We start from the raw sequence: 230,686 nt of genomic DNA on the forward strand, positions 1-230,686 counted from the left end.
GTTGGAACTGCCTCTGGATAGACTGAACAAGTCTGATGAAGGTCTTGTCCCCGTTAGCAGATCATTAACGTACATTTAACGAAAATGTCGTAATTTTAGGACATTATATAATTATCCCTGCACAAAGTTCAATACCTGTGTTATGTATTTTAACACTTGAAATAAAAAAACCGCTGAGCCGGCCTTGTCATCTTGTCCTCTCCACACGGACATGAGACATAAGGTTGCATCATCGGTTTTAGTAATTTGTTCTATGTTCGCTAACCTAACGCAAGAGACGATAACGGTTACTAGGCCTTCCGCGCCTTGTATTCAGCTCATTGCCAGCAATTTCGGCCAGTGCAAAAGCAGTAAGACTGCCCATAATACGTTGTACGTGCCTGATGGTCATGGAGAGCCCGGAAGCCAGCTCACCGGCTGTAAATTCTTCTTTGCCCATTCGGCGTATGTAGGCCTTTATTTTCTGGAATGTACGAATACTGACGCCTGCCTTGTTCAATTGTTCCAGCAATTCAATATCACTTGAATAAGTTTCGTAGGATAATTCGTGGTCTTCTCCTGCCGCCTCGACAATGGTTCCATCGGTCTCATAGATAATAATCCGTCCAGCCTCATCATCCTTGGCGTACTGAATAGCTTTACGTGCATGTCGTTCGGCATCAAATGCCGTCTCTCCGAACCCAATCCCGCCGAAGGAAGGCAAGTCTGTATCCAGCTCCAACTGTTGCATGGTCGAATGCAGTGAATCCATACTACGGGCCATCACACCTCTCGAACCATACATCAGGTACCTTCCGGTGCCGTCCTGATGAAGTGATCCATCAATTTGTTCACAGTGTCGCAGCAGCACTCCCTTGATCTTCAGCTCCATATACTGCAACTGATACCGCTCCGTCGACAGTTCTCCCGCTTCATGCAATCGATCAATCTCAATCATGAGCACACCTATCTGGCTATCCTTGAACGCTGAACTGCGAATCTGTTCTATTAACATACGTACGGCTTGAACCGTTTCCTGCTTGGTTGAATCAATTTTGAAGACGGGTACCCCGCGTTCCACCAGACCTTCATACACCGCGTACAGACAGGTAATCGCTGCTTTGGTAATCCCCTCTTGCCAATGCCGCACGTGAAACCCGATCATTTCTTCCACATCGTAATCGATGGAAAACACGTATTTACGTAATTGCTCCTGTGAGATATTCAGCTCTTCCAGACTGTCCATCAACCCCCAGCCCTCGTTGTCCGTCATATCAATGGAGATATCTTTCACCGGACTGTCCAAGGTGTAAATGGCCTGAAGCATCGCCTTATACAAGCTGGCCCCAGTAGGAGGGCAGTATATCGCATGTTCTTTTTCCGAAAGTTCAGCCTGAGCACTCAGATAAGGAATCGGCCCCGTAAATACCCATCCGTGTACATTCTCCCGATTTCGTCTAATGATGTCTCCCGTTTCTCTTGCATGTTCATAGGCATATGGCTCGTAGCTCGCCCCCAGATCGTGTCCCTGCAACGCACGCATGGTTCGCTCAATGGATGGCCTCGGCCCTACGATTCCGATTCGATACATCTACACCCCTCCTTCTCTCACGCCACAATTCAACATAGATCATATCGCTCCGAATGTTCCGTGGGTTATAAGTCTTAATTATATACAGAACCGACGATATAACAAAACAGATTACAGTTCGGTTAAAGTCTATCTTTTTTCATTTAATCGTAAATTTTACATATAGTTAATCCATTTCATACATTGGTTTAGCATTGGTTGTATACACTGGGCTCAGGATACAAAACAAACTATACATATATTCTAGGAGGATGCATTCATGTTAAACCGTTTTAATGTCCGTGCAGCCAAAATGATGCTCGCGGTGACAACAATTGTTACAGCTACACTCGGAGGAGGAAGTGCAGCGTGGGCTGTGGAAGACACCACCTCAACGACATCAGCATCACCGATTAAAAATGTGATTATTCTCATTCCCGACGGCATGGCTAACGATGCCACTGCTCTGGCTCGTTGGTATAAGGGCTCGTCCCTGACGCTGGATTCCATGGCAAGCGGCATGGTTCGTACCCACTCTGCAGATGCGCCGATTGCGGACTCGGCTCCTGCTGGAACCGCTTTTGCAACAGGCTACAAATCGCATACCGGATTCGTCGGTGTACTGCCGGACAAGGCTACGATGCCTGGGCAAAAGGCGATTGCGCCTGGAGACGCAAGAAAACCGGTCGCTTCTGTACTGGAGGCCTCCAAACTAGCTGGCAAAGCAACCGGTATTATATCCACATCCGAGATTATGCACGCCACACCCGCGGACTTCTCTGCTCACTACCCGGATCGGAAAAACTATGATGCCCTCAGTAAACAACAAGTCTATAATGGCATGGATGTTGTGTTGGGCGGAGGTAGCAAATACCTTGAGCCTGCGGGTCGCCAAGACGGCGAGAATCTGGTTTCGTCCATCAAAGCACTGGGTTACGATTACGTCACTACACCGGCTGCAATGAAAGCATCCGATTCGAACAAGCTGTGGGGTATGTTCGCACCAGCGGGCATGGCTTACAATATGGACCGTGATCCAGCGAAGCAACCAAGTCTTGCTGAGATGACATCCAAAGCGATTGAAGTTCTGTCCAAAGACGAAGACGGCTTCTTTCTGATGGTTGAAGGTAGTAAAGTAGACTGGGCAGCTCATGCCAATGATCCGATTGGTATTATCAGTGATGTGCTGGCTTTTGATGATGCCGTAAAAGTAGCCATGGATTTTGCCAAAACGGATGGAGAGACTGCGGTTGTGGCTGTAACTGACCACCAGAACGGTGGACTCACAATCGGTAATACCTCCACAACTGGCACATATGATAAAGAGCCGTTGTCCACATTTATCGGACCTTTGAAAAAGGCCAAACTGACAGGTGAGGGTGTTGAAGCGAAGCTGAATGCCAAGCGTACAAACATCAAAGCAGTGATGAAACAATACTATGGCATTACCGATCTGACTTCCGAGGAGATTGCCACAATTAAAACGGCTGAGCCGGGTAGTCTTAACTATGCAATCGGTCCAATGATCAGCAAACGCGCAGGGATTGGTTGGACAACCGGTGGTCATACAGGTGGAGATGTCGTACTTTACACGTATGCTCCCAACAATGACCGTCCATTCGGGGTAATCGACAACACGGATGTCGCCAAATATATGGCACGTGTACTGGATCTCGATCTGGACAGCGTGAACAAACAATTGTTTGTACCTGCCAAACAGGCATTTACAGCCAAAGGCGCAACATACAAACTGGATCTCACTGACGCCAAAAATCCAAAGATCCTCGTTACCAAAGGCAACACCAAGCTGGAACTTCAAATCTATAAAAATATTGCACTGGTGAACGGCAAAAAGACAGCTTTGGAAGGTGTCATTGTCTATAACGGTTTAGAGGCATTTGTACCACAAGGTGCAGTGGATCTCATTCAATAATTGATAGAACCAACGGAACGAACGGAGATTATACGATTTGGCTGCCGAATATCTCGGCAGCTATTTTATTGTTTGCTGATAAGTAGTAGGTTCCTGGTAGCACCTATCGTATAATGAACGTAACCAAAATACATATCATGCAAGAAAAAGGAGAAATTCACCCATGTTGATCAAATTAAACTGGATCACGCTGAGGGTCAGTAGTTTGGAATCTTCGCTCAGGTTCTATCACGACATGCTCGGACTTCCAGTTCAGCGCAGATTCGAAAGCCGCGGAAGGCAGATTGCCATGCTCGGCATGGAGAATGAAACCAAGCTGGAACTGATTGAGGGCAGTGAATCCGTTCTTAAACCAGAGGCTGGCGTGTCGATCGGGTATGAGGTGAACTCGCTGGATGAAGCAATGGAACGATTGGCAGAGCAAAATATTCCGATTGTACGCGGCCCCATCCAGCCCCATCCGCATCTACGGTTTATTTACATTACAGATCCAGATGGCTTCGAGGTGCAACTCGCAGAGCATGTCTAATTTAGGCGATTGTGATAGGAGTGTGCGTATCACGATAACCAGTTGTTTGTACATGTGTGCATACAAACCTGTATGCCCCCCTCCTAGGGCAGCGTAAAAAGTTATTGTGTCTGTTTACAGCTTCATGCGGCGCATCAGCGGCACACCTATGCGATTCAGCAACCGATCAAGCAGCATCCAGCACCAGCGTCTGCCCCATGGAAGGTGGCGCTCATACACAGCCGAATACTCAAAATCCGCCACAGCACCCCGATTGCGCTTAAACTGAGCTGCTCCCGCGCTCTCATGCAACAGATGGCCGTTCTCCCGAGCCTGTCTGATCAGACAGGCGGATAACATGCGGTATAGTCCGACGGACTGGGACACCGCTGTATCGTAACCGAACAACGGTGTTGTCATGATTCCATTTCGGCAGAAATAACCCATGACCGCGTCCAAGCGCCCCTTCTTTCGCAGTCCATACAGCCTGAGTGTTCCTGATGCCATCGCAGCAGCAATGAACCGTTCGGTGAACTGCGGATTGTGATAGGAGTATTTTTCGAGATATAACCGCTTGTACAACTCTACGATTCGCGGAATATCTGCATCTGTCATTTCTACTTCGGAAACAAATTCATACTCGTGCTTGGCCAACAATTCGTAATCCCTCTTCAAGAGCCAGCGCGATTTTGAGTTGCCAAAATTCGGATCATTCGCTTGGTACAGATAGATCTGTCGGCTCGGAATCAGTCGACACCCCACTTCGGTTAGCCTCGCCGTCAGATCGGGATGAAGTCCCGAACACAAGGAGCGAAATACAATGACGTGCTCCGGGTATCTCTCTTGTACTACTGCAAGCAAACATTCTGCCTGTTCACCGGACATGGCTGGATAGAGATTGGTGGACAACAGCCAGTTGTTCACATGCACGACTTTGTTAATCTGTGATTGCTTCATTCCCCAACCGATTAGACTGAGCAGCGCACTAAGGCCTTTTTCCAACACGGGTTTCTGCAACATGCTTAATTCCTGCTTCGCGTAACTCACGTAATGCGTATATGGCGAACAGACGTAAGCATTATCATACTCTGCATCATTCACCGTCAGTGGAATAACGAGATCGTCGATCCGGGCGAGCAGCACTGTGGTCTCCACGTTGGACATAAAGCTCCGGGACCCTTGCTGCATCATGGGTTCCAGATAAGCTCTGGCATATCTGCCGTCCTCCGTATCGGGCCAGTCCATGTCTTTGAACGAATGCTGATCATAAAGACGCACACGTTCGATGCAATTGTCATTCCTAACCTCATATGTATGTACATCGCAACCCGATCTGTCGTTCCCTGCTTTATTCTTCAACCTTGTACTCCCCCATAAGGTAACATCATCTGTATACAAACCATATAGCTATTCATACTCCTTTTCGGTCGACAGAGCTGCTTCCCACTCTCAATCATATAGAAATGTTCGATACTTCCAGCCTGCAACTGATCCACTCTGGCTCTCTGGCTTATATACCTTTTACTCCATTGAATTCACTACTCAACCTTGGATTCTCTCATCTAGCCTCTTTGGGATAATCGCTCTGCCAGCTGACGATAAGCCAGACCATCTTCTCTCTCGTTGACTTCATCTTCATCCATCTTAAGCCAGTAGTCCGCATCCAGCAGTTCTGCCATGTCCAACCGCGTAATCTCTGCACATTCGGAATGTTCACACACTGCAATCATCGGCTCAGGACTGTCGTCCCAGTTGTACCCGTTCACGATGGCATGAAGGAGTACAGCTGAATTCAGTGCACGGATTTGGGCAGCCGCCTTGTCTGGAGACTCCTCGTACAAAATTTCATCGACAACACTTTGTTCCGCCTGGGTCAGCTTGAGTCTGACTGCTCCTTGAGTGTCCAGTAACATGTCTGCGATATCCGGGTTACGTCTGGCTGCGTTCCAGGCACTAGCCTGAATTCCATGGGGAGCATCCAGTTTGACTCCATGTTCAATCAATAACGGAATGGCTTCAAGCTGCTTGAACTTCACCGCTTTTTTCAGCGCGGTATCCCCAAGTTTGTCCTCTAGTTCCAAGTCAGGACCTGTTTCGAGAAGACAACGGATCGCTTCAATCGGCATACGATTTGTCAAAAAGAGCATCAGCGGTGTACGCCCGCGATCATCCTGTTCGTTGATATCCAAGACACCGACAGCTTCTCTGGCTTGCTCCACATCTTTGGATTTGCTAATCTCCACCCAATTCATAGTTCGTTCTCCACCATCCTCTTCACACTCTACACAACACTGTATCGGAAAAAATTGTCGGCATCAACTTATACTCCAGATGAAAAAAGCCCGTCCAGCACGATAAATACGTACAGACGAACTTTCAACAATCTGGTATTAAAGTTTATTCTCCACGGAAGATGCCTGATGATCCGAGACTAACTCATTCAGGTTCACAATCAGCTGCTCCAGTTCTCCGAAGCTCTCCACCATCTTCTGTGTTAAGTTACGCTGTTCTTCCATGCTCGCCAGAATCTCTTCTGCCGCTGCACTGGATTGCTCCGTTACACTCGAAATCTCGGAAACCTCATTCACTACTCTAGTAGAAGATTCCTTCATTGTTGCCGAACTCGTCTCAATATCTGTCGCTTGATTCAACACATGCTGAGAGTTGCTGTTGATCGTACGGAACACTTCGTCTGCCGTCTGCACGCTGTCTCTTCCTTGTTGTAAGGATAGACGAATACGTTCGAAGCGATCTGTTAGTGCCTGCGTTTGTCCTTTTAACCGAGACAGGATGGTTGAAATATCACTCGCGGATTGACCCGAGCTCTCGGCCAGCTTGCGCACTTCCTCGGATACAACCGCAAATCCGCGTCCATGCTCGCCTGCACGAGCCGCTTCAATGGCTGCATTGAGCGCAAGCAGGTTGGTCTGAGTTGCGATATCCGCTATACTGTTCAGCATAAGCGTCATGGATTCACTTTCCTCATTGAACTTTTGCATGTCACTCGCCGTTGTATTGATCGTTTCATATAAGTCTTGCATCTGACTGTTCAGTTGGTTCAGATGTTCGCTTCCTGTTTGTGTGCTCGTTGCCATACTTGCAGACACCTCTTTCATCTGCTGGGAATACAGCGCAACATCCTTAATATGCTGATCCGATACGGATAAGGATTCCGAAATTTCCGCCACACTGGTCGCCTGGAACTCCACACCCTTGGCAACCTCACTGAATCCCAGGGTCACTTCATGGGTAATGGAACCTGTTGAATCCACCTTTTGCTTCAATTGATCTGTATAACGAGACAGCCCGCCAACAGACTCCTTGACCCGTTCAAGCATCGTTTCCACCCGGGTCCGCGACGCTTCGACCTCGCTCCATCTTTTTTCACTTTCATGAAAGAGCTTTTGGTTCAGATAGGACACCATCAACAAGATTCCACCCGCAACGGCGAATAGTCCTACATTAATTGCATTAGTTACGAACTGATCCTGAGTTGTTGTAGGAATAATCCAAAGTTGAAGAATATTGTTCGCGAGCATAACCGAAAATCCGATGATAAACCATTTTTTGTTTGGATAAATAAGCAAGATTGAAGAGATAAGCATAGCAAGCAGCGGTTCAACGCTTCCCCATCCGGCGAATACCCCGCACAACGAGATGAGCACCGTGTTCACCCAAGGAATGAGATGAATATGCTTCTTTTTGGCGTTTGCGTATGCGAGCCAGATTCCATACAAGATCACAATACCGTTGGAAATAAATAATTTGGGCTCAATTAAAGCTACTGAAAATCCTACAATTAACACAACCCACAAAATGATGCTGATGATCTTGTTCCGTTTCCATATAATTTCGTCAATACGATTCATGCATACCCCGTCCTTTAGATAAAATAAGTTTACGATTGTAGGGCATACTCGCACTCACATCGGCCTCTTAATGGTTTGCTTCCGTGCATATTTCAACGCAACGCTCAGGCCACCGCCATAGTACAATGTTACTTCACAAATATGAAAGCAGCGCTACATTATGTATATCGGTATTCCGAATACAAAATTAAATATTAACTTTTATTTAATACGCTCCCGTATAAAAAAACATAAAAAGCCCCCTTATACGCTGTTACGTACAAGAAGGGCTTTTTAGTCAATCGCTAATTAATTATCAAGATAATTTCTTATTTACCGAACACAAGTGTCGTATTGGAGGAGCCTGCATACTTGGTGACGAACTCACGCGCGTAGCTGGCGCTCTCTACCTGATAACTGTAATTGGAGCTTGGTCTCCAGTTCGTTTTAGGAGAAATCGGACTTGTCAGGGCTGGCGTACTGCCGCTATCCGTGAACTCCCCATTTCCCTTGTCATCCAGGATGCCGCCCTTTTCAGCGCCTGCACCAAAGTAGTTGTTTTCGGAATAAATCCGTGCTTTTTCACCAATGGTAATGGCCTGATTAAAGTTGTTTGCATAGTTGTTTTTGAGATGGAAGTAACCATATCTTAAAAGTCCAGGACCACGTACATACAAGTTTTCGAAGTAATTGTTGGACATCGTCACATGAGGGACGCCATTGTAACTGCTGTTACCATCATTCGGATGACCGAGGATAACGCCATACTTATGGTTTGCAAATTTGGAATTGCTAATCGTAATATAATCGGCGCGGTCACCGATATACAGCAGTTTGTCCAGATCACTACCGCCAGAGCTGTAGCTGTGACCAGCAAACGTCACATGATCGATCCAGTAATTGGAGCCTGAAGTGATATACATCTGGATATCATCATTGGCATTAATATTGGAAGCGTGTTCAAAAGTCAGATTCTGAAAAATTACATTGCTTGAACTGCTTGTGGATCTGAAATGAATATTCGTTAATGTATGTTTGCCAAAGGAACCTACGAGTGTCTTGTTTGCTCCGAATTCAACTTTTTGCAACGTAGAGGAAGAAATATTCTGTTCAACGACGACAATTTTGGCCGTAGAGCCCGCCATGTGTGTTCTCAGGTCATTGAGATTACTAACATAAACCACCTGACCGTTTTTACCACCTGTCGTAGCTGACTTGGATACACCATTTTCATTCTTGGCACTGCCTGCAAAACCAGTCAATCCGTTTGTACCTGTGTTTGGATAACTGGCCGCACCATATGTAGACGGGGCTGTGGAGACAGTTATCAACAATAGAGTTATAGCGAGTAACAGCATCGAAAATTTCTTCAAAATTTCACCATCCTTTATAATATTATCCTCAAAGACAAATCGATTATATCGTGTAACTTCGGCTGTGACAATACAAAAACTGCAAAAAGACAACAATTCTCACTTTTATGCAACAGCAGATCAGATATCGTGAAAAAACAAAAAAATGAGATGAAGTCATAACCATTGCCATGACTTCATCTCAACCATCGATCCTATTTTATTTATTTGATTTTGATCTCCAGTTCATCCTTCTGGGCTTCCTGTAAATCATCATAGACCTTATCTGGTTTGCCACGAATTTTTAAAACCATTGACTCCGGATTATCCAGAAAATTGCTGCTGAAAGAATACATCATTCCGTCTTCCGTTCCACTCCCGAATGTCGTGGATAAGTTGGTCTGCTTCCCGTCTTTAGCGGTAGTTACAATCTCGATAGGCTGGACGACCTCACTGATCAACAATTTCGTTTTGTAATCGATCTCTTGATCAGGTGCATGGACAAATTTGACCCGAGTTACTAGCGGAGACACCTCCACCTCCGACAATAAGACCTCATAACCTCCGAGAGTAAAAGTCCGATTAACGTTAATGACTTCCGTTTTGGGGATAGAAAACTTGGGATCCAGTGGGAAAGAAATATTCATCTTTTTGGAAAATTTATATTTTCGTTCTTTCTCCCCTTTTTCTGCATGATTCACCACATCTGGTACAACTGAGGACAACTGGAATTGTAGATTTACTTGCTCAGGCAGCGGTTTATTTCGACTTCGCTCAATTGTATTCCGGCCATAAATGGTATGCTTATCCTTGGAAAGATGAATACCTCCTGCACCGCCATTGTCAAGCAAGTCTCCTGTCGAAGCGTCCATCATCTTCATATTGACAGTCGAATACATCTGCTGCGAAGCATCCGTTCTGGCGGTATACAATACCGTTATTCGATTCTCATCTGCCATAACTGCATTCACAGTAAACGCATATATGCCCGATGTAACCGTCTGATCTACAAGTTGCACATAACCGTTATTGAGCGTTGAAGTAATCGTAGCACTGTCCATATCCGAATTTAGCAGGCCACGAAAGGGTTCAAGTACGCCCCAGTTGGCTATAGGCTCAGTATATGTTGCCTGTTCTTGCCCATAACTCCCAAGCGGCCCCACAAGAAACCATCCTGCTACCAGGACCGTAACCAGAGCTCCCGTAATCCATTGGATACGAACGCTCCGACCTGATCGTCTGGTTCTGGCCTTCGCGAGACCACGTTGAATTGCCGCAGTTGTATCCGCCGAATTCCAGTGCTGTTTCTCTCTTTTCACCTGATATGCGTCTGCAAGAAGTGCTTTCTCCTCCGGGTTAGTGGTCATGCCAATCCCTCCTGTTCTTCATCAACTTGCGCAACTGCTGGAGTCCCTTGTGCTGCCAGGTCTTGATTGTCCCTTCCGGTTTGCCTAGGATGGAGGCAATGTCTGTCAGTGTCATGTCGTTATAATATTTCAGCAATAATACATGGCGATATTTGGGTTTCACCTTTTGCAAAAGAGATTCCATCGCAATTCGATTATCATCAACACTGATCATCCAAGAGGCCGGAATGCTGTCCTCCAGTTCCTCCTTGGCGAGAGGTGTCGCCCGCTTGCGGCGCCTCTGTTCATCGATGCAGACATAGATCAGTATCCGAATGATCCACGACTTGAACGCCTTCTCATTGTTCAGCGTACGACGTTTAACCCAAGCCCGGCACGTCATCTCCTGCACAGCTTCCAGCGCATCTTGCCGATTACGCAGGTAACTGTAAGCAATGGAAATGAGCGTATCTTGATGTTCCATAATGGATTACACAAATACCGTCTCATCTTCGGTCTGTACATAGATCTTCTGGTTCAGCTCTGCTTTTGTTTCCACCCCGCATCCCTCCTTCTCTCTCTTTCTATGGTATAAGACGGGTGAGTGAAGCAAACGGTTTTATTATTGGCTCATCAAAAAAAGCTCCCCCATCACCTGAGGGAGCTTTTTACATAAGAGTTTCAACGTCTAAATACCGAATGATGTACACGTATGAACAATCCAAACAAGACTAACTCTTTTACAAATTACCGATTATGTATAAAGGGGATAATACAAATCCCACATTTCGCTGCGGACCCCGATACGGATAGATGAGCGCAGGAATCGTCCTCTTTGATTGTTTAGCCATAAGATCACGTCTGTTCATGCAATTTCACTACTAATTAGACTTCAAACCAGGTTAAACCGCCTTCTACCTGCCTGGTTTCTCGCTCCATCTGTTTCATCCAGCTCCGTGCCTCTTGGCCCCACATATGAAACAAACAGTAGATATACGACTCCCCATCCACAACCTCTTCTAACCCGGAAGCCTCTTCTATCCACACTTCAAGGGCTGTAGGCCAGGATGAATCTTCACGTTTTAATACAAAGCCGTTGGCTTGGTGTTCCAAACTATATACTTCGGTAAACGTTAATACACCTGCCAAACGCTTCACAACTTCAGGTAAAATCGCAGGTTCCGTTGTTCTGATCCCATATTCCCAGCCCATATGTATAACCTCCTTCAGACTTCGTTTGCTCCAGATGATTGCTTTTGTTCGTGCATTTGCTGGATCGAACGATCCAACCACAACTCATACCAGTCCAGAAAATGCAGTCGATTCGTATTGCCCCAATACTGATCAGGATAAATTCCATTGCGGTTAGCCCGGTCATCAACCCAGATCTCTCCGTAGGAGGCTCCCTTAACGATCAGATTCATGGAGATGCCACAACCAAAATCACTGATGCGCAGCATGCCTGCCGACCATTTTGGATCAAAATATTCGTGTTCCAGAGCATACCATTCCTCTTCTTCCTTGCTGTCATCGAACCAGTCATAGTTCCAGTTCCATGCTTCCGTGAATTGAAAAGGGTCCGAGATCGCATTCAGCTCATCATCATAACCAAGCACAGCGTATACACCGTCATCCGGGTTCTCCAGACCATAATAAGGCCCTGCACCACTCGTCCCCATATGTAGAAGCCATACCTTATAGTCCTCCGGCAACTTAATTCGCCATTTCTGCTCGAACTGTGCAATATCCTCCTGTGTCCATACAGCTGATATCTCATATTCATGGCTCTCTGCGCCGAATAGGTCCAGTTTCGAGTCCAGACTTCGGAGATTGATTAACTTTTCACGCATACGTTCTAACTGTTCAGTGTACACGGCCTACCTACCTCCTTTGCTACTCCATCACGTTCGTTCCACGCCATACCCGCGGTGCTGCAACTCATCCAGTGCGGCTGCCACATTTCGTTCAGGACACAACTGCTTAATCAGGCTGGCAGTCACCGGTTTTTCTTCATATATCTCAGCTACAGCTTCCAACGGTAGGTCTGGCATATCATAGTACCCTTTGGCCCAATCCACGTAATCTTCCGAGTCTTTATTCAAGTACTGCAGCAAAAATTCTGCACCACCTCTGGCGTCTGCTTCACCTTCCTCGGCCATCGCCAACTGAATCCAGTTACCAACCTTCCATGACAAGTCGTTCCCTTCCTGCCATAGGCAAAAGGTCACATTCTCCAGATCCAATGTCTCCTCATGATCCCGCAGAACAGTCATCAATGTCTTCGGCGCTTCATCGTACATGCCCGGGTAGATCTCTCCATCCTCACGAGCATGCGGACTTAAAGGTGATTCATGATCAAATCCCTTGATCAACGTGCCTGAATTCGTAAATAAAACATGAAGATGATCACCTGCGCCATTATCGATGCTTCCCCATGCCACACCTGGCTGAAGTTCTTTTTCATAATGATGTACACGCAGCCAGTCTTCCTCCGAAAATATGATATCCAGTGCGGCAAGTATTCTCATCCGTTGACGCAGGGTATCTGTGTCCAATAAGGGTGTCTCGTTCCAAACCTGCATATGAATCCCTCCTGTTCACCTATGTACATTAAATCCGGATTAATTCAGCCAACGTGTTCTTCCCCTGAGTACTTGGAGTCATGACAATTGCGATCCGACTGGCTTCTCTGGAGATGATACAAGCATAGTTTCCGGGATTTAGCTGAAACATGACCCCTTCACACGTCTCATCCGGCTCCAGTTCCCCGCCAGTAACATCATCAGCCGCTCCCAGATAGACGTGCCCAGACGGAACTTGCAGATGATATACCTTTTCCCGTTTCACTACGTCATCTGAATCTGATTCCACCTCTGCATCCTCCAAGCTCCACTCCACCTCATACACTCCATCCGCACCCAGATTCAGGAACAGACAATGGCCTGCATTCACCTCACTCAGCTCATCTTCCGGTATGGACCACCAATCCGAAGTATCCTCGAAACGGTGCTTTAACGCTGCCAGATCATACAGGCACAATGTTGCCGTATCTGTAACCATTTGAAATGTTCCTCTCATATTCCCCGTCCCTTCTGTGAGATTAAGACCAACCTCAGAAATATATTCCATCATTATATCAAGCCTGATACACGTGTAAAAGGAACCCTTGGACCATCTCTGCTTTCGCAACTCTTCATTTCTCGCTCCAAACGGTCGATATAAGCATAACTGACTTTTTTGAACTTGATGGAGGAAGCCAAGCCATGTCGATGAATAATAGAAAAGAACCCTTTCGCTACACACTAAAGGAACCAATCAACTTTGAGATCTATATTCTCAGCATCAACGGGGTCACTGCACCACCGAAACCCATTCAAGCTGAGTTATGTGATATCAGTCGGTCCGGCTGTCAGCTATCATTTCCACTATCCCTTCCTGTCGAGAATAACGATATTCGGATTGGCATGAATATGCTGCTATTCGAAGACCCTCTATATATGGAAGGCACTCTCCGCTGGGGTCAAGAAAAAAATACCTCATGGCACTACGGTGTCCAACTCGAAATGCAGGACGGTAACCAGGACCGTCTCTCCCGAGAGATGCGAATGCTTGCAGGACAAGGCAAAATTATTGTGAAATAGCGAGTGGCCATATAGGTTGGTAACCAAAACAAAAAAACAGCCCAATCAAATTGGACTGTTACGAGATGAAACACATTATGCCGCTTTACTGACTGTCACTGGTTGTTCCATTTTGGACCAGTTCACGGTTTTTTCGAGAAGTAATGATACCAATACACCAATAACGAGACCATTGCTTATAATCGGAACAAGATACATGGGCAAGTTTTGAAAGGCTTCAGCAGGAATATTCATTACAGCAACTCCAGTGAGTACCGGTAACGCTACACGATAGATCGTTTTAGAGTTAAACGTCGTGCCCTCAAGTGTTCTTAATGCTGTACCGAACATCTGCAGATAGGCTACAAACAGAACAGCACTGCCTACGCTTGGTGGTATTTGTGCAAAAAAGGCAGTAACCGAAGGTGTAAGCCCCATCATACATAACAACCCCGCTCCAATAATAAAGGCAGCACGACGCAGGATGCGAGTGCTCTCCAGAAAGCCGATCGATGATGCAAATAAACCAAATGGCAGCACACCTACACAGGCCGACAACATCGAGAACAGACCCGTTAGCACGTATGAGCGTCGGTACTGCTGACGGGTCGTCTCTGCCTGATAAAGTTTCTCGACCGTGCTTAATGTGGTAATCGAATTCGTCATATTCACCAGTCCCACAAAAAATGCAGTAATGACAATTCCCGGTTCCCATCTTGGTGCTCCCCATGGAAACAGCGTTAGGCCTGCTGATGTGTGATTTGGCTGTCCACCATGTTGCCCCGAAAACAATAGACTATAGGCAATCCAGCCTGCCACAATTCCAATTAAGATCGCGTAGTTCCCCAGTTTCCCCTTACCCTTTAATTGAATCCATGCCACCAGAAATGCAATGACAACGGATAACGCGGCAACTGGCAGATCGAAGCGACCAAACTCCGTATATCCAATCATACCTTTAAAAAAGTTCATGGTTAATTGAATGGTCATCAGAAACAGCATGGCACTCTTCACCATCGGTGTAAACAGCTTCTGCAGCACTTGCGCCGCGCCTAGCCAGCCCAATATCATCATCGTCAGACCCGCTAACAGAAAACCTGCAGCCAGGCCACCACCAATGCGCTCCAGGCTCATACCTGCTGAGGAAGCCGATACAGTCAAGCTCAGCGTCAATCCCCACCATAGTCCTGAAGGACCATCCATGACTGCATAGCGGTGACCAAATACTGCTTGAAGAATACACACCGCTCCAGTAAGGATAAATGCGTGCTGCATGGTGGCAGCAATGGCATCCGGGGACAGATGAAAATTATGTCCGATAGATAGCGGAACCACAACAGTATTGGTAAACAGGAAGAAAAACCACTGTATGCCCGCTAAAATCATTGAAGATACGTCTTTCATATTCTTTTGTAAAAAATGCTCTTGATGTCTATTCATTTGTTAGCAATATCCTTTCACTCTTCTGTATCATAAACACATAAGTGCTTTTAGACTTCGGTTAATAACCGTTCCATCTCCGCATATTGATGCTGACGCGCATGTACGAGCGGTGTAATTCCGTCCCGATCCGCGATCTTTGGATCTGCACCATATTGCAAAAGCAAGGCAACAATCTGCTGATGCCGTGGACCGCCATCTCCCAAAATGACTGCTTCCAGCAAGGCTGTCCATCCCAGATTGTTGATATGGTTCACATCTACATCACTGCGTGTCAGCAGAAGCTCCACAATGTGCACATGGCCCCGATCAGCTGCTGGAATAAGGGCGGTACCGCCAAAACGATTTGTTAACCTTGTATCTGCACCTGCTTCAATGGCCAGTTCAACCATGTCATACATGCCCTCGGCACTCGCGTATAACAGCGGATTATCCAATCGTCTATCCTGGAGATTAATGTCTGCTCCGGCGTCCACTAGCATTCTTGCCGTGTCTATCTTATTACCGTGCACGGCAGCCATCAGAGGTGTTCGCCCCAATGCATCCCGTTCATTCAACTGGCTACCCTGGGTGATAAACCGAATGACCTCATCGGTATGCCCTGCTTGAGCGGCGTCATGTATTGTTCTAACCACGTTATTTCATCCTCCAATTCAACATCTTCTCATGCAGTAACTTTCATAGAAAAACCAAGCACTTTAGTCAGGTGTGCAAATCTAATGTATGTTAACATAAGAACGTAGTATATTAAAAATACATGTTTTGTTGGCTTTCCATACGAATTACATATAGTTTGAAGGCAAAGGAGACAACCACTTGGATATCAAACAATGTCGCTATTTCATTGCCATTGCTGAGGAGAAACAGATTACAGCAGCAGCCCGAAGACTTCACATGGCTCAGCCCCCCTTAAGCCAGCAGCTTAAGTTAATGGAAGAAGAGCTAGGCGTGATGTTGTTTGAACGCAAAGGGCGCATGATGGAACTAACGCAGGCTGGTCGTAGCTTCTACGATTATGCAGTCACCTTGACCAAATATATGGAGGAAGCTGTAATGGAGATGCAAAGTTTCCAGCACGGCATACGGGGTAAACTCGCCATCGGCATCAATACCATATCAGATCGCCTGATCCCGCAAGCACTACAGCAGTTCCGTACTACCCATCCACAGGTGACCTATAAAATTCAGCAAAATGAATCGGCACAATTATGCCGATTGCTGGAAGATGGCAAAGTTGAGCTTGCCTGTGTACGCATGCCTGTCCAGACCGCACGCTATGAGGTGCTGCACCTGCCACAGGAGCCCCTTTTCTATATCTCTGCAACACCTCTAGTTAACTCGACAGACATGCTACCAGAAGCGGAGATGGGGACTTGTTTTGAGCAGCTCACAGGAATTCCTCTATTACTTCCAAGTACAGAGGGACTCGGTATGTTCGAGTTAATTTTGGATAAATTCCGTGAGCATCAAGTCACCCCCTCCATCATGGGCGAGTGCTCAGACATTAATATGTTGCTGGAGCTGGTCCGACTCGGCTTCGCCAGTTCCATCGTGCCCCATACCGTTCTTCAGTTATACCAAGAGCACCCTTTCCACGTATACCGCCTTCAGGATCAGCATTCAACTGTCGGATCAGCGCTGGTCTGGTTGCAGAACCGTTATCTGTCCAAGCCTGCACAACACTTTGTGCAATTGGTACAGGGTATGCTTCCTGTGGTGTAACACAAGTAGAACAAAAAAAAGCAGCAACTTCCCGGGTTTGAATCCGGTAAAGTTGCTGCTTTATTCTTTTGATTAAGCTTTCGCTGTGAACAACAAGTCTTTTTCTTTGATCGTCGTGCGACCAGCAGACTCAATGGACTCATATTGATGCATGTTTGTAATAATGACTGGTGTGATCGTTGTATAACCGGCTTTTTCGATCTGTTCCCGGTCGAACTCCATCAGGACATCACCTACAGCAACCTTTGCACCTGCTTGAACTTTAGGCGAGAAGAATTGACCTTTCAGCTTCACGGTATCAATCCCAATATGAATCAACATCTCAGCGCCAGTATCACTTACCAGACCAATGGCATGTCCACTCTTCGATAATGAGAATACTGTACCGTTGATTGGAGATACCACACGTCCTTCAGTTGGTTGAATCGCGAATCCTTTACCCATAATCTCTTCAGAGAATGCAGGGTCCGGCACTTCGCTCAGCGGTTTAACTTCACCCGTGATTGGGCTGAATACTTGCTCATCTTGTGCTTTTGCTTCTTCGGTTACAACAGCAGAAGTTGTTGCTGCTGCTGTTGCAGGCTCAGCTACTGGTGCAGCTGGCTCCGATGCATTTTCTTCTTCGAATCCAAGAATATACGTTAGAACTGCCGCAGCTACGATAGCAATCAGACCACCAGCCAACGCATAGAGCAGTGTGCTAATTGCCGGACTGATAAATGCTGCGATACTTGGCAGACCCACTAGACCTGTAAGCACATAAGCTTTAACATTGACGATCCCCATGAATCCGCCTGCGATAGCTCCACCAATAAGAGCTGCAATAAATGGTTTTTTGAACTTCATGTTGATACCATACATCGCTGGTTCCGTAATCCCCATAATAGCCGTAAGACCTGTCGAATAGGCAAGGGATTTGGTTTTGCTATTTCTCGATCTGAGACCTACACCAAATGCTGCACCACCTTGTGCCAGGTTAGCTGCAAACATCAGTGGAATAATAAAGTCGTAACCCAGTGTTGTCATTGAACCGACAATGATTGGCAACAGTGCATAGTGCATACCTGTGATGATCAGCAGTGACATCGTACCACCAATCAGGATACTTGCGAAGATGGACATATTGTCGAACAACCATGAAATACCACCGGACAAACCATTACCAAGAACCGTACCCAATGGTCCAACAGTCATCAACGTCAGTGGAACCATAATCAACAGGGTAACCGTCGGAACAATCAGAAGTTTCAATGAAGCATGTGTAACACGATCAACAGCTTTCTCGACATAAGAAGCAATCCAGATGGCGAGAATGATCGGAATTACCGTAGAAGAATATGTCGCTGCTATAACCTTAATTCCCACAAATGTGGTATCACCATTGGCAAGCAATGCTGTAATCGTCGGATGCATAATACCCGCTGCGAGCGCTGCAGCAATATACATATTACTACCCAGCTTACGTGCAGCACTAATTGCTAGAATGATTGGCAGGAAGTAGAAGGCACCATCCCCGATTGCAGACAAGATGATATAGGTTGAGCTGGTATCAGACAACCAGCCCAGGGCTACAAGGATCGCTACGATCCCTTTGATCATACCTGCACCCGTAATGGCTGGCAGGATTGGAGTAAATACTCCTGAGATGAAGTCGAACAGCGCACTTATTGGATTTCTCTTTTTCTTTTCTCCAGTTGAAGCAGCTGATGATGCATTATCTGCGGTTGGTGATTTGGACATGTTGCCAACAAGTGCGTTATACACGACAGGTACATCGTTACCGATGATAACCTGGAACTGTCCGCCGTTCTCCATCACGCCCATCACGCCTGGTGTATTTTTTAGCGTCGCTTTGTCCGCTTTTTGGTTGTCATTCAGGTTAAATCTGAGTCTTGTCATACAGTGAGTGACTTGATCGATATTCTCTTCGCCACCAACAAGCTTCAAAATATCCTTGGACAATTGTTGTTTATCCATTGTGTTTTGCTCCTTTTATGTGTAATGAAGGTTAAAAAAAAACCTAAACACTGAATAATGACAAAGCAGAAAAGCTTATCATTATTCAACGTTTAGGTTTTGCCTTTTTAGCAGTAACAATCCTAATTTTATTCAATTGTTTGTTCATTTCTGACAATTCGTTCAATATGAATGGTTAGATACAGTATTTCTTCCTTGGACAACACCCGATTATAGATCTTACGCGTATAGTCACTGATCCTTACTGCACATGCATGTGCTTCAGGATACTGCTTGCTCACCAAGTCATGAAGCGGATTATCTTCTTCTTTATCTTCAATTGCCGTCCCTTGCAATACACGTTGGGCAAAGAACTTCAGATGAGTTAAAAATCGATAATAACTCAATGAATCTTCATCAAGTTCAATCACAAAGCTGCGTCTTACGATATTAAGAATGTCCTTAACGATGTTTGTAATACTGATCGTTTCCCTCATCTCACCGTTCATCTGGGCATTGACCAGATGCATCGCAATGAATGCGCATTCGTCTTCGGGAAGCAGGACACCTAATGTTTCCTCAATAATCTGTAGCGCCTTAAGTCCAATGGCATATTCCTTCCGGTACATGCGCTTGATCTCCCAGAACAATGCGTTACGGATCTGCAATCCTTGACGATGTCGATCAATGGCAAAATGAATATGATCCGTCAGTGAAATGTAGATGCTCTCATGCAGCTTCTCACCCAACACCGTCTCGGCATAACGGATAATCTCATCCGAGCACTCGACATATTCAACCGGGATATCTGACAGAAGCGTTTTAAGTTTCTGTGATACTTCCTTACTTTCAAGCGAGAATATTTTTTCGACGAGACTCTCGTCTATCGATTCACCAGTATGCTTTTTGAAGGCAATTCCACGCCCCATAACGACCAGCTCGTTTCCTCCCGGATCAATTACGGTAACTACGTTGTTGTTCAGCACCTTCTCAATTTTCATTTCTTCACATCACCTTGCACCGTCAAAGTAGTAAAAGGCAAAACCAAAGCAGGTCACGAAATATGCCCCGCCTCTGGTTTTGCCTGATTGAACAGTAACAATCCAGTATTCATTAGCCTTAGGCCCATCTTACCATATAATTATCCATCTGACAATGTTTTTGTGAAAGCGGTTAATGTGCATTAATATGACATAAGAAGGTGCATAACAACCATGCCTTAAGAACTACTATTTACTTATTGTTACGTTTAAGACTTGCGCCATTTGTATCAATAACTTCTTTGTACCAGTGGAAAGATTTTTTCTTGTAACGATCCAGTGTTCCTGAACCATCATTGTTGCGATCGACATAGATGAAACCATATCGTTTCTTCATCTCTGCTGTTGAAGCACTCACCAGGTCAATACAGCCCCATGACGTATAACCCATCACTTCCACGCCATCCTCAAGAGCTTCACCCACTTGTACCAAGTGGTCATTCAAGTATTGAATACGGTAATCATCGTTCACCGTTTTATTGCCATTTTCGTCGGTGATCAGCTCATCTACTGCGCCCAGACCATTTTCGACAATAAACAATGGTTTTTGATATCGGTCCCAGTATTTGTTCAAGGTTACGCGCAGTCCTTGCGGATCGATCTGCCAGCCCCACTCGCTCGCTTGGAGATAAGGGTTTTGTACCCCTGCAAACAAGTTGCCTTTTCCTTCAATACGTTTCTGGGGATCACCTGTCTCACAGATACTTACATAATAGCTGAACGAGATAAAGTCTACGGTGTGCTTCAGAATTTCAGCGTCGCCGTCTTCAAACTTGATATTGATATTATTTGCTTTGAAATAACGATTAATGTATTTCGGATAGTAACCACGCGCATGGATATCAGCAAAGATATCATTGCGCTGTTCAGCATGCATCGCTGCAACCACATCATCCGGATTCGGAGTCAGCGGATACGTAGGCATGCTCAGTACCATACAGCCAATTTTGGCTTCAGGCATAATTTCATGTCCCAGTTTCACTGCTAACGCACTGGCTACCAATTCATGATGGATTGCTTGATACAGATCCTGTTTGGACAGTTCTGCTTTTGGCGTATAGATCCCGCCGCTCATGAATGGCTCCTCCAGAATGGAGTTAATTTCGTTGAACGTCAGCCAGTATTTCACTTTGCCTTTGAAACGGTTGAAGAGCACCGTTACATAACGCTCGTAGAACTCAATCATTTTACGGTTAACCCATCCATCATATGTTTTGGACAAATGTAGCGGTGTCTCATAGTGAGAGATGGTTACGAGGGGTTCAATGCCGTACTTATGGCACTCATCGAACAGATCATCATAGAATTGCAGACCCTTCTCGTTTGGTTCCAATTCATCACCTTTAGGAAAGATACGGGACCAGGCGATAGATGTACGGAACACTTTGAAGCCCATTTCAGCAAACAGCTTAACATCTTCTTTGTAACGGTTATAAAAGTCAATCCCGATCAGTTTCAGGTTATCCTCAGTAGGTCCTTCCGTTCTGGGCGTTGTAATCCCGTGCGGCATTACGTCTTGAACAGAAAGGCCCTTGCCATCTGTATTATAAGCTCCTTCAAGTTGGTTGGCTGCTACAGCTCCGCCCCATAGGAAATCCTTCGGAAATGGTGTTGTCATGTCAATCCTTCCTCTCTAAGTAACGGTATTTTCATTCTTTGTTTAAATGCTTTCCTCTATCCTTTTCCGACAGGAAAAAGCGGACAATCTCCAACCAAAAGGGCTGACAGGGACATTGGATTCCCTGCTTGCCAACTTTCGTGTTAGGTTTTGCCCGCTTCCTGTGCGGTAACAATCCTGTGAAGAGCGAGTTACAGTTGCTCACCATTGCTGGAGATTACGTTTTTGTACCAGTCGAATGAATCCTTCTTGGAACGTTTCAGTGTTCCGTTACCTTCGTCGTCCAGATCCACGTAGATGAAACCATAACGTTTGGACATTTCGGAAGTGGACATGCTCACCAGGTCAATCGGACCCCATGCTGTAAATCCAATCAGATCCACACCATCTTTGATGGCTTCTTTCATTTGTTCGATGTGTTTTTTCAGGTAATCCACACGATAGGAGTCATGGATCGAACCATCTTCTTCAACTTTATCATAGGCACCCAAACCATTTTCCACGATGAACAATGGTTTCTGGTAACGATCCCAGAAGTTGTTCAGGGTTACGCGCAGACCGATCGGATCGATCTCCCAGCCCCAGTCGGACGCTTCCAGATAAGGGTTTTTCACGCCACCAGTCAAGTTGCCGGATGTCTCTGCTTCGTTGGCAGAAGCCGATTTGGTCACGGACATGTAGTAACTGAAGGAGATGAAATCAACTGTATTGTTGAGCAGAATTTCATCATCGCCCGCTTCTTTTTGAATGACAATGTTGTTCTCTTCAAAATAACGAGCCATATAGTTCGGGTACTTACCACGAGCATGCATGTCCGTGAAGAAGAGGTTAATCTGATTCTCATGCTGAGCCAAACGAACATCTACCGGATTACATGTGGCTGCATAAGTTTCCATACGAGCAAGCATACAGCCGACTTGGGAACCAGGGATAATTTCGTGTGCAAGCTTCGTTACCATGGCACTTGCTACAAATTGATGATGAAGCGCTTGATACGTCGTTTGCAGCTTGTTGTCCACTTTATCGATCAGAATGCCGCCGCCAGTGTATGGGCTGAATAGCATGACGTTAATCTCATTGAACGTCAGCCAGTATTTCACTTTATTTTTATAACGCTTAAATACCGTTTCAGCATATCTAACATAGTGCTGAATTACTTCACGACCAGCCCAGCCATTATATTTTTGCGTCAAGCCAAGCGGAGTCTCGTAGTGAGACAATGTAACGAGCGGCTCAATGCCATATTTCAACAATTCGTCGAATACTTCATCGTAGAATTTCAAACCTGCTTCATTTGGCTCTTGATCATAACCGTTCGGGAAAATGCGTGCCCAGTGAATGGATAAGCGGAATACTTTGAAGCCCATTTCAGCGAACAATGCAATATCTTCTCTAAAGTGATGGTAAAAATCGATACCAAAACGTTTCGGGAAACGTTCTTCAATTTTGCCGGAGAGAATCTCTTCAATTCGGGAAGAGGAAATTTCCATGGCATGTCCGCCTGTACGCTTCTCTTTCGGAACATGAGCAATCATGTCCGCTGTGGAGAGGCCTTTGCCGTCCTTATCGAATGCACCCTCCAATTGATTGGCAGCTGTAGCGCCGCCCCATAGGAAGTTTTCGGGGAATCCTTTTTTTGCCGTGGTCATGAACAACAACCTCTTTTCGAAATTTATTTTGGTTTTTCCAACTGAAAAATGGTGTGATTTAGAGCAGAAAACAAGAAAAACCTAAACTCAAGGTAAAATAGCACCAAAAAAAGGGGCCTTCATTTCACCATCAGTTTAGGTTTTGCCTGTCTTCACAGTTACAATCCATCAAAAGATGTTATTGCGTATTCTGTTGTGTTTGCTCTTGTAATGTAAGCGTAACATATCTATTTTGCAAAATCAACTTCACTGGATCATAGGATCGTTCACCCATTCTTTCCATAACAAAAATTAACGTGGCATATGCATAATGGCTGCCCTTAATGCCTGCGCTCCCTCCTCGGTTTCCAGGTATGTAGCAGGACTTTGGTCCCCTAAAGCCGGGATATCTTTCATGATCCATTCAAAAGTGTACTCCCCCATTTCATACAAAAGTACCCGACTTATGTCCGCCGGAATCCCATGTATTCGCGCACGTTTTACCCACGCAGGGTCCAGTTTATTTTCAAATTCTTCAAACAGTTCGGAAAATGAGTCCCAGCTTGCCTGCTTAAACTCTCTGAAATACATATCTTTCATACTCATGTAAATTCACTCCCTGGATTGCAATTAATAACACCGAAGTCCTATCTGACACAATTCATCCTTAAGCCGCTTGAATCCGTTTCTGTAACAGGTAGACTTAATTTTAAATGTTTTTCGGGGGAAAGACTAGTACAGGAGGATTCAACAAATGACTTATGAAGAAAACACATCCGGTTGGGATGCAATTGATAAAACCATCGGTGAGCTATACGGTGAACAGGAGCCGCACCATTATGGAACATCCATTCCTTACATGCTCGGAGGTCCGGACCCTCTCGATGGCATCAGTGTTTATGCAGTGAATACACCCATGCCCCACTGGCATTTTGTCACATATGGTTTCTCTGAATTATATGAAAAAGAAATGCAGGATGCATCCAAAAGCGGGTATGGTTTTGAACTCACATTTCGCCTTACACGCAGTGAAGGAGAGACTTCTCCGCCAGCCTGGGCGCTGAATCTGCTTCAAAATGTAGGACGTTACGTGTTCACTAGCGGAAATATCTTTCAGCCAGGAGATTACATGGACGCCAATGGACCCATCTGTCTGGAGTCTGATACTTTGTTGACTGCTCTCTCATTTATTGAAGACCCGGATCTACCGGCGATTTCTACGCCTAACGGTTCCGTGCAGTTTATTCAGATGGTTGGGATTACAGGTCGGGAACTGGAAATGATTCAAACGTGGAATGCGCGCGGCTTCCTCTCGGCCTGCTCCAATTTCATGCCCAAATACGTGACCGATCTGATGAGAAATTCGTACGCAGATATTCCTTCTGTTGTACAAGCGGTTGAGCATGGAATGGAACAGGACGGATCGAGCACAGCATTTTTATTCATACAACAACTGGGCTGGGAGTCCCCGCGTAAAAAAATGCTGATAAAGACTGTTCCGGGCAAACTCCAGCTTGGAGCCAAACAGGCTGTATTAGTCGGAACCATCCTTCGTAGCCGAATTTCGAAAGGCGAATCTCTGTCCTTGATCGGACCGGAGACCAATATTCTATTCGAAGCTGGAGAAGCTCCAGCAGTCGTGGAATCCGACAAACAAGTTACCCTGACGGTGAACACACAGATTGTTGAAGAGCTGGTGCAGAATCTTCGTCCGGTTGAAGGAACATTCGAGATCGCTTCATTGGATCATATGCTTGTTCAGATTGTTAAAACAGAAATTAAAAACCAGGAAGGGCACGTTATCAAAACGATTGGATGACGCACCTCAGATTCAATCAGATCCTACGCTTACTAGCGACTGTGCAGGAAGGAGGAATCAAACATGCCTGCCATTACACTTGCCTCACGGCACAAGGAGTCCGCCATGTGCAAGCATCTAACAGAAACGGCTCCGTTCAATTATTTACCTAAATCTCAACTGGACAGGCTTCGCAAAAGCAATCATTTCCTGATTCATGCATTCCAGAACAGCCTCTCACATATTAAAGAGAATTTAACGGGCACTTATCTTTTTCTACTCACAGATATGGACGGTGTGCTTCTCTCCATGGATTATAGTCCAGATCTGGAAACTGTAGTAGAAGGTTCACCCATTCGTCCGGGCATGATCTTCACTGCACAGAGCTGTGGAGTCAACGCCATTTCTGTAACGATGGACAGCAATGAACCTGTGCTTCTGTTGCCCGAGCAGCATGAAAGCCCCTATTTTCAAAGTTGGCATTGCTACGCTGCCCCTCTGTCCATGGAATCACAGCATTTCGGTTATCTGGATGTGTCCACCATTAACGCGGATATGCAGGGCGAGCTTATTGCTATTGCCAAGCTGATTCCTGCATATATGCAGAACAGTTACCAAAATCAGCAGGCTACTGAAGCTTGTGACAAACCAGCGGTGGAGTTCACAGCGCGTCAGTTAACCATTCTGGAAATGATCGCGAAAGGGTTCACTGTGAAAGCTATTGCTTTGAAATTGAAAATCAAGGAATGCACTGTGAATCATCATAAAAAAGTGATTTTCAACAAATTAGGTGTGCAATCCAGCACGGAAGCTGTTTCAATTGCCAGCCGATTGTCTTATTTATAAAGTACCCCTATAGATTCCTATAGGTAGTAAATGGGAACGTTTGTGCTACAATTTAGGAAACAAGCAAGATGTAGAGAGAGAAAACACACACACACATTTCAGGAGGGTAATATGACAATTCCAAAGAAAGCTTCTTTATTCGCAATGCTCATGATGATTATGCTGGTTGCAGCCGCTTGCGGTGACAAGGCAGATAACACAGCCGCAACAAAAGAGCCTGCCGCAACCGAAACAACGACTGGCACTGATTCTGAGACAGCCAATACAGAAGAAACAGAGAACACTGAACCAACAAGCGAAGAGTCCAAGGAAACGGATAATTCCCAAGACGTTGAGCTGGGGACTACACAAAAAGGCTCTTACACCAATGACTATTTCGGCGTATCTCTGAAATTCCCGGAAGCTTGGGAGTTCCAGGATGCTGCGGGTATGAATGAACTGACAAGCGCATCATCCGAAGCGATTGCTGGTGATGATGAAACGAAGAAAAAACAAATTGAACTGTCTCAAACCAAAACATTGAATCTGCTTATGGCTTCACAGTATCCATTGGACGGAGGTCACGTTGGTCCTTCCGCTATGGCCATTGCTGAGAAAGTAAGCTTGTTGCAAGGCATTCGTACAGGTAAAGACTACCTGGAAGCAACCAAAAAATTCATGGTAGATAGCCAGTTCCCTTATGATTATAAAGAGATGACAACCGAAACCATCGGTGGTAAAGAGATGGATCTGATGCAAATTACGATGGATGCAGGTGACGGTTCAACGATTACTCAGGACTACTACAGCACGATTATTGAAGGATATGCTTTTAACTTCATCTTCACTTACATGGATGATGCAACCAAAGCAGAGATTGATACCATCAAGAAATCCGTTCAATTCAAATAATCGCTTTTGAGTATTGCCATCATATTAATAAAATCAAGTACATCCAACACAACCCCGACAACGATCTATAGTGATCATTGTCGGGGTTCTTTTTAGCTAAATCACATCACTTTAGCTTGATATGGCTACCCAGTGGCCTTCCTTAACTTCTACCCACTTGGAATGTTCCAGATTATAACGGTCCTCTGCTTCAACAGATGTTTCTTTGACAACATGCCTCTTTTTCTTCGCTTCGATCGCCGGATCAGGCACAGGAATAGCTGATAGCAATGCCTTGGTGTAGGCATGTTGCGGGTTGGAATACAGTTCTTCACTCTCAGCCAGCTCCACAATTTTCCCGTTATACATCACAGCCACTCGATCACTGATATGTTTAACCATGGACAAGTCATGCGCGATGAACAGATACGTCAATCCGAGTCGCTGCTGCAACTCTTCAAGCAATTGTACGATCTGAGCCTGGATCGATACATCCAGTGCAGACAATGGTTCGTCACATACGATGAATTCCGGCTCCACAGCCAGAGCTCGCGCTATACCGATCCGCTGTCGCTGTCCTCCCGAGAATTCATGTGGATAACGCTGCGCATGGGCAGGATCAAGACCCACCATCTCCAGCAATTCCTCCACCCGTTTCTCCCGCTGAGCGGCATTGCCTGTAAGTTGGTGGATATCAAGCGCTTCTCCAATGATATCCATTATCCTCATTTTAGGATTCAGCGATGCATAGGGGTCCTGGAAAATAATCTGCATATGTCTGCGCATCGTTTTCATCTCCGAAGCGGACAGACGATTGAGCGGAACTCCCTTAAACAGCACATCCCCACCTGTTGGCTCATGCAATCGAAGAATGGCACGCCCCGTGGTCGATTTACCACTGCCGGATTCTCCCACAACGCCGAGTGTCTCTCCTTGCCGAATATGGAAACTGATATCATTCACAGCCTTTAAAGTGTTGCCTTTGCCCAGATTAAAATGTTGTTTGAGCGACTTCACCTCAAGCAATGGCTGATCGTCTTCCAGATCTCTCGGAACCATGGATACCCGTTTTGGCTTTTTCTTCTGATCCAAACGTGGTAATGCATTCAGAAGCCTGATCGTGTACGGGTGTTTGGGATTAGCAAAAATCTCCGCCGTCGTCCCAGTTTCCACAATCTGTCCTTCTTTCATCACAACAACCCGATCACACATGCCCGCTACTACGCCCAAGTCATGCGTGATCAGGATAATCGATGTGCCCAGTTGCTCTTGCATATCTTTCATCAAATTCAAAATCTGTGCCTGAATCGTAACGTCCAGAGCAGTTGTCGGTTCATCGGCAATGAGTAATTCAGGACGACAAGCGAGTGCAATACCGATCATGACCCGCTGACGCATGCCTCCGGAGAATTCGTGCGGATACTGGTTGTATCGTATTTCGCTGCGAGTTATCCCCACCCGCTCCATCATGGCAATCGCCTGCTTCTTGGCTTCCCTTTTGGACACCTTCTGGTGTTTGATTAGACTCTCAAAGATCTGTTTCCCCACTTTAATTGTCGGATTAAGGGAACTCATCGGATCTTGAAAGATCATACCAATATCACGTCCACGGATGCTCTCCATCTCTTTCTGGGTTTTATTGGCGAGGTCGACACCCTTAAATAGAATTTCTCCCTTTTTCATCTGTGAAGGAGGCGATGCAAGCAGTCTCATAATGGAACGTGCGGTTACACTTTTTCCACTTCCCGATTCTCCTACAATGCCTAGTGTCTCCCCTTTTCGCACTTCAAAACTTACTTCTCGCACTGCCTGAAACTCACTCTCTCCGGAGTGAAAAGAGACAGATAACTCATTAACTTTCAGTAAAGGTTCCATGCAATCACCAGCTCTCATCCGTTTTTCTCATTCACTCATATGTATACCATTTAATTCCTTGACAATTGTTTAGACCCTAAATAATATATACTATATCAATCGGAATAATGCAATTTAAACCTGAATGAAAGGAGGTACACTTGGTTTGAATCTTGCAGATGGCAGTAGAATCTCACGGTTGGTACACAATTTAAGCTTTATTTATGGCAAAATGCTGCTTCATCCTTCCTATCGATACGTTCTGTTCATTCTTGGATTACCGATCAATTTAGTTGTGTTTCTAATATGGCGTTCGAATCGAAAAAATGACGGCTGGGTAGCTGCCAGACAGGCGGCTGAGCAAGAACTGCTCGCTTCTTCCTACCGGGACAGACTGAAGTTGGAAGTGGAAGAACAACTGCGTCGCAAACATCGTTTTTTCCAGCAGCAGGTTAGTGAGGGAGAATTCAAACGTCAGACCGAGGAATGGTTGGAGGAGAGCGTTCAGACGGAATTGAAGGAGCGGACATCCCGCATACTTCAGGAACAAGGAAATCAACGTCTTACAATGGCCGATACGTTCCACTCACTGATCAACAAAACATGGTTTTTGGCGATATCCATTATTCCAGGCTGTCTCATGTATAGCATCCTGTTTTTGTATGGTAATCCTTATCTAAAGTACATATTTGAAAGAATACTGATGACGGTATTTGTCATTCTGGGCGTAGCTACACTCGTATTTACAATTTTGTATCTGTCTCCGTTCAACCCGGCAGCTAACATTCTGGGAGAGACAGCAACGCAGGAACAGATTGCCGCATTCAATCAGGTGTATGGCTTGGATCAGCCTTATCTTACACAGCTTTGGAACAATATCAAGGGCGTCGCCTTCTTCGATCTTGGCAAATCTTTTGCAGGAAATGAAGACGTAACAGCCACGATTGCAAGGAAGTTTCCCATTACCTTGACGCTTGCGGTCATTTCCCTGCTGTTAGCACTTGTCATTGCATTACCCATTGGCATTATCTCAGCAATTAAGCCTAATTCGTGGTTCGACTACACCTTCATGTTTATTGCTCTGATTGGATTATCCATCCCGAATTTCTGGCAAGGGCTTATTTTCATTCTGAACTTTTCGATCAAAATGCAGTGGCTTCCCGCCACCTTCAACCCGCAGAACTGGCTGTCGATCATTATGCCGACCATTGTGCTGGGTACGGGTCTCACGGCCGCGGTGGCTCGGATGACCCGCTCTTCTACACTGGAAGTCATTCATGAGGATTATGTCATGACCGCCCGTGCCAAAGGATTAAGCGAACGCCAAGTCATGCTGAAACATGCTGTGCGCAATGCATTAATTCCCATCGTAACGGTAGTTGGACTTCAATTCGGAGCCATGTTGGGCGGAGCAGCGGTAACGGAGAAAGTGTTTAATATCAGCGGTCTGGGCAGCTACATTGTGGATAAACAATTCATCCCCGATATTCCGAGTATCATGGGCGGAGTAATCTACACAGCCATTACAATCTCCATTATTAATGTAGCGGTTGATCTGCTGTATGCTTTTATTGATCCAAGAGTGCGCTCCAAGATGAAACAATATTAATGTGTGAACTTTTTGAACTACCTCTTAAAGCAGGTGTACTATGACAAACTCGTCTTTAACACAAGAAATGCGTTTCCGGCTTAAGTCTTCTCGCGAATACAGCCAGGCGAGCTTCGCCTGGGTCACGTCTCTTCTCTTGACTGCATTGCTGTTGTTCAACAGTTATGACTGGAGCGAGCAGACGTTCAAACCATTTCTGCTAACGATCCTTGGGATCTACGTATTCTTCACACTAGTGCAAACTGTCATCACGTTTCGGATTCGAAAAGACTTGATCCGCACCGGTACAGTCTCTGCTCTGACTCGCAGGCTTGCCTGGGTTCAACTACTTGCTATCATTTCAGGCAATATATTTATCGTAACGGCAGCCTTTCATCTGATGCGAAAATCCAGGAACGTGGAGTATACCTTTGCGGTGTACATGTTGTTAACCCAACTGTTCGTGATCGGTGTATCCGCATTAAATATCTTCAAACCTTATGTGGCTGACAACTTCCTGCCTGCCATGGCGGTGCTGATCTTTATTCTGGTCATCGACCTGGTCGTTCTAATTATCGTATCCCGTTATAACGCGACCTCGATCCTCCCTCGCTGGATGATCGGTGTAAGTGTGGTACTGATTCTGGCCTCGATCACAGGTAATGTATTCGCAATATTGCTCGGCATTTCCATTATTGGACGCATTCGCAGACAGGGGAAACAAAAATCAAACTTCTGGAACGATCTGTGGGAGCGCCTTGCTCCGAATATGACTGCGATGTCCGGTTTGTTTTTTATCATTTTTCTGTTCTCGATATCGATCTGCAGCTTCTTTACTTTTGACTACAGCATGGCTGTGGAAAATAACTATTCCGCTCTGCTACAGTCGCCTTCCCTCACGTATCCCTTGGGAACGGATGACTTCGGACGATGTTTATTTTCCCGGATTGTATTCGGTGCCCGGATCTCCTTGATCGTAGGTTGCATGTCGACGATCATTCCTGTATTGATAGGCGGAATCCTCGGAGCGCTTTCCGGATTCTACGGCAGGCACACGGATAACATCATCATGCGGCTGCTTGATATTCTCTATGCCATTCCGGGCATTCTGCTTGCCATTGCCATTATTGCGGCGTTCGGAGCGAATACGATCAATCTCATTCTGGCGCTGAGTCTGGGTTCCATTCCAACATACGCCCGTACCATGAGAGCCAGTGTACTCTATGTATCTACTTTTGAATTTGTGGAAGCTGCACGTGCATTGGGGTACAACAATCGTACGATTATTTTCAAACACATTATTCCCAACTCCCTTGCGCCCATGATTATCAAGTCTACACTCACAATTGGTGGAGCCGTTATTGCTACCAGCAGTTTGAGTTATCTGGGACTCGGCGTGGAGCCGCATATTCCGGAATGGGGTAACATTCTGAAGCTCGGCAGTACATACCTGGAAACTCACTCTTATCTGGCCATTTATCCAGGCTTGGCTATTATTCTGCTGGTTCTTTCGTTTAACTTTCTCGGTGACGGTCTGCGTGATGCGCTTGATCCCAAGCTGGAGAAGGCCTAAATGATTCGTTGAAATGAATGATATAGAAAAAAAAAAATCACACATCACACATTCAAGATATGGAGGGTAATCCCATGAAAAAACGTACACTGATCTCATTGCTATTAATTCTCGTCATTGTGATATCCGGCTGCAGTGTAAAAACGAAAACCGAATCACAAGCGGAGACCGCACCATCAGATACAACAGAAACTGCACAAAAACCGGCAGACATTGAGCTACTTGCCATGAGTTCTTCCGAAAATGACGTGAATATTATCCGTGACCAACTGACCAAAAACGGCTTCAATGTGAAGTTGAACCTTCAGCCGGATTACGGCAGCTTCAAATCCCAGCAAGATGCAGGAAATTATGATATTGCCTTGTCCAGCTGGACAACGGTAACGGGAAATCCCGATTATGCCGTACGTTCTCTTTTCAAAACAGGTGGAGATTACAGTATCCTCGCAGATGGGGAGATTGATAAGCTCATTGATCAGGCCGCTACCCAAACACCAGACCAATACAAGGATACGTATAAACAATTGGAGGATCGTTTGGTAACGGATCAGGCGTATATCGCTCCTCTGTACATTTCCCTGAAAAGTCAGGCTGTGAACAAAGACATTCTGAATGTCGACACCGTGCGTCTCTCCAAATCCCGCGCGATGGCTTGGGAACCGATTGAGTTCAAGGACAGCTCCAAAAATGCCAAAGATCCGTTGATTCTGACGCAGAGCGCATCCGTACTGACTTCCCTTGATCCAATCAAAGGAAACGACGGTTCCATCAACCAGTTGAACACCAATATGTATGTACGTCTCGTTAACTTGACGGATGACGATCAGCTGACAGCAGAAGGATCATTGTCTCATAATTTCAGCATTGCTGAAGGTAATTCGGACTATTACTTCATTCTCAGAGACGACATCAACTTTGCGAAGATTGATAACAAAAAAGCGGTAGATACAGGCGAACGTGTGGGTGCAGATGATGTCATTTTCTCCCTGGACCGTGCGAAAAACAAAGATTCTGTTCCGGATCACCGGACATACAGTCTGCATGAACACATCAAAGACGCTGAGGTTGTAACGGATCTGAATGCTTTGCAATCCATTAAACAATCCAGCGGTAATGGTACAATCCTTGAAGCATTGGAACAAGGACTTGGCAGCAAAATTACAGAACTCGTGACTGACAAAACCAAAGCAGATAATAGTGCAGGTAAATATCAGGTCGTTAAATTGACAACAACGGAACCTTTCCCGCAAGTACTGAACTACCTGGCTCACCAATCAGCCGGGATCGTCTCCAAAAAACAGGTGGAGAGCATCAACACTTATGATGTAGCTTCTTTTGACGTCAACAAAGATATTCCTTACGGTGATCAGAACACGGTGACTGAAGGCGCATCATACAATAACACCCTGTATACGAGCGGACCTTATATTTTGTCTTATAAAAATGACTATGAAGCTGTATTCTTGCAAAATCCGGGATACCGCAAAGGCACTGAATATGCACCGAAAATTGCTCAGGTCAATGTCCGGTTCATCGCGGATGCAGACAGCGCCCTCTCTGCTCTTCGCAGCAGTGAAATTCATCTATATTACGGTGTGCCTGAAACCAAGTATGACATCATCAAAAATGACAGCAAATTGCATCTGCAAAGCATTCCGAGCAACGCTGTTTCTTATCTCTTGTTCAACACGGCCAACCGTGATGTGGCCAAGAGCAGTGATTTGAGAAAAGCCGTACTGTACTCCATTAATCAGGATGAAATTTTGAGCTTCTACAAGAATAACAAACTCAAAGCATACTCCACAGTAAGCCCGCTCGTTCCGACCGGGAATGAATTGAAAGCTGATCCTGCAAAAGTAAAAGAATTCTTGAGCAACTATAACGCCTCCAAATAAACGTATACCAAAAAAGCTGTCACTGGATCATCTACCGATCTTGGTGACAGCTTTTTTTATTCTTCCAGCACACGGCAATCTGCCAAAACATCGGGATAATTGAGCATACTGTCTGCTTCAGTAATTTTGCGAATCACCTTACACGGAACGCCTGCTGCAAATGAATGCGGTGCAATATCACGAGTCACAACACTCCCAGCCCCAATGACACATCCATCTCCAATGGTTACACCTCCGCACACCGTGACGTTCGCCGAGATCCATACATCGTTTCCAATCGTGACAGGTTTGGCATAACATAGCGACTTCACATCACCGTTCTGATCCACCATCTGTCTCCGCTCGCTGGCAATCATGGGATGAATGGGAGTAACAATCGTAACGTTGGGACCAAAACTGGTATAGTCCCCGATCGTCACTGGTGCATCGTCTTGTATCGTCAGATTGTAATTACCGAAGAAGTGATCGCCTATCCGGGTATGCACACCATAATGAAAGAAGATGGGGCCTTGCAGGAATCCACCTTTACCGATCTGCCCCAATAGCTGTTGCAATATTTGTTCCCTTTCCTGCGTCTGTTCCTCAAATGTCTGACTGTAACGCTGACTGAGATTATGGGCCCGCCTTTTGATAGTCTTTAATTCCGGATCACTTGGACTAAACAATATGCCCTTCATGATTCTCTCTTCTTCACGCATGATGAATCCTCCTCTTCAACGCCTTAAGAACCATTCCCCTTAACCCAGCATCAAAATCATGTTGAAACGAGTCCTGATGTACGATCTCGGGCAATGCCGGCATGGGATGCTGCTCCCCGTACTGTTTCCACGCCAAGTCCAGTTCTTCTCTCTCCACACGTTCCTGATAAATGACAATCTGGTGCGGGGCGACGACGGCATTGATCGTTTGCAGAATATGACATACCTGCAATACAAAGTCGTTTTTGCTCATGTCACGTCTCCAATCTGGTGAATAAGGAAGATACTTAACCTCACCAAACATCCCGTTTTTCCCGCGGATCATCTGTCCATTCAACATCATGCCCATACCCGGCGGGTATCGGTTAGGAAAATAAATTCCCGCTACACTCTGTTCTTTCAGATCAGCATGTTGTGCACAGTACCCGCTAATCGCAGCATTCACATCATTCTCCACAAGAACTTTCAGCTGGAACTCGCTCTCGATCTCCCGTATCAGATGGGAATGGATAAGCTCTTCATGACTGCTCACCGTGATATCCCCGTCCACGGCTTGTCCTGGAATTCCGATGCCAATCATATCAATGGAGGGGTACTCCGCAACGAAACGCGCAATAAGTTGCAGCACATGTTGTTTATCAAAAGCAGGCAGAATGCTCTCTTCCTTCAACACAACCTTATTCTCCAGATTCATGACCGTTGCCGAAATCAACTCCTGGCCTTTCATCTCTTTGATGTAAAGAACCAAAGCAAGCTTGTAATTATAATTATATCGATATGCCTGAGCAGGACGCCCGCCATTCGAGGGAACCACTTTATCCTGGAACAACTCTCCGCCATCACATAATTCCTGGATCAGCGCATTGATCGTAACCACACTAAGATTGGTTAATGAGGCTAATTGCGGTTTGGTTGCCGTCTCGATCTGCTGCATGACTTCACGCACATTATTCAAATTGATGTATTTCATCATTGTAGCATTGGCTTTTTTCATAACCCTCTCGTTTCCACTCTGGTTCAATGGAGCCAAAGCAATGGTATGGATGTCATTTCACTCCATATCATAGCACAACGCAATACCTTACTCGAACCCACGAGTTCCTTCGTGCTCGCCAATAATCGGAATCGCCAAAGCTACTCTGTTCACTCAAACAAATCATCCATCGACTTCACAGGTTTTACTTCAATCGGCTGTTTTGACAAGACCATATTTGCATAGGCACCAGCCCAAATTATAATTGCCATAATAATGTATACCATCCATGACACCTCCCTGTTTCCTGCAAATTATGATTTTGCGATATTCATACATATGCTTATTCCTCATTAGTAAACATACTTTATAAAGTTTATTACGTAAGTATGCGAGGATATCCGTTCTTTGTCAACTACAACAACATGTTTCCGCTCGAGGCCCATAACAAATAGCCGCCGAAAGAATCATTCAACGATTCTTTCGACAGCCGTTTGTTCCATATACAAGCAGTTTATTTCGAATATGTTCGCTGTACAGAAGGTAATAAAGTCACAACTTGAATACCCACTCCCCATGCAAAATAGACCAAGTGAATGATAGAGACATCCTGAATCCAATACACCTGCGCCATAATCCAGATGATGAGGGCAAACCCCGTGTATAAGGAAAAAGTCCAGGCCCAGTAGCGGTCAGGATAGAGATTCAGCCTTTCACCCAGCGCCCAAGGAGTGCAGCGTATGAGTGCAATAGCAATCATTATAGGCATCACACCAAGAACCAGCAATAGGATGATTCCCGGAAACAAAAAACTGGAAAATGGAGAATTCAGCAACAAAGATTCAGGCAAATTCACCATATTTCCAGTTGGGTTGATGATTAACATGCTTCCTCCAACGATCGCCCCAACCCCCAGAATTCCATGCATCAAAATGAGTAACCACGATCTACCTTCACTTTGCTTCATCATGAATTGCTCCTTTCTTCCTCTCGTTTCTCAGCCTCATACAGTCAATCTTAGAAGGATGATGATCGCCCCCTCTAGTACCATTCTCACACATGCCGTGCATTGTTCCTGTGCTTCTTTTCACTATATTGATCTCGAACATCATTCATAATGGTAAAACTTGATAAAAGAACGTACGTTCGGTATAATGAAATTATCCTGAATAAGCGAGAGGCAGATATGGACGACAAATTTATTAAGGAATTACGCGAGATTGGTCGGGATGACAGACGAAGATCGGAATTTATGATTCAAGGTTTGAAGGAGACACTGCAAGAACGCAAAGAAGAAGGTGTACTCAAACGCTGGATACGGCGTAAGAAAACAGAGAAGAAAATCTCTCAAAGATTTAATCAAGATCCTCATTCGGATCAAAAGTAACAACATAAAAAAGGAGGCGTATTGCGCCTCCCATGCTACTTACATATGTGGATCAGTTAATCTAGTTAATACCTGATTGATCTATTAGTGCGCGTTCAAAATGGTCGGTTTTCAGTACCAAGAAGATGGAATGATGCTTGGACCTACCCCGTTTCACGGCAGAATAGCAAAGGATCGAACCGGGAAGCCGGAGGCTTTCTCCGCCTTGGGTACAATATTGAAGATGACCGCGCCTTTAGCTGGCACCTGATCCAGATTCGTTAACAGCTCAACCTGGTATGTATCCTGAGCAAGCACATAATATTCTGCCAGAAGCGCCCCATTCTTCTGATAATCTACGGCTGAATCCGTGTCAAAGGTTTCGTGCCCAATGGCCTTTATTTTTCGTTCCTCAAATAAGAACATAAGTGCACTCACCGACCATCCAGGTGCATGACTGTTGCCCTCATCATCCTTGTTATCAAATGCTTCATGACTCGGCCAACGTTTGCTCCAATCCGTACGTAAAGCTACGAAGCTTCCTGCTTCAATCATGCCATGTTCTCTTTCAAATTCATGAATATGCTCTACATCCAGTGTAAAATCCGGGTTATTCGCCACTTCGGCTGACTGGTCAATGACGATAAGCGGGAGCACAAGCTCCTTCAAACCTAGTTCATCCAGATACCGGGTATCCCGAACAAAGTGAATCGGGGCATCAAGATGTGTACCATACTGACCAGGGAACTTGAAGCTCTGAGCAAAGAAACCTTGATCGTGATTAAACAGCGTATCAAATTGGGCTTCTTCAAAAGCTGAGAAATGTGGGGATTTCGGTCCAAATGTATGGGTCAGATCCACCCACTTCTTTTCTTTTAACAATTGAATGGCTTGAATGAGTTCGTTGGACATCCGTATCACCTCATGCACAGAATGGAATAAATTTCCCCTATTATATCCTATTACACCAGAAAATAAATGATTGATTAATCTCTGAGGTGAAATTAATGTCTAAGCTGGATAATATGTTGGCCATCCTATGGCTGCTTAACTCAGGCCGAAAAATTACAGCCCATCAAATATCTGAAAAATTAGAAATGAATATACGAACCGTTTACCGTTATATGGATGCACTTTGCGCCAGTGGTGTACCGATAATATCTGACACGGGTCATCATGGCGGGTATACTCTCTTGAATCAATTCATTAAAAGTCCTCTTCTTTTGGATGTAGGAGAGAAAACGACATTACTTCATGCTGCCATATTCGCCAAAGAAGCTGGGTATTTTTTAGGAGAGGCATTAGATAGCGCAACTTCAAAGCTTATGATGCACTCCAATCAAGAACAGGAGAATATGATTAAGCAACAATTTGAAGGGGTTGAAGTGATCGGTTCCCTTGGGAAGCCAAGAATAGAGCCCAGTACTGAGATCATATTAAAGATATTAGAGCAAAGTGTACTCCAAAAGTCGTCTGTAGAAATCGATTACCTAACCAGTCATGAAGAGCAATCCAAGTGTAGAATCGTGGACCCCTATGGAATAATCTATTGGAATCATCATTGGTATGTTATAGCCTTTTGTCATTTTCGGAATGACATTCGCAGTTTTAGAGTGGATCGAATCATTTGTGCTAACCAGACAGAAATGATGTTCAACCGACCACCTCATTTTTCGGCAAGTGAATTTTTCAGAGACAGCCTCCTTCCGGAAGCACAAAATCCGACATCATTTATTCCTCTGGTGCTTACAGGTAAATCAAGCACACTGGATGGCCTATGCCTGCATTGGTTTTTGGGACACCATCTCCAAGAACGGACTGCTGAAAAAGCAACATTCTCACTCGACAAAGAAGACATCCTTCAATATGTTCCTATCTTGCTTTTATCCTATGGCAGATCTGTTCAGGTCATTGAACCTATAAGTTTGAAGCAAAGGATGGTTGAAGTTCTGCATGATCTCATTGATCATTATCACGTTTGAAAACTTTACTGACGGTAAATGTCAGTGAAGTTTTTTTATAATACAAGAGTAATCCAATCAATCATGAATAACAAAAGGGGTGTGTATGATGCAAAAGAAGAACATATATCTTTATGTATTTAATACGATGTCAGACTGGGAGGTAGGTTATTTAACTGCTGAACTGAACTCGGGAAGATATTTTAAGAAAGATATTGAGCCTTTACAGGTTGTAACCGTAGGTGCAGATCAACATCCGGTAACTACCATGGGCGGATTGAACATCCTTCCCCATATTTCGATTGATGAATGTACGTTGAAAGGTAACGACGTCATCATTCTTCCGGGAGGAAATACCTGGATGGACACCATCCATGATCCCCTATTAAAAAAAGTTACTGACGCTATAGAAAAAGGTACGGTTGTTGCGGCCATTTGTGGTGCCACAGTTAGACTCGCAAAGATGGGGTTACTGGACTCCATACAGCATACAAGCAATGATCTGCAATACCTGAAGATGATATGTCCAGATTATACCGGAGAAACTTATTATCAAACGGAGCCAGCAGTAACCGATGGAAATGTAGTTACTGCATCTGGAATAGCTCCGTTAGAATTTACGATGCATGTACTGAAGAAGCTGGATGTCTTCACACCAGAAACTTTACTGGCCTGGTACAATCTGAATCGGACTCAAGAGTCCACATACTTCTATGAGTTAATGAACTCTATTGCACCTGAATAACGAGTTTTCCACGCGTATGATGGGATTCACTTTTCTCGTGTGCTTCCCTTAATCCCTGCTCAGTTAACGGGTAGGTTCCATCAATAACCGATTTGAGTTTGCCTTCCGCAGCCAGTTCAGCCAACTGATCCAGTTGATCCCCTTTGGGCTCCATCATGAAGACGTTGGCCGTCACTCCAGCTTCCTTGGCAAGCTTCTCATCCGGTTGTTCCACCAAGGATACCAGATGCCCGCCGGACTTCAACACCTTGAAGCTGTCGCGCTGAATATCACCACCCATGGTGTCCAGTACAACATCATAACCGGAGAGAATCTCCGAGAAATCTTCTTTTTTATAGTTGATAAAATGATCCACCCCCAGCGATCGAAGTAACGCTTCGTTTGAATCACTGGCCGTAGAAGCCACTTCAGCGCCGAGGGACTTGGCAATCTGAATGGCATACGTTCCCACACCACCTGACCCAGCATGGATGAGTACCTTCTGCCCTTTGCCTAGACGTCCATGATCCACAAGAGCTTGCCAAGCCGTCATCGCTGCCAGCGGGATCGCTGCCGCTTCCTCGAAGCTTAAATTCTCCGGTATACGGGCAATAATGTCTGCATCAACTGCAACATATTCTGCATAGGTTCCGAATTCGCGCGGACGTGCAAATACCCTGTCACCTTCTCTGAACCTTGTAACATTCGAGCCTACTTCAGCCACAGTACCCGCAACATCTCCGCCCAGAATCAACGGAAAATTATCCGCTGCTTCTTTCATATAGCCTTGTCTAATCTTAAAATCCACCGGATTGACCGACGTGGCATGCGTTCTGATCAGTACCTGATTCACTCCACATGCTGGTTTGGCTACTTCTTGTTCCTTCAATTGTTCCGCTCCACCAAATTCCTCAATCACAATTGCTTTCATTAGAGATCCCAGCCTTTCCATTGGATTATCTTTATGCTCTCTCTCCCTTCATTACCCTTTCCCAGCAGTCACTTGACCTATTCATTCAAAAAATCACAGCAATCAAGGGATTCAGTATCCAGTTCAACAATCATGATATAATGTCGATTATTGATTATGTTAGTCCTTAATCCAATACTTGAACAAGTGAGGTAACAATATGGAAGTTGAAGTAAGTACATTACATGCATTTTCGGACAAGGCTCTTGGCGGAAACCCCGCAGGTGTTGTTTTACAAGCAGCGGATTTGTCTGAATCCCAGATGCAGGAGATTGCCAGACAAGTCGGTTTTTCAGAAACTGCATTTGTTATGCACTCGGAACAGGCTGATTTCAAAGTACGTTTCTTCACTCCAAGTGATGAAGTTGATCTCTGCGGACATGCCACAATTGCTTTATTTTATCTAATGAAAACACAACATCTCGTTGATGTTGGTACATATACACTGGAGACACTCGCCGGAATTCTTAAAGTTGTTATTGAAGACAATGGAGAAGTCTACCTGGCACAGACTTTGCCGGAGTTTGGGGAGATCGTGGATCGTCAGCAGATTGCCGATTCATTACGTATTTCTACGGAGGATTTACATTCCGAACTTCCTGTACAGATTGTGTCTACCGGGCTACCTGATATCATGATAGCTGTTAAAGATGTTGATGTTCTGACCAAAATTGATCCTGACTTCCAGCGTATCACGGAAATAAGCAAGGCTCATCATGCCATAGGTTATCACGTGTTTACACTCGAATCAGATGTTATGGACGTTCTGACCGAATGTCGTAATTTTGCACCACTGTATGATATACCGGAAGAGAGTGCAACGGGTACCTCCAATGGTGCCATGCTCTGTTATTTACACCATTACAACCAGCTTACAGATCCTCATCATCACACGTATACGATCAGACAAGGGTATACCATGAACCGCCCCTCCGAAATCCGGGCCAGATTAACTTTGGACAGCTCCAATGAAATTATACAGATTCAGGTTGGCGGTCGTGCAATTCATATCAAAAACATTCAAATTCACCTCCCTTAATGGGAGGTGTTTTCTATATTAAAGATATGAGAACTATGTATTTTTGAAGCCATATCATGACCGTATATCATTGGATTATTGAATCTCTTGTAAAAATCGTAACACCGCTACCTCCAACTGCTTCAGTCCTGGCTGTTCTATAGGAAAATGGCCTGCACCCTCCAAAATGATGCATTCCTTATCTACCACCAAACGATCAAAAAAAGGTATGCTGAACCTGAAAGGTGTCATGGGGTCCAATTCGGGGTGAACCAACAGGACCGGACACTGGCTGAACTGTTCGTCAATGAACATACTTCTTTTTATAACACCTTCGTATATCTGTCAATCCGAAAACTGGACATTGCCCGGTACGATGTACGCACCACCCGATCCATCATTAGGCAGAGCCGGGATCGTGTCATTTATTACCTGACCGCGAATATCGGTCATACGAACGTTTAGTTTTTCTTTGCCCAGTCCGGTTCCGAGGAAATGATTATAGTCCTGCTTTTCAAGATTGAGCCACGTACCATCCTTCTGTTTCACTTCGAACTTCAGCACCGGATACTTATGGTTGCGGACCTGAATGGCTGCCCACCTGCCTTCCTTGATCCGATAGGAGACATTGCCTTGGGTGGGAGCTTTGACTACTTTCCAGCTGATATTGATTTTGCCTGCCTTTGGGTCACCAATCAGGTTAAAGGCATTTGGCGATAGATCGAGCGCTCCACTGGCACCCTCCGGATAGAGGTCTGTTACATAGACCGTTGTTTTGCCTTTCGGACCTTGGACTTCGAGGTAGGCTCCCGCTAGAGCAGCTTTGACACCGTTATAATTGAGCTGGATTGGATTAAGTGCAGTAATTTTCATGTCCGAAGGGATGGGATCAAGCAACAGCGCACCTCCCGAGTAACCTGAGCCCGTATACGTCGCATAACCCTGATATGTATCATTCCACGCGGCAGATGCAGGTAGAGCAAATAATACGAGACTGAGCAAAATCCCTGTACTGGCCCATTTTAACCGCTGAAATCTACTTTTCTTGTTCATGAGCTATTCCCCCTCTAATTCTCGTGTAAATGGTACGTTCAACTGCTAGAATCAAATATAACATTATTTTACATAATAACTTTTTACTTTCAATCCATTTCTGCCAAATCACATCCAAAGTCCTGCCTCTGAATTTGAACATTCACGACCACGCACAAGATATGGATACATACGATAAATTGGTGTGTTAAGCATGATTTCAAGCCGATATTCGGTCCATTTCTATTAATAAAAAAACGCCACACCTTGGAGTGATTTCTCACTCCAACCGTGTGACGCTTATTAGGCCTTGCGGTCAGAATTCTCTGACTGTCCAAGGACAGCTACACCGCCTCATCCTGTCTCCCTTCGTTTCACCCGCTTCCTTAGTCGCTCATACTGTGCGTAGATCCGCGGAGATTCTTTCGTTAGGATAGGCCCCAGCACAGCCAGAATTAACACATACAATACGGCAAACGATTGAATGGATACCATCAGCCCTCCGGCCTTGCCGATGTTCGCCATGATAATGGAGAATTCGCCCCGGGAGACCAGGGTAAAGCCCACATTCAAGGAGGCTTTAGGACTCATTCCAGCCAATCTGCCAGCGATCATGCCTGCACCATAGTTACTGGCGATCGTCAGAATAACGGCAATGATCGTCATGCCAATTGCTCCGCCCAGTGAAGACGGCTCGATGGTCAGACCAAAACTGAAGAAGAAAATGGCACCAAAAAAATCTTTGAAAGGCATGATCTGGTGCTCAATCCGACTGACATGTCTTGATTCGCCCAGCACAAGGCCCATCATCAATGCTCCAATGGCTTCCGCTACATGCAATGTTTCCGAGAAACCAGCTACCAGGAAGAGCAGTGTCATGACGGTAAGCAGGAACAACTCTGATGACTTGATATTCAGTGCCTTATCAATATATTTGATGCTTTTCCTGCCAATAATCAGGAACAGCACAATAAACAGCAGGGCAGACAGGGATACCAGCAGAACACTTAAGAATGAAGTTGCCCCGCTGAGCACAAGCCCGGTCAGGATGGAGATATGAATCGCGATGAACAAGTCATCGAACATGATCATGCCCATAATAATCTCTGTTTCGGGGTTTGCCGTGCGTTTCAGATCAACGAGCACTTTGGCTACAATGGCTGTAGAAGAGCTCGTCATGATCCCACAGACAACGAGAGTCTCCTGAAGGGGCAGATCCATGAACCACCCCAACAGTAATCCAGAGACAAAATTAAGCCCTACATAGAACATGCCTCCGGTCAGAATGGCTTTGCCAGACTTTAATAGACGGGAGACAGAGAACTCCAGACCCAGGTAAAATAGCAAAAACAAAATGCCAAGCCTGCCCATAAATTCAATAAAGGTCGAACTTTCAATAAAACGCAAATCCACTATGCCGATCTGTGGTGCATGTGGTCCAACAGCCATACCAATCAGAATATAGAAAGGAATGACTGAAAATCGTAATCGTGAAGATATCAGCCCAGTAAGTGTAATCAGCGCAACGGCAATTCCCACTTCGAATATGAGCATATCCATAGGCTAAGTCCGTCCATCAGTCAACAATTGTTTGAGGTGTTTAATCTGATTCCGTTCACCGGCAACGACAACTGTAGCTCCCGCGGTAAAAGCATAATCCGGACCTGGATTAAAATGTTTCTCCTTATCCTTGGTCACCACAGCAAGAATAACAGCGCCCGTAGCCTGACGGATATCCAGTTCACCAATCGTCATGCCTACGCTTGATGCATGAGGTTCAATTCGTAGCCATTCGATTAACAACCCTTCAAGCATGACTTCACGCTCATCTTGAAACTTCGGTTTATAGGTCATACCCCCAACGATGGCGGCTACCGCCCGGGCTTCATCATCGTCAAGGGTGACAAGAGATACCATATCCCCCATCTCTTCAGGTGTATCCCCTGACTCCATATGGAACAGGTCACGCCTTTCGTCATTATGAATCACAATGACCAAGTGCTCACCACTACGGGTATGCAGCCAGTATTTACGTCCAATCCCTGGTAAGTCTGTCTCTTTAAAGTGCATGATCTGCACCTCCCAAGGCCGACTCGTTTAAGGTTTCGCCCCGCAGCTCAATGCCTGTGATGCGTATTCTCATGGAACCTGATGGTGTATGGACAGACCTAACTTCCCCTTTGCGGCCAAGCAGCAATTGACTCCCCACTGGAGAGAGGAAGGAAATGCGACCCTCATCCGGATCCGTATCTTCTGGCATGACAATCATGAATGAATCTGACGTATGAAAATCGATATATTCGAAATCAATATGACTGCCGATCAATACAGCCGAGTCCAGATCTTCATCAGGGCCCAGTAGCAGTTTTTCCACATATTCCGTATAGGCCAGCAGTTGTTTTTCCATTTGTATTCGCTCTGGATCACGCACGTCGAAATAGGCGTCGAGAAATGTTCTTTTCTCTTCACCGAATGTAAATAGCTGGCTCACCAGCTTCTCTCTGCAATTATGGCGGGAAGTCCTATGGTTCATAATAGATTTCACCCCCTATACAAGCCTTGTTCTCCATGTTGATTGGCATGTTTCTCTTCATCATCTTGTTGTCCTCCTTCTGATTGTTAAAAGGCCTCGGGATACGAGACCTTCTTACCATCTTACCAAAACTAATATTTTAATCCAGTATATTCGTCTAACTCGCTTTTATATTATCATTTGTGGTCATATCTTCCATTTAATAACTCCATTCTTCACATCATGTGGTAGATCCATAGAACATTTTAATTACTGCATAAAAAACATTTTATGAATTTATATCTCGTATTTTTATTTGCTTTACTGTATATTTAACTACAAACTTTTATTCAATTTATGCAAATAGGTATTTAAAGACTTTAACACGATAAAGGAGTGCATCGAAAAAGTGTCCACGATAACAAAAGAAACTACAGAGTCCGTTCAAGTTACTGCCGCAGAATATGTTCATTCCGTCTATGAGTCGGTTGTCGCCAGAAATCCGCATGAAGACGAGTTCCATCAAGCTGTCAAAGAAATTCTGGATTCCCTTATTCCAGTTATTGAAGCACACCCGAAATATCGGAACCATAGTCTGCTGGAACAGCTTGTCGAGCCCGAACGTGTAATCACATTCCGTGTCCCATGGGTAGATGATCAGGGCAAAGTTCAGGTTAACCGTGGATTCCGGGTGCAATTCAACAGTGCCATTGGTCCTTACAAAGGCGGACTTCGCTTCCACCCTTCTGTATACTCGGGCATCATTAAGTTCCTCGGCTTCGAACAGATCTTCAAAAATGCCTTGACTGGTCTGCCTATCGGCGGTGGTAAAGGCGGTTCTGACTTCGATCCCAAAGGAAAATCGGATCTGGAAGTTATGCGTTTCACGCAAAGCTTCATGACAGAGCTGTACAAATATATCGGCTCAGATACCGATGTACCGGCAGGTGACATTGGTGTAGGCGCAAGGGAAATCGGTTACATGTTCGGCCAATACAAACGTATCCATGGTGGGCATGAAGCAGGCGTATTGACAGGTAAAGGTCTGCTGTACGGAGGAAGCTTGGCACGTAAGGAAGCCACTGGCTTCGGATGTGTGTACTTCGTGAAGGAGATGCTGCAATCCAAAGACCTCAGCTTCCAAGACAGCACAGTCGTAGTCTCTGGGTCTGGTAATGTATCCATCTATGCTATTCAAAAAGCCCAGGAACTTGGAGCCAAAGTCGTGGCATGCAGTGACTCAGGTGGCTACATATACGATCCACAAGGCATCAACCTGGATACCGTGAAACGTCTGAAAGAGGTTGATCGTCTTCGCATCAGCGAATACATCAAAGAACATCCGCATGCTACATATACCGAAGGCTGTGAAGGAATCTGGTCTATTCCTTGTGATATTGCTCTTCCGTGTGCGACGCAAAATGAGATCGATGAAGAAGCCGCTGCCCTTCTGGTTAAAGGTGGCGTGAAAGCCATTGGCGAAGGCGCAAATATGCCTTCCACTCTGGCTGCCATTGATGTCTTCCACGGCGCGGGCGTACTGTTTGGTCCAGCCAAAGCGGCTAATGCTGGTGGTGTAGCCGTGTCTGCTCTTGAAATGTCACAGAACAGCATGCGGTTGTCCTGGTCATTTGAAGAAGTAGACGCCAAGCTTCATGACATCATGAAGAACATCTACAACAGCTGTGTGGAAGCTGCTGAAGAGTATGGCTGTGAAGGCAACCTCGTAGCCGGAGCGAATATCGCCGGTTTCCTCAAGGTCGCTGATTCCATGATCGCTCAAGGTGTAGTTTAATTTTTGATTCTCCACGATTAAAAGGCGTTCCCATCTTATTTGGGTAAACGCCTTTTTTTCATTGTCTCTAATTGCTCTAATCGCAGGGCAATGGTAAAGTGGTACAGACGTAATTCCATTTATTTGTACTCGTATAAGGAAGTGTTTACATTGTCTAACCAACCATTTGTCAGTACTGCGAGTCCTCATCTGAGTGCAGACTGCGAGCAATGTTTTGGCCTGTGCTGTGTTGCCTTGCCCTATGGCAAGTCATCTGATTTTGCTTTTGAAAAGGCCAGCGGCACACCCTGTCCCAATCTGCGCACGGACAATCGCTGCGGTATCCATACCCAGCTTCGGCAGAAAGGGTTCAAAGGCTGTACGGTATATGACTGTTTCGGAGCTGGACAGAAGCTGTCTCAAGTAACCTACGCGGGCAAGGATTGGCGTGATCATCCGGAGTCTGCAAAGGAGATGTTTGATTGTCTGCCTGCCTTGCGACAAATTCACGAGTTGCTCAGTTATATGAAGGAAATGATGATGAGACCGGAGACATCATCCCTTCACTCGGCATTCGGTGAGTTATATGAGGAGATCGAGCGCTTGAGCAATCTGGAGCCTGCGTCCCTCCTGCGTCTGGACATCGTTCATTATCGGTCCTCGGTGAATCAACTCTTGGTTCAGGCCAGTGAAATGATACGTGCGAATGTGCCAGGCGCCGCTCATGGACAAGGGAAGTCGAAGAAGAATAAAAAACGTACCGGAAGTGACTTTTTTGGTGCCAACTTAAAAGGGGCTGACCTGCGGGGCGCAAGCTTCCGAGGGGCTTTAATGATCGCAGCCAACCTCCAAAATGCAGATATACGAAATGCCGATTGGATTGGTGCGGACTTACGGGATACGGATCTGGGCGGTGCAGACCTGAGAGGTGGCATCTTCCTCACGCAATCGCAGATTAATGCAGCCAAAGGTAATGTGAATACCAAGTTACCTGATCATCTCAACATTCCCTCACACTGGGTATAGCACAAAACAAAAAACAGCTCGTCCTATACATCTAGGGACGAGCTGTTTGTTATTGAAACTACAGAAATGAAGCAGAACTATAACAAGTCGCGGCGAAGATCTTCAGCCGATTTCGGGGACAGGTGACCGAGCGGAATATCAAATACCGTTTTCGCTCCCTTATGTCCTTCCACGCTCAAACGTTGTGCGGCTCTCGCATACGCTACAAGTACACTCGCTGTAAATTCAGGATTGCTGTCGAGTTTCAGACCGAATTCAATAATTTGCTTTTGACCGGCACCTGTAACACCACTGCGAATTACAAATCCACCATGCGGCATACCTTCATGCTCGGATTTTAATTCTTCTTCAGTAATGAACGTTACAGTAGTATCGTAATCTGCAAAGTAGTTAGGCATCGATACAATCGTCTCACGGATTTCATCCTGATTGGCGCCTTCTTCAGCTACCACATAACATTGACGCAGATGTTTCTCACGTGTAGACAACTCTGGTGTCTCTCCTGCACGAATACGGTTGATAACCTCTTCCACAGGTACAGTATACTGTACACCCGCCTTAACACCTGGAACACGACGAATAGCATCCGAGTGCCCTTGGCTAACACCTTTGCCCCAGAACGTATACTCTTTTCCTTCTGGCAAGATGGACTGTGCAAGCAAACGGTTCATGGAGAACAAGCCTGGGTCCCAACCTGTGGAAATGACGCTTACATGACCGCCTTGCTCTGCCGCAGCATTCACTTCCTTGTAGAATTCAGGAATCTTGGCATGTGTATCGAAGCTGTCTACTGTATTGAACAACTTGGCGATGGCTGGTGTTTGCTCCGGAAGGTCCGTTGCCGAGCCACCACAGAGGATCATAACATCGATCTTGCCTATGTATTGCTCCGCTGCAGAGATATGCTCAAAGCGAACTTCTGTGCTTTCAGCGACCATCTGCTCCGGATTACGACGTGTAAACACAGCAATCAGTTCAAGATCCTCATTCTGGGAAATGGCTTTCTCTACCCCTTTACCCAAGTTACCGTAACCAACAATACCCACTCTAATCATGTTCAATCCTCTCCTGTCTTCTTCTATAGTTGTCTATTAATCTATTATAATGATATAACATACCATGTAACCTGTCAGGTTTCCAGTTCGAAATAAAAATACCTTGCAGCGGTGCAGCAATAATGCGGCTCCGCATGCAAGGTATTTTGGCGTTGATTCGTTATTATAGGAGGAAAGAAAGCAGAAGAGGACAATAGTCTTATATTCTCCCTATGATTCTGACCAGGTCAATGTCAGTTCAATGACGCCTTCCTGTGACGCTAATGCCCCTCCAATTAAGGACCAGGCATCCTGCGTTTCCGGGTCAGTTCCCTGAATAATAATATTTTTGTCATCAATCGTCTGACCCGCATCCGTCAACTTTTTGGCATCGGAGTAATCTTTGTACAGCTTGGATATGGTCTTCATATCTTGTTCCGTGGTGAAGATCACCATGGCCGATTGCTTGCCTTCATTCTCACCGGAATTGGCTAAACGAATGGTTGCATCTTCCGGCAGGGGGAAGTCACTTGGCAAATTCCCTGGCAACTCATTCGTTCCGGCAGTGACCTCCTCACCGCTATCTGAATCCGATTCGGCTGGCTCAGTTGTACCCTCCGTCTCTGTCACTCCACTTGTTGTTGCTTCGCTCACTTCTTCATTGGTCGCTTGTTCACCCGTTCCGGAGGAAACTTCGGTGTCCACCTTCCCTGCATCACCTGTCGGTTCTTCTGCTGCACTGCTGCAAGCACTCAAGGCCACCATCATCGCCAGTGCCGCACAGGCCAATATATACTTCCTTCTCTTCACCATCCCGATACCACTCCTTATTATTCGTTTTATGTGCTAATCCCGCTCAAACGACTCAATTACAGGTACCGCATGAACGTTATTCTTGACCCATATCACAGATACAGATAATACACTTAAAGACAACAGACAACTGGCTATGAGAATGGACAGGAATCGGGTGATCACTTTAAACTTTTTCATCCATCCCTCCTCCTCATCCTGTTCTTCATGTATTTGTGGAATCATGTTACTCATAGGTCACTCGACGTTGTTACTAATTTCATGATTTCGGCAGCGACAAGATCCGGCTGACTGTTATGAATATAATGCTCGGCGTCAGGAACAAGCCGCTGGTTTCCTTGTTTGGACCATGAAGCAAATTTTGCTTGATCTGCTTGCCATGCCCGGCTCCCCTTCCTTGGTTGATCTGATCCGGCCGTCAGGATTGTCAGTGGAAAAGAAAATTGCTTTTTGTTCTCCAGCACACGTGATGCATTGATCTTGGCGTGACGCATCTCATCCATGACGTTATCATTGTAAGCATGCTTCAGTGTAGAAATGGTGGCGGCTTTTTTCATTGGGGTAGAAACCAACTTCGGGTCAATGACCAGCGTTGCCATCATCCGATCCGAATGAAGCAGTGTACGCGCTACGCCTGTTTTCACCAGGAATCGAGCTGAAGCAAAATACCATTCGGGCGTATCCATCTCCACCGTACTGTAATATTCAGGACTGCCTCCATCGATCATGACCATGCCAGCCACCTCATCAGGGTATCTTTGCGCAAACCGGAGTGTCTCCAAGGAACCCAGAGAGTGACCTACCATGATGTAAGGTGGACGTTGTCCGGATGTTCGCAGCAATTGGTGGATCTCTTCCGAGATGGTATCGACATCACGAGGTTCATTCGTATAGTCGCTGTACCCGTACCCAAACCGATCGTATACCGCAATTTTCACCTTGGATTTCAACTTGTCATACAACGGACTGAAATCCACGTACGGATTGGGTGTACCCCAGCCTGAGGCAAAAACCACCGTAACTTCTCCTCTGCCAGCGGTGTAGAGATGCATGTTGCGACCACTCACTTCATAATACTTGCCTGGCGGGGGATAAGACTTCATATCCTGCGTGGATTGATACGCTTCATACGCTGTACCTGCCAGCAGTATAAGTCCTGTGGCAAGCATCATGCCTCCCAGCACCTTTAACCCTCTCCGTAACCCCTTCTTCATCTTCTCTACCCCTTATCCCAAAGGTTCATCTATATATGTATGCTTCAATCGTACCCAAGAAATAGCAGGATTGAAACAATCCAGAGTCCAGTCCTTTCCCCAACCAAAGTCCAGTTTCAATCCCCTACCCGTAACGCCAAAAAAACTGCAAATCTCCCATCTAGGAAACTTGCAGTCATCTAACCTTGTATTCTAAAATTCATACCTCATCCATCTCACGCTAATTCTTACCTATAGTTGCAATGTAAGACCCACGGGGCAATGATCACTGCCCATCACATGGCAGTCGATATGTGCATCCGCCACCTTGGGTGCCAATTGATTGGATACGAGAAAATAATCAATGCGCCAGCCCACGTTCCGTTCTCTGACTTTCGGCATATAAGACCACCAACTGTACACATCCGTACGATCCGGATACAGATGCCGGAAGCTGTCCACATACCCGGAAGCAAGCAAATCGGTCATCTTGCCACGCTCTTCAAGGGTAAAGCCGGAATTGCCCAGATTGGGCTTTGGATTCTTCAGATCGATCTCCTGATGAGCCACATTCAGGTCACCACAGACGATAACCGGTTTGATCTGCTCCAGTTGCAGAATATAACCCCGGAATCGGTCCTCCCATTCCAGACGATAGGGCAGCCGGGTGAGATCCCGCTTGGCATTTGGTGTATACACGTTCACCAGATAAAACTCATCGTACTCCAGCGTAATCATCCGGCCTTCTGGCTCGCTGTCCTCCTCCATCCCGTAACGAACGGATATCGGCTTGATTCGGCTAAATACGGCCGTACCGGAATAACCTTTTTTAATCGCATAATTCCAATATTGATAAACGTCTTCCCCCAGCTCCATCTCAATCTGTCCGGCTTGTAATTTGGTCTCCTGAAGGCAGAAAATATCCGCCTGACTCTCCTGATAATAATCCATAAATCCTTTGGTCACACATGCCCTTAAACCATTCACATTCCAGGACACCAGCTTCATATCCTCATCTCCTCACATCTCTCCAATATAGCACGGGCTCATTCAGAGGGACAAGCCTTACGGCTCTGGAATGAGATGGTGTCATTGGAATCCTTGTGGGCTATCTTGCCTATATTTCGCTTCGTAACTTGGAGAACACCGCAAGGTCAATATATCTGCCTTTCTCGAACTCATGCTGCCGAAGCAAACCTTCCTTCTGAAAACCAAGCTTGTGTAGCAGGCGAATTGATGCCTCGTTCTCCGGTTCAACCTTAGCTTCGATCTTATTGAGTTGCATATGAGTGAATCCAAAATGTAACACGGCATGGGCCACTTCCGTCATGACTCCGCGACCCCAGAAAGAGGAGCACAAGTCGTATCCGATCTCAGCACGGTTATGTACATCTTCATAGTTCAGGAACCCACAGGTTCCGATCACTTTACGAGTTTCACGGTCTTCAATCATCCAACGTAAGCCCGTGTGTTCCTTAAAAATCTTCATATACCATTTCATCTCACCCTGTGCATCCTCCAAGGATTCAAAAGGAGTAAATGGCATATATTGAACCACAGCTTCATCCGAATATAACGCGAGCAGATCATGGTTGTCCCTAGCCTCTGCCGACCGGAGGATGAATCGTTCTGTCTGAATTAATGGAAATAGATCAAAACTGAATTGCTCACTCATACTTGGTCTCCTTTGCAACATCCATTGTAGAAGTCCATTTTACTACACTTGCCACCATCTAGCTTTTACGATTAATATATTCTATTAAGGCATTACTGTAGAAAAGGATACATAGGAGAGGACGTGCCATCATCACATCATCATATGACGTTATTATCGTTGGAGCCGGTTCCATGGGCATGAGTGCAGGATACTATCTATCGCGCAGTGGATGCAAAACCCTATTAATAGATGCCTTTGATCCTCCGCATACGGAAGGAAGTCATCACGGAGATACACGACTGATGCGCCATGTGTATAGTGGTGGGCCTGACTATATCGCTATGGCATTGCTTGCGCAGAAGTTATGGCATGAGCTGGAGGAAACGACTGGCGATCCACTGTTTGTTCCATCGGGTGTACTGAATATGGTTGATCCGGAGATTCATTCCTTCCACAACCGGTTGAGCCATGCAGATGATGCAGGCATTCGTTATGAAATATTGCATGCAGCCGAGGTGATGAAACGCTGGCCAGGGATTACCGTACCTGAACATTACGAGGGCATGTATGAGCCTGATGCAGGTTATTTATATAGTGAACCCTGTATTCGTGCCTTTCGCAAGGCAGCCGAGTCTCATGGTGCAACCTTGTTAACGCATACTCGCGTAGAACATATTGAATGCGGACCACATTCCGTTGCAGTTCAAACTTCGAGTGGTGAGACATACCATGCAAATCACATCATCCTAAGCGCTGGTGCCTGGTTCCAGACGTTGAAGCCCTTCGTGGATCTCCCGATTCAGGCTGTACGTAAAACGGTTGGATGGTTTGATGCACCTGAAGCCTTGTATGGCGAAGCACACTTCCCCGGTTTTACACTGGCAGGAAAAGAAGGTATATATTATGGATTCCCAAGCATTGGCGGATCAGGACTGAAGATGGGGCGTCATGATACGGGTCAGGTGTGGACACCTGGAAGTACAATGGCACCTTTTGGTACGGAAGAGTCTGATGAGGGTGATCTTCGAAGATTGCTTGAGCTTCATATGCCGCAAGCAGCTGGGGAGTTGAAGCGTGGCAGTGTATGCAAGTATGAATTCACTTCGGATGAAGATTTTATAATCGACCGACACCCTGCCCATGAACATGTGTGGCTGGCAGGCGGTTTCTCCGGTCATGGCTTCAAGTTCGCAAGTGCCATTGGGCAAATATTATCCGATTTGGTGCAAACGGGGCACACGGATCAGGATATCAGCAGGTTCGCCCTATCCCGCTTTCGTTAGTACAAGTCAGGTGAATGAACATATATATGTATAAACTAGCTACTTTCCTGGAGGATACAGTGTTACTTAGGACACTGCACCTCCAAGAAAGAAGGATACATAAGAACGTTATTTCATGACCACAAGTCTAATTCACTTTGACGAGTCTCCATTGCTGATTGGCTCCGCCATTGTCGGCCCACTGAATGGTAGAGGCACCTGCGGTCAGAGACCCTTGATTGATATCCACCGTCAGGCCGCTGTTACGATTCGCAAGCACCACATATCCTCCCACATCAATGGGCAGCCATTGCTGATTGTTGCCCCCGTTATCCTGCCACTGAATCAGAGCGGCTCCACCTTGTGTGGAACTCGAATTCACGTCTAACAAGAGCCCGCTGCCTACATTACGGATGTTGTAATATCCATTACCAGCTGACTCCAGCTTCCATTGTTGGTTGGCTGCTCCGTTATCATTCCACTGAATGATCGTTGCCCCACCCGTAGTAGAAGCACCGTTTACATCAAGTGCAAGTCCGCTGTTGCGGTTGATTAATTTGTAGATGGCGCCGGCTTCATATCCTGTACCCCCATTATAAGATGCACCGGAAATGACGTAAGTTGTGACCGAGTTAGCCTTGGCCGTAGCCGTAAAGGTTTTGTTTTGCACCGAAATATTGGTCAGTTGCTGCAACTTCTCAGTCGAAGAGGTCCGATATACCTGAGCAGACGCGCCTGTGTTCGTAAAACGACTGAGATCATAGGTTACCGTTGTATCCGTCGATTCCGAATTGGTCGTGACCAACACGACTTTGCCGGAAGCTGCATCATAAGCCGCAAGGGTGTTGGCATCACTCATGCCGATAATCTTGTATCCGGGACGAATAAATTTGCTGTAGTTGCCCATGACATAATATTTTTGGTTCACGGTGTAGCTGGTCGTTTGCGTATTGTTCAACACGTTCTTGAAGAATCCCCATCCGTCAGCACTATCCACGGCTTGCCAATATACCCATCCACTTGCGCCCATATTGCGAATATCCTTGAGGATGGTACGTGACATCGTAAGTCCACTTGCATCCCCATCGCCATATTCCGAGGTCCACAGATGTTTGCCCGCAGAAGTCGCTGTGTTGCGCAAAGCCGTACGATTGCTTCCACCATACGTATGGGTATTGATTTGAGTAATCGCTGATTTAACCGCATTGCTGTAGCTGTTGAACGACACATTGGTATCATCGATACTGTATTCTTCCGGTGCGCTCAGCTTCGTGGACAGGCCCTTCGCATTCAAAGAAGCTTGTAGCTGACTCAGAATGGTGTTCTGATCCGCCCGGTCAAAGTGCATGCCCTCCTGGTCGTTGCCCTGCTTCCACCACGTTGAGATCGGTTCATTCAGTGGAGTTACACTATCAAATGTGATTCCCCAGTTATCCCGAAAATGCTTCACAACCTCGGTTAAGTAATCGGCAAAATCATCATAGTAATCGGGCTTGAGGTTGTTTCCACCACTCGCCGAACCGGATACATTGCCACTGATCGTCATCCAGTAAGGTGCGGAATTGGCAAAAGCTTCGATGATATTTACGCCTTGCGCTTTGGCAGCTTGCAGCATATATCGTTGGTTTGCATCTGCATTCCAGTCATACACGCCGGGAGAAGGCTGATAACCAGGAACGGCTTTGCGATATTCAAGGATATTGGAAGATGGATTATCCCCGCCTCCAATGTTATACCGCAGGATGTTCAGCCCCAGTCCGGTATTCGCGTTGAACATTTTCTCTACATACTCATCCCGATTGGAATATTCTCCAATCACTTTGCCCCACCACGCGAGGGATGTTCCCCATCCTTCCATCGTCTGATATTGCTTCGATGGATCGGCAACAGCCGTGTATGCTCCAGCAGCAGACACTTCTGAACCTAGTCCCAGACTACTTGTTAGCAGACTTCCTGCCAGCAGCAGCGAGCTCATTCGTTTTAACCACTTCATCCACTTCACTCCTTGTGATTTTTTAGAAAACGAACACCCATTACTGTGCAACTTCTCGGAAGGTCGCGTCTGACTTATCGAGGGCAGTAACGACAGCTTCTAATTTCAGCATATTGTTGTAATGTCTCAGATACAGGTTCGGGTTACTAAACGAGGCATACGATGTCCAACTGGTGTTAGCAAGTCCATTGACACGTTTGAACGTGGCGTCATTTCGGAAGGTAGCGCTGCCGTCATTTTTCACGAGTGTAATGTTGCCATTAGTATTGCGCAGGAAATAACCCGGATAATTCATGGACTCAAACGAAATGCCTGTTGCATTCGCCAGCCCGGGAACAATACGGAATTGTGCATCTTCCGCCGGACTAACACTGGTATCGATCCGTGCCTGATAGTTGTAATGACGAATGAAGCTGCCCGGTACATTGAATGACTCCAACTTGCGGATATCACCCGGCTGTCCTGACTCTTTCAATACGGTCATATGTCGGACCAGTCCGGTAAGACCTGCAATTTCTTGCTTGGTACTCCAAGTCTGGAAATTGTCAGCAGAGTCGCTGTAGTAATATTTTTGTGTCGCATAGCCGTCAAAGTAGATTCGCCAGGAGCCATTATCCAGCTGAACAAGCGCGGGGCCTTCAACCCAAGATCCCCAACCTGCCCAATCTCCTGTACCTTTGAAAGTATAAGGACCCTTTAGCGAAGTGGAAGTCGCATATTCGATGTATTTGGTGGTCTCATTTTTGGTAAAAGCATGATAGGTAGAACCTGTCTTCACAATAAAAGTGTCGATATAATTAGGAGCAATGCCTGCCAGTTCAGTAGGTGCAGACCATGAGGTAGATGCTAAATTGCTGCCTGAAGCGGTAATGACATAAGGTTTGAAATTCTCATAGTTGCCTGGTGAGAGGGACACGATAACGTTCAGACTGCCGTTGCTGTCTTTGAACCATTCCGGTGCCCAGGTGTGTGCGATTGTGGCAGGTGTGGATAAGGTAATGTTACGAACAAATGTCCAGTTCACTTTGTCGGGGCTGGAAGCGATGCCTATGGTGTTACCCGACCAATTCGTGGTGTAGACGACGTAATACAGACCATCGGTGTGTTTCATGATGCTGGGATCGCGAATCAGATTGGCCGGAGGTGTATAGGCTGGCCCTTTTAGCAAACCATAATGTGTTGCATTATAGGATTCGTAGATATACATATTGGACTCACTTGTGTTCGTAAAAGCTGATATGGTATAGACACTTGTCGCCGCTCTCGCTGTATTGGGGAATAACATTGTTAATAGAAGCAATGTTCCAAGCAGAAGGATCATTCCAGCCTTGAAAACGCTGGGTCCTCTTGCTCTGTCTTTCCTCTTCGTTAACATCAGGTCATCTCCTTATCCATGATCGAATGAAATAATGAATTAGACTTAACATATCTTACGGACTACTGTTCAAATTCCAATTACATGAAGCATCACTCCCTTCACAGATCATGGATGAACAATCATTTTGTATGTAAACGGTTACAAGATTAAAGTTGCAATGTTTATCTCGCTTATTGTAAAAATCTGAAAACCATAGTTCCCCAATTCCCTTAGCCTAATTCACTCAGAGGACTGAATCAGATGACTCACAAACTCAGGTAAATTGGGCTAAGAAAATGAGGTGGTATGGTTGCGATAAAAAGGTAAAATTATGCGGTATGTGATGCTGCTTTCTCGACCTAATTTACATCTCTAAAAAATGCTCCAACTTGAACTCTTCCGGTTCAATTATCGTTCTCCGCCATAGTCCGATATGGGTAAGACAACTACCGACTAATACATGAACTACTCCACCATAACCCACGGATAACGGGATAATGCATCCAGCAGGAAACGTGCATGTGTTGGTGTTCTGCCTTCTTCATCGAACAAAAGTAATTCATTCTCTTCCTGTAACCATGCTACCGGGATCTTGTAATCCTCTTGTGGACCAATCTGCCAGTAACGGCCCAGATGATGGCCATTCAGGTGAATGGTTCCTTTGCTCATTCCGGTCAGACGAAGCATCAAGTTCACCTTATGATGCTCGGATACTACAGGCTTGGTGAAATGCCAGCGGTACCAGACAGGCTGACCATGCAAGCCTTGTGCTTGAGGAGCATTAGATGTGGGCTGAGACTTCTCGCCCACCGCAGCACTTGAGCCTCCACCGTCTGAGGTATAGGTCACCGGGTTGGCATTCCCATTGCCACTTTTGGCGACACCAGACTGTGCCGTACGCAGGATTGACCCCTGTACGCTAAGTTGAGCCAGTTCTTGCCCTGTTTCAGTGCTCTCCCATTGTTCCGGAAGTAAGGCATCCGTTCCTGCCATACGCCAATCCTTCAGTTCTCCCTGACTTGGATACGTGATCAGTTCCAGTCGGTTCAGTGAGGAACGGCTATACGGCATTTCCAGTGTATTCGTCTCTCCGGGCTTGATATACAAGGAAATGTCTAGTGTCTGGAAGGCAAACCAATCCTGATATCCCTCCATCGGAACTTCGATGCCATTGATACGAAGACCTTTGCTCAAGGCACCCACCAGTATCGCCCGATCCATGCCATCCAGCTTAAAGCTTCTGCTCAGAAGTGGCGCCCCATGTATAGCGTTCACCTCATCGAGATGCACAAGTCCACTCTCCATATGCCAATCGCGACGAATATCCTGAACCTGGCCACCCAGATACACCGCACCAGCCAGACCTTTGCTCTCACCCAAATACGGAGAGAAGTTCAATCTGCCCATATGCTGCACCAGAATCTGAAGTGTGTTCTTCCCTTGGACTACTTGCAACTGAACTCCTGCGGCACCTACCTGACGAACCAGTACCTGTTGTACTCCATTGACAATAATCCTGGCGGTATCCTGAATATCTGGCAAAATGAGACTGGTCATCCCTTCGGTTGCACTCTCGAAATCGCATTCGTACAATAGATAACCAAAATCTTGTCCATACCGGGAAAAGTCTTCCGGTTGTCCACTCGCCGAGCGTTGCTTCGCAGTTAACGTAATACGAGACAGCTCAGGCGAAGCAGATAACGTCGGCGCACTCGGTGATCTCCACGCAAGCTGCTGCTGTATATCTGCAATAGACTCCTCGCTGGCAAAGAATTCGTGACCTGTTAATGTCCGTTCTCCATCTGTCCAGTCACCAAGCAGCGTAATCGTGCGATCCGAATCCGTAATCATGCCCTTCACCTGACCCGATGGCAACACGTCCACGTCATCGAACCCGATTGCATAACGTAGTCCCTTCTGATTGGTTGCTTCCAATCGCCATGTTCGATTCATCATCTCTTGATCCAGAATGACGAAACGGATCGGTGTGCCGTTTGCTTCCAGTTGGATCATTCCCGGCTCCTGGAAATGGAACAGGTCGAAGCGGTGTACGTTCCTTGCTGAATCATGCTCGACCAGCACTTGCACCGAACTGTCCATGACGTTCAAGTCCACCGCTTCCAATTCAACTATGGAACGCTGGCCTGCTGGGGCCACGATGAACAGGTTCAATTCTCCGTTGATCATTTCATTGCCTGTAATCATCGTGCCCGCAGTCAGGTATACCTGGTCCGCAATCTGTACTCGATCCAGCAATGGAACAATCTGTCCCGGATTCAGCGATACGGGAAGAGTACGCCCTTCTTCAAGCGTAATGTGCATCGTCTCGCGTTCATCCTTGTGACTCTCCAAGAACCAAATCTTCTGGTTGTCCGCCTGTCTGCCTCGTACAGATAAGCCTTCAGGATGACGTACAACGATCTGTTCTTCTGGAATTTCCTCTGTTTCCATCAGAAAGGCCCCGAAAGCATGGACGAAGTAAGACAGATTTTTGGTTACCGCATATTTCGGTGTCACCCGACCATATTCGTTTAGCGGTGCATCATAGTCATAAGACGTAATCATGAAAATGTCACTGCTACCCATCGTTCTTCCGCCATATCCACCAAAGTTCGTGCCGCCGTAGAACATGTAATAGCTGATTCCGGTATACCCGGCACGCAGAATCTCCATGATGCGTCGCTCCAGCAAAGGCGCCGTCTTCTGAATAGCCGAAGGCCCTCCCCAATTCTCGAACCATCCGGTCCAGAATTCCGTGACCATCTTCGGGGTGTCCGGCTGTTTGGCTCGAAGTTTCTCATAATGCCCGTCAGCACCCGACCAGAAATTAGCCCCTTCAATCGTGCCTTCCGCCCCGCCAACGCATGTAATCAGCGTAGCGTCAATGCCACGTTGCAACAATCCATCCCTCAGCGTAATCATATGTTCACTTGCGGCGGCGTCATCCATCAGGTACTCATACTCATTCTCCACTTGAACGAGAATGACCGTGCCCCCGGCAGATAACTGGCGCTCCCGAATAATCGGCACAATCCGGTCAAAATACAAATTCACATAGTGCAGATACGTCTCATTATTCTCCCGGAATTTCACGCCGTCCTTCGTACCAAGCCAGTATGGAAAACCGCCAAAATCCCATTCCGCACAGATAAACGGACCCGGACGCGCGATGACCCACATGCCCAGTTCTGCGCACAGATCCAGAAAAGCCCCACAATCGTTGTCCCCTTCAAAGGACCACTGTCCTTCTTCCGGTTCATGTACGTTCCACGCAAAGTAGGTGTCGATACAGTTCATGCCTGCCAGCTTCGCCTTCAGCAGAACCTCACGCCATTCCTCCTTCGGCATACGGAAATAATGGATCGTGGCACTGTTCAGAAATACACGCTCTCCGTTCAGGAAAAAACTGCGTGCATCATATGTTAATTCGGATTGAACACCATTCTCAGCCCTGGCGATGTTCTTCTCCTGTTCCTCAAGCAAAAGGGATGTGTTCTCTGTCAAAGATATCCCCTCCTTCTCTGTATTTTATATAAATTGAACTAAAGCTTATTTACACTGCGCCCTTCGATGACAGAATAACCTTCCGATCGCTGTTATCCCCAGATTTTTTGATTTTCTTTTCTCAAAGGGGAAAATCCGGGGATAGCGTATGCTTCCGATGTAGCTTTCTTGCAGAAAGTTTGTAGGCGAGCGCTTCGCTTCTTCAGTTTTTTTCTGTCCTCTCCGTTTGGTGTAACTGTTTAATTCAAGTTATATAGTTTCATATGTCCCATGACTTTTTTAAAAATATAAGGCAAAACAAATCCGTTGAACTAAATGACCATTTACACTGGGACTACGATGACAGAATAACCTTCCTATCGCAGTTATTACTTCGCCTGCAACGTTACGCCTTCCAGTACAACTGTTGTGATGGAATTGTCGGCCGTAGGCACTTCAAGTCCGTTGGCATACACCGGAATGTCTTCAAGCTGCTCCATGTTCCGATCCGGTGAAGTCTGATACACCTGCGCGGTGGATGATTTTCCATACGCATACCCTTCCAGTTCAAACGCCGTTGTTCCAGCTGACAATTCATTACGAATCACCAGCACCAGTCGTTGACGTTCTGCGTCATAGGCAGCCAACGTGCGACCATCATCCGTTGGAATAATCGTTGCGCCAGGACGAATGAACTTCGTAAACTGGGCCATGCCATAGTACTGTTTGGTCATCTCATACTGCTCTTCTCCGTTAAAATTGGCGTGAATGAAGCCCCAGTTATTATTGGCGCCTTCATCTTCAACGGCCTGCCAGTATACCCAGGCGGATGGCTGCATGATTTTCAGATCGAACATGATCCGCTCTGCGAGTTCCTGCACTGAGGTCATGTCCTCATGACTGTGCGGCTCGCTGCCGCCTGTTCCGTACTCGGACATCCACAGCTTCTTGCCATGGCCTTCTGCCAGCGTACGCAGCTCTTCCATTTTGCTACCATTATAAGAATGGGTATTGATCTGCTGGATTACGTCCAGTGTGTCCTGGTCATAGAGATTGAAATTGAACACCGTCTCATCAATGCTGTTATCGTCTGCGGCACTAATGACGGTTCCATCCAACCCTTTGCTCTTCAGCGATGCAGCGACTTTCTTGATAATCTCGGCCTGCTTCTCATTGGTAAAATGACTGCCTTCCTGCATATTTCCTTTCTTCCACCAGTCGGAGGAAGGTTCATTGAGCGGATTCAGGGTGCGGAAAGTAATCCCCCACTCATCCCGATAATGTTTCACAACTTCCGTCAGATAATCGGCGAACGCATCATACTGGTCTTCACGCAGGTTATTGCCGCCATCCACGGCTCCAGTGACCGATCCACTAATCGTCATCCAGTAGGGTGGTGAATTGGAGAATGCTTCGGCAATGTTGACCCCGCGCTCCATCGAGCCTTGTAATACAGCACGCTGGCCTGCATCGGCCTCCCAGTCCCACTCTCCAGGTTCAGGCTGGAAGCCGGGTACGTCCCCACCGGGACGAAGGGCTTTCATCTCCGGATTTTCCTCACCGCCAATATTGTAACGAACGATGTTCAGACCTAATCCTTTCTCCGGGTCAAAGACCAGATCCATCACTTCACTAACCTTCGCCTGATCCTTCCATCCGCCAAGATCGTTGGCCCACCAGGCGAGTGATGTGCCCCAGCCTTCAAAATGATCATAGGACTGATCCAGCTTCAGACGTACCGGTTCCTCTTGGAATACAAGTGTTTTGGATGATTCATTGGCAAAATGATTGATAACAATTCCTCCTCCTGCCAGCAGGGCAACCAGGGCTACACCCATGAGGATGTAACTCCGTTTGCTCCTGCTGCGTTGTTCTTTATGCGCCATGGGCTAAACAATCCTTTCTCCATGTACGTTAATGACTTCATTCGCCTTGAACAACAGGTTCAATGCATACACACTACACACCTTCTGTTACTTGATTCCGCTGCTTCCGCCGCTAATGTTCGCTTCATAGACATAACGCTGTCCGAACAGATACACCATTACCATCGGAATGGTGAGGAACAGGGAGGCAATCATCACGAGGTTCCATGGCGGCATCTGTCCGCCACCTACTGTAGTCAACAGCTGCACACCGAGTGCAAGCGGCATTTTCTCCGGGTCATTGATATAGATGAGCGGCCCCATGAAGTTCCCCCAGTTATAGGAGAATGAGAAGATCGCAATAGCCGCCAGAATCGGATAAGTTAGTGGCATAATAATCTTCCAATAGATCCCCGGATGTCCCATGCCGTCAATCATGGCGGCTTCATCCAGTGATTTGGGGATACTCATGACAAACTGCCGAATCAGGAATACGTTGAACGCTCCGGCGAAGAAGCTCGGTACGATCAGCGGGTAGAATGTATTAATCCAGTCCAGATGACGGAAGATGATGAACTGCGGTACCATCGTCACCTCACCCGGAATCATCATCGTACTGAGCAACACGATAAACAGGAAACGGCTGCCTTTCGCTTTGATTCGGGCAAAGCCGTAAGACACGATGGAAGCTGACAATACCGATCCAACAATCGTAAAGATGGTAATAATGACTGAGTTTTTGAGATACGTTCCGAGATTGTTATTCGTGAAAATCGTATAAAAGTTCGACCACTGGAACTCCATTGGAACGAAGGTAAAAGCTGATTTGACGGTTGTTGCGTCACTTGCCAGTGCAATGGAGATCATGTACAGGAAAGGTGAAGCAAGCAGCACCCCGACCAGAATCAGAAAAATATAGGATATCGTCTTCTCCACAGTCGATGGATTACTCATTGGCTTTTCCCTCCTCGTAGTGCACCCATAGCGCCGATGAACGGAATACAACCAGTGTCAACGCCATGATGATGATGAATAGTACCCAGGCAATCGCCGATGCATATCCCATTTTGTAGAACTGGAATGCATTCTGGAACAGGTAAGGAACGACCATCTGACTTGAATTATCAGGTCCTCCGGCAGTGACGATGAAGACCTGCGCGAAGGTCTGGAGCGCCCCGATCATGCCGGTCACGAGATTGAAGAAAATAACGGGAGTCAGCATCGGGAATGTAATATGGAAGAACGATTGTGTGCTTTTCGCACCATCGATGGCTGCGGCCTCGTACAGTTCCTGCGGAATGCCTTTCATCCCTGCAAGCAGCAATACCACGCCGCCTCCTACACCCCATAAGGACATGAGAATCAATGCAGGCTTAACCCAGTTGGGATCAAGAAGCCAGGCAGGACCCTCAATACCAAAGATCGCGAGTGCCTGGTTGATCAATCCTTCCGTCGGTGCAAGCAAGTGAATGAAGAGTAATGAACTTGCAACCACCGGAACGACGGAAGGCAGGTAGAATAGAATCCGGAAGAAAGTAATCCCTTTGATCTTCTTGTTCAGGTAATATGCAATCCAGAGCGAGATCGACATGCCCAGTGGAATGGATATCAGCGCATAGAAGAATGTATTGCCGACGGATTTCCAGAAGATCGGATCATCGGTCAGCAACATTTTGTAATTGTCGATACCGATGAATTCAGGGGACTGGAACAGATCCCAATTTGTGAAGCTCATATAGATGGAAAACAGGATCGGACCCAGGGTCAGCCCCAGGAACCCGATCAGCCAAGGCGAGATGAAGATGTAGAACCATTTCCCGTCCTTTTTTCTCACGTTAAGCCCTCCCATGACGCAGAGAGCAGATGGAACCCGCAATCATGCCGAATTCCACCTGTCCTCCTGTCGATGCTATTTGAACAACCTCTATTTGTAGAGTCTTTCCAGTCCACTTTGGATTTCAGTAACGGTATCATCAAGTGAAGCTTTGTTGTTGAAGTACACACCCAGCTTGTCGTTAATCAGCTTCATCATTTCGTTCCATTGCGGATTGAACGGTTCTGCATAGATCGTTGATTCACTGAACGCAGCCATGTTGATTTTCTTGCCGCCATATTCAGCATTCAGGAATTCATCACTGGACAGACCGGCTTTGGTTGCGGGAGCATCCTGACCGGCTTTGACCATTGGCATCTGTGCTTCTGGTGTCGTCAGTGCTTCAATAACTTTGAATGCCTCTTCCTTGTGTTTGGAAGCGTTGGTAATCGTTAAACCGTTGAAGAATGCGTTCGTTTCGCCCCATACCGGTGAGATATCCCAGTTGATGCCTTCGACCTTAGCGAGTGAACCAATGTTCCAGAAACCGGTTGTTTCCATGGCGATCTTGCCTTGTGCAAATAGCGGATCGGCTCCGATATTCCCCATGTCGGCAATCTCAGTTGGCGTTGGTCCTGCACCGTGGGTGAAGGTCAGATCATTCATGAATTGCAGTGCTTTACGCACTGGCTCCGTATCGAAAGTTGGTTTGCCACTCTCATCAAACAACGAACCACCATTCTGGTAGATGAGCTGCATCCATTGTGGCCACCAGCTACCTGGATAGTAGCCCCACTGAACTGTTTTGCCATTCTCTTTCACCGTCAGCTTCTGAGCCGCTGCCATCAGATCGTCCTGCGTCCAATCTTTGGTTGGGTATTCCACCCCGGCTTTGTCAAACAGATCTTTGTTATAAAAGAGGACCATCGCGCCTGCACGATCCGGCAAACCGAATTGCTTGCCATCATACTTCATCAGGTTCGCAATATCATCGGAATAACGCTCTGACATGTTCACATTGTTCGCCTTGATCATGTCATCCAGCGGTATAATCTGATTCTTGGAGGCGTAGGCCTGATAGTTCTCGGCAATCATCATAATGTCAGGTGCCGTTCCTCCGGCGATCATGGTCTGTACCTTCTGGTCATAATCTCCTGCAACCACGTTGAGTTTCACATTAATATCGGGATACGTCTGCTTCACAATATCGAGTCGTTCCTGATAAATTTTCTTCTCATCCTCCGAACCCCAGATCGTCATGCTCAAATCTACCTTGCCACCGGACTCGCCGGAGGAACCACTTTTACTGCTACAGGCTGTCAGACCCATTACCATGACCAACATCAATAACGAAATGACCTTTAGACTTTTTCTCATACGTTACGCCCCCTTGAACTAATGAATGGATGACCACAATGAAACCCGTTTCATGAAATGGGTTTCATTAAGCTGAAACATAAAACCCGTTCCACTTTATGAAAGGGGTTTCATTCACGCACTCATTATATTTCACCCTTCGAGGAAATGTCAACGCTTTCTTTTCCAATTACAGGCCCTTTATCTTGCAGCAGGTCCTGTACTTTGACGCACTATTAGCTCCGGTCGCAGAATAATCTGCTTCTTCGGTTTGCCTTGGTTAATCAGCTCATGCAGCACGTCCACAGCCTGTTTGCCAAGCTGATATGTGTTCTGGGATACGGTCGTCAGTTCCGGTATAACCGCACTGGCGAGAGGTGTATCATCAAAACCCACAATGGATATATCCTTCGGAATGGAGAGCCCGTGCTCAATCGTCGACTTGATCGCACCAATGGCTGTGTTGTCATTCACACATATGACTGCGGTTGGCGGATTGTCTCGATCCAGCAGTTTGGACATTTCCCTTTTGCCATCGTCGATGGAGAAACTTCCGAGCAGCTGCCGTTCTTTCGGTATTTCGAGCCCATGCTCCCGAAGTTTCTTCTGCACCGCTCTGACCTTGACCATGGTGGTGGATAACTCTTTCAGCCCGCCGACAAAGGCGATATCACGATGCCCCAGTTCAAGCAAATGCTCAGCTGCAAGGGCCGCCCCTGCTCCTTCATCGGTATACACCCGGTGGAACCCGCCTTTGGCAATATTGCCATTGACCAGCACGATCGGCATGCGTTTGCCCATATCAATCAATTCCTGCGCCATGTCATCCGGACAGACTTGCATGTTGATTCGCCCGCCGAGAAAAATAATCCCGTCTACCCGCTTTTCTCGCAAGATGGACAAATATTCAGATTCCCTGTTGTAGTCGCCTGCGGTATTGCAGAGAAAGAACGTGTATCCTAACCCGCGAGCTTCATTCTCCGCGCCCCAGAAGACTTCCGGGAAAAAGGGATTCGTAATGTCCGGCAGGATGATGGCGATGGTACCCGTCTCTTTCTTGATCAGACTGCGCGCTTGCGCATTGGGCTGAAACTGGTGTTTTTCGATGATGGACATAATCTTCTCTCGGGTGCTTGCACGCACAGGTGCCGTATCATTCAGCACTCGGGAGACTGTCGCTACAGATACGTTTGCTTCCTTGGCGATGTCGTATATGGTGATCGGTGTCATAGCGGAACCTTCCTTTTTCTCTAATTTTCCCTATTTTCCCTGCTTATCATACCAGATAAGGAATGCCGATGAAATGGGTTCCATTGAGGGGCTGTGAAGACAGGAGGAGAAGCTTTACCAAGACACCGCGAAAAAAGTAAGCTTCGCCTCCGTCAACCGTCACTTAACGTGTCCAAATAAACAGCTTGCTGTCGGCATTCACAATCTGTGTGCCATTGCTCAGCTCAACCAGCGACATATCCCAATGGGTATGTCCGCTGAACACCACCGTCTCCGGCCCGGCCTCCAGGGCTTGCCGGATGAGCGGTTCACCCCTAAGCCCAAGCTCGGCGATGCCCGGGCTTTGATGCAAAAGCAAGCAATCCGGCTGCTGCTTCAGCAGCTTGCGTACGGATTGCAGGTACTGCTCTGCCGGCAGCCGGCCCGGCTTGTCCGGCCTGCCGATGATGCCGCCCAGGCCCGCGATGCGCAGCTGGCTGGGTTGGGCGGCACTTGGCGCAGGGCCACCCGTTGGGGGGCCAGCGTTGATCATTGCGTCTGGGCCATCCATGGCATGGATGCCCTCGACGCTGTGCAACCGATGAGCATCTGCCTCATCGGTGAGATCGTGGTTGCCGTGCACGCCGGCAACCCAGCCGAAGGCTGCCCTGAAGGCGAGCCAGACGGGTACCGGATTGCCGCTGGCTCCCCTTTTCCCGCGCAGGGCATACAGGTCTCCACACATCAACACGCCTATACGTTCCGGATCAAGCTCAGGCCACTCCACTTCCAGCAACAACCGGACGTAAGCAGGCAGGACTTCGCCAAGAAGTTGATCCTCAGAGGTACTTTGCATAGGGTTGCTATCCACTTCGGCATTCGTTTTAACGCTGTTGTACGTCTCTTCATTAGAAGCCGTCGCTCCGCCAAAGTTGGCATCTTTACTCCGCTCCGTAGCAGGCACAACTCCTTGCAGATCCGAGGTCACAATGAGTGCATCCACTCCATCGGGCAGCCCCGAGACTGTGCCATGATACATGGGTAGTTGGGCTTCGACCACCTCTCCCCCGGAGATGGTATTCAGATAGGTGAAGTGTTCCATCGGCTGATCGTCCAACGTTACGATTCTCATGGGACATGCCTCCTTTTCCTTTATTTTACCTTCTAATCTGCATTCGTGGTCCATATATTAAAATGTAAGCGAATTCAATGGAGATTAGAGGAGTGTGAACGACGTCATGATCATTCAAGTCAGTCCGCTGGCAGAAGCAAGACTTACTGAAAAGCTGGGAGATCGACCAGGCTATTTCAAATTGTTTTATGATACCGATGGATGCGGTTGTGACGGAATTGCGGTACTTCTGATCTTAAACGAACCGGATAGCGATGATGTTACCATAGAAGCGGGTTCGCTTCCATTTGTCATCAACAAACAGCAGCAGATTTACTTCGAAAATTGTCTGCGTCTGCAATCCGAGCATAGTTTCCCTTCGTTCCGACTGAGCAGTGATTCCATGATCTACGGCAGCAACGTTAAAGTCCATGATTTACGAGATACCGCTGATATTGCTCCTCAACCCACCGGATGGCTGGTGCGATAAACCTTGCATAAAGCACGATAATCAAAACCTCCCAATCCCAGATGTTCTGCGGGACGGGAGGTTTTTTTATCAATTGAAAGGGTGCATGATTACTTCAAAATAATTTCAATCGGATCCATGGCTAATGCGATATCCGCGGTCATATCCACATAGAGATTTTTTTTCCCTTTTTTGCTCACCATGAATTCATCTTCGACCTCAATCACTTGACCTGTCTTAAACTCAGTATAGTACCCCACATCCGCATAGCTGCGTTCCTCCTCACTACCGGAAAAGAAAAAACGAATGATTGGTTTTCCATGGGTAACTTCAACGGGTTTGATACCTGTATATTCTAAAGTCCCTTTTACTTTCATTGTCTCACCCGTGCCTATAACAGTTGGTGTTGTGACTTCGAGAACAAAATCAGATGCGACTACACGTTTAGTAACTGTATCTTCAAGTTTCTCTGTTGATGAACAACCGGATAACATCATGAATACCACTGAGACCAACATTAAGATGCTATTACTCATTTTATTAATAGTAATCACCCCTCTCATACTCTAACGAATGATATATGGAGAGGGTTGCTCAATACGTTCATTGATTTCCCTGCAATATTGCTTACGCTTAGTTCAATCATGTATCACACGAATTCGATTAATTTCCTATCTATTTCTGCGATATCACCAATCTCGGATGTGCCATCCCAAAGAATTATTGAAGAAGCTTCATCGTTTTCAACAAAATCATCAAGTCGGCACAGTTCACCCATGAACAGAGCTCCATACTCTGTCCTTTCCGGTCCATGAAAACTTGGCTGGAGTCTAAACTTCATTAGCCCTTTGAACTCAGCTGTATCCAGAATTTGATTGGTTTCCTCATACAATTCTCTAATTACACATTGCTCCGCATGCTCTCCAGCTTCAATAATCCCCCCTGGAAGTTCCCAGTTTTTTCTCCACTTATTATGCATGAATAGATACTTTCCTTGGCACTTTACCACAATTAGAGCATGTGTTAGTGGAGCATCCAGTTTACTTGTAATGACCTTATCGTACTCGATACGAATAAATTCCAAAAAAATGTTACCTCTTGAATCTGTCATGATTGCCATTTACATTCCTCCATTTCTTGTGAACAAAAATAAAAAAACGCGCTAGACCTAAGTCCTGCGCGTTCATAACACAGGATGGGAAGCGCGAATAGCGTTAGACCATTCTCTTAATCATCGATATATGGGAATAATACCCACTATTACACTTTAGAGTCAAGTATATAATTTTGCTCATTTACCTATATCGTAACTCTTGGATAATCACATCGTTTAGCGAAAATTCAAAAAAAGCGACTTTCGATAAACCTAGGCTTAACAACATCCCGGTTCAAAGTTACAGGTACTTGTCTCATAAACGGGATGAATTACTAGAATACGTTTTTTTCATGTAACCCTTTAGCTACCTACTCGGAGCTACTTTTTTTGTGTTACTTAGCTATCGTTTCCGTTAGTTCAATGCCGAACATCAGCATATATAGTACTTAATAGAAGTCTACCGATCATTCAATAGTTAGACTAATTTAGAATCTCACCTTTATCTATTTTCGCCAAGCGTTTATGCCAAACTGCGAGTTGTTCAGGCGTTTGTCGCACCCAATCTTTCACTTCGCCAACAACTTTTAGTGGGGCTTTGCTGCGATATGATCGCGTCGGATTACCTGGGAATTTCTTATCCGTCACATTTGGGTCATTCTCCCATTCCCCTGTTGGTTCAACAAGATACACGCGCGGTTCACCACCGCCTTTTGCCAACTCCGCAGCTAACCCAGCCCCATTACGTAAAGCTGTAAAATAAATGTGATTCATCACAACATCCGGATTGTAATTCGAGCGAAAGCCAGCTGTGAGCAAATCCCCGATCTGCAAATCTGCTCGTGTGCCATGATAAAAAGGACCTTTGTCAAGAATTTCAGCCATCTCGCCACCACCCCCAAATTTAGTAAGATACTCTATTTTATCACGAACCTGCCTCTTAGATTTTTCTCGTGTAATACATCCATAGTGCCAAAAATACGATTAAAACAAATAATAAACAAGTTAGTAAGGTGTAAAATATCATGGGATTAAAGAAACCGGCAATCATGGAGGCTATGCCCAGACTAATAAGAATAATTGCTACGCTAAGTGTGCCTGCATTCTGGAGTATTGTAACACTCCGCTCGTCATTCTCCTCAATAAACTGCTTCTTCAGCTCGGCTTCATTTTTGCTGGCTTTCATATACCTGACGAGAAAATAAGTGACGGCCACTTCAACCCCGATAAAAGCTCCTGTATGAAATCCCTTTATAAAACTAGGCAGAGCGGGCAGTCCACCTCTGTAAAATATAAGTCCTACATAGATCAATATCGTAGCAGCAGCTACCAGTGACAGTGCGTTTTTGCGAGTTTCTACTTTAATCTTGAACTTGTCCACTTATATCTCCTCCACTTCGCTGAAATCAAAAACTTCTTCAATAGCGAGTCCAAAAAAATTCGAAATTTTGTAAGCAAGAATGAGGGAAGCCGTATACTTTCCCCTTTCTAGAGAAGTGATGGTTTGCCGGGTAACACCTACAATTTGTCCCAACTCTTCCTGTGACAGTTTATGCTGCTTACGCAGTTCTGCAATTCTTGTCTTCATGTAATCACGTCCTTGCAATGTTTACTTTGCATTTTTAGCATAGTTGACTTTGCATTTTGTGTCAAGTTAACTTTGCATTCCTTATGAATTAACCCGCCCTTTATTTGAAAAAAATAAAAATAAACAGCTGATCACATGGATCAGCTGCTTTCTGACATTTAAGGAGTGCTAATATGTTGCATTCTAATTTCTCTATTTTACACAGTGAAAAATAAAGGATCGACTTTTAGAATTTGCGTGTTTAAATTCCCAATCGCCATATGTTTCAATTTTCGAAAACCCTGTTTGTTTCAGCGACTCATCCAATTCTTCTTGATTTCGAAATCTGATCTGCATTTTTTCATGAACTATGACTTCGTCTGTTTTTGTATTTTTCACAGTTTCATAGAAAGTATAGATATCTCCCTCAAACCCTTCATATTCTGTAGAGATTTCAAGAGGGTCTCCACTTCGCATATCTTTAGCTAAGTCCGGCGTCCCGTCCTTCTCCCACTCTTCCCACACTTTAACCAAAGGGTTTCTAATATCAAAAATAAAGTGGCCGCCAACGTTTAGGGATCGAAATACGTCTGAGATTACTTTCTTCCAACTATCATCAGTTAGAAATACCTGTGCCACATTGGCAGTCATAATAACCGCGTCATTGGTATTGGTTTGTAAATTTGAGCTATCTCCTACAATCCAATTCACTTTGCCTGCATTATCTTTAATTCTGGCTACTTCAATTGCTTCTTCATGGGGATCAATAGCTGTAATTTTATAACCGTACTGAACAAGATGAGTCGTCCATCTTCCTGTTCCGCAGCCTAAGTCAACGATAGACTCTACTTTTAATTTATTTAGTAAGGCAAGGAAAAACTCGTCGTCTTTTCCCCAATGGTTAATCTGGTCATATACTAATGGAATCATAGATGTTGTTCCCACTTTCTGTAGCATTTTTACTAGTTCATCAGATAAGAAAGGGTTTAGTCAATTAGTGTATTGCCCGTCACCTGAACAAAAGCAGCTGATTAGGTTAATCGGCTACTTTCTGTGGTTTATTGAGCTATCGTATTCCCTTAGTGTAACAAATGACGACTGGGACTGATATCATTAACAATTCAGTATCTTTTGAAACCGAAATGCTTTTCAACTTCTAATAACATCTGCTCTTTATTGGACTGAGATGATCTCATAAAGCATTTTAATTGATACTGCTCCGCTTGTTGCAGGTAATGATTCGATGCTTTAACCACTGTATTTAATGTTTCGTCCCGTGCACGTTGTGGATCTGATAAATTAGGAAACAGACCCTCCATGCCTCTCAGGTGATCTCGATCCAGATAATCTGCTCGAATGAGGTCATCTTCTGCAAACATATAAATAACTCGGTTGGGGTCAGCAATCTCCCTTAGATAAGCAGGTTCCATAAAAGTATCTACTACGATTGGCTTCTCTTTCCCCATCTGTAACAAATCCAAGATGATAAATTCCACACTCTCGTCAAACACGGAATTTAACCAGTGATTTCTATCATTCCCTCGCCCTAAAAAGAACCATTCCCAATCAATGAAATGTCGCAAAATTGCTGGATGATCCTGCGGATTAGCCTTTTTTTGATAATCGAACGTGTGGTCATCTGAAGAATAATAATTCATATTCCATTTTGAAGAAAGCAAATTAGTCATCGTGCTTTTTCCGCCGCAAGGGCCTCCACATATCCAATAAACATGATCTAAATATTGTCTTAATAGTCGGTCTGAAATTTTCATGGTATGAACATCTCCTAGTATAAGATTATTTTCTTATAAGAGAGAATGTCTCTTGTCCTATTTGCACTAAATGTCCAAGTAGCTGGCATTTTTACACCGCCTTTTAATTTCCATTTTCTCACAAAGTTAACCAATTGTGAATCTTAGCTTATGTACCAGAGTCATAGTTCACGCAAACACACCTAATCCACCTCAGCATTTTGTACAATCTGCTTAAAAAATCAATATCATTTAGCCTCTTTATCCAAACTCTTCTTTACGCCCACCTCACTTAATGTTAGATTTTATAACATATAATAACGAAAGCGAGTGGGTTGAAGATGGATCTGCAACAGTTATTGACTATCCCCATTCTATCCAAAGCAAAGGTAATTGCCGGACATCGCGGACTAGATCGTTTGGTGCAATCGATTAATATTATGGATGCCCCAGATATTGTACAATTCCTGAAACCCGGAGATATGCTGCTGACCAACGGTTATATTCTGAAAGACCGCCCAGATGCTCATATTGGATTCATTACCGACATGCATGCGATCGGTTGTGCAGCGCTTGCGGTCAAGACACAGCGCTTCTCTCTTGAATTATCTCCACAACTGCTTGAGACAGCCGACAGGCTGGGCTTCCCAATCATCGAGCTGTCGGAGATCGACAATACACTTGGTGAAATATTTCAACAATCGATTAGCGCCATCCTTCAGAACAAAACCCATGAGCTTCACTACGCCTTATCTATTCACAAACAATTTTCCACGATGATTATGCAAGGAAAAGGTATACCCAACATCGTAGATACGTTGTCTCAGTTACTCTCTTCACCCGTTCTTCTGCTTGGTTCCAAGAAACAGATTACGGCAAGCTCCCATTATGCACAACAGATGGATGACCAGTCTCTCGCAGGGCCCTTACTGTCATTTATAGATGAGCACCCTTCCTTCCATACCGCAATCTCGATCTGCCTGCTTACTGCTGATACATATCGACACGCCGAACTTCATCCCATCTTCACGGATCGGCACGAGGGCTATTTGATCGCACGATACGATAGTTCCGCAAGTTCTAAACTCTCCACCCTGGCACTGGAGCAAGCCGTCAATGTAATCGGTCTGGAGTTAACCAAGAAGCAAGCCGTCAAGGAACGCTCCCGCCGTTACAAAAATGAATATTTCTCCGATCTCATTCAAGGCTTCATTCGTTCGGAACAAGAAGCACTGCACCGCGGCAAGAAATACGGGCTGCAGGCAAAAGGAAGTTCCGTTCTCATCATCGCCAAGATGGATGAACCTTTACCGAACAATCCTAATCGCATTCTCACTCCCTCAGGAGAAGAGCGTTTCATCTCGGAACGAGATGCTAATTACGAGCTGATTAAGCAGGAGTTCACCAAACTGGATCTTTCTTTTGTCATGTTCACCAAGAACGACCAGTTTGGTATACTCGTCTTTTTGAACGAATCGTCTTGGGACGAACACACCGTTACTCAGCAACTTGAGCGAATCGCAAGCAATCTGTATACGGAGTCGCAGCTCAGCTTATCCTTCGGAATAGGCAATCCCTATACGAATGTATTGGATATCGGACTCTCCTATAAGGAAGCAGTCAAGGCGCTTCAATCCGGCTATCAGATGCGAAAGACCCGCTTCGCCCATTCCTATCAGACGATGGATATAAGTCGCCTGCTGCGTATGATTCCCCACGATGAAATGTTGCAGTTCCATCAAGAAACCTTTAAACCCTTCGAAGGCCGAGATCCAAACGAGCGCAGCGAACTTATGAAGACCTTGTCCTCTTTCTATGAGAACCATTGCCAGATCGTCGATACAGCGAAAGAGCTGTTTGTACATCGCAATACAGTGATCTATCGGTTGGAAAAATGCGAGAAACTAACCGGCAGAAACATCAAGGACCCGATGGAGAGCCTTCGCTTCCGACTTGCCTTTGCACTTGAGTCCCTTCTGAAGCTTAATTCACCTCCCAGTGAAGTTAATCATACGTCTTGAACCTAGAACGTGTCATATATAATGACACGTTCTTTTGTTTTTCTTTTCATATCCAATCTTCAATTGTTCATTTTAACTGATTTAATTGTATTTTTATGTTCAAAGTAACTAATGACAACAGAACCCACAGTCTATATGATTAGGAATATATTCATGAATGTCACGTTAATTAACATCAATTCACATCAAGAACCGAACAACCATCAGGCTGTAGGAAAGGGGCTACCTATCATGGCTATACAGATACAAGGCGTATCCAAATCATTTGTCAGTGCAACTGGCGAAGATATTCAAGTACTCGCTGAGGTTTCGATGCAAATCAAGAAGCAGGAGTTCTTCAGTATCGTGGGACCGAGCGGATGTGGCAAGAGTACGATCTTCAATATTATCGCGGGTCTGCTTAAACCAACGAATGGCAAGGTTATCGTCTGTGGCGAAGAGATTGATCAGACCACCGGGCATGTCGGCTATATGATGCAAAAGGATCTGCTGCTGCCTTGGAGAAGCATCTTGGACAATGTCACGCTAGGTTTGGAAGTGAAGGGCATGTCCAAAAAAGATCGCGGCGATATTGCCATGGATTATCTGGATCGTTATGGCCTAGCTTCATTCGCAGAAGCCTATCCCTCCACACTATCAGGCGGTATGCGCCAACGTGTAGCCCTCATACGTACCCTCGTTACCCAGCCCGATATTATATTACTGGACGAACCCTTCTCCGCACTTGATTATCAGACCCGACTCATTCTGGAAGATGAGATCTTGTCTATCCTGAAATCCGAGGGCAAGACAGGCGTGCTTATCACGCATGACATTGAGGAAGCCATCGCCATCTCCGACCGCATTGCTGTCATGAGCAAACGACCAACGACCGTGAAGCAGGTGTATGAGATTGGTCTCGCCTCGCAATACGGTTCAGCACTGAAAGCCCGCTCCGACCAGAAGTTTAAACAGTATTTTGAATCGATCTGGGCAGAGCTTGATATCCAAATGGGGAGGATCAGCTAATGAAGAGCACATCACCTGAAATTACCCTTGCCGGAAAGCCTGCTGGAGTTGTGAAGAGCAAACGCAGACAGTCCACCTTCTCCAAAGAATGGCTCATAACGATGCTGTGGCGGTTCATTATTGTAGCGGTCATCCTGGTGATCTGGGAATCCGCCGTTCGTCTGAAACTAGTTAACGGATTCCTCATGGGATCACCAAGCGCCATTCTTGATGCCGCCATCACGATGGCCAGCTCAGGGCAACTGCTTACAGACGCTTTTGCAACGGTGAATGCCACTGTTATCGGCTTCGTAGCAGGGAGCTTAATCGGCTCGTTGGCAGGATTACTCATGTGGTATTCCAAGTCCGTTGCCCGTGTGCTCGATCCGTTCATTGTAGCGATGAACGGTATTCCGAAGATCGCACTCGCCCCCATGATTATCATCTGGTTCGGTTCAGGCATCTTCTCCAAGATTGCTCTTGCCTCTGTCGCAACGTTTATCGTAGCGCTATTATCCGCCTACCAAGCGACGCATCAAATCGACGAATCCCAGATTAATCTGATGAAATCCTTCGGTGCGAAGAAATCACAGATTTTCCGCAAAATTATCGTTCCTTCCTCTCTGCCATGGATCATCTCGGCCTTCCGGATCAATATCGGTTTGGCATTGGTGTCTGTCGTAGGTGGAGAATTCATCTCTTCTGACAAAGGACTCGGACACATGGTATTCGTCGAAGGCAACCTGTTCAACCTTCCGGCCGTATGGGTTGGCGTGTTCATGCTTATGCTGGTCGCCATGCTACTCTACACCTGTGTCGGTTATATCGAATCCCGACTTCTTCCATGGAACGACAACAAGACCAGCAGCAAAACCACATCTGTCTAAACTGACCCGCAACGACTAACTTAACTACAACCATTAAAGGGGCCTGGTGACTAATGCGTACATTCAAAAAGATAGCTATTCTGGCAACGATGACGATGATCTTGACCACACTGCTCAGCGCATGCGGAAGCAATGCCGCAACACCTGCAAGTGGCGGAGGTACATCCAGTAATGAGGGGCATGATACTGCGAAGGTGGATAAAATCATGGTGTCCGAGGTGTATCACAATCTGCTCTACCTTCCGCTCTATGTAGCGAATAACCAAGGATTCTTAAAGGAAAATCGCATTGAGCTATCCTCCATCCGTGCTGCCGGAAGTGGACCAACAGCATTGTCTTCGGTCATCTCAGGCGAGTCTGCATTCTCCTTCCACGGTCCTGAGCATGTCGCATTCGCGAATGCAAAGGGCGGCGATGCTCGCTCACTGGTCCTTCTATCGGGCAGTGCTCCAGTATGGGCCGTTGCGAGAGAAGGAGTAACGGTGAACTCGACAGCGGATTTCAAAGGTAAAACCATTGTTGTAGGTTTGGCACCCACAAGCTCCAACAGCTTACTACGGAAGCTTTTCGCTGACAATAACATCGATATCGACAAAGATGTGACGATCACCGAGGTTCAGAATGGCTCCGAACTTGGTGCTGTATTAGCCGGCAAAGCCGATATTGCTATCGTTTACGAACCCCAACTGGATCAAGGCGTTGCTGAGGGGTTGCACATTGTCCATGATTTCACGAAAGATTATCCTGACTTCGCCTTTGCAACGATGAATACAACCGCAAGCTTCATTGAGGAGAATCCTGACCTCACCCAGCGCTTCGTCACCTCTATCGAGCAAGCCCTGGACTATATTCAATCCAATCCTGATGGTGCCAAAGCAGTCGCTGTGAAGGAGTTCCCCAATCTGGACAAAGAAGTCGTGGAACAAGCCGTACAACGTATGATTGATAGCAAGGTATACCCTGCTGAGGGGCTCATCAATGAATCCGCCTTCGGGACGGCAATGGATATGCAGCGCTTCATCGGCAATTTGAAGGAAGACCTCGCATACGAGGACATTATCGATTCAAGCTTCACCAAATAGAGAGAGAAAGGGTGATTACTCTGAACCAAGACGACTATCTCACACACCGCCGCACGGAAAGTGCGAAATACGCAAACGGAGTTATTACTAGCGAGGAGCTTGCTCTATTTACAGCCGACTTGGAGCTGATTCGAGGTTTCAAGTTGTCAGAAGAAGTCGGCCCCAATGCGCCGCATAGGAGGGTGCCTCTGCGATGATTACGAAACCACTAAACGAGCTGACGATTGCGGAAGCCGCAACATGGATTAAAAACAAGACGATATCTCCTGTTGAGCTTACAGAGTCCTATTTGACTCGCATTGAGCACGTAGAGCCTGCTGTGCAAGCCTTCGTTACGGTTACCGCCGAACAGGCTTTGCAGGCCGCAAGAGAGTCTGAGCGTAAGCTGATGAATGGCAACTATCTCGGCCCTCTGCATGGCATTCCTTATGGAGCGAAAGATATTATCCATACCGCTGGCATACGCACCTCGGCCGGATCTAGTACCTACCCTGACTTCATACCAGAGACGAATGCTACTGTCATTGATAAGTTGCAGGCTGCGGGCGCTATCCTGCTCGGCAAGACAACAACGACGGAATACGCTTTTCAGGGAGGAGAACCCCCAACCCGCAACCCGTGGAATCTGGCGCACACCCCAGGTGGTTCCAGTTCAGGCTCCGCCGCTGCTGTAGCAGCTGGCATGGCCTCCTTCACTCTCGGAACGCAGACCTTTGGATCTCTGCTCAGACCCGCAGCTTACAACGGATTAACCTGTATGAAGCCAACTTACGGCAGGGTTAGCCGTAACGGTGTCATCACAGCCAGTTGGAGCCTGGATCATATTGGCGCCTTCACTCGATCCGCACAAGATAACGCAATCGTTCTGGAAGCGATGGCCGGGCAGGATGAGATGGACTCCTTCACACTGCCTCACGGCAAGCCAGACTTAACAAGCGCTCTTGAGCATCCTGTTTCAGGAATGGTGATCGGGCTACCAAGCAACTTCTTCCAGACTGATGAACCGGCGATCTTGTTAGCGGTAGAGTCGGCACTCGCTGTACTTGAGAAGCTGGGCATGCAATGGAAGAAAGTTGTTCTGCCTTCGTATATGGAAGAGACCATTGCTGCTCATCGTACAGTTATGCGGGCAGAAGCTGCTGCCTTCCATCAGGAACGCTTCGCGGAAGCCTCCGATCGCTACGGTCACACGATGCGGGAGCAGCTTGAACTCGGCTTCCAAACGAGTGCTGTTGATTATTTGCAGGCACAGCGCATTCGAACGCTATTCCGCAGCGAGATGATGATGCTTTTCGATGAAGTAGATGTGTTATTGACTCCATCAACGCCGTATGTGGCCCCCTATGGCTACAAGACCGGTAGTCCGATTTTCAACGGGCCTTTTACTAATACAGGACTACCTTCCATTACCGTTCCCATCGGATTTGATACTTCCTCAGGGAAGCAACTACCAATCGGCATGCAGCTTGCTGGTCCACTCATGCGAGAAGACCGCTTGTTGTCCATCGCCCATCAATATCAGCAGGCTACAAACTGGCATCAGTTAACAACCAATATACACCCTCACTAAGAAAGGAATGATAACTTCTATGTCTACCATCATACATGCGAGTACAGCACCCAAGTTCCCACTTCCTTTCTCCCACGCTGTCCGTGCAGGAGATATGGTCTACGTTGCAGGTCAGGTAGGCGTTGATCCACAGACCCTTGAGCCTATCGGCGGTATTAAGGAGCAGACTGAACAATGTATTCGTAATATTGAAGTGATCCTGCAAGAAGCCGGACTTACACTGGATCATATCGTGAAGATAACGACTCATCTGGCACGAGTGGAGGATCAGCCCGCATACAACGAAGTCTATGCGCGAATGATTAAGCAGCCCTATCCCGCCCGCATGACCGTATTCAGCGGGTTAGGCCCTTATTTAATTGAGATGGAAGTGCTGGCGTATGCGCCATCCATTCGAGGAGAGTAGCGCATCACAGACAAAAGCACCTGTACCCTACGATAGGTACAGATGCTCACATTGTCGGAGAAACCCAGTTCTCTTATGAGGAATGGGTTTCTTTCGTATTCATTTAACTGTGTAAACTGAAGAAATTCTACGCTGTGTCTCACAGACTAGCTATACTGCTTCTCACTACGCAGGCTGCTATGCTACTTTATTTTGAAGCGGGATAATTCTTCGGCAAGTTGTTTGGTCAGTCCATCAATTCTCTGCACCATATCTGCCAGATGTTCTGTCATACCGGACTGCTCCTGCATCGTCGCAGTGACTTCTTCCACAGACGCGGATACTTCTTCCCCGGAAGCGGACAGATTCTGTGCAGCTCCAATGACGTCATCCTTATCACGTTCAATGGATTGGATCTCCGTGGCAATGGCCTGGACCTGGCTCATCATCTCATTCATATTCTGGGTGACGAAATTGAATGTCTCTTTGGTCTGGCTTACACTGCTCTTATGCTGTTCCGCAATCTCCTCAATGGCCTGAACACTTCGGTTATTCTGTTCCACGTGATTAATGGTCTGCATGACAATTCGATTGATATCCTCCGATTGCGCTGTCGTCTGCTCTGCCAGCTTGCGAATCTCGGAAGCAACCACGGCGAAGCCGCGCCCTTGCTCACCCGCTCTTGCAGCCTCAATGGAAGCATTCAGCGCAAGTAATTTCGTCTGATTCGCAATTTCGGCAATCGTACCTGTGATCTGGTGAATGCCCGAGGAGCTTTCAGCAAGTTGCACTGTAATTTTGGAGATGTTGCCAACTTCAATCTCGTTCTGCCCGTTCACCGCAATGAGCGCATCAATAACTTCATGATTATTTTTGAATGCATCCGTAATTTCATCTGCCTTGAGCATAACGGACTGCGACATCTCATTTACGTTCTCAATCTTGTTACCAACATTCATGAATTTGTCTACTATGGCTTCCGTATCGTTCGCCTGGGACTCCATAGCTCGTGAAATCTCAAAGGCTGTTGTCGTTGTTTCGGCAATCGTGGTCGAGGTTTGCTGAGTGGAATTTTCCAGCTCCGTCGTACTTGTCTTCAGGATGCCAATGGAATGGTTCATGCTGGAGATCAACTGTTTGTTCCCTTCGGCCATCGTGTTAAAGCTGTCTGCCAGTTCTTTGAACTCTCCGGTATATTTGCCTTGTGCCTGAACAGTCAGGTCTCCGCCGGCCAACTGTTTGAACAACAGTGTAATTCGGCTAATCGGTCCGGTTACCAGTTGCGAGATCAGGATGCCTGCAATGATCGACACCACAATAGCACTGAACAGAACAATGTACATTTGATTCGCCATACCTGTCAGCGGCTTCTTCACATCTTCATACGTATCCTCCACAATGACAGTCCAATCAGACTTCGGAATTTTGGAGTAGAACACCACTTTTTCCTCCGTGCTCGCCTCCCCTTGTTGCAACTGCTCATTGGCAGGCAGATCAATCAGCGACTGATACTCAGAGGAATCCATCTTCTGACCAATCATTTTCTCATCTGCTGAATTAAAAATAACCAGACCTAAACGATCCAGTATAATAACTTTTCCTTCTTCGTTAATCTTGACGTTCTGTAACTGGTTGACGAAAAATGAGGTCGAGGCAGTCGTCGCAAGCACGCCTTTCACTTCCTTGTTATCACCGTAGATCGGCATTGCAAAGACGGTCCCCAGTGTTCCCAGAGATTCGGAGATCACACCTTCGCTAACATAGTTTTTCCCTTGAAGTGCCTGCTGAAAATACGTGCGTGTGGCACGTTCCCCGCCGACCACTTCGGGATTGTTTGCTGCAACCACAACGCCTTCCCGATCCAGGAGAATTAGAACGCTACTGCCCTCCATTCCTGTCAGGCTGTCTGCCAATATGCCATTGGCCTTGTTCACCAGTTCGCTATTTTCCAAAAAAAACGCGTCATCACTCTGTCCTGCTGTATCTCGAATCTCCAGCAAGTCTTGGAATGTCCGATGTGTTGTGATCAGAAACGTGGACTGCTCCTGCAGACTTAGTGAAGTAAATAAACCTGCTCCAATCCGTTCAGAAGTCGACTGGATCTCATCTTTGCTTTTGTCCAGGGTGATCTCCTCTGCCACTTTGTAACACAGTACTGCCGTCACGGCCAGTACGATGCAGACCAGAATACTGATCATCATTGGCAATTTGAACCGAAAAGACATGCTGGTCAAGCGTTGCCTCGCTTTTGCAAATAACATGAATACATTCACCATCCATCCTCATTCTTGTTGTGTCCCATATAATATGGGTTAACTTTATATCGGTTGTTATTAAATAAACGTCCAGTATAGAAAACGCTTTCAAAAATATTTTCCTTATTCTTTGGAAGCGGATAACTGTAGGTACAGGATCGGTGTTGACGATTGGAAAATGTAGACTTTGGGTTAATACAAAATATGACATCCCCATCATCGGTTAATGTATGAAATACATATCGTGAAAGAAAAGGACGATTCATTGAAGGGGAATAGGAATAGGAGTACAATCCATCATATGGGTTCGAAGTAGAAGAGGAGAAGTGATATGGTAAAAACAGCTTTACCCACACTTTTAAATGTCGTGCGCATTTTATTAAGTGTAAAATTGATCTACGTGATAGTGTCCTTTATTGTGTTCCTCATCGATTTTAACCAGAACATGGAGGCCTATCTTGCTTTCTCACGCAAAGGGGATGATCTGGCTTACGCCTCTGGCGTAATCGTAGGCAGAATGTTGTTTATGATTGGACCAAGCCTGCTCGCCGTTATATTCATCACCAAGAGAAAGTTCAAGCTCACCGTGACATTTCTAAGTTTGGCGCTACTTGTTGCTATTCCCAATGAAAGTAACCTGTTTATCCTGATTCATCTCTTCGCCCTGCTCATCGTGCTCTTGCACCGTCCAAGCAAGTTGTATCTGAAACGGATGTATACTGGTGGGAATGATGAAACGGTTGAACAATCTTAAAGTGCTCGCAAGATATGAATCTGGAATATGCCGTTGAACGTACAATAGATGGTGCTAAAATAAAAACAAGGACTTTCCTCAGTCGTACAGGAAGGTCCTTGTTTATTACATTCACTATATAAGTGAATTTCCAATTACAGTGCGGCTTGATAGATTTGCACGACATCTTCACGCTGCAATTTCTGGAAGAATCCGAACGGACCGAATCGCATCGCTTTATCAGCCATCACATCAATCTGACTGTCGTCGATGTCATAGTCAGCCAGACGGCTAGGAGCACCAATCGAAGTCCAGAAATTACGCAGGGCTTCGATGCCTTCTTCAGCCACTTGTTTGTCTGATTTTCCATTAGGATTGATATCAAATACATTAACAGCCATACGTTTGAATCGACTTACATCCACATCCAGATTATGCTTCATCCAGTGCGGGAACAGAATGGCAAGGCCACCCCCATGAGGGATGTCATACACGGCCGACACGGCATGTTCAATATTGTGAGATGCCCAGTCTCCAGCAAGCCCCATATTCAGAACATCATTAAGCGCCATGGTTCCGCAGTAGAGAATGGTTTCGCGCAGTTCATAGTTTTCAGGATCTTTGATCAGGCGAGGGGCAGTATCGATGACAGTACGAAGAATCGTCTCACAGAATCCAAGCTGAACCGGTGTGTTCGTATCCAGATGGAAATAATGTTCAAACACATGCGACATCATGTCCACCATGCCGTATACAGTCTGATCCAGAGGTACCGTAAATGTGTTTACCGGATCAAGAATCGAGAACGCTGGGAATGAATACTCGCTGAACCATGCCCATTTCTCCTGTGTATCTTGATTCGTAATCACTGAACCGTTATTCATCTCGGAACCTGTCGCTGCCATCGTCAGAATTGTACCCAGTGGAAGTCCGCCCTGCGGAGTTGCTTCGCGCACAACAACATCCCACATATCCCCATCGTATTTGGCCCCTACGGCGATGGCCTTAGCGCAATCAAGTACACTGCCGCCGCCAACCGCAAGAACCAGATCAATGTGATGTGTTCTGCATAGTTCTACGCCCTTATGAACTGTAGATAGACGGGGGTTCGGTTCTACACCAGCGAGTTCCGTCACCTCTGCTCCAATCTCATTCAACTGGCCGATCACCTGGTCGTACAGGCCGCTGCGCTTGATACTTCCACCACCATATACAAGCAAAATACGCTTTCCGTATTTTGGAACTTCGGTTTGCAGTGCTTGAAGCTGCCCTTTGCCAAAAATCAGCCGGGTCGGATTATAAAACTGAAAAGATCTCATTACGTATGTTCCTCCAAAAAAGTCTTAAATTTTGTGCATCCACCATTATAGTTCTCTTTATTCGTAAAAACAAATACAGGCAAAAAGGAGATAACAGATGAGTATGGAGTCTCTCACATTACAACAACTAATAAAACACACCATTCATCAATATGTATCCTCGGATGTTCACATTCAAAGTATTACAAGTAACCCTGTCGGGACGGGATCTCAAGCCGTTGAATTGCTTCGACATTATATTGAATTCCTTGTAAATGGAGTGAACAGGGATATTTCTCTTGTGACCAAGAAGGCCACGTTTATTGAACGCTCTGCCTTGTCCAGATTATTTTTACAAGGAGCAAATGTACCTTATAGCCTAACCAATGAACTTCATAACAAGGATCGCAGCCTGATCTGTATCCAGGATGTAGACTACCAAACCGATTATAGTCATTTGAATATAAATCTGCTTCAGAATAAAGAATTACGAGCATTGGCTTACATACACGGAACGAATATGGGGGCAAAAAAAGAATTGCCCTGGATACCTAATGTGGATCGATCTCATATCGTTGATATGATGGAAAACCGCTGGAGACCTTCGTGGAAAAACGCTATAGAAAGTCCATCATTCATTGAGGAATACGGATTACCGCTCATCTCGGAAATTGAAGCTGTAGCAAGAAACATCGTAGATGATCTTGAAATTCTCATCAAGGATGAACACACACATACGATGATTCATAATGATCTGAATCCTGGCAATGTATTGGTGCACAACAATGAGGACGTTTATTTTATCGATTGGGAGGAAGCAAGATATGGCTCCCTGTTCTTCGACATCCCTCTGCGCTGTGCACATATGAGACAAGTTGAGGTCTATCGAGAGGCTCTTAGTTCTCAAGGATACGATATTCCACAACATCAATTTGAAAAGTACTTCTCCTCGGCATCCCGATATCTCGGAATTCGTTATATGAGTTGGAACCTTGGAGTTTGGCAACACTCCCCCCAAGCCAAAGACGACTTAAAAAAGTATATGAAAATGGTGACTGAACCCTTGTTCTCCTGATCACTTCATTTCAGATTAGACGTAAGATGAATTCACTCTCATCTTGAACCCAAACAGCTCCTGCCAGTAAAGTGGCAGGAGCTTACATGGCAGGGATTTAACGTGAACCTCGCATCTTCCATGAATGACATACACGGATGATATCCCCTCAAATATTAAAGTTTCATTACTTCCCTTTTAACCCAGATCTGCAATCCGCTGTCCAATACGTGGAAACAGCCCAAAGGCATTCTCGTAGAACACCTTATCATGATGCTGTTCCGGTACAAGTCGGCGGACAAACTCGGCATACAGGTCGATAGGGGCAAGCGGCCAGTCCGTGCCAAACAGCATCTTCTCGTAATGATCCGAATAGACCAAGGCCCGACGGAAATGATCCATGAACAAAGGCTCGTTCATGAAGCGTTCAAAATGAGGTCGATCCCCCACCACAAGACCGGACAGATCCGCATACACATTCGGATTCTTCGCCACCACTTCAGCCGCATCCATCACCCAGGGATCGCCCAGATGACAGATCATGAAGTTCACACCGCGCTGCTGAAGTGCTAATTCATCCACCGTCAGTGGATGCGAATACTTGAGTAACCCGTTCATGGAGTATGTGTCTCCTGTATGAATCACAACAGGCAAGTTGTACTTGGCTGCGAGTTCATAGACAGGGGTATAGATTTTGTCATACACATAGTGATGATAGTAACCGGCATAGAGTTTGATTCCGGCTACCTCAGGGGATTGCAGTCTAGCTTCAATCCGGTCAAGCTCATCCTGAGCATTTTTTCCATCCAGCGTATTAGGATTAATGCCCACGCACTCCATGAGGAATGACGGAACCTTTTCCTCCAAATCAAGCCTCATCGGGTTGGGGGAACTGGAATCCGGGAACGCTCCCTTCGTCTGCTCCGTAACCCCCATTCCAATGCCCAGAATGACGTCGTTTTTATCAAACTCCGCTTTAAGACCTGCGGCTGAGTAATCCACTTTGGACAGATCGATTGCTGTTCGGTGAAAGCTCTCGATGTCCGACAGATGAATATGAATATCAATGATCGGCATGTGAAGCCTCCTTTTTATCGGTAGAAGTTACAAAATTCAGTTTCAGAAGGTCATGCACATCTGCTGAACTCAGCGGGATGGGTCCCAGAACCAGATAGGTCGGCTCCGTCCAGACCGTCTCCCCGTGATGAAGTGTCAGATGATGATTCACGTGCAGACCCGTCACCTGATTGTTGGCAAAAGCCCAAGCACTCTGATTCGGGTAACGATGGACCGCATGCAGCATGTTTTCACGCGAAACCGATCCGACTCGCAAGAGGTCTTCCAGTGGCAGGCCCACATCTACTTTGCCTAATGGGAATCGATCTTTGCCCGGTTGCTCTATCCATCCTTCCGCAAATACAGATGAAGGCTGGAGGAAACGTTCCTCCGCAAGCGAGTAATCCGTCAGCGTCAGGCCACTTTCGTTTGTCACCGCAAGCAGCGTGCAGAGCACAGGAACACCCGGCAGCATCAGATAATGCTGGTGAATTGTGATTCCCCGATTCGCTTCATGCTTCTCAATCCGGGTGGTCAGTTTAATGCCCTTCCAGACGTTACCGTATTGATCCTTCTGCTCTGTCCAGGAAGCGACTCTCTGTTCCAACTGGCGGCTGAAACCATTCATGCCCGGGATCGCCACTCCCAACCCGCCGTACCACGGATTCCACCATGAGCGTGGAGCAGGTTCAGGGTACGAGCTGTCCAGCCATTCTTCGCCTGCAACTTTCAGTGAGTGTACGACACTGCCGAATTCTGGAGCAACGGCGATCGACAATACACCATTGTCTACAGTGTATACAGATCCCGAAGAACCTTCTTCAATCTTCTGCTTCACCTCTGTTCCGGTCTGCGGGAACCAAAGCGCCGTTCGCACCTGAATCCGATCTTCGCCTCGGTATAGCCCACGAACTTTCCAACCACTCACGTGCTGGTGGCGATCCACTTCGTCCGGTGAAAATGTCAGTTTGGCGGAGTTTAGATTCTGCTCCGGATTGAATTCCTTCGCTTTTGCCATAACCTCCGGTTCGCTACCCCGCTGTACATACAGCTCCAGGTTGCCCGCAAGCGGAACCAGTTTATGTTCAGTCAACGTTGCTTGCAGCACATCCGGGGCAAATGGATTCCCCTCACTGAGTGTCAGATCCAGATGACTGTCTAGCAAAGGAATGACCGGGTTACGCTGCTTCCTGGCAAATGCACGGAAATCATGCCATTTGGCAAACGTGTTCAGAGCAAACACCGTTTCCTTGGTTCGTGCTACAGCCCCTGCCTCCAAACGTCCCAGTTCATGCTGCAACCCCAGCGTGTATTCCGGACGAAGAAGCTTCAGGGAAGGGTCCCAATAGATGCCGCACGCCCCATACTCTTCTTTGCAGAATAGCCAGTTCTCCGTAATCTGTGAGCTATTCCAATGGTTCGGATCACCGGCATAATCATCACCCATGTCAACGAAGCGCCCCTGATAAGGAAGGATCAACCTGTTACCATAGAACCCGAAGTTATTCATTAGATACAGGTCCTCTTCCCAGGCAGTATCTCGTGTATTTTCAACTTCGTGGTGGAATTCGGCGATTCCATTCGCAGACAGCTTGACCACGGACTTAATCTGTAAGCCAGGGAAATCCTCCGAGTCATACAGCGCTTCAAGAACCTGACGTTCCCCTTCGGGATAAATATTCACTTCTTTGGCTTGTTTCTTGGATAACTCTTCAGCAAACGGCTTACCCAGCTTCGGATAAGTCCACCAGAATGAATGACGGGAACCGGGATATTCAATCCACATGACGTTATCATGCTTGTTCATATGGAGCGAGAATGCGCCATTGACGGCCACCCATTGATCCTCAATTTGCCCGCCATATTTGCCCTCGATCCCCTTCATCAGGACAGAAATTTTGCTTGTAAAAGATATCGCATGGTTCCCCACGGGGACAGCTGTCACTTCTACTTCTTGGAAATATAGACCATATGAACGCAAGATGAAGCGTACTGGCACAGACACTTTGCCTTTAGCAGGCACCGTAAAGCGTATCGAACGCTCCGCCCATTCAAGGAATTCATCCTCAGGCAGGTTCAGGCTGAACTCTGTTTCTGCATCCACATTATTTTCCACATTCAGAATTAACTCCGCCGGGATACCTGGAAAGAGCTCCTTCACGGGCAAAACGGTCTTGATCTTGGCCGGAAATTTCGGGGCAATACCTAACCTGAACTCCGCTTTCTTACCACCGATCAGCCATGTGCTGGCAACAACGGGATGGGTCTTATTGTTATTCTGTTCCTCTGTAATCGGATCAAGGTGAAACTCACCTTCCACGGTAATGGTTTCTCCCGGAGCCACTGTTCGTGCAACGTCTAGCGCAAATCGAATATTTTTGTTATCCTCACCCTTGATCTCAACCGCCAGATCGGACGCAGAAGTGTTCTTGATGCGATAGCGAACCTTGTAGCTGGAACCGAAAACCAGATCATGAGCATCGACCTCTGTAGCGATCTTGTAATCCGGTGTTTCGAGGGCCGTCAGCCCGCGACCCGACTTTTCAAATTCAGCCCGCAGGGAGACCTCTCCCTTTTTCCACGTATAGTCAAAGAAATCAAACCCACGCTCCCGTCGGCCATCCGGCTCGACGACGAGTTCACGCGTGCTGTCTGCATACCAATCCAGCTCCTCGAAATAAGGAGCAAGTGCTTCAGTCTGCAAGATGGTGGGAATGAAATTCATCAGATGCACATTCTCATCTTTTTTCTCCCAGAAGAATCCGCATTTCTTGTACATCGGCACAGCCTTCGTATTGCCTGCCCATGTGAACAGATCCAGACGGGGCCATCCGGCCTCTACGGTCTTGCGCACAGCATTCAGGATCAGGTTGCGTCCGACCTTGTACCCGTGATAGTCAGGGCGTACATTAAGCAGCGGTACATATAACGCTCTCTCGTCATAGCGGTAGTGAGCAAAACTGCAGAAGCCCACTACCTCTTTCCCATGAACGGCTAGAAATGCGTGAAGATTGGACGAACTCTCCATCTCGCGGCGAACCGTTTCCTCTGTTCTAAGGTTGGTGCCACCTCCCCAGCTCTCATTACTGCGGTTCCACATATCCGCGAGTGCGGCAGCGTAAGAGGGATCGTATTCAATAATGTGAATTTGATCGATAATCGAAGTTACGGTCATGTTCGGATCTCCTTCTCTTTATGTACAGGATGGTGAAGAAGCTAGTGATAGTCTTATCATACTATATTTGGAAGCATTTTCAGAGGATTAAAAATCTTTCTTATCTACTTATAAGTGCCTTTCGGAAGCTCTTATTCGAAGCGTCAAGGATGGATGAAGCTACTTAGATATGAAAGAAAAAATCCACGTCTTTTAGTTAGACGTGGATTTAGGAATATGATCAGCTACTAATTTTCAATTATGCCAATATAGAACGGACATTGCGTAGAACTGATTTCATAAATTCAGAGGTTGGTTCGGCATGTCCCGCAATTTGGATACGTCGTTGCCGCACATCAAGACTCTTCAACTGATCTGTCAAAACAACACCTGAAAATGGCAGGTCTTCTGGTATTGTAACTTCAAAAGGATAATCCTTGGCTTGGCTCGTTATGGAACATACAACGGCAAAACCCGTTATTTCATTGAATTCAAGTTCCGATAGAACAATAGCCGGTCGTCTCCCGGCTTGCTCATGACCCGCTTGAGGATCAAAGTCAAGCCATATCAGATCGCCTCGCTTGGGAATAATCAAAGTAACTCGTTCCCTTCAGTGCCAAAGTCTATTTCTTCATGTCTTGCATCCTGTTTTACTTTAGAGAGCAACGTCTTTAGATGGTTACGAAGTTCCTCATTGGACTCTACAGGCTTGGTTTTTGGACGCAACAACAATTCATTATCTTCTGTCACCAAAATCTCGATTTCCGAGCCTTCTTCCAGATTAAGACGCTTAAGCAATTGGTTAGGAATACGAATTGCACTGCTATTTCCCCATTTGCTAAGTGTGGCTGTAGTCATGGCAATCCCACGCCTTTCGTTTGATTGATGCTCCAATTATACCTCACCTCCCTACAGTTGTATATCTATATGATATACATGAAACAATAAAAGGATACATTGTATTGAACCATAATATGGATCTGGTCGATAATCGAAGTTTCGGTCATGTTCTGATCTCCTTCTCTTTATGTACAGGATGGTGAAGAAGCTAGTGATAGTTTTATCACGCTATATTTGGAAACATTTTCAGAGTGTTATATTGGTGTTAGGGGCAGGGTGATATGGAGTTCATCTTGTTCGAAGACCGACCGCCTGCTCAACGCATGTCGAATGAGATATCGCTTATGTATGACCTAACATATCCCGCCGTGACGGGCTTAATCGGATATGCGTGTGAGTTTTGACAAGCTCTATTCGCTATTGTTACTCTTGGTATAGGAGTGTTTCTAAACTATAAAAAATAGATAGATTTGTGGAGGGAAAGCATGACGGAGTGGATCACGCAATTTATACTTTTTTTCAAAGATTTGTCGTACGCAGGTCTCGTTATTGCCTTGTCGTTTGAATTCGTACCCGCTGAACTCGTGCTGCCCATGGCGGGATATTGGGTGTACCTTGGAGATATGAAACTGTGGCTGGCTATACTGGCGGGTACCGTAGGTGGAACGTTTGGCCCTCTGACGTTATATGCCCTGGGACGGTACGGCGGCAGACCTATGGTCGAAAAATACGGCAAGTATTTCTTGATTAAACCTCATCATCTGGACGCCTCCGATACGTTCTTCGAGAAATATGGCAGCGGGGTCGCTTTCTATGGCCGTTTTGTCCCCGGCATTCGGACCGTCATCTCCATCCCTTGTGGAATGGCGAAGATGAATGTGTTCAAATTCAGTCTCTTTACATTCTTGGCCATGCTTCCGATCACCTCATTGTACATCTACTTAGGATTCAAATTAGGCTCTCAATGGGAGCATGTGGATGAGATTGTTAAGCCTTATATTGTTCCGGCAGCGGTGGTTTTCTTGGGTGCTTTTGGATTGTATGTGCTTCTGAAACGTTGGAAAAGAAGAGCGGCTTTGAACAAGTCATAGGAGAGAGTTAAGATACTAGTGATAGATGATATACCGTACTAATCTACTTATATATTCATATGCAAAGCCCCACCGATCATGGAGATCAGTGGGGCTTTTATCTTTGCAATTGATTTCTAAATCAATTCCTGCCTTCTTTTCAAATACACATACAACACTACGCCAGATGCCGCACAGATCACCGCACATAATCCAATGAATCCATATCCCGCCTGAAGTCCGCGCAGTAACCCCAACTGAGTCGTTGGACCGTACATATTCTTCACACCTTCAATGACCCAGCCAATCACATAGTTACCGATGACACTGCCGACCCCCATCAGGGTAACTGTGAACGTAATCGCCGTGTCACTGCCGTTTGGATATCTGCGTGCGATAAACGCCATAACGGTTGGATAGATCATCGCTATACCTGCACCCGAGATGGCAAAGAAGATGGCGAGACCCTCTCCTCCGGCAAGCGCAATAAACGTACAAATGGCCGAGAACGCAGAGAAGATTATCAGCGACAGTACAAATCCGATCCGGTCCGTTAGAGGACCCAGCAGCAGACGACCTAGCGAGAACGTAAGGAAGAATGCTGACAGTAGCCCCGAAGCTTTCACCGTGTCCCACGTGTAGGCTTTCTCCAGAAAGTTAACGAGCCAACCCCCAACCGCTAGTTCCGATACCACGCCAAAAGAAAGAATGAGCACCATCAGCCAGATAGCTGGATCACGTGTTAACGTCTTAAGCGAGGTCCGATCTTCATGAGGAAGATCATCCCCCGGAAATTTGCTGCGCAGCGCCGCAATGATCGGCAGCAGACAGAGCGACAACATCACGAGATACATGCCGCGCCAGTCCAGTACGTGTCCGAACACGCTCAAGGACATCACCCCTGTCGCCAGCAAAGGCGCCACCGTTGAACTTAACCCATAGAAGAAATGGGACAGGTTCATCATCGTACCTGTGTTTTTCACAAAGATCCGCGCACCCAGAATCGCCAAAGCAATCTCCAGCATGCCGTTACCGATGTACATGAAGAAGTATGATGAAGCAAAGAGAGGATAGTTATGAGACATGTAAATGAACACACCCGAAAGGATCATCGATGCAAATGAAATAATGCTGACGGCCTTGATGCCCCATTTGCGTACCAGAATAGCCGTGAACGAGCAGGCGATCAGGTACCCCAGTGCGTTAAGAGACAATAATGTCCCGAGCTGTTTCTCATCCAGATTAAAATCGAATTGAATGCGCGGAATGGCCGGCCCCTTAATATTTTCCGATATCCCAAATACGATAAATCCCAAAAAGATTGTTGCCAGTTGCATGGCGTACAGCTTGTTGAACTTTCGTTTGTTGCCTTGTGTATCTGCTTGCTGATTCAAAATAAGTTCCTCCATTGTGTCTATATAAGTTGAAACAAGGGTCATTAACTTGGACACTCCGATGACAGACTAACCTTCCAATCGCTGTTATCCCCATATTTTTTCGATTTCTTATTCTCAAAGGGAAAATCCGGTGATAAAGGCGACCGCTTCGCTTTTTCAGGTTTTTTCTGTCCTCTCCGTTACCTGTTTAATGAAATAGTTCATTTTATATAAAGGATTACTACAATTTTATTCGATCAGATAGGAAATCATCCTTCTAATCGACGTTCAGTTCCTTTACCACTGCTTCTCAACCACCTGAATGCGGTAGGTCAGGCTCTCCAGTGTAACAGCGACTAGCCCCGTCACATATTCGCGCCTAGTGTCTCTCTGGATGATCAATTCAGGCATATGCTCCTGTGGGATCCGGTGATCCCGACAGCCTTGTAACAGGTCATCCCGCATAGCCGGGTCCATTGTATCGCCCGTAACAACAATCGCTGCCGGGTTAATAATCGCAATGATGGAGATCAGCGTCTTTGTGACGAGTTCCTGCAACCCTTCCGTCGTTTTCAACATTCGCAACTGCTCTTCCCGTGACACGCCAAAAGGTAAAAAGGACACCTCGCCTCCAAATTGGGTATTCCCGGTCAGCGGACGACCATCAATGATAAAACCTGCACCCGGAAAATGATTCTCCGGAAAAGTCACCACCGCGAAATTCTTCTCTTCCTCAAACTGCTGCTGGTTGTATAGTCCGTAGACCGTCAGGTTCATGTCATTGCCAATGACCACTTCTACATCTTCATATTGTTCCTTAAGCCTTGGCCCAAGCGGCTGATACATCAGCTCCGGTACATCGCAAATCCCAATCACACCGTTGTGTGCCACACCAGGTATCCCGATACCAATCGCCTGCACATTGTGGTGTTGTTCGATCAGGTTTGCAATCAGATCCTCTACCACCGTTACATTAATCTCTTCCAAAATGAGCGTCTGTTCGTCCGCCATCTCTCCGTTCAGATTGGCATATGTATGTGTAATCGAGTGAATGCCGCCCTCTGTCCGAATAATCAGACACAGCACACTGGCGTAGTCCGCATTGAATTGATACCGACTGGCAGGTCTCCCCCCACTCGATTCGTCTGGACCTAGATCGATAATTTCACCTGTTTGGAGTAATTCATTCAGGATTGTGCCGCATGTCGCAACGCTGAGTTTCGTCAAATTCGCAATGGAAGCTTTCGTGCCAACTCCCATGGATCTGAGTGTGTTCTTTACCAATTCAACGTTAATGCGCTTAACCTGTTGGGTGTTGTGTGATGTGGGTAACATCGTTAGTTATATGCCTCCTTTCGATCATTTCGAACCATTCAATGAAAGTTTTTAAAAGTATTTTAATAATTGAAGTGTAGGGGGATTTGGGAGGAAAGTCAATGCTTAATTGAGAGCGAAAAAAGTTTGGATAAGAAGGCAGAAAGACAGTTCAAGATCATCTTGTCTGATCCTGTACTGTCCTTTAGTTAAGGTGACTTTATGTAGACTGGCTTATTTGATTTGCCAAGATGCTCTTCTCCAGTCGAACTTGAAATAACTTTCGGTTCAAATCCTGTTCCATGGAATGAAGGTGATATGCTGCTTGTTTCACGGTATCCATGTGTAGTACCCCTGCTCGCTTGGCGATAATGTCCATGGCGTCTAGGATGAGTTTGTTGCATGTGACCAGTTGGTCGACGTAATCGTCTTCCTGTTTAACAAGTTGTGCGTACTGCAAAGCGAGGTCTTCGCTATTGGTACTTGTCATGTTAATCTCTCCTTTATTAAAAAGAGATTAACATGACAAGTAGATAAATGTGGTACGTGAGAACGTATCAAAGAATTATTAGTCTAGAGAATTCTATCTATTACATCTTTCCAATTAGCCTTTTATCATAGTTTTTCCATTTTTTTCATTACCTTATTCAGAGATTAAATCAGCATATTGAAGATATATTTCTGGATTGAAGGTATCCAAAGAAATCTTTCTCTCAACCATTTTGACATTAGGTCTTAAAACATCAATAATATTCGGATTGTACAGATAAGCTTTTAAATTCTCGAAAAACTCATTTTCACTCCTCCATAAATAGATTTTTTCAATTTCCTCTGTTAAAAATTCTCCCTCTTCTAGGACAGTCTTACTGTTAGTTATAAATCCTTCGTCCATATAATTTTGAAATGCCATATAATCAATTACTGGTATTCCCTCAATTGATACACCTGTAAAATGTGTGTAATTAGTGATTATTACACATATGACTTCTTTTCCATCTATGCCATTCAAAGATTCAGCAAATTTTTCTTTATGCTTTAATAAGAAGCCTTTTTTGCGAGCTATTTGCTCTGCTCCCTCGGTGAGTCTTTTTAAAGCATTATGGTGATCTCTAGCCTCCATAGGATATTTGATGTTTTTTATCTCACCTAGAATGATTAAATTATCAAAAGATATTATTAGATCGATTTCTTCAAAATTCTTTTTGGTAATAGAAAAAATACTATCTTTCGGTATTATAAAATCCCCCTTGTTTTGCAACTTCTTTTTCAGATTATCTTTAATGAATATTTCAAGAGCTGTTCCCCTTGATTTCAATGAAAATCCTGCATTATCTAGCCACGCATCAATCAATTGTAAATAATTCGGGTGCAACAATGCTGGTAACACAAAAAAGTATACCCCACTAATCTTGAGAAGTGGCTTCTCCCATAGATTAATTCTTTCTTCCTTGGTAAAATCACTCTCTACCAAAGATAAATAGTTTTCTACTTGAGATTTTTTATAACCAGAAACTTTCAGTAAATAATCAATTAATTCTTTTCTTTTCATTCGTATGTTATAACCATTTATTTCAGCGGGATTAGTTTCTTTTAATGTATTAAGGATATTAAGACCTAGAGCAACTAGCTCTGCATGCAAAATTCCTAAATCATTCACCTTCAAATCCCCAATTCCTTCTAACTTTTCATCGGTTAAATGAGGATAGAAGGCAACTGCTGGTGAGATTGCTGACAAGTGACTTTGAATAATATAATCGGGTAATTCTCCTCTTTTATACGAAAGGGAAATAAACCCTCTAGAGTTTATTTCTAAATTAGATATATAACAATCAGTTCGCATTTTCAAAATGTTTTTTAACATTTTAGGTTTGCTTGTTATGTACTGCTGAATAACGATTTTATTGGCTAATTCATTTCGAAGTAGTCGCAAGTTTCCAATTTGTCTCAATATCTCATTATCTTTATTTAAAGGTCTAAGATTGAGCCTATCTTCTTCACGATCAATTTTCCCATCTTGCCAAAGAACCGTATCATAAGCATTTTTTATAACATACATAATATTAGATGCTTTATACATTTTAGAAGCATTTTCGTGCAAAACACTTTGATTATAGTTGTTATGCTTTTTTTCATCGTCTATGAAATATCTTAAATAATTTAACAATAAATTCAAAATATCAACTTGGGTTTCGTACATTGAGCCTGCATTGCTCGGACCCATAGGATTGTTCTGATTATCTATTTGTAGCGAAGCAATACCTTCCAATTTGAGTTCTAAGTTTTCTTTTACATAATTTTCAAAACTGTCATCAATCTTCATCGTATCATGATTAGAAAAAGCTATTATGTATTTTAATATAGTCTCTACTCCTGCTTGAGAAGCATCAATTATTTCTTTCATATAATCATACAAAATCTTGAAATATTCATTAAAGCAATCAGAATTCATCACTATCGAATGAGCATGATTGTTATCATCTAAAAATCTTTCTTTCTCTTTCGAATCATCTTCTAAAATTGATTTAGCTGTCAGAACTGCCTTTTCAAAATTAAATGAATCGCTAAATGGATTAAAGAACTTCTCAGTACGCATTTTAGAGCGAAGAGACTTAGACATGTTTTTAACTCCTTTTTTATTTAATATTTTACTTTTTCGACTCCATAAATAGGGTACTCTATGCTACTGAGAATGTCTATAAAAAACCTAATGAACTATTCACTATTCTTACTACTATAATACTGTAAAGATCTGCTAATACGTGTCATACGCTTCCCAAACATTTGACACCCCCCTCAAAAAGGTCTATCCTAATAACGAATCATTCATTCACTATTAAGGAGTCGTTCCCGATGGTGCAAGCTAAGAAAGACGAAGTCAGAAAAGAGATTGAATACGCGGCACTCAAGGTCTTTTTTGAAAAAGGCTATGTGGATGCCAAGATGAGCGATATCGCGGATGAGATCAATATTTCCGTGGGCAATATCTATACTTATTTTAAGAACAAGAAAGAACTATTCTACGCTGTCGTGCCGCCGGATCTGGTGGATTATCTGAAAAATGTGCTGGTGGAGACGATTCACTTTGATAACCAGACCCTGTTCGAGGAAACGGAAAGCGAGCGAAAATCGGCACTGTTGCAGGAACAGGTGGATGTATTACGTAAATACCGGAATCAGATTGTCATCATCTTCGAAAAGAATAAAGGAACGATCTACACCAACGCCAAGAATGAGCTTGTTGAGCTGATGATTGAAACCAAGAAGGCATATCTCAAGAATCAATATAAACGTTATGAGATTGGCACCGAGGAGAACTTGATCCTACTGAACATCCTCGCACACAACGTGATTGACATGAATCTGGATCTATTGAAGCGGGATATGAGTGAGGACAGCCGGAAGCAAATATTTGAAGCGTTGTATGTATACAGACTATACGGCATGAAGAGCCTCAACGAATAACGCTTCTTCTCATCACTTATACCGGGTAGACAAAGCGTGCAGATCAGGTCATTTTCACTTGGTTTGCACGCAAAAAAATATCTAACATTAAGTCGCTCTATTTTTTTGATCCAAAAATGAATTAATTATTCATTTTTAAGTTGGATATTTACCATTTACCAAACTATTTAAGTTGAACCTACATTTACACGATAACGGAGAGGACAGAAATAACTAGAGGAAGCGAAGCGTTCGCATTTATCACCGGATTTCCCCTAATAAGAGGGTATCAAAAAAATCTCGGGATAACAGCGATCCGAAGGTTGTTCTGTCATCGGATTGATAAGTGTACATCCCCATCATTCAACTTATATAGCTTCACCCACCATTCTAAGGAGGAACACAACATGAACACCGCTTACGCATTGAAAAACGTCAATCTGATCCACGGCGACTCAAGCCGCAAGCTTCAAAAAAACATGACGATTCTCGTCAATGAACAAGGTCTTATTCAGGATATCGGCCGAGATCATGAACTCAATATCCCAAGTCACTACACAACAATCGACCTCTCAGGAAAATACGTAATGCCAGGACTGATCAACGCCCACGCGCACCTCTTTGCGGATGGTAAACCATTCAGCTTATCTGCCAGCGAAGGCATGTTGAAGTTCGCATATGATCGAATCCTGAACACGAAATTCGGCAGAAACGTTTTGAAAAGACGCATGAAACACAACGCGCTGACCGCACTCCATGCGGGTGTAACAACGATGCGCAGTGTGGGAGAATTCTTTTACACCGACGTTCAGCTTCGGGATGAGATTAATAACGGTGACTTTGTTGGTCCTAATCTGCTTGTCTCCGGGTTTTTCCTAAGTGTCACGGGCGGACATGGTGCTCCATTCCTGGCTCTGGTGGGCGATTCGCCGTGGGAAGCCAGAAAGAATGTGCGCATCAATGTGAAACACAGTGTGGATCTGATCAAAATCTGTGTGACGGGCGGCGTGACGGATGCGAAAATGGTGGGCGACGCTGGTCGTTTACAGATGACGGTGGAGGAAGTTGCGGCGATCTGTGACGAAGCGCATAAGATTGGCCTGCGGGTAGCAGCCCATGTGGAAAGCACGGAAGGTGTACGTATTGCATTACAAGGTGGCGTGGATACCATTGAGCACGGTTCGGAGATGGATGACGAAATCATTCGTTTGTACAAAAATAATCCCAATGCCCTGAATGGCTATACCGCACTCATCCCCACCCTGCAAGCCGCCTATCCATCCGCGTCACTGGATACCAGCGTAACGAAGGTCAGTGCAACGGTAAAAGAGAATTCCAGACTCGTCTACGATTCCATGCTCAAAGGCGTGAAGCAAGCGATCGAAAACGACATCACCATTGGTATAGGCACTGATGCCGCCATGCCTTACGTGACTCACTATGATATGTGGAGAGAGATGGATCACTACATGAGACAGGCCAACCTGAACAACAAACAGGTCATCGACATGGTGACCCGAACCAATGCCAAGATCCTCGGTGTTGACGATGTTACAGGGACGGTGGATATCGGGAAACAGGCCGATCTGATTATCATGGAGCAGAATCCACTGGAACATATCGAGGCCTTGTCAGACATCGCTATGGTCATGGTCAAAGGAAATCTAATCCAAACACTATCTGTCACAAGAATCAAAGAAGTCGACGATGTTCTAAATTCAGTTTGGTGAATTCAGGAGTGAAATCATGCTTGGTATACTGATCAATTGTTTTTCCATTATATGTGCGGGAGTACCCTTGGGGCCATCTCCAAAAAGTTTATGAATGACGGTTATAAATCCATACTCAATCAAGTGATTGGGATCAGCGCACTCATCATAGGCATGAGTACAACCATGAGCAGCATATCCACCAGCCAATATCAGATTATGTTTATCATCTTCCTCACCTTAGACGGGATCATTGGGCAACTGATTAATTTCGAGAACATCTTGTCCAACATCATAACCAAATTATCGTCGGCTTAAATGAAGGATTAACGGTTGCCATCTCGTTGTTGTGCGTAGGATCGATCCCGATTCTGGGGCCACTACAAAGTGCATTATAGGGGGATAATACCTTTTTGCAAATTAATACGATTTTCTCGGGCATTACGTCATTGATTCTGGCATCCACCTTCGGGATCGGCAGCATCTTCTCAGCGTTCATTCTATTGGTCATCGAAGTGCTGGTCTTCTTCTCGGCTAATTTCTTATCCGTTTTCATGACAACGAACATCATGAATGAAATCACTCTGATTGGCGGCATCCTGGCGCTTTGCACGGGGTTAAACATCTTGAAGATTACGAAGATCAAAATATTGAATCTGCTGCCTGCCTTATTTATTCCGATATTTTTGCTATAAGTTCGGGTTGAGAACGATATGTAAGAACAATATTAACTTTTTCGTGTCTGTAGCTTAAGACAAACTATCACAGAAATATATAAAAGTCGACAACATTTAATTGTCGACTTTTTACGATAATTATGATTGGGTAATTCCACTGTATGAATGCTTATTAATGCTGTTAATGGTGACTTTCCCGTTCTCAACATGAATATATTTGGCTAAAACAGCTACTTTGGTTTCCCTATTTAAGGTATTCCAATAAAAATCAAGCGTTTCGTCGATATCGTCATAGACGCTGACTATAAACGGCTCGCCCTCAAAAGAAGGAATGGGGGCTCCATTTGCCGCATAGGTTGTTATACAGTGGCCAAACCCAGGAATGGCTTTTTCGTAATTATAGATATTTCTTATACAGTATTGCGGATCATTATAAAACGATTTTAATATGGATAACTTATAACGAGGTACGGCTGTTCCGATTTGCAACAATCCAGATATTCTCGGAGTAAAATTAGGTGGGTCCGGCTCAAATTCTCGTTCATCCAGAGCATTCTCGAAAGTTTTCCCTGCACTCAGTGCATGATAAATGGTTTCTGTCTGATCTCCATTCGAAATAATATGATGATCTTCATAGAATTTTATTGGAGAATAAATAATTAATGATGGATCTGTCAGTTTGGAGGAATCAAATGCTTCCGTTCGAACAAACCCATTTTCCTCTACGAATATACGATTCTGGCTGTTCTCGCTTCTCCCCATAATCCAATAAATCTGAACGTAATGCAGCTGATCAGGCGTAAGACCGATGACGATACCTCTTCCAGGATAATGGTTTTCTCTAAGATTTTTTAAATTACGTTCCAAAACTTCATTAACGTGACTATTCATTTCTGATCTCCTTTCGGACGTATGTTAAGGCAGGAATGTAAATTGATAATTAGACAAACTTGTATAAGCTTCTTTTAATTGCTTGTCCGGACTAAACGTATACGAAAAAGACCCTTGATCCAAATTAAATATCTTGGCTCCCTTTTGCAATGTTTTACCTCGAATAAACAGCGTTATGCAATGCTCATCATCGCTATCATTGATGGTTTGATGTGCGTAATCAAGCAATCCCGAATTCGTATCCCCTGTATTTAGCATATATTCATCTAACAGTTCCAATTTTGCTTCCATCGTATCGTCATTGGTTTCAAGAACTTTCCACAGTTTTTCTCTGTACGAACCGGCAAGAATGATGGTTGAATAGATCCACTTATGACTGTGCACTTTAGGGACAGACTCTCCATTATGCTTTTTGGATTTGAACCTGTGCAGTCTCACACGAAAACGATCTTCGGTATCCATGTGCAACATAAATTTATCCATCGTTATCCGTGGATATTGATTATGGGGTTTATATTCTTTAAAGAGTTCTTCGTTCGTTGCAATTTCCCGACAACGTTGCTGGATTTCCTCAGGACATTTAATGATTTTTTTTAAAGCGCCTTCCACTTTTAAACACTGCTCTTGCGTAGGTTCATCCCAATTGATCTCCGTTTCCAGATAGGCAATAAATTCATTCCAAGTTGTCAACTTAATCGTCTCCTTTACAAATGAACTAGATCTTGATTAGTTATTCATAATATTGATTTTTTTTGGATAAAACCGCATGACTTCCCATTCCAAAATGCTTAAGCACCGGATGGTAACTAAACTTGTCCAATTTTCTCATTAAAGGCAACCAAGCATTAAACCATGGCAGTGGAATCGCATCCGGACCAAATTGGACAATTTCAAACCCACCCTCTTTCAAGCTCTTTCTCATTTTCCATGGAAATCTCCACAAGTGTTTGTTAACCCTCCCGAATTCCTCCATGTCTTCCGCAACCCCCTCGTCACCTTTTACCGCATGGTATAACAATCTCCATGAACCATAAATTAACGAGAAGGGGCTCTTCCAGGAAAACTCAAAATAATGGGAACCACCGAGTCGTGATATTGCACAGAAATTCAAACATGTTGGAAGCGCAACGATAGCTTTGTTTTGACTGACCCTTCTTATTTCTTCCAGACCTTGTTTGAAGTCGGGGAGGTGTTCCAAAATATGCAACGCAATTACATTTTGAAACGATTGATCCTTAAAAGGAAGTTCAAACGGTAACGCTTCCACAAATGTGATTTGTTCTTTCACACCTTGAATCTCTGCAAATTTTTGAATCACTTTCAGATTTTTCTCCGACACATTACTTATGGTCACATTCAATCCTTTTTTGGCTGCCAATACGCCAAGTATACCATCTACAGAGCCGCCTCTCCCAATATCAAGCAGACTCTCTCCAGTTGTTAGGTGAGATAGTAACTTGTCAAATTTAGCTCGATGAATATATTTTTTCAACTCATGGTTTGAATTCCACCTACTGTCCAATCGCTCATACAAGCTTTCGAAACTGATATTGTCGAATACTCTTAAATCCACAACATGTGCAACTCCTTTTCTTATCGTATATTGAAGATGGGTCTATCTGCGTTAATTTCATCGACCCATGACAGTATTTTCTCAATATCACTGTCCGTATTATCTTCAATATACAAAATGTGCTTCATATCTCTTAACCCGGAAAAGAATTGGCATATATTCTCTATGAACTCATAGGAGTCCTCACTCAAAAATACATCGTCCCTTGTTTTCCTTGTACCCTCTTTTCGTCTTCCATCGAGCCTAGCAGCCACAACTTCAGGTGGCGGATTTAACACAATGGTATACGGTTGATAGCCACTATTCTCAAGAATAAACTTCAGTCTCTCGAAATGTTGCTCTTCGAACCAGTTTAATTTCCGATATGTAGATATATACGCAGCAGAATCATATATCCCCCGAGATGTAATGATTACGTTTTCAGATTTGGAGGCTGCTAACGTGCCCGCATAATTAGTCAAGTAGATTCTGTGGTAAAGTCTGATTAAGCAACGCTCAAAATCGGACAAATTCCTGATGTTGGGGAACTCTTTAAGAAAATCAACGTCAAAATCGTTTTCGTAAAAAATATTGTGCTTTTCTTTTAATTTGTTTAACAACGTCGTTTTGCCCGACCCGTGCGGACCTGATAAAAATATAGGATGCTTCATTTTCGCTTCAAACCTCCAGTGTAGATTCTCTTATAAAATTTCATTCAGTATATCGATCTTGTTGAATCCAGTAGAGTTTGGTCGTGATCTTTGAACAAAATCAAACTTTCTGTCCCCAGAAGGAATTATATCTGAGCCAATCACTTCAAACAGATCTTTTGCTGTAAGAATCAATGCTTCAACTAATTTATTTTCGTTGTTATCCGAATGTTCCATTTTTGATATATATCCGTTATATTCAATTTCAAATTGGTACTGAAATTGATTGTATGCTTCGCAGATTGTTACTGCCAATGAATATATCCTTCCGTCCGTTGTATTGAGCAAAAAATCTTTGATACGCTTCTTTGTCATACACCCCATATAGTGAACTTGGTTTTTCTCCAATTCCGATTTGATCGCATTGAAGTCATATAGAAATGTCTCATCATTACAATAAACTTGGAATAATTCCGAATGTAACACTTCGTGTCTCTTTTTCTTTAACATCAACCTGTTTTCATATTCAAAGATGGAATACTCCAGGTCGTTATCAGAAAAAAAATGCGTTGTCATTGTGCTTCGTACTTGGACGGGATCAATTACATAACGACCACTTCCTTTAATTGCTTTCTCTATAAGCGCTAAATAATGAGTTAATTCCAAACCTTTTTGCTGAAATTCAAACTTAATCTCAAATTCCCTGTCGGGGAATTCTCTTCCAATACGTTGGCAAGTCAAAAAATCTTTTTCTTTTTTCAAATCATCACCTCAGGAAATTATTATCTTGATTCCTTTTTCTGATTCATCCCTCCCTTATAGAATCAACTTTGGTAAACAATATCGATGAAATAAAAATTGCTACTTACGTGTGTCTCTATATGGTGTTCAACAAACAGAATGATATGATCATAATAATTACTCATTAGGTCAGGAATATCCTCTTGGCTTATTTTGAATTCCACAGCATATCCTCTTTCCGTACGATCATATTTGACAACATCCCTAGAAAAATATGCAAATTTATTTCTCGTCAGCGTTTTTCTAAACTTCCCTATTTGAATATGGATAACATCATCGTCTATGCCTGAATCCGTATTCACATATACAGTGACAGATAATATATCTTTCATTAGAACATTCATCTCTATCTCAGGTGATTCCCCGCCATTATTTTTCTCAATTCCGAATAATGGATACTGCATGCTCTTATTGGAATATACATTGCTTGCATGACGTGAGACCTTAGCCTTCGAAGAATCCATAACCCTGAAGATAGGGTCTAACTTATCTGACACCGTAATATCTTGAATTCTTTCAGGAATAAACCATGTGTTAAATTGCCAGAAAAGTATTTGTGGGTATTTCGAGTAAGTTCTTAACCCATCTATATAAACTAGCTCCATGCCGAATAATTCCTGGGTGATATAATTAGTGAAAGACACAGCATCTTGAGCCCCATAAAGATTAACGAACTGTACAAAAACACCTCTGTTAAAATTCTGATGACGTATTAACTCCATAACTTCAATGACCTCGATCAGCTTCATGGATGGAGCTTTGGCGAAACCGGTCACATAATCATTAAATATATTAATGCAAGCGAGTAAAGCTGACATCGTTACTGTAGGAATCAGACAATCCGGTAATTCTACCGTATGATGAATGATCGAATCGTAATCCAGATAATTTACGAATTGCAATGGTTCGTTCGTAGTTAATTCTTGGTTCAACTCCCTCTGCTCAAGATCTCTCGGATATGAAGCAATCGGAAAATGCCGATGCAAATCAATTTCAATAGAATCTTTAGTTAGCATGGAATATTCATGCGGATTGGGTGACTTTATTTCATTGAAACCATCCTCCACCAGAATCCTAACAAATTCGGAAGGATCTTGCGTAAAAACATCCATATCCTTGCTTTTCCTTAATAATGCGGTATTCCCGGTCAAGTAAAAAGATGTAAATCCCTTTATAACTAATGGTTTTATTCCTTGTCTTAAATGAATCCTTTTCAAAAAAGCTAATTTTTCCTCATTCAACTTCTTGATGTTATATAGATCAATCTCTAACTCTTTTGTATAAACACCCTCAAATCGAGTACTAACGAAACTCTCTAATCGATGTTGCCTGACAAATTGGATGACTCCCATTTTGTCCGTTTGAGGTAAAAGATTCGAGATAGCCTCCTTTATTTGTTCCACAGACTTAACCTCCTGCACCTTGATATTTATTCACGCTGAGCATCCACAGACGGTAACCAAGCAAATAAACCAGAGGACCTATCACAGGTACAATCCACATCGTCCATGATGACAACAGCGCGGTGCCTTTGGTAAGCAAGAATGCAGCAGGATAGAAATTGATGAACGCAAATGGAATGACAAACGTTAAAAGTACTTGTATGAATGTACCGAATACAGGGAGTGGATACGATATGAATTCCTTAAATTTGAAAAATAAGGTGAACAAAAAATTCGTTCTAATCCAAACAAAGGATACGGCTCCGATTACCGACATGAATCCAGCCTGAATCATGGCCCCGCCAATGATACAGAGAATAAGGTACAGCACTTCAGCCCCGGATAAATTCAGGTTTAACTTAAAGAGTGCCCAGAGCAGCACAGACCCTGATATCGCCACATGTGCAAGGTATCCCAAGTTGAATCCCCTGCATACCAAGTATAGGTATGGATTCACGGGTTTGATCAATATTGAATCAAATGTCCCATTCTTCACTTGATTCTCAAGGTCCCGCATTTGCACAAATGAAAAAGAGGCTCCTAGTGCGTAAGTGAACAGCCCCAGACTGTACAACAACGCAATTTCAGGCCAGGACCAACCGGCCAGAGTATCAAACTTTCTTAGAAACAGCCAAATAATAATATAATCTCCGGTATAATTAATGATTTGAGCAATAACTGCAAGGAAGAAGTCCCCGCGATATTCCATTCTTTCTTTAGTTAACAAAAAGACTAATTTCCCAAAAAGTTTCAATGTCATTTAGATCAGCCTCTCTACAGCTACATTATCCACCTTGGACCACCAGACGCTTGATCGCCCTATTCCATAACCAGCACACAAGAAGAGTCAGCCCCGCAGTCCATACTAGACCTGTAATAATAAAAGTTCCTATCTCCTGAATCGTGACCGCTCCCAAATAGATTGCAGCAGGAAGATATCCCAGGTACAGGAAAGGAAGCATTTTGGTTATGGTCACCCACGAATCCGGAAAAAACCATAAGGGTAAAAAGGAACCTGAAAAAATCGTGATGAATCCGCCCAACATCCAATTTAATGCAAAGTGATTCATGAGCCAAAAAGCCAATAAAGATATAAGGTACCCCAACAAAAACGAAATGGCCAATGCCAGGATTAAAGCAATCAAAAAAAACAGAAAATGAATTGCCGAAGCTGGAGGAAGAAAACCAAAGAAAAACCATGCGATGAATAAAGAAGGAATAGAAGTAAACACCAACTGATAGAATGAATTCCCTAGTCCCTCAGATAATAGATGTAGAGGATAAGAAAGAGGTTTAATAAGTTCCGAAGCAATTGAACCTGTTTTTAGACTGTTATCCACTTTTGCACTAATTCCGGTAAGTAGCAGGGCAGCAAGCAACGTGTTGATAATGCTATATGTAATCATTTGCTCTACACCTATGCCTTCAATCTCTCCATTCCCTAGAACTGCTCTCCAGATCTCAGTCAGAATCAAAATAGCCACAAAATTCCCGAGCAATCTTAGCCAAACTTCAGAACGATATGAAAGTTGATTCGAGAATGTTTTTACACCAAACATAATATACGTTTTCAACCCAGGCCCTCCTTTCACAACTCATTTGCTCTATCTTCTTCGTCCAATTTTCTATAGAGTTTCCGAATGACCGAATCTATGTCTGCGCTTTCAATAGAAGCATCTTCAACTGCATGTTCACTAGCGATCTGATTCACACAATCAAATACGGTCTTGTCGCTTTTTTCAAATAAGTACGTTTTTCTTAACCCTTCGTCCTTTATTAGTTTAATCCCGGGTATATCAATCACGCCTGGCTCTTCCCGGAAGTAAATGATAACCTGGCGCTGATCACCCAACGTTGTTCGAAGTTGTTCGACAGATCCGTCATAAACCATATTGCCTTTGTTCACAACAATCATTCGTTGGCAAATTTCCTCAATATCCTTCATGTCATGAGTCGTCAAAACAATGGAGACTTTCTTCTCACGATTAATCATCCTTAGAAATTCCCTAATCTGTTCTTTGGCAATGACATCCAGACCAATCGTTGGTTCGTCTAGAAATAAAATTTTGGGATCATGCAGTAAGGCCATTGCGATTTCCACTCGCATTCTTTGACCCAAACTTAATTGTCTAACAGGCTTTTCAATAAATGAGGATAACGCTAGGAGGTCGGAATAGTAGTTCAGATTTTTTTGATATGTGGAGTCTGAGAGCTTATATATGTATTTATGAAGATCAAAAGAATCACGAACCGGAAGATCCCACCATAAATTACTCCTTTGTCCAAACACAACGCCAATATTTTGAGAATTGCTCTGCCTTGCTTCATGTGGGATCGAACCAAGAACCCTTAGCTGGCCAGAAGTCGGAACCAATATTCCCGTCATCATCTTAATCATGGTGGATTTGCCCGCACCGTTTGGACCTAGATAACCTACTGCTTCTCCTTCCTTTATCGAAAAAGTGATATCACGTACCGCTACTTCCTCCGTATACTGCCTAGTAACTAGACTTCTCAGAGAGCCAACCAATCCCGAAAATCTTTTGTATTGCCGATAAACCTTTGTGATACCGTTTACATCAATGATGCTCATAAATCACACCTCGTCCACTTCAGTTAATGTTACACAACTCAATTTATTACAATTTCCACCATTCTTTTTAACATATTACCTTTTTGTAAAATGAAAAAATACCATGTTTATTAGATTATTTTTCATATTATAATTAGATATTTTTTCATGCTGCAATTCTTACTATCAATAATATATATATATCTACTCACTTTTTGTGATATCCTTCAACTCAAATCGCGTTAGCCTTTATCAAAGTCATCTCGGTAAAGCTAATAACGCTATAAGGTCGAAGTTCATCAAGAAATCCCCCTTGACGCTCCCTCCAAAAAGGGCTGTTTTAATAACGAACCAGCCATTCACTATTAAGGAGTCGTTTCCTATGGTATGCCTGGACTGATTAATGCCCACGTACATCTCTTTGCAGACGGTAAACCATTCAGTCTCTCGGTCAGTGGTTTGTTGCAGTTTGCCTATGATCGAATATTGAACACCAAGTTTGGCAGAAACGTTTTGAAAAAACGAATGAAACGCAACGCGCTGACCGCTCTCCATGCGGGTGTGACCACGATGCGCAGTGTGGGGGAATTCTTTTACACCGACGTTCAGCTGCGGGATGAGATTAACAACGGTGACTTTGTCGGCCCTAATCTGCTTGTCTCCGGGTTCTTCCTAAGTGTCACGGGCGGACATGGTGCTCCATTTCTGGCTCTGGAGGGCGAATCCCCGTGGGAAGCCAGAAAAAATGTACGAATCAATGTGAAACACGGCGTGGATCTGATCAAAATCTGTGTGACGGGTGGCGTGACGGATGCAAAGATGGTTGGCGAAGCTGGACGTTTACAGATGACAGTGGACGAAGTTGCGGCGATCTGTAACGAAGCGCATAAGATTGGCCTGCGGGTAGCAGCCCATGTGGAAAGCACGGGAGGTGTACGTGTTGCGTTACAAGGTGGCGTCGATACCATCGAACACGGTTCGGAGATGGACGACGAAATCATTCGTTTGTTCAAAAATAATCCCAATGCCCTGAATGGCTACACCGCACTCATCCCCACCCTGCAAGCCGCCTATCCATCCGCTTCACTGGATACTAGCGTAACGAAGGTAAGTGCAACGGTAAAAGAAAATTCCAGACTCGTCTACGATTCCATGCTCAAAGGTGTAAAACAAGCGATCGAAAACGACATCACCATTGGTATGGGCACTGATGCCGCCATGCCTTACGTGACTCACTATGATATATGGAGAGAGATGGACCACTACATGAGACAGGCCAACATGAACAACAAGCAGGTCATCGACATGGTAACCCGAACCAATGCGAAGATCTTAGGCGTTGACGATGTTACAGGGACGGTGGATATCGGGAAACATGCTGATCTGATTATCATGGAGCAAAATCCGCTGGAACAGATTGAGGCCTTGTCAGACATCGCTATGGTCATGGTCAGAGGAAATCTAATTCAAACACCATCTGTCATAAGAATCAAAGAAGTCGACGATGTTCTAAACTCAGTTTGGCGAATTCAGGAGTGAAATCATGCTTGGTATACTGATCAATTGTTTTTCCATTATATGCGGAAGTACCCTTGGCGGCCTTGGTCCTGTTCATCAGGACTGAGGCCCTTTTATGTCCAACCTGAGACGGAGAACAGATTCAATCTGGCGTACGATTTGAATCCATGACGAATCACGTAAGATAGAGTTATGAGTTTATGAAAAATAATCACTTCAAGACATTGAACCAGAGGAGACATGACCTATGAACAAAATGAAGAAAACAGGTTTGTGGCTTGGTGTTACGACTCTAACCCTATCACTCGCAGTTCTTTACTTTCCAACATGGACACCAAAAATAAAAGCAACAAACCCTATTCATGTATTGGAACAAGTTAAAATCAATGGTACCGGACATGAAATTATGATCAGAGGACAGGATCTGGACAACCCCGTTATCCTGTATTTACACGGTGGACCGGGGGCATCTGAACTTCCGTACGCGAAAAAGGTCCAAGATTTGTTAGAATCTCAGTTTACGATTGTGAACTATGATCAGAGAGCAAGCGGCAAATCCTATCATTTTTTCGAGGACTATTCCAATCTCTCAGCTGATGTGCTAGTTGAAGATGCACTGGCTGTCACGGATTATATTACTCAACGTCTGGGGAAGAAAAAGGTAATCCTGATGGGCCATTCGTTCGGAACATACATAGGGACTCTTGCTGCGCATCGAGCACCCGATAAATATGAAGCCTACATTGGGATCGGTCAGATGGCAGATACACAACAGAGCGAGATGGACGGATGGAATTACGTTATGGAGCAAGCTCAACTGGCTGATAATTATGAAGACATAAACCAGTTGGAGCAGATCTATGAACCGATCCAACAAGGACAGGCATTCACGCCGCGAGATATTGTTAAACGTTATGGAGGCACATCAAGGTTGATGGACAGCCCTGACACCAGCTTTCTGGGAATGACGTTCAGCCAAGAATATAATATGCTGGATGCCATTCGTTTTAATAAAGGGATCAATTATTCGCAAGAAATACTGATAAGTGAAGCCCTGAGCCGTCCTTTGCCATCCTTGATCACGAAGCTGAACCTGCCCTTTTATTTTGTCATGGGAGATTACGACTTAATGACTTCATCCCATGCCGCCAAGATGTTTTTTGACCAGATTGAAGGAAATCAAAAGGAATTCATTGCCTATAAAAACTCGGCTCATTACCCACATTATGAAGAGAAACAAAGATTCTTTGATTGGATGGTAGATACCTTTATCAAGCAAAGACCTTAATCATTCAATCCTTTGCCCTCCAGGATCGGCTGCATGTACTTCTCAATTCGTGACACTTTTGTTTTGGATTGCTTCGGTTGTGAGAAATAATAGAGATAGGCCCGCTGCCGTCCGGGTGTGAGTGCTTCAAATGCATCTCGGAAAGCAGGATTTTCATCGAACTGCTGCTGAAGTTCCTCAGGAACGCTATATTCGGCAGTCTTTTTCATCTCCACTTGCAGTCCGGCCTGTTCCACTTCAATCGCTTGCTGAATATAGGCTTTGATCATAGCCTCCTGCTCCACAATCTGCTCCAGACTGGTGAAGCGAAGCTGGCGCTCTGCCTGTACATTCTCCGTTTGCTGAACCAAAATGCCGTGTGTATCCTTCAGCAGAGCACCTTTGAAGAACAGAATGGCGACGTACTCTTTGAATCCATGGATGAGAACGATGTTTTTTCCATCAAGCATATAACAAGGATGCATCCATTTCATATCCTCTGTCAGGTCAAAATCTCGAATAATCTCTCTCAGCTTCGCGGACTCTTCCTTCCACGTTTTGAGTTTCTTTAGATAGCCGTCAACTTTGCGATTCCCACTTGTATCCGTCATGGAGAAATACCTCTCTTTATCTCATGTTCTTATAGGTTCAATTGTACTGGTTTTCAGTGGATTGTACAGCGTTGCTTACAGAGCTTTTATTGACCTTTCCACTTGAATTTAAACCTTAATAACAACAAAGGCCAGCGTCTTTGTAAATGTAATATCAACAGTGGGGGATATGATTATCCATAAAGCAAAAAGGTCCATAGGCAATCTATGGGCCTTTTGGTTTGGTTAACATTTCTGGCTTGAGCTAATATACAGTAGTGATTGTGTCTCACCTTCCAACATGAAGGAAGCTATCATCATGAAGTCTTCAGCCCCAATCTCAAAGTGACCTTTACGAAATGGGAACCCCCAATTGCGATTGCCGCGCGTAAAACTGAGTTGGTCTAACAAGGTTGCGATCTTGACTTCTCGACATGGAAGATAACGGAGATCTCGGCGAAAGGGTACAAAGGATTCCGACATCTGATATTGGTAAACCCTGTCGTCGATAATCTGACCAATAGCGGTAAAAGCTTGAAGTGGCTTGCCTGTTGAAATGTCTGTGCGAGGAGAATAGTATATCATCCAATCACCCGCGGACATCTGCCGCAACATCGCTGACTTGCCATGGCACAGCTGCGCAAACCCTCCCTCTACGGCTACATTCACATGAGAAGCAGATACAACACCAATCCAATATCTACTGTCCTGATTTGGTTTCATAGATACATCCCATCCCCTTCTCTCGTATACATCTCCAGATTCGATATCAATCGATCCAATTGTAAAAAATGATGTCTGTAGTGCATTTCTATCAATAAAAACCACTCCTTAGCGTTTAGAGCGCCAAGCCTTGGATGGCGTATTTTGTTGTTTACCGATGCTTGGTATACAAGAGGTTCTGTACTCCTCATCCGTTCCACGACCATGTGAAGCCCATCAATCAAGGACTCCATACTCTCGGGTGGTTGCGGGGTGTACTGCGGGGAAGGAGGTACTTTAACGGGAACGGGAGGGAAGTGTCCAGATTCAAACACTTGCCTACCCAGTTCTGTTTTTTCCTCATCCGAGTTTAACGCCGAATCCTTGCTGCTCAAACACTGCTCAACATTATGAAGATGCATGAAAAGCGCTGATTGAATCAAATGTACATACATCTGTCCAATGGACCATTCCTCCTCACTCTGTTTTTTATGTAAGCTATCCATATCCAATTTGTTCAGTTCTGCCAAATATTGTTCTACTGCAGTTTCCAATGATTTCAATGCTTCCGTTGTACTTCTCATCCTTCAACCAACTCCAATTCCTCTTGATCTGTGATATATCAAAGTATAAAAAAACACTACTGACAGGTGTATGTCAGTAGTGTTTTAAGATGTTTTTGGCGACTTCCTGCATTCGAAAGCGTAAAGACTCCGGCTCCAAGACCTCGATATCCCCACCCCAGCCAAGCAAATAATGTAATATTTCCTCCGGATGGCGGACACGAAAATGAAAATTCACACCATCCTCTTCCTCCTCAAATGCATCCATATAGAAATGAAGGGCCTCCATAATTTTGTCAGCAATCTCAGGTTTAGCCCGAATGAATACGTGTTCGTTACGGTCGTCAGGAGGTCGATAACTGTTTAGATCAAAATCCGGCGGCAAAAGGAATTGATCCTCCAGCACGGAAAGTTCAGTCATGCGCGACAAACGAAAATGACGAATGTCTTGCCGCAGATCACAACGTGCAATCAATACCCAATTCTCCTGGACAAGCGAGAGTCCATAAGGGGAAACCTCACGCATGTTATACCGAGTGCCATCCGCTCCCGGCATTTTCTTCAGGTACATAAAGCTGATCTTCCGTTGCTCCAAAATGGCATTACGAATCTGGTTAAGGTATGTCTTCACCCTCACTCGAGTTAAGGGTTCAAGCGTATGAAGCGTTCGCATCGTTTCCCGGACACGTGTGGACTCGTTACGAACGGATTCAGGTAAGATGGCTTCAATTTTCCGTTGAGCCGATTTAGCCTGCATCGCGTATTCCGTATCCAATCTTTGTTCAATAAAATCAGCTCCCATAAGCAGGGATACCGCTTCTTCTGCGCTGAAGCTTACCGGGGGCAGAAAATATCCTTCCATCAAGGAATACCCATGACCCGGGGCTCCCATGATCGGAATGCCAGCTTCACTTAATGCCTGGATATCTCGATATATCGTACGTACACTTGTCTCGAATTGAGCCGCTAAATCTTCTGCTCTTAACATCTTTCTTCGCTGCAATTCAAGCGTAATTGCAAGCTGCCGCTCCGTTTTGTTCATGTTCCAAGCCCCCACCGTTTCATCATCCAGATAACTTATTCTATCACAATAACTTGTCCTCTTGACTTCTGCTGAGAACTGGCAGAATTAAAGATAGCGAAAACACAAAAAATCACAAATTTCCGTTCCTGCTCAACATTAAGCCCGTACTTCCTCATAATTTTTTTCGCCCCCAATATATTGATTAGAGTGAATTTATAATAAAGGATGTGAAATACAGTGGCTTTCATTGAAAGATACGTAATCAATGATACCGGGGCTATAACTTTTACAGGAAATACGCTGGGGCTAAGCCGGTCCAATACGGTGGGTGTTCCCGGTACGGTGGACAGTATTGGAGGGTACATCATCACGGATACCAACGTACAGTTCGGCTCCTATCCACCTGGAACCACCAACGTATTTCAGAACAACAGCTCAGCTGCTGTTCTCAATCTGCCTGTGGGAAGTACTGTTCTCTATGCGGAACTAATCTGGGGTGGAACATTCATTGATAATCAGGAGAACAATTCGGCTTTTATTAACAAAGACGTCATTCTGACCACACCCGTCGGTGTAACCACCGTCTCTCCCGATCCAGCCACAGCTAGAGAAGTTCTACTTTCAACGGCATCTGGATTTCCAAGAACCTTCGCTTACGTAAGATCATCGGACGTAACGGATTTAATTCGAGCTGGTGGGGCAGGTACATATGTGACAGGTGGCGTAGTCGGGACGTTGTCCATTCCTGATCCGACGTCGAATCATGCAGGCTGGACACTTGGCGTGGTTTACCGCAATCCAGCCTTGCCCCTGCGGAACCTTTCGATTCGGGTAGGTGCCGAAGTTATTCTTTCGACATCAGGCCCGGTTACTACACCGATTGAGGGCTTTGCAACACCATTTTCTGGCCCTCTGGCTGGCAGAGCCTTACTCGGAGCTCAAGAGGGAGATGCGAACAAAACGGGAGATCAGGCTTTGTTTGGTCCCACCGTCTCCAATCTAAGGGCATTATCCGGTCCGAACAATTTCGCAACGAATTTCTTCGCCTCCCAGATTAACGGAGATACCGGGGCATTGGACACCACAGGCACCTTCGGCAACCGGAATCAGATCAACGGTACGCCTGGGACGAATATTGTGGGCGGACGACAAGGATGGGACATTACTAACGTGGATGTCAGTACTACACTTGTGAACACCCAAACTTCCGCTTTACTGCGTTTAACAACTTCGGGCGACGGATACTTGGTTGATTCCTTTGCCCTGCAGATCAATATTAATACCCCTGTGATTACTGCCACGAAGACCGCGAGTGAACAGAATGCAATTGTCGGAGATACGATTACGTATTCGGTGCTTGTGGAAAATACTTCCGTTTCGGACGCTACGGATGTGGTGGTGTTCGACAACATTCCTGCGGGAAGCTCCTTTATACCCGACACAGTTACCATTAATGGGGTATCACAGCCGGGAACGGAGCCCCTAACCGGAATTTTTGTCGGCTCACTTCCGGCCGGCAGCTCGGTTATCGTTACATTTCAGGTGCAGGTGACCTCATTGCCTACACCACCTCGTCTGTTTGACCAAGCAAAAGTCGGTTATACAGCACCTACTGTTCCGGATGGCCCCATCATCTCCAATGAGGCTCCGTCCAATGCGGTCACTGTCCCTGTCTTTCAACCGGACATCACGATTGAGAAAAGCGCAGATACAGCCAATGCTCTAGTTGGCAGCACAGTGACATATACACTGGTCGTAACAAATGTCGGAAATATTGATGCAATCAGCACCGTAACGGACCCGATTCCGGAAGGTTCCAGCTTTGTACCAGGGAGCGTTACGGTTAATGGCACTGTACAGCCGACAGATGATCCCGTTTCTGGTATCAACGTTGGAAATGTCGCCATTGGTGATACGGTAACTGTCACATTCCAGGTACTGGTGTCTGGGCTGTTTCGGGGATTCGACTTAACGAACCAGGGGACTGTCAACTATACCTCCCAACTGCCTGATGGGCGTGTGATCACAGACACATCTGTTTCCAACATCGTAACCGTGACTGTATCCACTCCGCTGGTCAGTGTTACCAAAACAGCAAGTGCCACTGATGCTGTTATAGGAGATACACTAACCTACACCGTAGTTATCACCAATTCAGATACTGATCCGATTAACAACGTTGTATTTGCAGATGCCATTCCAATCGGATCGGCATTTATTCCTGGCAGTGTAACCATTGATGGAATCGTTCAGCCCACAGCAGATCCGGTTACAGGGGTAAGCCTTGGAACCATTGGTCCCGGCGTGTCTGTGACCGTCACATTCAGCACTAATGTTATTTTTTTACCCGATCCGCCCGAGCTTGCTGATCAGGCACAGGTTACGTTTACGAGCGGCCCGTTCGAGCAAGCATCTTTCTCGGATCCTTTAATCATACCCGTATATCAGCCTATCATTACAACAACCAAAAGCTCCGATCCTACCTTTGCAGCCGTTGGTCAAACGTTAACGTTCCAATTCAATGTCACGAATTCCGGCAATATCGCTGCAGACGCGACACTGACGGATATAATCCCGCCAGATGCCGCCTTTGTACCGGGGACCGTGATATCCAATGGCATTCCATTGCCTGCGGCTGATCCAAATGTAGGTATTCCTTTAGGAACGCTGGCTCCAGGGGAATCCCTGTTTATTACATTTCAGATTATCGTGAATACACTGCCTGCCAATCAGCAACTATCGAATCAGGCAACGACGGACTATACATTTAATCCACCGGATGGACGTGTCATTTCGGGAAGTTCCCCTTCCAATGAAATCATCATACCAATATCCACTGTTGACCCGATTGTAACTAAAAGCGCTGATGTGATTGATGCTGTGGACGGAGATGTGATCACTTACACCATCGTTATCGATAATATTGAAAGCTTCACGGTTAATGACATCCTCCTTACGGACTCGATCTCGGCCGGCTCCGAGCTTGTTCCAGATAGTGTAACCTTGAATGGGACGGTCATTCCGGGAGCCGATCCTTCTGCTGGTATTAATGTCGGCAGCATTCCTGGCAATAGTCAGGTTATCATTACCTTCCAGGTCAGCGTTACCGATCTACCCGTACCTCTGCCCAATCCTTTTTACTTGACAGATCAGGCAACCATCCAATTTACTGTCGGAACAACCACTTTAGAGAACTTGTCCAATATAGTAACTATCCCCGTATATAGTCCAATTATAAATATCGAGAAATCCGCCTCCGAATCAATTGCGGTTGTGGGAGACACCATTACGTACTCTCTACTCATCACCAATACGGGGAATCTGAATGCAGATGTCATATTGTTTGACCCACTCCCGCCGGGAGAGACGTTTGTGCAGAACAGTATATTCATTAACGGGAATCGATGGAGCGGGACCAATCCAGTGACAGGCGTTATTCTGGGCACGATATCTCGTGAATTCCCTGTAAATGTCACATTTCAGGCTGCAGTCACTTCGCTTCCTGATCCGCCTGTACTGAACAATCAAACCAGAGCTGACTATATTGCCATTCTGCCAGATGGTCGCATTCTCAGTGACAGCGTATTATCCAATATCGTCTCCATCCCGGTTACGGCTGAGAATATTATATCCGTATTGAAATCAACACCTGCCCAGCATGTTCAGATAGGGGAAACAATCACTTATACGATTTTGATCGAAAACAATGTATCGACGCCCATTACCGATGTTTTGCTTACGGATCCGATCCCGGTCGGTACCACATTTGTTCCAGGAAGTGTTACTGTAGATGACACCGTTACCCCTGACGCCGATCCGTCTACAGGCATAACGATCAGTTCGATCCTGCAAAATGACTCAGTAGCCGTCACTTTTCAAGTCATAGTTAATGATAGTGTTATTAACGAGCCTATGCCTGTCCTTGTAACCAATCAGGCGCAAGTCCGATTCACCACAGGAGATTTCACAGATACCGTGGAGTCCAATGCAGTGACAACACCTGTAGATCTCCCGATCATCACCATAGTCAAAGCGGCAAGTACTCAAAATGTACAGATTGGAGATACGGTTCAGTACCTGTTTACTGTCCGTAATTCAGGTCCAGTTCCAGCTCAAGTGACCTTGTTCGATATATTGTCAGCCAATACGACTTTTGTGCAGGGAAGTGTCGTATCCAATGGCAACCCTTTACCCTCAGCCAACCCTGTTACTGGCATTCCATTGGGAACGATTGCTCCGGGGCAGCAAATGGAAGTCGCATTCTCGGTGACCCTTACCTCCATACCTCCAAGTTTGGAGATTATAAATCAAGCGACTGCAAGCTTTACTTTCCTTACCGCAGACGGAAGAACACTAACGGACAACTCACAATCGAATTCCATTATCCTTTACGTAAACAATCCCAATGTATCTATTAACAAAACGGCGAACAGACCTGATGCCTTACCTGGTGATGTCATTACTTATAGCCTCCTTATACGCAATAATAACCGATCACTCATAAGTTCGGTTGTATTAACCGATCCTGTTCCTCAAGGAACATCATTGGTAACGGGCAGTGTAGTCGTTAACGGAGTAGCGGCACCGTTGGGAAACCCTGCGGCCGGAATCAATCTCGGCATTATTCCGCCAGGAGGCACCACCGTGTTGTCCTTCCAAGTCAGAGTAAACGCAAACACTACGCTTTCACTAATTACAAATCAGGCGAACCTTCGCTATACGTTGGGACAGACAATTTTTACACTCCAATCCAATCCCGTCAACGTACTCGTAACCGCCACTTCGCCAACACAGATTACCCTTCAAAAAACAGCAGATAAAACTTCAGTTGTTGTGGGCGACACCATCACATACCAGATCGTCGTTACCAATACGGAAAAACCAATCGTTCAGGTTACGATTACCGACCCAATTCCGACTGGAACCCGATTCGTTGAGGGTAGTGTAAGGTTGGACGGACAACTGGTTGCTGGAGCTCATCCAGCCGCGGGTATTTTCATTGCATCCCTTCAGCCGGGGCATAGCGCAAGTATTACTTTTGAGGTTATCGTCATTAACCAGCCCGTAAACGGAAGTATCCTTAATCAGTTTACAGCCAAATTTCAAGCTCAGGGTCAAGCAACAGTTGGGTCACTCCAATCCGAAACAGTGGTTATTCCGAGTCGTTTGCCACAGCTCACCATTGTCAAAAGTGCAAACAAATCTGAGGTCGAAGTCCATTCTCATCTCCGTTACAAAATTTTGATTCATAACGCAAGCTCATTGCCAGCGATAGATGTCATTCTGAAAGATGTACTCCAAGCGGAGTCCACCTTTATTGCTGGCAGCGTGGTGGTTAACGGACAGCTCCTACCCGATGGAGACGTTGTAAAGGGACTTTCACTGGGGACAATCGCCCCAGGAGGGACGGTAGACATTCAATTTAATGTGCTGGTGCACAGCATACCTGAACACTGTCGATTGCTTAATCAGGCCTTATTACATTTTAACATTGCACTGCCCGATGGCAGTCTGCTTCCTTCTTTCCTAGCCTCCAATAAAACCGATGTGGAGATTATAGAACAGGAAGAATAAGCTGCGCTGAGAGCAGACTTTTCATAACCTGTCCACATGCAAAATAAACAAAGGCCATCCTTGTCAGGATGACCTTCGTTTATTTTCATTAAATACTTTGCAGTTACACGTGAAGCGCCAAAAGCAGTTTGTAGATCATCGTCACAGCTTCCGCTCGAGTCGTTTCCAGTGCTTCATACTGCATCCGCCCTGCCACCGATAAACACTCGGCTCTGACGAGCTCTATTATAATAGTAGAGCAGGTTTGGTGCCATTCGGCAGTTCTGCCTAATCCACTTACAAGCTCAATACCGCTTTATCAATCAGGAGACATAGTTAACGTAACTACACTCTCCCAAGGCGTTTTTATAATATCATTTTGCCTCGTGTCTACTTTCAATCCATTCGACCAAGAACCCCATGCACTTCCATTACTAAATACTGGATCCGAAGTTAAAGGAACATCTACATACATCGCATAACTACCTATAATCTTCTTGTCTTTGGGAGCAGTAATGAGCTGTACAACACGATCCTTACGAAGCTTCAAATCATTCGGTACATCGGCTTGCACGATCTCATATTGAATATAGGTACGCATATACAATACCCCATTACGATATGTCACCATACTTGGTTCAGGCCGAGCATCTCCCCGAATAATCACTTTCTTGTTCTTTATCCATTTCACATACGCTTCCATCTGAAGCTGTCTGGCTGTCTTATTACCCATCTTACTGGTAGAGCCACCCGCATGGCTTTCTATTGCTTCTGCCCAATCCATATTGATGGTACGGTAATCTGTATTCAACAAGAGTTCATAGTACTTTGAAATATGATTGGCGTATCGGCCAAAGTCATCACTAGTTAACTCAATGGGAAGCCCCACAGCTTTTGACCGATAGAGCTGTGCTGCATTCAAAGATAAACCTTTGGAAGAATTCGCTTTAGGAAATTCTTTCTCATAATACGGATTAGGGATACCCGCGAGAATATATGGATATTTGGATGCATTAAGAGGTAGAGCTTTCGTTCGAATCAGTTTCCCGTAGTCATCCAGATTATCCTTTTGTGTGAAATCAGCGGTGTACATCCCATACGATTTATCGAATGAGTAGTAATTCGACGTTAGGTTAAATGCTTCAGAGAGCACCTTTAGCGGGACATAGACTTCCCCATTTCGGAACTGCGCTGAGGTATTTAAAGAAAGGTCCGTTCCCTTACCATCGACCATACTGCTTTTGGTTACAGATAACGAATGGATAGAATCGTTCACGTTTAATTTGCCGTTGGATATGGAAGCAGACCATTTTGCTTGTTTGGCAAAGGCTAGAGCCGGGATCAAAACTTCCTGTTTTACCGTTAGATAAGGTTTATTCGATGTAAAATAGAGATTTTTACCATTTAAATTCAAATGAACACTTTGCTCCCAAGCATGGAGTGTAGGCCACTCGAATGGTACCTGGACAGGGATTGGTGAATTCTTCTTTTTATTAGGCAGTTCCATGCCAAGGCCACCATTATGATTAAATCCCCATGCCCACACACTCAGATCCTTTTTTTGAACGACCATGTGTCCACTGTCTGCATCACTTAACAAACGTACATTCTTGAGAATAATCTTGGGAATGGTGACTTGATTGGCTGTGCCATCTCCTAAAGTACCTGTACGATTGCCCCCCCAACCATATAGGTTTCCAGCTTCATCCAAAGCAAACCGCGCATCAGATGAATTCGAGATGTCCACAATTTTGGGTAGCTGCTGTATTTGTACAGCAGAGTCCCCGCTCTTGGCCCATACCGTGCCATCTTCTTTCAGGAACACTGATCCATACTGATCTACCTTTTTGACATCCGTAATTGTTATGTATTGTCTTGCTACAGAAGTTCCAGGCATAACATGCCACACCGTACCGTCTTGGCGAATGAAATACGACCCGAAGATATCTTTAACCTGATCTAATCCAGGCACAAGCGTGGGTAACGATGGTTCAGAATATGAGTTTTTCCAGGCCAGAACCTGCCCATCTTTTCGCAGTGCATAGATAAAATCTTGAGTAGCCTCCACTTGGACAATCTTTTCATTTTCACTGAAATGAGTCTTATCTCCTGAGTACACCTTGGTGTACTCTGCCAGTTCACTGACTCCTCTTCCTTTCCATACCGTTCCATCCTGGGTTACGACAATAGCCACTCCGTACACTACAGAAACATCAACAATTTCATTAATTCCTTGTAATACGGATTGTGTATAATTCATCTTGTTGCCTTCGTCACTACCAAAGCCACCCCATGAGATCAAAATCCCTTCTTCCGTTAGTACCTGTGTACCTGAGTAAGAAGTGATTTTTTGGAGTTTTGGAACTTCATTAGCAGAGGTTGCTGCATTGGTGAATGATGGTGCTGTTGTGAGAACAATTAGAACTAAGACTAACCATACCTTGAAAGACTTTTTCATTATATCCTCCTATATGTACTAAAATACGAATAATGTCAGTCTAGCAGTACTGGGTAATTTTTACTATACATAATTCCTGTAATCCCTCCAAAAGCAACAAAGAAGCCATTCAGCACACAAATGAATGGCTTCTATTTGCTTTACGATCACCTTCTTGAAGGTAGAGAGGGAATCCATGCTGTTTGGGGCCAAAGGTCACGTGATCATAGATGGATTTGGGAAAAAGATTCGGTTGCTGGAAGACCATGCCGATCTTCTTACCAAGGGTCTCCACATGAACTTCACCACTGTAGATATCGGATCCTCCTACGGCAACTTTACCCTCAATCCGTGTGTCGGGTATCCGGTCATTCATGCCGTGCCTGTTGTCTAATATGCTGCATGTATCATCCATATGAGAGCTTGTCTGCCTCATCCCCCTTAACTTCCACGTTCATAGTAAAAATGACTTATTACGTTGTAATTATAGGAGTCGAATCATTGCAGCTACTCCTTAACACTTCAAGCTTTAATCTGCTCATATAATCGTGTGCTTACTGAAGAAGGACGAATATGCAACTCACTTAAACGTTCTTCAAGATCGCGATAGATACGTAAGACATGGTCATGATTGCCCATGGACAAATATGCTTGCATGGCACAACGATACGCTTCTTCTTCATAAGGGGAATGCCGCATGGCACGTTCCGCTGCTTCTGCTGCCTTCTTGTCGTTATGCAGTTCCAGGTACTTCTCGGACAGCTTCAGCATCAGTTCCAATGCACCGCGCTCGATCTTCTGGCTAAGTTCAGACATCCAGAAATAATCTTCCTGCGGAAGCAGTTCATCCTGATACATATGTAAAGTCCGCTCCATTTGAGCCAGTGGAACATCTTCCTCGCGTTGCATTCGAAGCACAAGTTCCAGTACATCATATACATCAGCACGGATTCGCTTTTTGTCCAGCATGTAATGTTCATTCCTGTAGCTGACCATCTGCTCCATGCCCAACTTCTTCAGGTTTTTCCTCAGCAGACTCACACAGGTATGCATATAGATTTTGGCCTTTTCGTAACGCTCATCAGGCCACAGATGGTCAATAATGCGATCCCGGTGAACAACACCGGTGATCGGGTCATGCAATAGCAAATATGCAAACAATTCCTTCTCCTTCGCTGTACGCCACATGACCATTTCACCATTCGTAGGCGTGACGCGAAAATTCCCCAACATTTGTACAAATAATTGATTTGACTCACTGCTGTTCCCCGAAGATTGCCGTGCTGGTTGTGCTGCAGTTGACTTAGCCGCATTTCCCTTATCCTTCAGCAATCTGTCAATGGTTTTGGACAATCGGCCCATCTCAATCGGTTTGAGCAGATAATCCAGAGCCTCATGTTCGAAAGCAGAGACAGCATAATGATCATAAGCCGTTGTAAATACAATGACCGCATCCGGTTCGACCTCATGGATATTCGCTGCAAGCTCCAATCCGCTCATGCCCGGCATCTCAATATCGAGGAACCAGATATCCGGTCGTGTATGCTGAAGTGCTTCCAGTGCCTCGAATCCATTCACCGAACGACCTGCAATGGCGACTTCTCCCGTTCGAGTCAGAAACATCTCCAGCATATTCAGCGCATGCGGCTCATCGTCCACCAAATAGGCCTGTAACACAGTCTCTCCCCCTCTGTTTTATTATTGATATGGAAATTTAATCGTCACCTGGGTACCTACACCTTGTTCACTCTGAATCACAGGTGCTTGTCCGTTCATATGTTTCAATCGTCTCTGTACATTTTGCAGGCCAATACCTTGTTCTGTATGACTTCTATTCATAATAAAGGCAACCTGCTTACCCGACATGCCCACACCATCATCCTCAACCACCACTTGAACGCTATCCTCATATCTTCGAATGGTCAAGCGTACGGTTCCGCCGTCAATCTTCTTGGATACGCCATGACGAATGGCGTTTTCCACCAGCGGTTCAATCAGAAGCGGCATGACTTTACAGGAATATAACGAGCTGTCCACGTCCAGTTTAACCTGAAGCCGTGAACCGAATCGCTCCTGCTCTATCTCCACATAGGCTCGAATTAACTCCATCTCTTTACTAAGCGGAATCAACTCCTCCGTGTTATCCAGATGGAAGAGTATACGCAAATAACGACTGAAGCTGCCTAGCAATTCTCCGGCTCTCGGCCCATCCGTAAAACATAACGACATAATGGTGCCTAACGCATTATACAGAAAATGCGGCTTGATCTGTGAACGCAAAAAGGCCATCTCGTTACTCGCCGCCTCTTTCACCAATTGCTTCATGCCAAGCAAGGTATGTATCCGGACAAGAATTTCGCCAGCATCCAGTGGACGGGTAATAAAATCATTACCGCCGGCCTGAATGCATGCCTCAATATCTGCTGGTGTACTGCGCATGTTAATAAACAGAATTGGTAAATCTACCTGACTGAACTCCATCCGTACCTGCTTGCACAGCTCATACCCGGTCACCTCAGGCAACATCGCGTCGACAATCACAAGATCGGGCAACTTCCCACCAGCCAGAGCAGTCCGAACCTTGACATCAGAGTCAGCGAAGCTCAGATGAAAGCCTTCTGTAGCAAGCAATGTATTCAATTGTTCCATATCCACAAGATCAGATGTCGCAATTAATACGTGGGCTGAAATCACGCTTCCCACCTTTTTCTCCTCCTTCACATCAGTCTCCTGCGTTGCGGCTACCTCGGCCAAATCGGGCCTGTTGGTGCTAACTGCGTGAGGAAGCTCAATCATGATTGATGCTGCTTCATCGTTCACCACGAGTTTCCCTCTCATTGCACTGACCATTTCCGCTGCAACAGCAACCCCCGCAGCAATCTCATCCCCTTGCTGTAGACCAGGGTCTGCACCCTGACTTTGCAGTGTACTCCAATCCGAATCAGCTTCCAGATAAAGAGTAATTCGCACATGATCCAGATGCCTTTCGCACGCCAGTACCAGTTTCCCATTATGATGTTGTCCCATCATGTGGTAGACCAGGTTATACAGCACTTGCAGCAGCCGACTCTCATCCGCCATGACATAACGTGCTTCAGGCTCCAGTCTGCGAATCATAACAATTCCTTTGCCAGAAGCCAAAAATCCCAGCACTTCCGTAACCAGTGAAAGGCAGGATACCAGATCAACGCTTCCCATGGAGAGTTTTATGCTGCCATCCCTGAATCGTGATATATCAATCAGATCATTGACCAGATTGGACATTCGGTACGCCGTATTGCGAATAAGCTGAAGCTTGCCCTGAATTTCCAATTCATTGGTGCGTCTCAGTGACGTTGTGAGAAGGGAGCGGGACAGATGAATAATGCTATGGAGCGGCGAATTTAACTCATGCGAAGTGAGAAGCAAGAACTCATCCTTGGCTTTGTCCGACAGTTGAAGTTGATGCGTAAGTTGCTGCATCGAATCATATGCCTGCGTGTATTGATAGATCAGCAACATGGCAAAGGCACACAAAATCACAAGCGTTGTACAGTTTAGCAGCACCTGACTGATCGGGTACCATGTAACAATGATTCCAAGCACATAGTTGATCAGCATAAGCCAGATGCAGATGATAAGCAATTGCGCCTGGGAGCGACTCCGGTTACCGTACCTTGCCCGAACATACTGATGTATAATAACCATGAAAGCCACTGCATAGGCACACAGATTAATAGCGTACATACTCTCCTGGATATAGGAATAGACACGAAATGGTGCCAGCGCAATAAATGCCAGATAGACAGTCAGTACCATGCTGGGTACCTGAAGCCACCTTTTTAACACGGGCGCGAGATCGGGAGTAAGTCTCCAGGTAATCATGCTGACAATCACAGACACTCCGTATACCGACATGTATTTCAATTTATACGCCAACTCAAAAGGAATGTCCGGCAGCAACTGTAACAGCAAACGCTCCCCGTTAGTCACAACCGTCAATGCAAAACCGATGAAGAACAGCGCATACAACAGCTGATTTCCATCCCGATGCAGACGGATATACAGATACAGAAACAACAATCCAAAAATCACCACAATCCCTATAATCAATAGCTCAAGTCCGGATTGAATGATCGTTCTTGTTTCCATGTGACTGCCTGGTCCCAGATCCATTGAGTTATAGATGCCACCACTGCGGAAATCAAAATTGGCTACTTGCAGCACAACTTCAATCTCTGTACGTTCAGGGTAAAAATAGATCGTATAAGGTTCATTGCGCGGGACGTACGATGCGGCAGAGGTTCCCGGCTGACCGGAACGACTCATCAACTTGCCATCCACATACATTGCATCCGCAAAACGAACATAACGTTTGGCAATGGCCAGCAGCTCACCTTGCTGCACGTTTTGTACAATCAAGCGGTAGGTTCCATAACTTTTGCCTTTCATCGGATAGCCCTGGTTGTTTCTCTCGTCGTCCCAATTACCTGGCACTTGCATCATGACAGGTTTATTGTGCGTGGTATGAATCTGCTGGGGGGAGAGTAACTGTTCCGGATAGAACTCCCACTCTCCATCCAGTGGAATGACGGATTGGCTCGTCCACTTCATACCTGCCAAGTCCAGAATGCCCTGTCTGGCCACAGGCTTTTCGTGTCCACCTGAGATCTGCCATGTTACCACTAGCGCAATCAGCAGGGTCATGAGTCCGATCCCTAACATAAATCGATCCGTTCTGATGACTGTCATCTCTCTTTCTCCAGTAACGTCTATCTTGCAACATAGCGTTATTTTCCCACTCGCACCTGAAGCTGTCCATCCTTTTTGATAACTACCATTTAACGATGAAAAAAAGGCATCCGCAGATGCCTCCTGGATTTCATCTGATGCTGCTCTTCCCCAACTGAAGACAGGGAAGAGCAGGATCAGCAATCTACTTTTTAATTCTGGGATGCAGCCTGGATCGCGCCATAAGCCCAGTGATCTGCAGATACATCCTTCCATCTGGATGCACCGGACAGATCAGGCTCAATCTTCACCAAACGATTCAGCAAGGTAACGGCCTCTGCTCGCGTCACAGCATCGTTCGGACGGAATGCTCCGTCTTGCGACACACGCATGACTCCCGTTGCCAATACATGTTGAACCGCCTCTCGGGCCCAGTGCAGTGTAATATCCGTGGCTTCGCTTGACAAAGCTGCTGTTGCTTCAGATGCTTCTGTATTGACATCGGCAGCTGACTCTTGAATTGTCAAAATTCGCTCGATGATTACAGCCATCTCGGCACGTGTGATAGAGCGCCCTGGCATGAAATCGCCGGCAGCATTACCACGCATATAACCTGCTGCTGTCGCCGTTGTAATCGCTTCTCGTGCCCACTCGGCGACTGGCATATCCCGATAGGATGCCGTGCTTGCTTCATCGCTGTCCGACGGTAATACGCGAGATAGCAATGCAGCCATTTCAGCACGTTGAACCGCCTGATTCGGTCTGAATGTACCGTCGGCATAACCTTGAATGTACGCTGAGGATTGGCTGCCATTCATGAGAATAATGGAGAATGTGCTGAACTTGGTGACTTCAAACTCAATTCCCGGTTGGTCTGTTCCATTAAACTTAACAAGTTTACCCTTAACGAGTTCCTTGGTCCCATCGCTATGTTCAATAAATACTTGCAACTTGTCCAGTTCCTTCTGTGTCAGGTTCGTATCCCTGATCGGTAGCACTACTGTCACCGGACGACTGCTCATATTTGTCTCAATGGTCATTGGACGACCTATTAAACGGAAGTCGGAGGTATTGATTGGCTGTTCTACAATTAATGGATCCTTCTTAATTCGCTGCTCTACTACCTCACGCCCTGCGGCATCCTTGATCGGAACAAGGTGGAAAAATACGTCCGAGTCCAGTCCTTGCAAAGATTTCGCCGTAAGTTGCAGAGATGCGTTATCCGTTTCAATATACAGATTCATCTTCTCGTCTGCCATTAGTGCAGTAGACTTGGCAGGCAGCTTCACGTTCAGTTCAGATACCTCGTCCTTCTCATCCGGAATCATGATCCGGGCAATAGACGAACCTGCCTTCTTCAGGGTTTCAATTGCACGAGAAGTCTGCTCGGCCGTCAGATTCACCTCGTCCTTTTTGCGTCCATCTGCCCCTGTTGTTCTTTCAATAATCGTTTCTGAAACAACAGCTTTCGTGTTCCGTTCATTGGTCACATTTACGGTGATCTTCTCGGAAGTGCTTGCAGACGGTGATGATGTTGCCGAACCACCGGATGAACTTCCTGAACCGGACGAACCCGGATTGGATGGTGTTGTTGCTGTTGTTGGTGTTGTTGGCGTAACCGGTGAGCCCACGACTGTGATTTTGCCCGGTACAATCTGCTTGTTCATTTCAATTGCATCAGTATCCGTCACCGTAAAGTGTTCAGGCAGGGCCGTGTTGACAACCTGGACCGGATACTCTCCTGCAATAACATCGGAAGCCATCGTGAATTCGATGTTAAACAACTCCTGCGGGCTCTCGGATGCCGGAATGGGACTGAGCCCGCCATCCTCATCACTCCAGCCTACGATGAGTGATCCTGTTTCATTATTCACGTTATACTGTATTCCCGTTCTGTTGCCTGTAACATCAGTAACCTGCATGGGTGCGGGATTGAACTTCAATCGTACCCCGTAAGAGCCGATTGGTTGATCAAGTGACACCGTATCGACCGATAGCGTTACCTTTTCACCTGCTTTTCCTTGTGCTGATCCAATGCCAACAGTTACATTCCCGACTGGCTTTACATCTTCAAGCACAATGACTTGTCCAACTTGCCCGGTCACTTGAACCGGATCAATATCCCCTGTCCATACGCCCGTTTGCAGGGTTACTAAGCTTGGACCGATAACCGCATTTTCCTTAATCTTAAAATGAAGGGAATACAACTCCGTAGATTCATCGATGAATTGTTGAGTAATCATAAACACTCCAATGTATCCGGAAGCAGACGTATCTTTGGTTAAATTTAATCCCTCATATTTTTCATAAGCCTGCTGGTTTACAACCTCGTCCCCTTCCACGAGTTCAAGCACAGCTGAATCGTAGGCAAAGGACAGCTCAGAGTGATAAAAAGCAAATGCTGAGCCTTTCGAATCATAAGATACAGGCACTTCGACGATATCTCCTGGTTTGCCAGATACTTCTCCGATATGAATGACAGGATCTACACTGGCCTGTGCCTGAGGAAGCCACGAAAAGATCATGGAAACCGTGAGCAGCATAGTCAGAAGCGCCTTCATGGATCGTTTGGATTTTGTAGATATTAAATGCCCCTTTTGGTTTGGCAAAATAGTCACTCCCTTCTGATATTATGAATTAATCCCCAAGTAAACGCCCATAATCAGCGCTGAATCCTTCGCATCCAGGACACCATCATCATTCATGTCCAACGCTTCAATCTGACCTGGTGTTAACGTGATTAAACCTTTGATATATTTATTGACCAATAAGGCGTCTGCCGGTGTGATTACACCGTCTCCATTGGCATCCCCTTTGATTCGCAACATGATCGTGACATCCACGCTATCCGAAAAGACAGTTCCATTCTTGGCCTGCCAGCCAAATGTTGTCTTGATCCCTGTAAAAGCTGAACCAGGAACAAAGGCCAATGTGTTCAACTCCGCAACAGGAATAACCTGATCCTTCACGACATCAACGCCGTTCAGCTGCAATTTGCCGTTGTCAGGCAAAGAGGAGATACGAATATCAGTCATGGGCCGATTCTCTGGATCAGCATAATTACTTTCAAAATCGGTGGATGTAAAGGTTACAGGCAGCCCTTGTTTAACCGTTTTGGAAAATGCACCAGCAGCCGGTTTAGGCGTATTATTCTGGCTGAGACCTAGAGTACGAGCAGAGGTTCCGTCTGCACTGAATACAACAATCCGGTCTCTCGCCGTATCAGCCATATATACTTCGTCTTCCGGTCCGAAGGCAATTTGATTATTGAGGTCAATCGGATATGACTCGTTCCCACTCACCCACGTACTCAGTACAGGGCGATCGGGATAAACAAAACCTTCGTAACCTGCATGCATGATCTGGTTCTCACTCACGACGTATACTTGTTTGTTCACTGAATCTAACGTAAGGTCTCCAAGCTTGTCTGTTGAATTTATTATACTGATGAAGGGGTAGAGATTAACTCCGCTCATATGTGTATACCATTTCTGATTTCCATCTCCAAGAATTACGCTAGAGTATTCGGTGTATCCCCCACTCGAACTTCCTGTCCATCTCAAGGTATCCAACGAAATGCTACTTAATATGACAGATCTCGTTGGAGTACTGTAGAGGCTATACATCAGTTCCACATAAGAATAAGCGTCCCTTTTGTACATAATTATATTTCGGATATAAGGTTGCTTATCCGCATCTGAATATCCGCTATATAGGGAAAGTGTACGCATAACATCTATAGCGGGCGCGTGTACGGTACCATCAGGATTAAAAATATGCACTTGTGCTGTTGCGCCTGATGCAGCAGCATAGATCAGTCCGTCGCTTCCCATAGTGACTGCCGTCAGATGCGGGACATCCATGGTCGACAGCACTTCGCCTTCCGCTGTAGCCCGAAGAACCCGATTGTTGCCGCTGTCTGCGATCAGCATCTCTGTTTCACCATCAGCCGTCTTATAGAACTCAATGTCTGTAGGTTGACTTACTGAAATGGACTCTGTTGCAGCAAGGGCTGATGAAGATGGAAAAGTCATGCTCGTGAGTAATGTAATGACAAGAGCAAGTACACCCCATCGTGTTCTTTTGACTCTTGCACCCCTTTTAGTATGTAGACTCAACTGGTCTCCTCCTTAAGTTTCTGATGACGTTCTGAATCAATATAGCAAGCAGCTCTTAACAATCACTGAACAGAAACATGTTTGGATATCGAATACAGGCATACCAAAAAACGACCAGACCAAACGGATGCCCGTTTAATCCCGTCGTTCTCTTTCAATCCTTTTCTCTCAGCATGATTTAGAAATCTGCAAATACCTGCTCAAAGCCTGCTTTCGACTTGGCAAACCGCGCCTCTACATCCAGTTCTGATGCAGGTGCCAACACCTCCTGAGCCACGACACCGTTGTAGCCAATAACCTTCAGATTTGTCAGAAAACCTTTCAGATCTATTACACCTTCCCCAGGATACAAGCGTTCTCCATCCTTCAATTGCTCGATCGGCAAATCATAGGCATCGTTGATATGCACATGAACAATCTGCTCTTTCTTCAGCTTCAACAGATCTTCCATGGGTAGACCATTCGTATGCCAGTGATAGGAATCTACGAGCAAACCTACGTTAGGCGCATGAATGGTTTCAATCCAATCCAGCGTATCTTCCACACGCCATATAAACGGATTCTTCCATTGCGTCCGCAAGTGATGGCAACCAACAAACTCTAGCCCTAACTTAATCCCGTAAGCGTCCAGAATATCTGCGCAGAGTCTCAAGCGTTTCGTAGCTGCCGCCATAAATTGCGCTGCTGGCTGATCCGTTGAGGGTAAAGTATACGTACAACAGCTGTAACAATTCAGCGAAGCAGAAGCTTCAGCCATGGCAACCAAAGATTGCAATCCCTCACGAAATTGCTCATCTGTTGTCCGCCACTCCACCGTTAGACCCGATGAACCGATAATGACCTGATTGCTATCCAGTAGTTGTTGCGCCCGCTCCTTACCATACGTTTCAATCAATGAGAGCGGATTCAAATCGACAGATCCGAAACCATATTTGGCCGCCTCTATGATATATTGTTCATCAGACTCGATGTTGCCCAGTCCCGCATTCGTTAACCCTCTAATCATCCCAATCTCCTCCTGTGACTCGTCTGGAATTGCAGCTTGTTTATCATTTTATAATAGCAGTACTCTCCGAAAAAGAAACCATCAAAAAGAGCGGCAACAACGTTAATTTAACGTCATTACCGCTCTAACTTCTCTATTTGACAGCTTCAAGCGTATACCGGTTACGTGGAATCTCAAGACCCAAATTCCCCCGGAGTGTCTCGTGTTCATACTCTGTACGGAACAGCCCTCGTTCTTGCAGAACCGGAACAACAAGTTCCACGAAATCTTCCAATCCATTAGGCACCACAGTTCGAACATTGAATCCGTCTGCCGCTTCGCCTTCAAACCATGCCTGAATCTGATCTGCGATCTGATCCGGTGTACCAATGAACGATGTACGCGGGGTAGATGCTAACAATGCTACTTGGCGTAGGGTCAGACCCTGTTCCCGTGCCTGCTGCTTAATCTTGTCTGTTGTACTGCGGAAGCTGTTGCTGCCGATCTCCCCAATCTCGGGGAAAGGTTCGTCCAGCGGGAACTGGGAGAAGTCGTAATGATCGAAGTAACGTCCCAGATAATTCAGCGCCTGATCTATGCTCACCAGTTCGGCAATCTCCTGATACTTCCGCTCAGCCTCTTCCACTGTTCTACCCACAATGGGGCCGATGCCAGGGAAGATCAGGATATCCGTTACCTGACGTCCATACGCCATTGCTCTTGCCTTCACATCCCGGTAGAACTCCCTTGCTTCCTCCAGCGTCTCATGTCCTGTATAGACGGCATCCGCCGAGCGGGCAGCCAGATCTTTACCAGATTCGGATGACCCTGCTTGGAAAACCACCGGATGACCCTGCTTCGAACGCCCCACATTCAGGGGGCCCTGTACGGAGAAGTGCTTTCCTTTGTGATTCAGCGTATGCAGCTTGGCAGGATCGAAGAATACGCCCTGTTCCTTGTCCCCAACAAGGGCATCGTCCTCCCAGGAGTCCCAGAGACCTTTGACCACATTCAGATGTTCTTCCGCAATTTCGTAGCGCAGCGCATGGTTTGGATGTTCGCCTTTGCCAAAGTTCTGTGCCGATCCTTCCAAAGGTGAAGTAACCACGTTCCATCCAGCCCTCCCGCCGCTCAATTGATCCAGCGAAGCAAATTGCCGCGCAACCGTGAACGGTTCACTATAGGAAGTAGACAATGTAGCAACCAGCCCAATATGGGAAGTGGCCCCGGCGAGTGCGGACAGAAGTGTCAGAGGTTCAAAGCGATTGAGAAAATGAGGATTGGACTTCTCGTTGATGAAGAGGCCATCTGCAATAAAGAGCAGATCGAACTTCCCTTTTTCCGCGATACGTACCTGCTTCTTGTAGAATTCCAGACTAAGACTCGCGTTAGTGGGAATATCCGGATGACGCCAAAAGGAAATGCTGTTACCCACTCCATTCAGATTGGCTCCCATCTTCAATTGTCGTTGCGACATATATATTCCTCCCCATGTTGTAGTGATGATACTGCCCAAGCTGCTCCCAGCAGCACAATCCCTGTGAATAGAAAAATAAACGGAATGCCGATCCAGCCACCCAGAAAACCACCGATTAACGGTCCAAGCACAATACCGAACTGACTCGCCGTCTGACTCAGACTGACAGCCCTCCCACGAAAATCGTGATCAGCATACTTGATGATCAGCGCATTAAGCGCCGGATAAACCGCGGCAAAGAACAGACCATAGACGAATCGCAGGCTGCCAAAATAAATCAGATTCGTTGCTGTCATTTGCAGCAGACTGCCAATTCCGCCGCCAATCAGACCGATAAACAGGGTTTTCTCGTATCCGATCCTGCCACCAATCTTCCCCCATCGCGGTCCCATAATGACAGTTGCCACACCAATCGCCGAGAAGACAATACCTGCACTAAGTGTTGCACTACCGATATCTCCTCCAATCTGGACGACATAGAGCGTCAGCACCGGTTCGATGATGAGCACGGAGGTCGAGACTAGCAGAATCAAACAGTAGATTCGCATCAAACCCGGCGTGGAAGCCGCTCTTTTCAAGTCCCCTATGATCTTCGTCGGAACCACCGTACGAGCTTGCCGTGACTCCTTAACACCGAGGACCATCAGAGCGGCAATCAATGTAATCACAGCCGATGCAATGAAACACCCTCGCAGTCCGATCCAGTGACTCAACACACCACCGGCAAGAGGACCAAGAATTCCGCCCGCAGCGCTGGCCGTGGAGATCACGCCAAGTGCGTAACCCACATGTTTCTCCGGAGTATTGGTGCCGATCAGTGTAATTGAGGCGGGATGAAAACCAGCCATGAGACCCTGAAAGACCCTCACTGCGATAAACGTATATGGATCGTAAACAAAGAAGTTAGCCAAATGCGCAATGCCTAGCCCAACCCCTGAACGGACGAGCATCAGTTTGCTACCATATCGATCAGCCAGTGATCCCCAAAAGGGTGCGCATAATCCACTGATCAGAAAGCTGATGGAGATCGAAATACCGGACCAAGCCTCCAGGCCGCTCTGGATACCGAGATCATTTTGCAGGAATATAGGAAAGAAGGGAACGGACAGCGAGTATGCCATATGATTGAAAAACAGGCCGAACCACAGAATATACAGATTTCGCTTCCAATGTGGCATCATGGCATTCTCCATACTATATAATTCCTATATAAAAAGTAGGTTATTATCCATATTAAGATGCCGTCATCGGAAAGTATAATAGAAAAGTTCAATAGACCCATTCAAGAATTAAATGAATGGGTCTGTTATAGATGTAAAGTAAAAATTACTGCAATTGAACCGACATAAATACGTCGACTTCATCTTCACTATCCAATATAAATCCAAATCGTTCATATAATCGCCGAGCAGGGCTTCCCTGCAATACATTTAAAGTAACTTGTCTGCCCTGAACTTCATCCTGTTCCAGCAGCATGTTCAGCACCTGAGTTCCTATTCTCTGACCCTGATAATCGGGATGTATGTAGAAATGTTCCAATAGATATACCTCAGCCTTGGGCTTCAATGCTACACAACCCACCATTGAACCCTCCACTTCAATAATCCGCGTATGGACAGGATCGAATGTATTTCGGAAACGTTCACGCACTTTCACATCATCATATCTTCCCAACCTGGTTAGATCATCGTATAATACCAACGCCCGTAAATCAGCGAGTTGCTCTTGGTCTGCCTGCACAGCTTGACGCATTGTTATTTGATTCATTGCTTGATTCCTTTCCATTGAATACACGCTAAATTTTGAATGTTCTTATTGCACGATAGAGATAGACACTCAAAATCATACCTTTGGCAGCTGACTTGAGCAACATCGGATTTAAGAACGTATTATATTTTTCAAACTTAATTAACTCCTCAAAAAATAAAAAAAGCCCAAAAAGGACCGTGCAGTCTTGCTTATACAAATAAGCAAATCAACAACCGTCCCTTTCGGAATGTACATTATTTAATAAAACTAAGAAGCATGTGAAACTTTTGCCGCATGTTGCCCTGCTTCCAGACCCAATGCGAGCGCACCACACAGACCTGCATGTTGGCCTAATCCGGGCTGGACGATATATTGGTCCATATGTTGTGTGATTTGGGCTGCATTCACATAACCATTGAGATTCCGGATAACCCTCTCCCGGATCAGTGGAAACAGATGATCTTGCTGCATTACACCACCACCCAAGATGATCTTCTGCGGCGAATGAAGCAGGATGGCCGTGGTGATCGACTCCGCAATGTAAAAGGATTCGATCTCCCACGCCGGATGATCTGCCGGCAGTTCACTGCCAGGGATCTGCCAGCGTGCCTCAATGGCCGGCCCTGCCGCCATTCCCTCCAGGCAATCGCCATGATACGGGCAACATCCGGCAAAGTGATCGTCCGGATGGCGTCTTGTGCGAATATGTCCACCCTCGGGGTGTAACAATCCGTGTACTCGTTGGCCACCTGCCACAATTCCGACACCAACGCCTGTGCCAATCGTGTAATATACACAGTTGTCCAGTCCTTGCGCCGCCCCCCACGTCACTTCACCCAGCGCGGCAGCATTCACATCCGTATCCCATCCGATAGGAACCGGAAATTCATGCTTCAAGGTTCCAACCACATTACAGTTCTCCCACCCTGGCTTAGGTGTTGTTGTAATATAACCATAGGTGGGACTATCCGGTTGCAGATCAATCGGACCAAAGGAGCCAATCCCCATGGCTTCCACACCTTTATCCCTGAAATAGTCGATTACCTTGGCCAGAGTTGTCTCCGGGTGTTCTGTTGGAAAGCTGATCCGATCTTCTATGTGTCCATGCTCATTCCCTACACCACATATGAACTTCGTTCCACCTGCTTCTATGGCTCCGATACGCATCGTTCTGGGCTCCTTTCCTTCATTACAATTAACCTTTAACCTTGGTCGGTGAGATCTCATAGAGTTGAAGTGAAGAGAATACCAGCTCCGTATTTTCGGCATGAGCAGAGATGCCCTTGGAATCCACATCAGGATAGATCAGATCCGTAATAACCGCCTGACCATCATTTGCAAATACCTCCACAGATGAATGATCTACAAAGATACGCAAAGAGTGATTCCCGCTCACCGCTTTTAACTCAGCTGTATGGCGGCCCAGGAAATGTTCATGAAACTCGCCGCTGCCCGATCGACTACGGTCAACATATACTTCACCTCGGATCGAGTCTACACCAACGACGGTCTCGTGATCTGCGCCGCTTCTTAGCGCAAAATGGAACGACTGATTATGATCCCACTCTGCATGGATCTCATAACTTACAAGTTGCAAAGCATTCAACTGCTCACTCACTTGCGCAATCGAAACATCCTGTAGGGACAATACTGGCGTACGGGCTTGCTCAAGTTCACGTGCAGGACGTTGAACCAATATAACTTCTCCCGCTCTTGTCTCCAGTGTTAACTCCCGGGCAATGGTCATGGCTCCACGGTAATCTTCGGTTGGCGTCTGGTTGGCATACATCCAGTTGCTCATCCAACCCATGAACAAGCGTCTGCCATCTTCAGCCGGAATGTCGGACCAACTCACGCCCGCGTAGTTATCCCGGCCATGGTCAATCCAACGAATCATGTGGGATGCCTCATCTGGGACAAATGTACTTCCATCAAAATCCCCGGTGAAATATTGCGTTCTGGAGCCTTCTATACAAGCAGGATCTGCACCAATGCTGACGAGCATTACCCACTTCTCCTGCCCAATTTCTCCATCCACTGCAAGTGGGAACAGGTCCGGACATTCCCACACACCATCGTGTGAACCGATCCCGGCGCCAAATTCACTTCCAAGTTTCCAATCCTTCAGATTGGGAGAACGATACAGACATACCGTTTGACCACATGCGATTATCATAATCCATTCCTTGGTCTGCTCATGCCAGAACACTTTGGGATCACGGAAATCAACAAAGGATTCATGCGTTAATACTGGATTACCCTCATACTTGGTCCAGGTTCTGCCGTTGTCTTTGCTATACGCCAGACTCTGACGCTGAACAGGATGCTCATTCGGCACTTCCAGATGATGTGTGAAAATGGCAACCAACCCCGGCTCATCTTCGAAGAATCCGGAAGTATTGTTCCAGTCCACCACCGCACTGCCGGAGAAGATCATGCCATGTTCATCCGGTGCCAGAGCTACAGGAAGTTCCTCCCAAGTGACGAGATCTCGGGTTACCGCGTGCCCCCAATGCATCGGCCCCCATGTCGTACCAAACGGATGATACTGATAGAACAAGTGATACTCTCCATTGAAAAACACCATGCCGTTCGGGTCGTTCATCCACTTCTCTTTCGGTGAAAAATGGTATTCATTGCGGTAATCTTGTTGTAGAATTGTCGACATTATGGTTCCTCCTCCGTACTTTTCTTTATTGGTTATTACGGTCATATCCTGCTTGTTTAATCTGCAGCCATTCTTGCAATCCAAGGCGATCCAGCTCTTTCAGATAAGCATCCCATTCCTGATCTACTTTCCCGTTCTGATACCATTCTGTACGCAGACGCAGCACATAGGCGAACAGATCCGTCTCAATGGTGGAAAGGCGGTCGAGTTCATCGATTGAGAAGAACACGCTTGGATAGACGTTATCTGCTTTCATGTGTGGAACCATATATTTATCGAGCAGTTCCATACGCCATGCAGCATCTTCCGGTTTGGTTGTGTATTTGTCATAATAACTGTCGAGAATGGCCAATGGTCCCGCGATACTTGTCTTTTGTCTGAGTTCCACAGGTGCAGAGCCTTCCAGCGGAAGATGCTTCAACATGCCCTTGGCTTCATCGAATTCAAATATATTTTGCTGACTCTCGTCCCCATACGTACCCCAGTTGTTCTGCACAGATTGGAGCGGATCGTACAATTGGTCTACCCACTTCGCTGTGGATTCCAGGTTTTTATTGCTGCTGGTAATGACCATGCGACCACGATCAAGCCCTATTCCGTTTGTTCTTGTGACGTTAACTTCTCCACCAGGTCCGGCAATTGGAGGCAGAACATCATACGTATCATTCATGCCTGTAATATTAGCCTTATCCCATGTGAAGTACATGCCGTACTTGTTATCCTTGCCTTTCGCAAGATACGTGTTCCAATCCTGCTGATACGATTCAACATCGATGAGACCTTCCTGAACCAGTTCATGAATGTACTTAACCGCTTCCTTGTAACCTGCATCGGCTGCTGTGAAGACGACTTTCCCTTCATTCGTTACTACGGTATGATCCCAGTTCTCTCCGAGTCCAAATGCAGCAAAGAGAAATGTCAGATCCTCTCCACCTGGCTTGTTAATAAAAGACAATGGAATTTCGTCGGCCTTGCCGTTGCCGTTGGGATCTTGGGTTTTGAACGCGATCAGCACTTCTTTCAACTCTTCGGTTGTCGTTGGCATCTTCAGTCCGAGCTTGTTCAGCCACTCCACATTGATCCAGGGCAAGTTATCCACTGCCTGAATTCGTTGTTTGCCACTTCCGAGTTCTTCAATCCATGGGAATGAATAGATATGTCCGTCTGGAGCCGTGATCATGCTCTTGTATTCGGGGGCTTCCTCCAGCACCTTTTGCAGATTGGGCATATATTGTTCAATCATGTCCTCAAGTGGAATGATCGCCCCGTCCTTCGCCAGTTTCAGGAGATCATAATCCCCATAACCTGCATCAAAAATAGCATCCGGCAAATCACCGCTGGCCACCGCCAGATTTCTTTTCTCCGCAAACACATCACTCGTATAGTTCTTCCAGTTGATATGCACATTGGTTTTCTCTTCGAGTCGCTTGTTAATCAGCTTGTCGTTCGGATCAGCGGGAGCCAGTGGAGAACTCTGCGTGATAAAATTCAATGTCACCTTGCCATCAGGTGATTGCGCCTCACTTGCTGCGCCGCCTCCACCCCCGCCACAGGCGGTTAGAAAGAGCATCGCAGATAACATGGAAATGGATGCCGTTGTAACGGCTTTTCTGGACTTGTTCACTTTTTTCATAATAATGACCTCCATGAGTTGGATTGGATCAACTTACAGTATCGCAGGCTGTTCACTATTTAAGGGAACCAACCATGACACCTTTTTCGAAATACTTCTGAAAGAACGGATACATGATGATCAGTGGCAGACTCGAAATGACAATGGCTGAATATTTAATCATCTCGGAGAGCCTTTTCAGTTCCGCCATCGCGAGTTGGTCACTGATCATACCTGGTGCAGCCTGATTCTGAATCAGAATGGAGCGCAGGACGAGCTGTAACGGATGGAGATTCGGATTGTCCAGATAGATCATCGCATCAAAATAGGAATTCCATTGCCCAACGAAAGCATAAAGGGCGAGTACAAATATGATGGGCTTTGACAACGGAATGACGATCTGGAAGAAAATCTTCATCTCAGAAGCGCCATCCACGTTTGCGGCTTCTTTCAGTTCTCGAGGGACTCCTTTGAAGAAGGTTCTGGAGAGAATGATGTTCCAGACGTTAACGGCTCCAGGAATGATGATTGCCCACACCGTATCCAGCATGCCGAGATTACGAATAAGTAGATAGGTCGGGATTAATCCCCCGCCGAAGAACATCGTGATGATAAAGATAATCATGAAAAATCCACGTCCCGCGAGCCTTTCATCCGACAATGCATACCCTGCAAATATGGATACGGTCACGGTGATCAGTGCAAAGGAGACCGAGTACAGTACCGCATTTGCAAAACCTCGGATCATGGCTGGATTGGACAGAATCATCTGATAACCGTCCAGACTCCAGTCTGATACATTGAAGGACAGTCCACGATTCAGTAGCACAGTGGGGTCCATAAATGAGGCGATAACAATATAAATCAGGGGAACGACCACAACCAGTACAGCACAGGTGAGAAAGATGGCATTGAGTGTGAGGATCAATCGATCCATTCCCGTGTGTTTAACAACCATGGAACATACTCCTTTCCTAATAGAGGCCTTCGCCTTCGTTCAATTTCTTCACAATCAGATTCACTGTCACCAGCAAAATCACATTGATAACCGAGTTAAACAATCCCACTGCCGCAGAATAAGCGTAATCTCCAGACTGTAACCCCACCTTGTAGACATATGTGGCAATAATCTCAGAGGAAGGCAGGTTCATGGACGTCTGCATCAGATAGGCCTTCTCAAATCCAATGGACATAATGCCACCAGCTGCAAGAATAAAGACGATGGCCATAATCGGACGAATCGTTGGAAGATCAATGTGGCGAATACGCTGAAGGAGATTGGCTCCATCCAGATTAGCCGCATTGTGAAGCTCCGGATCAACATTGGCCAAAGCCGCAACGTATATGATGGAAGCCCACCCCGCTCCGGTCCAGATATCGGACAAAATGTAGATCCATCGGAAATATTCCGGTTCAGACATGAACATAATTGGCTGACCTGTAATCCAGGTTGCTAATTGATTAATTGGCCCTGTCGGTGAGAGGAAGATGAACAGCATACCCACCACCACAACAACCGAGATAAAATTGGGTGCATACAGAAACAGTTGGATATTTTTCTTCACGCCAGCTTTACGTACCTGATTCAGCATAAGTGCAAGTAAAATAGGCACCGGGAAACTGAATATCAATCCCAAAAAGCTGAGTTTAAGCGTATTCATTAAAATGATATCGAAATTGGGAGAAGCTATAAATTTCTCAAAATGCTTCAGTCCTACCCAATCACTGCCCATAATGCCTCTGATCGGACTGAAATCCTTAAACGCAATGATGGCTCCGTACATCGGAATGTACTTGAAAATAAGAGTCAAAATTAAGGCTGGTGCGAGCAACATATATAAAAAGTAATTTTTTTTGAGCTGCTGCAACCTCTGACCGCTTGTCGTCCTCACTTTCAGTACCCTTCCTTCGCCCTTTTTGCTGTCGGCTATGTTATCCAACACGATACCCCCGTTCCATTCTTGAAGTTGACAATTGTTTTCGGTAAGGGCTTTCAATATTTACAATTGCCTATTTAATAATTTACAATTTATCAGGTTTCAATGAATTTAGTCAATACATTTTGTAAAAAATATTTGTGCATTTGATTATTTCTTCTTTGCCCAAATGTAAATAAAACGCACTGAAATTGCAGATAATTAGCACCAATCCGGTGATATCAACATAGATATTTCTTTGTCACCGCTGATATTCCTCCAATCACATTACACTTGTAACCAAAATTTTGGAACAATTATGAAAATTAAATTTGTGTTCCGAATTGTAAACATAATTGTGCATTTGTAAAGTAAAGATTGCTATTTGTGCCGTTCTATTATACATTTGACTTAGAGAAGAATATGGATGACTATTGATGAGTAGAGGTGAAGCATTAGATGGCAAAGGAAAAAGTCACGATACAAGACATCGCTGATGCTTTGGGGATCTCCAGGAATACGGCTTCCAAAGCATTGAATGATAGCGGAAACATCCCGGATGAGACTAGAAACCGTGTAATTAAAAAAGCAATTGAACTTAAATATAAACAGTTTGCCTATATGGAAAATGAACATGTTTTAACCAAGGCCCCGGGCAATATCGCCTTGTTAACTGAAAACCTGCCTAATACATCTCACTTTGGTTCGTTGTTAATCAGCGGTTTGGAGAAAAGAATCAGTGCGGAGGGATACAATCTCTCGATTCATATCGTGCGTGAAGAAGATCAAGACGCGCTTACACTTCCCAACAATTTTGATATCGCCAAAGTAGACGGCATCATTTGCATTGAATTATTTGATCTGGAATACACTCAACTGATTACCGATCTGGGCATCCCCACGATCTTTATCGATTGCGCTTCCAACATATGTTATCCCGAATTCCATGCAGATTTGCTCCTTATGGAGAATGAACACAGCATCTATCAGATCACCACCAAATTAATTGAGAGCGGCTACACAAGTATCGGATTTGTTGGAGACTACAATCACTGTAAGAGCTTTAATGAACGATGGGTTGGATATCACCGGGCTATGCTTGAATCAGGGTTGCAGGTAGACCTATCTCATTGCATTCTAGATAATGATCGCCTATGCTTCTCCAAGCCAGGATGGTTGAACCAGCGGGTGGCAGAGCTGACTTCCTTACCTTCCGCTTACGTATGCGCTAATGATTTTCTTGCCGTCGATCTGATCCGTGCTTTGAAAGCCAGAGGTGTTTCCGTTCCGCAGGATGTTGTGATATGCGGATTCGATAATGCACCCCAATCCCGAATTATTGAGCCAGCATTAACGACAGTTCATATTTACAGCAATGAGATGGGGATTAAGGCTGCGGAGATGCTGTTATCCCGGATTAATAGCCCGACACAGCCGTATCAAGTCTCACATATTGTGACCAAACCCATCATCAGGGAGTCTACGCCAGCAATCATGGCCGATCATTCTCAGATGGTTCATGGTTCGGCAAAATAAAAAAACGTATGTCTCACGAGTAACAACTCGTGAAGCATACGTTTTTTGTGTTTTCGACTTGGCTGGCTGTATGGGAACTTTATCCTATCCAGCGCTGCCTAGAATAGAAATCATCTGGCGATTAGATTTCTTTCAAGATGCCTTTTACCAAACCAATAAAGGTTGTTTTCACTTGGGCAGCCACTTCAATCACTTCGTCATGACTTAACGGCTGATCCAAAATGCCACAGGCCATATTGGTCAGACAGGAAATGCCCAGTACCTTCATACCGCCATGGATGGCAACAATAGCTTCAGGTACCGTAGACATACCCACCGCATCCGCACCCATCGTACGAATCATGCGAATCTCTGCTGGTGTCTCATATGCCGGACCACTCCACCATGCATAGACACCTTGCTGCAGGCCAACGTTTTGCTCTTCTGCAACCTTAAGCGCAATGCTGCGCAGTTCGCGATTATATACCTGTGATACGTCCGGGAAGCGCACACCCAGTTCAGCATTATTCGGTCCCATCAACGGGTTGTTGCCCACCAGGTTAATATGATCTGTAATCAGCATCAGTTGTCCCGGCTCAAAGCTTGTGTTGATGGCTCCGCAGGCATTGGTGATAAGCAACTGCTCGACACCCAGCGCTTTCATAATGCGAACAGGGAATGTCACTTCGTCCAATGTAAACCCTTCATAGTAATGAAGGCGGCCTTTCATCGCTACAACCGTTTTGCCCATCAGCTCCCCAATAACCAATTCATTGGCATGACCGATTGCCTCTGATTGCGCAAAGTAAGGAATTTCTGTGTAGGGAATAACCTTCGCATTTTCAATCTCGTCGGCGAGCGCTCCCAGCCCCGAACCCAGAATCATGCCTATGGCAGGTTTGGAATGGATTCGGTTTAATATGTAATCTCTTGCTTCCTGAATATGTGCGGATTGATGCATAATGGTATCCTCCTGATGATCTTAATTGAGTTAATGAGGTCTTACTCATCAAGTGTAATGAACAATGGTCCTGATGTAAATGGAAGCTGTTGTCCGAATCATTGCAGGGAGAACCTAGTCAATCCCGGTCAAGGCTTTTGTCCAGACTGTACCACTTGAAAATAAGTTGTAAGAAGTTCAGCAAAATCAGGTTCTTTCTCATCGATCCGTTCAATGTACTTCCACAATATCAGCATTTCCGTCTCAATGTGAATGACCTCATATTCCATTTGTCCGGACTCCCAAACCGTTACCTGACCGATGGCACACCCCGATTCATGTACGAATCCGGTAGAAGGATCGGGAATGATGTGGTCATCATGAACGGAATGCTCTCTCTGTTCCGTGGATATGTGAAGAGACTTCAGGCCATCTGCCTGTTGTTCAACCCATTGTTTGAATTGTTTCCGTAACAAATCACGGCCTCCCTGTTATCAGCCTAACATTCATTTTTCTTTTCATAAAAAAAAACGACCCTGTGTCACAGGATCGCTTAAGCTCATCGAATATGCTACTCCAGTGAATATGTGTTCCTGCTTTTCACGTAATCGATCAACATGATCAGTAACATCATGAGTGTGGCAAACATCATCGGCTTGGCCAGTGTGCCCTCCTCAAAAATATAATAGGCTACCACCAAGTTCCCTGCAAATGTCATCAGGTAGTTACGGATGGAATCCATACACTCATCTCATTTCGATCAGAAATTTGAATCATACTCTGATTTTTTTAACTCTCGTTATCTTTAATTATACGCCAAAATGATTCCTTTGGCTGCAACTGTTGATCAAATACAAAAGGCCAATTCTTACGTCCACGTACCGGGAAATGATCCAACCAGGTGTAATTGTCCGCTACCCCCCAGAAAGTCACTGAGGTAATGGATGTTTTATATTCTCGGAACAGATCGAAGATTTCTTCATATCGACGCTCCTGCAACTCGGCCATTTCCGGAGTGGGCGCAGTAAGATCGGTTCGACGATCCTCATGACGAAACACCGACATATCCAGCTCCGTAACATGCAACTGTACATCCAGTGAAGCATAACGCTCAATCGCCATTCGGATCTCCTCAATTGAAGGACCATGAATATTCCAGTGCCCCTGCATACCGATTCCATGTACAGGCGCTCCCTTATCCAGCAAAGACCGAACCAAATTGTATATTTTCTCCCGTTTGACCGGATCGGTCTCATTGTAGTCATTATAGAAAAGAAGGGCATTGGGATCTGCTTCATGAGCCATGCTGAATGCTTGCTGCAGATAGTCTTCTCCCACGAGTTGCAGCCACTTTGTGTCCCGCATGAAGAGATCGGTCTTATCTTCAATCGCTTCATTGACGACATCCCATGCATATATTTGCCCCTTATACCGTCCTACCACTGTATCAATATGTTGCTTCAAGCGAGATAATAATAGTTCTCTGGACACGGGAGCACCTGAGCTATCCTCGAAAACCCATTTCGATGTCTGATTGTGCCAGACAAGGGTATGTCCGCGAACCCCCATTCCTTGAGCAACAGCAAAATCAACAATTGCATCTGCCGCATCGAACACATAACGATTTTCTTCCGGGTGAATTTCTCCGAATTTCATCTGATTCTCTGCCGTGATGCTATTGAAGTGTTTCGCGATAAATTCCCCTTCGGACTGCAACATGCCTGTATGTACAGCAGCACCTATTTTGAACTTGTTGGCATAAGCAGCATGTAATGATGGAATTTCCGTCGACATTTACAATTCCCCCTACCCATTTTTATCCATCATATCTTTTGTTGAATGCGCTTACAATGAACAAATTATACTTCTTCCCCCTCATATTTAACTATTTATGAATCTTACGCCCTGTTCGGAAAACAAAAACACCTCCACATTCGTTCCGCTGCTCATTGCAACAACAAAACTATTTCGTGGAAGGTGCCATGTGATTGTCATGTTCGGTTAATTCAACTCATATACGAAGATAGTATGAAGCATTATAGCTTGTCCACCTGTAATAAGGTGACTTGTTTCACTGTGCATGCCGGGTTAATTTGCTCCTCGGACAGAATGTTCAGCTTGATGAGACTTTTCAGCTTATGGCTGTCTACCTTGGACAACAATCGCCAGATGTCAGGGTCCGGAAGAGAAGCATACAGCTTCTGATCATCATATTCTTTGCGGTTCTGAAGCACTGTTTTCACGGTGTAACCACCAACCTGCGTCTCATAGACTCCTTGTTCTGCACAATACGCAACAATCTCGTCTCGTAGCACAGACAACTGTTGCTCAATATCTTTTTGCTGCTGCTTCAATTCAAAATAGGATTGAACTTTCTGCTCCATATCGATCACGCTCCTCTATTAACATAGGTATGCGAGGATCGCTAATTTAGGACAGGCTGTTTATTTTATTCACACACATGTGGTCTTACTCTCATTCAATCGTATCCTGTCGTCGTTGATATTCCGTGACTAGGATTACAGCAGGTGTTCATTCAAATATGGATTATGTACAGCTATGCTGTGAACCCTTTGCATGACATCCGGCCCCATGGGTACATCCCCAACACGTTTTAACAGAATCCAGCGCAGGCATGCCATGGCTTCAAAGACCTGCCCCTCTTCCTGCGTATACGTGTTGTAGCTTGCAGAACATGCAAATGCAGCCCGATACATCTCGCCGTAACTTCCCCCATTATAGATGGTGATGAGAAAAACAGACCATGCCATATCGTACCTTGGATCACCATACTGCCCATTGGTCCAATCGATGATGGTGTAATGACCGTCCATTTCAAGAATGTTTCCCAGATTATAATCACCATGAATCAGACATTCCTGTCTGATCTGGCCATGCTGTGTCAGGTTTGCTAGAAGATTTTGTATATCTCCATGCGACTCAATCTGAGGAAAAAAGTATTCAACAAAATCATACTTGGATATGTATTCTTCATCTTCTCCAGCACCCACTCTATTCACCGGATAACGATGAACCTCCATTAATCGCTCAGCCAACCGTGTCAGTTTGGTTTGGGTTAATTGGGTAATAGGCTCTCCATCATAGCTTGTTAACAGCACCTGATTCTGTTGGTCGTCTACACCCCAACCGCAGGGTTTGGAAACACCAACTCCACTATGATAAAGCTTGGATAATAATTGATATTGTTTGGCGATATCCGGCTTGGAATCCTTGTCCCAGACCTTCAATACGTACCGCTGACCACCCATTTCAATTCTCATTACACTCGCTTCCAGTCCAGGTGACAAGGGAATGATCTGAACCTCCTGTTCAATCACCCGCTGGACACGATCATGCAGTTGTATCCAATCTATCTGGCTGAGTCCGGTAATCATTGTTACCCTCCATCCTTCCATGTCCTGCCATGTCCTGCCGATCTCTCATTTAGTCAGGTAGAATAAGTCCTTTGCCAATGACATTGGCGGATACTGGCTGCTTGCCCAATTCTCTGGCCCATACCGATAGCTGTCCCATATGGTGAATCTCATGGGCGATCACATGTCGCATGACTTCTCCCCATGAATCTGTAGCGACATTGCCACCTGAGCGATGATCAATATAAGCTCTTTTTTCCATACTCGGCTCCCATGCTGTAACAAATGCCTCCACATCCGGACGTAATCTGCGATCCAATTGTCTTACCGCCTCAAGGTTCTGGTAATTTGCAAAATTTTCGGCATCATCCGGTTTACCCTGAAGCAACTGAAGCCAGCTCCACTCTACATCAATGATATGAAACAACGTTTGTAATATGTTACCTACTCCGCCCGTACGAGGCCGAAGCAATTCTTCAAGCGGTACATCTTCACACCAGGCATACCATTGCTCACGCACGATCCAGTTGTAACGAAAGAAAGTTTCCATTGGTATATTCCCCTTTATCGGCTATGTTTTCAGAGAGATTTGATCAATTCTGTATTGGCAAAGGTATCATTAGAATGTTCAAAATCTCCATAAATTCCGCTGATCTGATTGAATCCGGATTTGATCCAGAAGCGTAAAGCAGGCCAATTTTTGAGCGCGACGTTAATTCGAATTTCCTTGTAACTTAGCTCGGAACAATGGAAAGTCAGTGCCTGAATTAATTCTTGTCCATATCCCTGCTTCTGGATTTCACTCTGAATATACAGAAACTCAAGATATAGCGAATCGTCAGAAGGATAACCGTGGTACACACTTAACAAACCAATGTTGCGATCATCCTCAGCTGTACGAATGGATTGAATTCGATAGTTCTCCATTCTCCCTTCTGGAGGAAGGTGGCCTTCATGAACACATTTTTTCACATAATCCAGATCATGCTCTCGTCCATCCCATTGATGCATGTATCGACTGGTATCATAAATCGACTGAAGTTCAGGAATATCGGACTCTTTCACATCTGAAATCATGAGCCTGTCTGAGTTCCATTCTACTGGAAGTTGTTTCATCGTCATCACCCCATCTTTACGTTCTAGTTAATCTCTTTTTAATATACAAGATTACATGAATACCTGCATAAATAAACAGGACATTGAACAAATATAGAAGTACATTTAAAGAGATGCCAGATATAAACCAGATTGTTCCGTCCGAGTTAGCATCATGATAATCTGTAAAGAATCGGATCGGAAAACCATACTCCGTTCGGAGCGGTCCATCATCTGTATATAAAGTTCCAGGAATACATATGATGGCTAATACAGCAAGCCAGGCTGATAGATTCATTATTCTTTTGTTAATTGCCAATACCTCTCCTCCTGACGAATCAGTTTAATTCAACTCTTTCTGCTTCGCATCTTTAACCAAACTTCCAATCCCATATCAATCAGTACAAATAAAATAGCAGCAAAAACACCCAATAAGGTCAGAACTAACGTCTCTTTGAAATTCAGTATTTCTTCTCCTGCTCCCATGAGCACATAATAGATATACATCCCTAGAACTCCAGCAAATGCATAACCCAATATCCTCGTACTTAGATACAACATATGATTAACGAATTGTATTCGGCAGAGCAGATCGTCCAGCAATATCGATAAAGGCAGCCCAATCAATACGATCAGTGGAGTTGCGTATACCAGATACATAATCATGTAAAAATCAAAACTGTAGGATTCATTCATTGATATGAGGCTTGCAGCCAAAGTAAAACAAATGATGGTTAGAACAGTTGTTAACAGCTTTCTTCCCATGTTCATCTCATCACTCCAATAGGGTTATCTCGATTCATTGGATGTGCTCATTGGATATCATTATGCATCAGATTTTGCCGGTTGCCATCCAATTTCTTGAGACCAATTATGCGCTCTCTGTAATATGCTCCACACCGTTGGTGCTTTTCCTTCAACATACTTGGGACGCTGATCTTTATACAATGACATGAGTCTGTGCTTTTCTTCCGCATATTCCAGACAATCTTCTGGATGCTCCCTTAAATAGTCTCTGAACAGCAAGGTCATCTGCTCGGAGAAACTGCCTGCATGTCTAACGTGTATATGTATCCTTCTGCTTCCAGGTTCTTCACGAAAGTAACGTTTAGTCTGATCCGGATTTTCTGCTCTGAATACAAATCCGACGGTTTCGATCTCACGCTTGTAGTCCAACAGATTTTCAACATTGGAAACAGATATCTGTATATCGATAATGGGTTTAGCGTCTATCCCGACAATTGAAGTGGACCCTACATGATCAATCCGCACAGCCTTTTCGCCTAACGCTGCTCTTAATATCGAACCCGTTTCCAGAAACAAATCACGCCATGCCGGATCATACTTTGCAATTCTCCATTGATCCTCCATACAACGCCTCCTTCGTTATCCAATCAAGCTATATAATTAAATAACACGTTCTTTCAACTTTTTGTTACAGTTAGATTATTTAGTGATGCCATATAGAGATCATGCAAAATCATCATTGTTTATCCCCAGTTCGATTTGTTTCCTGGATTCAATCATGTATTCGTACACATCATCAATTTCTGCTATACCTGTAATATTCTCTTTTAGCAGTTTAATAATTAGATTATTATCACACTCTCTCATCCTTATATCTTTCAAATAGTTATCATTATAGTCGTTTATAAAATCTGATTTATGCTTATAAAATTGAAATCTTTCCAAAATATATATTTCCTTAAGATTAATAAATAATGCTACAAAATCCTTAAAGTTTCTGGCCACTAAAGTTACTTGATTACCAAACGCCGTAGGTTGGATAAAGATAACTGGAGCTTCTTCCAAATCACTAATGGATCTATTAAACGTAAAAAAAGCAAAATGGTCACCATCTGCCCCTGTTCTTCCAAATATGATGGCATCATCTGGCGTACAATAGTATCTATCATCGTCATTGTTAAAACTAATATAAAAACCCATATAATCTTGAAGGGTTCCATCATGTTTTTTACGTAATTCTTTATCTATTCGAACGATGCCTTCTAAGGATTCTGGCATTTTATAATGTACTTCCATGTTTACATACCTCTCTTCTATTGGCATTTATTAATAGATCTATTTCTATATTTTGACACAAATTTAAAAAAAGAGAAGGACCCTAGGGCCCTCCTCTTCACTTCTTAATGGTATTCACACTTGAAATTGGTAAACTCAGCCGAAGCATCTTCACCTGTCGCGTACAATCCAATAAGTACGCCTGTAAAACCTCCAGCCACTTCCGAGGATAGGTATCTCGTCTGTGCCGTGCCTAGCAGAATCTCTTCATCCTCTACTTGAAACAGGAAGCTATATCGGTCATGGCTTGAGCGAATGACCAGCGTTGCATGCTGTTTATTTTCCAGATCCACTTCATGTGCTATCGATTTGATATCCCCGATATTCAGACGCTCGATCACCTTATAGCCGTCCTGCTCATCACGAATTGCTACTTCATAATGATGATTCTCATCCATATAAATGGTGATACCTGCTTCTCCACTGGTTAGACTAACATCGACTGAAATCGTGGCATTAAAGTCTTTCTGGCGTAACCCGATGAACGTCGGAGATGCCGGAATGTCCAGCGTTACATCGGTTCCTGTTAGCGTAAGCTTGTCACATTCAAGCTGATAATGCTCTGTATTCGGATGACGAAGGTAACACCAATCGAGATTCCAGTCGGTATTTTCAAACGTATAATGCTTCTTATCCTGCTGGATCACTGTGTCCGGGATACGTTTAGTCTCAAAACTCGTCAGTGTTGTACCTTCATTCCCGGCTGTAAACCATCCGTCTTCACCAAACGTAATTGGAGTCAGAAATACTTCTCGGCCCAGATGATGGTACGTAGCCCATCTGCCAATCTGTCGGAATCCCAGGTGAAAGAGCCACCAGTTCCCCCGATCATCCTGAACCAGATCACCATGCCCCACACCCTGGAGCTCATAACCGCCCAGATTGCGATTGGTTAGAACCGGATTGTGCTCATAAGCCTCGAATGGACCTGAAGAAGAAATGCCCCGAGCGTAAGTAACCATATGCCCATATTCGGTGCCACCTTCGGCTGCAAGCAGATAATAGTAGCCGTTCATTTTATACAGATGCGGACTTTCCAGATATCGTCCACCTGTTCCGTTCCAGATGGTCCGACCTGGCGTCAATTGCCGGCCAGTTTCAATTTCAATCTCACACTGGACAATTCCTCCAACGCCTTGATCATCAACCCCGTTACTCATAAACAAGGTCTTTTCATCTTCAAAATACAAATCCGGATCAATTCCACCTTGATCCACATAGATAGGTTCAGACCACTCTCCGTAGATATCGTCTGTCCATACATAAAAATTCTGATGCGTCGTATCGTTGGTTGTCACCATATAAAATCGTCCGTTATTGTACCTAATGGTGGGGGCAAATACCCCGCCGGAACTGTTCACGGTGTCCAACTGAATTTGGCTTTTACGAGTGAGGCAATGACCAATCTGCTTCCAATTCAGCAAATCCTTGCTTTCAAAGAGCGGTACGCCCGGAAAGTATTGAAAAGAACTGCACACCATGTAGTACGTGTCGTGCACCTTAATCACACTAGGGTCTGGATAGAAACCTTTTACAACAGGGTTATTGTATCTCATTACTCCACTCCATCTCTTATTTAAAATTCACAAATATAAGAATTCAACTTCGTAGCAACTAAAAAAAATTAAACACTATTGGCGATTAACTTGCAATGAATCTGTATTGCATCTTCGGACTAATTTCATTAAATTAATATATATGTGATTTTAGTAGATTGAGCGTAGGGAGTTGTTGTACAGATGATCAAAGCAAATGGAGAGCCTCGGTTCATTCCTTTATATGAGGCGCTGGCAAGCGAAGTCAGATGGAGAATCATGGATATGATTGCAGATCGTGAAATGAATGTGAAGGATATTGCCGCAGCATTAGAGCTTAGCCCCTCCATTGTCACGATGCACATTCGTAAATTGGAGGATGCGGGGCTCATTGGGAGCAGACGCGTTCGGATCAACGGAGGGACACACAAGTTATGTTACCTCAAGCAAAATCAGATTGAGATCGAGCTGCCATCCGCTAGTCGGACTTCACGAACCAGAGAGCAGACGATATCCGTCGGGCACTATACTGCTTTTGATATCCAGCCTACTTGTGGGCTAGGGACACTTGAGAAAGAGATTGGCGTGTGGGACGATCCCCGCTACTTCCTGGATCCTGAGCGGGTACACGCTGCAATTTTGTGGTTTGGGAAAGGTTATGTTGAATATAAAACATCTAATTTTGTTCTTCCGGACGAGAATACAGATGCGATAGAGATCTCGATGGAACTGGCATCTGAAGCCCCGGGATTACGGGATCATTGGCTGTCAGATATTCAATTCACCTTTAACGGTGTTGCGCTTGGAACGTGGACGAGCCCTGCCGACTTCGGCAGGGCAGCGCGCGGCAAGTATACGCCAGAATGGTGGCATCGCAATGTGAATCAGTATGGATTATTGAAGACCATCCGCATTGATACCTCCGGTACTTACATGGATGGAGAGCGGATGTCTGACATTACACTTGCAGATATTAAGCTGGACGAGCCGTTCTGGACGCTTCGATTTACAGTTGACGAGAAGAGCCCCAACGTTGGGGGATTAACGATCTATGGTGCCGGTTTTGGTAATCACGATCAAGATATTGTTATTCGTGTATTGGGTTGATTTTTTTCACCTAATCGATTAACTTGATTTTCTCAAAAACATTATATTTCTCCAGATCTGAAGTAATTGCATAAGGCAGGTAATGATATAATTCAGATCTGGTTGCCCACTTGTATTCACTATGTTCTTCTGAAAGATTCACTTGATGATCTTTGGTTCTGCACAAATACATTAGAAGAATGACCTGTCGATGAGGATGGGTAAAGAACGTACTAGTATCAGTTTATGTTTGGAACCACCTTCTCAATTGATTAATATGAGCTTGATGATAACGGTTATGGTCAGCCATGTGCCATAATCCCCAACGGATCGTAGCTTGCTTTTCGTTCTGATGTCCAAAAGTAACGACTCGGTCTAGATCAGCATCCGCTAAATGTGCGCATGTCTCTTTTAGAAGGGTTAGTACACTCTCATGTTGAGAGATAAGTGTGTCACGTGCCACACCTTGAACCAGCGGGAGTCTATTATTCGCATCGATCATAGGGCCATATTGCTCTATTAAACGCTGAGGAAGGACTGCTCCCTTTATTCTATAAACCCAATTTATATCAACGAACGTAATATGTCGGATCAATTGAGCTGTACTATTAAACTGGTTGTGTTCCCCTCTGTAATCTACCTCTTCTTGCGACATACCTTCTGTAATTGATTTAAGGCGTTGGCTATTTTCTGTTACAGCGGATAATAACATCCCCACAACAGGTGCCATATTGGCTTCCCCTTGTAAATCATAAATCATACACATCCCCCTCCTTTACCTTCGCTCTTTCAATAAGTCCTTTATTTCTCTTAACTCTGATAATATTTCTTTTGTGTGCTGACTATTTTTTGAATTATCCATTCCAACTTTCACAACATAAATACCGAGGAACAGATAAACTACCAACATAATGATCATTCCCATGTGCATTTCTCCTTCCCAAAGTAGCAGCACATTGCTATGAACGATGACTACCTTCTATATTTTCTCTTTCCAACTGATTCCCGTGAAATGCCTTCAATATAAAAGCTCGATCCGGAACGTTCAACCGTTCATACGACTGCAGATACTCTCTGTTGTCATATGGAACGCCAATGAATTTCACATCAATCTTCCCCTCTTGGAGATCCACGACTCCGTATCTGGCAATGGCAAGATCATTACAGCCTAAAGCTCCCGGGTTCATATAGATTCGTTGATCTGTCTTGTAATAATGAAGAATGTGATGATGACCAAAACAAACCAAATCATGGGCCGTCCCCTGATACTTCGCGTCCAATTTGGTTCCAGATGATTCTTTATCGATGGCATCCAGCTTGTCATTGCTCATATGATAGTGAGTCAAAAGGAACTGACGTCCTTCGACCTCTTTTTTAACAAATTTTGGTAGAGCCTGAATTCTCTTGATCGACTCTGCATTTAGATGTTGACCTATCCATTCATGGTGTTCAGCCATGCCTTTGTGCCCTTCTAATGGTCCCTTATTTTGGAGCAAACTCAATACGGCCTCTTCGTGATTCCCTGAAATCGCTATCATATTTTTGCGGCTGTACAACATCTCAATCACTTCATTAGAGTAAGGGCCAATGCCGATCATATCTCCCAAACAAAATGTATGCTCTATGTCTCCTCTGGAATCCATATCAGCCAATACCGCTTGAAGCGCAGGAACATTGCCATGAATATCGGTTAAGATGGCCACCTTCATTGAGACTCCTCCTCTGGAATGTACATCGTCTGAATCTCCTGTACTCCCGGAATAAAGCCCAGATTCAGATACACGGACTCCGCATCATTTCCTTGCATCACATACAATCGCAGAACAGGATATTTACCCTTAAGCTCATTCAAAGCTCTTTGTAACATCAGTGTAGCAAGCCCTCTGCCTCTATACGTCGGTCGAACCCCTATACTATATACGGCAGCCTGATTATCCTGCAGACAAAGACGACAGTTGGCAATAAGCTGCCCCGTCTCCTTATCGTATACAAGTGTAGAGGCCTGAGTTAGGATCTCATTCGTATAATTAGGGTCATCACTAGGGATAAAATCTGCAAGAGTGGTATGTTTTCTTCGTGTAGCTTCAAGACTTCCTGCAAAACTCTCCAGGTCACATTGGGCAATTTCATCTTCATTTACATATGTTCTGGTGCCGATTTCACTTACAATAATCTCTGGACTCTTCACGGTTACCCGGCTGTCCCATTCGATGTCAAAATGATCTGTAGGCCGCTGCATCCAGCGACATCTGAACTCCACTGGCCAGAATCCGGCTCTTGCGTATAGATCGACTTGGTCTGGAAGAATCTCAAAGGTCAGAATTCGTTTCGTGCGATCCGACCACTGTACTAATGTATGCTTCAGCAGTTTCAATACCTCAAAGCACTGCTGGAATGGCGGGATAAAAAACAAATGATACATCCGGTTAGGCTCCATTCTCACGCCACCTATTTTGCTTTCCCCCTTGTAAATCCAGTACGCACTGATCTTGGAAGAACTAAACTCCTCTTCTCTGAAAAATCCGACATACCGCATATCATAATAAACCGTGCAAAATAATCCCCATTCGGCAAAATCAGCTCTGCGAATCGAATATTCATCCGACAGATCATATTGAAGTATATCTATGGACCATTCCGTTAAACTCATATGTCATCCCTCCTCAATTCTAATTACATGTACAGCAATTAAAGAACCTTTCTATATGCCACCCCGTGAACATGAATTAACAAATGCTCCGCTTCCAAACGTTCAAAGAAATCCAACATGTCCTTAAACGCATTCTCGAAATACGAAGTCAGGTGGGCAAGCTCTGGCGTTGTTTTGATAAAATTGTAAAAGAAGTAGGGGTCCATGTTACCCACATCCGCTGGACTACCAAGGAAAACCTCCAATGTCTGGCCCGTTTCTGTATTCTTGAACATACAGTGCTCGCCGTGGACATCAAAATACCAATTTCCTGTTAATTTTTCTTCACCATGGATTACATCCGCATTGGACAGCAGATGATACGCCCCTGCGAGGATTTCCTCGCGATCAGGCTGATCGGTTTCCAATATCAGTTGGTCGATCAATTGCCGCGCAATTCTCTTGTACATATCCATTGCCATTAATAATTCTTCCGTAATTTCCTGTGTTATTGATTTCATCATTTCAGATCCTTTGCCCTTTCCAATGGGAATTAACTGCTCGACCTTGAGGTTAGCAAAGATACGATAACGTATCCAAAAAGTTGAACCGTAAATACAATAGCGACAAATTCAACCATCATGCTGTTCGCTGCATTGAAATCATTCACAAGATCCACAAAGATCTTTCCCGGTCTGGATAATACATCCCATGAATTCCAACGATTAAATCTGCCAATGTAGACCCCTATACTGCTCAATAGCAAAATAACGCCTACAATTATCATGCTAATGTACTTATTTATTAATTTATTTAACATGCCTTGGATTTGAATGATCGAACATGTCGAGAGCAGCAATCCGATGATCGCTACGGCAAACGTCAGGGTGAGTCCATACCAAAAATCAATATTAACCCAAAATCTGACCTCCCCTTGAGCATCAAAATACCGGAATGAGTGCAGGATCTCTGTAAAAAGGTAGGCCGCATTGGGCAGAAAAAAGAGCCAAACTGCACACATCAACCACATACATATAACACTCGTTGTGGTTACTTTCTTATGAAATATGTATCTAATGCAGGATGAGATAATGAATGGCACCCATGCCAGGAGCATATCCCAACTTAAAAAGCGATACATATTCCTATCTGTTTGGGCCCGTAAATACATCACAACACCTAAACAACAACAAGTAGCCACAAGCAAGGTAACGATGAATCGGGGATCTTGCACCGGATGTTTGTTATCTTTCATTTCTTTGCTTCTACGTCCTTTTCCTTGATGATGTTATACGTTATAAATACTTTTTAAATGCCTTGCTGGATTCTCCGTCGTACCCCAATTTCGTATAAAAGTGATGTGCTTCATGTCTGGATGATCCACTGGTAAGAAATACCTTCATACAATTTTTCTGTACACATATGTTTTCCACATATTTCATCAATTCAGATCCATATCCCTTGCTCTGCACATGTTCCCTAATGATAACCCGCTCAACGACGCCGAATGGTCTATTTTCCACCAAAGCATCCAAACAAATATGTAAATGAGCCGTGCCGATCACCTGATTACCCAGTTCATATACGAACAAGAAACTATTCGGGTTATTCCGAACTTCTTCAATCCGTTCTGCCAGTACCTTTGTATTTAAGTTGTTCGGCAATAATTCTTTATACAGTCTCTCGATAACCTCTGCATCCCTAGCTTCTGCCTCTCTTATCATCAAGCTCCCCCTCCCTGTTACCTCACTTGATAACTTAAAATGATATCCCCGTTGTCCTCGAATTCACCCGTGTCCTGAAATCCGCAACGCTTATACAGCGCATTAGCCGCGATGTTATGAGGAACATGGGATACCCTGATTTGCTGGCAATCACTTCTATCTTGCAACATACGAATCACTTCTTGAATAGCAAGTTTACCGTAGCCCTTCCCCTGATACTTCTCATCAATCATGAAGCGCAGAATCCAATAATACCCGTCATTGTAGACCTCATTATCAAATAAAATAAAACCGACCATCTGATCCTCTGCGAAAATGCCATATGGTTTGGACGTAATTTCCTTTGTCGCATGAATCAATGAATCCGCATTGCTAGCTACCAAATCCAGCTGATCTTCCCTTGGTTTAAGGTGCATGCACTCGAGTTCATTATCTTTGGTTATAGGTTGTAACTTCACTTGCTCCATACCTACCATCCTCTCTCCTTGAAGCTTATCACTAGATTTTCTTGATCAATATAATCTCCAAAGGTTGTGTATCCAGCAACAGAGCCCCTGCGTCAACATACCCCAGCTTTCGATAGAAATGTTGGGCATGTTCGTCTGACTGCGTTGAAGTCATTACGGTATCGAAGCCTTGTTGCTTCATTAGATTTTCCCAGTGATGCACCACTTTTTTGCCAATTCCGCCGTTTCGATAGGGCTCATCAATCCAGATCATATTCATAAAGGGAAGGTTGTCCCAAAAGTAACCGTACCTCATCCATCCAATTCTTGATCCCTCGTCCTCGTTCCAGAGGATGAATATTTCTTTTTCATGAATCTTCGTTTTCACAAGTGCCTGATGGATATGCCGATCTCGATCCATGATATAGTCGAAATCAGCTTCCGTTGCATATTCAATCTTCATTCGTTTTGCTCCCTTCATTAACTACGTCCATCATAACCCAAAATGTGGTAGTTGCGAACAGTTCCTTCCTCTTTTTTTCCCATGCCAAAAAACCACGGTTTCCCGTGGTTGCACCCGCTCTATTTTTCTCAATCCGATGTCGATCCGCTCACCAATTGTCCCTTGTACCATACGGCCTGCCGCGCAGATCGCCGCGCAACGGCTTCCGCCGAACAACTTGCATGGACCAATACAAAACTTGCTGTGTCCCCCACCTTCGGCCATACGTATTCCCCTTGTGAATCCAGCGGTGTCACACCGCCTGTTACGAACGCCAAAGATTGAGACAAGGACAATTCATCACTATATCCGTACAGTTCTGCGAAACGTCCCGCTTTCTCAAGCAGATCTCCACTGCCAAAAGGAGACCAATGATCCGTCAGGCTGTCTGTGGCCAGCTTCACGTTCACGCCCATACGATGGAGCATGGGAAGAGGCATCATCGTTCTGCCAATAGGCACCGTGGAAGCAATGCTCATCCCGAGCGAAGCCATTCGCTGCGCCATATCTTCCGCTTCCTGCTGCTCCGCGCGAGCGAACCAGAACGCATGACTTACCGTAACTTTACCCTGAAGCCCTGCTGCTTCGGTCAGACTCGCAAGTTCTAGCAACGTTTGTTTGCCGGCCTGCCCGCCATCATGCAGATGAATATCGATGCCCGCCTGATGCTGAACAGCCAGTTCGACCATGGCATTCAGTGATTTCTCGATGTCTTCGTCCACAGTATGGGGATCGAGTCCACCCACATGCGTTGCACCTTCCTGCATCGCTTGGCCCATAAGCTCCACTGAATGGGAGCGAAGCAGTCCATGCTGCGGGAAAGCTACAATCTCCGAAGAGATTTTGCCCGAAAATGATTCCAGAGCCTGCCGCGTTGCTTCCAGTCTTTTCAATCCACTGACGGGTTCGATATTGCAATGACTACGTACATGGGTGGAGCCGTACCCCTGAATCAAGGTTAGAATACTCTCCGCTTGACGCTTGGCATCTGGTAGCAGCTTGGGCAACAGAACCTTCTCTTCTTCAATACGTTCGAAAATACTGGAGATCCGTTTGACGGCTGTCCATGGTCCATCGTAGTAGGTTTTATCCAGATGAATATGTGCCTCCTCGAACGAAGGCAGCAATAAAAGTCCCTTGCCATCTACTTGTGGCAGATCGTTAGACAGCGGGTTGCTTCCTTCCACAATCGCCGCAATCCGTCCATCTTCAATCCGCAGATGAGCGAGGCTTGTCCGTGTCCCTGTCACCTGTTCCCCTTCCCAAACATAACGCTGTTCCAAAGTCACATTGGTTAACCAATAGGCCTGCTTCATTATGTCATCCCTCTTTTCTTACCCGGCATTACGTCCCCCGGATACCGATTGATCTATGATCTATGATCCATGTTACCATACGGTTTCACAGGGCAAAAATACGTAAAACGTTGGTGTTCCATATGCGGAACGTTTGTATTACTCTACCTTGATTCATGCCAAAAAACAGGCACAATACGTGCCTGTCCTGTCCACTCACCTTATTCTCCTTAATTACGTGAATATATTAAAAATAAAACCGTGCATGCCCTCCATCGGTCACGCCTTCAATCTGTTCGATATCCAGCAGTCTGCGCTTCATCTCCAACCCTCCACGGAACCCGGTCAGCTTGCGATTAGCCCCAATAATACGGTGGCATGGTAACAGAACCGGAATCGGATTGGCTCCATTTGCAGCCCCAACCGCTCGCACAGCCGAAGGTCTTCCAATCGATGCGGCAATGTCACCATAGGTCCGAATTTCACCGTAGGGGACGCGGCCCAGTTCTCTCCATACCTCCTGCTGGAAGTTCGTTCCGATCAAGTCCAGTGGAATTTCATCGGTATAAGCCATCGGTTCCCCTGCAAAATAGGACTGTAACCAATCCATCATGCCTGTTTGTTTCAGCGCATGCTCATTCTCTTCCAATTCCACGCCAGGTGCAACTTTCTGCATCCAGCCGTTCCAGTCCTCCAGTGTTTCGTTGGGCATGACCACTCGGCACAATCCCTGTTCTGTAGCGAGCAACACCCATGGACGACCGTCCAGTTGCATCGTGGTATACATTAACTTTTTTCTCATTCGTTTATCGCCCTCTCCCTGGTGGAATGCTTCATGCTAGGACTATGAGGAAATTCGCTTCTTCACCTTACGTTTCATACTGCGGATCATCTGCTTGCTCTCCGGATCAACGCGATACGATTCCGTGATTTTCTGAAGTGCCTTATTATACGTGAAATCGTCCAGGGTATTATGGTTCAGATAACGCATAGTAACCTCAGGTTGTTTCACATAAGCCATCGAGATGGCCCACGCAACCGCCATTTTCACATAATAAGCTTCGTGCCTGATCCGATCCAATGCGATTAGAACCCGATCAATATATCTCTCATCCAGATAAAAATTCAACAGCATCACCACGCCAAACCGAATCTCATATTCCTGCTCTGATCTCAGATACGGCTGCAAGAATGCCCACACCGGCTCCGAATGCACCTTCGTATATTTTAGTCCCGCACAGAAGCTGTCACATACCGACCAGTTATCGATCTTGGGTACAAATGCTTCAATGACCTTCAGCAGCTCGTCCAGATTAGCCTGGACATGTCCAATGACCATGGCTTGCAGCATCACTTCTTCAAAGTATTCATCGTCTGCCGTCTCCAGATAAGTGCGCCAGTCCCCGGCGGCGATCTGTTTGGCAATCTTTCGTAAGGCTGGCAATCTCACGCCTAACACATTTGTGATGTTGGGAATAAGCGCAGCCGAGAATTTCTGATACTCCGGCTCGGCCAGACTGAGCAATTGTGTTCTAATACTTTCTGCTTCCACCGCACACGTCCTCCTCGTCTGTTGCTGTACAACAAGTATATCCTTGCAACGCCCGTTTGTAAGCCCATATCGAATGTTTGAGCAAGATTACAATATCATTTTGGGTACTCTCTTTTCCTCCATTTGTTTAACTGCCAACCCATTTCGTTTAAAAATATGAAGCTGACCGTTTAGAAAGGAGTGTCGATATGAACGGACCTCATACCAAGAAAGATTTCTCCGTGGAGGAGATCACCGAACAACTCGTGCAACATGTGCAATCCCGGAACCTTCCGGATTTCTATAAATTGGTGAAAGAACTGCATCCCTACGACCTCTCACTCGTATATAAAAAGTTTCCTGAAGAAGAAACCAATCGGTTTCTGCTCCTGTTCAAACCCGATGCTCTGGCGGATCTCGCCGAGACCCTGAAGCTGCACGAACAGATTCAACTGTTTGAACGACTCGGGCCGGAACGAACGCTTGAAGTCATGCAGCAGATGGACAAAAGTGATCTGATCCGGTTCATGCACGATTTGCCTGCCAAACGAAGAGAAGAATTGCTGTCCACCATGAATCTGGACCACTCTGCCATTATCCGGTCCCTGCTTAATTATCCGCCGGAGACGGCTGGACGCATCATGACAGATCGATATCGAACCCTGCTTGCCCATGAGACAGCCAAGGAAGCCTTGCGACAATCGCAAGGCACCATGCATATCTCCGCCTCCAGTTACCTTTATGTGACGGATGATGAAGGTAAACTGGTCGGAGTAGTGAGTTATCGATCCCTTGCCTTGGCTGACGACAAGACCCAGGTTGAAGAACTGATGACCCGACGGGTGATCCACGCAACGGTAGATATGGACCAGGAAGAAGCAGCGCAGCTTCTGCAACGCTATGAGTTTATGGCGCTTCCAGTAGTAGATGAGAATCACAGGTTATGCGGGATTATCCAAATGGATGATGTCATCGATATTATTATGGATGAAGCCAGTGAAGATTTGGCCAAGATGGGTGGGGGCGGCAAGGATATCGACTTTGATACCAAACCACTCGTTGCCGTCAGACGCAGACTCCCTTGGCTCATTCTATTGCTGCTAATTGGCCTGATCTCGGGAAGCATCGTGGATTTTTTCGAGGATACATTGAATCAGGTTGTCGCACTGGCATTCTTTATGCCGATGATCGCGGGTATGACTGGTAACACAGGAACGCAATCTCTGGCTGTCGTGGTACGAGGACTAATCGGACGCAAACTCGACAAATCCACTGTACTCGCACTGATTGGTCGGGAGATCAAAGTGGGCATCATGATTGGATTGGTCTGTGGATTGCTGATCACCGTCATTGCTTATGTCTGGCAAGGGGACTGGCTGCTCGGCGCCATTATCGGGGTTTCTCTATTCTTCACTCTGGTGATCGGTACACTGACCGGCACATGCATTCCGCTTCTGCTTAGTCGTTTCAAGGTTGACCCAGCTGTCGCTTCGGGTCCGTTAATCACCACATTGAATGATATCTTATCCCTGTTTATCTATTTTGGGATCGCCACACGTTTCCTCGATGCATTGATGTAAACAAGTGGTGTATACAGCAAAACAGACCTGATCCTGAGATCAAGGTCTGTTTTGCATTTTATCCAGTTTTACGCCGATCTTTTATTTTTATTATAAATATCAAACGCCACAGCAAGCAGCAGTACCAATCCCTTAATTCCCTGCTGCCAGTCAATACCGAGACCAATCAAGGACATCCCGTTATTCAGCACACCCATAACCAAACCACCAATGATGGCTCCAAATACCGTACCTATGCCCCCTGAAGCAGAAGCACCTCCGATGAAGCAGGCCGCAATGGCATCCAGCTCAAAGTTGGTACCCGCCCTTGGCGTAGCGGCATTCAGACGTGCGGCGAAGATCAACCCGGATACCGCGGCAAGCGTACCCATGTTCACGAAAACCCAGAAAGTTACTTTTTTTGTTTTCACTCCGGACAGTCCCGCGGCCTTCTCATTACCTCCAAGCGCATACACATGCCGGCCCATAACGGTACGGTTCATCACGAAGGAGTATACGATGATCAGGACAAACAACAGAACCAGGATGTTCGGAATCCCCGCGTAACTTGCGAGTACAAATGTAAACAGATTTGTCACGGCAGCCACCACAATCAGCTTGAGCAGAAATAACCCCTGTGACACCACCTCGAAGCCATATTTTCGCTGGGAACGACGTTCCCGCAGTTCATTAACAATGTACCAGACGGTGAGTACAAGTCCCACAATAATGGATACCAGACCGAAGCCTGAGAAGTGAATGTCCGGCAGGAAACCCGAGCTTATTTTCTGGAACCCACCCGGAAAAGGAGAGATCGACTGTCCCTCCAGCACAATCATCGTCAAACCGCGGAACAGAAGCATCCCTGCCAGCGTCACGATAAATGCCGGAATACGCACATATGCGATCCAGAAGCCTTGCCATGCCCCGATCAAAGCGCCTACCAGCAAGGATGCGATAACCGCAAGCCAGGCCGGAAGCTGCCAATCTACCATCATAATTGCGGCAACAGCACCAACAAAGGCTGCAATGGAACCAACAGACAAGTCAATATGTCCGGTAATGATGACCAGCACCATCCCGATCGCCAGCACCAAAATGTAGCTGTTCTGCAAGATCAGATTCGTTATATTAATCGGCTTGAGTAATAGTCCACCTGTCAGTACCTCGAACAAAAGCATAATTACAACCAGGGCAATAATCATGCCGTATTGACGAATATTATTTTTAAACAGTTTTGTTATCATTTCCATGCTTGCCGCCTCCAGACTTGGTCATATATCTCATCAACGTTTCCTGCGATGCTTGCTCCCGGCTGACTTCGCCGGTGATTCGCCCGGCATTCATCACATAGATCCGGTCACACAGGCCAAGAACCTCCGGCAACTCGGATGAGATTACCAGTACACCCTTGCCCTCAGCGGCAAGCCGATGAATGATGGTATAGATTTCGAATTTCGCTCCCACATCAATCCCGCGTGTAGGTTCATCCAGGATAAGAATATCCGGTCCGGCAAAAATCCATTTACTCAGCACCACTTTTTGTTGGTTGCCCCCGCTCAGATTACCGGTCTTCTGTAAAATACTTGGGGCTTTGATGTTCATGCTTTTCTTCATCTCTTCCGCTACCAGCACTTCTTCGCGCTCGTTCACTACTGCGTTTCGCGTCAGCTTGCTGAGACCCGTCAGCGAAATATTGCGCTTGATGTCATCCATTAGAATAAGTCCGTATTCCTTACGGTCCTCTGTCACATAGGCGAATCCATTCTGGATGGCCTCTGTGACGGTATTGTTCTGGATCGGCTTACCATTCTTGATGAGCTGTCCCGAAATATTTCGGCCATAGGATTTGCCAAAGATACTCATGGCCAGCTCCGTACGCCCTGCGCCCATCAGCCCGGCAATACCCACAATCTCACCACGTCGGATATTCATATGGATCTGATCCAGTACTTTCCGCTCGGCATGATGTTCGTGATATACCGTCCAGTCCTTCACCTCAAGGATAATTTCACCTATGGTGGCATGACGCTCCGGGTAACGACTGGTGAGATCACGTCCTACCATCCCGCTGATAATCCGGTCCTCCGTCACTTTCTCCTTCTTCATATCCAACGTCTCAATTGTCTTGCCGTCCCGTAAAATGGTCACGGAATCAGACACCTTGGACACCTCATTCAGCTTGTGCGAGATCAGAATACAGGCGATGCCCTGCTTCTTGAATTCCAGCATCAATTGCAGCAGATTTTCACTATCATCCTCATTCAGCGCAGCGGTTGGCTCATCCAGGATGAGGAGCCGTACCTTTTTGGAGAGCGCTTTCGCAATTTCGACCAGTTGCTGTTTGCCTACCCCGATACTGGATACGAGTGTATTCGGATTTTCGCTCAGCCCCACCTTCGAGAGCAGCTCCCGTGTACCCACAAATGTTTCTTTCCAGTCCACAATGCCTCTGTTGGCACGTTCATTGCCCAGATATATATTTTCCGCGATTGAAAGGTAGGGAATCAGGGCCAACTCCTGATGGATAATGACAATTCCCAGATCCTCGCTCTGCTTGATATCCTTGAACTCACATTTTTTGCCCTGAAATAAAATGTCGCCTTCATACGTGCCATGTGGATATACTCCGCTTAACACTTTCATCAACGTAGATTTACCTGCACCATTTTCACCACATATGGAATGAATTTCGCCTTCACGGACTTTCAGGTTGACATTTTCCAGTGCTTTAACGCCAGGAAAGGTCTTGGTGATGTTCTTCATTTCCAGAATGATTCCGGCCATGGGATGTGCTCCTTTCATTTATTATTTCAGTCCGATTTCTTCCTTCGTGTAATACTGGGTACCCACGATATCCTGTTCCACATTGGTACGATCCACGGAGACAGGATCCAGGAGATATGCAGGAATAACCTTAATTCCGTTGTTATATGATGTTTCATCATTAACTTCCGCCTGTTTCCCTTGCAAGATACTATTGGCCATCTCTACCGTCTTCTCGGCTAGCTTGCGCGTATCCTTGAACACGGTCTGCGTCTGTTCCCCGACCACAATCGACTTGATTGAGGCAAGTTCGGCATCCTGTCCTGTAATAACGGGCAGCGGCTTGTTCGAAGTACCGTAACCGATCCCTTTCAAAGATGAGATGATACCAATACTGATTCCATCATAAGGAGATAACACGGCATCCAGATGATCACCTGAGTAATAAGCACTCAGCAAGTTATCCATCCGAGACTGGGCCAGTGCACCATCCCAGCGCAAGGTCGCAATCTGAGACATCGTCATCTGCTTACTGCGTACGACCAGTTTGCCGGAATCAATGTACGGCTTAAGCACAGACATCGCACCGTCGAAGAAGAAATAGGCATTATTGTCATCTGGAGAGCCGCCAAACAATTCAATGTTATACGGTCCTTTTCCATCCTTGAGTCCAAGCTTTTGTTCGATGTAGGAGGCCTGAAGCACACCCACCTTAAAATTGTCGAACGTGGCATAATAGGTCAAATAAGGCGTATTGCGAATGAGCCGATCATACGAGATCACTTGGATTCCTTCGTCATGGGCCTTCTTGATGACATCCGTTAGTGTGTTGCCATCCACAGATGCGATGACCATCACATCCACACCTTTGGTGATCATGTTCTCAATCTGTGAAATCTGATTCTCGACCACATCCTCAGCATACTGGAGATCGGTTTTGTACCCCTGCTCCTGGAAGAGACGGACCATATTCTCCCCATCTCCCACCCATCGCTCTGATGATTTGGTTGGCATCGAAATACCGACATATCCCTTTTCCTTGCTGCCTGCACCACTCTCTGCCAGATTGCAGGCCGAGAGCATCAGAGTCATCACCAGAAGCCAGATGAGCACTGCTCCTTTTTTCATATGAAATTCCCCTTTCCTCACGTCATACGGTTCTAAATGAGTTATAAGATAACGCTTACAATACATGTAGTGCATCCTGTTCCTTGCTGTCCCTGTCTGAGATCAATGGTAGCATTGCACGAGCCTCAAGGTCTTTGCACGTTTTGAACCTTTTTTATAAAAATTTAACTTTTGATGGAAACTCCCGTTGTGAGCCTGGTCCATCAAAAATCAGATTAAGATCAAAAAAAAAGGACATGCTCCGCTTCGCTTCACACGAAGTAGAACACATCCATCTCATGTACCACATGGCTGAATGAACAACTGTACAACCATAATCAATTCGCCGAAGGACGATAAGCCGTTCCTCCGTTCTTTCGATACTGTACTGGCGAAATGCCCATTGTTTTTTTGAACGCGGTGCTGAAATAATGCTGGGTGTCGTAACCTACACGTTCGGCTATGGTGTGCATCGGCAATGTTGTGGAGTCCAACAACTGTATGGCCTTGCGAATGCGAGCGTGCGTGACAAGCGTCACGAAAGAATCATTCAGCTCTTTCTTCAGCACACGGCTAAGATATACGGCAGATACTTGCAGGCGGGAAGCAAGCGATTCCAACGTTAGTTCCCGCTCGGCATACTCTTCTTGAATAAGTTGTTTTGCCCGGCGAACCAGAGGGGACAACTGCACTTCTTCGTATACCTGTTCACGGCAATGACGGTACGTATCCGGCGTTTGTTCCAGTGTCCCTGCATGTATCTCCAGATGAGCATGAATGGCAATATTCAGGCATGAACTGATCTGCTGTTCCAGAAGGGACTCTATTTCTTCGGGAGCTTCTTGCCACAGACATATGCCAATCAATCCGCTTACGTCCCGAAACAGAACATGTGGCAGATCTGCCAACAGTTCACTGATTATATTTTCCACTGCAAACAGAAACAACTGACGATCATTCTCTCTCAGTATCGTCTGACGAGCTTCGGCGGCAGGCCATCGCACAATCCCGATCTGCACAGGTGGAACCGCGGGTAGACGCAAAAACTCAAGCTGTTCCATCAGATCTTTCCCTGCAGCCTGCCCTTCCAGCCACTCCAGCATAAATCGCTGGCGAAGCAGAGGGATATTGCGTTCAATCTGATGGGCTGCCTGTTGTACATAAGCCGTCCTCTGGTGCTCTTCCGTAAGTCGCTGATGTATTCGCTCAAGCGCAGCATGTAATTGTTCTGATTGTACAGGTTTTAAGATGTAATCCTCTACGCCAAGCCGAACCGCCTCCTGCGCATATGCAAATTCATCATGCCCCGAAATGATTAGGTAACGACAGTCCGGGCACTTCTGCTGTAGAGCACGTATGAGTTCGATTCCGTTCAGGAATGGCATATTCATATCGACCAGAACAATATCCACGCCCAAGTCAGCAGCCCGTTCCAGTGCTTCCTCACCGTCTTCCGCTTCACCCACAACCTCCATCCCGAGTATCTCCCAGTCAATTGCATCCCGGATTCCCTCACGAATGATTGGCTCATCATCAGCGATGAGCACGCGATACTTCTTCGTGACGTGGCTATCCGGTGTAAGCTCCATTACCGTGTTTGATGCGGTTGTCCCATCTACCCCAGTGGAAGTTGTCGCGTTCGATTTTATGAATTTTCCCATTCACTCTCCTGCCTCTCTTTGTTATTGATTTGCTGGATGGGTGGCAGCTCTCGCATCAACGGATGAATGATGGTCACGCGAGTTCCTTGACCCTCCTCGCTCTCCAGCAGAATACCGTAATCATCGCCAAAGGACAGACGGAGACGGGCTTGCACGTTCAACATCCCATAACTTTTGCCTGTGATCCCAGGCGAAGACGCTTCCAGACTTGCCAAAGGAGCTTCGAGCAGATGCAGCATTTCGGCAAGCCGTTCGTTGGACATCCCTGCTCCATCATCCTGAACGGTCAGCAGCAGTCTGCCATGTTCCAATCTGGCCTCCACCCGAATGTGTCCGGGCCCACGCCTGCCCTTGATTCCATGATAGATTGCATTTTCTATCAAGGGTTGAAGCAGCAGCTTTAACACGAAAAGGTCCCGCAATTCCTCTGGAATATTTAATGTATACTGAAGCCGGTCGCGGTATCGTGTCTGCTGAATTTGCAGATAACTGGTCATATGCTCAAGCTCAGAGTGCAGCGGAATGTAATCTTGTCCTTTACTAAGCCCGATCCGAAATAATCGAGATAAAGCGCCAACCATGCCGGATACATCGTCTGCACCCTCTTTGCGTGCCATCCAATGAATTGTATCCAGGGTATTGTACAAAAAGTGAGGTTTGATATGCTCCTGCAAGCTTCGCATTTCAGCATCGCGCTTCTGCCGTTCTCGCAATTCATTCAGCGATATCAGTTCTTGAATCTGTGCCAGCATTCGGTTATAACTGTTGCCAAGCATTCCAATCTCATCCGCCCTATCGCTCCACCGGCCTGGTCTGAGATTACCCGTCTCCGCCCTGCGCATATAGGACATGAGTCGGAAAATCGGTTGGGCAATGGAACGCGAGAACCATAAAGAGGCGCTAAGTCCGAATAAACACACCACAAATACAAAGCTAACCACATAAAACTGGATTTGGCGTACTTCGGATATCGAGTCTCTTGTGGGAAATACCCCTACCGTTCTCCAACCCGTAAAGGTGGACGACTGATACATGAATAATAACGCTCCACCCTTGGTTTCGGCGGTAAACGTGCCACTCTCCCCGGAGGGAAACCACTCTGCGGGGATGTGTTCGATTAACGGATGCTCCGGCTTGTATACACTTTGACCTTCGGCATCCGTCACCATCACATAACCAGATTTACCCAAGGTCACATTGCGGGCAGCCTGAGAGACGGACCTTAGTTTAAGATCAATCATAATAACGCCTCGCACACGCCCTGACGCTTCATCCGTGATGGAACGTGCAACCGATACAATCTCATCATCCTTATACCGTACATGTGTCGTGAGATTACGCTCTTTGGGCTGACCCAACACCATGAATATGCCCGGATTGGCCGCGGCTTCTCGGTACCAATTTTCCTGGATCAAGCTCTGCTCTGCTCGGGGATACATCTCGTTGCTAATATAGTCACCACTTCCATTGACGAGAACAATCCCGGCGATTTCAGGATACAACGTTGTGAACCCCTGCAAGGTTTGCTTGATGCCGTATAACTGATTTTGCTCCGTTTCGGCAATTGCGCCTTTATTCATCCGTTCACCGCTTGCATCATCATTCAACGGCATGTTGTCGTTCATAAACGCATCAATATCCGGGTCAAATGCAATCAGATACGTCATATTTTGCAGATTCTCCATCTTGCTGTTCAGGGCTTCATTCACTTTACCAATCAGTTGCATCGTATGCCCTTCAACCTGTCGCTCAACAACCCGCTCCACTGTCCAATTGACAAGCAGGCCGAGTCCTACAGAGGGCACAATGGCGAATAGCAAAAAAAGCAGCATTAGCTGGTAGCGAAGGGGCATATTACGCAAGCGCAAACGCCGAATCCCGTTCCTGAAAGTTGAGAGAATCGCTCTTCTGCCCCAAAACCTCTCACTCTTCAAATGCTCCTTGTTATTTGGCATAGTAATCATCCACATTTGAACGTGTCACGACAGAGATCCCCGTGTCCACCATCACGGGAAGCGGTGCATTTTCACCGGATGCCGATGGAGCAGGAACCGTCAACTGGTGATGCAGATGGAACAAATATTGGAGTGACCAATACCCCATATTCCAGGTTCCCTGTGCAATTGTAGCCGAGATCGTCCCGTTCTTGATCATATCCAATGTAGCCTTATTCGTATCAAATGAAATAATCTGCATAGGATGTCTGCTGCCCCCGGCAGTTTGAACCGCTTCTCCCGCTCCTGCTCCTCCGGTGGCTTCAGTCACAAAAATACCCGCCAGTTCCGGACGTTCCTTCATCATTCTCAGTGTTTCGTCTCTGGACACCATCGCATCACCGTGCCCATCTGCAACTTCAACGACCTGCATGGAAGGATATCTCTCCTCGATCGTATCGCGGAAGCCTTTCGTTCGTTCTTCATGATTCTGTTGTCCAGGCAAGGTTAATACCGCAACCTTTCCTTCACGCCCCAGCAGTTCAGCCATTTTATCAGCGGCCATTACACCGGACTTGTAGTTATCTGTCCCCAGAAATGAATAGGCCTGGCTATCGGGTGCATCCGCATCAAATAATACAACAGGGATATCTGCATCGACTGCCTTGTTAATCGCTGGAACTAGCGATTGGGGATCGATCGCAGATATGGCAATGCCCGCGGGTTTACGAGCGATGGCCTGCTCGATCACCATCGTCTGCTCCTTCGCATCATACCGGGTAGCTCCGCGATATTCTACGGTCACCCCAAGCGCATCCGCGGCATCCTCGAATCCTTTAAGCGGGCTCTTCCAATACTCCAGCCCGGACTGGAATGTAATCATGATATACGTCTCTCCGATATCACCGCGCAGCCCCCGGTCCTCCCATGAACTGTTAACCTGACTGGTATATTCGAATCTCAACACATACAGCGCAAATGCCGAGATTAGCAAAATATAGACTAGCAGCATTTTCTTCATTACGTTCACTTCCTCAAGTGGTCTAATCATCCTATGCTCCGTTTAAATTGTAAACGCAATCATAAAAAAAGAAAACTACTCCTTATCTTTCATACGGAAGACCCTGTTGCTACCCGTGTACCTTGCAATAATGTACTATATGGTTTTTCCCTCTGGACGTATGATCATGGAACTAGACTACAACCAGAGGAGCGCTTCGTCATGAGTATTGCATCTTTTTTAATCTATTGCATCGTCGTCACCTTTACCCCCGGGCCTAGCAATATCGTCATTCTATCGTCCACCCAGAAGGTAGGCGCGCGACAAACGATGAACTATGTGTGGGGAGCTACGCTGGCATTTGGCCTGCTGCTTACCGCATCAGCTTTCCTTAATCACCTTCTTGCCGATGTTTTGCCTGGAATTCTGAAGGTGATGCAGATTGTCGGCGGCATCTATATGGTATATCTTGCGTATCAGATCTACAAGATGGGTACCACTGAGGATGCACCAACCCAAGTTACCGGATTTGGGAACGGTTTTATTATGCAATTTGTCAATCCCAAGGTGGTCTTGTTTACGTTCACGGTCCTTCCAAGCTATGTATTGCCCTTTTACCACAGCTCATTTTCATCGTTCCTGTTCGTATTGCTCATTACCTTCATAGGTTTTCTGGCCTACTCCAGTTGGGTTGTTTTTGGCACGGTTTTCAGAACGTTGCTGAATCGCCACCAAAAATTACTGAGTATTCTCATGGCACTTTTTTTGTTATACTCAGCCATTATAGTATCCGGATTGATCTAAAGCTTGGGAGGTGTGCTGCATGGAACGGTTCAACTATAAAAAGTCACAAGACGTGCTGGCACTATCTGCCAGCTTTACTGATTTTGCATACAAAAAACATTGCCACGAAGAGTACGCGGTTGGCGTAACCCTGCGCGGCATTCAACAATACAACCTGGACGGACAATATCAGGCATCTCACCAAAATGGTGTCATGTTGTTCAATCGTGAGCAGTCCCATGATGGTAGCTCCTATGATAGAGAAGGCATTGATTACGTGATGCTGTATCTGAAGCCGGATTTGGTAGAGGAGATTATAGGCAAAAAGGAATTGCGTTTTGGAAGTCCCATCGTCTATGATCCCGAGCTTGCACGGAAGATCCTGATGCTGAACGATGCCGTTCAGCACAGACAGGACGAAGCCGAGTGCAGCGAACGGGTCTTCGATCTGGTTCACCTTCTGGCTCAGAAGGAGATGCATCCCAAGCTCTGGGTGCCTCAGGACAGCCTGGTTCGAAAAGCTAAGGAAATGATGTTTTGCAGCACCGAAGATGTGCTCAAGCTGGACAACCTGAGCGCCGAATTTGGCATGTCCAAGTTTCAATTTATCCGTGAATTCAAGTCACAAGCAGGTATTTCTCCCTACCAGTTTTTCTTAAACTGCAAGGTGGAGCGTGCCCGTCAGTCCATCGAAATGCAGAAGGACGTCTACGCTGCTGTTGCTGATTGTGGATTCGTGGATCTGACCCATCTGAACCGGCATTTCAAACGGGTATTTGGCGTCACAGCTTATGAATACATGTTGCAGTTAAACTATAAAAATTGAACTACAGAATATTTACACTGGCCACTCCGATGACAGAGTAACCTTCTGATCACTGTTATCCCCAGATTTTTTGATCCCTTATTATAAAGGTAAAATCCAGGGATAGCGTACGCTTTCGATGCAGCTTTCTTTCAGAAAACTTTTAGGCGAACGCTTCGCTTCTTCAGGTTCTTTCCGTCCTTGGGCAATCAGATTCTTTTCTTTCGTCTCCAAAACCACAAAACTGCCAATGCTGCTAATAAAATGACTGTACCGTATAAGATAAGATAGACAGGTCCACTTTGCCAGCCATCACTGGTTTCTCCAAAATCTTCTTTACTTACAACCTTGCCTGCGCCCAGCAATTTCAAGTCATCTCCGGCTTGTTCCACAAGAACGTTGCGACTGCACAGATTCGTATGCAGCTTTTGATCCAGTTCAGATTGATACGCATAGATCAGGTAGGACTGATTCTTTTCGAATTGAATACCACATGATTCAGACCCACCGTCACTCGCGATGATTTTCATCTTTTTGGCGTTAACCCCCTTCCATGCCGTATCTACATCAAAGGTATACTCTCTTAACATGCCATCATTCTTCGATTGCTGCGATGGTCCTTTCTTTACCACTTCTCCTGTAAATACCGTTGTGTTTGTCTTCAATCTCTCTTGGACACCACTCTCCACACAACTGCAAGCATACACTTTTTCTCCGGAAAATAGAGCTAACCCCGACGTAACCAACAGTAAGACCAACATGCACATCACCAACCGTTGTTTCATTCCGACCGCTCCCCTCCTACATTCTCTGCTTGAACAAACGTTGTAAAGGTTACATATTTTTATTGCTGCTATAATTATTGTAAAATTATAGCACAATACAAATATCGTTATGTCCAACATACGCAAGGAGCCCACATACGAAATTAACGTTCACGGAGGATCTCAACATTTGATGCACAACTGGAAAAAGAACTTCTCATTCCCGCTGCTCGTTGCAGCGTTATGCATGATCGCCTTTATAAGCATCGCCCTATCCATCAGCGATAACCAGATTCATCGATTTGATGATACGCTGATCGGCTGGATTCAGGGGTTGGAATCCCCTGGCATGACACAATTCATGCAGTTTTTCACCTGGATCGGCAGTGAAATGCCTGTAGTTTTCATTACAATCATTGCCATGATTGTGTTATACGTTTGGCTGCGACACAAACGCGAACTACTCTTCCTCGCTTGTGTACTCGCCGGTTCAACCCTGTTAAATGCATTGCTCAAGCTGGTATTCCAACGTGCCAGACCTACCATTAATCGAATTATTGAAGTGAGCGGCTACAGCTTCCCCAGTGGACATTCCATGGCTGCATTTAGCCTGTATGGTGGACTGGCCTTTCTCATCTGGAAACATGTACCCACCGTCACCGGACGTGTACTGATGATCATGGCCAGTGCCGTCTTTATACTGACCATTGGCATAAGTCGTATCTACTTGGGTGTGCACTATCCAAGTGATATCGTCGGTGGATATTTCTTGAGTGGTTGCTGGCTCTCCGCTTGCATATGGTTTTACCAGCGGCATCTGGAGCGTATGTCCCAACTGCACAGCAGAAGACTGGCATAGTCTCTACGAGCGCATGCATATGGAAATACCCGGCTTTCCTTAACTGAAGGATAGCCGGGTATTTTTATATTCTTATATTTGATCCTGAATCCATCCTGAACGAATTCAGAAACCACAAGAACCCGCCTGTCCTATTTCAAGGAACAAGCGGGTATTGATTTTATACCAAATTACAAATCTTCACCATTGGATTCGATAACTTTTTTGTACCAGTAGAAGCTCTTCTTCGGTGTTCTGCTCAAGTCACCGTTACCATCGTTATCCTTGTTGACATGAATGAAGCCATAACGCTTCTTCATCTCTCCAGTGGACGCACTAACCAGGTCAATACATCCCCACATGGTGTAGGCAATCAGATCCACGCCATCCGCTACCGCTTCTTTCATCTGTTCAATGTGACCTTTCAGATAATCAATACGATAGTCATCCTGAATGGAACCATCTTCCTCTACCACATCGACAGCACCCAATCCGTTCTCAACGACCATCAGTGGAATCTGGTAACGGTCATACAGATGATTCAGCGTATAACGCAATCCTTTTGGATCGATCTGCCATCCCCAGTCGGAAGCTTCGAGATATGGATTTTTGATACCCCCTAGCAGATTGCCTTCAGCTCTCTCCAGGGACTCATCCGCACTTTCTACCAGAGACATGTAATAACTGAAGGAGTAGAAGTCTACGCAACCTTCACGCAGTATCTGCTCGTCTCCTGGTTGCATTTCGATTTTAATGCCCTCTTCGGCGAAGAAACGTTTGGCGAATCCAGGATATGCACCACGAACCTGAACATCACCACAGATCATGTTGGACAGTTGGTCTTTCTTCTGTGCAAGCAGCATGTCGTCCGGGTTACATGTATTTGGATAGGTAGTCATGAACGCAACCATACAACCGATCTGGAAGTCTGGGTTGATCTCATGTCCCAGCTTCACCGCTTTGGCACTCGCAACGAATTGATGATGTAATGCCTGGAATCGAGTCTGTGGATCATCCACTCCGTCGACCAACGTCTCTTTGCCTTCAAACAGAAGACCTCCAGCCATATAAGCACCCAACGGCATCGTCAGACAGTTGATCTCGTTAAATGTCAGCCAGTATTTCACTTGATCTTTGTAGCGGTTGAAGAGAGTTGTACAATAACGAATATAACAATCGATGACTTCACGGGAAGCCCAGCCGTTATACTTCTGTGTCAGACCAAATGGCGTTTCGTAATGGGAGATCGTTACGAGCGGCTCAATATTGTATTTTTTCAACTCGGCAAAGACATTATCGTAGAACTGCAATCCCTCTTCGTTCGGCTCCAGTTCGTCACCGTTCGGATAGATCCGGGACCAGTTGATGGACATGCGGAACATTTTGAAGCCCATCTCTGCCATCATGGCAATATCTTCTTTGTAATGTCCGTAAAAATCAACCGCTTCATGGCTCGGATAATACGTGCCCTCTTCCAATACAGGTGTAATCCGGCGTGGAATCGTGTGGGTTCCCCCTGTCATCATGTCAGATGTGCTTGGCCCTTTGCCACCCTGGTTCCATCCACCCTCGAATTGATTGGCAGCCGTTGCGCCACCCCAGTAAAATCCTTCTTTCATTATCATGACCAGTTCCTCCTTCATATTTAACTCATTTCGATATAAAATGCTTGATATTATGCGAGTAGCCGTTCCGGTCACGAATCGTTCTTCTGATCGCTGTTATCCTCGGATGATGAAGGCGAACACTTCGTTTCGTCAGAATCGATATCGTCCCCTTCACTACTTCGCAATAAATGAAGAACAAGTTATAAGACTGAGTCAAAATGTCTTCGTAAGACTATGTAACCAGTGTACCACCCATACCCTGACACCTATTGTCATGGTATAATCAGAGCATGGAAAATAACCGATTATTTCGAATGTTGCTTTTGTTATTGGAGAAAAAGAAAGCCACTGCACCCGAACTCGCCCGTATGTTCGAGATTTCGGTACGTACGGTGTACCGTGATATCGACCGGCTAAGCGCTGCGGGCATCCCCGTCTATACGACGACCGGCAAGCATGGCGGCATTCATCTCATGGACAACTATGTCATGGACAAGTCGCTGCTGTCGGAAGAAGACCAGAACGAAATTTTGATGGGACTATACAGTATCAGTGCAATCCCACACCTGAATAGTGCTCATATGCTGCAACGGCTGACCGCCCTGTTTGATCACAAGCTGGATTGGATCGAGTTCAATTTCTCACCATGGGGCAGCATTCCCCTGCAAGAGAGAGAACTTTTCAATCAAGTGAAACAAGCCATATTAACCAATCAACTGATTACGTTCCACTATGTTAATTCGGATGGAGAGAAGAGTGTTCCAACAGTGGAACCTCAGAAGCTTATATTCAAGAACAGTACATGGTACTTCAGAGGATATATTCATGATGATCCTGAACGGCAAGAATTCGAGACATTCAAAATGAAACGGATCACCCATTTGACCTTTCTAACGAGAAAACTCGATCATCCTGTTGATGTGGGGTTAGCCCACCCTGAATCAGAGGCAGCTCCTGTCCTGACTCCTCTAACGCTCTCGTTCTCCAGTAATATTGCCTACCGGGTGTATGATTTTTTCGAACCGTCCCTCATTAAAAAAGAGCCTGATGGCAGGCTCCGTGTGTCTCTCGAATTAAATGTAGGGGAATGGCTCTACTCCTTCCTGCTATCGTTCGGTTCGGAGCTAACCGTAATCGAGCCTGTTCATGTTGGACAGGAATTGCTCAGACGTCATATCCAAGCCGTTGAACATTTACAGCATGTCATGAACAACCTTCCCAACAATGAATGATATAATATAGGCCTATACGACTTTGAACACAGCTGACTCTCCGTCAACCATCTGACCGAAGGAGGTTTATCCATGCAAGACATTAGACGCAACAATGTGGAACGTTTCAAAGGTTTTGGTACGTTATACGATCAGAACCGACCAGCTGCTCCCACTGAAGTGGTGGATATTCTAACGACATATCTTGGAAGCACACCGCGCATGGTCGCAGATGTTGGCTGTGGCACCGGCTTATCTTCGTGGATCTGGCTGAATCAGGCAGAACGCATCATCGGCTTCGAACCTAGCGATGACATGAGGTCTGTAGCAGAATCCAAGTGGGAATCTGCCGGGAAGCCGGATAACCTGCGGTTTGTGTCCGGCTTGTCTCACGACCTCGGACTACCAGATGGCAGTGTGGATGTGCTGACCTGTTCCCAATCATTTCACTGGATGGAGCCGCAACCTACACTACGCGAGTTTGCACGTGTACTTCGTACAGGCGGCATATTTGCTGCATATGATTGTGACTGGCCACCAATGCTGGACTGGCAGTTGGAACAAGCCTATCTGAAGCTGAATAAGGAAGCAGATCAACGGGCAGCCAGTCTGGCTCCCCAGAATAGCCAGGCACACAAATGGAGCAAGGATGGACATTTACAGCAAATTCAGGAGTCGGGTCTGTTTCGCTATGTCCGGGAAATCGTGTTTCATCACCACGAGACCTTTGATGCAGACCGATACGTGAACCTGGCCTTGAGCCAAGGCGGCTTGCAAACGGCATTGAAGTTCGGAGCGAATGATCTATTAACTGCTGCCGACGAGTTCAGAGCGCTTGCTAATCATGTATTTGACGGACAATCCAGAAGAGTCCTTTTTTCGTATCGCATGCGCCTTGGTATTGTCTGAAAGCAGCACGTTGCTTGCATCACTCCTACTCCTACATACCAAATGTAATAAGGAGGTCGTACACGTCATAACCATGACCTGTACGACCTCCTTTTGTCTATATCCTCAGGATGAGAATAAGTCACTTAATTGTCGCTCCTGTACATTCAATGCCAACACCAATTTTGTCGGGTCTTGTCTTGAATAAATGACGTTAATGATATGGCCTTGCTGTACCTGCGGCAGCGCAGTAGATAAAATTTCTTTTTGTGTTGTCACATTGAACGTTTCACCATTCGTCTTGGTTATGCTGAGTTTGAGTTGAAGCTTGATCTTATTACTGCCTACACTGCCAAGTGGAGTGACATCGAGAATCTTGGCCATCGCTTTTTCGCCTGTTCGTGCAATATCCATCATCTCAGGGGATACCCCTTGTTGTACCATCTTTTCATCCAACAATTGCTGCATATCCTCCTGTGATAACTGTCCTTTCATATCAAGCCCTACCTTGCGTTCATCCTTCACAGAGACCACTAACGGAATGAAGCTGCCCGGCTGAAACTGAGCCATGGATGTCAGGGGAATAACGGTTTTCATTTCCGTATCGTATTTCTCGCGCCCCTTACGCGACACCGTCAGACCCAATCGAACCTCCGGCTGTTCATTAATATACGTGCCAGTCTGTTGTATGCTCTTAATGACACCCACTGCCGGTAAACCTGTCTTGACTCGACCTACACCAAAAATATTGCTCAAAATCGTAGGAACAAAGATCAACCCGAACCCGGCAAAGATCGCCGGTTTATACCACCAGGCTTGCATGATGATAAACGGATCATCCCACATCTTCTGTGCCAGAAATGGGGAGAACCCCACTCCAAACACAGTTAATACGCCAATCATTCTCAGAAAACCTACCATATGGCCCACCCTCTCTTCATCCTTCTCTTCATATCTCTATCCAAACCTCTAACGTTATGTCTTTAATCAGTTGTTATACGTATTTAATAAATGGAGTATCACTGTCCTACAAGCAAAACCTTCTAGATGGAAACTAGCCCCATATAGATCAGTTCAGTCGGATTCGCTGGATTCTGACCCAATCCCACCCGATCTCCAACTCGTGGAATCTGCATTTTGGACACCAGTGTCTCTAGTGTTCGCTGATACTGGTTACCGTTTGTCTCCGTCACATCCAAGACAAGCACAACAATCGGATCAAAATTGATCAGTTTGCCCGTATCGGTGATTGTCACCACCGTTGCTGTTGCCGTTAATGGAAGCGAACCACTCGCAGCCAATTGTGCCTGTTTTGCCGAATCCAGACTTTGGTTGATTGCCTCCCGATGTTCCTTGGATACGAAACCTTTCATCATCATGCCAGTGAGCCCTTTATTCATCATTTTATCTGCTTTCGCAATCGCATCTTCCTGTTTGTTCTTTCTACCGAACCAGCCCATAGTAAGCACCTCATTTGTTATATTTTATTTATAATTAAATTATAAACACCGCGGCTTGTCTTTGAATACCCTTCTGGCGGCATACAAAAAAAACGAAAAATCCGGTAATCGAATTACCGGATAATCATCTCTTTGGTAAGGCATTATGCCAATTCCGCAAAAAAGCAACTGCTAATGCAATCTTCATTTTACGTATGGCAGATATTATTTGTGGTTAAAGCGGTGGCATTGCACCAAATCATATTCAATATACTCATTTTAGAATGTGTGTCCATACTATAATCATCAATCTAACTCATTGCGGTTAACACTACGGCAATCGTATTAAACGCACCGTGAACAATCATGCCAGGCACGACCGATCCTGTCCGTTCATACGTCCATGCAAACACAACGCCACTAATAAAATTCACGGGCATGGCATTAATCGTTGGAAAGTGAGCAAGAGTAAAGATTAGAGCACTAATCACAATCGCCCATTTCATCCTGATACGAGTCCGTAGCCAGCGATATATGAACCCGCGGTAAAAGATCTCCTCATAGAGAGGTGACACGAATCCAGCCGAAACGATACCGATAACGATAGTAAAAAGAGTGACATTTTGCTGCAGACTCTCTGTTTTGCTGTTGTCTACCGTATTTCCAAGAAAACTGGTGAGATATACTGCCATCACACTTAAAATGATGAGAAGCAGGAGCCACAGTACAATTCTCCACCAATCCCTTACGGAGAATCCCTTCACGCCCACCTCTCTCCACGACAGCTTCTTCGGTCGCAAAGCAACCAAATACAGTCCCGTCAAAAGTGTAATTGCGATGGTAAGCCCTGTGAGTGTCCCAGAATAAAGGGTATTATCCAACCACTCCTCATATCCGGACTGTATCGGGTATTTAATCACGAAAATCACAAATACAAATTCCAGCGTTAGCAATACTAGTAACTCACGCCATGTCCACTGATCCGTCTTTTTCCACATTACCGCTCTAGTCATTCTCGATCCCTCAATCCTCTATTATATATTATAATGATATTAGGTGACGTAACGTCACCTGCAAGCACTTTTTGGGAGGAAAAAAACATGCAGAGATGGACAACAGGACAAGTATCCAAACAGAGAGATATTTCCGTGAGAACACTACGTTATTATGATCAGATCGGTCTACTACAACCGAGTCATAAGGAAGACAACGGTCGCCGTTATTATTCAGAGGAAGATTTATTTGCGCTTGAAAAAATCACGTTGCTCAAATCACTATCATTATCGCTTGAAGACATACAAACTGTAATGAACAAACTATCTTATCGTCATATTCTGATCGCACATCATAATCATCTTCAGGAGCAATTAACTTCAATTCAGGGCAGTATTGAAAATACTACATCTTTGATCAATATGATTGATCTGGAAGGTATACTTTCCTGGGATCGGGTTTCACATCTGGTCCAAAACGTACAGCCCGTTGCTAAACAGTGGATGGATTACTTCAATGCTGAGGAAGTTGCCTTTCTACAGAAAGCATTACCGAAACTTAATAATAATGATAAGATTACTCAGCAATATGTCTCCTTGATACGCCGGATTGAGCGGTGCATACAACAATCTGTTCCTCCCCAATCGGATGAAGGCTATAACATTGCCTGTGAATTAATGAAGTTATCTCACGATACTTTTAATGGTGATGAGACATTGATCGAAAAGTTTTGGGAAGTGAGGAAGCTTCCTGCTACAGAGTCAGGACTATATCCCGTATCTGACGAAGTTTTGAACTTTGTGGAGCTTAGTACGGCTTATGCTCTTGAAATGGAATCAAAATTATAGTGGAATGAGAAAGAAAGCCGACTTGTCAGCCGGCTGTATCCAGGAAATATCCTTATATGGGACCCGTAGTGATCCATCTTTTCCAAACGGATGATATCATGCTACCGCTCTATTTTTTGCGTAACAAATATACCAGCTTCCGATAATACATCGCCGCTTCCTTGTATTTGCGCTGATCCTCAGACACCACGGCCAATCCTTCGTATAATGGTTCAAGGCGCACGACATGCTGCGCGGATTCAAAATAAGGCAGACAGGCAAGCGCACGCTCCATGAAAACTTCGCGATCTCCATGCGCAAGAGCCAGCTGGCTCTGGTAGAAGGTTCCGCTCATCTGATGGTCCTGGGTTGTTGCACATTTCAAGAGTTGATCTACACTTTGTGCAAGTACGCCCCAGTTCTTCCGCGCCAGAGCCACTTCGCATTGATATATACAGACGAGCGGCCGCATCGCGAGCTGTGTTTCTTCCGTTTCCTGCTGCAATAGTGACTCAAATCGTTCAATCTCCGCCTGTGCCTGATCCAATTCACCTGTCATCGTTAACATAACAATCCGATTGTTGGCAATTGCGGTCACCAGATCGCCTTGGTTCCCCGCATATACGAGGTTCGCCTCCGCCATGGTTAATGCCGAGAGTGCCTCCTGAACCAGTCCCATTGCGAAACAATAACCACTATATGCCACATATAACCCGGACAATCGATGGAACAGCCGCTGATCATATACATGACGCATCGTAAGCTCGAATACCTGTTTCGCCTCTTCATACTGTTTAACCTGGATGTAGGCTTCCATCTTGATATTTTGCACAGACAGCCAGAATTCACTGCCAGGAAGCGCCAGCTCACTGAGCCTGGTTGCATGAGTTAGTACATCTACAAAGGCCATTTTGGAGCGATAATATTGTATTTTATAGAATAAAAGTGCCTTGACTAACGGGCGCGGCAGATCAATATCGTCTGGGCGACCATACTTCTCCAGGTAAAAATTAAGATAGGACGTATGTATATATTCATGTGCCGTTGCATCATTTAACTGTTGATAATATACCGCCTTCATCAAAGCCGTTGTCAGCTCAACAGTCAGTGTGTCATCCCGATCTGACAGCGCATGCACCGTCTCTTCGGATATCGACGACGCTGGAACAGACATTTGTTCGAAGATGACCTCTGCCCGTTCGAGTGTTTCCTCGTCCTGAGCCGCAGCCTTTAGAATATAGGAAGGGGATACCCCCAGACGTCCAGCGATAGCTTCTGCCAAATCCTCAGGGAGCGGATAACGATCCGCCAGAATATTGGCAAAGTGGGCCTGCGTGACCAGACCTTCCACAAGGTCTTTACGGGAGATTTGTTTTCTTTTGCTTAGCAGTTCAATGCGTTCCTTCAGCATGGCATTCCTGTCCTTTCTACCCTAACAAGCGAGTACATTATATGCACATCATCGCAAAATTAGAGATATAACGCCACCCTTCCGGCGAAATCAAACGAAACGGTTTCCGTTTCCGTAGTAATTGTTTTACAATAAGGAGGTATGTATACGAGCATTTGATCGAAATGCTGAAACATGAGCTGAATATGAAAGGATGCAAATAAATGATTATTAAACCAAGAACACGTGGTTTTATTTGTACCACTTCCCACCCTGTAGGTTGCGCTGCGCAAGTGCAGGAACAGATTGATTATGTGAAATCACAGCCGGAGCTCAAAGGCCCCCGTAATGTGCTCGTAATTGGTGCTTCCACCGGTTACGGTCTGGCGTCACGCGTTGTATCCGCTTTTGGAGCGGGAGCGAATACGATCGGTATTTACCGTCCGAGCAGTTCCACAGAAAAACGTACAGCCTCCGCAGGCTGGTACAACTCCGCTGCATTCGAAAAAGCCGCTGAAGAAGCAGGCCTCAAATCGTACAGCATCACAGGTGATGCATTCGCAAACGAAACACGAGACAAAGCCGTTGAACTGATTCGCAGTGAACTCGGTCAAGTGGATCTGGTCGTATACAGCGTAGCCTCGGCACGCCGTACCGATCCAAACACGGGTGAAGTGTTCAATTCTGTGCTGAAGCCTATCGGACAATCCTACACGAATAAAACAGTAAACTTCCACACAGGCGAAATCAGCTCCGTTACGCTGGAGCCGGCAACGGAAGAGGAAATTCGTCAGACCGTAACCGTAATGGGTGGAGACGATTGGGAACTGTGGATGGATGCCCTGCAACAAGGCGGCGTACTTGCGGATGATGCAACAACGATTGCTTTCTCCTACATCGGACCTGAACTTACCCATGCTATCTATCGTGATGGTTCCATCGGTCAGGCCAAGAATCATCTGGAAGCGACTGCACTCAAGTTGAATGATCGTCTAAGTGCCAAGGGTGGACGTGCTTATGTAACTGTCGCCAAAGCGCTGGTGACTCAATCCAGCTCCGCAATTCCAGTCGTGCCGCTGTACATCTCAGCATTGTACAAAGTCATGAAAGAAAAAGGCTTGCATGAGGGATGCGTCGAGCAATTGCAGCGTCTGTTCGCTGATCGCCTGTATGCAGGAGGAGAAGTTCCAACCGACGCAGAAGGTCGCATTCGTATAGACGATTGGGAGATGAGAGATGACGTTCAGCAAGAAGTCGCGAAGCTCTGGAATGAATTGACTACAGAGAACATCTATGATCTGTCCGATCTGGAAGGTTATCGTCGCGAATTCTTCCAACTGTTTGGTTTTGAAACCGATGGTGTGGATTATGAAGCAGACGTTGATCCAAACGTTGAAGTGCCTCATCTGGTGAACTAAAAAAGTTTTGGCGAGTACGCAAACTTAGATTTACGTTAGCACTTCTAATGCCATGTTAAAGATCTGATTGTACAATCAATGAAGGGGAAACCATCGGGTTCTCCCCTTTTTTGTCTATTTTTTAGATCCTTTCATCCTAGATCCTTTCTACGCCATTTTAATTTCATATCCTTACATTCTTTCGTGTATCCCCTGATCAAATCGATTTAAGCTGTTTTTTCAACTCTTTCGGTACCGTCTTCTCAATAGTGATTGAATGCGCTCCATGCATGGACGCAAAGAATTGAAGGCCCTCCCGAAAATCCGCAATCCATTCCTCCACAGGTGGAGCAGTCTCTTCCATTGATAACAAACGAACGGTAAGCACTCCAGTTTTGCGATCAAGTCGCGGGTCCATACGTCCGATTAACCGATCACCATGAAGAATCGGCATGGCATAATAACCGTAGGTTCTTTTCACCTCTGGCGTATAGATCTCCCATTTATAATGAAAATCGAATAAATCGACAATACGTTCTCTTCTCCATAACAGATTGTCCAGTGGCGGCAGGAAACGGACCGGGCCTGATGGATCATAGTGTGGCTCTTCCCTCTCCATGTGCAATAACAAATCCTCGTCTTCAGCTCGAATATAATAAGGCGTCGCCACGTCCTCCACCTTAAGCGGGATCATTCGCCCATCTGACACACGGGTAGCAATATCGGCGCGTCGTTCAGCCGCTGTAGATTTTAGCCAACCCAGACGGGGATCACGGGCATCTACAACGCGATACGCATGAATGTATTTATCCAGTAGAGCCTGCTTCTGGGCCAACACATCCATATCTTCTTTCATCGGAAGTCCCTGTTGCTGCAATCCGGATTCGGTAATATGAAAATAACGTTCATTCCCTTGCCTCGCCACCACACGAATCACAGCAGAGTCTAACAGTAGATTCAGAGCAAGTGTGGTATCCTTCGTCTTTGGCACATCTGCACTGTCCCAATAACCACTTACCCGTTCAACAGCACGGAAGGCTCTTGAAGGTAAAGGTCCTTCCTCCTTCAAACGCTGTAACACATGCTGCACTGTTTTCTCCAGACCTTGTAAGGATGGAGCCAGACGCTCCCTTAATCGGGCACGCACAGGTTCAAAGAGAGCATAATCCTCGATTGGAATGACACAGGCAGCATTTGCAAAATATTCAAACACCTTATGATCACTCAGCAGCGAATTTAAGCTGTCAGCCGTATAACCCGGGTCACGGGCACCCAGCACCAGATGCTGGTTTCCGGTTACAGCAGCTACAGGATCGATCTGCACGCAACCAAGTGAGCGAATCAAACTCAGAACTTGATCGGGTCCCGATGGTAAGGAAACTGCGGGCCAACGTTCCAGTAAAGCTTGCGTTTGCAACAAGAAACGCCGAACGATTTTTTTATTCATGTGCAGCTCTGTTGTCATATGTATAGGTTCTCCCCTTCATTATATGTACAGAATTTATAGCCAATTTATAAGATCGATTTTAACAGTCCACATGATTACTTTCCAACCAAAGAAAGGATTATAATCGTCTTACTTATCCAGCAATCCGTTTCTCATAGACAAAATAAAAAGAAGCACCACCATTCTGGATGATCTGCTTCTTGTGTTTGACCTTTTGCAATTTTTCCTGCTTCGTAGGCATGAGACGTACATGCTGGGATAATGCACCATAATCTCCGTTAACTCGTCGGCTCTGTTCCGAGCACCACTTGCCTGACCGCTCTGCTTTGCGTAATGCTTTTTGTGTTTGTGTACGTGCCATAATGGATTACACACTCCTTTGGTTGATATACACTCAATATATCATGTGCAGCTACGCAAGTGAAGGTGCTTCCTGCTGGAATGGGCATATACATATTTAAGAAGGCTTCCACCGCGTACTTAGCGGGATTGCCGCTTTCGCCGAGACTGCCACGTTTCGATTGGTTCATGATCATCTTCTTCGATCAGTTCCAATGCTTCCTCCACTCTTCTCGCCTTGAATAAAAGGATTAATTCCATCAGATCTTCCCGGTCCAGCAACTTCACTCCATTGACTGCCGCAAGCGTCCGGCAAGCTTCCGTGTAACGGGCGGACGTTAATACAATCGACCGGTCAGCTTCATAATAACGCATGGATGTATAGATCTCCTGCACTGCACTTAATCCTACCGGATGGTTCGCACCGTATCGCTTCGCTTGTATAACACTCCGCCGGCCGAGTCGATCCACAAATACAAGATCCGCACCGAAATCCCGGCTGCTCGTCGTTTTATGAACCTCATCGTACCCGAGTTCTTCGAATAGATGATAAAGATATAATTCGAATTCCGAACCATCCTCCATCTTGTCGATGTCCTTTATCGTAATCTTCCTGGGATTGGCTTCACTTCGTATCCGCTGACCGCGCCCGATAATACGCCGAATAATCCAGGCCAACAGTAGTAATATGACAATAATTCCGATGACCCATAGGGTCACATTTTCACTCCAGTTCATAGCTCTTCTCCTTGTTCTTTTCCCTATGTTCTATCCAACGTCTTAATCAGATATGGCTTATCACCGCACTAAATATATCAGACTTCCACCTTGATCGAAAGAAGATGAATTCCCTGTAACCCTCAGACTTCTCCAAACATAGTTTTTTCGACAAATCCATGATAAAAGGTTACAGTGTGTTCGGTTGAATTGCACTTCACTTCAATGGTAAAATTCAACAATCGGTTCTCTTTTGAATCGAAGAAGAAAGGTGGTTTATCACTTGCATACATTGACCAAACACAAGTCCAAAACATGGGCTGCCCTCATTTTTAGCGGCATGCTCCTCTTCACCATGAATACAACAAGTTACGCTGCTGCCTCAACCGAATCCATGCCCAAACCAGCGTGGACGTCATCTTCCCTGATGTTATCTGAGGCCAATACCGAAAAAGATGTCCTGATCAAGGCAATCCATGCCGTGCCATCCAAAAATCTTGTATATGTACATGCCTCCCAGGCCGTAACAAAAACAAGCAGCAAAACTACACTCGACTGGCAACTGGACTCTCTCCAAGCATTCGATGCTACAACTGGGCAATTGAAGTGGAATACGATATTCCATGAGAAAAGCGGTCCTTACACCACATACTCCGATTCGGTATATGCCAGCAACGGTACAGCTTATGTGTATATGGAATATTCGGACAAAACCAAAAAATTGTACTCATTCAATACATCCGGTAAAACCAACTGGATCAAAACGGTGAACTCACCTGCAAGCATATCCCTTTTGGATAACGATACGCTGATGGTTGCTTCAAGTCAGGGCGTGCAATCGAATGGTTCCGTTCGCTCAGCCATCTCGTTATATGACAAAAAGGGCAAATTAATTACCGAAAAGACCATTAACGGCAGCGTGCTCAAGGCTGATCATGGTCGAATTGTAGTGGATGCCAGCAAACAAACCAAGGTAGGCAACTTCTGGCAGCAAGCTGCGAATCCCAAGGTGGAGATCTATGATCGTACGTTGAATCGTCTGGCCTTCTACCAATTCCCTGCCAATGCCAATACACTGGGAGATGGCGGCGGTGAATCGCTGGCCATACTGGACGATGGTTCCATCCTTATGCGTGCCAATTTCGAGAATACGGGTAACCGACTGATGGGCTTTGGCACCGACGGCAAGCTTGCATGGGGACGTGCCATTGCCGGTGATGCCTACATCCAAACGGCTGGCAACGGCTATACGGTCCTTACAGGGCAGAAGCTGGAACTGTATACGATGAGAGGCAAAGTGACTGAGCGTACATTCAAGGACGCACAGCCTGCATTAATGCATGTTGACCAGACACAGGATGGTCAGTACCAGCTTGATTTTGCCAAAACAGGATACATTCTTGATCCGCAGACACTGGAAGACGTGCATATCTACACGACCAGTGCCTCCGTTCCTTCATTAGAAGGTGTCTCTACCTATGTGGATGATGTCATCTATTCGATGAACGATGAGACATTGTCCAAATATGTATTAAAGGCTGCTGCAAAATAATGAACGGAGCGCTTCTGTATGACCGTCTAAACGGTTGACAGGGCGCTCTTTTATTTCAAATTCGCCTGGCTCCCCTTACTTGTCATTTCTTCTCATCCTGTTATACTAGTAACGTTCTCTTGCTTCACCCTAATCTTGATAGGCAAAAGGAGCTTAACCTTCCTATGATAATTCAGTTCATTCGATATAGATAACTTGGGGCATAGCCATAAACCTCTTTTTTTGAATTTCGTGCAGAGGTTTATTTGTTATGCCCTTTTCTTCAGTTATCCAAATCTGAATGAATGGGGTGTTATTCCATGTCAGTCCATCGCAGAGAACGTAGCGCTGCGCTTATTAATCCATACAACCATATGTTGAACTGTCCCATCTGTCATAGCCCTATGGCAACCATTAACTCAGGGAGCATTCAATGTGTGTCCAGGCATAGCTTTGATTTTGCAAGACAAGGCTATATCAATTTCATGACACGTTTTTTCAAGGGCAACTATGACAAACGTTTATTTACTGCCAAAAGGAATATCTTATCGGAAACCGGTATTTATGCTCCTTTGACCGAAGTACTACGCAGGTGGATCTCACGTTATTCGGTTGACATCAGCTATCCCGTGCATATTCTGGATGCCGGCACAGGAGAGGGAACATTTCTGCAGCAGATTACGCAGGATACTCCAGCCGTTGGCTGGGGCATCGACATTGCCAAAGAAGGCATTGCCATGGCTTCCTCTGCCTACAACCAGCAAATTTGGTTTGTCGGCGATCTGGCATGCAGTCCGTTTGCAGAAGGTCAGCTGGACATCATCCTGAATATATTTTCTCCTTCCAATTATGGAGAGTTTGGACGAATTCTGAAAGATGGGGGATGGATCATCAAAGTCATCCCCCGTGAACGATATTTAATTGAACTAAGAGAAATGCTGTTCCTGAATCGACCTGATCGAGCAGACGGCCGGGAACTTACGCTGGACCGATTCCGCAAACATCATCATCTCATCGCCAGCATTCCGCTGACCTACACGCTGCCCGTCACCGCAAACATGCTGGATTCACTCGTTCATATGACACCACTTTCCTGGCATCGGTCGGGATCATCCCTGGTGAGCATTCAAACTTCCTTGTCGAAGATTACCATTGACGTAGAAATACTGGTGGGAACAATCAGATAACCGTTATGGCTGATTTCAGCCTCCATACAGCCAAAAAGCCGGGCGAGTTCCAACTGGAACTCGCCCGGCTTTTCATGTGATCTGATGCATTATTTCCAGTTCTGGTCGATAAATTCGTCCCGTCCGGATAACGCACGGTCTTCCTTATAATGCTTCTCGTTTTTCTTGTGGTAATCCTGATGATAGTCTTCAGCCGGATAGAACACTACGGCATCCCGAATTTCCGTAACAATCGGTTGAGTGAATCGTCCGCTGGCTGCCAGTTCCTGTTTAGACTGTTCAGCAAGCTCACGTTGACGTTCATTATGCACAAAGATTGCCGTACGATACTGTGTCCCCCGATCCTGGAACTGTCCTCCGTCATCTGTCGGGTCAATCTGAGGCCAGTATAGCTCCAGCAGTCGTTCATAAGGGAATACTTCCGGATCAAATGTAATTTCAACCACTTCGACATGACCGGTCTCCCCTGATTTGACCTGCTCATATGTTGGATTCTCGACGTGACCGCCAGTATAACCCGATATAATCCCATGAATGCCCGGTTGTTCTTCAAACGGTGTAACCATACACCAGAAACATCCGCCGGCGAATGTAGCTTTTTCCATTCCGTTCAACCCCTCTTATCTAAACTACGTATGAATATAGATAGCCATTACGCATACCTTCTTATATTCTAAAACAACAAGAGGTTGATTGAAAGCCATCGTTATGGCTCTCAATCAACCTCTTCATTGGTAATTCATTTTATTCATTTGGTAATGCAATGTAGCTGACAACTTTATTCAAGAACTGATCTTGAATGAGTTACCCGCGACTACGTCCCATCGAACGGAAGATCAAGCTTACGATGGCTACAAGAACGATCGCACCAATCAATGCAGGTACAATGTAGAATCCGCCCATCTCAGGACCCATATCACCCAAGATTACTCCACCTAACCATCCACCGATGAAACCCGCAACGATGTTACCGATAACACCACCTGGAATGTCACGACCAACGATCAAACCTGCCAACCAACCAATGATACCACCGATAATTAATGACCATAACCAACCCATATCATTCACCTCTAATTAAAGTTTTTGTTGTTGTCTGTCTACTATTAACCGCTACAGAAGCATTTAAACAATTGGCATAAAAATTTTTGCATATTACCGTTTGTCCCATGCATTCTTCTCTGCAAAATAGGCTGTGGCCCAGTATGAAACAGATCACGTCACTTTCCGGCATCTCACCAGCTCAGGGCTGCGTTATGTACCTCCCGAAAGTCATTGTATGTTAGAGCAGACAAGGTTAGTATCACCAATTGAGGTAGGATTATTTATAAATTTGCGTCATATTATAGGATTGATGGGTTAGAGATCTGATCAATAAAAGCCTGCACGGCCCTTACCTGGCTGCGCCAGCCACGTATGTTTGTGACTCTTGTCCAGCTCGCCACGCATCGACTGAATGACTTTTACAATGTCGGTCTGTCCATTCTGATGCCATTCCAGCGCAGCGCTCACATACAACTCACCTAGCTGCGCAAGAGAAAACGTGTCGGTCAGACGAGCTGCTTCTACCGTGCCCTCTTCACCAGCGAATACGGTGAAGCCTCGTTGGCGTAAATATTGCAGGCGCAGTGCTTCATCTGGCAACGGAATTTCGTAAGCCCGGTCAAACCGTCCCGCACGGTTCATAAGGCCAGGATCGATTTTCTCAGGATAATTCGTTGTCCCGATCAAGAAAATGCCTTCTTTGGACGTAGCTCCATCCAGTGTATTCAGGAAAAAGGAACGGACTTCATCCGGCATCGAATCGATGTCCTCAATGATCAGTACCATCGGTGCGAGTCGCTTGGCAGCCTCGAACACTTCACGCACCGATTCACTGTTGGTATACTCCGTTATCTGCCAATACGCAGCCGGTCCCGGGATACTTCCTGCAATGGATTTCACCAATGTGGTCTTACCGTTTCCGGGGTGTCCATACAATAGAATGCCCCGTTTGTACGGGATATCGTAATCTCTGTAAAAGGAACGATCTGCTTCGAAGAACTGATCCAGCGAGCGGAAAATATCCTGCTTAATCTGTGCAGAGAGAACAACATCCTCTCTTCCCACGGAGCGAGTAATCGATTCGACATGACGGTCGCTGCCATTGCGGGCATCGGTATACACCGTCACTTTTTTCATATTTTGCTGACGTTCCCGTTCCCGGACACTTCCGAGAAATTGCTTCATCTCTTCATCCCCGACAGCAAATACAAAGTCTTCGCTATAGATCCCGTTCTCTCGGAAAAATGGAACACGCACAAGTGCAACGCCCCATTTTGGATAGGCAAATACGTTGTTGCGGATGGAGTAGTGCACACCATACGTGGGCACATCACCATCATCATCGTAATGCAACGTCTGAAGCTCCAGATCCTCGAAAATGCGGGCTACCAATTCCACTTCGGTACTTCCATTTTGCAAGTCTTCCCGGAGTAACTCCCAATATTCATTGTTCGGGTCAGAACTGGCATACAGTTTGTATTCAACCCCATATCGCTGATGTAGCGCCTCGCTGATGCCACGAATCAGCCTTGAATAGATGGCGTACCCTTCCACTCGAATACGGGTATCATGTTGTTCGTCGTAGCTATAAATCGCACGCGTAGGATCCACTTGTTGTTCGTGTATTGTCATTATTTCGCTCCCTTTACCGCGGCAAGCGGTTTGCATTTGGCTACAACTTGAGCCAGGCCTGCGCCGGTTACACTGTCTATGATTTCGTCTACATTTTTATAAGCCTGTGGTGATTCATCAATAATGGATTCAAGTGAGCGCTGGTTTACCACGATCTCATCTTCTGTGCCGACGCCAAGTGCCGTAGCAAAATCCTCTACAGTAACCAATCGTTTCGTTGCTGTTCGTGAACGTATGCGCCCCGCGCCGTGACATATGGAATAATAATTATCAGCGCCCTGTGGCTGACCGACCATGATATATGAAGCAGTTCCCATCGAACCGGGAATAAGCGCCGGATGTCCAGTTGCCAGATAAGGCTTGGGATTGTCCGGGTGACCCGCCGGCAACGCACGTGTCGCTCCTTTTCGATGTACAAAAACGGAGTCTTGGTCTGCATGGGATTCCTCCCAGGCGTAGTTGTGCATCAGGTCGTATAACGTACGAAATTCACATTTGGGGCCAAACACATCCCGGAATGCTTCGCGAATAGCATACGCAATCAGGTGACGATTGACAACAGCGTAATTCAATGCAGAATACATCATGTTCACATAATGACGACCTTCTGCATGCTCCAGCGGCGCAAATACCAGTCTTGGATCGGATGTGCCCAAGTTAAGACGCTGCATGACTTTCGCAATCGCTGAAGAACTCGTCTGACTGACATATCCACCCCATGCACGAGAGCCGGAATGAATCATGACCACGATCTGTCCATCGTACAATCCCCAAGCTTCTGCGATTTCACGATTCTCTTCGGCGATCTCAATCGCCTGGATCTCGGCAAAATGGTTCCCTCCGCCCAGTGTACCGAGCTGACGATGCGAACGATGCCACGTCATATCAGGAATGTGATTTAACACATCCTCATCGTAACTGAATTTGCTGCTTTCCACATGGGTTATCGAGGTTGATTTTTTCGGTGTATAGCTGTCAGGGATATATTTTTTGGGTAAACCATGCAGCCCTTTACGAACAATGTGCTCCAGTCTTATATCCGAGTAATGACCTCGCTGGTTCGCCTCCATTGGCAATACTTTCTCTATGGCTTTGACAAGTTTACGGCGAAGCTTGATGTCTTTCAATTCGTCCTTGTGCAAGTTCGTCATGTGCACTCGCATGCCACAGCCAATGTCACTGCCAACGATGGAGGGAGAAACGTATCCGCTCTGCGCATCCCAGACGGCTGTTGTTCCAATGCATGTACCTACACCGACATGCACGTCAGGTGTGTAACTCATATAAGAGATTCCCGGAATCTGCAGATTATTGTTCGCCATCTCGAATACCTTGTAATCGAGCGAGGAAAAGAGTTGTTGTGCTGCATATACGGTTAGGTCGCCCGCGGGCAATTTCACTTCATGGCGATAGCCACCTGCGTTTTCATTTGGATCATTAAATAAATTAAAGTCTGTATTCATAAAAGTGTATTATTCCTTCCTGTACGTTCAGCAAATTCGGTTTGCTGATTCATCTATAAAATAAAACTAAAAAAAGCCATAGGCTAGTCGCCCATGACTTCTACTGAATGACAATAACGGAGAACAGAACAGCTTAAACATGCTTGTGTGTCTGTTATCCATCGCTATGATATAAGCGAAGAACGCATATCGATTATAAAACCCGCTAAACGATATGCCTATCCCCTATGTCGACCGTATGAGGCCAATGAGACGATGAGCCTGATATGCAGTTGTATCCACCTTGCGCCCTGTTTGATTCAGATCATAACCAAGCATCATGTCTCTCGGCCTCCCTTCGTTAATGTTAAGTCTTATAATAAAGGGACTGAAATTCATGTGTCAACCCTTTTCTTGGAAATAGGTCCATGGTGCAGACTTTATGTATAAACCATAAGAGGGGACCGTCCTAGGACAGTCCCCTCTTTTCTTAATAATAATGATGTTGTTAGCGTAACATGATTATTACAGACCTGCTTGTTTTTCCAACTCATCAACCGGATTTTCGTCTTCTTTTTCAGGAACTTTGGAAGACAGGAACCAACCACATACCGCAATGGTGATCAGTACAATATAGAATCCGAATTTCCAAATTTTATTTTCCGGGAAATGCTCATCCAGAACACCCAATGAAGGGTGTGCAAGTGTAATAACTGCCAGTTTAACCCCTACCCAACCTACGATCACAAAAGCCGCAACTTCAAGCCCTGGGCGGGAATGAAGCAACTTCACAAAATATGAGGCTGCAAAACGCATAATTACAAGCCCGATGAATCCACCGAGGAAAATAACGATAAACTGTCCTCCGTCAAGTCCCCCGATTGCAGGCAATCCACTTGGTGGCAACGCTACAGCCAAGGCAACTGCAGCCAGAATGGAATCGACTGCAAATGCGATATCGGCTACTTCGACTTTGAATACGGTCATCCAGAAACCAGATTGTTTTTTCGGTTTCTTTGGCGTCGAATCAGCAGCTTCATCTGTTTTATTGCGATTACCCAGTATCTTTTTAACAATATGGTTAATCGAAATGTATAGAAGATACAGGGCACCGATCGCTTGTACTTGCCAAACATCGACGAGGAAAGAGATCAGGAACAATGAACCTAAACGGAAAACAAATGCGCCCATCAGACCATAGAACAACGCTTTTTTGCGCTTCTCTTCAGGTAGATGTTTAACCATAATTGCGAGTACCAATGCATTATCTGCTGCAAGTAATCCTTCTAGAACTACTAAGACAGCCAACACCCACCCATATTCCAATAATAATGAAACTTCCAACGTTGACTCCTCCTTAATATCCTTATGATGTACAAAAAAAAGGACCTTTACCATCGCTGGTAAGGTCCTTTTATATCCACAAAAAGAGACCTTTACCGAGCATGAAAACTTGGTAAAGGTCTCGCTAACAACAAATTTGCTGCCAATAAAGCCGGGGATACGATCCCGAATTGACGACTTTACTGTAAAAGCTACTCCCCTTTAACAGGAATATGTAGTTTTAGTTGGAACGGGTTGTTAAACCTGTACTCATCATATTTCATAATCTTAAATAAAGTCAAGCTTTATTTCGTTGACGGTACAGCTTACGGAATACGACAACATCGTAAATCATATTCCCCAGTGGAATGAAAGAAATGAAGAAGAGGGCAATTGGACGACGCAGACGCCACTTCTGTGAGGTGTACATGCTCACCATAAATAACAAGTACATTAAAAATAAAAAACCGTACAAATTTCCAAACCAAGTGACAGCCTGCGGCATAACTCCGGCATCTCTCAACGGAAAAGCAACAAACAGTAACAATACATACGAAATTCCCTGCAACCACAACATCAGCCGGAAGCGTCCCAGCATAGAATGTAACATTATTTTCCTCCTGCTTTTATACATGTAACGAATTCAATTGTTCCCGTACAGTATATCACAAAAGCTGAAAATCTCCGCTTCATTCCACGCAGCAGATTATTCCTGCACGCTTATATGGGTGTTCACCTGCCTTTTTGCAGGAGCCAAATACCTCAGCTTCTCATAAGATATACGACGAAGATTGTTACCGATGTCGGACAAGGAGGAGCCAGTTAATGAAAATTGCTATGGTTGCACCCGAGAAATTACCTTTGCCCGGTAATGGTTCCGTGGAAATCTGTATATTAGGGATTGCCCGAGAACTTGCACACCGCCATCAGGTGACTATCATAACTCGTCAAATGGAAGGTCTCGCTGCCACAGAACAGATCGATGGCATCACCATTCAACGTGTCCCTGCATCGAGTCCTGTCAGATACACCAAAGCCGTCTTACGCCAGTTATCCAAACAACCCTACGATGTAATTCAAGTGGACAACAGGCCACGAAGTATGGCGAACATCAAACAAGCTTTTCCACGCACTCCCGTTGTACTCTATCTTCACTCGTTAACCTTTGCTCAGCCCGGAACTTCCAGACTCAAATTAATGAGAAAAGCGGATTGGATTGCCGTTAACAGCCAATCCCTGCGACAAAGGCTAGGCCGCAGATTTCCGTTGGTAAAACGCCGGATGAGTGTGGTTCCATTGGGTGCGGATCTAAGCCGCTTCAGGCCTGCTGAATCCAGCGAAGAACAGATTCAACTGCGTACACAATTTGGAGTGACTAAACCATTCTCTATTTTGTATGTCGGTAGGCTCATCCCTGGAAAAGGCGTAGACGTATTAATTCGTGCGACTGCCCTCCTTCAGCGACAGATGCCTGTCCAACTGGTCGTTGCAGGCAAAGGCCCTCCGCATTACATGCGTAAACTTCGCGAACTTGCCCATAAACAAAAAGTGCATGTATCCTTTCGTGGTCAGATAAACCATGAGCATATCGATCAGTTGTATCGGGCCGTCGATTGTCTGGTGTGTCCCTCCCAAGAACATGAAGCTTTTGGTCTGGTCAATGTTGAGGCCATGGCTTCAGGATTACCTGTCATTGCTTCTGATAACGGAGGCATTCGTGAGATTATTGAATCAGGTATTAATGGATACCTTGTGAGTGATTATAAGCGTCCCCAACGTTTCACCTCCTGCCTGTACAAACTTGCAAGCAACCCCACGTTTGCCGAGATGTTAGGGAAGGCTGGCCGAGACAGCGCAAAGGCACATTTCAGTTGGGCCAGAACAGCCATGCATCTGGAAGCCACCTATACCAGGCTCATCCGTCAATGAGCCTTCTTCTGTTATGAGCTTTTTGCCCATGTAAACCTGCTCTTTAAAATGATCAAGCTTTTTCACGAAATTGCCATCCCGCAATCAAAGAATCCATCTGTGGAACAGGAATGTGACTCATCTCAATTAACTCCATAATAACCATATCTCTCATCATGAATCGTACTTTGGCACACGTTAGTTGATGAAATACATCGTAGAATGCCTTCCCGGTCCAACATCCATGAGGTACGACAAGCGGATCATTAACGATATAGCCTACCGCTCCAATCGGTGGAATAACGACCTTAATTGCTTGTTGATCCAATCGATTGTCTGGATCTTTGACGAGATACACGGTATCCCCCACATGTAAAACCTGTACTCCATGATAGTGGTCCATCCCATACATAGCTGCGAATAATTTAGTGCTCATACGACCTGCTCCTTCTCTTGTATTTGTCCATAATTAAAATTCACAAAGATACATCGGTCTCATAATGTTCCAACCACTCGACAAGTTGCCTGCGTATCTCTCTACGAAACTCCCGTGGTTCAAGCACCTCTGCCTCGGGTCCAAATTGATACAACCATTTCAAAAATTCTCGGCTGCTATTCAGTGTCACTTCAAATAACAATCCCCCATCCGACATATTCGTCATTCGCGGGCGAACAAACATCTCTTCTTCTTTTATGTAGGGGGCTATTTTCTCAGAGAATCTTACCTTGAAATGGATATGCTCGTCTCCACGGTCAATAGACCATGTGTTCTTCATATACTGTGTTATGTTGAAGTCACCCTTGTCGAAACCGGCATTGGTTCGTGTTACATCCAAAAAACGGCTAATTCGGAACAATCGAACTTTTTGCAGCAAATGACAGTAGCCGATCAGATAAAAACGTTGATCACGCGGAATGAGATAATAAGGATCGATATCGCGAACTGTAATCTCATTTCTTGTCAGCGTATGATATTGAGTACGAATAGTTTGCTGGCTTAGAATAGCTTCGATGATGGGAATCAGCAGATTAGGATCTTTTCCTTCCTCACGATAAGCTGGCGTGCCCATACGAATAATTCCCGCAATATTCTCTACAATGTCACTGTTTCTTGATTTTAATTTGGTATGAGCCGACATGACCTTGTCAAAAGCCGAATCGAACTCAGCAGGTAACTTGGAGGTATCAACTACGGACGGAAGCATGGAGAAGACCATTGCCTCCTGTTCAGTAAAATCTAATGGATACATGGCAAACTCACCAATAAATCGGTAACCTTTGCCATATCCTTCGTTCATAATCGGGGCAACCCTGTCCAAAATCCGGAGATCACGATATATCGTGCGTACAGTCGTACCGCATTTCAGCGCCAACTCTTTGGCCGAAATTCCAGGATTTGCTTGTATAGCCTGAAGTATACGCAGCAGACGAATTAATTTCTCTGTCATGTAGTTTCTCCCCTTCGATATTTTATCGGCAAGGAAAACTAGTTCCTTTAGTACAGAACTAAATCTTTAGTCCCAATATTATTTTTCGCAATTTCACCGTTTCAGTATAGTCCAATTGCACTCTTACCCCCTTTTAATATACATTCTCTTACTTGCTTGCGTAAAACATTAACCCCAATGACCTTAAACCTAAGCCTGAAAGCCTACACAAACTTTTAAAAAAATGCAAAAAAAAAGCCTAATCTCACCAAAGAGACAAGGCTTTTTTGGAATTACTGGTTATGCAACTCTAATAATTGATTCATCACATTCACCATATGCTCACATAGTTCAGGAATATCTCCCATCTGGTCTTCAGTCACACTACGGTCAAAGTATACATGAGCCATGACGTTGTATGTGATTGGCTCTTCATCAAAGATATAGCGGATGTTCAGGCACATCCGCTGGTCAGGCCAGCCCATCTGCAATAATGAACGAATAGCCGAGCACTGTGTCTCGGTCTCCTTCACATCCATACCAAACCGCAGTTCCAATCGGCAACCCGGATGCGCTCCAGGCTTCTCCAATATCTCTGCTGCAAGTTCCTCAAGGGAACTGCTTAATATGACTTCTCCTCTTACTTCCGGACGATCCCTGAGACAGAACTGTATTGTGAACTCTCTGGACATCACTGCCATCTCCAGCCGATCTTTACGCCCCGTAATCTGAATACGTTCATCCAGGTTATCCATATCATAGAGATAATTCTCAAACCCGACTTTCAGATTGTCATACACCGTTGGATCAAACATTGGAATATACCTACTTTCTTGCCCTTTAACATGTATTGTAGTACATTCTTTTCCTTCATGCGACTATCATAACTTCTCGTCCGTGAAATATAAAAAGCCCAGTCCGGGGACTGGGCTTCGGCTAAGCATGGGGTCTGATGAGATCACCAAGCTTGGCTTATTCTTCTTCAGCTTTTTCTTCAGCTGCTGGTTCAGCGGCTTCATCAGCAGAAGCTGTTGGCTCTTCCTCAGCCGCTTGTGGCGGCATGACGGACGCGATGATTGATTCAGGAGATGTTACGAGTGTCAAACCTTTATCCAGTTTGACGTCCGCTGCAGTCAAGCGATCACCAATATCCAATCCGCTAACATCAACTTCAATGGACGTTGGCAGATCCGCAGGCAATCCTTCTACCTCCAGCTGTGTCTCCTGTGTCTGGAATACACCACCCGCTTTTGAACCGGCTGCTGTACCCTGGAAGTCGATCGATACACTTACGCTGATTGGCTTGTTCTTGGAAATCTGCAAAAAGTCTACATGCAGCAAACGTCCATTACGCTCTTGCTGATCCTTGATCAGTACAGGAATCGTTTTACCACCCTCAACATTCAGGTTGAACATTTCGGAACGGCCTGTGCGTGCCACTTTCAGCATCTCTTTTTCATCTACATGTATTGAAGCACCTTCAAGTCCCGGGCCGTAAACGACTGCAGGAACTCGTCCGCCTTGTCTTAACAAGCGCAGTGCTGCACCTTTCTTTTCCGTTCTTGGCGTTGCTGTAAGTTGAGCCATTTTTCCGTTGGATTTCATGATTGAACATCCTCCTTCAAGGGATCACTACATTATATTTGTTGGAAAGCGTTAAAGCTTCGCTATAGACCATAATGGTCTTTTTTTCGTTGGCCGAATCGTGGGCCATATCTATATTTACCCCAATGATGAAGGATCTCAAACACGAAACAGGACAATTCTTTATTTTCGGCTAAGCTGTTCTCCGTGTATTCAGACCAAAAAAGCAGTCGGAATCTCTTCCAACTGCTGGTTTAGCAAGGGTTTGACGAACTACGTTCAAAGTTATAAATAAAGAAACTATGCGCTATCACGATCTTCCGTTTTTTCGCTTTCGCGAATGATCTGCATCTCGTCTGACCCGCTACGGACAATAATGTGCACGTCCCCATCTTCAGGTACAATGTCCACGTAACGGTCTCCGCACGTATCTTTAGCTTCCCATTCGTTCAATCGAATGATCAATCCCAGGTGATGCAGACCCGGAGCAACGCGAAAGCGGGCTTCAGCGGCATTTCCGACTCGTTCCAGCTGTACTGCTCCGTCCTCCATACCAGTGCCCCATACCCAGACATCCCAACCTTCATACTGCTGGTCTTCCCGCTCGTATCGAAGCGTGACGGTTCGCGAAATCTGTTTATGAATCGTCACGGCAAGAGTTGCGCGGATTCCTCCTGCTTCAGCAATAATATGGGTTACTCCGGGTGTCATCGCACGTACGATCCCTGCCGCACTCACCGCTGCAAGTTCAGGGTGAGAAGAGCTCCAGCGTACATTCGAATCCTGTAGCGGCTGACCAAATTGATCAAGGACCAAGGCACGGAAGCGGCTGATGCGGGTCATGTACATGACGGGTTCGCCCACAATTTCAATTCGTTCAGCATGACGGTAATCCACTTGTAACATACAACTTGCCGTTATGTCCCCACAGTGGACTGTAATTGAAGCTTCCCCTCGTTCCAGTGCATGGATTGTTCCATCAGGCTGGATCTGAATAATATCCGGATCAGAAGAAGTCCAGGTAACCGGGGCTTTTTCTACCACATTGCCAATGCTGTCCCGTACGATTGCTCGCAGTTGCGTGGTCTCCTTCGGACTGTATACCTGGCGAGGAAAACTAATCTCCACTGTTGACGGCTCAGCGCCTCCAGCACGCTCTGTGTCATACAGTACCATCAATGACCATCGTTCTATCTGCACAGTACCACGAACAGTCTCAATCCGATCTGTACCTGCCTGATGAGCATTGACTACGACATGCCAGTCCCCTTCTCCCAGGTCCACATGCTGCTCATGTTCCGTGCCGTTATAAATGACCATAATCTGATTCCAGGTGTCCTGATTCGCACCATCCTGAAGCATATAGGCAACTACATTACCATCCGCACGAATTACACGAAGGTGATTTCGTACCTGTTCAGCATCAATCATACGAAAAGCGGGATGTGTGCGACGCAGGTGAATAAGACCACGATAGTAGTCGAACACCGGTCTGAACCGTGATTTGTTGGCCCATGTGATGGCGTTCACCGCATCCCCGCTCCGATAACTGTTATGATCACCGGCTTTGGACCTGAGCAACTCATCCCCTGAATGCAGGAACGGAATGCCTTGAGAAGTCAGCAGAATGCCGGAAGACAGTAACGAGCGTCGAACCATCTCATCATCCAAAACATTATCTGCATCCACATACCGATAAGGATCTGCTGCTTTTACAGCGGACTCAGCACTCCCACCACCCACGGGCTGTCCGTCCTTCCATACGGGAAATCCTAATTCATGTCTTAGGTTCATGGTTGTTGCAATTTTATCCCACAGATTGAGGTTGTCGTGGGCAGTTACATAATTGACAACTTCCACAGGTGAAGATGTGAAATCATCCAGTGCCCCGGCTAATCCTCTGAGAATCTCATATTCCTGTCCTCCGGCACCCGTGACAAACCCTCTGCCACTTCCATCACTATCCCCCTTGATTGCGCTGCGAAAATGATCATTAAATACTGCAAATCCCTGACCTCGCTGGGTTCCTTTTAATGTTTTGCGGTCCAAAGGCGAATCTCCACCCGTCCAAGGTTCCCCATAGATCAGAAATGCCGGATCGATCTGCTCCCGCAATTCGCGTGTCAATTCATTCATCGTTTCCGTATCTATTAGAGCCATAAGGTCAAATCGAAATCCGTCCACATGATATTCTTCTGCCCAATATCGGAGAGAATCCACAATATATTTTCGCACCATTGGACGCTCAGTCGCCAGTTCATTGCCTACACCGGAACCATCACTGAGGGTGCCATCCTCCCGATAACGGTAATAATAGCCGGGTACGATCCGTTCAAACGGTCCTTCTTCCACGCTGTACGTATGATTATAGACAACATCAAGTACAACACGAATACCTTGTCTGTGCAGCGATTGTACGAGTGATTTGAGCTCCCGAATTCGAACTGCCGGATCACGAGGGTCGGTAGCGTAGGAACCTTCGGGAACGTTATAATGTTGCGGATCATATCCCCAGTTGTATGGTGCTCGGACATTGGAACCAACGTCAGCTGTAGCGAGTTCATTCACCGTCTGATAATCCGCCACAGGCAGAAGATGTACATGAGTGACTCCCAGTTCGGCAAGATGGTCTACACCAATACTATTGCCTGCTCTATCCGTCAGACCGGATGCTGTGAATGCCAGATATTTTCCCTTATACGGAATATCGGCATGTGGGTCTGAGGAGAAATCACGGACATGCAACTCATATAACACGGCATCGACAGGACGCAGAAAAGCAGGTTTGACATCCAGTTCCCAATCGACCGGATTGGTGGTGTCAGGATCTATAATAGCCGTTCGTTGCCCATTGGCCGTTACCGCTCTCGCGTAAGGATCAACAACGACTTCAATCCGCTGATCATTATGAGTGATACGGTACATATAATAATAACCTGCCCAATCGCCTGTAAGCTCTAAAGTCCATATTCCATCCGCATCACGTGTCAAGGAATGTTCCCTTTCACCCTTATGCTCTTGCACCTTACCTTCCTCGTTGTAATGCCCTTCATCTTCAAAAATCAATATATCAACCTGTTGTGCCGTAGGTGCCCACAATTTAAAAGTACTTGCAGCACGAGTATATGTTAAGCCAAGATCGTTGCCTTCGTAACGAAAAGAAGTCCATTCCGGCATCGTTCCCACCGCCTTTATATCCATTGTTTTCGTGTTGTCCCGATGTTACGGAGCGGGACGGGATTTGTCAACCCGGGGTTGTCTGTACTCATCATATCGGTTCAATTTGTGTATTCAATTAGCAATCGCTTTCAAAATATAGGATATGAAAACAAGTGACATAGATTGACAGCATATGTACCTGTCCTGACAAAAAAAGTTTGAAAAATACAAGAATAAATTACAGGATGTCATCTGCTTTCCAAACAAATCTATACTTAGCTACGCATTGAACTGGCGGATGTTTTAGTATTTCCGAGTATAACAAACTCCTGTTTATGGTCGAGCCATCGCTCTTTAACTCGACAAAAAATCGCCCTTCCGATTGGAAGGACGACTCATTTTCATTTTCAACCCAATCTACAGGACAATTGGACATGTCCTTATTTAAGCACGCTCCCTTTTACTAGCACACTACATTCTCTTGCTTGAGGATTAGGGTAGATCAGGAATTGGAATACATCACCGTTATGGATAGCCCGTACACATTTACCTGTCCGTCCTGTACGGTACGTATCGTATCAAAGCCTGCTTGTCCTTTCTCAACAATTACATTCCATGTTCCTGTGGGAACAGAGAGGTCTCGGTTTTCCTTTGCACCGTTATAGATGACGACAATACGTTCCCAAGGATCGCTGGCTGCTGTACCGTTCAGTTCATACGCCAGTAGCCCATTATCTTTTTCGATTAGACGAACATGCTTCTCGATCTCTTCCCGTGTACGAAGCCGAAATACGGGATGCTCTCGCCGAAGAAGAATCAGCCCACGGTAATAGTCAAACACTGGCTTGAACAGCTGCTTTTGCTCCCAATGTATGGCGTTGACTGCGTCTCCACTCTGGTGGCTGTTGGCATCCCCATATTTGCTGCGAAGCAGCTCATCTCCAGCGGCGATCAAGGGTACACCCTGGGAGGTTAGAACAATACCGTTGGCAAGCAAACAACGCCTAACGGTCTCATTTTCCAGAATGTGTTCCGGATCAATCTGCAGGTAAGGCTCAGCCTTCTCTACAGCCTCTTCCACACTTTCGCAACCGCGAATACACCCATCCTCGTCATAGGTGAGGAAATTCAAGGTATCGTGGAGTCCTTGTGTACGTGCAACTTTGTCCCACAGGTTGAGATTATCATGCACCGTTACATAGTTGATCGTCTCGGATGGACCATCCGTAAAATCCTGAACGGCTCCCCCGACGCCAGTCCACAATTCGTCTTCTTTCCCGTCCGCCCCCGTCGCAAATCCCGTACCCACTCCATCGCTGTCTCCCTTGATCACGCCGCGGAAATTATCGTTAAACACAGCAAAACCCGCCCCGCGCTGCGTTCCTTTTAGGGTCATATCATCCCCAAGTGGCGAATCGAGTGCGCCCCATGGTTCACCATATAACAAAATGGAAGGTGACACTTCGGTATGCAATTCCGCTGCAAGCTGTTTCATCGTAGTGGTGTCGATCAGGCCCATCAGATCAAAGCGAAAACCGTCCACATGGTACTCCTCTGCCCAGTAGCGGACCGAGTCGATGATAAACTTGCGAACCATGGCGCGTTCAGTAGCCACCTCATTACCCGTACCTGAACCATTGCTATAGGTCCCATCGGCGTTTTGACGATAGTAGTACCCTGGTACAAGTTTTTCAAAAGAGCTGCCTTCCGTATCAAACGTATGATTATACACCACATCCATAATGACACCTATTCCCTTGTTATGAAGGGCAAGCACCATGGATTTGAACTCACGAATTCGTGTCTCCGGGTCGTCTGCACGTGATGCATAGGAACCTTCCGGCACATTATAATGGAGCGGGTCATATCCCCAGTTATAGTTGGAGGCATCCGTCGTATCACCATCTACTCTGGATTCATCCACCGTCGCAAAATCAAATACGGGTAGCAAATGCACATGGGTAATCCCGAGTTCAACCAAATGATCGATCCCTAGTGTGTTGCCCTTCGAATCACGCAGATCTGTCTCGGTAAAAGCCAAGTACTTGCCTTTATTCGTTATTCCCGACGAAGGGTGAATGGAGAAATCACGGACATGCAGTTCGTACAGGACTGCATCTACAGGACTGGTCAATTCGGGGCGTATATCCTCACTCCATCCGTTCGGATGTGTCTGCTCCAGTCTGACAATTACACCCATTTCTCCATTCATGGTCACGGCTCGTGCGTAAGGATCTACAGCATTGGTCGAATGTCCATCTTCGAAAGTAGGCTTGTACATGTAACGGTAGCCGCTTAAATCGCCCTCCAGTTCCAGAAACCATGTGCCTTGTTCTTTCTTTTGCATAGGTATCGCCTGCTGTTTCCGTTGATTGGGCTCTTCCTCAGGGTTCCCTCCTGTCAAAGGCGGGTACAGAAGTAGTTCCATCTGAACGGCTAACGGTGACCAGACTTTGAAGCGACAGGCTTGTGCTTCTAAGGTGACACCTAAATCTCTTCCTCTGTATGTATCATCTGAAATCAATAGTTCCTGCTTATCCTCTTCAATCATATGTGTTGTTCCCCTCTCGTTGAGAAAATTATGAATATGGATAGAACGAGCGCTCCTTACCCTTTATACCCGTTCTGATGCCCAACCATAATCCCAATTACACAAAAGAAGACAAACGTCATGTAGATTCACATAACGTCTGCCTTCTTAATGGATCGATAACCTCTCTCTAATGCGGTACCTGGGATTGGAAATCATTACGGCTGGATTGATCGGCGTGGTACCAAACCACGTCCCCATCTTGCATCGGCCAGCTTCTCCCCTGACTATCTACCGGGCTGTAATCGAAACCTTCCATTTGCCATTGATTCATCAACGGTGCATGAATATATTGCAGATGGGGTGCATTCGTATTGCCACTGCGCAACGTTTCGATGTTGAAGTTCACTACAATGTAACCGTCCCTCAGAAATACCTTTGACTTGTCATCCAACTGGTTTTGTCTGGCAAGGGATTCGAGATCGGTTCCTTTGGGCGCTGCATATACATCGGCTGGCAAGCTATACTCCCCATACCAGCGCTGAATCGCTGCATTCGCCCGATCCACATTAACACTGGCGGGAATATCTGTTTTTGGGCCAATAAGTGTGCGGATCTGTGAAGGGAGAATCATCCAGTTATACCGACCTACCCACGTTTTATAATGAGAGGTCTGATCCACGAAACGAACCATATGTTCGGCGAGTGACCCTTGAATACGTTCTTCCTCCGACAGTTCATAGGTATACTGGTAGCGCGCCGTATCCCCCAACTCCGTACCGGGTACATTCCGCAACCGTGAGTTCAGCACAACAAAGCGTTTCTCTAAATCCTGTGCCGATCCGATACGAATAAGTCGTTCCTGTCCCCGATGGTAGTATAAATCCACTTCTTGCCGGGTGGTGCCATCTTTGCTCACAAAAGAGAACGTTGGCGTGATTCGGATACCATCCTGTTTCCCAAACATATTACCTTTGGTCTTCAGATCAAACTTGAAATGGTAACCCGTCTTCACCGCTGCATTTCGGAAGCCTTGTACCGGATGACTGCCGGGACGAATAGGCAGGACATAAGGAGCCAAATTACCTCGGGGATCTCCGTCGATACTATTTCCACCGATCCAGTAGCTCACACCCGTTGGTTCGGGGCTGCCCATCCGCTTGCGGAACACATTCTCCCAGTTGTAGTCTGAAATATCCGTGATGTGAAAATCATACAATCGTCCGATAACCTCTACAGCAACGGTATCTGCTGCAACATGATGGGTCAGATTTGTGTTGGCATCCTGTTGTTCTGTAAAGTTTGCAGGTGCATTTTCGGCAATATTACGAAACTCTATCTGATAGTTCCCTTCATCTACCCATACAGGGAGATAAAAAGGGGTATCTAATTGATTTACCGGAATATCCACCCAAGTCATGGCCGGGATGAACTGGCTTCTGGCTTCATTATAAACATCGAATGGGAAACGAACCTGTTTGATCCGAAAATATTTTGCATAATCATGGTTTCCATAACCAGGGTAACTCCCTATATCCAAATGTTGACCTGAAGTTGGAATTCGTACAACAAATGGACGCTCTAGAATAAGTGCAGCTCTGGTCGGATCAGGCGTAGTCTTCTGGTTATGCGGCTGATCATCGGATACCCAGGCATAGTTCACAACTGGAGTATGCACTGTCACCGAGTTGATGCCCAGAATGGGGAACTTCTGATCCTGCCCACCGTTAACATTGCCAGGGAGCAAATCGTAAGAAATTTCACCAGTGGTCGGCTGGTTGGCTTTGTTCACCAATGTGTTCTTGATCGTCAGTCGGTTCTGGTATAGAACAAGATCCCCAATCATGCCCGGCTGGGGGATCGTTCCCGGTTGCCGAGCTGATTTTGCTACTGGAGCGGGGTCCATAATCGTCGCCCCATTAAAGGTTACCTTGTCGTTATTGACCGTGTTCTCTCTAACCTTCGCTTCAGCTTCAGATTGAAACAATGACGTTTCATCTGGCGTAGGCGGTTCATCGGAGCCACCTGGAACCCCTTGGATGCCAAGATCAATTTCTTGACATGGCGCAGGTTTCACATGAGTGTTAACCACAGTATCCATAGCCGATTGCAAAGTCGGTGGAGTATATGCATTGGGCGTCAGGGTCACGGTGTCACCATAACCACCTAGCGCATAGTTAGATACCTTTGCCTCATTTAACTTGTATACCTCCAGATTATCGATCTGCCAATAGCTATATGTCCTTGTTACTTGCATGATTTTATCTCCAGGGACGTCAAGTTCTCTGGGCTCAGGAGGTGTTCCTGGATCCCCCTCACCACTAGAAGCTCTTCCCGGAATCGTCCAGGTTTTATGATAAACCCTTTTCACAGGAACCTTGTAAGTCACCGTTCCTGTCATGTTAACCCAACGGTGCTGAAACAGATATTCCTTGGCCAAGACATTGGCATAGAGATCTTCCGAGGTCGGAATACCACGGGTAACATCGAACTTCTCAGATCCCCGATCATCCGCCTTCAACACACCTCGAACAGACGGGTCCATAACCAATGCTTCAATAACCGTGCCTCTACTAGGTGGGCTGATGGTCACAGAGCAAGCGTTCACAGGATCGCCCCCCGGATCACCATCATTCCCCCCTTCTCCATTATCCGTACAGTCCTTCACCTCAAGCACCTGAGTCCCTTGTTCATCCAGTTGCTGAGCAGTATCAAGAAAATGGGCTTTGATGGTAGTGCTGCCCACGATCCCTTTTGTTGTAATTTTGCCGTCTGCGCCAATCGTTGCCACAGTTGGATTCGAACTCTGCCAAGTCAATTTGGGATGAGCCGTCAGCTTATGAACAGTGCGATCCGGTTTGGTTAGAACTGCTTCTGCCTGTAGCGGTGTCGTATTGGCTTTACAAGCATTCGGCAGATTCACAACGAGCCCTGGTTCCGACGTGACTGTTATGGTTGCAGTATCCGAAATCAGGTATGTACCGTTGTTCCAGATCGCACGCACAGTGACTGTGCCTGGACTCTCGGCCGTTAACATCCCTGTTTTCAACTCTACACTCGCAATTGTCTCGTCAGAAGAAAACCATTTGATCTCCGCTTCTCTTCGTGACACGTCGATGCCCTCACCAAAGGCTGTCGCACCATAGCCCTTAGTCTTCACCAAGGCTTCCATCTGCTGGGTTTGACCTAGGGTAAGAGTTTTATCTGGAGTTACATCGATTTCTTTCTCTTCCTCCAAATCACCCTCCCAGATGATATCCATTGGTGTAAAATAAGAAACATTATGCTTAGGACATCCTGCCGTTGTTCTTCCCCCATTTTCAAATGGATCATTCTGAGTCCATTCATGATTTCCACCAGTTAATGTCTTGATTCCAACAACTGTGCTTGGAGGTGTAATAACTGTTCTTCCCACGCCAGTGTACGATTGTTGATTAGGCGGTGTTTGATATTCTACACTTTTAATTTTTACTTCTTTAAAACTAGAAGAGGTTAATGTATTGCCGTTATATTCAGGCCAAGAAACGGCTGGCCACCGTGAAAAGTCAACACTATCTGGTACCTCCTTCAATGCAGGATAAGGAGTTGTACAACTTCCTGCATTATTGGAATATGTGGGACCACCACTGTGATCCGCTCTAAATCTTCCATCATCAACCTGGTACCAATATACCCCTGGTGTACCCACTGTTTTCTCAGCTTGAATAGATTTGAGAACAGGACTTTTCATAGATTTTGGACCGTACGGATCGTTAGAAGCGTAAACAAAATCATTTATAGATAGCCCAATCAGGTAAGAACTTATTAGGAATAATACAAGCAATGTTCTGGACCAAATGAATACGGACAGCCGCATTCGTATTCTCATAGAATTGCTATCACCTCACTACTGGTACATATTTTGTATTTTCATTTCTCCTACATCTTCAGCTTTAACATGATACGATCCAATTTTATAATCTAAAGTTGACCTTGTCCAAAATCTAACCTTTTTCCCTTTTATGATGAGTTCTTTAGGGCTATTAGGAATAGTTTTGAATCCGTTCTTATCAGCAAATTCTAAATCTAGACGTCTAAAACTTAGTAATCCGTTGCTTAAACCACTACTGTAGGTAATCAAATCTGACTTATCTGTATTTGATATAAAAGATAAATCAGCAAATGTTAAATAATAGTCGCCACTCGAGATATTAGATTCCACAAAAAGTCTACTATATACTCCTTGAGGTTTACCATTTTGAACCTTCACCACAATAAACCTATGAAGTGTAAGCACTCCTGATTTGTTAGAAAGTTTTATATCTCCCTTAGATATATCACTTACCTTAACTGAATTTTTGGTATAAAAATAATTACTAATCGTCGTTAAATTCGTACCCGTCGTGCCGACCTCTCTCATTTCATTCAGATCACTATATTTCCCGGCATCCGTGCCCTCTACGTCCATATAACGCAGCAAAATGGCCGATACTTCTGCACGTGTGGTGGAATCCGCGGGTTTTAATGTGCCATCCTGAAAGCCACCGACAATGCCTGTCCCGCGAACAAGGGCAAGATACGGAATCTGCTCGGCACGAACGGTGCCACGGTTCACTTCCGGTGTGGGAAGCAGTGTGTTTTTCGTATCGTTAAAAGCATCTTGAAAGCTGCTCCCGGACTTGATCAATCCATTGGCAATCCATTTCATCATCTCGTAACGCGTTAGTTCCGCATTTGGATTGAAGCCTTTGGGATAATCGCCAGCGTTAATGAATCCTTGTCCGACAAGCTGGCTAACCGCCGCTTCAGACCAATGCCCCTTGAGATCAGCAAAGGGATTCTGCCCCTCTACCTTCTCCAGTCCAGTCGCGCGGGCAAGTATGGTCGCATATTCCCCACGCGTGATTTTGCCATTAGGACGAAACGTTCCATCTTGGTATCCAGAGATCAAGTTTTTTTCATAAGCTTTGGCAATTGTTGCTTGAGCCCAGTGGCCCTTGATATCTTTGAACTTGCTAAGGGCAGTATCACTTGTTACCGACGCCGCATTCGCTATTGACGTCAAATGTACGGGGCCAATCGGTAATAGTGTTGCTGCCAATACAGCTGTCGTTAACAACCCGACGATCCAACCGTTCCTTTTTTTCTTCTCGTGTCCTTCAATCTGCTTCTTCAATCTACTCACGCTCCTATGTACCTTAGTATGGGGATGCTTTACTTGGTCAACCTAGTCACTTCTCTTCATAACCAAAACCTAAATTTGCCATAATAATCAATATTCTACCATGTTGTACTAGGCTATTGGTATTATTTTTCGTCCATCCCCATCACTTCAAGGCTTGCAACGCTCCTTCCATAGACCCACTTGATTCGCTTAAAACAAAAAAAGGCCATGAATCCGCAGATTCATAGCCTTATGCTTTAAGGGTGTGGTCTTTCTTATGATATTGGAAAATGAACTCACTCATAGAATAAACCATATCATTCCAAATGATCAACCTTTTTTTCTCACTAAGCTTTATTTTCCGTTTAATTCCTTATAGGATGCTTCCAATTCCGTGATCAATTGATCACCACCGGCTTTTCTCCAGCTTGCAATTTCCTGCTCCCAACCTGCATCATCGATTTTACCCATAATGTACTTGGTCTGCGCATCCCAGATCATCTGATCCAGCTCCTGACCACGCTCGGTATAGATCGCCGAAGACAAGGTGAGCGCGGGATTGGGAATGGCGTACTGCTCATTTTCACGCGCCATCTTTGTACCTTTCATACCAATGGGAACATCGACCAGTTCAGCCACGTTATAACCTTCAATGCTTAACAAATTATCCCGATATGGCTTCACTTCACGCTGATAGGCGTCAAAATCCTTGAGTTCGGTTTTTCCATCCGCAGTCTTGGTATAGTGCACATCGAGTAATCCACGGAGCTGCAACGTGCTCAGTTCCTCATCCATCAACTGATCCAGGAACGTAAGGACCTTCTTCAGTTGCTCCTCATCTGTAACGGATGCTTTCGGAATGACCAGCATTCCGTAGTTTCCAGGCTCTCCGGCGATGCGAATACCATCGGGTCCCTGGAACGGAGCTACATCAATCTCTCCATCCGGAGCATTTGGCGTAAGCCGTTGCTGAGAAGATTTTCCGTTCTGAGCCACACCGTTCAGCTTCATGCCAACGAGGCCCGAATCCATTTTTTTGTCTGCATCCGAAGGATCAAGGGCAGGGAAGTCACTGTTAATCAGCCCCTCGCTGAACAATCGCTTGAAGAGTTTCATCGTATCCACATATTCCGGAGTCAAGAACTCCGGGGTCAGTTTCCCAGCATCATCCACACCCCATTTGTTGACACCGCCAATACTTACAGCAATACGCGTCAGTGGCGAAGAGACTCCCTCGTTATATTTCTTAAATAACAGTGCACCGTACGTATCTTCCTTACCATTCCCGTCTGGATCATCCTTACGAATAGAGCGCATCACTTCATACCAGTCATCCAGCGTTTTGGGTATATCCAGCTTCAATGTATCGAACCAGTCCTTGCGATATACGATCGCAGTCCGTCCAATATCCCGGAAGTTCGGAATACCGTAGATCTTGCCTTCAATTTTGATATTGTTAAAATAAGCCTCGGATTGGGCAGACAGGTTCTTATAATCCTTCAAGTAAGGCCCCAGTTCCCAGAACAGTCCCGTTTTGGCGGCATTAAACGTTGTCGGTACATAATTCACACGCATAATGGTCGGCATCTCGCCCGATGCAACCATAACGTTCACTTTATCATCAAAAGCAGACTGCGGAATCCACTGTACATTGACATCCGTATTGGTATATTCCTCAATCTTCTGTTCAATCCCATTCTCCTTGGCCGGTATATCACCTACCTGCATTAAAGAGATGGAAATGGGAAGTTTACCTTCCCCTGCAGCAGGCGCTTTTTCTCCCCCGCAACCTGCAAGCAATCCAGCGGACATTGCACCAATTACAACGATTCCGCCTAAACGGGACATTGGACCTTTTGGACTCATGAACCATCTCTCCTTTTGGATAGCCAATTTGTTCAGCAAACTTGCCTCATTTCACTCACACCAGCCATGTATGCGCTATCATAAATAATTTAGAGAGAAGAACCAGCATTACGCCAGTTCAATCTCCACCCCTGCCAAAATGAACGGAGCAACCGATTTCGGATCATTGATCCGAATGGACTCGGTCACATAATACTCATAGGACCCGTCACGATACGGGCTTCCTCCAAGACCGGCTCCGCCATTACACTGCGTCAAGGACAGTACGCCTTCACGATCCGTTTGCAGCAGATGCTGCAGCAGACCCTGATACCCTTTTTCCGCAACCGCTTTGAACTTGCCGCTCAGATATCCTTTACGCACACCCTTGGCAAATGCATAGACAAACATTGAGGTGCCTGAAGCCTCCAGATAGTTCCGCTCTCTTCCCGGCTGATCCAGCAGATGTGGCCATAGTCCGGTCTGTTGATCCTGAACATGTACTAATGCGTTTGCTACCCGTTCGAAGATGCCCACGATCTGCCCTCGCTGCGGATGATCTACCGGCAGATGATCCAGTGTATCCACAACCGCCATCACATACCAGCCCATCGCCCGGCTCCAGACATGTGGAGAACATCCCGTCTCCCCCGAACTCCAACGCTGCTCTTTGCTCTCATCCCAGGCATGGTACAAAAGACCACTACGCGGATCACGTGTACGTTGCTCCACCAGCAAGAGCTGCAGAGCCGCCTTGTCGAACCACTTCTCTTCACCCGTTACCGCGCCATACTGGGTGAGATATGGAGTAGCCATATACAAACCATCCAGCCACATCTGGAAAGGGTAAATCTTTTTGTGCCAGAATCCGCCTTCACTCGTATGTGGCTGTCCCTTGAGCTGAGTCATAAGCAAATCCGCAGCTTTGCGGTACTTTTCTTCACCCGTTTTCTCATGCAGCAGGAACAGTGATTTTCCCTGATTGATCTGATCCAGGTTATATTCCTCAACCGTATAGGAACGAATCGAGCCATCTTCCTGAACAAAATGATCCATTAGCTCACGGATGTAGTCAAAATACTTTTGCTCCCCGGTGTGCGTGTACAGCTCCTCGAGTGCTTTCAGAAAGCAGCCATTCTCATAATGCCAAGTGGAGTACAGCTCATGGTTGCGATAACTTTCCATGAATTGCTGTGCCATGCGCACCGATGTGAGTTGCAATGTTTCCTTCATGATCAAGCCTCCGCTTCCGGCTCTTTATTGAGCCTGTTTTTTATAATCTTCGGCATATTCCTCACGAATCTTGTTTCCACCCGCATTGCCCCAATTCTCAATTTCCTTTTCCCAGCCACTTTGATCGATCTTGCCCATGATATATTTGGTTTGTGCATCTGCAATGACCTGATCCAGATCCGCCCCGCGGTCACCATATGTTGGGGAATATAACGTTAGCGCAGGGTTTGGCACAGCGTGCTCCGCCAGTTCCTTGGCAAGTGCTGTACCTTTTTCACCCAGTTCCGTATCCTTCAACTTCGGTACGTTATACCCTTCCACATAAGGAAGGTTGTCACGGTAAGGTTTCACTTCACGCTGGAATGCATCGAAGTCACTCATCTCCACCTGATCTTCGCCCACTTTGGTGTAATGTTTATCTTCCATACCACGCATCAGCAGGGTAGCCATCTCAGGGTCCATCAGTTTATCCAGGAAGGAGAGTAGATTCTTGAGTTCTTCTTCCGATTTCACCGTCGATTTAGGGAATGCCAGAATGCCCGAGTTACCCGTCTGTCCTGCAACACGATCTCCATTCGGTCCGAGCAAACCAGCGATGTCTACCACACCATCCGGATTGTTTTTGGACAGACGCTCTTGCTGACTTTTTCCATTCTGAGCAACACCTACACGGATACCCACAACACCGGAATCATACTTTTTCTCCGCTTCCGTAGAATCGAATACGGCAAAGTCCTGGTTCAGCAGTTTCTCATCATACAACCGTTTCAGCAGATCCAGCACCTGCATATATTCCGGCGTCATGAATTCAGGCGTGAAGCTGCCATCCTCCTCAACTTTCCACTTGTTAGGTGCACCAAAACTTACGCCCAGGCGCGTCGTGAAGGAATATTGGTCCTCATTATATTTTTTGAAAAGCATCAACCCAAACGTATTATCCTGACCATCTCCATCTGGATCGGAGGTTGCCAGTGTTTTAATCGTTTCATACCATTCATCCGGTGTGGTTGGCACCTTCAGATTCAGCTTCTCGAACCAGTCCTTGCGATAAATCACCGTGGCCCGAGCGATATCCGAGAAAACTGGAACCCCGTAGATTTTGCCCTCTACCTTGATGTTGTCAAAAAAACGCTCGTTCTGAGCCGACAGATTTTTGTAGTCTTTCAGCAAAGGCCCCACTTCCCAGAACACATCATTACGCATAGCGCTGGTCACGGTCGGATTATACTGCACCTTCACAATTTTTGGCATATCGCTTGAAGCGATCATCACGTTAATTTTGTCATTATAGGCCGAAGCCGGTATCCACTGGATATCCAGCTTGGTGTTGGTATACTCTTCAATCTTTTGCTGAACTTCATTCCCTTTGCTTGGCACATCACCCACCTGTGCAATGGCTATGGATACATTTTGTACGCCGCCCTCGGCAGCCTGACCCTCGTCTGATCCGCATCCTGCCAGCAACCCTGTCACCAGTGCCAGTGTGCTCAAGACAGCTACGGCTTTCTTTTTTGTTGCTTTCATAACATGAAAACCTCCCTTTTTTTATACAGTTAAATTGTCATATTGAACTGACTTTGAAGCATATGAAGACTCAACCTTTCACCGAACCCAGCATTACTCCTTTTGCAAAGTGCTTTTGCAGGAATGGGTACACCAGCATAATCGGGATCGTGGAGAATACGATAACCGCCATGCGAATGGTAAGCGGCTGGATCTCGGTCTCTTCGATACTCGTGTCTCCGATTCGGCTCTGTGCCAGAATGACAATCTCACGCAGCCAGACTTGGACAGGCCACTTCTCACTATCGTTGATATAGATTACAGCGCTGAAGAAACTGTTCCAGTGGGCCACTGCATAAAAAAGTGAAAATGTCGCCATGGCTGGCATGGACAACGGCAGTACAATCCGGAACAATACGCCGACATCGTTACATCCATCAATTTTGGCTGCATCCTCCAGTTCATCGGGAATAGCCTGGAAGAAGTTTTTCAGTACAATCAAGTTAAACGCACTAATAGCGGTAGGCAGCATCAGCGACCATAATGTATCCGTCAGGTGCAAAGATTTCACGACAAAGTACGTTGGAATCATTCCGCCGCTGAAGAGCATCGTGAACAATACACCCAGCAAAATGGGCTGGCGTCCACGCAAATATCTTCTGGAGAGCGGATACGCCATAAGTGACGTAAACAACAGGTTAATAAAGGTACCAATCACCGTAATGTAGACCGATACACCCAGACTGCGAATCAAGGTATCCGTTGAGAAAATGTAGCGGTATGCAGCCAGAGAGAACTCTTTTGGAAAAAGAATAAATCCTCCCTTGGCCACTTCATGTGGACTGGTAAACGATACGGCCAAAATATAAATGAACGGTATGACCGTCACGATACCAATCAACAGCAGCAAGCCGTGATTGAGAAAATCAAAGATCCGGTTGCCCCACGTTTTATCCTGTTGCATCTTAATGTTCACTCCTGTCTGGTGAAGAACGTCTGCTCCCGAGGGTTAGTAGACGCCTTCCTCCCCGAATTTTTTGGCCAGCGTATTGGCACCAAGGACAAGCGCCAGCCCGACAACCGATTTGAACAACCCGACAGCAGCACTATAACTGTACTGTGCCTGGGTGAGCCCCTTCGTGTACACGTAGGTATCAAATACCTCGCCCACATCCCGGTTCGTCGGAGTCAGCATCAGGAAGATCTGTTCAAAGCCTGTATCCAGGAAATTACCCAGACGCAGAATAAGCAAAATGACGATTGTACTGCGAATGGCCGGCAACGTAATGTGCCAGGTTTGGCGCCAGCGATTGGCACCATCAATCCGTGCAGCTTCATAGAGTTGTGTATCAACACCGGAAAGTGCAGCAAGGAAGATAATCGTGCCCCAACCGACTTCTTTCCAGATGGATTGTCCAACAATCATCGTACGGAACCATCCGGGTTCAAGCAGGAACGCCACTTTTTGTCCAGTCAGGTTATAGAGCAATTCATTAATCGCACCGCCCTCGGTTGTGAACAGCATGTAGAACACACCGACAACAACAACCCAGGAAACAAAGTGCGGAACATAAACAAGCGTTTGTACAAATCGTTTGAAACGTTCACGGCGAACCTCATTCATCATGAGTGCCAGTACAATCGGCAGCGGGAAAAAGAACACAATGTTATAAATGGCGAGTAAAAACGTATTTCGAAACAATGTCCAGAACTGGGGTTCTCCGAAGAAACGCTGGAAATGTTTGAACCCTACCCAGTCACTCCCCAAGATGCCCTTGTAAGGCGTGTAATCTTGAAAAGCCATCGTGATGCCATACATGGGTATGTATTTGAAAATAACAAAGTAAAGCACACCCGGTATTAACATGATATACAGCCACCGGTTTTTGATAATGTCCCTCCACAGCAGGTTTTTGTCACTGCGGGTAGCGGGCCGTGTTCGAGCCGCCGTTTCGGCTTTCATAGTGTCTTCCTCCCCACATTGGAAACGATTACAAAAGATCACTTCCTGAATTCATATCTTCATTGTGGAGGATAAACCTATGACTGGCTATCGTCTCGTTTTAGCCTTTTGTTATTCCTTATGCAGCAAGGGTTTATCTGATTTCATTCACAGAAATGAAAGGCGCAATGAACTGCTTTTAACCTCCATATTCCTGTCTTAACTTCATGGATAAGTGTGGCCTTTTCCCTACACCTGAACATGAAAAAGCCTGCCTCCATGGCAGGCAGAACAGGCTTGTTTTATCGCTGCTGCTCCCGGTACTTGCCGGGGGTAGTTCCTGTGATTTTGCGAAACGTACGGATAAATGCGGTCGGATTGGTATAGTTTAATTTCTCCGCAATCTCTGATATTTTAAGATTTGTTGTTTGCAGCCAGGTCTTCGCTTTTTCCATACGGTACTCAGCGAGATATTCCGTAAAATTGACTCCGGCTTCCTTCTTGAATACCCGACTTAGGTAGACAGGGTGAAAATTAAGCTCAGCGGCACAGGCCTCCAGCGATAATTCACGATCATAACGTTCCTCGATCAAACGAATCATGCGCCTTGCAATATTCATGTATTGAGATTCTTCCTGCTCTCGCCAAAAACGGATGACGGGCTGGAACAGCCGCTTGCGGAACCAATTGGTCATTTCGTCCAATGTGGACAACTTTAGCAAATGTGACATGGATGCTTTTTCACCCAGTACTTCAGCCACATCTCCACCTTGCTCCTGAACAAGCTGATATACACGAGACAGCAACTGAACCATGATGACAGGGTATTCACTGAAATGAAGCTTCTTATCGGCAAGCAGCCCCAAATATTGCGTAAAATAGGCGTCTGTCTTCTCTTCATCTCCTTGCTTGAGCGCAGAAGCGAGCTGATCTTCAATCATCCGTAACTGGGTATACAACGCAGCCTCCATCTGACCACGTGGCTGTATATCCTCGTAATGCAAAATAATACGGCTGCCCAGACTTACCCGGCCTTGCAGTGCCTCGCGGCTCTCCTGAACCGCTCTTGGCGTATCTCCAATACAAGTGTACGAACGACTGATGCCAATACTTACGGGCAGATTCAGATAGGTCACGACACGTTCGCGAATCCAGTCTGCCTGGGTGTGCATCCATTCCTTCAGCTTCACCTCATCCGTGAGTTCAGAGGCAAGTACGGTGACTTGAGCATCATCCAGCATGACCGGGGTGAACCGAACTGCAGAAGGAAGGAGTTCACCTACCATATTGTTGACAGCAAACAGCAGCAGGTCCCGATCCTGTTCCTCATATCGGGTCCCTTCCAACGTATCCATCTGGAGCATGAGTACGCCAAGACTTGTCCACCCGGTCGGGAAGTCATACAATTCTCCCTGATATCTGAAATCTTCTTCCGAGATTTTGCCTGTTAGCAGTTTGGTCATAAAAAACTCTTGGAGATGTACATGCTGCCCTTTCATCTGCTCACGCATCGTTTTCTCCGAACTGAACAAGGTTGACAATTGCTCCTCAATATAGATAAATTCATCCTGACGGCGTCCTGATGGAATAACTGGGGAATCCAACCCTTTCGTAAATTGTAGCAGTCTGGAGATCGGTGAATACATCCGCCGACTGCCGTATATGGCGACCAATCCCGTTACACATAACATGACCAGTGTAGCGACACCGGTAACCAATGCAATTTTCTGTGATTGGGCCGTGATCTGCCCAAGGGATACAACGGACACGTATAACCAGCCATTAAGTGGAGATTGCCTATAGCTAACCGCCACTTGGTTACCTTCCACCTCTGAGCTGAAGAACCCCTCTGGCTGGCCTGTCGTTTGCACCATTTCATCAATTTCCTTATTGAGCATGTCATATTTCCCATCTTGCTGCACATCGTTTAGAAAATACTTCTGCTCCCGATCCAGAACGTACATATCTCCGGAATTCGCATTTCGGCTCAAGAATGTACTTATTTCCGTATCGGCGATATCAATCACAAGAAATCCCTTTGGTTTCACATTCGTTGGCATCATCGGGATTTTGAATACCATACTGACCACATTATCCGATGATATGAGAGTAGGTGCCTGTTCGGGTGTCAGTTCCCCCATGCCAGCTGACACGGGTACACTTTCTTTGGCTGAACTGGCATTTTGAGTGACCCAGAACAGGCTGTTAGTGTAGGTCAGATAAGAACCAATCCGGTCCCGAATGCTGAAATCATCCAATTTGCCAAAAGAACGCATCGAAACAACCCAATCTTCGTCCAGATTAACCAGATAGGCTTGGTCAATGTTCGTAACCGCTTGCAAGTTGTTAAAGCCTGACGTCAGGTCACGAATCTCCTGAAAATCGCTGCTGTCCATCGGTTTCTTCATCGCTTGAAGTACCAGGGGTGAATTGACATACTGAATGGATGATAATTGCAGGCTGCGCAGAACTTGTTCTACCCGCATTTGGGTCTGATGCAATATCTGAAGGTTGCTTTCACGCACTTTCTGCTCAATGTCACGTGATGCAATCGTGTACGAGACCGAACCAATAACAATGACGGGAAGGGCTCCGAGGATCAGGGTAAAGCAGAGCAAACGCAGTAAATACTTAGGCAAAAAGAGCATCCTCCTTTAATATGTATGTTTATTATATTAAATCGCTTTCATTGGATTATTTTACTATTGTTATTTTAAAACCCATTCTTATTCAAGTCCACTCATTTATTCTAAGGTTGACTTCAAACCAATTTCCAGTTTATATTGGTTGCATATTCCTCAATCAAAGGAGAGATTTTTAATGTCGGTGAATGTTCTTAACTAACCAAGTTTCATATTCAGGAGTTTGGCCTTTCATTGCGCTTGTGCCCACATGGCATACGTGTATTTCATGATGCGCCAGATCCCTGTACTTAGTTAAGAACAGCGGATATCATAAATCGCCTCCGGGATTGTCATTGTCCGGGTCTATTTCCGCGCTGAGTTCAGCGCGGATTTTTTAATATAGACCTGTAGTGGACTTTGCTTTCCCATATATTTAGGGCGGAGAATGACGTTTGTTCATTCTCCGCCCTTTTTGCGTTTTCCAGGAATATGTTTCGCGTGTCAACTGCAATCCCAATTCAAATTCAAGGAGAGATTACGCATGAATGAGAGCACATTAAACAGTCTGGGTTATCCACAAATTCAAAAAAATGTTGCAGACTGCGCCCTGTCTTATCTGGGCAAACGTTATGCCAGAGAACTAAAACCGATGGTAGATGCTCGCCTGATCCAGCTGCGCCTGGAAGAAACAGCAGAAGCGGCTGCGTTGATTCGTTTCGGGGCCAGTATCCCCCTCCCTTCACTCGACGGAATGGAAACGATTATGGATCTGCTTGGCACCGGTTATCTATTCAGTGAACGTGACTTCAGTCATCTTGCTCAGTTCCTGCGGAGCTGTGCACAACTCATGAAGTACATGGAGGGCAAATCTGACGCCGCTCCCACCGTTAGTCGCTATGCAGCATCCATGATTCTGATCGAACCTTTGCTGCGTGAGATCGAGCGCTGCATCCATAGTGGACGCATTCAGGATCAAGCAAGCAAGGAGCTGACTCGTATTCGCAAAAAAATGACGGTGAATGAGGAGCGTATGAAACGAAAGCTTGATTCTCTGGTGAGTAAACATCGTTCCATTATGCAGGAGCATGTCATCAGCCAACGCGGAGGAAGAACCGTTCTGCCCATTAAGAAAGAGTCCCGCAAACAGGTGAAAGGCAGTGTGCTGGATGAATCCGGAAGCGGGCAAACCGTATATATTGAACCTGTTGAGTTAGTAAGTCTGCAGATGGAATTGGCCGCTCTACAAGCGGAGGAGTCCCGAGAGGAGATGAGAATTCTCGGTGATTTAACCTCTCTGGCCGAATCGTATAACCGTGAAATCGCACTGAACACCGAAACGGTTGGTGTATTGGACTTCCTGTTTGCAAAAGCCAAATATGCGGCCACCATGGACGGACGTACCGTTCAAGTCAATACTCAGGGCCACATCAGCCTTCAACGTGCACGTCATCCGTTCATGGGTTCTTCCATGGTTCCGCTTGATTTTGCCATTGGCAGGACGTATTCGTCACTCATTATTACGGGCCCGAATACCGGGGGTAAAACGGTCGCACTCAAAACCCTTGGTTTGTTAACCCTGATGATGCAATCCGGTTTGCTTATTCCGGTGGAGGAAGGTGGCGAGATGGCTGTTTATAACGAGGTAGCGGTTGATATTGGTGACGGGCAGAGTCTGGAACAGGCACTCAGTACATTCTCAGCACACATTCGCAATATGATTGGCATACTGGAACAGGCCAATACGTCAACCTTGGTGCTTATTGATGAGATGGCTTCCGGCACAGATCCCGGTGAAGGTGTCGGACTGTCCATTGCCATGCTGGAGGAGCTGCACAGCCGCGGAGCAACCGTTGTGGCGACAACCCATTTTGGTGAAATCAAACATTTTGCTGCGGCCACGCCAGGATTCGAAAATGCCCGTATGGAATTTGACACCGTTACTCTCCAGCCGCTGTATCGATTGCGTATCGGAGAAGCTGGTGAGAGCTATGCTTATTCCATCGCATTAAAGCTGGGCATGCCACAGCGAATTATCGAGCGTTCCAAGTCCCTGTCAGATCAAAGTATTTCGAGAGATCGTACAATGGTGTTCACGTCACCTCCTATGAAAACTCCGATCCTGACGCCGGAGCGTTCCGCTAAGGAGGCAGACGACCCGACAGAGTTATCCAAGCGGAATCAGTTGAATCAGACGAAGCAATCCAAAAATTCAATCGGTCTCCACAAACAGAGAACAACCAGAGAGTCGAATTCTCTTGCTCCTGCCAAAACGTTTCGCAAAGGGGATCGGGTGTATGCGGCCTATCTGAATCAGTCGGGAATCGTATGTGATGTGGAGGATAGCCGTGGAAATATCGGGGTCATGCTACGTGGACGCAAAGTCAAAATCCATAAAAAACGCCTGACCCTGCATATATCTGCCGATGAGTTATATCCGGGTGACGATTATGATCTGGACATTGTGCTGGAGACAAAAGAAAACCGCAAGAAACGCAAATTAATGGGACGTAAACATGTGGAAGGCCTGCAGATTGAACTACCGCCTGAAGAATGAATAACCCCTGGGAGAAACAGATGTGGTGGTAAACTGGAAGTCATATATACACAGTGAATTCCATAATCACTGACGCATTTCTGTTATACTGGGAGCAGTATGTTCAACTTCAGCTCGTAGCTATTCCACAGGGAGGGAAGAACTGTATGTCTGCAGAACAAGACGATCAAGAGCACATCCCAATCGATGTTCTTGTCTGCCCATTATGCGGTGAAGCTAATCGCTGTTCTTATGCCGCAGGACATCCTCATTCGGAATGCTGGTGTAACCGGGCTACTTTCCCCGAGGGTGTATTTGACCGCATTCCGGCAGAACAGCGCCGAAAATCGTGTATATGTCAGCGCTGTTTGGATGAATATGCCGATAAACATCAACCAAAAGAAGAGCCACACAGTTAACAACTGTATGGCTCTTCTTCATTATGCCTCATCTATATTGTTAGCTGGCTACCGCTGCTCTTACATTTGGTTATACTGGGCAACAGCCTGTTCAAGCACCGGATGATGCTCATCCATCGACGTGTAATGGTGGAGCGCAGCTGTAATTCCCTTCTGGCGAATCATGTCCTGTAATTCCACTGCTTCCGGATCATCGGAGACATCGAACTTGCAGGCTGCTGCCATGCCCATAGCCAGATAGATCGTTTCGGTTCCATCCGCATATGCCTGAAGGGCAGGGCGAACCAGACGATCATTCGGAGACAATTTGCGCAGCGGGGAACGACCAACACGAGTAACCTCATCAGTGAGATACGGGTTGACGAACCGTCCCAATATTTTGACAATATACTGCTCATGCTCTTCCGGGTTGAATGCAAAACGCTTCACCAATACTTTTCCGGTTTCCTGCAAAGCACCGTATACAATCGATTTCACTTTCTCGTCGGCAATAGCCTTCTGAATCGTGTCATACCCGTGTACATGACCGATATATGCTGCAACGCAGTGTCCTGTATTCACCGTGAACAGCTTCCGTTCGATATAAGGCTCCAGATCATCAACATACAGAATGCCCTCAACCGGTTTGAAGGCCGGGGCCATCTGGGAACGATCTACCACCCACTCGTAAAAAGGCTCCACCTGCACATGCAGAGGATCTTCATGATGCTGGATAGGCACGATCCGGTCTACGGCCGAATCTGGAAAATACACGTACTGATCCGCAAGGGAACGTGTCTCATCATTGAGCAGAGCATATACATGCTCTTTCAATTGTGTACTGGCTCCAATGGCGTTCTCGCAAGCAATAATGTGAAGAGGGTTTTGTGCAGGACCGGAATTCAGTCTTTTTTCAAGTCCCTTCGCAATACCTGGTGCAATATGTTTCAGTACGCCCACGCCCACTGCGGTTGTGATCAGATCAGCTTCCACAACGGTTTGGGCAACCGTCTCCAGCTGAGTTCCATCGATCGCATTTACACCTGTCACGGTCTCCTGATCCTTGCTCTCGTTAGCCAGTACCACCGTATACTGACCTCGTTGCTGGAGAGTGGTTACCAATGTCTGATTCACGTCTGAAAAAATCACCTCATACCCTGCCCGGGAGAGGATTAATCCGATAAAACCGCGTCCAATGTTACCTGCGCCAAAGTGTAGGGCCTTCATAGCTCCATTTCACTTTCCAGAATAGCGATAACTTCTTCGGCTGTTTTCGCGAGACGCAGGGCCTCCATGTTCTCATCCTCAGCACAGATCACCGCAATGCTAGTCAAGATCTCCATATGTTCCCCGCCTTGAGCCGCGATACCAATGACCATATAAGCCTTCTCATCGCCAAAATCAACACCCTGTGGGTACTGAATAACGGAAATGCCTGTGGATAAAATGAATGCTTTGGATTCCTTCGTACCGTGCGGAATCGCAAGACCGTTCCCTACATAGGTTGAGACAATCTCTTCACGTTCAATCATCTTCTCAATGTAATCAGCGGTAATATGTCCCGCATCCTTCAGAATCTGTCCTGCCATACGAATCGCTTCGTATTTGTCCTGAGCCGTCGCATTCATGATGACTTTATCTGTTGTTAACATACTCATAGTGGTTGACCTCCAATTTCGGTTTTACTGCGATAGAATCCAACGAGTTCCTGGGAAAGGTAATGAATGAGTTCATCCCTGATTCCCTTTTCCAGCAATATAATCATTTCTTCCTGCAATAACAGGGCACTAATCTCACTGAGAACCTCCAGGCTTTCCTTGGATAATTCTCTCGGACCGAGCATCAAAAGAACATGGGTAACTCCTGCCGGATCATCCGGCGTACGAAGAAGTGGTTCCGTGAGCTGAAACAAGCTAATGGACGGCCTGTATATTCCCTCACTTCGTGTATGAAACAGAGCAAGTCTTGTGCCGGGAATCTTCTGACTCCCCACTGCTTCACGTGCCTCCAGCCGTTTTGCGATCTCCTCTGGCTCCTTCAACACGCCCGTTCCATGGAGCACGTTGCACATCGCATACACCGTTTTATAGAACCCGATATCCTGATTATCCAGCGGGTACACCTGAAACTTGCCGATAATTCGGACGATTTCAACTAAAATAGCTTCCATTCCATCAGGGTCTGAGTAACGACTTGTTGTCTGAACCTCTGCTTCACGGGGCTTATTATGCTGTCGTTGTAACGTTGTTGTTCGGATAAAATGACGCAGACGTTCGCTCTCTTCTGCCGTAAGCAGTGGACTCACTTTGTAATACTGATGCTCATCCATCGGCAGATCGACCGTCGATAACACCAGATCATACTGATCTGTAGGTATCCGGGCAGCTTCATACCAGGACACGCTATCCATGATTCGAATCTCGGGAATCTCCTTGGACAATCGGCTGGATAGCATGCGTGATGATCCAATTCCGCTTGTACACACGATGATCGCCCTGATCTCCCGTTTCAATGTACGCAACCTCTCGATGGAAGCCCCAAAGTGCATGACTAAGAAACCAATTTCCTCATCCGGAACGTCTGTGCCTGGCCAAGCTTGCCCAACAGATTGTTTGACCTCTTCGAACAGGGAGTCATAATCTTTGCGAATCTGCTGCAGTAGCGGATTACGTATCATCTGTTGCCCTTCAATTCGCTCCATTACAGGTTGCATATGACCAAGCAGACCTTCACGAAGCAATCGATCCTCATGAAAGGTGTAATGCGTTCTTGCCTGCATCTGATCAATCAGTGAATGTACCCTGTCCAGTAAAATCAAGTCGTCGATTGGCAACAGCCGCGAAGAGTGAATTCGCTGCTCTGTCTCAACTAATAATCTGTGAAAATAAGCTTGCTCATCTTGGGAGAATGTCAGCCCCAGTTGAGTGGATAACACACCGCATAAGCGGGAAGCCATATAAGGTGGAACCTTCATCTCATCCTGCTCTGCAGTTGCATCTTCCATGTTCTCTCGCGGAGAAATACGGCCAATGCCAAAGCCTTTACGAATACGTACAACTGCGACGGATAATTGAATCAGCAGCTTCATGTATTGGCGTTCCGGGATGTTCTCCAGCCATTCGATATCTGGTTGCCATAACGCATTTTCGATCGTAAGCACATCACCGTGTCCAATCATATCCAGCAATTTTTGGTTTACGATGGAGCCACCTTGTTCAGGTTGTCTTCCGAACAGGTCGGATTCATCCAGAAATTCCAAAGCAAGTGCAGCTATGGCTGTGCGATGAATCGTCTCACTCCCGTTAATCTTGACGCCATATCCACGTCTGCGAACCAGCTTCAGTCCCGCCTGACGAATCCGTGACTCCAGATCATCCAGATCTGTGGTTACGGTGGATACGGTCACTTTCAAATCCGAAGCCAGAGCGAGTAATTTCACAGGCTCCGCTTCATCAAGCAGGATGCAAAGCATGAAGAGCTTACGCTCTTCCGGCGTAAACTCTACATATTCTTTACCCTCCAGTTGCTGGCGCAATACAGCCAGATCATCGGAACTGGCATCAATTCGGATACCGGTTCCTGATTTTTTTTCCAGCCTCATGCCCAAAGGTTCAAGCCATTGTTCAATCATTTGCAGCTCCCGGTGAACCGTTCGGGTACTAACCTTTACTTCAACGGCAATTTCACCGGCAGTGACTTCATGTGGATGCTCCAGCAGAAACTCCACGATTTCACGTTGTCTTTTGGTAATACTCATATCTCAGCCTCCGGCTCAGGGAAAACGATTGCGCGCAATTACTTCAGACGTTCAACAAGCGCATCGTATTCCGGGCTTTTTAGGAAGTTGTCGATGGATATATGTTCTGCGTTCGGCGCAACGGAGCGGGCACGATCGGTTAATATTTGTTGTGTGATTACCACATCTGCATCCGGCGGGATATCACTGATGGCCGTGTTGGTCACCGTAACGTCAATCCCCTCTGCCTTCATCTTCTTGCGGAGAATGGAAGCACCCATGGCACTCGACCCCATGCCTGCATCACAGGAGAAGACAATCTTCTTCACATCTGTTTTCACTGTAGAAGAAGCCTTATCTGAAGCTCTGTCTGCTTCACGATGACTAGCTGTAATGCCAGCGTTCGGTACGTTTCCTTGACTCTTCATGTCTTTCATCCGACTGGATGCGGACTCCAAATCTTCGTCCTTTTGTTTACCCGTTTTCAGCAACACTGCTGCAATCAAGAATGAAACGACTGCTGCTACAAGCACCCCTGCGAGCATTGGAAGGTATCCACCTTTTGGTGTTAACAGGAAATACGCGATAATACTACCCGGTGATGGTGCCGAAACAAGTCCTGCTCCGGTGAGCATGAATGTTAATGTACCTGCGACGCCACCCGCGATTGCGGCAAGAATCAGAATCGGTCTCATCAGAATATAAGGGAAGTAGATCTCATGAATTCCCCCGAAGAAATGAATGATAACGGCACCTGGTGCAGAAGATTTGGCCATTCCGCGTCCGAAGAAGCAGTAAGCAAGCAAGATACCAAGTCCCGGACCCGGGTTGGATTCAAGCATGTATAGAACAGATTGTCCTAATTCTCTTGCCTGATCTGTTGCAATTGGTGTTAGAATACCGTGGTTGATTGCATTGTTCAGGAACAACACTTTACCTGGTTCGATAATCAGGTTGACCAGCGGTAGCAAGCCCAGATTCATCAGACCTTGCACACCGGCAGACAATACTTTGCTAATCGCTTCTACAGCTGGCCCAATACCCAGTAGAGCAAAAATCCCCAAGATCCCGCCAATAATACCGGCTGAGAAGTTGTTAACCAGCATTTCAAATCCGGCTTTAACTTTACCTTCAATGGATTTATCGAACTTTTTGATGATCCATGCTGCCAGTGGTCCGGCAATCATGGCACCGAGGAACATCGGAATATCACTACCCACGATGACCCCGATGGTCATAATGGCACCTACGACACCACCACGCTGACCATGCACCATCGTACCCCCGGTGTAACCAATTAACAGTGGGAGCAAATATTTAATCATTGGATCAACTAACTGTGCTAGTGTCTCGTTAGGGAACCAGCCTGTTGGAATGAACATGGCCGTAATTAATCCCCAAGCGATGAACGCTCCCATATTCGGCATGACCATACCACTCAGGAATCGGCCAAAACGTTGCACACCTACCCGTAGCCCACCTTTGGAATTGGACGATTGGTCCAAATTACTCATTGTATTATCCTCCTTGGATCAAGTGATTATGACTTATGAAAGGGGTATCATTTCTCCCCTGCTGTAATCCTAAGCGAGAATGCTCTCCTGTTCAATGAAATGAAAGCGTACTTTCGTCATGAACAATGATGACAACATTAGGTTATGTAATCGTTTTTATTGATGCATAATGGCTAAAACCATTGGTACACAAGGCTTTTCCTGCCTATGACTTTTGTCATTTCCAGCATCATTTTCTAACCTATAGCTTGGTCCAATCAGGTGATTTACATCCCTAATCTGCCTCGATCCCTATTCAAAACCATTCCTGGAAAGCACAAAAAACCTGTGCAAGCATCCGGCTCACACAGGTCGAAACAATATGAAGCTAATTTCATTATTTTATAAAGTATATGTTAATAAGTACAAGTCCGTTGAGCCTATTCTTCCGTATGTTTACGATACGCATCTGCATTCATCAATGTAGACAACGCTGCTGTCAGATCTCCCTCAACACGGATCTCAATCATCCAGCCTTCCTCGTAAGGAGAACTGTTCACAAGTTCAGGCGAGTCCTGCAACGAATCATTCACTGCAATAATTGAACCTGTGACGGGAGAGAACAAGTCCGACACCGTTTTGACCGATTCAATCGTTCCAATGCTGTCTTCTGCTTTTACATTGGATTCAAGGTCAGGCAATTCCACAAACACAATGTCACCCAGCTGATGCTGCGCGAACTCGGTAATGCCAATACGTACAGTATCCTCCCCTACGGTTTGCACCCATTCGTGCTCTTCACTGTACAGGAAATCACTTTTCAATTCGCTCATCGATATCCGCCTCGCTTTTCATTAATGAGTGCATGCGTTCTTTGACCTTAACCTTTTTCCCAGAACATAGCGTATGATATTTCGGATTCAAATGTCAAGATACCTCACAATTTATTTGATAACGGCCTCTCCAAACCGTAACCTAAATACACTCTTTCTACATATACTGGTGAAAACTAGAATAGTAAGCGCAGTCTTTTTAAATACACGAACAATATCATTTAAAATATAATAAATATTCGGTTTTGATTCAATATCAATGATATCGTTCTTGACATCAGTAGTGGATTCACGTTTTAATGAGGAGAGTAAATGTGTTTAATGGACTATGTTATACCCGCGGATGAATGTAAAGGGAGAGATTACCCGTGACACCCGATTCGGGATGTACATGAGGTAACGCCGAAGGAGTAAACCACCGATAAGCGGGGGTGAATCTCTCAGGCAAAAGGACTTTTACGGGACGCAACTCTGGAGAGCATCTATTCGCCCTGTACGGGCGTTATGATCACCCAAGGGGAAACCTGTTGTAAATACAGCGGGGTAACTCTCAGGTACAAGGGACAGAGCCTTAGAATACAGCGTGCTACTTGGCATGCCGATTCTTTGGCCTGTCCTTTTCCTTTTTCCCAAAAAAACGAAAAACAGGATTTCAATCGGCGCTGCCATAGTTGCCTTACCATACTTATCTACGAATGACTTCTAGCTGAAAAATTAAAAAATACCCTGGTTCATTGATCCACGATTGCATATTCGGCCGTTTGACGGCCCATGACGAGGTGATTTGATGTCCGATTTGCTTAGAACACCACTCTTTCCCCTGTATCAGCAATACGAAGGCGTACGGTGCATTGATTTTGGAGGCTGGGAGCTTCCGGTGCAATTCAGCGGAATCCAGAAAGAACATGAAGCGGTGCGTGAGCGTGCTGGACTGTTTGATGTATCCCATATGGGCGAATTCACTGTACAGGGTGAGCAGGCTGAAGTTTTTTTGCAACAAATGACAACCAATGATGTAACCACGCTGGTTCCCGGTCAAGCCCAGTACACCCTGATGTGTTATCCAGATGGTGGTGTGGTGGATGATCTGCTCGTGTATAAGCTGGAAGATCAGCATTATATGCTCGTCGTTAACGCCTCCAATATCGACAAGGACTGGGCGTGGCTGCAAGAGCACTTGATCCCTGGCGTAAACATGACCAACGATTCGGAGCAGACGGCGCTACTCGCCCTGCAAGGTCCACTGGCTGTGGATATTATCGGAAAAGTTACCGAAACGGATGTATCCACGATTGAACCGTTTCGTTTTGTGCAGGATGCCGAAGTCTGTGGAGTAAAATTGCTGTTGTCCCGTACCGGTTATACCGGTGAAGATGGCTTTGAACTATATGTTCCTGCGGATCAGGCCGCTATGGTCTGGAATGGATTAATGCAGGCTGGAGAAGAGCACGGGCTGGTTCCCGCTGGACTTGGTGCAAGGGATACGCTGCGTTTTGAAGCCAAGCTGCCTCTGTATGGGCAGGAATTATCTGCAACGATCTCTCCGCTAGAAGCTGGCGTTGGTATGTTTGTGAAACTGAATGCTGGACCTTTTATCGGACACGAAGCCTTGTTACAGCAAAAAAATGACGGGCCCGCCCGTAAACTGGTCGGCATCGAAGTGCTGGAGCGCGGTATTCCTCGCCCCCACTATCCGATTTACGCCGAAGGCGTACAGATCGGTGAAGTGACAACAGGCACGCAATCACCTACATTGAAGCGTAATCTGGGGCTTGCCCTCATCGACAGCAAATACGCTGCGCTGGGAACCCCGCTTGAGATTGAGATCCGAGGGAAGAAACTGAAAGCCGAGGTCGTAAAGACCCCTTTTCATAAACGGACACGTACGTCAAAGACACTTACTCAAGGAGCTGATCAATCATGAGCAAGCACCGCTACATTCCCATGACAGAACAGGATCAGAGTGCCATGCTCGCAACCATCGGTGTGGATACGCTGGAGGAACTGTTTCAGGACATTCCTCAGGAGATTCGTTATCAGGGCGAGCTGCCCGTATCCTCCAAACTTGATGAATATGCGCTGACACGGCACATGTCCAAACAAGCTGGTGCCAACGCCAATTTCGAAACACACGCCAGCTTCCTCGGCGCAGGCATATACGATCATCATGTTCCTTCCGTCATCAATCATGTCATTTCACGTTCCGAGTTCTACACTGCCTACACACCTTATCAGCCTGAGATCAGTCAAGGTGAACTACAGGCCATTTTCGAATTTCAATCCTACATTTGTGAATTAACCAGTATGGCTGTAGCCAATGCCAGTATGTATGACGGCGCAACCGCCTTTGCTGAAGCAGGTAATCTGGCCGCAGCGGCAACTCGTCGCAAACAGCTTATCGTATCCCGTACCGTTCATCCGGAAGCCCGTCAGGTATTGCAGGCGTATGCGCACGGACTCCGTCTGGAGATTATCGAGATCGGTTATAAGGATGGGGTCACGGACTGGGATGCCCTGCAAGCCGCCATATCGGATGATACCGCAGCTGTCATGATCCAGAGCCCGAACTTCTTTGGTGCCGTGGAAAATGTAAAACAAGCGGCTGACCTTGTGCATGCGCACAAGGGCCTGCTCGTCGTA

Annotated in this window: 203 protein-coding genes, 1 pseudogene and 2 riboswitches (1 of these 206 only partly in view); of the genes and pseudogenes, 51 read left to right on the top strand and 153 right to left on the bottom strand. The window is 45.7% G+C overall.

Annotated features, from left to right (window positions below):
* Positions 1–265: 265 nt before the first annotated feature.
* Positions 266–1,570, bottom strand: a complete 1,305-nt coding sequence (locus tag NLBNIHML_RS09235; RefSeq protein WP_494354218.1) for a hypothetical protein — start codon at positions 1,568–1,570, stop codon at positions 266–268.
* Positions 1,571–1,829: 259 nt separating this feature from the next.
* Between NLBNIHML_RS09235 and NLBNIHML_RS09240 the strand changes: the two genes are divergently transcribed.
* Together NLBNIHML_RS09240 and NLBNIHML_RS09245 are read left to right on the top strand one after the other, a co-directional pair.
* On the top strand, positions 1,830–3,482 hold the full coding sequence (locus tag NLBNIHML_RS09240) for an alkaline phosphatase (protein ID WP_494354219.1): 1,653 nt from the start codon (positions 1,830–1,832) through the stop codon (positions 3,480–3,482).
* 163 nt (positions 3,483–3,645) lie between these two features.
* Positions 3,646–4,011, top strand: coding sequence for a VOC family protein (locus tag NLBNIHML_RS09245; RefSeq protein ID WP_494354220.1), 366 nt, complete (start codon positions 3,646–3,648; stop codon positions 4,009–4,011).
* 114 nt (positions 4,012–4,125) lie between these two features.
* Here NLBNIHML_RS09245 and NLBNIHML_RS09250 read toward each other — a convergent pair whose 3' ends face one another.
* The 10 genes from NLBNIHML_RS09250 to NLBNIHML_RS09295 all read right to left on the bottom strand — a co-directional run bounded on the left by NLBNIHML_RS09250 (position 4,126) and on the right by NLBNIHML_RS09295 (position 13,614).
* The gene (locus NLBNIHML_RS09250; protein WP_494354221.1) at positions 4,126–5,349 is read right to left on the bottom strand and encodes a GNAT family N-acetyltransferase; all 1,224 of its coding nucleotides are present in this window, start codon (positions 5,347–5,349) and stop codon (positions 4,126–4,128) included.
* A 203-nt stretch (positions 5,350–5,552) separates the two neighbouring features.
* The gene (locus tag NLBNIHML_RS09255; protein WP_494354222.1) at positions 5,553–6,242 is read right to left on the bottom strand and encodes a DUF4274 domain-containing protein; all 690 of its coding nucleotides are present in this window, start codon (positions 6,240–6,242) and stop codon (positions 5,553–5,555) included.
* A 138-nt stretch (positions 6,243–6,380) separates the two neighbouring features.
* Positions 6,381–7,859, bottom strand: coding sequence for a methyl-accepting chemotaxis protein (locus NLBNIHML_RS09260; protein ID WP_339236484.1), 1,479 nt, complete (start codon positions 7,857–7,859; stop codon positions 6,381–6,383).
* A gap of 308 nt (positions 7,860–8,167) precedes the next feature.
* On the bottom strand, positions 8,168–9,211 hold the full coding sequence (locus NLBNIHML_RS09265) for a pectate lyase family protein (RefSeq protein WP_494354223.1): 1,044 nt from the start codon (positions 9,209–9,211) through the stop codon (positions 8,168–8,170).
* A 203-nt stretch (positions 9,212–9,414) separates the two neighbouring features.
* Positions 9,415–10,557: a DUF4179 domain-containing protein gene (locus tag NLBNIHML_RS09270; RefSeq protein ID WP_494354224.1), complete on the bottom strand. Its 1,143-nt coding sequence runs from the start codon at positions 10,555–10,557 to the stop codon at positions 9,415–9,417.
* Positions 10,547–11,020: a sigma-70 family RNA polymerase sigma factor gene (locus NLBNIHML_RS09275; RefSeq protein ID WP_445252982.1), complete on the bottom strand. Its 474-nt coding sequence runs from the start codon at positions 11,018–11,020 to the stop codon at positions 10,547–10,549. The genes NLBNIHML_RS09270 and NLBNIHML_RS09275 overlap by 11 nt, the downstream gene beginning before the upstream one ends.
* A 401-nt stretch (positions 11,021–11,421) precedes the next feature.
* Entirely contained in the window at positions 11,422–11,748 is a 327-nt protein-coding gene (locus tag NLBNIHML_RS09280; protein ID WP_494354225.1) for a hypothetical protein, read from the bottom strand.
* A 14-nt stretch (positions 11,749–11,762) separates the two neighbouring features.
* On the bottom strand, positions 11,763–12,410 hold the full coding sequence (locus NLBNIHML_RS09285) for an SMI1/KNR4 family protein (protein WP_339236495.1): 648 nt from the start codon (positions 12,408–12,410) through the stop codon (positions 11,763–11,765).
* Between the two features lie 27 nt (positions 12,411–12,437).
* Positions 12,438–13,118, bottom strand: coding sequence for a hypothetical protein (locus NLBNIHML_RS09290; protein ID WP_339236498.1), 681 nt, complete (start codon positions 13,116–13,118; stop codon positions 12,438–12,440).
* 28 nt (positions 13,119–13,146) lie between these two features.
* Positions 13,147–13,614 (bottom strand): DUF6386 family protein, encoded by a 468-nt coding sequence (locus NLBNIHML_RS09295; protein WP_339236501.1) that lies wholly within the window; start codon positions 13,612–13,614, stop codon positions 13,147–13,149.
* Between the two features lie 185 nt (positions 13,615–13,799).
* Here NLBNIHML_RS09295 and NLBNIHML_RS09300 point away from each other — a divergent pair, with 185 nt between their 5' ends.
* Entirely contained in the window at positions 13,800–14,177 is a 378-nt protein-coding gene (locus tag NLBNIHML_RS09300; RefSeq protein WP_339236504.1) for a PilZ domain-containing protein, read from the top strand.
* A gap of 75 nt (positions 14,178–14,252) precedes the next feature.
* Here the strand turns inward: NLBNIHML_RS09300 and NLBNIHML_RS09305 are convergent, their stop codons facing one another.
* Together NLBNIHML_RS09305 and NLBNIHML_RS09310 are read right to left on the bottom strand one after the other, a co-directional pair.
* On the bottom strand, positions 14,253–15,596 hold the full coding sequence (locus tag NLBNIHML_RS09305; protein ID WP_494354226.1) for a uracil/xanthine transporter: 1,344 nt from the start codon (positions 15,594–15,596) through the stop codon (positions 14,253–14,255).
* 50 nt (positions 15,597–15,646) lie between these two features.
* Positions 15,647–16,231: an ankyrin repeat domain-containing protein gene (locus NLBNIHML_RS09310; RefSeq protein WP_339236509.1), complete on the bottom strand. Its 585-nt coding sequence runs from the start codon at positions 16,229–16,231 to the stop codon at positions 15,647–15,649.
* A 181-nt stretch (positions 16,232–16,412) separates the two neighbouring features.
* Here NLBNIHML_RS09310 and NLBNIHML_RS09315 point away from each other — a divergent pair, with 181 nt between their 5' ends.
* Positions 16,413–17,318: a LysR family transcriptional regulator gene (locus NLBNIHML_RS09315; RefSeq protein WP_472476782.1), complete on the top strand. Its 906-nt coding sequence runs from the start codon at positions 16,413–16,415 to the stop codon at positions 17,316–17,318.
* A 72-nt stretch (positions 17,319–17,390) separates the two neighbouring features.
* Here the strand turns inward: NLBNIHML_RS09315 and NLBNIHML_RS09320 are convergent, their stop codons facing one another.
* The 5 genes from NLBNIHML_RS09320 to NLBNIHML_RS09340 form a co-directional block, all read right to left on the bottom strand.
* Positions 17,391–19,295: a beta-glucoside-specific PTS transporter subunit IIABC gene (locus tag NLBNIHML_RS09320; RefSeq protein WP_339236515.1), complete on the bottom strand. Its 1,905-nt coding sequence runs from the start codon at positions 19,293–19,295 to the stop codon at positions 17,391–17,393.
* A gap of 128 nt (positions 19,296–19,423) precedes the next feature.
* The gene (gene licT, locus NLBNIHML_RS09325) at positions 19,424–20,275 is read right to left on the bottom strand and encodes a BglG family transcription antiterminator LicT (protein WP_253439676.1); all 852 of its coding nucleotides are present in this window, start codon (positions 20,273–20,275) and stop codon (positions 19,424–19,426) included.
* 232 nt (positions 20,276–20,507) lie between these two features.
* Positions 20,508–21,932 (bottom strand): glycoside hydrolase family 1 protein, encoded by a 1,425-nt coding sequence (locus NLBNIHML_RS09330; RefSeq protein ID WP_445252752.1) that lies wholly within the window; start codon positions 21,930–21,932, stop codon positions 20,508–20,510.
* A 191-nt stretch (positions 21,933–22,123) separates the two neighbouring features.
* Positions 22,124–23,581 carry a glycoside hydrolase family 1 protein gene (locus tag NLBNIHML_RS09335; protein ID WP_339236518.1) on the bottom strand — a complete coding sequence of 486 codons (1,458 nt, stop codon included), beginning with the start codon at positions 23,579–23,581 and terminating at the stop codon, positions 22,124–22,126.
* A 291-nt stretch (positions 23,582–23,872) separates the two neighbouring features.
* A complete protein-coding gene (locus tag NLBNIHML_RS09340) occupies positions 23,873–24,166 on the bottom strand; it encodes a hypothetical protein (RefSeq protein WP_339236520.1) in 294 nt (97 codons plus the stop codon).
* Positions 24,167–24,314: 148 nt separating this feature from the next.
* On the opposite strand from NLBNIHML_RS09340, the gene NLBNIHML_RS09345 reads away from it, so the two are divergent.
* The 3 genes from NLBNIHML_RS09345 (at position 24,315) to NLBNIHML_RS09355 (ending at position 27,095) form a co-directional block, all read left to right on the top strand.
* Positions 24,315–25,379, top strand: coding sequence for a suppressor of fused domain protein (locus tag NLBNIHML_RS09345; protein ID WP_494354227.1), 1,065 nt, complete (start codon positions 24,315–24,317; stop codon positions 25,377–25,379).
* 63 nt (positions 25,380–25,442) lie between these two features.
* A complete protein-coding gene (locus tag NLBNIHML_RS09350) occupies positions 25,443–26,204 on the top strand; it encodes a helix-turn-helix domain-containing protein (RefSeq protein WP_494354228.1) in 762 nt (253 codons plus the stop codon).
* A 111-nt stretch (positions 26,205–26,315) separates the two neighbouring features.
* Positions 26,316–27,095 (top strand): hypothetical protein, encoded by a 780-nt coding sequence (locus tag NLBNIHML_RS09355; RefSeq protein WP_494354229.1) that lies wholly within the window; start codon positions 26,316–26,318, stop codon positions 27,093–27,095.
* A gap of 111 nt (positions 27,096–27,206) precedes the next feature.
* Here the strand turns inward: NLBNIHML_RS09355 and NLBNIHML_RS09360 are convergent, their stop codons facing one another.
* Entirely contained in the window at positions 27,207–28,949 is a 1,743-nt protein-coding gene (locus NLBNIHML_RS09360) for an ABC transporter ATP-binding protein (protein WP_494354230.1), read from the bottom strand.
* A gap of 145 nt (positions 28,950–29,094) precedes the next feature.
* Between NLBNIHML_RS09360 and NLBNIHML_RS09365 the strand changes: the two genes are divergently transcribed.
* The 3 genes from NLBNIHML_RS09365 to NLBNIHML_RS09375 all read left to right on the top strand — a co-directional run bounded on the left by NLBNIHML_RS09365 (position 29,095) and on the right by NLBNIHML_RS09375 (position 33,984).
* The gene (locus NLBNIHML_RS09365) at positions 29,095–30,537 is read left to right on the top strand and encodes an ABC transporter permease subunit (protein WP_494354231.1); all 1,443 of its coding nucleotides are present in this window, start codon (positions 29,095–29,097) and stop codon (positions 30,535–30,537) included.
* 40 nt (positions 30,538–30,577) lie between these two features.
* Entirely contained in the window at positions 30,578–32,089 is a 1,512-nt protein-coding gene (locus NLBNIHML_RS09370; protein WP_494354232.1) for an ABC transporter permease, read from the top strand.
* Positions 32,090–32,163: 74 nt separating this feature from the next.
* Positions 32,164–33,984 (top strand): ABC transporter substrate-binding protein, encoded by a 1,821-nt coding sequence (locus tag NLBNIHML_RS09375; protein WP_494354233.1) that lies wholly within the window; start codon positions 32,164–32,166, stop codon positions 33,982–33,984.
* A gap of 56 nt (positions 33,985–34,040) precedes the next feature.
* On the opposite strand, the gene NLBNIHML_RS09380 is transcribed toward NLBNIHML_RS09375, so the two are convergent.
* The 3 genes from NLBNIHML_RS09380 to NLBNIHML_RS09390 all read right to left on the bottom strand — a co-directional run bounded on the left by NLBNIHML_RS09380 (position 34,041) and on the right by NLBNIHML_RS09390 (position 36,625).
* On the bottom strand, positions 34,041–34,682 hold the full coding sequence (locus tag NLBNIHML_RS09380; RefSeq protein WP_339236540.1) for a sugar O-acetyltransferase: 642 nt from the start codon (positions 34,680–34,682) through the stop codon (positions 34,041–34,043).
* Entirely contained in the window at positions 34,675–35,676 is a 1,002-nt protein-coding gene (locus NLBNIHML_RS09385; protein ID WP_494354234.1) for an ROK family protein, read from the bottom strand. The genes NLBNIHML_RS09380 and NLBNIHML_RS09385 overlap by 8 nt, the downstream gene beginning before the upstream one ends.
* Before the next feature lie 493 nt (positions 35,677–36,169).
* Positions 36,170–36,625, bottom strand: coding sequence for a hypothetical protein (locus NLBNIHML_RS09390; RefSeq protein WP_339256697.1), 456 nt, complete (start codon positions 36,623–36,625; stop codon positions 36,170–36,172).
* Positions 36,626–36,841: 216 nt separating this feature from the next.
* Between NLBNIHML_RS09390 and NLBNIHML_RS09395 the strand changes: the two genes are divergently transcribed.
* The gene (locus tag NLBNIHML_RS09395) at positions 36,842–37,042 is read left to right on the top strand and encodes a hypothetical protein (protein ID WP_339236546.1); all 201 of its coding nucleotides are present in this window, start codon (positions 36,842–36,844) and stop codon (positions 37,040–37,042) included.
* Between the two features lie 153 nt (positions 37,043–37,195).
* Here the strand turns inward: NLBNIHML_RS09395 and NLBNIHML_RS09400 are convergent, their stop codons facing one another.
* Complete coding sequence (locus tag NLBNIHML_RS09400) at positions 37,196–37,933, bottom strand: cyclase family protein (RefSeq protein WP_339236548.1); 738 nt, start codon at positions 37,931–37,933, stop codon at positions 37,196–37,198.
* 95 nt (positions 37,934–38,028) lie between these two features.
* Here NLBNIHML_RS09400 and NLBNIHML_RS09405 point away from each other — a divergent pair, with 95 nt between their 5' ends.
* Together NLBNIHML_RS09405 and NLBNIHML_RS09410 are read left to right on the top strand one after the other, a co-directional pair.
* Entirely contained in the window at positions 38,029–39,003 is a 975-nt protein-coding gene (locus NLBNIHML_RS09405; RefSeq protein ID WP_494354235.1) for a helix-turn-helix transcriptional regulator, read from the top strand.
* Between the two features lie 88 nt (positions 39,004–39,091).
* Positions 39,092–39,727, top strand: a complete 636-nt coding sequence (locus tag NLBNIHML_RS09410; protein WP_494354689.1) for a type 1 glutamine amidotransferase family protein — start codon at positions 39,092–39,094, stop codon at positions 39,725–39,727.
* Here NLBNIHML_RS09410 and NLBNIHML_RS09415 read toward each other — a convergent pair.
* Positions 39,711–40,637 (bottom strand): NADP-dependent oxidoreductase, encoded by a 927-nt coding sequence (locus NLBNIHML_RS09415; RefSeq protein WP_339256700.1) that lies wholly within the window; start codon positions 40,635–40,637, stop codon positions 39,711–39,713. The genes NLBNIHML_RS09410 and NLBNIHML_RS09415 overlap by 17 nt on opposite strands.
* Before the next feature lie 199 nt (positions 40,638–40,836).
* Between NLBNIHML_RS09415 and NLBNIHML_RS09420 the strand changes: the two genes are divergently transcribed.
* Entirely contained in the window at positions 40,837–41,715 is an 879-nt protein-coding gene (locus tag NLBNIHML_RS09420) for a PhzF family phenazine biosynthesis protein (RefSeq protein WP_494354236.1), read from the top strand.
* 75 nt (positions 41,716–41,790) lie between these two features.
* On the opposite strand, the gene NLBNIHML_RS09425 is transcribed toward NLBNIHML_RS09420, so the two are convergent.
* From NLBNIHML_RS09425 to NLBNIHML_RS09445, 5 genes are all read right to left on the bottom strand, one after another.
* Complete coding sequence (locus tag NLBNIHML_RS09425) at positions 41,791–42,009, bottom strand: alpha/beta hydrolase (RefSeq protein ID WP_494354237.1); 219 nt, start codon at positions 42,007–42,009, stop codon at positions 41,791–41,793.
* A gap of 30 nt (positions 42,010–42,039) precedes the next feature.
* Positions 42,040–42,747, bottom strand: coding sequence for an expansin ExlX (exlX, locus tag NLBNIHML_RS09430; RefSeq protein WP_494354238.1), 708 nt, complete (start codon positions 42,745–42,747; stop codon positions 42,040–42,042).
* A gap of 333 nt (positions 42,748–43,080) precedes the next feature.
* Entirely contained in the window at positions 43,081–44,286 is a 1,206-nt protein-coding gene (locus NLBNIHML_RS09435) for a cation:proton antiporter (protein WP_339236562.1), read from the bottom strand.
* A gap of 3 nt (positions 44,287–44,289) precedes the next feature.
* A complete protein-coding gene (locus NLBNIHML_RS09440) occupies positions 44,290–44,796 on the bottom strand; it encodes a cation:proton antiporter regulatory subunit (RefSeq protein WP_339236564.1) in 507 nt (168 codons plus the stop codon).
* Positions 44,786–45,259: a GreA/GreB family elongation factor gene (locus tag NLBNIHML_RS09445; protein ID WP_339236567.1), complete on the bottom strand. Its 474-nt coding sequence runs from the start codon at positions 45,257–45,259 to the stop codon at positions 44,786–44,788. Before NLBNIHML_RS09445 ends, NLBNIHML_RS09440 begins: the two co-directional genes overlap by 11 nt.
* A gap of 388 nt (positions 45,260–45,647) precedes the next feature.
* Here NLBNIHML_RS09445 and gdhA point away from each other — a divergent pair, with 388 nt between their 5' ends.
* Entirely contained in the window at positions 45,648–47,033 is a 1,386-nt protein-coding gene (gene gdhA, locus NLBNIHML_RS09450) for an NADP-specific glutamate dehydrogenase (protein WP_339236569.1), read from the top strand.
* A gap of 150 nt (positions 47,034–47,183) precedes the next feature.
* Positions 47,184–48,038, top strand: coding sequence for a pentapeptide repeat-containing protein (locus NLBNIHML_RS09455; RefSeq protein ID WP_494354239.1), 855 nt, complete (start codon positions 47,184–47,186; stop codon positions 48,036–48,038).
* Positions 48,039–48,115: 77 nt separating this feature from the next.
* On the opposite strand, the gene NLBNIHML_RS09460 is transcribed toward NLBNIHML_RS09455, so the two are convergent.
* From NLBNIHML_RS09460 to NLBNIHML_RS09485, 6 genes are all read right to left on the bottom strand, one after another.
* Positions 48,116–49,093, bottom strand: coding sequence for a diaminopimelate dehydrogenase (locus NLBNIHML_RS09460; protein WP_445252754.1), 978 nt, complete (start codon positions 49,091–49,093; stop codon positions 48,116–48,118).
* A 210-nt stretch (positions 49,094–49,303) separates the two neighbouring features.
* The gene (locus tag NLBNIHML_RS09465; protein WP_494354240.1) at positions 49,304–49,885 is read right to left on the bottom strand and encodes a hypothetical protein; all 582 of its coding nucleotides are present in this window, start codon (positions 49,883–49,885) and stop codon (positions 49,304–49,306) included.
* 33 nt (positions 49,886–49,918) lie between these two features.
* Complete coding sequence (locus tag NLBNIHML_RS09470) at positions 49,919–50,065, bottom strand: hypothetical protein (RefSeq protein WP_339236578.1); 147 nt, start codon at positions 50,063–50,065, stop codon at positions 49,919–49,921.
* 50 nt (positions 50,066–50,115) lie between these two features.
* Positions 50,116–51,099, bottom strand: a complete 984-nt coding sequence (locus NLBNIHML_RS09475; protein ID WP_494354241.1) for an alpha/beta fold hydrolase — start codon at positions 51,097–51,099, stop codon at positions 50,116–50,118.
* Positions 51,100–51,330: 231 nt separating this feature from the next.
* The gene (locus NLBNIHML_RS09480; RefSeq protein WP_494354242.1) at positions 51,331–52,086 is read right to left on the bottom strand and encodes an exodeoxyribonuclease III; all 756 of its coding nucleotides are present in this window, start codon (positions 52,084–52,086) and stop codon (positions 51,331–51,333) included.
* Positions 52,087–52,195: 109 nt separating this feature from the next.
* Entirely contained in the window at positions 52,196–52,753 is a 558-nt protein-coding gene (locus NLBNIHML_RS09485) for a GNAT family N-acetyltransferase (protein WP_494354243.1), read from the bottom strand.
* A 173-nt stretch (positions 52,754–52,926) separates the two neighbouring features.
* Here NLBNIHML_RS09485 and solA point away from each other — a divergent pair, with 173 nt between their 5' ends.
* Positions 52,927–54,018, top strand: coding sequence for an N-methyl-L-tryptophan oxidase (solA, locus tag NLBNIHML_RS09490; protein ID WP_494354244.1), 1,092 nt, complete (start codon positions 52,927–52,929; stop codon positions 54,016–54,018).
* 127 nt (positions 54,019–54,145) lie between these two features.
* On the opposite strand, the gene NLBNIHML_RS09495 is transcribed toward solA, so the two are convergent.
* The 9 genes from NLBNIHML_RS09495 to NLBNIHML_RS09535 form a co-directional block, all read right to left on the bottom strand.
* Positions 54,146–55,990, bottom strand: a complete 1,845-nt coding sequence (locus NLBNIHML_RS09495) for an RICIN domain-containing protein (protein WP_494354245.1) — start codon at positions 55,988–55,990, stop codon at positions 54,146–54,148.
* A gap of 40 nt (positions 55,991–56,030) precedes the next feature.
* Entirely contained in the window at positions 56,031–57,365 is a 1,335-nt protein-coding gene (locus NLBNIHML_RS09500) for an AbfB domain-containing protein (RefSeq protein WP_494354246.1), read from the bottom strand.
* A gap of 447 nt (positions 57,366–57,812) precedes the next feature.
* Positions 57,813–60,851 (bottom strand): beta-galactosidase, encoded by a 3,039-nt coding sequence (locus NLBNIHML_RS09505; RefSeq protein WP_494354247.1) that lies wholly within the window; start codon positions 60,849–60,851, stop codon positions 57,813–57,815.
* Positions 60,852–61,219: 368 nt separating this feature from the next.
* Positions 61,220–62,716: a glycoside hydrolase family 30 protein gene (locus tag NLBNIHML_RS09510; RefSeq protein WP_494354248.1), complete on the bottom strand. Its 1,497-nt coding sequence runs from the start codon at positions 62,714–62,716 to the stop codon at positions 61,220–61,222.
* 87 nt (positions 62,717–62,803) lie between these two features.
* Positions 62,804–63,649 (bottom strand): carbohydrate ABC transporter permease, encoded by an 846-nt coding sequence (locus NLBNIHML_RS09515; protein ID WP_339256725.1) that lies wholly within the window; start codon positions 63,647–63,649, stop codon positions 62,804–62,806.
* Entirely contained in the window at positions 63,642–64,529 is an 888-nt protein-coding gene (locus tag NLBNIHML_RS09520) for a carbohydrate ABC transporter permease (protein WP_339256727.1), read from the bottom strand. Before NLBNIHML_RS09520 ends, NLBNIHML_RS09515 begins: the two co-directional genes overlap by 8 nt.
* Before the next feature lie 90 nt (positions 64,530–64,619).
* A complete protein-coding gene (locus NLBNIHML_RS09525; RefSeq protein WP_494354249.1) occupies positions 64,620–65,885 on the bottom strand; it encodes an ABC transporter substrate-binding protein in 1,266 nt (421 codons plus the stop codon).
* Positions 65,886–66,065: 180 nt separating this feature from the next.
* Positions 66,066–67,094 carry a LacI family DNA-binding transcriptional regulator gene (locus NLBNIHML_RS09530; RefSeq protein WP_339256731.1) on the bottom strand — a complete coding sequence of 343 codons (1,029 nt, stop codon included), beginning with the start codon at positions 67,092–67,094 and terminating at the stop codon, positions 66,066–66,068.
* A 163-nt stretch (positions 67,095–67,257) separates the two neighbouring features.
* Positions 67,258–68,205, bottom strand: a complete 948-nt coding sequence (locus tag NLBNIHML_RS09535; protein WP_339236602.1) for a metallophosphoesterase family protein — start codon at positions 68,203–68,205, stop codon at positions 67,258–67,260.
* A gap of 94 nt (positions 68,206–68,299) precedes the next feature.
* Between NLBNIHML_RS09535 and NLBNIHML_RS09540 the strand changes: the two genes are divergently transcribed.
* Positions 68,300–68,674: an iron-sulfur cluster biosynthesis family protein gene (locus NLBNIHML_RS09540; RefSeq protein ID WP_278298690.1), complete on the top strand. Its 375-nt coding sequence runs from the start codon at positions 68,300–68,302 to the stop codon at positions 68,672–68,674.
* An 89-nt stretch (positions 68,675–68,763) separates the two neighbouring features.
* Here the strand turns inward: NLBNIHML_RS09540 and NLBNIHML_RS09545 are convergent, their stop codons facing one another.
* From NLBNIHML_RS09545 to NLBNIHML_RS09575, 7 genes are all read right to left on the bottom strand, one after another.
* Positions 68,764–69,207 carry a hypothetical protein gene (locus NLBNIHML_RS09545; protein WP_494354250.1) on the bottom strand — a complete coding sequence of 148 codons (444 nt, stop codon included), beginning with the start codon at positions 69,205–69,207 and terminating at the stop codon, positions 68,764–68,766.
* A gap of 95 nt (positions 69,208–69,302) precedes the next feature.
* On the bottom strand, positions 69,303–69,773 hold the full coding sequence (locus NLBNIHML_RS09550; RefSeq protein WP_494354251.1) for an NUDIX domain-containing protein: 471 nt from the start codon (positions 69,771–69,773) through the stop codon (positions 69,303–69,305).
* A gap of 456 nt (positions 69,774–70,229) precedes the next feature.
* A complete protein-coding gene (arr, locus tag NLBNIHML_RS09555) occupies positions 70,230–70,631 on the bottom strand; it encodes an NAD(+)--rifampin ADP-ribosyltransferase (RefSeq protein WP_494354252.1) in 402 nt (133 codons plus the stop codon).
* A gap of 55 nt (positions 70,632–70,686) precedes the next feature.
* Entirely contained in the window at positions 70,687–71,127 is a 441-nt protein-coding gene (locus tag NLBNIHML_RS09560; protein WP_494354253.1) for a DUF2178 domain-containing protein, read from the bottom strand.
* Positions 71,128–71,334, bottom strand: coding sequence for a helix-turn-helix transcriptional regulator (locus tag NLBNIHML_RS09565; protein ID WP_339236614.1), 207 nt, complete (start codon positions 71,332–71,334; stop codon positions 71,128–71,130). It abuts the gene before it with no gap.
* A gap of 192 nt (positions 71,335–71,526) precedes the next feature.
* Positions 71,527–72,243 (bottom strand): class I SAM-dependent methyltransferase, encoded by a 717-nt coding sequence (locus tag NLBNIHML_RS09570; protein WP_494354254.1) that lies wholly within the window; start codon positions 72,241–72,243, stop codon positions 71,527–71,529.
* 191 nt (positions 72,244–72,434) lie between these two features.
* Positions 72,435–73,085 carry a hypothetical protein gene (locus NLBNIHML_RS09575; RefSeq protein WP_494354255.1) on the bottom strand — a complete coding sequence of 217 codons (651 nt, stop codon included), beginning with the start codon at positions 73,083–73,085 and terminating at the stop codon, positions 72,435–72,437.
* 320 nt (positions 73,086–73,405) lie between these two features.
* Here NLBNIHML_RS09575 and NLBNIHML_RS09580 point away from each other — a divergent pair, with 320 nt between their 5' ends.
* The 6 genes from NLBNIHML_RS09580 to NLBNIHML_RS09605 all read left to right on the top strand — a co-directional run bounded on the left by NLBNIHML_RS09580 (position 73,406) and on the right by NLBNIHML_RS09605 (position 80,017).
* A complete protein-coding gene (locus NLBNIHML_RS09580) occupies positions 73,406–75,085 on the top strand; it encodes a PucR family transcriptional regulator (RefSeq protein ID WP_494354256.1) in 1,680 nt (559 codons plus the stop codon).
* 231 nt (positions 75,086–75,316) lie between these two features.
* A complete protein-coding gene (locus tag NLBNIHML_RS09585; RefSeq protein WP_339236628.1) occupies positions 75,317–76,093 on the top strand; it encodes an ABC transporter ATP-binding protein in 777 nt (258 codons plus the stop codon).
* Complete coding sequence (locus NLBNIHML_RS09590; protein WP_339236631.1) at positions 76,093–76,959, top strand: ABC transporter permease; 867 nt, start codon at positions 76,093–76,095, stop codon at positions 76,957–76,959. Before NLBNIHML_RS09585 ends, NLBNIHML_RS09590 begins: the two co-directional genes overlap by 1 nt.
* A 53-nt stretch (positions 76,960–77,012) precedes the next feature.
* Complete coding sequence (locus NLBNIHML_RS09595; protein WP_494354257.1) at positions 77,013–78,041, top strand: ABC transporter substrate-binding protein; 1,029 nt, start codon at positions 77,013–77,015, stop codon at positions 78,039–78,041.
* 193 nt (positions 78,042–78,234) lie between these two features.
* The gene (locus NLBNIHML_RS09600; RefSeq protein WP_494354258.1) at positions 78,235–79,611 is read left to right on the top strand and encodes an amidase; all 1,377 of its coding nucleotides are present in this window, start codon (positions 78,235–78,237) and stop codon (positions 79,609–79,611) included.
* 19 nt (positions 79,612–79,630) lie between these two features.
* Positions 79,631–80,017, top strand: a complete 387-nt coding sequence (locus NLBNIHML_RS09605; protein WP_494354259.1) for a RidA family protein — start codon at positions 79,631–79,633, stop codon at positions 80,015–80,017.
* Positions 80,018–80,199: 182 nt separating this feature from the next.
* Here NLBNIHML_RS09605 and NLBNIHML_RS09610 read toward each other — a convergent pair whose 3' ends face one another.
* Positions 80,200–82,257, bottom strand: coding sequence for a methyl-accepting chemotaxis protein (locus NLBNIHML_RS09610; RefSeq protein WP_494354260.1), 2,058 nt, complete (start codon positions 82,255–82,257; stop codon positions 80,200–80,202).
* Positions 82,258–82,582: 325 nt separating this feature from the next.
* Here NLBNIHML_RS09610 and NLBNIHML_RS09615 point away from each other — a divergent pair, with 325 nt between their 5' ends.
* The gene (locus NLBNIHML_RS09615) at positions 82,583–83,005 is read left to right on the top strand and encodes a hypothetical protein (RefSeq protein ID WP_339256761.1); all 423 of its coding nucleotides are present in this window, start codon (positions 82,583–82,585) and stop codon (positions 83,003–83,005) included.
* Positions 83,006–83,139: 134 nt separating this feature from the next.
* Here NLBNIHML_RS09615 and NLBNIHML_RS09620 read toward each other — a convergent pair whose 3' ends face one another.
* Positions 83,140–84,303 (bottom strand): iron-containing alcohol dehydrogenase, encoded by a 1,164-nt coding sequence (locus tag NLBNIHML_RS09620; RefSeq protein WP_494354261.1) that lies wholly within the window; start codon positions 84,301–84,303, stop codon positions 83,140–83,142.
* Positions 84,304–84,400: 97 nt separating this feature from the next.
* Between NLBNIHML_RS09620 and NLBNIHML_RS09625 the strand changes: the two genes are divergently transcribed.
* Positions 84,401–85,357: a phosphotransferase gene (locus NLBNIHML_RS09625; RefSeq protein WP_494354262.1), complete on the top strand. Its 957-nt coding sequence runs from the start codon at positions 84,401–84,403 to the stop codon at positions 85,355–85,357.
* A 177-nt stretch (positions 85,358–85,534) separates the two neighbouring features.
* Here the strand turns inward: NLBNIHML_RS09625 and NLBNIHML_RS09630 are convergent, their stop codons facing one another.
* The 4 genes from NLBNIHML_RS09630 to NLBNIHML_RS09645 form a co-directional block, all read right to left on the bottom strand.
* Complete coding sequence (locus tag NLBNIHML_RS09630; protein WP_494354263.1) at positions 85,535–86,413, bottom strand: amidohydrolase family protein; 879 nt, start codon at positions 86,411–86,413, stop codon at positions 85,535–85,537.
* On the bottom strand, positions 86,400–89,567 hold the full coding sequence (locus tag NLBNIHML_RS09635; RefSeq protein WP_494354264.1) for a GNAT family N-acetyltransferase: 3,168 nt from the start codon (positions 89,565–89,567) through the stop codon (positions 86,400–86,402). The genes NLBNIHML_RS09630 and NLBNIHML_RS09635 overlap by 14 nt, the downstream gene beginning before the upstream one ends.
* Positions 89,568–89,805: 238 nt before the next feature.
* Positions 89,806–90,141: a type II toxin-antitoxin system PemK/MazF family toxin gene (locus NLBNIHML_RS09640; RefSeq protein WP_494354265.1), complete on the bottom strand. Its 336-nt coding sequence runs from the start codon at positions 90,139–90,141 to the stop codon at positions 89,806–89,808.
* Positions 90,138–90,440, bottom strand: a complete 303-nt coding sequence (locus NLBNIHML_RS09645) for an AbrB/MazE/SpoVT family DNA-binding domain-containing protein (protein ID WP_339236660.1) — start codon at positions 90,438–90,440, stop codon at positions 90,138–90,140. Before NLBNIHML_RS09645 ends, NLBNIHML_RS09640 begins: the two co-directional genes overlap by 4 nt.
* Positions 90,441–90,871: 431 nt before the next feature.
* On the opposite strand from NLBNIHML_RS09645, the gene NLBNIHML_RS09650 reads away from it, so the two are divergent.
* Positions 90,872–91,477 (top strand): DedA family protein, encoded by a 606-nt coding sequence (locus tag NLBNIHML_RS09650; protein ID WP_192133401.1) that lies wholly within the window; start codon positions 90,872–90,874, stop codon positions 91,475–91,477.
* A gap of 116 nt (positions 91,478–91,593) precedes the next feature.
* Here NLBNIHML_RS09650 and NLBNIHML_RS09655 read toward each other — a convergent pair whose 3' ends face one another.
* The 4 genes from NLBNIHML_RS09655 to NLBNIHML_RS09670 form a co-directional block, all read right to left on the bottom strand.
* Positions 91,594–92,793 carry an MFS transporter gene (locus tag NLBNIHML_RS09655; RefSeq protein WP_342573461.1) on the bottom strand — a complete coding sequence of 400 codons (1,200 nt, stop codon included), beginning with the start codon at positions 92,791–92,793 and terminating at the stop codon, positions 91,594–91,596.
* 336 nt (positions 92,794–93,129) lie between these two features.
* Complete coding sequence (locus tag NLBNIHML_RS09660; protein ID WP_472476740.1) at positions 93,130–94,167, bottom strand: ROK family protein; 1,038 nt, start codon at positions 94,165–94,167, stop codon at positions 93,130–93,132.
* A 199-nt stretch (positions 94,168–94,366) separates the two neighbouring features.
* Positions 94,367–94,636, bottom strand: a complete 270-nt coding sequence (locus tag NLBNIHML_RS09665; RefSeq protein ID WP_494354266.1) for a hypothetical protein — start codon at positions 94,634–94,636, stop codon at positions 94,367–94,369.
* Positions 94,637–94,789: 153 nt separating this feature from the next.
* Positions 94,790–96,763, bottom strand: a complete 1,974-nt coding sequence (locus tag NLBNIHML_RS09670) for a hypothetical protein (RefSeq protein ID WP_494354267.1) — start codon at positions 96,761–96,763, stop codon at positions 94,790–94,792.
* Between the two features lie 233 nt (positions 96,764–96,996).
* Between NLBNIHML_RS09670 and NLBNIHML_RS09675 the strand changes: the two genes are divergently transcribed.
* The 4 genes from NLBNIHML_RS09675 to NLBNIHML_RS09690 all read left to right on the top strand — a co-directional run bounded on the left by NLBNIHML_RS09675 (position 96,997) and on the right by NLBNIHML_RS09690 (position 99,991).
* Positions 96,997–97,608, top strand: coding sequence for a TetR/AcrR family transcriptional regulator (locus NLBNIHML_RS09675; RefSeq protein ID WP_307542877.1), 612 nt, complete (start codon positions 96,997–96,999; stop codon positions 97,606–97,608).
* A 386-nt stretch (positions 97,609–97,994) separates the two neighbouring features.
* Positions 97,995–99,317: an amidohydrolase family protein gene (locus NLBNIHML_RS09680; RefSeq protein ID WP_494354268.1), complete on the top strand. Its 1,323-nt coding sequence runs from the start codon at positions 97,995–97,997 to the stop codon at positions 99,315–99,317.
* A 90-nt stretch (positions 99,318–99,407) separates the two neighbouring features.
* Entirely contained in the window at positions 99,408–99,614 is a 207-nt protein-coding gene (locus NLBNIHML_RS09685) for a DUF554 family protein (protein ID WP_494354690.1), read from the top strand.
* 95 nt (positions 99,615–99,709) lie between these two features.
* A complete protein-coding gene (locus NLBNIHML_RS09690) occupies positions 99,710–99,991 on the top strand; it encodes a DUF554 family protein (protein WP_494354269.1) in 282 nt (93 codons plus the stop codon).
* 120 nt (positions 99,992–100,111) lie between these two features.
* Here NLBNIHML_RS09690 and NLBNIHML_RS09695 read toward each other — a convergent pair whose 3' ends face one another.
* The 9 genes from NLBNIHML_RS09695 to NLBNIHML_RS09735 form a co-directional block, all read right to left on the bottom strand.
* Complete coding sequence (locus NLBNIHML_RS09695; protein ID WP_494354270.1) at positions 100,112–100,864, bottom strand: IMP cyclohydrolase; 753 nt, start codon at positions 100,862–100,864, stop codon at positions 100,112–100,114.
* A gap of 24 nt (positions 100,865–100,888) precedes the next feature.
* Positions 100,889–101,554, bottom strand: a complete 666-nt coding sequence (locus NLBNIHML_RS09700; protein WP_494354271.1) for a hypothetical protein — start codon at positions 101,552–101,554, stop codon at positions 100,889–100,891.
* 40 nt (positions 101,555–101,594) lie between these two features.
* Positions 101,595–102,437 (bottom strand): class I SAM-dependent methyltransferase, encoded by an 843-nt coding sequence (locus NLBNIHML_RS09705; RefSeq protein ID WP_190945337.1) that lies wholly within the window; start codon positions 102,435–102,437, stop codon positions 101,595–101,597.
* 20 nt (positions 102,438–102,457) lie between these two features.
* A complete protein-coding gene (locus NLBNIHML_RS09710) occupies positions 102,458–103,087 on the bottom strand; it encodes an AAA family ATPase (RefSeq protein ID WP_494354272.1) in 630 nt (209 codons plus the stop codon).
* Positions 103,088–103,117: 30 nt separating this feature from the next.
* The gene (locus NLBNIHML_RS09715; RefSeq protein ID WP_494354273.1) at positions 103,118–103,828 is read right to left on the bottom strand and encodes a hypothetical protein; all 711 of its coding nucleotides are present in this window, start codon (positions 103,826–103,828) and stop codon (positions 103,118–103,120) included.
* A gap of 62 nt (positions 103,829–103,890) precedes the next feature.
* On the bottom strand, positions 103,891–105,270 hold the full coding sequence (locus tag NLBNIHML_RS09720) for a nucleotidyltransferase family protein (protein WP_494354274.1): 1,380 nt from the start codon (positions 105,268–105,270) through the stop codon (positions 103,891–103,893).
* Between the two features lie 4 nt (positions 105,271–105,274).
* Positions 105,275–106,069: an ABC transporter permease gene (locus NLBNIHML_RS09725; RefSeq protein WP_150365926.1), complete on the bottom strand. Its 795-nt coding sequence runs from the start codon at positions 106,067–106,069 to the stop codon at positions 105,275–105,277.
* 25 nt (positions 106,070–106,094) lie between these two features.
* Positions 106,095–106,883 (bottom strand): ABC transporter permease, encoded by a 789-nt coding sequence (locus tag NLBNIHML_RS09730; protein ID WP_124115778.1) that lies wholly within the window; start codon positions 106,881–106,883, stop codon positions 106,095–106,097.
* A gap of 14 nt (positions 106,884–106,897) precedes the next feature.
* Entirely contained in the window at positions 106,898–107,902 is a 1,005-nt protein-coding gene (locus tag NLBNIHML_RS09735; protein WP_494354275.1) for an ABC transporter ATP-binding protein, read from the bottom strand.
* 366 nt (positions 107,903–108,268) lie between these two features.
* Here NLBNIHML_RS09735 and NLBNIHML_RS09740 point away from each other — a divergent pair, with 366 nt between their 5' ends.
* Positions 108,269–109,420 (top strand): metal-dependent hydrolase family protein, encoded by a 1,152-nt coding sequence (locus NLBNIHML_RS09740; RefSeq protein WP_494354276.1) that lies wholly within the window; start codon positions 108,269–108,271, stop codon positions 109,418–109,420.
* Between the two features lie 226 nt (positions 109,421–109,646).
* Positions 109,647–110,687 (top strand): alpha/beta fold hydrolase, encoded by a 1,041-nt coding sequence (locus tag NLBNIHML_RS09745; protein WP_342570791.1) that lies wholly within the window; start codon positions 109,647–109,649, stop codon positions 110,685–110,687.
* Here the strand turns inward: NLBNIHML_RS09745 and NLBNIHML_RS09750 are convergent.
* The 4 genes from NLBNIHML_RS09750 to NLBNIHML_RS09765 all read right to left on the bottom strand — a co-directional run bounded on the left by NLBNIHML_RS09750 (position 110,684) and on the right by NLBNIHML_RS09765 (position 113,563).
* Positions 110,684–111,277 (bottom strand): YdeI/OmpD-associated family protein, encoded by a 594-nt coding sequence (locus NLBNIHML_RS09750; protein ID WP_339297702.1) that lies wholly within the window; start codon positions 111,275–111,277, stop codon positions 110,684–110,686. The two genes, NLBNIHML_RS09745 and NLBNIHML_RS09750, sit on opposite strands and share 4 nt — an antisense overlap.
* Positions 111,278–111,502: 225 nt before the next feature.
* The gene (locus NLBNIHML_RS09755; RefSeq protein ID WP_472476730.1) at positions 111,503–111,979 is read right to left on the bottom strand and encodes an EVE domain-containing protein; all 477 of its coding nucleotides are present in this window, start codon (positions 111,977–111,979) and stop codon (positions 111,503–111,505) included.
* Positions 111,976–112,542, bottom strand: coding sequence for a DinB family protein (locus NLBNIHML_RS09760; RefSeq protein WP_494354277.1), 567 nt, complete (start codon positions 112,540–112,542; stop codon positions 111,976–111,978). Before NLBNIHML_RS09760 ends, NLBNIHML_RS09755 begins: the two co-directional genes overlap by 4 nt.
* Positions 112,543–112,615: 73 nt before the next feature.
* Positions 112,616–113,563 carry a helix-turn-helix transcriptional regulator gene (locus NLBNIHML_RS09765; protein WP_494354278.1) on the bottom strand — a complete coding sequence of 316 codons (948 nt, stop codon included), beginning with the start codon at positions 113,561–113,563 and terminating at the stop codon, positions 112,616–112,618.
* A 219-nt stretch (positions 113,564–113,782) separates the two neighbouring features.
* Between NLBNIHML_RS09765 and NLBNIHML_RS09770 the strand changes: the two genes are divergently transcribed.
* A complete protein-coding gene (locus NLBNIHML_RS09770; protein WP_494354279.1) occupies positions 113,783–119,119 on the top strand; it encodes a DUF7507 domain-containing protein in 5,337 nt (1,778 codons plus the stop codon).
* Between the two features lie 298 nt (positions 119,120–119,417).
* On the opposite strand, the gene NLBNIHML_RS09775 is transcribed toward NLBNIHML_RS09770, so the two are convergent.
* The 15 genes and pseudogenes from NLBNIHML_RS09775 to NLBNIHML_RS09845 form a co-directional block, all read right to left on the bottom strand.
* On the bottom strand, positions 119,418–121,556 hold the full coding sequence (locus tag NLBNIHML_RS09775) for an RCC1 domain-containing protein (RefSeq protein ID WP_494354280.1): 2,139 nt from the start codon (positions 121,554–121,556) through the stop codon (positions 119,418–119,420).
* A gap of 172 nt (positions 121,557–121,728) precedes the next feature.
* Positions 121,729–121,914, bottom strand: a pseudogene (gene pstB, locus NLBNIHML_RS09780) (phosphate ABC transporter ATP-binding protein); the annotation flags it as partial.
* A gap of 143 nt (positions 121,915–122,057) precedes the next feature.
* Positions 122,058–123,212 carry a response regulator gene (locus tag NLBNIHML_RS09785; protein WP_494354281.1) on the bottom strand — a complete coding sequence of 385 codons (1,155 nt, stop codon included), beginning with the start codon at positions 123,210–123,212 and terminating at the stop codon, positions 122,058–122,060.
* Between the two features lie 21 nt (positions 123,213–123,233).
* Positions 123,234–126,266, bottom strand: a complete 3,033-nt coding sequence (locus NLBNIHML_RS09790; protein WP_494354282.1) for a histidine kinase — start codon at positions 126,264–126,266, stop codon at positions 123,234–123,236.
* 191 nt (positions 126,267–126,457) lie between these two features.
* Entirely contained in the window at positions 126,458–128,854 is a 2,397-nt protein-coding gene (locus NLBNIHML_RS09795; protein WP_494354283.1) for an S-layer homology domain-containing protein, read from the bottom strand.
* Between the two features lie 21 nt (positions 128,855–128,875).
* Positions 128,876–130,363, bottom strand: a complete 1,488-nt coding sequence (locus NLBNIHML_RS09800; RefSeq protein WP_494354284.1) for a dockerin type I repeat-containing protein — start codon at positions 130,361–130,363, stop codon at positions 128,876–128,878.
* Positions 130,364–130,541: 178 nt separating this feature from the next.
* Positions 130,542–131,369: a sugar phosphate isomerase/epimerase family protein gene (locus NLBNIHML_RS09805; RefSeq protein ID WP_494354285.1), complete on the bottom strand. Its 828-nt coding sequence runs from the start codon at positions 131,367–131,369 to the stop codon at positions 130,542–130,544.
* A 133-nt stretch (positions 131,370–131,502) separates the two neighbouring features.
* Positions 131,503–132,825: an LLM class flavin-dependent oxidoreductase gene (locus NLBNIHML_RS09810; RefSeq protein ID WP_494354286.1), complete on the bottom strand. Its 1,323-nt coding sequence runs from the start codon at positions 132,823–132,825 to the stop codon at positions 131,503–131,505.
* Entirely contained in the window at positions 132,807–134,006 is a 1,200-nt protein-coding gene (locus NLBNIHML_RS09815) for an MFS transporter (RefSeq protein WP_494354287.1), read from the bottom strand. The genes NLBNIHML_RS09810 and NLBNIHML_RS09815 overlap by 19 nt, the downstream gene beginning before the upstream one ends.
* A gap of 145 nt (positions 134,007–134,151) precedes the next feature.
* Entirely contained in the window at positions 134,152–134,592 is a 441-nt protein-coding gene (locus NLBNIHML_RS09820) for a GNAT family N-acetyltransferase (RefSeq protein WP_494354288.1), read from the bottom strand.
* 249 nt (positions 134,593–134,841) lie between these two features.
* Positions 134,842–135,741, bottom strand: coding sequence for an ROK family protein (locus tag NLBNIHML_RS09825; RefSeq protein WP_494354289.1), 900 nt, complete (start codon positions 135,739–135,741; stop codon positions 134,842–134,844).
* Between the two features lie 28 nt (positions 135,742–135,769).
* Positions 135,770–137,242, bottom strand: coding sequence for a glycoside hydrolase family 32 protein (locus tag NLBNIHML_RS09830; RefSeq protein ID WP_494354290.1), 1,473 nt, complete (start codon positions 137,240–137,242; stop codon positions 135,770–135,772).
* Between the two features lie 25 nt (positions 137,243–137,267).
* A complete protein-coding gene (locus NLBNIHML_RS09835) occupies positions 137,268–138,875 on the bottom strand; it encodes an ABC transporter substrate-binding protein (protein ID WP_494354291.1) in 1,608 nt (535 codons plus the stop codon).
* 55 nt (positions 138,876–138,930) lie between these two features.
* Positions 138,931–139,812 carry a carbohydrate ABC transporter permease gene (locus NLBNIHML_RS09840; RefSeq protein WP_215076232.1) on the bottom strand — a complete coding sequence of 294 codons (882 nt, stop codon included), beginning with the start codon at positions 139,810–139,812 and terminating at the stop codon, positions 138,931–138,933.
* Positions 139,813–139,828: 16 nt separating this feature from the next.
* On the bottom strand, positions 139,829–140,689 hold the full coding sequence (locus NLBNIHML_RS09845) for an ABC transporter permease (RefSeq protein WP_494354691.1): 861 nt from the start codon (positions 140,687–140,689) through the stop codon (positions 139,829–139,831).
* Between the two features lie 540 nt (positions 140,690–141,229).
* On the opposite strand from NLBNIHML_RS09845, the gene NLBNIHML_RS09850 reads away from it, so the two are divergent.
* A complete protein-coding gene (locus tag NLBNIHML_RS09850) occupies positions 141,230–142,306 on the top strand; it encodes a LacI family DNA-binding transcriptional regulator (RefSeq protein ID WP_494354292.1) in 1,077 nt (358 codons plus the stop codon).
* A 121-nt stretch (positions 142,307–142,427) separates the two neighbouring features.
* Here NLBNIHML_RS09850 and NLBNIHML_RS09855 read toward each other — a convergent pair whose 3' ends face one another.
* The 12 genes from NLBNIHML_RS09855 to NLBNIHML_RS09910 form a co-directional block, all read right to left on the bottom strand.
* Positions 142,428–143,246 carry a purine-nucleoside phosphorylase gene (locus tag NLBNIHML_RS09855; protein WP_339256834.1) on the bottom strand — a complete coding sequence of 273 codons (819 nt, stop codon included), beginning with the start codon at positions 143,244–143,246 and terminating at the stop codon, positions 142,428–142,430.
* Between the two features lie 128 nt (positions 143,247–143,374).
* On the bottom strand, positions 143,375–143,701 hold the full coding sequence (locus tag NLBNIHML_RS09860; RefSeq protein WP_472476716.1) for an immunity protein TriTu family protein: 327 nt from the start codon (positions 143,699–143,701) through the stop codon (positions 143,375–143,377).
* Between the two features lie 95 nt (positions 143,702–143,796).
* Positions 143,797–143,967: a hypothetical protein gene (locus tag NLBNIHML_RS09865; RefSeq protein ID WP_494354293.1), complete on the bottom strand. Its 171-nt coding sequence runs from the start codon at positions 143,965–143,967 to the stop codon at positions 143,797–143,799.
* Between the two features lie 47 nt (positions 143,968–144,014).
* Complete coding sequence (locus NLBNIHML_RS09870; RefSeq protein WP_494354294.1) at positions 144,015–145,019, bottom strand: endo-1,4-beta-xylanase; 1,005 nt, start codon at positions 145,017–145,019, stop codon at positions 144,015–144,017.
* A 242-nt stretch (positions 145,020–145,261) separates the two neighbouring features.
* A complete protein-coding gene (locus NLBNIHML_RS09875) occupies positions 145,262–145,609 on the bottom strand; it encodes a hypothetical protein (protein ID WP_339256841.1) in 348 nt (115 codons plus the stop codon).
* Positions 145,610–145,744: 135 nt separating this feature from the next.
* Positions 145,745–146,620, bottom strand: coding sequence for an aminoglycoside phosphotransferase family protein (locus tag NLBNIHML_RS09880; protein ID WP_494354295.1), 876 nt, complete (start codon positions 146,618–146,620; stop codon positions 145,745–145,747).
* 49 nt (positions 146,621–146,669) lie between these two features.
* Entirely contained in the window at positions 146,670–147,149 is a 480-nt protein-coding gene (locus NLBNIHML_RS09885; RefSeq protein ID WP_472476713.1) for a DinB family protein, read from the bottom strand.
* A gap of 29 nt (positions 147,150–147,178) precedes the next feature.
* Complete coding sequence (locus NLBNIHML_RS09890; protein WP_494354296.1) at positions 147,179–147,715, bottom strand: GNAT family N-acetyltransferase; 537 nt, start codon at positions 147,713–147,715, stop codon at positions 147,179–147,181.
* A 327-nt stretch (positions 147,716–148,042) separates the two neighbouring features.
* Positions 148,043–148,465 carry a hypothetical protein gene (locus NLBNIHML_RS09895; protein WP_494354297.1) on the bottom strand — a complete coding sequence of 141 codons (423 nt, stop codon included), beginning with the start codon at positions 148,463–148,465 and terminating at the stop codon, positions 148,043–148,045.
* A 54-nt stretch (positions 148,466–148,519) separates the two neighbouring features.
* Positions 148,520–149,065: a GrpB family protein gene (locus NLBNIHML_RS09900; RefSeq protein WP_494354298.1), complete on the bottom strand. Its 546-nt coding sequence runs from the start codon at positions 149,063–149,065 to the stop codon at positions 148,520–148,522.
* Positions 149,066–149,164: 99 nt separating this feature from the next.
* A complete protein-coding gene (locus tag NLBNIHML_RS09905; protein WP_339256853.1) occupies positions 149,165–149,737 on the bottom strand; it encodes a hypothetical protein in 573 nt (190 codons plus the stop codon).
* Positions 149,738–149,841: 104 nt separating this feature from the next.
* Complete coding sequence (locus tag NLBNIHML_RS09910; protein WP_472476708.1) at positions 149,842–151,332, bottom strand: glycoside hydrolase family 43 protein; 1,491 nt, start codon at positions 151,330–151,332, stop codon at positions 149,842–149,844.
* Positions 151,333–151,515: 183 nt separating this feature from the next.
* Here NLBNIHML_RS09910 and NLBNIHML_RS09915 point away from each other — a divergent pair, with 183 nt between their 5' ends.
* Positions 151,516–152,418: an ArsR/SmtB family transcription factor gene (locus NLBNIHML_RS09915; RefSeq protein ID WP_342570821.1), complete on the top strand. Its 903-nt coding sequence runs from the start codon at positions 151,516–151,518 to the stop codon at positions 152,416–152,418.
* Positions 152,419–152,641: 223 nt separating this feature from the next.
* Here the strand turns inward: NLBNIHML_RS09915 and NLBNIHML_RS09920 are convergent, their stop codons facing one another.
* From NLBNIHML_RS09920 to NLBNIHML_RS09975, 12 genes are all read right to left on the bottom strand, one after another.
* Positions 152,642–153,157, bottom strand: a complete 516-nt coding sequence (locus NLBNIHML_RS09920; RefSeq protein WP_339236769.1) for a DinB family protein — start codon at positions 153,155–153,157, stop codon at positions 152,642–152,644.
* Positions 153,158–153,172: 15 nt separating this feature from the next.
* Entirely contained in the window at positions 153,173–153,322 is a 150-nt protein-coding gene (locus NLBNIHML_RS09925; RefSeq protein WP_339236771.1) for a hypothetical protein, read from the bottom strand.
* A gap of 34 nt (positions 153,323–153,356) precedes the next feature.
* Positions 153,357–154,106, bottom strand: coding sequence for a metallophosphoesterase family protein (locus tag NLBNIHML_RS09930; RefSeq protein ID WP_494354299.1), 750 nt, complete (start codon positions 154,104–154,106; stop codon positions 153,357–153,359).
* Complete coding sequence (locus NLBNIHML_RS09935; protein ID WP_339256864.1) at positions 154,103–155,047, bottom strand: GNAT family N-acetyltransferase; 945 nt, start codon at positions 155,045–155,047, stop codon at positions 154,103–154,105. Before NLBNIHML_RS09935 ends, NLBNIHML_RS09930 begins: the two co-directional genes overlap by 4 nt.
* Positions 155,048–155,085: 38 nt before the next feature.
* Positions 155,086–155,550: a DUF6896 domain-containing protein gene (locus tag NLBNIHML_RS09940; RefSeq protein WP_339256866.1), complete on the bottom strand. Its 465-nt coding sequence runs from the start codon at positions 155,548–155,550 to the stop codon at positions 155,086–155,088.
* Positions 155,551–155,579: 29 nt separating this feature from the next.
* A complete protein-coding gene (locus tag NLBNIHML_RS09945) occupies positions 155,580–156,281 on the bottom strand; it encodes a DUF1361 domain-containing protein (protein WP_339236779.1) in 702 nt (233 codons plus the stop codon).
* Positions 156,282–156,321: 40 nt separating this feature from the next.
* The gene (locus NLBNIHML_RS09950) at positions 156,322–156,750 is read right to left on the bottom strand and encodes a GNAT family N-acetyltransferase (RefSeq protein WP_494354300.1); all 429 of its coding nucleotides are present in this window, start codon (positions 156,748–156,750) and stop codon (positions 156,322–156,324) included.
* A gap of 17 nt (positions 156,751–156,767) precedes the next feature.
* Positions 156,768–157,217: a GNAT family N-acetyltransferase gene (locus NLBNIHML_RS09955; protein WP_339236783.1), complete on the bottom strand. Its 450-nt coding sequence runs from the start codon at positions 157,215–157,217 to the stop codon at positions 156,768–156,770.
* A 31-nt stretch (positions 157,218–157,248) separates the two neighbouring features.
* Positions 157,249–157,659: a GNAT family N-acetyltransferase gene (locus NLBNIHML_RS09960; RefSeq protein WP_339256870.1), complete on the bottom strand. Its 411-nt coding sequence runs from the start codon at positions 157,657–157,659 to the stop codon at positions 157,249–157,251.
* 128 nt (positions 157,660–157,787) lie between these two features.
* Complete coding sequence (locus NLBNIHML_RS09965) at positions 157,788–159,014, bottom strand: amidohydrolase (protein WP_339256872.1); 1,227 nt, start codon at positions 159,012–159,014, stop codon at positions 157,788–157,790.
* Positions 159,015–159,240: 226 nt separating this feature from the next.
* Entirely contained in the window at positions 159,241–159,795 is a 555-nt protein-coding gene (locus tag NLBNIHML_RS09970; RefSeq protein ID WP_339236790.1) for a methylated-DNA--[protein]-cysteine S-methyltransferase, read from the bottom strand.
* Between the two features lie 42 nt (positions 159,796–159,837).
* A complete protein-coding gene (locus NLBNIHML_RS09975) occupies positions 159,838–160,545 on the bottom strand; it encodes a DNA alkylation repair protein (protein ID WP_494354301.1) in 708 nt (235 codons plus the stop codon).
* A gap of 188 nt (positions 160,546–160,733) precedes the next feature.
* On the opposite strand from NLBNIHML_RS09975, the gene mgtE reads away from it, so the two are divergent.
* Positions 160,734–162,104, top strand: coding sequence for a magnesium transporter (gene mgtE, locus NLBNIHML_RS09980; protein WP_342570831.1), 1,371 nt, complete (start codon positions 160,734–160,736; stop codon positions 162,102–162,104).
* Positions 162,105–162,172: 68 nt separating this feature from the next.
* On the opposite strand, the gene mmsB is transcribed toward mgtE, so the two are convergent.
* The 6 genes from mmsB to NLBNIHML_RS10010 all read right to left on the bottom strand — a co-directional run bounded on the left by mmsB (position 162,173) and on the right by NLBNIHML_RS10010 (position 170,572).
* The gene (gene mmsB / locus NLBNIHML_RS09985; protein WP_253439968.1) at positions 162,173–163,336 is read right to left on the bottom strand and encodes a multiple monosaccharide ABC transporter permease; all 1,164 of its coding nucleotides are present in this window, start codon (positions 163,334–163,336) and stop codon (positions 162,173–162,175) included.
* Positions 163,311–164,870 (bottom strand): multiple monosaccharide ABC transporter ATP-binding protein, encoded by a 1,560-nt coding sequence (gene mmsA, locus NLBNIHML_RS09990; RefSeq protein ID WP_339256881.1) that lies wholly within the window; start codon positions 164,868–164,870, stop codon positions 163,311–163,313. The genes mmsB and mmsA overlap by 26 nt, the downstream gene beginning before the upstream one ends.
* 21 nt (positions 164,871–164,891) lie before the next feature.
* Positions 164,892–165,977, bottom strand: coding sequence for a multiple monosaccharide ABC transporter substrate-binding protein (gene chvE / locus NLBNIHML_RS09995; protein WP_494354302.1), 1,086 nt, complete (start codon positions 165,975–165,977; stop codon positions 164,892–164,894).
* A gap of 317 nt (positions 165,978–166,294) precedes the next feature.
* Positions 166,295–167,617, bottom strand: a complete 1,323-nt coding sequence (locus NLBNIHML_RS10000; RefSeq protein WP_494354303.1) for a response regulator — start codon at positions 167,615–167,617, stop codon at positions 166,295–166,297.
* Entirely contained in the window at positions 167,602–169,470 is a 1,869-nt protein-coding gene (locus NLBNIHML_RS10005; protein ID WP_494354692.1) for a cache domain-containing sensor histidine kinase, read from the bottom strand. The genes NLBNIHML_RS10000 and NLBNIHML_RS10005 overlap by 16 nt, the downstream gene beginning before the upstream one ends.
* 91 nt (positions 169,471–169,561) lie before the next feature.
* Positions 169,562–170,572, bottom strand: coding sequence for a substrate-binding domain-containing protein (locus NLBNIHML_RS10010; RefSeq protein ID WP_494354693.1), 1,011 nt, complete (start codon positions 170,570–170,572; stop codon positions 169,562–169,564).
* A gap of 201 nt (positions 170,573–170,773) precedes the next feature.
* Here NLBNIHML_RS10010 and NLBNIHML_RS10015 point away from each other — a divergent pair, with 201 nt between their 5' ends.
* Together NLBNIHML_RS10015 and NLBNIHML_RS10020 are read left to right on the top strand one after the other, a co-directional pair.
* Positions 170,774–171,355, top strand: a complete 582-nt coding sequence (locus NLBNIHML_RS10015) for a LysE family translocator (protein WP_339256885.1) — start codon at positions 170,774–170,776, stop codon at positions 171,353–171,355.
* A gap of 19 nt (positions 171,356–171,374) precedes the next feature.
* The gene (locus NLBNIHML_RS10020) at positions 171,375–172,160 is read left to right on the top strand and encodes an AraC family transcriptional regulator (RefSeq protein ID WP_342570832.1); all 786 of its coding nucleotides are present in this window, start codon (positions 171,375–171,377) and stop codon (positions 172,158–172,160) included.
* Positions 172,161–172,348: 188 nt separating this feature from the next.
* Here NLBNIHML_RS10020 and NLBNIHML_RS10025 read toward each other — a convergent pair whose 3' ends face one another.
* Positions 172,349–172,924: a hypothetical protein gene (locus tag NLBNIHML_RS10025; protein WP_339236807.1), complete on the bottom strand. Its 576-nt coding sequence runs from the start codon at positions 172,922–172,924 to the stop codon at positions 172,349–172,351.
* A gap of 172 nt (positions 172,925–173,096) precedes the next feature.
* Here NLBNIHML_RS10025 and NLBNIHML_RS10030 point away from each other — a divergent pair, with 172 nt between their 5' ends.
* Positions 173,097–173,762, top strand: coding sequence for a phosphatase PAP2 family protein (locus NLBNIHML_RS10030; protein ID WP_339243178.1), 666 nt, complete (start codon positions 173,097–173,099; stop codon positions 173,760–173,762).
* Positions 173,763–173,932: 170 nt separating this feature from the next.
* Here NLBNIHML_RS10030 and NLBNIHML_RS10035 read toward each other — a convergent pair whose 3' ends face one another.
* Positions 173,933–175,366 carry a glycoside hydrolase family 1 protein gene (locus NLBNIHML_RS10035; RefSeq protein ID WP_494354304.1) on the bottom strand — a complete coding sequence of 478 codons (1,434 nt, stop codon included), beginning with the start codon at positions 175,364–175,366 and terminating at the stop codon, positions 173,933–173,935.
* A 272-nt stretch (positions 175,367–175,638) separates the two neighbouring features.
* Here NLBNIHML_RS10035 and NLBNIHML_RS10040 point away from each other — a divergent pair, with 272 nt between their 5' ends.
* Together NLBNIHML_RS10040 and NLBNIHML_RS10045 are read left to right on the top strand one after the other, a co-directional pair.
* A complete protein-coding gene (locus NLBNIHML_RS10040; protein WP_494354305.1) occupies positions 175,639–176,580 on the top strand; it encodes a helix-turn-helix transcriptional regulator in 942 nt (313 codons plus the stop codon).
* 72 nt (positions 176,581–176,652) lie between these two features.
* Complete coding sequence (locus tag NLBNIHML_RS10045) at positions 176,653–177,468, top strand: class I SAM-dependent methyltransferase (RefSeq protein ID WP_494354306.1); 816 nt, start codon at positions 176,653–176,655, stop codon at positions 177,466–177,468.
* Between the two features lie 105 nt (positions 177,469–177,573).
* Here NLBNIHML_RS10045 and NLBNIHML_RS10050 read toward each other — a convergent pair whose 3' ends face one another.
* The 3 genes from NLBNIHML_RS10050 to NLBNIHML_RS10060 form a co-directional block, all read right to left on the bottom strand.
* Entirely contained in the window at positions 177,574–178,368 is a 795-nt protein-coding gene (locus NLBNIHML_RS10050; protein ID WP_494354694.1) for a hypothetical protein, read from the bottom strand.
* 122 nt (positions 178,369–178,490) lie between these two features.
* The gene (locus NLBNIHML_RS10055) at positions 178,491–178,907 is read right to left on the bottom strand and encodes a hypothetical protein (protein ID WP_339256893.1); all 417 of its coding nucleotides are present in this window, start codon (positions 178,905–178,907) and stop codon (positions 178,491–178,493) included.
* A gap of 290 nt (positions 178,908–179,197) precedes the next feature.
* A complete protein-coding gene (locus NLBNIHML_RS10060) occupies positions 179,198–179,899 on the bottom strand; it encodes a CPBP family intramembrane glutamic endopeptidase (protein WP_339236824.1) in 702 nt (233 codons plus the stop codon).
* Positions 179,900–179,986: 87 nt separating this feature from the next.
* Here NLBNIHML_RS10060 and NLBNIHML_RS10065 point away from each other — a divergent pair, with 87 nt between their 5' ends.
* Positions 179,987–180,727 (top strand): MerR family transcriptional regulator, encoded by a 741-nt coding sequence (locus NLBNIHML_RS10065; RefSeq protein ID WP_494354307.1) that lies wholly within the window; start codon positions 179,987–179,989, stop codon positions 180,725–180,727.
* Positions 180,728–180,836: 109 nt separating this feature from the next.
* On the opposite strand, the gene NLBNIHML_RS10070 is transcribed toward NLBNIHML_RS10065, so the two are convergent.
* Positions 180,837–182,117: an XRE family transcriptional regulator gene (locus NLBNIHML_RS10070; protein WP_342570838.1), complete on the bottom strand. Its 1,281-nt coding sequence runs from the start codon at positions 182,115–182,117 to the stop codon at positions 180,837–180,839.
* A 203-nt stretch (positions 182,118–182,320) separates the two neighbouring features.
* Between NLBNIHML_RS10070 and fabV the strand changes: the two genes are divergently transcribed.
* Complete coding sequence (fabV, locus tag NLBNIHML_RS10075) at positions 182,321–183,514, top strand: enoyl-ACP reductase FabV (protein ID WP_339236832.1); 1,194 nt, start codon at positions 182,321–182,323, stop codon at positions 183,512–183,514.
* Between the two features lie 196 nt (positions 183,515–183,710).
* On the opposite strand, the gene NLBNIHML_RS10080 is transcribed toward fabV, so the two are convergent.
* The 3 genes from NLBNIHML_RS10080 to NLBNIHML_RS10090 all read right to left on the bottom strand — a co-directional run bounded on the left by NLBNIHML_RS10080 (position 183,711) and on the right by NLBNIHML_RS10090 (position 186,017).
* Positions 183,711–184,958 carry a DNA glycosylase AlkZ-like family protein gene (locus tag NLBNIHML_RS10080; protein ID WP_494354308.1) on the bottom strand — a complete coding sequence of 416 codons (1,248 nt, stop codon included), beginning with the start codon at positions 184,956–184,958 and terminating at the stop codon, positions 183,711–183,713.
* A 115-nt stretch (positions 184,959–185,073) separates the two neighbouring features.
* Positions 185,074–185,301: a ribosome rescue factor BrfA gene (gene brfA / locus NLBNIHML_RS10085; RefSeq protein ID WP_494354309.1), complete on the bottom strand. Its 228-nt coding sequence runs from the start codon at positions 185,299–185,301 to the stop codon at positions 185,074–185,076.
* Positions 185,302–185,420: 119 nt separating this feature from the next.
* Complete coding sequence (locus tag NLBNIHML_RS10090; protein ID WP_339236839.1) at positions 185,421–186,017, bottom strand: restriction endonuclease; 597 nt, start codon at positions 186,015–186,017, stop codon at positions 185,421–185,423.
* A 262-nt stretch (positions 186,018–186,279) separates the two neighbouring features.
* Between NLBNIHML_RS10090 and NLBNIHML_RS10095 the strand changes: the two genes are divergently transcribed.
* Entirely contained in the window at positions 186,280–187,548 is a 1,269-nt protein-coding gene (locus NLBNIHML_RS10095; protein ID WP_494354310.1) for a hypothetical protein, read from the top strand.
* 383 nt (positions 187,549–187,931) lie between these two features.
* Complete coding sequence (locus tag NLBNIHML_RS10100) at positions 187,932–188,714, top strand: methyltransferase domain-containing protein (protein ID WP_494354695.1); 783 nt, start codon at positions 187,932–187,934, stop codon at positions 188,712–188,714.
* 89 nt (positions 188,715–188,803) lie between these two features.
* On the opposite strand, the gene msrA is transcribed toward NLBNIHML_RS10100, so the two are convergent.
* The 6 genes from msrA to NLBNIHML_RS10130 all read right to left on the bottom strand — a co-directional run bounded on the left by msrA (position 188,804) and on the right by NLBNIHML_RS10130 (position 194,765).
* Positions 188,804–189,319 carry a peptide-methionine (S)-S-oxide reductase MsrA gene (msrA, locus tag NLBNIHML_RS10105; protein ID WP_494354311.1) on the bottom strand — a complete coding sequence of 172 codons (516 nt, stop codon included), beginning with the start codon at positions 189,317–189,319 and terminating at the stop codon, positions 188,804–188,806.
* A gap of 199 nt (positions 189,320–189,518) precedes the next feature.
* Positions 189,519–189,776 (bottom strand): GlsB/YeaQ/YmgE family stress response membrane protein, encoded by a 258-nt coding sequence (locus NLBNIHML_RS10110; RefSeq protein ID WP_315938471.1) that lies wholly within the window; start codon positions 189,774–189,776, stop codon positions 189,519–189,521.
* A 309-nt stretch (positions 189,777–190,085) separates the two neighbouring features.
* Positions 190,086–191,390: an AAA family ATPase gene (locus NLBNIHML_RS10115; protein ID WP_339256905.1), complete on the bottom strand. Its 1,305-nt coding sequence runs from the start codon at positions 191,388–191,390 to the stop codon at positions 190,086–190,088.
* Positions 191,390–192,853, bottom strand: coding sequence for an RtcB family protein (locus tag NLBNIHML_RS10120; protein ID WP_494354312.1), 1,464 nt, complete (start codon positions 192,851–192,853; stop codon positions 191,390–191,392). The genes NLBNIHML_RS10115 and NLBNIHML_RS10120 overlap by 1 nt, the downstream gene beginning before the upstream one ends.
* Before the next feature lie 504 nt (positions 192,854–193,357).
* Positions 193,358–194,176, bottom strand: coding sequence for a TerC family protein (locus tag NLBNIHML_RS10125; protein ID WP_339256909.1), 819 nt, complete (start codon positions 194,174–194,176; stop codon positions 193,358–193,360).
* Between the two features lie 277 nt (positions 194,177–194,453).
* Positions 194,454–194,765: a DUF3817 domain-containing protein gene (locus NLBNIHML_RS10130; RefSeq protein WP_339236856.1), complete on the bottom strand. Its 312-nt coding sequence runs from the start codon at positions 194,763–194,765 to the stop codon at positions 194,454–194,456.
* 215 nt (positions 194,766–194,980) lie between these two features.
* Between NLBNIHML_RS10130 and NLBNIHML_RS10135 the strand changes: the two genes are divergently transcribed.
* Entirely contained in the window at positions 194,981–196,084 is a 1,104-nt protein-coding gene (locus tag NLBNIHML_RS10135) for a glycosyltransferase family 4 protein (protein ID WP_494354313.1), read from the top strand.
* 52 nt (positions 196,085–196,136) lie between these two features.
* Here NLBNIHML_RS10135 and NLBNIHML_RS10140 read toward each other — a convergent pair whose 3' ends face one another.
* The 14 genes from NLBNIHML_RS10140 to NLBNIHML_RS10205 form a co-directional block, all read right to left on the bottom strand.
* Positions 196,137–196,499, bottom strand: a complete 363-nt coding sequence (locus NLBNIHML_RS10140; RefSeq protein WP_339236862.1) for an HIRAN domain-containing protein — start codon at positions 196,497–196,499, stop codon at positions 196,137–196,139.
* Between the two features lie 40 nt (positions 196,500–196,539).
* The gene (locus NLBNIHML_RS10145; RefSeq protein ID WP_339236864.1) at positions 196,540–197,511 is read right to left on the bottom strand and encodes a helix-turn-helix transcriptional regulator; all 972 of its coding nucleotides are present in this window, start codon (positions 197,509–197,511) and stop codon (positions 196,540–196,542) included.
* Positions 197,512–197,783: 272 nt separating this feature from the next.
* Positions 197,784–198,305: a hypothetical protein gene (locus NLBNIHML_RS10150; RefSeq protein ID WP_494354314.1), complete on the bottom strand. Its 522-nt coding sequence runs from the start codon at positions 198,303–198,305 to the stop codon at positions 197,784–197,786.
* Between the two features lie 157 nt (positions 198,306–198,462).
* On the bottom strand, positions 198,463–199,095 hold the full coding sequence (locus NLBNIHML_RS10155; protein ID WP_339236868.1) for a 50S ribosomal protein L25: 633 nt from the start codon (positions 199,093–199,095) through the stop codon (positions 198,463–198,465).
* A gap of 279 nt (positions 199,096–199,374) precedes the next feature.
* Positions 199,375–202,251 carry a type I pullulanase gene (gene pulA / locus NLBNIHML_RS10160; protein WP_494354315.1) on the bottom strand — a complete coding sequence of 959 codons (2,877 nt, stop codon included), beginning with the start codon at positions 202,249–202,251 and terminating at the stop codon, positions 199,375–199,377.
* A gap of 484 nt (positions 202,252–202,735) precedes the next feature.
* Positions 202,736–204,784, bottom strand: coding sequence for a type I pullulanase (pulA, locus tag NLBNIHML_RS10165; protein ID WP_494354316.1), 2,049 nt, complete (start codon positions 204,782–204,784; stop codon positions 202,736–202,738).
* Between the two features lie 169 nt (positions 204,785–204,953).
* Positions 204,954–208,631, bottom strand: a complete 3,678-nt coding sequence (locus NLBNIHML_RS10170; protein WP_494354317.1) for a DUF5704 domain-containing protein — start codon at positions 208,629–208,631, stop codon at positions 204,954–204,956.
* A gap of 18 nt (positions 208,632–208,649) precedes the next feature.
* Positions 208,650–209,918 carry an S-layer homology domain-containing protein gene (locus NLBNIHML_RS10175; protein WP_494354318.1) on the bottom strand — a complete coding sequence of 423 codons (1,269 nt, stop codon included), beginning with the start codon at positions 209,916–209,918 and terminating at the stop codon, positions 208,650–208,652.
* Positions 209,919–210,260: 342 nt separating this feature from the next.
* The gene (locus NLBNIHML_RS10180) at positions 210,261–211,772 is read right to left on the bottom strand and encodes an extracellular solute-binding protein (protein WP_494354319.1); all 1,512 of its coding nucleotides are present in this window, start codon (positions 211,770–211,772) and stop codon (positions 210,261–210,263) included.
* 108 nt (positions 211,773–211,880) lie between these two features.
* Complete coding sequence (locus NLBNIHML_RS10185) at positions 211,881–212,984, bottom strand: glycoside hydrolase family 88/105 protein (RefSeq protein ID WP_494354320.1); 1,104 nt, start codon at positions 212,982–212,984, stop codon at positions 211,881–211,883.
* Positions 212,985–213,008: 24 nt separating this feature from the next.
* Positions 213,009–214,508 carry an extracellular solute-binding protein gene (locus NLBNIHML_RS10190; protein ID WP_342570853.1) on the bottom strand — a complete coding sequence of 500 codons (1,500 nt, stop codon included), beginning with the start codon at positions 214,506–214,508 and terminating at the stop codon, positions 213,009–213,011.
* A gap of 70 nt (positions 214,509–214,578) precedes the next feature.
* A complete protein-coding gene (locus NLBNIHML_RS10195; RefSeq protein ID WP_124115652.1) occupies positions 214,579–215,451 on the bottom strand; it encodes a carbohydrate ABC transporter permease in 873 nt (290 codons plus the stop codon).
* A 45-nt stretch (positions 215,452–215,496) separates the two neighbouring features.
* Positions 215,497–216,450, bottom strand: coding sequence for an ABC transporter permease (locus NLBNIHML_RS10200; RefSeq protein WP_017686861.1), 954 nt, complete (start codon positions 216,448–216,450; stop codon positions 215,497–215,499).
* A gap of 281 nt (positions 216,451–216,731) precedes the next feature.
* Positions 216,732–219,068, bottom strand: a complete 2,337-nt coding sequence (locus NLBNIHML_RS10205) for an AraC family transcriptional regulator (RefSeq protein WP_494354321.1) — start codon at positions 219,066–219,068, stop codon at positions 216,732–216,734.
* Between the two features lie 526 nt (positions 219,069–219,594).
* Between NLBNIHML_RS10205 and NLBNIHML_RS10210 the strand changes: the two genes are divergently transcribed.
* Positions 219,595–221,607, top strand: a complete 2,013-nt coding sequence (locus NLBNIHML_RS10210) for an endonuclease MutS2 (RefSeq protein ID WP_494354322.1) — start codon at positions 219,595–219,597, stop codon at positions 221,605–221,607.
* Between the two features lie 146 nt (positions 221,608–221,753).
* Entirely contained in the window at positions 221,754–222,005 is a 252-nt protein-coding gene (locus tag NLBNIHML_RS10215) for a cysteine-rich CWC family protein (RefSeq protein ID WP_339306113.1), read from the top strand.
* A 60-nt stretch (positions 222,006–222,065) separates the two neighbouring features.
* Here NLBNIHML_RS10215 and NLBNIHML_RS10220 read toward each other — a convergent pair whose 3' ends face one another.
* The 5 genes from NLBNIHML_RS10220 to gcvH all read right to left on the bottom strand — a co-directional run bounded on the left by NLBNIHML_RS10220 (position 222,066) and on the right by gcvH (position 228,046).
* On the bottom strand, positions 222,066–223,211 hold the full coding sequence (locus NLBNIHML_RS10220) for a mannitol-1-phosphate 5-dehydrogenase (RefSeq protein ID WP_494354323.1): 1,146 nt from the start codon (positions 223,209–223,211) through the stop codon (positions 222,066–222,068).
* Positions 223,208–223,642, bottom strand: coding sequence for a PTS mannitol transporter subunit IIA (locus tag NLBNIHML_RS10225; RefSeq protein WP_339236891.1), 435 nt, complete (start codon positions 223,640–223,642; stop codon positions 223,208–223,210). The genes NLBNIHML_RS10220 and NLBNIHML_RS10225 overlap by 4 nt, the downstream gene beginning before the upstream one ends.
* A complete protein-coding gene (locus NLBNIHML_RS10230) occupies positions 223,639–225,741 on the bottom strand; it encodes a BglG family transcription antiterminator (RefSeq protein WP_494354324.1) in 2,103 nt (700 codons plus the stop codon). Before NLBNIHML_RS10230 ends, NLBNIHML_RS10225 begins: the two co-directional genes overlap by 4 nt.
* 38 nt (positions 225,742–225,779) lie before the next feature.
* On the bottom strand, positions 225,780–227,234 hold the full coding sequence (locus NLBNIHML_RS10235; RefSeq protein WP_339256937.1) for a PTS mannitol transporter subunit IIBC: 1,455 nt from the start codon (positions 227,232–227,234) through the stop codon (positions 225,780–225,782).
* A 419-nt stretch (positions 227,235–227,653) separates the two neighbouring features.
* Positions 227,654–228,046, bottom strand: coding sequence for a glycine cleavage system protein GcvH (gcvH, locus tag NLBNIHML_RS10240; protein WP_145150142.1), 393 nt, complete (start codon positions 228,044–228,046; stop codon positions 227,654–227,656).
* A 343-nt stretch (positions 228,047–228,389) separates the two neighbouring features.
* Positions 228,390–228,512, top strand: a riboswitch (glycine riboswitch).
* A gap of 3 nt (positions 228,513–228,515) precedes the next feature.
* Positions 228,516–228,615: riboswitch (glycine riboswitch) on the top strand.
* Between the two features lie 218 nt (positions 228,616–228,833).
* On the opposite strand from gcvH, the gene gcvT reads away from it, so the two are divergent.
* A complete protein-coding gene (gcvT, locus tag NLBNIHML_RS10245) occupies positions 228,834–229,970 on the top strand; it encodes a glycine cleavage system aminomethyltransferase GcvT (RefSeq protein ID WP_339236900.1) in 1,137 nt (378 codons plus the stop codon).
* Positions 229,967–230,686, top strand: partial view of an aminomethyl-transferring glycine dehydrogenase subunit GcvPA gene (gene gcvPA / locus NLBNIHML_RS10250; RefSeq protein ID WP_494354325.1) — the 5' portion only. The gene runs 636 nt beyond the window's last position; the window shows 720 of its 1,356 coding nt (coding positions 1–720); its start codon is at positions 229,967–229,969; its stop codon lies off the right edge, out of view. Before gcvT ends, gcvPA begins: the two co-directional genes overlap by 4 nt.

This window comes from Paenibacillus sp. JNU01, assembly GCF_059130585.1.

What these genes read in the sequence shown, in the direction of transcription:
- NLBNIHML_RS09865 (WP_494354293.1), bottom strand. Translation starts at nt 143,967, where the DNA reads ATGGATTCCATCCGTAACTACCTGATGACATTTGCAGGGAACTTGGTG.
- NLBNIHML_RS09590 (WP_339236631.1), top strand. Translation starts at nt 76,093, where the DNA reads ATGAAGAGCACATCACCTGAAATTACCCTTGCCGGAAAGCCTGCTGGA.
- NLBNIHML_RS09375 (WP_494354233.1), top strand. Translation starts at nt 32,164, where the DNA reads ATGAAAAAACGTACACTGATCTCATTGCTATTAATTCTCGTCATTGTG.
- NLBNIHML_RS09525 (WP_494354249.1), bottom strand. Translation starts at nt 65,885, where the DNA reads ATGAGAAAAAGTCTAAAGGTCATTTCGTTATTGATGTTGGTCATGGTA.
- NLBNIHML_RS10090 (WP_339236839.1), bottom strand. Translation starts at nt 186,017, where the DNA reads ATGAACTGGAGTGAAAATGTGACCCTATGGGTCATCGGAATTATTGTC.
- NLBNIHML_RS09465 (WP_494354240.1), bottom strand. Translation starts at nt 49,885, where the DNA reads ATGGTGAAGAGAAGGAAGTATATATTGGCCTGTGCGGCACTGGCGATG.
- NLBNIHML_RS09420 (WP_494354236.1), top strand. Translation starts at nt 40,837, where the DNA reads ATGGAAGTTGAAGTAAGTACATTACATGCATTTTCGGACAAGGCTCTT.
- licT (WP_253439676.1), bottom strand. Translation starts at nt 20,275, where the DNA reads ATGAAAATTGAGAAGGTGCTGAACAACAACGTAGTTACCGTAATTGAT.
- NLBNIHML_RS09850 (WP_494354292.1), top strand. Translation starts at nt 141,230, where the DNA reads ATGGCAAAGGAAAAAGTCACGATACAAGACATCGCTGATGCTTTGGGG.
- NLBNIHML_RS09270 (WP_494354224.1), bottom strand. Translation starts at nt 10,557, where the DNA reads ATGACCACTAACCCGGAGGAGAAAGCACTTCTTGCAGACGCATATCAG.
- NLBNIHML_RS10020 (WP_342570832.1), top strand. Translation starts at nt 171,375, where the DNA reads ATGGAACGGTTCAACTATAAAAAGTCACAAGACGTGCTGGCACTATCT.
- NLBNIHML_RS09805 (WP_494354285.1), bottom strand. Translation starts at nt 131,369, where the DNA reads ATGATTAGAGGGTTAACGAATGCGGGACTGGGCAACATCGAGTCTGAT.
- exlX (WP_494354238.1), bottom strand. Translation starts at nt 42,747, where the DNA reads ATGAACAAGAAAAGTAGATTTCAGCGGTTAAAATGGGCCAGTACAGGG.
- brfA (WP_494354309.1), bottom strand. Translation starts at nt 185,301, where the DNA reads ATGGCACGTACACAAACACAAAAAGCATTACGCAAAGCAGAGCGGTCA.
- NLBNIHML_RS09260 (WP_339236484.1), bottom strand. Translation starts at nt 7,859, where the DNA reads ATGAATCGTATTGACGAAATTATATGGAAACGGAACAAGATCATCAGC.
- NLBNIHML_RS10180 (WP_494354319.1), bottom strand. Translation starts at nt 211,772, where the DNA reads ATGAGTCCAAAAGGTCCAATGTCCCGTTTAGGCGGAATCGTTGTAATT.
- gcvH (WP_145150142.1), bottom strand. Translation starts at nt 228,046, where the DNA reads ATGAGCGAATTGAAAAGTGATTTCCTGTACAGTGAAGAGCACGAATGG.
- NLBNIHML_RS10215 (WP_339306113.1), top strand. Translation starts at nt 221,754, where the DNA reads ATGTCTGCAGAACAAGACGATCAAGAGCACATCCCAATCGATGTTCTT.
- mgtE (WP_342570831.1), top strand. Translation starts at nt 160,734, where the DNA reads ATGAACGGACCTCATACCAAGAAAGATTTCTCCGTGGAGGAGATCACC.
- NLBNIHML_RS09855 (WP_339256834.1), bottom strand. Translation starts at nt 143,246, where the DNA reads ATGCATCAATCCGCACATATTCAGGAAGCAAGAGATTACATATTAAAC.
- NLBNIHML_RS09940 (WP_339256866.1), bottom strand. Translation starts at nt 155,550, where the DNA reads ATGATGAAATCAATAACACAGGAAATTACGGAAGAATTATTAATGGCA.
- NLBNIHML_RS09790 (WP_494354282.1), bottom strand. Translation starts at nt 126,266, where the DNA reads ATGACAGTCATCAGAACGGATCGATTTATGTTAGGGATCGGACTCATG.
- NLBNIHML_RS09585 (WP_339236628.1), top strand. Translation starts at nt 75,317, where the DNA reads ATGGCTATACAGATACAAGGCGTATCCAAATCATTTGTCAGTGCAACT.
- NLBNIHML_RS10140 (WP_339236862.1), bottom strand. Translation starts at nt 196,499, where the DNA reads ATGAGCACTAAATTATTCGCAGCTATGTATGGGATGGACCACTATCAT.
- NLBNIHML_RS10005 (WP_494354692.1), bottom strand. Translation starts at nt 169,470, where the DNA reads ATGCCCCTTCGCTACCAGCTAATGCTGCTTTTTTTGCTATTCGCCATT.
- NLBNIHML_RS09680 (WP_494354268.1), top strand. Translation starts at nt 97,995, where the DNA reads ATGAACACCGCTTACGCATTGAAAAACGTCAATCTGATCCACGGCGAC.
- NLBNIHML_RS10050 (WP_494354694.1), bottom strand. Translation starts at nt 178,368, where the DNA reads ATGGTAGGTTTTCTGAGAATGATTGGCGTATTAACTGTGTTTGGAGTG.
- NLBNIHML_RS09480 (WP_494354242.1), bottom strand. Translation starts at nt 52,086, where the DNA reads ATGAAGCTGGTGTCCTGGAATGTGAATGGTTTAAGGGCATGTGTGACC.
- NLBNIHML_RS09405 (WP_494354235.1), top strand. Translation starts at nt 38,029, where the DNA reads ATGTCTAAGCTGGATAATATGTTGGCCATCCTATGGCTGCTTAACTCA.
- NLBNIHML_RS09685 (WP_494354690.1), top strand. Translation starts at nt 99,408, where the DNA reads ATGAATGACGGTTATAAATCCATACTCAATCAAGTGATTGGGATCAGC.
- NLBNIHML_RS09475 (WP_494354241.1), bottom strand. Translation starts at nt 51,099, where the DNA reads ATGAAGAAGGGGTTACGGAGAGGGTTAAAGGTGCTGGGAGGCATGATG.
- NLBNIHML_RS09950 (WP_494354300.1), bottom strand. Translation starts at nt 156,750, where the DNA reads ATGATAAGAGAGGCAGAAGCTAGGGATGCAGAGGTTATCGAGAGACTG.
- NLBNIHML_RS09905 (WP_339256853.1), bottom strand. Translation starts at nt 149,737, where the DNA reads ATGGAAGTACATTATAAAATGCCAGAATCCTTAGAAGGCATCGTTCGA.
- NLBNIHML_RS09650 (WP_192133401.1), top strand. Translation starts at nt 90,872, where the DNA reads ATGACGGAGTGGATCACGCAATTTATACTTTTTTTCAAAGATTTGTCG.
- NLBNIHML_RS09935 (WP_339256864.1), bottom strand. Translation starts at nt 155,047, where the DNA reads ATGAGTTTAACGGAATGGTCCATAGATATACTTCAATATGATCTGTCG.
- NLBNIHML_RS09725 (WP_150365926.1), bottom strand. Translation starts at nt 106,069, where the DNA reads ATGACATTGAAACTTTTTGGGAAATTAGTCTTTTTGTTAACTAAAGAA.
- NLBNIHML_RS09660 (WP_472476740.1), bottom strand. Translation starts at nt 94,167, where the DNA reads ATGTTACCCACATCACACAACACCCAACAGGTTAAGCGCATTAACGTT.
- NLBNIHML_RS09630 (WP_494354263.1), bottom strand. Translation starts at nt 86,413, where the DNA reads ATGCCGATCATTGATATTCATATTCATCTGTCGGACATCGAGAGCTTT.
- NLBNIHML_RS09305 (WP_494354226.1), bottom strand. Translation starts at nt 15,596, where the DNA reads ATGAATAGACATCAAGAGCATTTTTTACAAAAGAATATGAAAGACGTA.
- NLBNIHML_RS10120 (WP_494354312.1), bottom strand. Translation starts at nt 192,853, where the DNA reads ATGAATACAGACTTTAATTTATTTAATGATCCAAATGAAAACGCAGGT.
- NLBNIHML_RS09825 (WP_494354289.1), bottom strand. Translation starts at nt 135,741, where the DNA reads ATGCGTATCGGAGCCATAGAAGCAGGTGGAACGAAGTTCATATGTGGT.
- NLBNIHML_RS09920 (WP_339236769.1), bottom strand. Translation starts at nt 153,157, where the DNA reads ATGATTTATGATTTACAAGGGGAAGCCAATATGGCACCTGTTGTGGGG.
- NLBNIHML_RS09535 (WP_339236602.1), bottom strand. Translation starts at nt 68,205, where the DNA reads ATGAGAATCGTAACGTTGGACGATCAGCCGATGGAACACTTCACCTAT.
- NLBNIHML_RS09385 (WP_494354234.1), bottom strand. Translation starts at nt 35,676, where the DNA reads ATGAAAAAAGCCAATGCTACAATGATGAAATACATCAATTTGAATAAT.
- NLBNIHML_RS09240 (WP_494354219.1), top strand. Translation starts at nt 1,830, where the DNA reads ATGTTAAACCGTTTTAATGTCCGTGCAGCCAAAATGATGCTCGCGGTG.
- NLBNIHML_RS09610 (WP_494354260.1), bottom strand. Translation starts at nt 82,257, where the DNA reads ATGTTATTTGCAAAAGCGAGGCAACGCTTGACCAGCATGTCTTTTCGG.
- NLBNIHML_RS09355 (WP_494354229.1), top strand. Translation starts at nt 26,316, where the DNA reads ATGACAATTCCAAAGAAAGCTTCTTTATTCGCAATGCTCATGATGATT.
- NLBNIHML_RS10230 (WP_494354324.1), bottom strand. Translation starts at nt 225,741, where the DNA reads ATGAGTATTACCAAAAGACAACGTGAAATCGTGGAGTTTCTGCTGGAG.
- NLBNIHML_RS09335 (WP_339236518.1), bottom strand. Translation starts at nt 23,581, where the DNA reads ATGACCACGGCAAAAAAAGGATTCCCCGAAAACTTCCTATGGGGCGGC.
- NLBNIHML_RS09320 (WP_339236515.1), bottom strand. Translation starts at nt 19,295, where the DNA reads ATGGATAAACAACAATTGTCCAAGGATATTTTGAAGCTTGTTGGTGGC.
- NLBNIHML_RS09875 (WP_339256841.1), bottom strand. Translation starts at nt 145,609, where the DNA reads ATGGAGCAGAAAGTTCAATCCTATTTTGAATTGAAGCAGCAGCAAAAA.
- NLBNIHML_RS09665 (WP_494354266.1), bottom strand. Translation starts at nt 94,636, where the DNA reads ATGACAAGTACCAATAGCGAAGACCTCGCTTTGCAGTACGCACAACTT.
- NLBNIHML_RS09735 (WP_494354275.1), bottom strand. Translation starts at nt 107,902, where the DNA reads ATGAGCATCATTGATGTAAACGGTATCACAAAGGTTTATCGGCAATAC.
- NLBNIHML_RS09885 (WP_472476713.1), bottom strand. Translation starts at nt 147,149, where the DNA reads ATGGAAACTTTCTTTCGTTACAACTGGATCGTGCGTGAGCAATGGTAT.
- NLBNIHML_RS09925 (WP_339236771.1), bottom strand. Translation starts at nt 153,322, where the DNA reads ATGGGAATGATCATTATGTTGGTAGTTTATCTGTTCCTCGGTATTTAT.
- NLBNIHML_RS10040 (WP_494354305.1), top strand. Translation starts at nt 175,639, where the DNA reads ATGGAAAATAACCGATTATTTCGAATGTTGCTTTTGTTATTGGAGAAA.
- NLBNIHML_RS09765 (WP_494354278.1), bottom strand. Translation starts at nt 113,563, where the DNA reads ATGAACAAAACGGAGCGGCAGCTTGCAATTACGCTTGAATTGCAGCGA.
- NLBNIHML_RS10055 (WP_339256893.1), bottom strand. Translation starts at nt 178,907, where the DNA reads ATGGGCTGGTTCGGTAGAAAGAACAAACAGGAAGATGCGATTGCGAAA.
- NLBNIHML_RS09350 (WP_494354228.1), top strand. Translation starts at nt 25,443, where the DNA reads ATGCCTGCCATTACACTTGCCTCACGGCACAAGGAGTCCGCCATGTGC.
- NLBNIHML_RS10145 (WP_339236864.1), bottom strand. Translation starts at nt 197,511, where the DNA reads ATGACAGAGAAATTAATTCGTCTGCTGCGTATACTTCAGGCTATACAA.
- pulA (WP_494354315.1), bottom strand. Translation starts at nt 202,251, where the DNA reads ATGCCGGAATGGACTTCTTTTCGTTACGAAGGCAACGATCTTGGCTTA.
- arr (WP_494354252.1), bottom strand. Translation starts at nt 70,631, where the DNA reads ATGGCTGAAATTCTTGACAAAGGTCCTTTTTATCATGGCACACGAGCA.
- NLBNIHML_RS10110 (WP_315938471.1), bottom strand. Translation starts at nt 189,776, where the DNA reads ATGGGTTGGTTATGGTCATTAATTATCGGTGGTATCATTGGTTGGTTG.
- NLBNIHML_RS10170 (WP_494354317.1), bottom strand. Translation starts at nt 208,631, where the DNA reads ATGAGAATACGAATGCGGCTGTCCGTATTCATTTGGTCCAGAACATTG.
- NLBNIHML_RS09970 (WP_339236790.1), bottom strand. Translation starts at nt 159,795, where the DNA reads ATGAGAAAAAAGTTAATGTATACCACGATGCAACTGGACGGTCGTCCA.
- NLBNIHML_RS10015 (WP_339256885.1), top strand. Translation starts at nt 170,774, where the DNA reads ATGAGTATTGCATCTTTTTTAATCTATTGCATCGTCGTCACCTTTACC.
- msrA (WP_494354311.1), bottom strand. Translation starts at nt 189,319, where the DNA reads ATGGAAAAAGCTACATTCGCCGGCGGATGTTTCTGGTGTATGGTTACA.
- NLBNIHML_RS09870 (WP_494354294.1), bottom strand. Translation starts at nt 145,019, where the DNA reads ATGTCGACGGAAATTCCATCATTACATGCTGCTTATGCCAACAAGTTC.
- NLBNIHML_RS10070 (WP_342570838.1), bottom strand. Translation starts at nt 182,117, where the DNA reads ATGCTGAAGGAACGCATTGAACTGCTAAGCAAAAGAAAACAAATCTCC.
- NLBNIHML_RS09340 (WP_339236520.1), bottom strand. Translation starts at nt 24,166, where the DNA reads ATGAGTATGAAAGATATGTATTTCAGAGAGTTTAAGCAGGCAAGCTGG.
- NLBNIHML_RS09965 (WP_339256872.1), bottom strand. Translation starts at nt 159,014, where the DNA reads ATGAAGCAGGCCTATTGGTTAACCAATGTGACTTTGGAACAGCGTTAT.
- NLBNIHML_RS10200 (WP_017686861.1), bottom strand. Translation starts at nt 216,450, where the DNA reads ATGAAAGCCGAAACGGCGGCTCGAACACGGCCCGCTACCCGCAGTGAC.
- NLBNIHML_RS09345 (WP_494354227.1), top strand. Translation starts at nt 24,315, where the DNA reads ATGACTTATGAAGAAAACACATCCGGTTGGGATGCAATTGATAAAACC.
- NLBNIHML_RS09495 (WP_494354245.1), bottom strand. Translation starts at nt 55,990, where the DNA reads ATGAAGTGGTTAAAACGAATGAGCTCGCTGCTGCTGGCAGGAAGTCTG.
- NLBNIHML_RS09635 (WP_494354264.1), bottom strand. Translation starts at nt 89,567, where the DNA reads ATGACCGTAACTTCGATTATCGATCAAATTCACATTATTGAATACGAT.
- NLBNIHML_RS09820 (WP_494354288.1), bottom strand. Translation starts at nt 134,592, where the DNA reads ATGAATCAAATAACAATGCGTCAAGCTGTGCAGGCAGACCAAGAGCAA.
- NLBNIHML_RS10035 (WP_494354304.1), bottom strand. Translation starts at nt 175,366, where the DNA reads ATGATAATGAAAGAAGGATTTTACTGGGGTGGCGCAACGGCTGCCAAT.
- NLBNIHML_RS09945 (WP_339236779.1), bottom strand. Translation starts at nt 156,281, where the DNA reads ATGAAAGATAACAAACATCCGGTGCAAGATCCCCGATTCATCGTTACC.
- NLBNIHML_RS09460 (WP_445252754.1), bottom strand. Translation starts at nt 49,093, where the DNA reads ATGATTAGAGTGGGTATTGTTGGTTACGGTAACTTGGGTAAAGGGGTA.
- NLBNIHML_RS09835 (WP_494354291.1), bottom strand. Translation starts at nt 138,875, where the DNA reads ATGAAAAAAGTGAACAAGTCCAGAAAAGCCGTTACAACGGCATCCATT.
- NLBNIHML_RS09960 (WP_339256870.1), bottom strand. Translation starts at nt 157,659, where the DNA reads ATGAAGATTGAATATGCAACGGAAGCTGATTTCGACTATATCATGGAT.
- NLBNIHML_RS09955 (WP_339236783.1), bottom strand. Translation starts at nt 157,217, where the DNA reads ATGGAGCAAGTGAAGTTACAACCTATAACCAAAGATAATGAACTCGAG.
- NLBNIHML_RS10225 (WP_339236891.1), bottom strand. Translation starts at nt 223,642, where the DNA reads ATGAGTATGTTAACAACAGATAAAGTCATCATGAATGCGACGGCTCAG.
- NLBNIHML_RS10235 (WP_339256937.1), bottom strand. Translation starts at nt 227,234, where the DNA reads ATGAGTAATTTGGACCAATCGTCCAATTCCAAAGGTGGGCTACGGGTA.
- pulA (WP_494354316.1), bottom strand. Translation starts at nt 204,784, where the DNA reads ATGATTGAAGAGGATAAGCAGGAACTATTGATTTCAGATGATACATAC.
- NLBNIHML_RS09235 (WP_494354218.1), bottom strand. Translation starts at nt 1,570, where the DNA reads ATGTATCGAATCGGAATCGTAGGGCCGAGGCCATCCATTGAGCGAACC.
- NLBNIHML_RS09740 (WP_494354276.1), top strand. Translation starts at nt 108,269, where the DNA reads ATGCCTGGACTGATTAATGCCCACGTACATCTCTTTGCAGACGGTAAA.
- NLBNIHML_RS09615 (WP_339256761.1), top strand. Translation starts at nt 82,583, where the DNA reads ATGGTAAAAACAGCTTTACCCACACTTTTAAATGTCGTGCGCATTTTA.
- NLBNIHML_RS09330 (WP_445252752.1), bottom strand. Translation starts at nt 21,932, where the DNA reads ATGACAACACCATTTCCGAAGGATTTCCTATGGGGCGGAGCTGTAGCA.
- mmsB (WP_253439968.1), bottom strand. Translation starts at nt 163,336, where the DNA reads ATGGAAATGATAACAAAACTGTTTAAAAATAATATTCGTCAATACGGC.
- NLBNIHML_RS10115 (WP_339256905.1), bottom strand. Translation starts at nt 191,390, where the DNA reads ATGACAATACACGAACAACAAGTGGATCCTACGCGTGCGATTTATAGC.
- NLBNIHML_RS09710 (WP_494354272.1), bottom strand. Translation starts at nt 103,087, where the DNA reads ATGAAGCATCCTATATTTTTATCAGGTCCGCACGGGTCGGGCAAAACG.
- NLBNIHML_RS09890 (WP_494354296.1), bottom strand. Translation starts at nt 147,715, where the DNA reads ATGAAACAACTTCCAGTAGAATGGAACTCAGACAGGCTCATGATTTCA.
- fabV (WP_339236832.1), top strand. Translation starts at nt 182,321, where the DNA reads ATGATTATTAAACCAAGAACACGTGGTTTTATTTGTACCACTTCCCAC.
- NLBNIHML_RS10045 (WP_494354306.1), top strand. Translation starts at nt 176,653, where the DNA reads ATGCAAGACATTAGACGCAACAATGTGGAACGTTTCAAAGGTTTTGGT.
- NLBNIHML_RS09295 (WP_339236501.1), bottom strand. Translation starts at nt 13,614, where the DNA reads ATGAGAGGAACATTTCAAATGGTTACAGATACGGCAACATTGTGCCTG.
- NLBNIHML_RS09620 (WP_494354261.1), bottom strand. Translation starts at nt 84,303, where the DNA reads ATGAGATCTTTTCAGTTTTATAATCCGACCCGGCTGATTTTTGGCAAA.
- NLBNIHML_RS09530 (WP_339256731.1), bottom strand. Translation starts at nt 67,094, where the DNA reads ATGACACCGATCACCATATACGACATCGCCAAGGAAGCAAACGTATCT.
- NLBNIHML_RS09440 (WP_339236564.1), bottom strand. Translation starts at nt 44,796, where the DNA reads ATGCACTTTAAAGAGACAGACTTACCAGGGATTGGACGTAAATACTGG.
- NLBNIHML_RS09745 (WP_342570791.1), top strand. Translation starts at nt 109,647, where the DNA reads ATGAACAAAATGAAGAAAACAGGTTTGTGGCTTGGTGTTACGACTCTA.
- NLBNIHML_RS09625 (WP_494354262.1), top strand. Translation starts at nt 84,401, where the DNA reads ATGAGTATGGAGTCTCTCACATTACAACAACTAATAAAACACACCATT.
- NLBNIHML_RS09500 (WP_494354246.1), bottom strand. Translation starts at nt 57,365, where the DNA reads ATGTTAACGAAGAGGAAAGACAGAGCAAGAGGACCCAGCGTTTTCAAG.
- NLBNIHML_RS09415 (WP_339256700.1), bottom strand. Translation starts at nt 40,637, where the DNA reads ATGAAAGCAATTGTGATTGAGGAATTTGGTGGAGCGGAACAATTGAAG.
- NLBNIHML_RS10025 (WP_339236807.1), bottom strand. Translation starts at nt 172,924, where the DNA reads ATGAAACAACGGTTGGTGATGTGCATGTTGGTCTTACTGTTGGTTACG.
- NLBNIHML_RS09880 (WP_494354295.1), bottom strand. Translation starts at nt 146,620, where the DNA reads ATGATTACCGGACTCAGCCAGATAGATTGGATACAACTGCATGATCGT.
- NLBNIHML_RS09695 (WP_494354270.1), bottom strand. Translation starts at nt 100,864, where the DNA reads ATGAATAGTCACGTTAATGAAGTTTTGGAACGTAATTTAAAAAATCTT.
- NLBNIHML_RS09290 (WP_339236498.1), bottom strand. Translation starts at nt 13,118, where the DNA reads ATGCAGGTTTGGAACGAGACACCCTTATTGGACACAGATACCCTGCGT.
- NLBNIHML_RS09380 (WP_339236540.1), bottom strand. Translation starts at nt 34,682, where the DNA reads ATGCGTGAAGAAGAGAGAATCATGAAGGGCATATTGTTTAGTCCAAGT.
- NLBNIHML_RS09815 (WP_494354287.1), bottom strand. Translation starts at nt 134,006, where the DNA reads ATGATGCCACATTGGAAGCGAAATCTGTATATTCTGTGGTTCGGCCTG.
- NLBNIHML_RS09900 (WP_494354298.1), bottom strand. Translation starts at nt 149,065, where the DNA reads ATGGAGGATCAATGGAGAATTGCAAAGTATGATCCGGCATGGCGTGAT.
- NLBNIHML_RS09390 (WP_339256697.1), bottom strand. Translation starts at nt 36,625, where the DNA reads ATGATGAAGCAAAGTGAAGGTAGATCGTGGTTACTCATTTTGATGCAT.
- NLBNIHML_RS09300 (WP_339236504.1), top strand. Translation starts at nt 13,800, where the DNA reads ATGTCGATGAATAATAGAAAAGAACCCTTTCGCTACACACTAAAGGAA.
- NLBNIHML_RS09655 (WP_342573461.1), bottom strand. Translation starts at nt 92,793, where the DNA reads ATGCAACTGGCAACAATCTTTTTGGGATTTATCGTATTTGGGATATCG.
- gcvT (WP_339236900.1), top strand. Translation starts at nt 228,834, where the DNA reads ATGTCCGATTTGCTTAGAACACCACTCTTTCCCCTGTATCAGCAATAC.
- NLBNIHML_RS09845 (WP_494354691.1), bottom strand. Translation starts at nt 140,689, where the DNA reads ATGTTGCTCGCACCAGCCTTAATTTTGACTCTTATTTTCAAGTACATT.
- NLBNIHML_RS09670 (WP_494354267.1), bottom strand. Translation starts at nt 96,763, where the DNA reads ATGTCTAAGTCTCTTCGCTCTAAAATGCGTACTGAGAAGTTCTTTAAT.
- NLBNIHML_RS09675 (WP_307542877.1), top strand. Translation starts at nt 96,997, where the DNA reads ATGGTGCAAGCTAAGAAAGACGAAGTCAGAAAAGAGATTGAATACGCG.
- NLBNIHML_RS09255 (WP_494354222.1), bottom strand. Translation starts at nt 6,242, where the DNA reads ATGAATTGGGTGGAGATTAGCAAATCCAAAGATGTGGAGCAAGCCAGA.
- NLBNIHML_RS09370 (WP_494354232.1), top strand. Translation starts at nt 30,578, where the DNA reads ATGACAAACTCGTCTTTAACACAAGAAATGCGTTTCCGGCTTAAGTCT.
- NLBNIHML_RS09275 (WP_445252982.1), bottom strand. Translation starts at nt 11,020, where the DNA reads ATGGAACATCAAGATACGCTCATTTCCATTGCTTACAGTTACCTGCGT.
- NLBNIHML_RS10185 (WP_494354320.1), bottom strand. Translation starts at nt 212,984, where the DNA reads ATGAAGGAAACATTGCAACTCACATCGGTGCGCATGGCACAGCAATTC.
- NLBNIHML_RS09575 (WP_494354255.1), bottom strand. Translation starts at nt 73,085, where the DNA reads ATGAAAATTTCAGACCGACTATTAAGACAATATTTAGATCATGTTTAT.
- NLBNIHML_RS09485 (WP_494354243.1), bottom strand. Translation starts at nt 52,753, where the DNA reads ATGAGTGAGCAATTCAGTTTTGATCTATTTCCATTAATTCAGACAGAA.
- NLBNIHML_RS09580 (WP_494354256.1), top strand. Translation starts at nt 73,406, where the DNA reads ATGGATCTGCAACAGTTATTGACTATCCCCATTCTATCCAAAGCAAAG.
- NLBNIHML_RS09565 (WP_339236614.1), bottom strand. Translation starts at nt 71,334, where the DNA reads ATGAAGACAAGAATTGCAGAACTGCGTAAGCAGCATAAACTGTCACAG.
- chvE (WP_494354302.1), bottom strand. Translation starts at nt 165,977, where the DNA reads ATGAAAAAAGGAGCAGTGCTCATCTGGCTTCTGGTGATGACTCTGATG.
- NLBNIHML_RS09515 (WP_339256725.1), bottom strand. Translation starts at nt 63,649, where the DNA reads ATGAGTAATCCATCGACTGTGGAGAAGACGATATCCTATATTTTTCTG.
- NLBNIHML_RS09245 (WP_494354220.1), top strand. Translation starts at nt 3,646, where the DNA reads ATGTTGATCAAATTAAACTGGATCACGCTGAGGGTCAGTAGTTTGGAA.
- NLBNIHML_RS09775 (WP_494354280.1), bottom strand. Translation starts at nt 121,556, where the DNA reads ATGAAAAAGTCTTTCAAGGTATGGTTAGTCTTAGTTCTAATTGTTCTC.
- NLBNIHML_RS09915 (WP_342570821.1), top strand. Translation starts at nt 151,516, where the DNA reads ATGATCAAAGCAAATGGAGAGCCTCGGTTCATTCCTTTATATGAGGCG.
- NLBNIHML_RS10030 (WP_339243178.1), top strand. Translation starts at nt 173,097, where the DNA reads ATGCACAACTGGAAAAAGAACTTCTCATTCCCGCTGCTCGTTGCAGCG.
- NLBNIHML_RS09895 (WP_494354297.1), bottom strand. Translation starts at nt 148,465, where the DNA reads ATGAACATGGGAAGAAAGCTGTTAACAACTGTTCTAACCATCATTTGT.
- NLBNIHML_RS09570 (WP_494354254.1), bottom strand. Translation starts at nt 72,243, where the DNA reads ATGATTCCATTAGTATATGACCAGATTAACCATTGGGGAAAAGACGAC.
- NLBNIHML_RS09910 (WP_472476708.1), bottom strand. Translation starts at nt 151,332, where the DNA reads ATGAGATACAATAACCCTGTTGTAAAAGGTTTCTATCCAGACCCTAGT.
- NLBNIHML_RS09750 (WP_339297702.1), bottom strand. Translation starts at nt 111,277, where the DNA reads ATGACGGATACAAGTGGGAATCGCAAAGTTGACGGCTATCTAAAGAAA.
- NLBNIHML_RS10130 (WP_339236856.1), bottom strand. Translation starts at nt 194,765, where the DNA reads ATGTTACATTCTATGCTGGGACGCTTCCGGCTGATGTTGTGGTTGCAG.
- solA (WP_494354244.1), top strand. Translation starts at nt 52,927, where the DNA reads ATGGGCATGAGTGCAGGATACTATCTATCGCGCAGTGGATGCAAAACC.
- NLBNIHML_RS09760 (WP_494354277.1), bottom strand. Translation starts at nt 112,542, where the DNA reads ATGAGAAGTACAACGGAAGCATTGAAATCATTGGAAACTGCAGTAGAA.
- NLBNIHML_RS09600 (WP_494354258.1), top strand. Translation starts at nt 78,235, where the DNA reads ATGATTACGAAACCACTAAACGAGCTGACGATTGCGGAAGCCGCAACA.
- NLBNIHML_RS10210 (WP_494354322.1), top strand. Translation starts at nt 219,595, where the DNA reads ATGAATGAGAGCACATTAAACAGTCTGGGTTATCCACAAATTCAAAAA.
- NLBNIHML_RS09400 (WP_339236548.1), bottom strand. Translation starts at nt 37,933, where the DNA reads ATGTCCAACGAACTCATTCAAGCCATTCAATTGTTAAAAGAAAAGAAG.
- mmsA (WP_339256881.1), bottom strand. Translation starts at nt 164,870, where the DNA reads ATGGCCGGAATCATTCTGGAAATGAAGAACATCACCAAGACCTTTCCT.
- NLBNIHML_RS10010 (WP_494354693.1), bottom strand. Translation starts at nt 170,572, where the DNA reads ATGAAGAAAATGCTGCTAGTCTATATTTTGCTAATCTCGGCATTTGCG.
- NLBNIHML_RS10100 (WP_494354695.1), top strand. Translation starts at nt 187,932, where the DNA reads ATGGCAACCATTAACTCAGGGAGCATTCAATGTGTGTCCAGGCATAGC.
- NLBNIHML_RS10150 (WP_494354314.1), bottom strand. Translation starts at nt 198,305, where the DNA reads ATGTTTGATCCAACGGTGTATGACAATCTGAAAGTCGGGTTTGAGAAT.
- NLBNIHML_RS10195 (WP_124115652.1), bottom strand. Translation starts at nt 215,451, where the DNA reads ATGCAACAGGATAAAACGTGGGGCAACCGGATCTTTGATTTTCTCAAT.
- NLBNIHML_RS09410 (WP_494354689.1), top strand. Translation starts at nt 39,092, where the DNA reads ATGCAAAAGAAGAACATATATCTTTATGTATTTAATACGATGTCAGAC.
- NLBNIHML_RS09550 (WP_494354251.1), bottom strand. Translation starts at nt 69,773, where the DNA reads ATGGCAATCATGACAGATTCAAGAGGTAACATTTTTTTGGAATTTATT.
- NLBNIHML_RS09755 (WP_472476730.1), bottom strand. Translation starts at nt 111,979, where the DNA reads ATGAAACCAAATCAGGACAGTAGATATTGGATTGGTGTTGTATCTGCT.
- NLBNIHML_RS10000 (WP_494354303.1), bottom strand. Translation starts at nt 167,617, where the DNA reads ATGGGAAAATTCATAAAATCGAACGCGACAACTTCCACTGGGGTAGAT.
- NLBNIHML_RS09425 (WP_494354237.1), bottom strand. Translation starts at nt 42,009, where the DNA reads ATGTTCATTGACGAACAGTTCAGCCAGTGTCCGGTCCTGTTGGTTCAC.
- NLBNIHML_RS09435 (WP_339236562.1), bottom strand. Translation starts at nt 44,286, where the DNA reads ATGGATATGCTCATATTCGAAGTGGGAATTGCCGTTGCGCTGATTACA.
- NLBNIHML_RS09360 (WP_494354230.1), bottom strand. Translation starts at nt 28,949, where the DNA reads ATGGAACCTTTACTGAAAGTTAATGAGTTATCTGTCTCTTTTCACTCC.
- NLBNIHML_RS10080 (WP_494354308.1), bottom strand. Translation starts at nt 184,958, where the DNA reads ATGACAACAGAGCTGCACATGAATAAAAAAATCGTTCGGCGTTTCTTG.
- NLBNIHML_RS10060 (WP_339236824.1), bottom strand. Translation starts at nt 179,899, where the DNA reads ATGACTAGAGCGGTAATGTGGAAAAAGACGGATCAGTGGACATGGCGT.
- NLBNIHML_RS09605 (WP_494354259.1), top strand. Translation starts at nt 79,631, where the DNA reads ATGTCTACCATCATACATGCGAGTACAGCACCCAAGTTCCCACTTCCT.
- NLBNIHML_RS09830 (WP_494354290.1), bottom strand. Translation starts at nt 137,242, where the DNA reads ATGTCGACAATTCTACAACAAGATTACCGCAATGAATACCATTTTTCA.
- NLBNIHML_RS09280 (WP_494354225.1), bottom strand. Translation starts at nt 11,748, where the DNA reads ATGGGCTGGGAATATGGGATCAGAACAACGGAACCTGCGATTTTACCT.
- NLBNIHML_RS10065 (WP_494354307.1), top strand. Translation starts at nt 179,987, where the DNA reads ATGCAGAGATGGACAACAGGACAAGTATCCAAACAGAGAGATATTTCC.
- NLBNIHML_RS09510 (WP_494354248.1), bottom strand. Translation starts at nt 62,716, where the DNA reads ATGGCGCATAAAGAACAACGCAGCAGGAGCAAACGGAGTTACATCCTC.
- NLBNIHML_RS09470 (WP_339236578.1), bottom strand. Translation starts at nt 50,065, where the DNA reads ATGAAAAAGTTTAAAGTGATCACCCGATTCCTGTCCATTCTCATAGCC.
- NLBNIHML_RS09395 (WP_339236546.1), top strand. Translation starts at nt 36,842, where the DNA reads ATGGACGACAAATTTATTAAGGAATTACGCGAGATTGGTCGGGATGAC.
- NLBNIHML_RS10155 (WP_339236868.1), bottom strand. Translation starts at nt 199,095, where the DNA reads ATGAAATCCAACGGAAAAATGGCTCAACTTACAGCAACGCCAAGAACG.
- NLBNIHML_RS10220 (WP_494354323.1), bottom strand. Translation starts at nt 223,211, where the DNA reads ATGAAGGCCCTACACTTTGGCGCAGGTAACATTGGACGCGGTTTTATC.
- NLBNIHML_RS09445 (WP_339236567.1), bottom strand. Translation starts at nt 45,259, where the DNA reads ATGAACCATAGGACTTCCCGCCATAATTGCAGAGAGAAGCTGGTGAGC.
- NLBNIHML_RS10190 (WP_342570853.1), bottom strand. Translation starts at nt 214,508, where the DNA reads ATGAAAGCAACAAAAAAGAAAGCCGTAGCTGTCTTGAGCACACTGGCA.
- NLBNIHML_RS09840 (WP_215076232.1), bottom strand. Translation starts at nt 139,812, where the DNA reads ATGGTTGTTAAACACACGGGAATGGATCGATTGATCCTCACACTCAAT.
- NLBNIHML_RS09810 (WP_494354286.1), bottom strand. Translation starts at nt 132,825, where the DNA reads ATGTCGCAACGACAATTGAAGATGGGAGCCAATCTGAATGGAGTGGGT.
- NLBNIHML_RS09930 (WP_494354299.1), bottom strand. Translation starts at nt 154,106, where the DNA reads ATGAAGGTGGCCATCTTAACCGATATTCATGGCAATGTTCCTGCGCTT.
- NLBNIHML_RS09595 (WP_494354257.1), top strand. Translation starts at nt 77,013, where the DNA reads ATGCGTACATTCAAAAAGATAGCTATTCTGGCAACGATGACGATGATC.
- NLBNIHML_RS10135 (WP_494354313.1), top strand. Translation starts at nt 194,981, where the DNA reads ATGAAAATTGCTATGGTTGCACCCGAGAAATTACCTTTGCCCGGTAAT.